We start from the raw sequence: 216,831 nt of genomic DNA on the forward strand, positions 1-216,831 counted from the left end.
CATGTCAGTGAAGGTGCTGAATGACCGGTTTGAACAGATCGGTAATGATGACACTCTGACGGTTGCTCGCCATAAAACCAACGAGATTGGTCAGAATCAGCTGGAAACCATCAAAGGCAACAAAACCACAGAAGTGAAAGGCACCTTCACAGAAACGGTCGATGGGGATGTCACGGTGAATTACAACAGTAATGAAGCCGTGACTGTGGTGAAGAATTCGGATCTGAAGATCAATCAGAATCGCACCACTGAAATCGGCAAAAACGATGAACTGGAAGTGATGGAAAACCAGACCATTACGATCCACGGTGCCCGTCAGACTCAGGTAGAGAAAGACAATAACCTGAATGTAGAAGGGAATTCCACCCTGACAGTAACCGGGAATGTGACGTCTGATTCCAAAAGTTCGACGCAGATTATCAGTAAAGAAAAGATCGTGCTAAAAGCAGGATCTTCTCAGCTAGTCCTGAATAGTGATGGCTCGATTCAGATCACAGGCACGTCTATCTCGATTAATGGTTCAGATAAAGTGGTTGTTCAGGGCGGAAAAGTATCGGTGAACTAATGCAAAAGCAGCAGACACAAAGCCATTTAATGATTGAATCAGAAGCCGGGGTATCCCCGGCTCCTTTGCATGCCCGTTTCGGCCATATTCTGGCCATTGAAGGGGACAGTGTTCGCGTCACCTTTGATGGCTGTGATATGCCATCCGGTTTGGCTGCCAGGCTTGGCCGCCAGTTTAACCGGGTTGAGCTTGAGTTAGCTGTGCAGAATGCACTGTCGTGTCGCATTGAATTCATCGGTAATGATCCAAATTTGCCTCTGGTCACCGACATTTTCTTTTCCTTGATTGAACAGCGTGACGAGTTGGTGCTGAAAGCGAAAAACATCCGCATTGAAGCTGAAGAGCAGTTGATTGTTGCCAGTCGCGATGCCAAAACGCACTACGACGGAAAAAACAGCCGGGTGACGACCGAAGCCAAATATATCAACAGCCAGGCGGAAAAATCCCAGAAAATTCAGGGTGCAATAATAGCGATTAACTGATGGGCCCAACATGATGATCAGCCAGATTAAGCCTGAAGTGTCAGGTTTTAGCGTATTGACGGAAGAGGATATACAGCAACTGGCCGCCGCGATGAAGCAGGCGGTTGAGCATGCCGAAGCCTCAGCACCGGGTATACAGCGTTTTGCACGAGAGAAAGTGGATAGTGCTGCTGAAGCAGTGCGTTTCCTGCTGGCTCAGCGTCATCGTGCATTAGCCAGCGGTTTGCCTGACAGCGACAGTCGTTATTATCATTTGCTGAACAGGAAACTGGCGCGGTTTATGGCCGTGTTTGTGGCGCTCTTTCGGGTTGAGCCGGGCTATGTATATCCGTTGGCCGACACCCATCCCCAGGTGCTGCTGTGGGTGTTGAGCTCAGCAGAGATTGATCCGCTTGATCCGAGCGCGGCAAGGCTGTCATTGCTGCTGGCCGACAAACTGCAGCCACAATTGTGGCTGGATACGGTTTCTCTGGCGACATCAACACAGCTTATCGAGATATTGCAGTCTGCGGCCATCAGCCAGATCCCACAGTCTGAACAGGCCATGCGGGCTTTGGTGCGCCGTCATGAACTGAATACAGAGTTCGCCAATAAGTGTATCCGGGATGGCTCGACGAAAGTGAGCGGGCTGGCCCGGCATCAGCTGGCCTGTTCAGGACACGAGGCCGGCATGAACTGGGTGATTGAACATGGCGATCCTGCTCAATCTTTATTTACTCACTTGCTGGTGCGAAAAGACAAAGTCGCCTGGCTTCGTGGTGACATCCTGCCCCAGAAAGAGGCATTTCAACAGGTGGATGAATACGCCATTGTGAATCGCTTACCTGAATCTTTCACGCTGCCCGATTTCGCGAATGATAAACACGCTTATCTGAAAGCGGCGCTGGCAGGTGATCCGCTTGCTGTGGAACCTATGATTGAAGCGCTTTTCAGCGCTCAGGATGAAGTAGAGCAGGAACACTGGGTGAGTGCGATTTTTCTGATTTTGGGAGAGAAAATGCCAGTTCGTGTCGCCGATTTGGGCGTGAAGTACAACGCACAGCACGCCGCAGAGTTACTGATGCACTGGTGGCAGGACCTTGAACCCGAAGCGGTACAGGTGCCCATGATGAGAATGGGCGGCTCGCTGAGCTATGCCACCAGTATCGATGTGCTGAAAAGCCCATCCATGCCAGCCTTGTTTCGTACCTGGGTCTGGAGAGATTTATGCCTCAATGGTGGCATTTATGTGCCTTATGACCCAATGAGCTGGCCGGAAAAACAACGGCGGGCCATCAATACACTTTCTAAAAACAGTACTGCATCGGAGCGGTATAACCAGAGGATGCGTGATGCAGCTGTGGGACGTTGAATCTAATTTACCTTATGCCATGAAAGGGCAGTTTGTGCGTGATCATCACGGACAGACGGTATGGGTGGTGTGTTTAAAAACCGGCTGGCAGCAGTGCGAAGGCCAGTGGCAGCCAGTACAGACGCAGCCAGAGATCTATTCAACCCCTGTGTTTGATGGTGAGCCCGGTTTCTCCGCCATGGTGGCGGATCAGGATTTTGCCGTCAGTAAAGCCAATACAGACGTGCTGGTGAAAGGTCACGCCCGGAGTCTGGGTAAGAAACCCGTTACCCGTGTGCAGTGCCGTTTGCTGATTGAAGAGCATATCGATAAAACACTGACGGTAGTGGGTGATCGGCAATGGATCACTCAAGCCGGTCAGGTAGGCGTCACTGTCCCTGCCCCTTTTATCGAGCGTCCTGTGTCTTATGCCCATGCTTTAGGGGGAGACGATCCCCGTAACCGTATTGGCTGCGGGGTTGCGAACAAAACGATGGATTTGCTGAACCAGCCTGTGCCTTCAGTGTTCTATTTGAAACAGGACTGGCAGCCAGATACCGCTAAGGTGCAACCAGCCGGTTTTGGTCCGCTGGCTGTCTTTGATGCGGCGCGTGCCCGTCTGGCGGGTACGTTCGATGAAAAATGGTCAGACGAACGTCGGCCGCTATATCCGGTTGATTTTTCAACGGCGTTTTACCAGTCAGCACCTGCTGATCAGCAGACAAAAGGGTTACTGGCTGGCGGTGAGCGCATCATCGTATCTGGTTTCAGTCATGAAGAGACGCTGTACTTTACGTTACCGCGACGTACCTTTGTCGCCGAAGCGGCGTTTGGCAGCCAAAAGCGCCTGCAAACCATGGCGCTGCATACGCTATCCGTGGATGCCGATGCTTTGACTGTCACGGCCACCTGGTCGGCTGCATTTCCTTGCCAGGGACAGGAGGCTGACTTAGTCAATACTGTTATTTCTGAACAAAAGGCTGCTGTATGAGTTTATCCACTGCTCGTTACATTCTTTGCGCCGATGCCGTCACCGCGGCGGGATTCAACCTGGATATTTCTGTTGCCGTGGCGCAGGCGGATTTAGACATGTACGAGACCCGGCCAGTGGCAGATGCCGACAGCAAAGCGACGGTTGCGCCAATCACTTATCTGGATGCTGAAGAAAACACGGCCGACAAATACTTTGCGATGCTGGCCCTGCTGGTGACCCAACTGGCGGTGAACCTGCCGGGCAGCCTGCCGCCAGCGCCGCTTTATGTGCGTATGCCACAAGCCATCACGCAGTCGCAATTGGAAAACTGGTATCAAACCTGGCGTGCTGATAGCGGCTTAGAAAAGGTACTAGGCCGGGTGGTGCTGAGTCACCACACAGAACATACGCATTTTTCTGATGTGTTAAAAAGCCTGAACGAAGAAGAAGTGGTGATGGCGATCTCTCTGGATTCCCCAATATTGGCACTGGATGCGCTCTCACAGCGTAATCTGCTGCAGACGGCTCAGCATCCCTGGGGAGTGATTGCCAGCGAGGGCGCAGCAGGGGCCGTACTGGCATCGCGCAGTCTGGTCGAAGCATTGAAATTAACGCCACAGGCCAGGTTGGACAGCTGGCACTGCGAGCAGGGTGCTGGCGAGCAATTGATGTCCAGCGCGCTGCGTAAGCAAAGCAAAGCCGTGGATGACTTTGGCTTGCTGTTCAGCGATATGACCAACCTGAGATCTCAAAATGAAGAATACGGTTTTGCCATTGGTGCCCGAGGTGAACGGCTGACTAACCCTGAACAGCTTGTGCTTAGTCACAGCCTGTGGGGGTATTTAGGCGAAGCCTCATTGTTTGCCACCCTGGCATTAGCGTTACACCACACCGATAGCCAGCGTGTGCGCAGTGTGTTCCTGTTCGGAGCCAATGACAGCCGGGCGATGATGACATTAACGCAGTCGGAACCGAACACGGCAGTCACGTAAAACGGTAACGCAATGAGCCAAAACAGAAATTATTTTTTGGCTCAATACCACAAAGTGACATTTTCAGGTGGGAGAGGCTATTAAATCAGTTGATTAGGGTATTCAATCTGATAGGGTTTTCCGCTGTACGTCTTGATGACCGTACCCAGTGTGTTCATGTACTGAACAGAGATGAAAAAAGAGCCATGCAGGGCTTATTCGTTGATCTGTTATCGCACAGCCGCCGACAGCACGAATAAGCGCACACTCGCTGCGGAGAGCGTCATCATGATGTACTGCCATTGTGGGCTGATTCAGCAACCCGATAGCCGATACACCTTCTCACACACATTTAAACAAGGTCCGATGTTTTCATGCCCGGACACTATTCCTGGTTCACTCATGTTGGCCGCTGGTAAGCGCTTAGCTTCTCGCTGTTGTTTTCCTTCAAGCCTAACGTGGTTTAGTTTCGCCAAAGCGAAGAAAAACGAGAAAAAGTAAATGAAAAAAGTGAGATATGTAAAGGCGAATTATACGCCGCTGGAAGACATCACCCCGTTGCCCCGCAATGTGGTCAATCAACCGATAGAACCCGTACCAGAGCACAAACTGGTGGTGGAACTGGCGGGACAGTGGCCTGGGAACAGCGCTTATTTGCGACTGGCAAAAACGGATCTTCAGAGCGAGAAAATTGCGAAACCTCGTGCGGATGCCAAACATGAACACTGCAGTTTGGCTGAGTTTAAAGGCCTCGAGAATGAAGCAAAAAATTTATACCTTGTGATTCCATCGCGCGTTTATCCAAGTCCTATCACGCTTCTGCTGGCTGAAGGCTTGATGCCAGTAGAAAAAGAAACCGAATTGGACGAGTGGGAAACTGTTTTGGTGCCAGCAGTGCCCATGTATTTCACAACAGAAGATAACGATCCGGCGCAAGCATCGCTTTATGAGTCGGGATATCTTTACATTTTACTCGATGGAAAACTGTGGCGCGAAATTCAGGTCACTGAAAAAGGCTATTTCAGCGAGGTGAATTTGACGCTAGGCACAAACAAAAATAAGTCAAAAGCATCAGTCGTAGAAAGGCATGTGGACATTACTTTGGTCAGTGAAGAGTCAGGGGCACGTTATTCGTATGAGCCTTATGAGATTAAGCAAGATGGTAAAACAGTGTTTTCCTCGGTGCTGGATGGCTCAGGTATGGCCCGTGTTTTTGGCCTGACGGCTGAAGAAGTAGACATCGTCCTGATTGACTATTCGCCGGTCAGGACCTTTACATTAGCCACTAAGGAAAGCCCAAAGAAAGGCGGCCGGGCGGTATTACGTGAGGCCGAAGGGCGGGAAATGCCGCATATCTGGCTTCCCTATAAAATCAATGGTGAAGAAGTGCCGCTGCATGCGATTTTTTGCAGCCAGCAGCAAACGGAAACACAACTCTCTCAGCTCGAGAATGAGTATGCAGAAAATGCAACCGAAATTACGGGGTTGAATACATACAGTCAGGATAAAGCATTCACTGATACAACAGCGGCGATACAAGGTTTAACTGTGCCAGAATCACTCAACTCAGATTCTGTGAAATACAATCTGATCAATAATCAGGTCGACAAGAACGTTGCTGCCGTATATCTCAATCCCCCTCTGCCAGAGATTCGGTTTACTTATTATGCGCACCCTCAGGTTGATCAGCCTGATGATTTTTTTGAATTGTCTGACACTGAAAACGAATGGTCGCAAAAAGTGTACTTAAGAAGTTGTGACTTTATTGACAAGAAACATCGGATGATTCGGTTCTCCGGTTGGCCAAGTGAAGTGAAAAAAGTCACATTGAGCCGAACCAATAAAGGCAGCGAAGACTTTGATGAGATTGAACCTGTGATAATTTACAAAGATGTAGATATCACCGAACTATTAAATTAAGACGTTGGCGAAAGAAAGAATGATTACTATGAAAAAAAGTATGAAATCAACACTGAAACTCAGTTTATTGACAACTCTACTCCTTATTGGTTGCGGGCAAGATAAAGCCACTGTAGAAAGTAATCAACCAGAAAAAGAGCTGTCAATTGTAGAGCAAAAAAATGCCCAGGAATGGGAAGATGGCCGGATTTACATTACCGAACATAATTATGTTCGATACCAGGATAACAACGGAAAACCCCGTCACTATGTCTTTAAAGCCAAGGAATGGCCGCGCGAAGACTTAGACAATGAAAGCTCTTATGACTTACCTCGTATTGTCTTCCGCTGGGATAATGGTGAAGGTGAAACAGATGATTATTATGAACGGAAAGACAAGGTCTGGAGTATCAAAACGGACGGGACTGACTTGCGCTTAGTTGCGGATGAATTTAGTGGTGGCGTGAGATCAATGAAGATGTCACCAAATAACAGATATCTTGCATTAGGTTTTTGGGCTGAATCTGGCGTAAAAAAAGTCATCAAAGACCTAAGAACAGGTGAATATTTTGAGTTAGGAAACGATTATGGTTTTCCAGACTTCTTATGGTCAGAGCAGAGCGATTATTTATACTTCAATGAAGCTAGGGAGAGCTTTAAATACGATTTGTCTACAGGGAAAATTGAAAAGGTTGACGTTCATTTTGGCCAAGACTCAGTCATATATGATGGGAAGAGATATGTTGTAAGTGACTTTGGTGTAGTTGTATATAATGAAAGCAATAACAAAAAGTTATTTTATGTGGGAAATGAACCAGATACAGATGAAATAGATGAGTTTGAATTTAGAGAAAGAGGGATTAGCCCAACAGGGAAATATGCTTGGGGAGAGTCTTATAAGTATCGTTTTTTGATTGATGTGGAAAATAGAAAGATTGACAGAGAGGAAATCGATCGCTCTAAGCCAGGAGACTATGAAAAGTTGAATATTTTAAGCTTAGACGCAAAATTCGCTCGTAGTGGAGGTGCAGCTAAGGTTTTCTTATTTCATCTTGACGAAAACAAAAAGATTAAAGATTACCATACTTGGAGACAAATAGGTTCTGGACACAGTGCAACTGAACCATCGCTATATAATGCATTTGCAAATGATGGTAAATTCTCAAAGGAAGGTTCACATAATGAAAAATAATAAAAACCCTTCATGCTACTATATTTTTGGGGCGCATTTTTCTCACGATAAAAGTGGTAAATCAAAAGAAGATGGTTACCATTTAAAGAGTGATTTATCTAGAGAAAATATAAGTAATATTAGACCCCTGAGCTTAATACCTGTGCTTGCTGTTGGTGAAGACTCAAACAGCTTATGGGCAACGGATATAAACTATCGTTTATGTGCACTGAGTGCAGGTAATCAAGGGCTAGAAAGTGATCAGGATGAAAGCTATACCATACTCAGACATAGCAATCCTGTTCATGATTTAACCAAAAGTGTTTATCAGTTAAAGTTTCCACCATTACCATTACTCTGGAAGTTAGCACAATCTAAAAAAAGTGTGAAAGAGTTGACTGAACAACTCAAGGAGTTGTCGGGTAAAGTTCGCTCCAGACCCGTAGACTTTGCTTTAACTACTATAACTATAGAACAACTGGCTCCTGCATACGAAGCCGAGGTTGACGGCCAATTATCTGACGATAAAAAAATATATAATGACTGGTTGAAAGAAGTAAAGAGTGAAGGAGCGTCACTAAAAGGATTTATACTGCCTGTATACGCCAGTTGCGCAGTAGTTTTCTCAAGTAAAGATTATTTTAACGCCACGGTATCGCTTCATCAGTATGATGAAAATGGGAAAGATAAGCTCAATGGTGAAATGCAAGCACAAGCAATTGTAGCTGTAAAATCAAATAATAAAGAAGATAAAGAACATCCATGTGCTTTGTTTCATTTAGATAGCTCGATATTTGAAGATGGGCTCTACACAATTAGGGTTACTTTTGATCCTGAAAAAATTGATTCTATTCCGGACTCAATAAAAAGGTCTAATATAAAGCAAGTTAATGATGGACTTGAAACTTTATACATGTATGAGCTTCGAGAATACATTCGATTCACTCCAGAAAATCCGTTAGGAAAAATGGCTATCGTATCAGGCGATATGATTTCACTCGAAGAAAGTTTGATCTTCCAGTTTCCGCAACTTTTAGCCGGAATGCAGAAGTTTTTAGCCGACCAATCAGATATTGAAGGAGTGAAAAGCCCTGCACTGAATAGTTTAGCTTCTTTGAAAGCGATTCGTGATGCTTCAGGACAGGTTGCAGCAGGCCACCTGAATGGTGGCTGGCAAGAGATGTATGTGAAGGAAGGCGGAGTTAAGACTTTTAATACAATCAGTAAGCTGTATTGGGATGGCATTCAGGACGGACTTCCGGAAGCGATGCAAGCAACCGGGGAGTTTTACTATGGGCTATTTAGTGTAAAAGAAGCTTATGATCACTATAAGACTTTATCTGATAATACGCTATCTGCTGCAGAAAAACAGCTCGGAGGTGCAGCGCTATTCAGAGATAAGGTTATTAATATTGCTGATTCAAAAGAATATTTAGCTCAGTTCTTGGATGATTGGAAGAAGAAAGACTATCCAGCACTTACAGGGCGACTGGCTGAATCATGGTACGGTGGTGTTAGCGGTCTGGCAGATCACGGGCTCACATTTATCAGTACTGCTAACTCTATGTATGAGTTACTTGAGAACTTCAAAAAGTATCTGAAAACGCAAGAGGATGTTAACAAATCCAAGAAAGGTTTGGACGAAATTGCTTCCGATTATTTAGATAAAATCCCTGTCTGGAAAGAAAGTGTTAGTCAAGATGCAGAGCGTATAAATAAGGCTATAGAGCAAGCAAAAGAACAACTTTTGAATAGAAATGGTGACATTTATCAATACGATAATATCAGTTTTTTAACAGATAACAGAGGCTCTGGCTTAAAAGTTCTTTTCCATTTTAACTCTCGGGAGAAAGAACTGAAAAACAGTAAACCAGTGATTGATGTATTAATTGAGGCATTGCAGCATGAGCCACAATTAAGAATAGAAATTGAAGGGCATGCATGTCAGGTTGGAAGCCCTGAAGCGAATAAGCTGGTTTCATTTGAGCGTGCAATGAATGCGAAAGCAATGTTTCCTGATAACTTACAGAAGTTTATCAAAGCAACGGCTTTGAGTGATGCTTATCCTATATATAAACCTGAGAAACAAAGTGATCTTAGAAGAGATAACCCGAAACTGGAAGTCAATCGTCGTGTTGAAATTCGAGTTTATTTTGCATCACTTGATGTTATTTTTAATCCAAGCAGATTGGGTTATCAGGCAATGGAAAGGGCAAGACTTAAAGCTATTCACGCATTAAAAAAAGAAGATGACAGTGAACTTGAACTGTTGATGGCTTTGTTAGACTCGCTTCTTGAAGTTGCTCAGTACATTCCACATCTTGCACCATTTGCAAGAGGCGTAATGGTAATGATTGAAGGCGGTAAGGTAGCACAGTCAGCTATTAAGGCTTTAGATGCTGCTATATTTGAACACTGCTTCGATGAGTTTATTAAAAAGCAAGGGGAAGTCAATCATTTGAGGACTCTCTCAAGACTTAACCTTGAAATGTTGCATGAAGTAAGAAAAATAAATCTTGATTTAAATAAAAAACATGAATCTTATGAAGACATGTTGAAATTCCTTCATGATGAAAAAACAACAAAAGAGCTTTTAAAACGTTATAAGTTAAGAGCACTGGCTTTAAATGGTCTGATGTATATATTTGCTTGGCTTAAAGCTAAGAAAAGTGAAGTTAATCTAAAAATATTGACTGAATATGAAGTATCGGAGTATATAGATACTTATATAAACCGTGATGATTGGACGACTTATACTCGTTTTACAGATAATCTTGGATTGAAGTGGATAAATATTATTCATCAGAAAAAACTATTCTTAGAAAATGGTGGTAATACCTATTCGAGCTTTGGATATTCTCCGATACCCCTCCCTGCCAGTAAAGAAGTGTCAAAAAAGTCAGATTCTATTATTAAAGAAAACCCGAATGTTGTCTCAGGCAATTTTAATCGAGTTTTCCCCATTCAAACAAAATTGTTTGAACATGGTGAGGAGAAACTTTTCGAAGAGTTTGCAAATAACTTTTCAATCATAACTGAATATTTACGTGACGAAGATATTGGTTTTTGTCGTATTTTAATCGCTGAACCCAATGGTGAGAATTGGCAGACTTTTACTGATTGGCATGATGTTAAAAAGTCAAACCGTCTTGGACCTTATCATAAAGTAAAAGCACAACTTATTTTGAAAGATACATTTTCTAAAGTAATTTCAGTGAAACTAGGTTATGACCGGACAGATGGTTGGGACTTGTCTGGACCAGAATTTGAAGCATTGATCACACCTATGAAACATTCAAGCTTTAGTATCGATCCGGATGGAAAGCTAAAGAAATACTATGATTCTCAGGGTGAAACTGTTTTATCTGGTGTTGAATTTGAGCCATTTTACTATTTTGGTGAAGTGCAGATCCCTGGTTTAAAACCATTAACAAGTAGTTTTAGAATTGACTTCTTATCAACAATAGATGCTGGGAATAGATTGCGTTTCTATCTTGATGAAGGTGAAAATAGTAGTAATTTTAATTATTATATTTCACAAGGTGGATTTAGAAATATGGAATATACGCTATGGATGAAAACAGGTTCGCATAGTGTAAATTTACCAACATATTATGATCATACAATTCATGGTTTAGAGCAGTTCGAAGACAATAAATCAGGTCTGAATGTAGGCGTGCACGGTGAAAATAGCTCTTTAGTGACACTGCCAACAAAGTTTGGAACTGAACCATTAATCTTGCAAGAGAAAGATACATTAGTAGAAGCTTTCACATTAGCGAAAGATACTAATAGTCTGCAAACTGTGCCTATTGTAGAGAACATCTGCGCTAAAGCTGTAGGATTCGATTCGAAATTCACAGGTTTAAACATATTCACTAAATCCGGTAAAATTGAAGATTTTAAATGGACGTCAAAAGATTTATCTGAAATATCAAAAACTGAATTTAAAAGCTTTGTTCATTCTGAACAAAATCCGTCTTCTTTATATGTGCTTATTGTTGCTGAGAAAAACAATATCGAGCATTACAAGAAGGTGAATTTAAACTGGAAAGATGTTGATATGGCTGTTCAATTAGTGATGGACGGCTTTGCCGTGGATAGAACTGTAGGGCCTGCATACTTTTCTAAACTATGTTATCAGGGCGAATTGTCTTTTAGTGAATATCATTCAAAAATGAATGTGAGTCATGGAACTGATTATGATGAATGGCGATTGAACACTGATGAAAAGTCATCTCTAATCAGTTCTGAAAGTGAACATTTCTTTAAGAGGTCACTGGAAATGATAAGAAAGGATCCGGGTGATCTCGATGAAGGTAATACTTATTCTGTTTATAGTATGGAGATTAAACTAAACTATATATCTCCGACTGGGATTCAAGTAAAAGGATTACGGCCATTCGGTGATATTTTAGGCAGTATGACACCTAAACTTTCATTGAGTTTAAGACAGGTAAATCTTTCTCAATCAACTGTCTATGATCCTTGCAGCGAAATTGAGCTGGAAATTAAGTCTTTAGGTGGAAAGTACCATGCTTATGTTCCGTGGGTTGAAGAGCCTAAAGATGATAGCCTTGGAAGTACAGATAAATCAGCGTTCGAGCGTTGGAAGACGTTGACAGACTCAGAGAAACGCCAAACGCTTCTTGATTGGGTCAAGAATCAGCCAACAGCTATTGAGGCACCACGACCGATAAAGGAAAGTCTTAATAGTTAATACGAAAGCCCTGTTTACCAGGGCTTTTTTCTTTTTGTTGGTAATAGAATGCGGACTACATCCAATGAACATACTCTCTGGCACCATCACCGACATCCCCGCGATCACAGCTATTTTTAATCATTACATTGAGCACACGAACGCCAGATTTGAAACCGAGCCGATGACACTGGGTAATCGTAATGAGTGGTTTACGCAATTCCGTCCCGAGTCTCCGCACCAGCTTTTCGTTGCCCTCGAAAACCATCAAGTGATGGGGTTTGCCTGCAGCCAGCCTTATAGGCCCAGTCCCGCTTTTGCAGAAACCGTTGAAGTGACCATTTACCTTCACCCAGATGCGAAGGGGCACGGTTTGGGAAGCGCATTAATGAAAACCTTACTTGATGCTTTAGCGACTCAGCCGGTGCACTGTGCCTTATCTGGCATTGCTTTGCCAAACGAAGCATCGGTGGCGCTGCATCAGAAATTTGGCTTTCGTGAGGTTGGTGTCTTTCATGACTATGCCAGAAAACAGGGTGAATACATCAGCTCGCTCTGGATGGAAAAGCGATTTGAGTCATCCCCGTTTTTCAGCCAGCTATACTGATACCGATTGAAAACAGCTGTCGCGGTCAAGCTGGCATGAAATGAAATCGACGGGAGAAAGACGATGAAATATCAAGGAAGCTGCCACTGCGGCAATGTCGCTTTTGAGGTCGAAGGTGATATACAGGAAGCTCTGGCTTGCAACTGCTCTATCTGTCAGCGAAAAGGTTCGTTATTGTGGTTTGTGCCCCGCAGTGAATTAAAGCTGCTGTCGCAAGACAGCGCAGCAAGCACTTACACCTTCAACAAGCATGTTATTCAGCACAGGTTTTGCCCGACGTGCGGCATTCATCCTTATGGGGAAGGGAGTGACCCGCAGGGCAATGCCATGGCCGCCATCAATATCCGTTGTCTTGACGATATCGATCTGGATGCGATTCCGGTGACGCATTTTGATGGCCGGTCGTTGTAATCTGATCTTGCTGGTGTGATGATGTCACCTGTTGCGTAGTTGCGTAGTTGAACAGACAAACAGGGGACTGAGTTGGTCGCAGGAAACAGGGAATTTTCTACACTTTGGCGGCCAGCGCGATTTTCCGGTATCGAACTGCTGTCCGCCTCGTTTACTCAGTTTGAATTCTCCCGTCACTGGCATGAAGAACTGGCCATTGGTGTGATAGAGGAAGGTGCGGAAGGGTTATTTTACCGGGGTAGCAACATTGTGGTGCCTCAGCGTCACATCGTGGCTATCAATCCTTCAGAAGTGCATACGGGTTTTGCGGGCAGTGAGCACGGGTGGCGATACCGGATGTTTTACTTCGCCCCGGAGATGATCGAACAGCATTTTGCTGGCAGCGAGAAATCCGTCGATCCTGTCATCGGCCGCTCTGTGATCAACAATTCGGCTCTGTTTGATTTGCTGCTTCAACTGCATGTGGCGTTCGAAGCAACCAGTTTTGAGCTGACTAAACAGTCTTTGCTGACTGTAGCGTTTGAATCCTTGTTTTCTCAATACGGCAATGCCGGACGTGATGCTGACAGGGTTGGGAATGCTCAGAAGCATACGGGCGTTATCCGGGACTACCTGCACGATAACTGGCAAGAAAACGTGACTCTGGATGAGCTGGAAACCGTGAGTGGCCTGACCAAATTCAAACTCATCCGGGCATTCAAATCGCATTACGGACTGACGCCGCACCAGTTTTTGCTGCTGACAAAGGTGCAGAAAGCAAAAAGTTTATTACTGGATGGCCACAGCTGTGTCGATACCGCACTCCACTGCGGTTTCTTTGATCAAAGCCATTTCACCCGCAACTTTAAACGCGCTTTTGGCGTGCCTCCCAAGCATTACGCTATCCAACCTTAGCGATTGCAATTTCATACAAGAAGCCACTTTGCCCGATGTTTAACCTATCCGTGTAGCCTGAGGTTACTTGAAACAGATGTGTTGAATTAAGCGGAGATAAACGGATGAGTTTCTTATTATTGTGGTTGGGTGTCATGTTTCCATTAGTGTTCAGTCCGGGGCCGGCGAATATCGTGTTTGCCGCCTCGGGGGCCAGTGTCGGGGTCCGGCGGTCTCTGCCATTGCTGCTGGGGATAGACACAGTGTTTTTGATTAAGTCGTTATTGATTGGGCTGGGGCTGGGCGCGCTCATTCAAGAGTATCCGCTGGCGCTGCAGTTACTTCAGTGCGCGGGAGCCATCTATATTATTTACCAGGCCATTGGCTTTCTGAAAGCCAGCCTGCTTGAGCATAACGGGCAGCAAAAGCGCTTAGGGTTTTACGATGGCGTGATCATTCAATTACTCAACAGCAAAGGCTGGCTGCTGGTCTTACTGATGTTTTCTCTGTTTTCAGAAAAAGCCTATCAGGAATACGGGGAACAATCGGTCTGGGTGTTAGTGGTCTGGCTTGCCATCCTCAATATCTCCATGCATCTGGTGTGGATCTGGGCTGGCGGCTTGTTAGCAAAACTGGCGGGCGACAGCAAAAACCAGAAAGTACAAGGCTATATTTACTTCGCATCGCTGATGGTAGTAGCCATCTGGTTGCTGGTTGATAATCCCATTTGGCAACACTGGCTATAGCCCATGAAAGTGTCTGCGTTGCTGAAGATATGCGCGATTTTATGCTCTGATTGCATACAATACTGAAACGTATATATTGCTGTATATCAGTATGGTCTGAAGTGATTAAGGGGGAGGGGCGATGTTTGCGGAATACGGGGTGTTGAATTTTTGGGCCTATGTGGTCGGCGCGATATTTATTGTGCTGCTGCCCGGACCTAACTCTCTGTTTGTGCTGAAAACCGGTATGGGGCAGGGGATCAGGCAAGGGTATCTGGCGGCAACGGGCGTGTTTATCGGCGATGCTGTGTTAATTTTCTGCGCCTATGCCGGTGTTGCTACCCTGATTCAGACAACGCCGATTTTGTTTACTCTGGTTCGGTATCTCGGTGCGATTTATTTGCTGTTTCTGGGCGGAAAGATTGTATACAGCGCTTTTCAGTCCCGCGAATCGACTGAGATTTCTCCGGCTTTACAGGGCAAGAAGGTGTTTCGCAAAGCACTGATACTCAGCCTGACCAATCCCAAGGCCATTTTGTTTTATGTGTCTTTCTTTGTGCAGTTTATTGATATGAGTTACGCCAGCCCTGGGGTGCCATTTCTTATTCTGGCGGCGGTACTTGAAATTATCAGCCTGATTTTTCTCAGCGTGCTGATTATTGCGGGCGCCTACATCACCCAATTGGTGCGCGCCAGCAAAGGCATGCAGAAGATAGGCAATGCCTTAATGGGCACACTGTTTATCGGCTTTGCCGCCCGGCTGGCCATGTCGAATGCCTAAGTTTTATTAGTCACCAATAAGGTTCAGGAAGAGGTTCCCTGAACCTTTCTCCTGCTCTGCTCTGGGTTATTACAGGCTCACCAGTACCATGCTGATAAAATGAGCTGTGACTCATGACTCATGACTCATGACTCATGACTCAATACGAATTTGATTGGCACTTGCTTTCGTCTCTGTCAGAATGACTTAAAATTACTTAAGTGGTTTTGAGTATATGACTCAGGAAGAACGTCTAATTCATCTGACTTCGCTGATAGAACAGCAAGGTAGGGTGACCCTCAATGACATCTGCGAGCAGTTTACTGTTTCTCGCGATTCTGCCCGTCGTGATCTGGTGAAGCTTACTCAGCAGCCGGGAATCCAGCGTATTCGTGGCGGCGCGGTCAGAACTTCGGTATCGGCCCGTCTTGAACCCTATTCCGGTAAAGTGATCAGTGAAGCCAAACAAGGGCTGGCTCAGTGCGCGGCACAATTAATCGACGATGATGATCATCTGTTGCTGGATACCAGCACCACACTGACATTAATGGCGCGATACATTCACCGGCCTGCTACTGTCATTACTAACTCTGTCGATATCCTGCAGCAACTGGCAGACAACCCTCATGTTGCCGTACATTTGCTGGGCGGCAAATTTGATGCATTCCACCGCGCTGTGTTAGGCCATCAGGCTGAGAAGCAGCTGGCTGACTATCGGGTAAACAAAGCCTTTATCGGGGTCTGCGCATTATCAGAACATGGCTTATCGACCAATAATGAGCAGGAAGCTTCGCTCAAAAAAGCCATGATGGCGCAGGCGCAGCAGGTTGTTGTGGTGTGTGAACAGCACAAGCTGGGCCAGAATAATTTTCATCACGTCTGCGGCCTGGATGGCATTGATGTACTAATCACAGACCAACCACTTACAACCACTTATGCCGAACTCTTTGACAGCCACGATATTCAAGTGATCGTGGCTTCCACAACACAAGGACAGCTTTGATATGCGATATTCTCCTGTAAAAACAGCAGTCATTGGCTACGGTTTTTCTGCAAAAACCTTTCACCTGCCTTTCATTGCGGCGATGGATGAGCTGGAGCTGACCGCTATCAGCAGCAGTCAGACAGCGGCGGTTGCCGCCGATTATCCTGCCGTGACCTGTTTCAGTGATGCCGATGCCCTGCTGATCGAGAGTGATGCCGAACTGGTGATCATCACGGCGCCCAACGACGTTCACTTTCGTCTGGCGAAACTGGCGCTGGAAAACGGCAAACACGTCATCGTCGAAAAACCCTTTGTCACCAAAGTGGAAGACGGCGAAGCACTGATTGCGTTAGCCGAAGAGAAGGGGCTGGTACTGAGTGTCTTCCACAATCGCCGCTGGGATGGCGACTTCCTGACAGTGAAAAAGCTGGTGGAAGCGGGCAGGCTGGGAGAGGTGAAGTACTTTGAATCACACTTTGACCGTTTTCGTCCTGTGGTGCGTCAGCGCTGGCGTGAAATGGCCGAAGACGGTGGCGGTATTTTGTTTGATCTGGCGCCGCATCTGCTGGATCAGGCTTTGGCGCTGTTCGGCAAACCTCAGGCACTGACGGCGCAGTGTATGGCCATGCGGCCGGGTGCGAAAACCGTCGATTACTACAACCTGATCCTTCAGTACCCTGAACATCTGGTCCAGCTGCATTCCAACCTGTACAGTCCGGAGCCGAATTTGCGCTTTAAAGTGCTGGGTTCACTGGGTAAATACGAGAAATATGGCCTGGATCCACAGGAAGATTACCTCAAAGCCGGCGTAAAACCCGAGCAGCCAGAATGGGCAGCAGAGGACGCAGCCAACTATGGCCAGTTGCATCAGGAAGAAGGCTCGCAAATTATTCCGACTGAATTGGGAGGCTATCAGCATTATTTTGCCGGTGTTGCAGACGCGATTCGTTTAGGCTCTCCGAACCCGGTGTCGGCTGAGGAAGCGTTGCTGAATATCAGGCTGATTCAGCTGGCAATGGAAAGCAGTCGGTTAGGGCAGACCATGAAGGTGGACGCATGAAGCTGACACTGGACATTTTGGCGCAGCAGGAAGCGGACTTGCAGCTTGGGCAGTTTAATCATGAGACCGCCTGGGCGCTGGGCTCGTTGCTAAAAGCCACTGCAGAAGCGAAGCAGGCCTGTGTCGCGATCGAAGTGTACGCGTTTGGCCAGACCCTGTTCAGCTATGCGATGCCAGAAACGAACCCGGATCACCAGGACTGGATTCGCCGCAAACGCAACAGCGTGCTGCGGTTTGGTAAAAGCTCTTATTACCTTGGACAGTATAACGCCCGCAAACAGCGTGAGTTTGAAAGCCAGCACCATATAGATGCGCGGGATTACTGCGCGCATGGCGGCTCTTTTCCGCTACGTATTAAAGGCTGCGGGTTAGTGGGCGCGGTGACGGTATCGGGGTTGCCTCAGGAAGAGGATCATCAACTGGTGACGGATGCCTTGCAGCATATTCTCCAGTCCCGGCAGGGAAACTGAAGCCAAAGCCGCTCGCGCTGAGCGGCTTTTTTTCGGCAGCTGCCGGACAAGCATCATTTCGATGGCGGCAGAAATCGATGACATTTCCATGAGAATCACAAAACAGAAGGATATAAAACAATTTGTCTATTATTCATTTGCGGCATGAATGTAGTATGCAACTGAATTTAAAGACAATAATAAAAGGAGTCTCGAATGCAATGTCCTAAGTGTCATTCGAAGTTTGAGCATATTAATACCTCGCTGGGTGATATTGAGCGCTGTACCGCTTGCAAAGGTTTATGGCTGGACGCGTATGAAATCGAAAAAATGAAGCCGCTGGCCGATGCTGTCGATATCGGGGATGCCGGGATCGGTAAGACATTTAACGGCATCGATCAGATCGAATGCCCTGTCTGCCCAAGCAATAAGTTGCTAAGACTGGTTGACCCGAAACAGCCTCATATCTGGTTTGAAAGCTGCCCGACCTGTAAAGGCCGTTTTTACGATGCCGGAGAGTTCAAGGATCTGGCGAAAATCGATTTGTCGGATTTCTTCAAGCGCTTCCTGGTTGAAGAGCGTCTGTAAGTGCCATTGAACCTGGTACATTAGAAGGGCACTGCGAATGGTAATGCGCCTGCAAGCGCTGCTCCATTCGCGGCTGCCCAGCCAGAAAAGTGGCCACACTTACGGTTAGATATCACGCAGAATCAAACTGCATTATCTGTCAATTACAAATACTTACATTCAATCTTCTGTTAACTCGCAAATCAGCAGATTATTTTTCTGAAGCCATCGCCGCCTGCCAAACTCCACATTGCATATAAGCAATTGGAGATATTAGTGATGAAAAAATCGATAGCGTTAGTGGCTTTTCCTTTCATTGCCAGTTCTGTCGCGCTGGCTCATGACCTTTATCCTGCTGTGTCCAGTTCACCGGTCATTCAACAAGTCATTGATCAGGGTACGGACGTTCAGTCTCTGGTTTCTGACGCAGATTTTGTATTCAGACCTTATCAGAACCCGTTTGATGAACAGGCATTTTTTGATAGCTATGCCCCGAACTGGATCGCTTTGAAAGAAACCCTGATGCACTGGAGTGGCGCGACGGGTGTCGATCCCAGAGTCATACTGGTCACTGTCCTGTTAACGGAAGACTGGCATCCGGATGCGGATTTTAATGAAGCACAAGATATTCAGCTTAAAGAGGCGATTAAACGCGTTGCTAACCATCTCTCGCAATACTTTTACCGCTACGAGGCTGACACAGTGTTACCGGCCAATGCCTCTACACTGGCGATTCTCAGCACACTGAATGATCCGCAGCGCGCAGCAGAATGGTCGCAACATTATGTGGCCTGGTTTGGCGAGTCGGCGCCAACGCGTCAGAGTCGTGCGCAATCGCGTGCAGTCAGCACGCTCGCTCCTCCTTCCGGTTTTATGCAGATGCCCTGGTTTCAGGGCTACAGCTGGGTACCTAACGGGCCGCATGCTCACAGTGGATCCGGCTTTCCACTTTCTTCCATTGATGTGTCGTACGACTGGCCGGCCTGGGGCGGTGCGACGTACAGTGTCACCGCCGCTCACGACGGCTATGCCACGGTTTTATCACGCTGTCAGGTGCGGGTAACCAATCCGAATGGGTGGGGAACAAACTACTACCACATGGATGGTGTTCAGGTGTCTAACGGTCAATGGGTTACCAAAAATACCAAGTTGGGGACTTACGCCAGCAATCGCTCGACCGCTTTGTGTGAAGGCGGTTCGTCAACCGGGCCACATCTGCATTTTTCACTGCTGTATCAGGGGCGTTTCCAGTCGATGCAAGGCACCAGCTTTGGGCCATATCAGGTTCAGACTGGCCGCTACAGTTACGATGATAACTGCAGCTATACCTGGCTGGTGGATCAGCGCAGCAATCAGAAAATATGCTTCTGGCGCCGGGTTGATAATCCTGCCATGTGATTATTGAAGCAGAGCTTGCACTGCACACGAAAGATTCCCTCCCCTTGGCAAGGGGGAGGAACTGATTGAGCATTTTATGTCACTCCGATCTCACCCAGTTCTCATTTTTCCGCCATTTAATTTTCCGTCCCTAAGTTGCTGCAGTACCTGCTCTTTGGGACCGTCGGCGACGAGCTGGCCTTGCTCCAGAACCACGATGCGATCGACGACATCCAGCATGCTGGTTTTATGGGTGAACAGGATCAGGGTTTCGTCATTGTCGAGCCTGTTTAATACCTGTTTGAGTGCCTGTTCGGCTTTGTTGTCCATGCTGCTGCTGGGTTCGTCCATAACTAGGACTTTGGGCTCGGTGAGCAGGGCGCGGGCGATGGCGATGGCTTGTTTCTGGCCGCCGGAGAGTGCTTGCCCGCCTTCGCCGACCTGACGATCCAGTCCGGCTTCATCCTGTCGGGTAAAGGCGGTGACGCCGGCCCGCTCAGCAGCTCGGAGAATGGCGTCGTCACTGACTTGTGAGCGGCCTAACGCAATGTTATCGCGGACAGAGCCGTAGAAGAGCATCAGATCCTGCGGCACGCTGCCGATATTGTGCCGGATGTCCGTGGGGTGCAGCTGGCCGATGTCAGTGTTGTCAAGGCTGATCGAACCTGCCGAGGGTTTGTATAGCCCCATGATCAAACGCTCTATGGTGGTTTTTCCGGCACCGACCCGGCCAATAACGGCGACTTTTTCCCCCGGTTCTATGGTCAGATCCAAGTCTTTGATTGCCATACGCTGCTGGCCGGGATACTGAAAACTGACCTGACTGAACTGAATCCGGCCCTGTAAGGAGGCACGATGCAGAAATCGCTTATCAGCTTCTTGCTCGACAGGTAAAGCCATGAGTTGTTCGATAATCGTTTTAGCAGATTTTGCCTGATGGTAGCGGGTAGACAGCAAAGCCAGTTGCACCAATGGTCCAACCGCGCGGCTGCTGAGCATGGATACGGCAATCAGACCGCCCATGGTTAATTCACCGGCGGCAATCTGATACACGCCAAACACTATCATGCCGACTGTGACAAATTGCTGGCAGAATCCGGCGGTGTTCTGTACCGAATCGGTCAGGCGTCGCGATGTGATACTCCAGTTGGCCATGTGGGCAACCGCTTCTTCCCATTTGTACTGAAACTGGCTTTGCGCTTCGAAGCGTTTGATGGTGTCCAGTCCGGACAGGCTTTCAATCAGGTTAGCGTGTTTCTGCGACGACAGGCGCGAGCCTTCTTCTATGCTTCTTCGCAAAGGCCGCTGTACCAGCAGGCTGTAAAGGATCAGCAAGGCCAGTGCAATAATGGGAATAATGACCAGAGGACCGGCAATCAGCCAGATCACGACCAGAAACAATAACGCAAAGGGCAGGTCAATCAGTGAACTGATGGTCGCCGAGGTGAAAAACTCCCGGATCGCTTCAAATTCCTGCAGATGCCGGGCCAGCGCACCGACAGAGGGAGGCCGGGCTTCCATTCGCAGACCCATGACTTTGGCAAAGAGCTTGGCGGATATCAGAATGTCGGATTTTTTCCCTGCCACATCAATGAAATAGCTGCGCATTAGCTTAAGCACAAAGTCGAAGCCAAAGATCAGTGTGATGCCGCTGGCCAGCACCCAAAGTGAATCAAACGCCTGATTGGGCACAATTTTGTCGTAAACCAGCCGGGTAAACAACGGCGTGGCAATGGCAAACAGGTTGATCAGAATCGAGGCGATAAACACATCGCGATAGATATTTCTCGATAACCAGAGGGTGCCCCAGAACCAGTGGCCCTGAGTGGGTTTGAGCAGTTCGGGTGATCGCTCGTCATAGCGAAACCGTTTTTTGAGCAGGAACAGGTGGCCGGTATAGCTGTCATTGAATTCTGAAAAAGAAAGCCAGCGCTCTTCGCTGTCAAACTGCGGCGATAGAATGGCAAGCTGTTGTTTTTCATGGTTAATGCTGACGACGACGCAGGCGCTGTTACCTTTTAGCAGCAGTATGGCCGGTAGCAGCATAGGCGGTAGTTTGTCTACCGCCAGTTTTTCCTCTTTCGCTTCAAGTCCGGCTTTTTCAGCGGCCCGGGGCAGCAGAAAGGGCGTGAGTTGTCCGTCTGGCAGCGGCAGGTCGGCAATTAACGCATCGGGTGTGTTAGCTACTCCATAGTGGCGGCTGACGTAGATCAAAGCGAGCAGCAGAGGATCTGTCATGGTGACACCCTCAGCAGACTGTCGACCACATAGCCCTGGAAGCCTCTGACTGACAGTGCCGCCAGCGTATTCATCTGTGCTTGGGTTTCAACCCGGGTGGCGATGGTCAGTATATTCTGATTATCTGCGGTCCGGGTGACAGCGCGAAGGACATCGGTTTTTATATCCTGATCTAACTGACCGGTATAGGCGTAGTCCAGTTTGACATAGTAAGGCTTAAATCGCTGCAGATAGCCAAGGGTACTGAAATGGTGCCCGTAGTTATCAATACCGAAGCGGAATCCATAATGACGAATGATGTTGCAAAGGAGGCTGGTAAATTCAAAATGCTGAACAAAAGCCGCCTCAGGAATTTCTAACAACAGTTTGCTGCTAAGGTGACGGTGCATGGCCATAAACCCTGCCAGCCAGCGGAGAAAACCCGCAGTGCGAATGCTGCTGAGGCTAAGGTTGACGGTTAAGGGCACCAGAGAAGTATCATCACGATAGCCTAAGTGTTTTGCCATCTTGCTCAGTACATCACGATCAAGGCTGGCGCCATCTTCCAGCGTATCCAGTGCGTGCAGGAAAAATTGCGCCCGGTAAGTCTGGCCCTGGTGTTCAACACTGGTAAACACTTCTCTGAATAAAGGCTGGTGTTTGTGATCTATGGCTGTTTGAAAGCTAAATGTCAGTTGATCTGATTTGATGGCCTGAGCAATTAGGGATTGCCATTGCTGGCGACCAAAAGTGGGTAAACTGATTTCGTCGCCTGTGACACACAGTGGCAGGTCTGCCTGAGTGGACGCCTGATTGACGGCATTGTCTGCCGCTGCCAGCAAATCAGACACAGAATGGATCTTCTCTTTCATCACAACGGCCACGCAGCTGTTATGTTCAGCCACCCCCTCTTGCACCGGATGACATTTATCGGTGATATCGAGCATACGTCTGGCAATCTCTGTCAAGTCCGTTCGCGACTGAGCCGGCCCGATATAGAGAAATTCTGACTGATTGAGCCTGCCCAGAGTGGCCTTCGGGGCAAACAGTGTCGTCAGTTGGCGGGATAGGGCTGACACCAGGCTGTCGCCGGCCCGGAATCCCTGTTGCTGGTATGTGTCTTTAACGATGTCGGCACGTAACAAGACGATACCCCCGTGGCCCTTATCCTGAACAAGTGCAGAGAGCTTTGACATCAGAAAACGGCGGTTTGCCAGCCCGGAGACGGCATCCCGATAAGCCTGAATGCGAAGCCTGTCCGCCTCTTCAGCCTGTTGCCTGAAATGGTGGCGTATCTGCTGGTTCATCTGATTAAAGGCGTCTACCACATCGTGCAGTTCTTTGGTGGCAGGCAGGGGCAGCGGCGCCCCGAAGTCATGACGGGAAATGGCCTGTGCTTTGGTACGAAGCCGGTTAAGCGGTTTGCGGACAATCAGGTTCAGGCCCAGCAGTAAAGCGGCGGCACCCAGACCGAGTATGGCGGACAAGGCCAGAAATAACTGAATGGCGCTTTGCCAGAGCTGCTGGTAAGCAACCGCAGGATTGCTGGTCACCGACAGCTCGGCGGTTTGCATCCAGCCACTGGTGAGTGTCACTGAACGTGTCTGCGGATCTATGGGTAGCCAGCGGCGGAAAAAACCGGGCACCGCAAAAGCCCCCGGCGGGTATTCCCTCAGGATCTGGCTCTGAGGTGTCACAATGTTCAAGGAAACCCGCTGGTAAAAACTGCCGTCAAACATGGCGTTAATCACAGATTCCGCCCCAATCAAATCGTTTTCAGCCAGATAAGGGGTTAATGCCAGACCGGCGGCATTCACGGCATTGTCTGTCTCAATGGTTTGCTGATTGAGCAGGTAGTTACGGGTATTGTGAATCTGAACCGAGAACACGCTCACCAGCAGCAGCACAAAGACCAGTAATAACCAGAGAATGATTTGCCTGTAGAGTGTCATGCGTCCTTTCCTTCTATGGCTGGTCCAGGTTAATGAGCGGGCGTGCCAGTTTCTGCGCGTCGAAGCGCTCTCTCAGGTTGGTCCAGCGTTTCAGGCGAGAAGATTTACCGGCGAGCTGTCCCTGTCCTTGCTGTTTCATCAGCCATAGCTGACTGCCGTTAAAGCTGTAGACGGGCAATAAATCGCGACGCTCGGTAGCGGGCTTGATGTCAGGGTCCAGGTTATCCAGCAGGACAGGCACCTCACTCGGGCTGGCATAGTAGGCCAGTACCATGTGGAACTGATTCAGCTTGAGTGACTTAACATAGACAAGGCGGAGTTTCTGATCATCAACACCCAGTTCACGCAGCGAAAAATATTTGGCGATAGTAAAGTCCTCACAGTCGCCGCCTGCTGCACCGAGAAATTCAAAGGGCGTCGCCCAGTAGTCATTTTCTCCCCAGATTTCAATATCATTCAGAAAAGAGAGTTGGTTAAAGAAGCGGTTGACCTGCTCCAGTTTCTGCCAATCCTGCTGATGGGATACCGAAGTCAGCAGTTGCCGCCAGGCGATCATCCGCTTGCCTGCGCGTTCACCATAAAAAGCCGTGACGCGATCAATTACCGCCTGATCCTGTTCATTTAATGCATTCAGCGGGAGCGCAAGTAATAGCCATGTCATCAACAGCCACCGCGTCACTGGCGTTGCCAGCAGGGGGCCGGAGTAAGCCGTACTGTCATGGTGTTATTGATTCCTTGTGGTGAAGATAGTCCAGCGTTCCAGCACCCCGGCATCGGCCCCCGTCACGGTTGCAGTCACACGCCGGCTGAGGATATTGGTCTGCTCGCGTGTCTGTCCCGGTACCGGTTCATGATCTCCGAAGCCAACAGTTCTGACTCTTTCAGGCGCGATACCCTGGTCAATCAGCAATGTGCGCACATTCGCGGCACGGCGTTTGGATAAATCCAGATTATGCGGCGATGCCCCCACCGGACTGGCATAGCCTTTAAGCTCAATTGCCGTTTCCGGATAGGCTTTCAGAAAGACGGCCATTTTCTGAATCTGGCTGCGAAAACCTGACGGGATGACATCAGAATCGTTCGCAAACAAGATATGCAGCTGATTGGTGCGCTTACTTTCAACTAACTCAGGACAGCCGTCATTGTTCACCACAGCCGGCAGTGGTGTGTCGGCACATCGCTCCCGCGCATTGATCACTCCGTCTGAATCCTGATCCAGCAGATCACGCGACTGTTCGGCGACGGGCGGATCCGATACCGTGGTTGAGCAGCCCGGCAGTACGAGTGTCAGCAAGAAACACATCACTTGTCGTTGCATGTCACCTCCTTACTCGTCAGCGCACTGACTCAGCCCATTTGTCCGGGATATCCACACGCATTTCATCCAGCAATTTACCCGTGGCATTCAGGACTCTGTATCTGGCCAGTATGCCGTCGTAAAAGGCTTGCAAATAGGCTTTGCGCGCATCAAACAGTTCATTTTCTGTGTTCAGTACATCAAGCAAAGTACGTTGCCCAATCTGAAACTGTTTCTCATAGGCGACTACGGTACGGGCCGATGCATCGACGTGCTTTTGTAAATACTGGGTCTGGCGTTCAGAGAGTTCCAGGGCGCTCCATGCCAGCCGGGTGCTTTCATCCAGCAGACGGTGCGCTCTGTCCCGAATATCTTTGGATTTATTGATCTGGTACGCCGCCCGGCGGCTTTCTGCCATATCAGTACCGCCGTTATACAGGTTATAACGCATGCGTAACCCGGCTTTTAATTCGTCGGTATGACCGGGTGTGCCTTCCAGATCTTCGCCCCACTCCTGAGAGGCCTCAATCGAGAAAGTCGGCCAGAAATCCCCGCGTTCCTGCTTGTACTGATAATGGGCCGCATCAATATCATTGCTGGCGGTTTTCAGTGTCGGGTTGTTTTCCCTTGCTATCTCGATGGCCCGATCCAGCGATGGGGGAAGGTAGTTGATATCCACTTCCGGCTGAACCAGATTGACCGGCTGTTCACCGACTTCCCGGTCAAACTCCGTCACTTTGTCCTGCACGTTATTACGTGAAGCGATCAGGTTGGACTCTGCCCGTGCCAGCCGGCCTTCGACCTGTGACAGATCAGCAATCGAGCCAATACCGGCATCGGTGCGTTTTTTGATATCGGTGTAAATTCGCTGGTGGATCTGGTAATTCGATTCCGAGAGAGACTGCACTTCCTGCGCCTGCAGAACATTGAGATACACCTCTGCGACCCGCAGCGCTTTGTCCTGCGCATCGGCCAGTAACTGATAGCGTTGTGCCTCGGCTTCGGACTTATTGCGCTGGATATCGTGATAGGTGATGGAACCATCCCAGATTAGCTGGCTGATGCTGATGGTGGCATCCGACGGATTATAATCACCCGTGCTGTTGGTGGTGTCATCGTAGTCTTCGTAGCCAATGCCGGCCTCCAGATCGACAGAAGGCAGATATTGCCCTCTCGATGCCCGGATAGATTCATAGCGACTCATGAAATCGTTATAGGCCCCTTTGATTTCCGGGTTGGAAGACAACGTCTGGGCAACCGCCTGCTCCAGCGATTGTGCCGAGGCCAGCCCGGTGATCAGCGCCAGGGTCAGTGCAGTACATACCTTGGTGTACAGATAGTGCATTGGTCTACTCCCTCAGGGCGGAATTGCGGGCTTTCAGTATCGGGTTCAGTAAATACTGTAACACGGTACGTTTGCCGGTAATGATATCGGCCGACGCTGTCATTCCCGGTATGATGGGCAGCTGCTCACCGCTGTTATCCGCGAGATTGTTTGTTTCTGTTCGAATTTTTACCTGATAAAAACTGTTGCCTTCTTCATCCTGAATCGTATCGGCGCTGATTTGCTCCAGTGTGCCCTCTAAACCACCATAGACAGTGTAATCATAAGCCGAAAATTTAATCATTGCCTTGAGACCTGGACGTAAGAAGCCAATATCCTGTGGCAGCACTTTTGCTTCGATCACCAGGTTATCTTCGGTCGGTACTATGGCGACTATGTCCATGCCGGGCTGAATCACACCGCCTATGGTATTGAAATACAGGGTCTGCACCGTGCCATTGACCGGAGAGCGCACCAGGGTGCGCTGGACTTTATCCTCTAAACCGATACTGGACTGGTTCAGTGCATCGCGTCTGGCCGTGGCCTGATTGAGATCGGCCTGAATGTCTGAGCGGAATTTGAGGGCGACATCCAGACGCTTGAATTCAGCCTCCCGGATAGCCGCTTCAATGACGGGGATTTGCAGCTCAGTAGAGCGCATCTCTTTGCGGGTATCGTTGAGCTGGCGTTGCAGTTTCAGCAGCTCTATTTCAGGCACCACACCTTCATCTGCCAGCGGCTTGGTGATGTTGTATTCCCGGCTGGCCAGATTGTAGCCTTGTCGTTGCCCGCTTAGCCTGGAGCGGGCTTCAATCAGTTCCTGCTGCTTTTGCTGTAGTTGTTGGGTGGCAACGGCGAGCTGGCTTTCAATATTTGACAGATTATCGCTGTACTCAGCCTGCTGACGATTAACCAGATCCGGATATGTGCTGAGGAAGGTGTCAGGAAAAACCAGCGGCGGGCGGGATACTGACACCATTTTTTTTGTCTGATTAACCGTGACATTATCGAGCAAGGCATCAAGCCGGATGGCATCGGCCTGGGCGCTGGCCAGCTCCTGTGCCCTTTCATTGAAGTCGGACTGGAAACGGGTGTCGTCAATCATTAGCAGGGGCTGATCTTTTTGTACCTGTTCGCCTTCTTTTACCATCAGTGCTTTGACAATACCGCCTTCGAGGTTCTGCACCACCTGAAGCTGGGAGGAGGGGATAACTTTCCCGCTTCCTGTCGTTACCTGTTCCAGCTGCGCGCGGGATGCCCAGACACCTGCCACGATAAAGAAAATGACAATAACCCAGAGTATTAGCCTGGCACTGCTCGGTGTGTTGAGCAGCAGAGCGGCGGTTTTATCATCCACAAAATCAAGATGCTTGCGGTTCACTGACGGCGTCTTCATATCTGTCGGCGCTCTTGCTGAAGCTGCGAAATTGTCTCAATAGCAAGACTGAGAGCAAATAACCCGGTTAAACACTCAACTTCCCGCACCGACTTCAGTAGTTTGGCTAACAGTCCGAATGCGAAATCGATAACAGTGTGATGCTAACCCACTGAATAACTCCGTATTGACAAGGATAGAACAAGAAAAGGTGATGTGTATCACTTCTATTCTACAATTCTTAATTATCAGATGAGGAACACTGACCCGACAGTGAGTCAGCGAATGGCAAGACATCGTTGCTCACGACAAGGTTATTGCTTCCCTGTGTCAGCGAGGTGTTATGGCAGAGTCTGTCTCAAATGGTCTGGCAACCCTGACCGTTGAAAACGGGGTGGTGTTTGTTATCAAGCCCGATGGCTCGGTGAAACCGGTCGACTTCGCCTACCAGGTTCAGCCCGATGAGCTGGTGGTCGCGAACGGCTATACCCGTTATGTCATGATGCAAAACGGTGAGCCTGTGTTGGTCGATCGTCCCTGTCCGACCTGTGTTTTGCTGGATGGCGCCGGAGTCTGGGTGTCGGATCTTGCCGATAATGTTCAGTTTGAACAGCCTGACAGCGATCAAGCACCGCCGGTTGGGCTGGATATCGAACAGCTCCAGGCATTGATCCTGGCCGGGGAAGATCCAACGGAAGTGTTTGAAGCTGCTGCTGCAGGTTCCAGTGGTGAGGCCGCCAACAGTGGTTTCGTGGTTGTTGATTATGATGGCGACAGCATACTTACCGAAGCGGGCTTTGATACAGATTATGAATTTGTGTTTCCTGAGTCAGACGAAGATACGGATGTCATCTACGCCGCAGGTGGCGGGGAATCCGTTTCACTGTCTGTGACGGAAGGCGATTTAGCGCCGGACACCTATCCTAGCCAAACAACGTCAGTTGTGCTGATAGAAGCCGGTACACTACCGCTCGATCCCACCAGTTTTACTTTTGACGCTAGCACTCTGAATGCTTTACTGAATGAACTCAACAGCGAAGTGACATCTGGCGGTCAGCCCGTCATTTTCCGTTTTGACGCTGGCCAGAATGCCATTGTCGGGGAAAGTCAGGGACAAACTATTATCACTGTTTCTCTGGTGGCTGAATCGAGTGGCCGGGATGTGGTTGTGACCTTGACGACCGTGTTGAGTGGTCCGGTTGATCACCTCGACAGCGGCGCTGGCGGCAGGGTTGCTATCGCTGATGATGTTTTGACGATTCTGGCAGATATGCAGGGTGCTGATGTCGCCGGTAATGCCTTAGATACTCCTGTCGGCGTGACAGTCACTGTTGTGGACGGTACGGATCCTGCCTTTGGCGCAGACCCAGGTACACGTCTGGATGAATCGGCAGATATGGGCGTGGTGCAGATGGGCAACGTACCACTGGATATCGGCAGTGATGCTATTGAAGCCCTGGTGTTTAATGCGGATCAACCGGCGCTGAACGGGCTGACCAGCAACGGTTTGCCAACGACGCTGAGCGTCGATGGTAACCAGTTAACGTTGGTGGATGCTCAAGGCAATACTGTCCTCGCCGTCAGTATTACACTGGATGGTGCCTATGCTTTCACGCTGTTCCAGCCTATTGATGAGCTGATCTCAGATGAAACCGTCTTTAATCTGGGGGTGACAGCCATCGACTTTGATGGAGACACCACGCCTGGCACAGTGGTGTTGATCATTACTGACGGTAGTAATGCACCGGGCGGAGAAACGATTGATTTAGCTGTCACTGAACCGGATCTGTCGCCAAGCGGCTTTCCGGTAGCAAGCACAAATTCAGTCACTGTGACAGCGGGTGTCGACAGACTCGACCCTGCAACATTGGCCGTTGATACTACGCAGAGCGCTGCATTACTGGCTGAGTTATCCTCAGAAGTACAATCTGGCCATCAACCCCTGACATTCACTTACCTTCCACAGACGAATACAATCGAAGGACGCTTACCGGACGGCACGCTGGCCGTCGATATTGTGCTGACGCCTGCTCAGGCGGCCAATGGCCTGGATATGACAGTGAGTGCCACGCTGACACAACATCTCCCCTTAAATCATAATCAGAGCGGGAACAGCGAAGGGCTGGTTGCAGTATCCGGCGATACTATAGTGATCACTGTTCCGGTGCAGGCGCAGGACACCGACGGTGATTTTCTGGATGATCCTGTGCTGGTCACCAGCACAATGACAGACGGTGTGTTTCCCGCTTTTGGTGATGACAGTGGTGCTATCGTCAATGAAACAACGGATGACGGCATTGCCGTCGCAGGCCAGATCGTATTGGATATCGGCAGCGATGATGTAGCCTCCGTTACTATCATCGATAACCAGGCACTGGCTGATGCGATTGGCGCCCTGTCCAGTAACGGCAATCCGGTTAGCTACAACGTGAGTGACAATCAGTTGCAGATATCCGATGCCTCCGGCAGTGTCATTCTGACCGCGACCATCAGCATTGACGGCAGTTATGAAGTGATCATCACCGATTCGTTCGATGAGCTGAGCGCCGATGACCAGATCATATTGCCTGTGGCGGTACTGGCAACGGACGACGACGGCGATACAGCGCAGGGGCAGATCACCCTGACGATTCAGGATGGTGACAACGCGGCAGGCGGAGAAACGGGCAGCATTACCTTCACTGAACCTGATTCTGAGCCGGATAACTATCCGCAGACCGACACCGATGACATTGTGATATTGGCTGGTGCCGACCGCTTAGTGCCCGATTCGCTGGCGCTGGATCCGGCGCAGTTACAAGCCATTCTGGATGACCTGGGCGCGGTACTGACCTCGGATGCGCAGACCATCACTTTCTCGGTCAATCCAACAACAGGTGTGCTGGAAGGCAGGTTGCCAGACAATTCACTGGCGTTAGTAATCAGTTTTACCGTGGCTCAGTCCGGCAGTAAAGATCTGGCGGTCAGCATCACAGTAACCCAGCATGTGCCGTTAGATCATCTCGCCAGCGCAGTGATCTCGCCATATATCACCACTAACGGTGAGACGATTGCATTAACCTTGCCACTGAATGCCGAAGATACCGACGGTGATAGTTTAGCGACACCGGCAGAGATCACTGTAGTGATTAATGACGGTGATTTACCTGAATTTCTGGTGGATACCGGGGTAACTGCCAATGAAACGGCTGATAACGGCCAGACATTGACAGGATCCATTGGCCTGGATATCGGCAGCGACGGTATTGCATCACTGGTGTTTGACGATACCCAGCCGGATCTGACGCTCACCAGTAACGGCAATCCGCTGACTCTGGTCCCGAATGGCGATCAGATCACGCTGGAAGATGATAATGGCACAGTGATCATGACGGTCACGATCACACCTGATGGTCAGTACAGTGTGATACTGACTGGCACGTTAGATCATCTGACCGGCGATTCGCTGGACATACCGATGAACCTCGTCATCACAGATAATGACGGTGATCAGGATACGGGGCTGATCACTGTGACTGTCACTGATGGCGAAGATCCTCCGGGCGGTGAAGTGATTGCGGTGACAGTGAATGAACCGGAGCTGGATCCCAGTAATTATCCCGCTGAAAGCACTGCAACCGTGATCGTCTCAGCAGGAGAAGACAGGTTAGTACCGGAAACTGTCGAGATCGATCCAGCTCAGCTTGCGGCGCTGGTCACAGAGCTGAATGCAGAGCTGACCTCAGGCGGACAAGCTTTGACTTTTGCCGTCAATGTGACGACAGGGGTGCTGGAAGGCACACTCGCAGATGGAACTGTCGTTCTCAGTATTCTGCCATCCGCCGTACAGGCGGCGGGCAGCAATGATATCAGCCTGACACTGAATGTGATTCAGAATGCGCCGCTTGATCATAACCTGAACGGTAATAGCAACGGTTTTGTCACTGTCAATGGCGGGACGATTCTGATTAATTTGCCTGTTCAGGCCAGCGACGTGGATGGAGACCCACTGGCGCAACCGGTTGCTGCTACCGTGACTATTATTGACGGTAAGCTGCCGGCCTTTCTCGATGATACTCAAGTCACAGTGAACGAATCTGATGATCAGGGTGCCACTTTTCCCGGCAGCATAGGCATTGATATCGGCAGCGATGCGGTTGCCAGCCTGACGTTTTCACCGACTCAGCCGGGCCTGGTGGGGATACAGAGTAATGGCGAAGCGGTTACGGTTAACCGGGTAGATGATGAAACGCTGCAGGTGCTCGACGCTGGCGGTAATGTGATCCTGACGGTCAGTATTGACGAGAGCGGTGCGTACGATGTCACCCTGACAGGCACTTTTGATCAGACAGATTCTGATCCTCTGGTGATACCGCTGAACGTGCTGCTGGCCGATGATGACGGAGACACCACGCCGGGCACTATCACTGTCAATATTACCGACGGCGGCGATGCCGCTGGCGGAGAGAGTGTCGCTGTTGCTATCACCGAGCCGGATTCTGATCCCACCCAGTATCCGGAAAGTCACAGTGAAGATATCGTCATTACCGCAGGCGCTGACAGATTAGTGCCGGAGTCGGTACAAATCGATCCGGCCGACGTGCAGGCATTGCTGGATGAACTCAATACCGAAGTGGCATCGGGTACATCGCCGCTGACGTTTAGCTATGATCCGGCCACCGGGGTGCTGCAGGGCGCACTGGCTGACGGCACAGTCGCTGTCAGTATTGTGCTGACAGCCACTCAGGTCACAGGCAGCAATGATGTGTCGCTCAATCTGGCAGTCACTCAGAACCTGCCGCTCAACCATAATCTGGCAGGCAACAGCGATGGTTTCGTGTCTGTCAGCGGCGACAGTATTGCCATAAATTTCAATGTCCAGGCCGATGATGTCGATGGCGACAGCCTGATTACACCGGTTAACGCGACGGTGACGATTAGCGATGGCGATATTCCCGCGCTGCTGGAAGATACAGGCGTCACCGTAAATGAAACCATGGATAACGGCGTGCTGAACAGCGGTGGCAACATTGGTGTGGATATCGGCTCAGATGCCATAGCGACTCTGAATTTTGCGCCCGATCAGCCCGGATTATCCGGTATCAGCAGCAATGGCCAGTCAGTCAGCTTTGCGGTCAGTGACAATCAAATCACAGTGAGTGATGCCGATGGTAATCTCATACTGACAGTCACTGTTGCAGAAGATGGCAGCTACGATACGCTGCTGATCGGCACTCTGGATCAGGATACTGGCAACAGCCTGGATCTGCCGCTGAGTCTCATCATCATAGATGAGGATGGCGATACCAATACCGGCATTATCACTGTCACTGTAACCGACGGCGATGATCCTGCCGGTGGCGGAACGATTACCCTTGCGCTGACCGAGCCCGACCTGTCACCGAGCGGCTACCCGGCCACCAATTCAACCACGGCGGATGTTATCGCAGGGGAGGACAGGCTTGACCCGTCTACGATTGAAATCGACCCTGCTCAGTTGCAGGGGTTGATTGATGAACTGGAAGCAGAGCTGACATCAGGCGGACAGGCGCTGACGTTCAGCTATGACTCCGCAACGGGTGAGCTGACCGGCGCGTTGTCTGACGGTACGCCTGCCCTGACGATAACCCTGACCGCCGCACAGGCCGCGAACGGCCAGGATGTGACGCTCAGCTTTGCGACCACCCAGCATTTACCGCTTGATCATCATCAAGCCGGTAATAATACCGGGCTGGTATCGGTCAATGGCACGGATTTGGTGGTCAGTATTCCGGTACAGCTTGCGGATGTGGATGGTGATTCACTGCAGCAGCCTGTCAATGCCCAGGTCACCATTACCGATGGCGTTCTGCCTTCACTCGGGACCGACAGCGGCACCAACTTCACTGAAACCCTGGATGAACAGACGGTCAACGGCAGCATACCGCTGGACATTGGCAGCGATGCGATCGCCACACTTGAATTTGCACAGAATCAGCCATCGCTGGAGGATCTGGTCTCAAACGGTGTGAACACCAGTTATACGGTGACAGGCAATGTCATCGAATTGGTGACAGACACAGACGGCACTCCCGTACTGACGGTCACTGTGAATACCGATGGTACATACACGGTTGTGCAGCATCTGCCGCTGGAGCAACTGGAGGAGGGGGATGTCACCGAGCTGGTGCTGCCGCTTATCGCTGTTGATCAGGACGGTGACAGCAGTAATCAGGGCAATCTGATCATTAATATTACCGACGGCCCGGATGCGGAAGGCGGCAACCGTACCCTCAGTATCACCGAAGGCGATTTGGACACCACGGTTCCGGCAGACGCCTACCCGGTTGATAACGCCACCACCTTTGCAATTGCTGCCGTGACGGATGATCTGGTCGCCAGCACCCTGATGCTGGAAGCCGGTGCGGCAGACACGCTGCAAAATGAGCTGTCCGCTCTGACCTCAAACGGTGAAGCGTTAACCGCTGTTGTCGATGAATCCGTCGATGGCGTTGTCACTATTACCCTGGTGACAACGGGCGGCAATGATCCTGTATTAACCGTGACATTCACGGCCACCCAGAATGGCAGCGACGTGGATGTGGCCGCCAGTGTGGAGCAGTTCCGCCCGTTAGAGCATGTCGATTTCAACGGCGACATCGTACTGGCCAATGGCAGCGACATTCGCATTGATGTGCCCTTGCAGATCGCCGACAGTGACGGTGATTTACTGATAACCCCGGATGTGACCCGGATTGCGATCATCGACGGTGATCTGCCGGCATTTGGCAGCGATTCCGGTGCCAGCCTCAATGAAGGCGATGACGGAGTGGCAACCGGTAACGGCAGCATAGCGGTGGATACCGGCAGTGACGATATTGTTGCTGTGTTCTTTGATGCGACGCAGGCCGCGCTGGACAACCTGACCAGCAATGGCTTCGACACTGATTATCTGGTCAGCGGCGATACGATCACAGTGACCCGCACCGATGATCCCTCAGTCACTGTGCTGACAATCACCCTAGACACAGACGGCAATTATGTGGTGAACCAGACCCAGCCGCTCGATCAGTTTGATGCGCCGGATAACAATAATCTGTCCCTGACGGTACTGGCACAGGACAGAGATGGTGATGTCAGTGCACCGGGCACGATAACAATCACCATTGCCGATGGCACCAACGCCGACGGCAGCTTTACCGGTGTGAATACCATTGTCTTTACTGAAGGCGATCTCACCCCGGCCGATCCGGCCGACGGTTATCCGGTATCGGGACAGACAGAAATAACGATCAATCCGGGTGTCGACAGGCTCGACCCGGCCACCACAACACTTGATGCTGCCACGCTGGCTCAGCTGATTGCCGAACTGGAGGCTGAAATCACCGCAGGCGGCCAGCCAGTGACAGCAAACTGGGATAATGCGACCAAGGTACTGACCCTGACCGCCGGTGGTACAACCGTGCTGACCGCGACGCTGGCCGCCACCCAGAACGCCGATGGTGCAGGGCTTGATATCACACTGGTGGTTGAGCAGCTTGCCCCCTTGGATCATAACGGGACAGACACCTCAGGCCTGGTGGTGTCGCAAAATGATCAGATTCAATTCCAATTGCCGGTTCAGGTGCAGGATAGCGATGGTGATTTTCTCGATAATCTGGTGCCGGTCAATGTGACGATTCAAGACGGTGATGATCCTGTACTCACTGCCATTGAAGCGGTGAGCGTGACAGAAGCCGATCTGGATGGCGGCAGCGGCGTCCATCCGGGCACCAATCCTGGCGGTGACGGCGAGTCTGCTACCGGCCAGATCACGCTGGATTCCGGCTCTGATCAAGTGGCGGAGTTTATCGTGGATGTCGATGCCTTTAACGCCGCCAATACTGGACTGACCTCAGGCGGCAATCCTGTGACTCTGGTGTATGACGCCGGGACAGACACTTATCTGGGGCAGGCCAATGGCGTCACAGTGTTCATTCTGGATTTTGATGTGGCGACAGCCAGCTACAGCTTTACGCTGACCGGGGCGCTTGATCACCAGCAACCGGATGACGATACCAGCCTGCAGCTGGATTTCACCGTCACAGCTGTTGATCAGGATGATGATCCCAGCGGTGCGATCACCCTGTCGGTCACCGTGAATGATGACCTGCCGGTAACGACTGATGTGACTTTCGATACCTTAGTGGAAGGCCAGACAAGCAGCACGCTGGATCTGCTGGCGGTCAGCCAGGAAGGGGCCGATGATGCCCAAGTGACGGCCATTATTGACGCAGACGGTAACCGGACCGATTTAGCGAGCGGGGCGCCGGATGCCAGCGGGTTTGTCGCGGTAGATATATTTGAAAGCGGCCAGTTGATTGGTCAGTTATTCGTCCACCCGGAAGGTGACGCGTTTTTCGTGTCAGAGCCTGACATTGATCATGCCGATGCGGCCCTGACCAGCACGCTGACGTTCGAAGTGCTCGATGGCGATAACGATCTGGACACCAGCCTGATCAATTTGACTATCACTGATGACAATCCGGTGCTCATTGTGGGTCCTGCGCAGGGCGTGGAAGAGCAGGGACGCAATCCGGACCCGGACGAGAGTCTGGCCGATCCTGCGCTGGGGATTCCTGTCACCATGTCGATCGATCTGGGCGATCAGGACAGAGGCGAAACCATAGGTGATGTTTTTATTGTTCTGCCGGCTGACCCGCACGGGGATTTTTATTTTAACGGTGTGCTGATCACCCCGAGCGGCGGCCAGGTCCAAATTCCTGCCAGCGCGTTTACTGATCCCGACGGCGACGGTGTGTTTGAACTGCAAGGGGTGACCTTTGTACCAGAGCCCGATTATTCGACGGCCGCCGAGCCGGGCTTCTTGCTGGATTTCACCGTGACCGCTCAGATTGACGTCACACAAGGTACGCCGCCTGCTCAACTGACCGGCACCTTGTCCGTCGATGTGCAGGGCATTGGCGATGTGCCTGTCTGGGACGGCGCGGCACAGGTTCACTACGGCAACGGGCAGGAAGATGGCGATAACATCAATATCGGCCCGTCATTCAACGCCTTGCTGCAAGATACCGACGGCTCAGAAGAGCTGGTATACATTGTGCGCATTGTCGAAGGTGAGGGACAGATAGTCGGTGAAGGGCTGATTGATCAGGGCGACGGCTCGTTTCTGGTGCCTGTCAGTCAGATCAATACCGTGGCTGTCGACCCTGCTGATAACTTCAGTGGTGATATTCGCCTTGAACTGATCGCGCAGAGTACAGAAACACTGAACCCTCTGGCTGGTTCGGAAACTGCCCAGTCTGTGGTGCAGGAAGTCGTCATCAACGTTCTGCCGGTGGCGGACGATGCACAGCTCAAAGTCACACGCGTTGAAGGGTTGGAAGATGAACCGATCCCGCTCAGCGATCATATTACGCTGACCGAGCTGGATGACACCGCCGATGATTTTGGTGTCGAAACCCTCTTCGTCCGGATTTCCGACCTGCCCGATGGCGCCGTACTGCTGCAAAACGGCACGCCCTTCAGCCCGGATGCCAATGGCGTCTATGAATTTGCCTATACCGACATCGGCGAGATTGAGTTGCAACCGGTGCCTGAAAGCAATGTCGATTTTTCGTTCACCGTGGAAGGCGTTGTCCGTGATCAGGTTGAGATCACGCTGGCAGACGGCACCACAACCACAGTGACTGATGAGCGGGTGATTCCGGCGAAAACCATCGAGGTGGATCTGACGGGTGTCGCTGATGCGCCGGACTTTGACATTGGCGGGACCAGTTGGACCGAGCTGCCGGACGGTGGATTGCCGGGTGTGGAAACCACGATCAATGAAGACGAAGAAGCGGTGCTTGATTTTCGTGTGATTTCCGGAGAGCTGGTATTAGCGCCAACGGATACGTCGGAAACCCTCTCGCTGGTGATCAGCAATATCCCGGAAGGCACACAGTTCTTTGATGCCGATGGGAATCCTCAGTCGATTGTTTATGCCGGGATTGACCCGGCCACAGGCACCCCGAAATATGAAGTGAAGCTGGATGCCGGAACGATTACGGTCAGGCCGCCTCTGCACAGCACCGAAGATATTGTGCTGAACGCCAAAGTGGTGGTGACAGAAAACGATGGGGATCAACTGGAACAGGAAAGCCAGATTGTGATTCACATCGAGCCGGTCATTGATGCCGGGGATTACACCCAGACCAGTCAGGGACTGGAAGATCAACCGGTGACCATCAACTGGCAGCCACCGTTCAGCGACAGTAAAGAGTTTGCCACAGGGCTGACGCTTCAGAATATACCGACCGATCCGGGCTACAGCCTGCAAATTAACAATGGCGGAACTATCACTGCCCTGACGGTGGATGCTTCCGGCTCTGTCACCCTGACTGCGGCGGAATTTGCGTTACTGGAGGGTGGGGCACAGCTTCAGCTGATTGCGCCGGAAGATTCGGATCTGGATGTCACAATCAATACCCTGGTGATGGTGCAAGAGAACGATGTGGATTCACCGGCTGTGGCAACCAAAGAAGTGGCTGGCACGGTCACGCTGAATATCACGGCTGTGGTCGAGCCGGATGGCGTCATTGGCATTCAAACCGGGACAGACACCAATGGCGATCCCATTTTTACCGATACGCTGGTGGTGGGCGACCGTCTGGATCTGACTGGGGGCGGCGGCTCGGAGGGTTCGATTCACTTCCTGGATCTGGATCCGAGCAGTGATGAAGTCGTGACCGATGTGGTTCTGACCTTCCGCGATGCGGGCGGTAATCTGCTGACAGGTTTTGTGGTCGAAGGCGCGATTAACAACGGAGATGGCAGCTGGTATGTGCCGGATGGCAATCTGGATCAGATTGTCGTGATCCCGCCACCGGGATTTAACGGCACAGCCACGGTAGAAGTGGCAGGCCGGGTGCAGGATCTCAGTGATGATGGCGACGTCAGCGCGCTGGTGGAATTTACCGATACGGTGCAGGTGACTTTCACCCGTGGCGCGGAGGATCAGGTCGCTGCTGAGATTCAGATTGACGAGACGATTGAAGTCACAGGGACGGAAGACACGCAGGTCGATCTGGGCAGCTTTCTGAATCAGATCGTCAGCCTGAACAGCACTGCAGGTGATCAGGGTGATGATGAATTATCGCTGGTGATTGATGCAGGCAGCTTGCCACCGGGCGTGACGATTTCCGGCACTGATTTTAACTTTGTGACCAATCAGTATGTGATTAAAACGACGGTGAATCCGGACGGCACCATTGATTTAAGCGGCGTGAGCCTGAATCTGCCGCAGGATTTTGCCGGGGACTTTACGATCAGTGTCCAGTATGTGAATACAGACACGGTCAGCGGCGATACCGATCAGCAGCTTGATGAGATTCCCATCCGTATTTCACCTGTGGTGGATCAGCCGGACTTCACATTAAGCGTGGTGGAAACGCAGGGGCTGGATGCGGATCTGCAACCTGTGTCGGACAGCGGCGAAGCCGAAGTCATCCAGACTGGCACGGCCTATGAAGACGGGCAAATCATTCTGGATGTGTCGGGCTCTGTCGGCGATATCAGTACCACACAGGCGGAAGGGCTGGAAACCATCACTCAGGTTGTGGTGACTGTCACCGATCCGGCAACCGGGACATTGCTCGACAGCAATGGGAATCCGGTCAGCTCACTGACGATTACGGATCTGAGCCAGCTGGACAGCATTGTCTTCCAGCCCGCGCAGGATTTCAGCGGCACTGTGTCGTTGTCGCTGTCGGTTGAAGTGACAGATACCGCGAGTTATGACATGACCACCGGACCGGCGACAGAAAGTGATACTGCAACCTTCAGTAATACGGTGACCTTTGAGGTGGTCGCTGTGAATGATTCGGTCGATTTTGTCGGCACCGATGTGCCGCTGGTCGGCGATGAAGACACGGCCATCAGTCTGTCGGGCTTGGGGGGCTCAGTCGTCGACATTGATGGTTCCGAGCAAATTCTCTCTGTCAAACTGACCAACGTGCCGGAAGGGTTTGTGGTCAGCGGTGCGGCCAACAACGGCGGCGGTGAATGGACCATTGCTGTGCCACCGGGCAGTACGAGCTTTGATCTGAGCAGTGTCACAATCACACCGCCGATGGATTTCAGCGGAACCGCAGAAATTGGGGTGACGGTCTTCACTCAGGAGGAAAGTTTGTCGACGCCGTCTGAACAGACTGCGACCTTCACACTGCAGGTCGATCCGGTGGCAGATCGGGTCGATACCGATGTCACGCCGACGGCCAGCGGCATGGAAGATCAGAACATCGATCTGATCCTGAATATTGAAGCGTTCGATGACGCGCCCAGTATGACGAACGGGGCGGCAAATGTGACCGAAAATCCGCCGGAAACGCTGCAGGTTCTGGTGTCGAATGTACCGGAATCCAGCAGTATTGCGCTGCCAGACGGTGTCAGCGGAACGGTGACTGACAATGGCGACGGCACCTGGCTGGTCACGGTCGATAGTGCTGATCTGGACCGTTTGGTCTTTGTGCCGGGCGATGCCAACCGAGAGAACTGGAATGGCGAACTGAACCTTGAAATCCGCGCCGTGGATCAAACCGATGTGGCCACCGACGACAAGGCCGTGTTCACCACAATCACGGTGGATATCGATCCGGTGAATGATGCCCCGGTGAATGAAGTACCGTCGGATCCGCTGGTGGTGGATGAAGATAACACACTGCTGATCACGGCACTGCAGGTCACGGATGTGGACGTGGATGAAACGTCCGAGGGTACCATGACGGTGACACTGAGCGTCAGCGACGGCGTGCTTGCTGTGCCGGGCGGCAGTAATACGGGCGCGCTGACGATCACCGGTGACGGGACGGACACCTTAGTGCTGGAAGGCTCTGTCACAGACATCAACACACTGCTTGGCAGTGGTTTGAATTTTACGCCGGATCTGAACGTCAATGGCGAAGTCACACTGACGATGACGACCAATGATCAGGGCAACACGGGCGCTGGCGGCCCGCTGGAAGACAGTGACACGGTGACCATTCAAGTGCAGGCCATCAATGATGCACCTGAATTGCCAGCATTGCCCGATCAGACCGTGGCGGAAGAGGAGGTACTGACTCTCAGCGGTTTATCCGTCACTGATGCTGATTTCAGCGAAGCCGGATCAACCAGCGTGATGACCGCCACGCTGAGCGCGGATCAGGGCACGCTGACCGTGACTGTCCCCGGTGGCTCTTCGGTCATCGTGACTGATAACGGGACAGGCGCGGTGACGCTGGAAGGCAGCCTTGATGAGATCAATACCATTCTGGCAGCAGGTGTGGATTATCAGGGAAATGCGGATTTCAATGGCGCAGATACGGTCACAGTGACGGTCAATGATCAGGGCAACGTCGGGACTGACGGCCCGAAAACTGCCACAACCACAGTGAATGTCACGGTGACGCCGGTGGCTACACCGCCGACACTGACACTGTCTGTCCCGCAGACCGCAGTGATGCGGGGTGCGCTCGGTGCGGTAATACCATTACTGGGACTTGAAGCCGTGGCGGGCGATCCGAATGAAACCCTGACGGTGCAGATTCGCAATCTCGGCACGGGTCAGTTAGTCGACAGCACCGGGGCTGTGGTCGGGACAGACAATGGCGATGGTAGTTGGACGGTCACTGCGGCACAGCTCAGTGATATCTTGGTCAGTAATTTGCCGGAAGGGACCAGCAATCTGTCCGTGGTTGCGGTTTCTGAAGAGGTAGACGGCAGTCAGGCAGAATCAGCGCCGGTCGCGATTGAAGTCCGCATGGATGACCCGGCCAATACCGGCGGGGAAATCGGGGCCGGTGACAGCGGCGCACCGAATCTGGTTATCAGTGCGGATGGCGGGGACACGCTGCTGGGGGGGGATGGCGATGATATTCTGATTGGCGGTTTAGGTCAGGATATTCTGGTCGGTGGTGCAGGTGATGACCTGCTCTGGGGCGGTGAAGAAGGTGGCACCGGTGACGGGGTTCGTGATCTGTTCAGGTGGATTGCGGCTGATTTAGGCACGGCCGGCAATGAAGCCACGGACACGGTGAAAGATTTTGAAGCCGGCATCGACGGCCTGGATCTGACCGAAGCGGTGGATACTTCCGGCAGCAGTTCCTTTGATGATCTGACTGCTCAAATTCAACTGGCCGACAGTGGCAGTAATACGCTGCTCAATATTCTTGACGGCGGTGTCCTTGTGCAGAGCATAGTGCTGGAAGGTGTCAGTCAGGCCAGCTTGCTTGGCGAAGATCCGGCCGGATTAACCGACGGAGAAAAACTGGAAACTTTATTTAATAATGGCGCTCTGCTGCTTGATATCAGCTTTGCCACCATAGCAGATGATCAGCTGGCAGCGGAAGCTTCGGGCAGCACGCTGAACGGACTGGCCGGTGACGATACCCTGATTGCCGGACCCGGTGATGACATCTTAACCGGCGGGGAAGGTGCCGATAATTTTGTAATCAATACTTCGTCTGTCACCACGCCGGCCAATACCGATGTGTTTACAGATTTGAATCCCGGTGAAGATGTACTGACCTTGTCGGATGTTTTACCGGACGGCGGCGCTGATAACTTAACCCGTCTGCTCGATAACATTGATGCCAATATCGATACCAGCGACAGCATCAATCTGGCAGTAAGTACGGTGAGTGGGGAGCACAATGTGGTGCTGGAAAACCTGGACCTGGGCGGCTTGGATCTGGATATCAGTTCAACCGCCACAGAAATCGTCACTTCGCTGTTTGACAATAATGTATTTAACCTGGATCCCTAGTGGCTGATGTGGGAGATCACACCTTGATCTAATGAGCATTACGCCACTCGCATGGCCGCTAACCGGTACAGATCCAGCGCGCGCCGTTTCTGTTGTTCAGTCGGGCGCTTATCATGGCAGTAAAGCCAGTAGCAGGATTTCAGAATCTCATTGACCTCATCATGCTGTAGCCCGACAGGGGTAGCCAGTGCGGTGAGTTCCAGTATTAAAAAACACAGCTCATGGTGAAACGGTACGATGAAAAAAGCACGATAAGCGTGTTTTAGCGCTTGATTGGCAAGGTTTTGTTGCCGGTATGACTGTGCCTTCTTAACCAGTGCGCCCCCCAATCTCAGCCGTTGGTAAATTTCATCCTGAAAGCCGTTCAGCAGCTCAATCTGACTGAGCATCAGTCCTTCATCTTCTGTCTGACCGCAAATTTTCCGCGCTTTGACCATTGCCGCTTCATACATGTCCGGCATACCACAAAATCCATACATACGTGCCAGATTCAACGCGGTGTAAAAGTCATCTGTCTCTACGCTATCCATGTCAATTTGACTTGCGATGCTGTAGCAATTTTGAATCTCCCCGCGCATGCAGGCGAGTATCGCCAGACCAACCAGAAAGCTGGGGTGATTTTCGAGCCGTTTATCTTCTTTCGCTGCTTTCTGATTTAGCTGAACAAGCGCACTACGGGCTTCATCAATCAGTTGTGTTGTGTGTTTGGCATCACGGGAATAGATGCTGGCCAATAGCAGCGAGATGGCGGCGTTCACTTCCACGCCATAACTGTACTGGCTGGTGTCTGCGACTTTGCGGATGAAACGCTGGTAGCCGGTTGCGGCTTTATTATGGTTCTGCTGGTGGGCATATAAGTTGGCAATGATAAGTTCCCGGATCGGGTTAGCCGGATTGATTTTATGAAGCATCAGAAAATGTTGTAAGGCTTGCGGCAGTTCGTCTTGTCTGATCAAACAGTTAGCCAGCCCCTGGCGGGCTTTGGGGTGGTACGGATGTTTTGCCAGTATTTTATGGAAAATCTCTTGTGCCTGCTTGAGTTTTCCCAAGCCTTGCAGTGCATTACCAAACCCTATCATGGGCCAGATATGTTGTGTTTCCGTACAGGCCTTTAAATACAGGGTTTCAGCTTCCTGATGGCGTTGTAACCGCAACAGACAGTCACCCTGTATGCGTGTGATGTAGCCCTTATACTTGGGGAAGTCCTGGGTTAGTGACGAGGCGAGATGCAGGGCTTGTTCGTACTGTTTTTCATCAATAGCAGTCAGTAATACCTTCAATACCGTTTTTCGCTCCAGTACGTATTCGATTCTCGAAATGAAATCAGAAAAACGAAACGGCTTAATCAGATAATCATCGGGTTCCAGTTCCAGAAAATGGGTCACGACTTTCTGGCTGTTATCGCCGGTCACACAGATAAAGACGCTGCTGGGTGATAACAGATGATTATGTTTGATTTCCTCAAAAATAAGTCCGCCATCAATATGGTGCTGCATGTTGTAATCACAAAGTACCACGTCGAACTGGTTAGTTCGCAGTAACCGAAGCGCTTTCAGGCTGTCTGTGGCGGTCTGAATGTGTGAGTTGGGCACACCGGCATTAGTCAGCATAGAGCGCGTCAGTGCGATAGCCATATGACTATCGTCAATGATTAAAAAAGAGTGGTGGCATAACAACATAGGCCTCGCCTTCCCCGACAGAGGTTACTCACATAAAAGATTAGCTCATTGTTGCATATGTGTTCAGAAAATCACGCTACTTAGTTACCATAACTGCAGAATTAAAATCTGTCTCAGTCGGTTCTTTTCTGGATAATACTGCTGCGTCATGGCATGCCTTCGCTCTAAGAAAAGATCATAAGACCAGATAATCAAGGTCATAAAAGCAAACGCGAATCATCAGGACAGAAACGGAATCCGCTTCTCACTTCGGGGTAAACCGTTAAATCGACAGTCATATCCGTCTTATTCACTGAGATTCCAGTGAGAAAGCAATCCTATCTTGTTGATAAAATGGCCTAATTATTGATGAGATGAGGACGGGTAATGCCGGTAACAGTAAGTGCAGATGGGTTGAGTATTGTCCACCAAGGCTCGGAGGGCGTAGCAAACGCCGATATTCCGGATGTTTGTATGACACAGTGCGGGCCACCCGTTGTGCCGATTCCGTATTCCAATGAAGCCAAATCGGCCGATCTGGTGGAGGGAACGACAACGGTGACCATGGACGGCGGCAACAGTATCGCGATCAAACCCAGCAAATTCTCAACCAGTACCGGCGATGAAGGCGGAGACAAGAAGGGCATAGTCTCTGGTGTGATTCAGGGAGAAGCCGCTTTTGTCACTGCCTCTGCAACCGTCAAAATCGAAGGCGAAGGGGTTGCCCGCTTGTCTGACATGATGACCATGAACAAAGCCAATACCATGTGCCTGTCTGGCGTATCCCAAGCCAGTGTCGAGGTACCGCCAGACGAAGCCGCAACGTTTGATGTCACCCTGAGTTGCCGATACCCAACGGGTGCTCCGTTGGTAAATGCGCCTTTTACGGTCACCGATGAAGGCGGGGCGGAGCTGGGCAGCGGCACTCTGGATGCTTCCGGACAGGCCGTGGTCAGCGGGTTGGAAGAAACCCTGTGTCTCTTCAATATTCAGGAATCTCAGGATCCGTATCAGCCTTACAATAACCTGCCGGGAAATAGCGTCGAAAACCCGTACCCGGATTTATTCAGCTATTGCTCAGCCGTGGCAGGCAATCGCGTGCCGTTCTGGCAGGAACGCAGTGGCGTACGCAACGACTGGGGCGTTTTGCTGTCGGAAACCTTCTCTGATCCGGATTTCGAATCACTGGTGCGGTTTGAAAGCCAGTTCAGCGCCACATATTTCGCCACCGAACATCAGCATAAAGTGTTTGGCGAATGCTTTGTGTCAGCACTGGATTGGATTCAACGCGACGCAGACACAGTCGATCACTACGTACCGCTGATTCACAGCCTGGCGACACTGTGCCATCCGCAGGGGCATATTCTCGATGCCTTGTTCACGCCGGACGAGTTTCTGCCGCCGGCCTTTTTACTGGGTGGTGTGCGCTATCATGGCACAGGCAACAGCATCGAATACATCCGCAATATGGACTGGGACGCTGTCGCTCAGTCGTTCAGTCAATACATCGACAATTTTGTCGGTGTGATAGCCGATTATCTCGCCTTTATTAAACTGCAGGCTGAATACGAGCACCGCACCGTGATAGTAGAAGGGATTGCCCGCTATGAAGACGGCTTGAAAACCCTGAAGCGGCTTCTGCCGGACATTACTGCACAATATTTTTCTTCGTTAAGTGAGAAGTTGGTGCAGCTAATTGAAAACGCAGAAGAAAGTATTGTGACAAACACCCAGGTTTCCGGTTACAGTTCCACAGTCGGCCAGGTGACTGCTGTGGTTTTCACAACAGCAAACACCGGACAGGAAAGCCTGATTCCGTTCCTCGATGTGTATTCAGACTAAGGTGACACGAGCATGAAAACCGCATTTCCCATCTGTCAGGTCGACGGTAGCCAGTTCAACGATGTTTCCGCGCTGAAGGTGCTGCTGAACGGGCAGACCAGCGGCCGTTACATCATCAGCAAAGGCCGTGGCTGGCACGGTGGCATTCACTTCAATAACCGCATTGCATTCTGGGCACAGCACTTCCAGCCGGTTCAGGCCATGGCCGACGGTGAGCTGGTGGCTTATCGCATGGCGGAAGAATACCCGACCACACAGTATCAGGAGACCACTTCCAGTTACAGCAACAACTTCTGCCTGCTGCGCCATACCTTCCAGAACCCGGATAAAGAAGACGAAAGTTATACTTTCTATTCCCTGTACATGCATTTGCAATCGCAGAAAGAAATCCAGGACTCGATTACAGCGGCGGAGAGTGTCAGCGAAATCCACTATATCAGGCTGACACAAACCTGGTATGTCCGTGGCAATGTGACAACCACGGATTTTGAGACCAAAACCTTAATGCCTGTCGGGACTGTTATTCAGTTAACCGATCCGTCCAGAACATCGGTAACGAAAAAGAAAGCTGGAACGAAATTTTGGGATTTCCTGAAATGTAAAGTCGTGCAAGTCGGTAAGTTTGCAGATAACGAAAGGGATAGAGTCAGCAAACAGTCTGCGGCTGATCAAAAACTGGATCAGGAAATTTGGTTATCCGTCAGTAAATACAACGGAGAAACGGCTGAATATTGTTTACCCACATTGGCCGATGTTCTGACCAAACAAATGCCACCATGGCACACCCAAAATGGCCCGGAAAATAATTTGCCCATCGTCGCTGATGGTACCGTCCAGGTGCCTGAACTACCGATGAACATTAAAGCCGGCGAACACCTGGGTTATCTGGGTAAGTACGAGTACCTGAAAAATGCCCAGGGCAATATTGATCAGGAATACCGCGTTCATCTTGAAGTGTTCTCAAATGATCGCCCGCCTGAATATTTCCTTAAAGCTCTGGCTGGTGGACAAGAAGAACATGGTTTTCAGGTGATCGACGGCAGCGGCAGTACCGGTGTAATGGAGCCGGCAAACACCTTCTTTAACGACATTCGCCGCGCAATCGACACAGATAACGACGGCCAGATCTCAGAAAACGAACTGGTTGCCTTCTACCAAGCCGCCACTAACAGACTTGAAAAAGTAATCGCCAAGCACCCGAGTGAGTGGTATTTGAAGGCAGATGATCATTGGTTTAATCAAGTATTGGCAATGAGCCAAAAGTTGACAGAAGCAAGTTTAAGCCGATATTTTGATTCGACTAAAAGTTATATGTCGTCGGAATTTCGTAAAAACTTTGTACAGTCATACGACAGTTTTGCCATCCATGAAAAAGAGCGCATTGATAACACCAGTTGGATGCAGGACATCAACCCTGAAAAACTAGATCTAAAGCCAGAGGTGTGGCATTTTTGGCCGCTGGGTGTCACTTCTTTATTAGATGATGAGATGGATGAAAAGTGGTTTACTGTCACACGTGGACAATTGACATTTGATTCTGAAGGAAATGATACGCCAGGAGACATATTTTTTACTCGTGTGCCTCATGTGCCCAATAATAATGGAGTTGTTATAGATAATTCAGGAATTACCTTAGGGAAAGGATTTGACATTGGAAGCAGAACAGAGGCGGACGTAAAAGATATTTTGGATTCGGTTCAATTGGAATGTAGGAATATTTCAAGTAAATTATATGATTGGCTCGTAGGTGGTGCGGGGAAAAAGAAGCAGGCAGCTTACAATTATTACCTGACATTGGATAGTAAAGTCCCAAAAAGCGAACAGGTTATAACAAGAAAGTTTCAAAATAAATTGTTTTCTACAATTTACTCAGACTATGAGTCTGACGCTGAAAAGATAACAACTAGAAAATCCGTAAGAGACGCTTATATTAGTGGTAATGATTTAAATTGGAATGATTTGTCACAGGTGGTGAGAGAGGTAATTGTGGATTTGATCTATGTGGGTCATTATACTGGCATAAATGATTCAAGAGGAAATTCAAGGGAAAAAATTATTCCGGCCATTTATAAAGATCTTAATGAAGGGGAGTCTGGTTCAAGCTCAGAATTTTATAAGGTGATGGATGATAGTAATTTTTGGGAGACTGATTTTGGAGTCGCTAATGATAGGTTTACGGCAAGAAGGGATTACTTAGAATGAAATTTATATATATGCTTATTTTGATGTTATCAATTGATGTTGTTGCGGATGATGTCAGTAATTATCGATATTATCAGAATTGGCAAACCCGACCAAACGCAAAAGAAAAGGGAAGTATATCTATTAGAAAGGATGACCCTTGTATTACAGTTTATAACAAGAAAAAGCAGAGTCGAAAGCGATATTGTCAGATGGGAGATAGTCAACTGAATTTAGAGAAAAGTTATCCAACGATATACCCTACACGGTTAAGTTTTGATGGTGCTAATCTTTCTTTCCTTGTTGCAGCGCCTTGGGCTGAGCAAAAGTGTAGAGTTCATTTAGGCCGTGAAGAGATTCAATGTGAACCGACGGGAAAGTAACTTTTAGTAAAATTTTTAATATTCTTTGTAATTGTTTTTAGGATGAAATCTAGTACGAACTTATCTCAAATAAAATACTACAAGAGTAATGGGTCATGATGCTCATACGATTGTTAATGATTGGAATGCTGGTAATTTGTTTACCAGCATATGCGCGCTCTCTGCGAGCTTATGTCAGCATGGGCAGGAGAAAATTTTTGAGTGTTAAATGACAAATGGGAAGTTGATCTCAATTTGTAGTCGTGACCAAGAGCTTATGTAACAATATGGTCGCCTTGGTTAGGTTGAGCTGTCATTGATACCAACGATTCATTTCAGTCGTCGTTCTTTTATCGGCTGGAATGAGAGGATACTGTTTTCGTTTCAAATCACAGTTATCAGTATCATGTATTTGGCTTTTACAGTCAGATTCTGGAAAGAGAAGGGAATCAATTTCAAGTGACTGCAACGCATTTCCAATCTGGTATCTATTTTGATAAAACGGACAACCGCTGACCACGATTCGGTGCACGCAGAATTCAATCTGGATGTTACGTGACGATCGTGAAACGGAAGTACTGTTGTCACAATATCGAAACCTTGTACCGACTCAATTCGATTTTGAAACCTGGGTTAATAAAGACCAAGATTTGGATAATGTTATAGATGAGTAAGAAGAAAAGATACCAGAAAACGCGCCATTTAATCTTGTCTATTATTACGTTTTTATCAGCGGGTACTGAGGCTCGAAGTATAACTGAATCATTTAACTATGAATTGATTTGTCATGATTTCCATCGGGGGGAAATGATCGTTGATCCGGTGATTGGAGCATATCACGAATATGAAATGGATGATGGATACAGCGGTAAAATTAACCTGATTGTTTCTGATAGCCAAGTGTTTATTTATAAAAATAATGACCTTGTCTTTAATGATGAATTAACTTCCGATGCTATAGAAATGATAGGGTCATCAAGAATTAAAATATCAAAAACGGATGATGAATATTTTTCTTTTCATCTAGGTCGTACAGATTTGATTTTGATACAGCATTTTATACAAGAAGGTGAAACATTTAGAGATTTCTTTCTTGAGTGCCCAAGCACACCGACGATAGGAAATACAGGAAAATTATTTGAACATATACAAAATCTTAAGCTTAATCAATTACCATAAGAATGCTTAATGGAATTGTGCCAACAGGAGAGTGTATAAAAATTGAAGTCAGGGAAAGTGGTTTTGATTATTTTGATATCAGCAGTGCTTACAGTGATATTTAATCAGAGTCGTGGTTTTAGTCTTCGTTGAATGTTCTGTGTGCCATACGACAAATGGGAAGGTGATCTCAATTTGTGGTCCAAGAGCTCATGTATCAATATGGTCGCCCTGGTCATGTTAAGCTGGCATTTACACCCATGATTCTTTGTACTCAGAGTTCAATCGGGATGGTGCCGGATGATCGTGAAATCGAAACACTACTGTCGCAGTATCGTTATCTGGTACCAGCCGAATTCGATCTTGATGTCTGGGTGAATAAAGACCATGAGGTCGATGAGTAAAGAGAGTAATGAGATGAGTCGAAAGGGTTATCAATGTCGCTGGGTTCTTGCTGGGATTTTGGCTGTTTTTGGCGGTTTTTCTTCTGCTCATGCGGATGATCTTGTCAATCCCGATGACTTGAATGAACTGTATCGTCATTACTTCAAAAAATATGAAACCAAAGATGCGACATTGAACGAAAAATATCGGGCACTTCAAACGATATTGTCTGCAGATGAGTTCACGCAACTGAAAAGCGTTCAGCGTGCCTGGGTTAAATTCAAAGAAGACTTGTGTGATCATCATCCTTACTTTGGTGATGACTTTGCTGTGTCCGAGCTGGATCCATCCGCAAAATCAGTCATCTACCTTTGCGCGGCGGAAGTCACTGAAGCACGATTATTAGAGCTGGCATATATCACCTCTCAGGAGACGGAACTGGCTTACACCCTTTATGCATCCAAAAACAAAACGCCGCAGGCATCACCAGCGGATCAGAATGCATTGTGGCAAGCCTATGCAGACAAAAACTGTCAATTCTTGAGCACCTATCTGAAAGAAAACCGAATCGATTGCATGGAAAGACAGCGATTTTATTATTCAGCTTTGCAGCTTTAATTATGGGTCTGAAACCGTGACGATCATGATGTTGAAGAATGCAATGGCTTGAAATGGAAACTGACTGATGAAAAGTACCACCCATATTATTTTTATGTTGTGCGCATTATTGTTCGCCAACCACCTCTATGCTTCCGACAGTCAGCCTTGTTCAGAGGCATCGAAATCAATTCTATTACTTGACTTGTCTCATCAAGGCTTCGCCGATAAAAAGTTTGACGCGATTGCTTGCAAAATATTGCCTCACAATCAAGATAAAATGCTCGCGTCGTATCTGAAGAATATGACGAAAGACGGTCACAGTGATCGATATTTATGGCGTGTATTGGTGATTGATCAATCATCCGGAAAAATCGAATCCAGCTATCGGGATGAAGTTCAAGAAGATGGTGGTATTCGAGTGAGTCCATATAGTATCAAGCTGGATACTGCCAGATATCACTTAAATGAAACAACACGAGCATTGGGAGTCCGGTTAATGATCGGCACTGCGCCCCGGTGTGCTGATTCTTCCATGACTAATTTTCTCTCGCTGTTTGTAGAAAAAGATTCAGAGCTGACGCCTGTCCTTTTGAATCTTCCCACGAATCTTTGGCAACGACTTGAAGGGGATCACTGTACGACGAACGATGATCTTCTGATAACAACACAGAGCTATGTGTTCCTTTCTTTTCTCAAGAATCAAACCCAGGGTTATCGGGACATTCGAATCACAACAAAGGTCGAAAAGTCGACTGATTACCCATTCAAGAAGATCCATGAATCTGACGTCACGAAAACTGACCAAACGCTTCGTTTTGATGGGCAATTTTATCAAGTGACAGAAGTACAGCCAAATGATTCGCAATTACTGAAAGATGTCTATGAGAATCTGGATATCACCACATTCAGAAGTTCTTTGATGCCTAAACGCATAGCGAAAGAAAATCGTTTTCCAGAGTTTAAAACCATTCCCAGGCCTGTCTATTCAGAAAAGATGATCGTTTTGGACAGTGAATACTGGTATTACGCTTTAACCCTCACTAAAGAGAACCATTTAGGCTATCACTTTTGTTTTGTGGATAAGTCGAAACTGGGTACTTATTTTTCGAAGCGTTCTTTATTGCTGAGAAAGTACGGGAATCGCTATGTCGCATTGAATTTTGAGATAGATGCGTGTGAATTATGAGTCAGTCAACCAGAAGGAAAATTTTGATGAAATTAGGCAGTAGAAGCGGTTTGGTATTTTCAGCAATGCTGCTGTTTTCTCATGTCGCTCAAGCCAGCAGTAGTGACAATCTGTTTGAGTTTGAATTGAGCTGTGAGGATTTGCACAGAGGCGAATATATTACCAACGAGTACGGGACCTATCCAGTCTATGAGATGGAAGATGGTTATAGTGGGAAAGTGGAATTAATTGTCTCCGGTGAGGATGTCTCGATTTACAGAAATGATGCATTGGCCGTCGAAAAGAAGGTGACTTCCGAATCAGTCACCATGGATCCCTTAGGTTTTCTGAAAATAGCAACTGCAGAATATAACTACTATACATTCAGCTTTATCGATGATGAGGCGCTTTTGGTGAATCACGTGTTTACAGAAGGTGATACCGTGAAGGATGCATTTCTGGAGTGCGAGTATGTGCCGGATATCAAGCGGGTGACTGCGCTCTACCAGCATATTCAATCTTTGAAGGTAAATGAATCATGAAACGATTGAAATTGATCGTGCCGGTTGCCCTCTTTTTCTTAGTGTGGGGTGGTTCGGCACAGGCCGCGCAAACCCAGTTATGCAGTAATGCCATGATGTCGGTATTGAAGTCTGATGCCCGCAATCAGAATGATTCTGAATGGAATGAGGATAATTTCAGCTCGGTTGCGTGTAAGCGCTTACCGGGAGAGCCAGACATCATGTTAGGGTCATATTTTCAGCGCAATTTTATGGTTCCGCTTGATGACTCATCTCAGTATCTCTGGCGCGTTGTCTTGGTTGATACAACTACGCATAAGGTGGTTTCTGCTTATACCGGTTCAGTTGGTGATGAAGGAGGGATCCGAATTGATAATGATCAGATCTGGCTGGATACCGCACGTTATTACCTGAACGATGGGACCAGAGCCTTCGGGGTCCGCTTAGATATTGGCCATGCTTCCCGGTATGCAGAGGGTGGCGCGTCTGGCTATATGACGCTCTTTGTGCGCGAGCAAGGAAAGTTACAGCCTGTGCTGAAAAGTTTACCGATGAATTACTGGACGAATCAGGAAGGCCATTTTTCAGTGACCGATGAGCCAGTCCCGATTCATCAGGCCAAAGTCTATATTAATATCGGAAATAAAATCTCCCATGGATACCGTGATTTAAAACTGACGACCAAAGTTAAAGATAAGATGAGCGATCAATATTTTTCAGATATTTATGAAAAAGCCTGGAGTTTTGAACAGACGCTGAAATTTGACGGACAGGCCTATCAGGGGTTTAAAGCATGGCCGTGATTTGCGGGACAGAAGGCACACAGGGTTGTCTGTTGCCAGTCTTGTTTGATGCTTGTGAATTCGGGGACGAGGGATGATGTTACGTATCTCCTGGCTGGGCATTGTGTTGTTATCAGGACCGGCGGCAGCCCTTGACGTACACACAGAGAACCGCCGCGACAATGGCGAACCCTATTGTGCGATACAGCTCAGTTCACAGGGACAAGTGCTTGAAACGCAATTATGGGGAGCCTGGTGTGGAAGCGTTCAATCTGAAGCGGTGTATCGTGACAGTGATCAACTGCAAAAGCTAACTGTGGTGCATGACCGGGGCAAGCATTCAACCCGCTATTACATCAATACGGCAGGTCCGCTTGTCATTGCTGCACAAGTGTTTTTAACCCGGGATCAATCCCTGCCAGATATCCAAATTCTTGAGCAGCAGGTCTGGCAACCTCTGACTGTGGAGCTGGACCGGATTCGTTCCTCAGAGGATGTGAATCTTTTATCCACCCTGTATCACTTGCCTCTGGATGTCAGCCGCTTTTCTCCGGCCCAACTCTTTGACGAGCAAAATTTTTCTTTATTGCATTGATTGAGGAAACCTTTAAGTGTCTACATGCTTAGGTCGCTTATACCTGTATACCCAACGACCTGAAGTTGCTTGGGATTAGCTTTCTGGCCGATGTGTCCAGATCTGCTTTTCGGCGCAAGTCGTCATGGTGAATTAGGTCGGATATCTTATGAAAATCATTCGCTTGATGTTGCTGGTCTGTTTATGGCCGGGTTTGCTTTATGCTGCTGGGCCAGACAAAGTCGCCTCAATTAACAGGGCACTGTGGCCGGAGATCATTGATTCGCAGATGACTTTTGACCGTGCTTCTGCCGCAGAAATACTGCAGTTTGTCCATGTTATGGCGAAAGTACCGCTGGCAAGCGCAGAGGACATCTCTCGTTTTACCGGTGTGAAGCAGGTGAGTGTTGACTCTGTTGTGACATGGCGTAGCAAAACGCAGCAGCGAATGCTGGAAGGGTATCGTTTTGCTTCTCACAATCAGTCTGTGAAGCATTGGGACGATCTGGTCAGGATCGCGCGCGAACGCCTGCCTGCTTTTGACAGTAAATGGCGTGAATCCAGTGAGCAGTTTTACCACTATTATTTGTTTGAGCAGGTACGTTTAGCGGCGCTGTTTCCCCGGATAAGCAGTGAGATTCTGACTTTTAACGACACTGAGGTAACGGGTGAACGTTTTGACGACGGCGAGTTTCTGCTGACCTACGATGACGGCCCGCATCCCACTCGTACCCATACACTGATTAATCAGCTGAATTACAGAGGCATCCAGGCGTACTTTTTTGTGCTGGGTAGTAAGCTGGTTCCGGCTGAACATAAGAACTGGTATCAGTCTCAGTGCCTTGGCTCCCACGGATGGCGACACCATGCGCATAAGGCGCTGGATAAATCGAAAGACTCCATTACCAGCACGGATCAGGCAATGGCGCAATTTGCTTCCCTGCCTTCAGACACCGCTTTCCGCCCGCCTTATGGTATGCGAAGCCTGGCGCTGTCACAGTGGTTACAACGTCAGGGCAAACCTGTTTATCTGTGGACTATTGATAGCCAGGACTGGAATGCCCGTCTGTCATCCCGGCAGGTTGCGGATCGTGTCATGACATTAATGTTGCTATGGCGCAAGGGGATAGTGCTTTTCCATGACATTCACCCTCACGCGACGGTTGTTTTGAATGATCTTGATGACATGGTGCATCAGGCCGGGCTGAAGTGGCGGTCATGTTCATAAACAGCGAAAGACGTTGGTCTCAGTGCCAGCGTTTTTTTCGATCTTCATAACTGATTTCTAATGGCCTGCTTTGTATTTGCGGGCCAGTGGTCGTTTTTATTCTTAATCGCAGCATTTTATATTCAGGTCGGGATAGAATAATGCGCATAGTGAACATAAAAGCAATATTTTACGACTCTAGTTGGTAGGGCAGAATAATACTTTATGGTTATATCAATTAATTTGGCGCAATGGCGGCAATGTTTGCTGCTGTTGTGTCTGTCGCTGTTTTCGTTATTCAGTTATGCGGAAGCGGATCAAGAAAAATCACAGCAAACACCGGAAGTTTTATTTGTCGGCAGCGGACCACTGGTTCCGCAGTCTAACCAGCAATCGATCCCTGTTAACTTTATCAATCTTGACCATGTCGATGTCGAGATATTACAGGTGACTGAGCCGGGGCAACTGCTGAACAGGCATTATCTTCAGGACCAATTATCCAGCTATGACCTGGACAATATCAAGCATGCTTATAAAAGCGTGTTTTCAGACCGCTATACACTGCCGCCCAGCGAGAAAGACGTCCAGACCTCAGCCCGACTGCCGATTCCGCATTTCCTGGATGCGGGCTGGTACATAGTGGTGATTAAAGCGCCTGGTACGTTTTACCGCGTGAAAGCCAAGCATATGCTGCTTACCGATGTTGGTATTCAGGCCAGAATCAATACCCGCCAGGCTGTATTCAGTCTGGCGAGGCTCTCGACGGGCGACGCGTTGACACAAGGTGTGGTAGAGATTTACCGCAATAACGCCTTACTGGACAGTCAGCCTGTTGATCTGCACGGAGTTGCCCGTTTTGATATCCGGACTCAGCGTAAAGATATTGTTATCGCCCGGATGACAAGCCGCAATGATAGCGGTGTCGCTAAAGAAGAAATGGCGATTCTGCCTATGCGTGAAGCGCCGCTGGATTTGTCGGACAGTGCGGTTGGCGGTCGAAAATATCAGGCGACAGAAGTCTATATTTACAGTAACCGTGATTTGGTGAAACCCGGTGAGGCTTTACCGGTAAACATTCTTCTGCGCGATAAAGACGGCAGGACCTTATCTCAGCGACCTGTCTCCTTGTCTGTGGTGAATCCATGGAATGAGGAAATCTTAAAGGAGCAGTTACAGCCTCAGGCCGAGGGTTATTATTTTCGTCAGCTTGAGACCGAGGCGAATTGGAAAACCGGGCGATACCGTATCGAAGTCCGTTTAGATCCGACCGCGCCAGACCCGATAAGCGAATTGTCATTTCAGCTCGAAGAATTTGTACCTGAGCGTATGGATCTGACATTTCAAAACGCCGCGCCATTTGTGTTCGCGGGCCAGACGAATAAGGTCGAACTGAATGGCCGCTATCTTTTTGGCAGCCCGGCGGCTGGCAATAAAGTGAAATCAGCGGTGACTTATGCCCCCGTCACTCATATTCCGGGCAAGTTTGAAGATTATGCTGTCGGCGTGCCTTTTACGCTGGATTCCAATTATCAGGAGCTGAAAGAAGTCGCCCTGTCGGAAGAAGGGCGGTTAACTGTCAATCTCCCTACGCCTGATCCGGAACAGATAAAAAGTCCGGTAAAAACCGTGGCAAATTTCAGTTTGCTGGAGTCGGGCGGTGCAGCGGTACAGCGTAAGCTCAATTACGTGACATGGAAAAATCAGCCGGTTCCCGGCATTAAACCTGAATTTGTCTCTGTACCATACAATACCGATGCCTTGTTCAAGCTTGCACTGCTCAGTGCTGATGGACAGTCTCTCACCAGCGGTGAATTGGAAGTCACCATGGATTATGATCAGGGGCCGTATTACTGGGTTTACGAAGAAGGCATTGGCTGGGAACGTAAAAAACAGGAACGCTGGAAGCGTTTATCAAGCCAGAAAATCAAAGTCGGCCAGCAGCCGGAAAGCTTGGCGTTTTCCACCAAGTGGGGCGACTATCTGCTGACGGTGACTGATGTGTCGACCGGTGTGTCGTCCAGCTACAGCTTTTATGCCGGTTGGTATCAGGGTAATGAACAGCTGAAAGCCAAACCGGATCATTTGGTGATTCAAACGGATAAACCGGCGTATGTCGCCGGTGAGCAAGCCACAGTCACAGTGACTGCGCCTCTGTCCGGAAGCCTGCTGGTGACACTGGAAGCGGATCAGCTTGTCTGGTCGGAAAGCTATCCTGTACAGGCCGGTAAGATTGATGTAACTGTACCGGTTCCGGCATCACTGGCCCGCCACGATGTGTTCCTGACCACCACACTGACTGGAATAGACGGACAGACACCCAAGCGCTACTTTGGTATCAAACCGCTTAAATTGGATCGCAGTAACAGAAAACTGAATGTTGCGCTGGATCTGCCGGACTTGATCAAACCCTCAGAAACGCTTTCTGTCCCGGTGACTGTCGATAACATTGATGCCCGGCAGGGCGGTGATACCTGGATCACCCTGTCTATGGTTGATAAAGGGATCATCAATCTGAGTCGGTTCAAGCCGGTTAATCCGCATGATTATTTCTTTGGCCAGCGCCGATACAGTGCGGATGTCATCGATATGTATTCGCGCTTGTACGATCAGCGGCCTGATCCGTTTGCTCAGTCGCGGTTTGGCAGTGATGCCAACGAAGACACCGATAACAAAAATGACGGCCTGGTTGAAAGCAAGTCCATCATTCTGATGACCAGGCCGATAAAACTGGTGGACGGTAAAGCTGTGGTTGATATGGCCATCCCGGATTACAACGGCGAAGCTCAGATTGTGGCGACCGTCTTTAACGGTTCGCAAGTCGGGCAAGCGGTGCTGGATAAACCCATCAGCGCCCCTGTGGTGGCTGAACTGAGTGTGCCGCGCTTTCTGGTGCCTGGCGACCAATCAAGTGTCACTGTCGATCTTCACAATGTGAGTGGTCACACTCAGACTCTGGCGGTGGCGATTACCGGCTCAGAAACACTTAACTTCAACCAGCAGCCAGCGACTGGACTGGTGCTGAAAGATGGTGAACACTGGAGCCAGAGTTATCGTTTTGGTGTGTCAGATACCACTATCACCGACCGCGCTTCGCTGACGCTGAGCGTGAACAACCAGGAGATATCGATTGAACGCTCGTGGGGGATCCCGGTTCGCCCGGTCATGCCCTGGGTGACGCAGGCGCAGTCGGTGCTGCTGGATTCGAAAGAGACATACAATGTCAGCGAGCAGCTTTGGTCTGGCCTGGATGTGGTGCGTGGCAGCATGGGACACGCTTATTTCAGCCGGACACCTGTGCTCAATACCGAGGAGCATGCGCGAGGACTGTTCCGGTATCCGTACGGTTGTGCCGAACAGACAACCAGTAAAGCCTGGCCATTTCTGCTGGATGAGCCAGAACTGCAGCGTTTCAAAGCCCAGGCCCATCAGACTCGTCATTACAGTGATGATGACGGAGACGATACGCCATCGACAGACAAACAGCTGATCGAAAAAGCCGTGCTGCGGCTGAAAACCATGCAGAAAAATAGTGGCGGTTTCTCATTGTGGGACAGCAGTGGGCGGGAAAATCCCTGGCTCAGCGGCTATGTGACGGATTTTCTGCTCGCGGCTGACAAACGTTTCCCTGGAGTTGTACCGGCTTCCATGCTGACTAAAGCCACCAATCGCTTGATGGCGTATGTGCGTAATGAATCACTGACCAGTAATCTGGCCTATGACATGGAATCAGCCAAAGTGGCGCGTGCCTACGCTGCCTACCTGATGAGCAAGCAGGGCAAGCTGAAGTGGAGTGATCTCGACAGCATGAAGCTGACGACCCTGCCAACCCAGCTCAGTTATCTGCATATGGCGGCCAGTTATGCCAACGTAGGTGCCAGTGATGATGCGGAAGACATGCTCGATGACATCAGGGATTACAACCGCAGGCACAGGTATTTCGGCGATTACGGCTCGAGCCTGCGCGATGTCGCAAAATCGGTGACTGTGTTGCAGGAGATGGCGGGTGATAATTCACTCAAAGAAATGGCACAAGAGCTGCAAACAAAGTATCTGGAGCAGTTGATCGATCTGGCAAACACATCTTGGATGAGCACGCAGGAACGTGCCGCGCTGGTGCAGGCATCTGCCCTGACCAACGCGGCAAACCGCGATCAGATTTTCAATCTGTCTTTCAGCGGTAATCCGGTGAGCCAGACAGGGATGTTCAGTCAGCCATTAGCGAGTGACATGACAATCCAGAACCTGGATGACAAACCTGTGTATGTCAAAGTGCTGGCGCAAGGCTACCAGATGTTAAATCGTGGGATTGCCAATGAAGCTAACCGCTTTAATACCCTGGATGCCGAACGGGTAGAGCGCAAACTCTATACCATGAAGGGTGAACCTCTGGCGTCTAACCGTGTGAAAGTGGGAGACCGGGTTGTTGTGGTACTCACTGTCGCATTGAACGAGCGCGTGAATGATGCCTTACTGGTTGATAAGATTCCTGCCGGCTTTGTGCTGGAAAACCCGGCCCTGAATCAAGGCTTGCCGCTCGAACGGGTATTACCGGCAGGTATTGAGCTCAAGACTGCCGATCATCAGGAATACCGCAATGATCGTTTTGTGCTGTCCGATGAAATGCGCAAAGGCCAGCAATCCCGTTATGGGTATATTCTGCGTGCCGAAGTACCGGGCACGTTCGCGGTACCGCCTGTCTTTATCGAGTCAATGTATCGTCCGGAAAAACATCTGGCGTATTGGCAGACGCCGCAAACCATGACGGTGGAAAAATAGCCGTGATGATCCAGAGTAATCATTTCTGATGAAACGATTATTGCCCAATCTGCGAGCCACTCTGCCAGTGAAAATGGCAGGGTTGCTCGTTTTCTTTTGGCTGGCAGTATTTGTGCTGAACAGCTTGTGGCCTTTGCCTCCTCTGTACCCGGATGGCCCTGCGACAGTCGTCGTTAGCAGGGATGGCGAGATACTGCGCTCATTCGGGGATCGGCAGGGAGTTCATCGTTACAACGTCACACTGGCTGATGTTGATCCTTTCTATATTCAGGCACTGCTCAATTATGAAGATCGCTGGTTTTACTGGCATCCGGGTGTTAACCCTGTGTCCGTTGTCCGGGCCGCCTGGCAGTGGGCCAGCAATGGTTACGTTGTGTCTGGCGGATCCACGCTGACCATGCAAGTGGCCAGGTTGATTGATCCTCATGCACGATCGATTACCGGCAAGCTGAAACAGCTCTGGCGGGCTTTGCAGCTTGAGTGGTATTACAGTAAAGACGAGATACTCACTTTTTACCTGAACCTGGCGCCTTTTGGCGGCAATATCGCCGGTGTTGAGGCCGCCTCCCGGCGGTATTTCAATACTACGGCCGGGCACCTGACGAAGAACGAAGCCGCTTTACTGGTGGTCTTGCCGCAAAAGCCGTCGCTGTACCGGCCTGACCGATACCCGGACACAGCGCAATCCATGCGAAATAAAGTGTTGGATCGTCTGTACGGCAGCGGATTGCTAAGTGATAAGGCGACACAGCATTTAAAACAGGAAGCGGTTGAACTGAGACGTTCGCACAACACAACGCTGGCCCCTTTGCTCAGTCGTATGCTCAGGGAGCAGTATCCGGACAGGCATATTATCCAGACAACGCTGGACGGTGTTATTCAACAGCGGGTCGCCCGCTTACTGACCAAAGTGAAGCGCCAGTTGCCTGAGCATTCCTCCGCGGCGGTATTGGTGGTGGATAACCAAACAGCCAATGTGCTCGCGTATCAGGGCTCGGTGGATTTTCAGGATAATAGCCGCTTTGCCCATGTCGACATGATTCAGGCTGTCCGGTCTCCAGGTTCCACACTCAAGCCCTTTATCTATGGTATGGCGATAGATCGCGGCATCATTCATACCGAAAGTCTGCTGAGTGATATCCCAACCCGTTTTTCTGATTACAAGCCGCAGAATTTGGATGAGCGGTTTCAGGGCGCCATCAGTGTGAGTGAGGCGCTGAAACAATCGCTGAATGTACCTTTGATTCAGGTATTTAATGCGCTGACGCCTGCTGTCTTCGAGCAGGGCTTACGTCAGGTGGGGGTGCAGTTACAACACCATCAGGCCAACCTGACGGTTGGATTAGGCGGGACGGGAACCAACCTGCTGACACTGGCTGAAATGTATCGTTCTCTGGCCACAGAGGGGAAGTTCAGAACGCTGAATATGGTGAGAGATCAGCAGAGAGCGCCAGAAACTGAGAAAACGCTCCTCAGTGCTGAAAGCAGCTGGATGGTATTTAACACCCTGAGTGCGATCAGCGCGTCGGACCGGGTGGTACCTCGGGTGCGTCGTGAAGTTGCCTGGAAAACAGGCACAAGCTATGGATACCGCGATTTCTGGTCGGTCGGCGTCAGCGCCGATTACACAGTGTCGGTGTGGGTCGGCCGCCCGGATTCATCGCCTGTTGTCGGTTATCTCGGCGCAACTCAGGCCGCGCCCATCATGTTTGATGTGTTTGATCAGCTACCCGAAGACAACCGTCGGGTCAATCAACCGGCAACAGTGAAACGTCGGCTGATCTGCTGGCCCGGCGGCAGGGCCAAATCAGTTACAGAGGAGGCCAGCTGTGCGTACCAGAAATATGCCTTTACCCGCAATGGCCTGACGCCGCCGACGCTGGAAAGTCATGGTGATTTTGTGGTATCGGATCGCTGGCCCGAAGCGCTGCGTGTCTGGCAGCAACACAAGGGCAGGGTGAACCCTGAACTTTCTGATCAAGCGCCATCTGATCAGAAGCAGCCTGAAACGGGCATCAGAATCATGTCGGTGAACAATGGTCAGCATTATTACCTGTCACAAATAGACGCGATCATACTGAAAAGTAACAAAAAATCGGCAGAAGTATTCTGGTATGTCAATCACCAGCCGTTTCATGACCGTCAGCTCAATCTGACGCACTATCAGGGAGAGCTGACTCTGACCGCGTGTCAGGGGCTGCAATGCGACAAGAAAGTTATTGTGGTTCACCGCTGAAGCTTGGTGGTTACAGAGCGGTTCGGAAGCTGGTCGTCGGTAAGATCGTCAACCGGCGGCTAGCTGAGCGACTTGCTGGTATTCTCTGAGTCCGGATGTAACCGCATTTTTTGCCTGTCGATCCTCCATTTGGAAATCAGGTCAAAAATCAGATGACTGCTTCGCCAGCGCACCTGATGCAGGGATGCAGACGTGCCATGAATGGCGACAGCCGGCATGGCGGATATCCCTTGCTGTTTGAGATCGCTGACAATACTGAGTTGCTGAAAATAGCGCAGCGAGTAGCGAACCCGGCGTCTGAAATAGAGCTTGTAGTCCTGCCAGCGTAACAAGCTGAGGTGAGCGTAAATGAATACAGCTTTCACGCAAACGCCAATGCGCTGTTTGGGTAAATCCGTACCGCTGCAAAGATTGGTTGCTGAGAGAAATCCCAGCATGCTGTCGTCACCGATTAATCCGACGGGCAATTTCACGTGATGGCTGGTCAATGTCTGAATAAATAAAGGTGAAAGCAGGTATAAACCACCGGCCAGATCATGATTCTGCTGCATTCTGTGTTGCATCTGCTTACTGCTTCTTCCCTGATCACAAGGAAAACCTGAAATGGCATTGTAGTGCGGTTGGGCAAGGTGGCAGTCAACAATATGTTGAAAGGCATTCTGGCCAAATGTCAGATCGCCATCGGCAAAAACGGCCACTGAATGGCCGTCATAATACTGATAGATAAAGGTATTCCAGGCGTTTGATTTGTCACCGATTTCAATTAAAACCGGGTGAATACTGGGATGGGTATCAGCAAGACGAGACACAATATCATAAGTCTGATCGGTACAGCCGTTGATCATGACAAACACTTCATACGGATAACTGCCGCAGTTTTCCATCACGCTTTCAATACAGCTGGCAATGCTTTCCTCCAGGTTGTATGCAAACAGGCAAATCTGAACCTTGATCATCTCACCATTCCCGGCAACCGCTATCCCTTATTGGAATAACTATATACGGGTTTTTCAAGAGCTACCAAATTGAGTTAAAGGAGGGGCGTTCGTATTATAGCTCTGGTAACTGGGGTGCGATCTTGGCAAATTCCGAATCGTTCGAGACGGTAATTAGTGTATGAAATAGCTCGAGTTGTATTTGTGGTTGGGTGGTTTATGGCCGGTTTAGATTAAATCAAAATGACCTAAGCCTGTCATTTTGAGGGTGATACTGTTTTTTTGGTGAAAACAGCTTGTCAGTGAAAGGGTGAGCTGCCTGATGTTATTATCTGTGCTGACAAAATATACTGCTTTGCGCTTACATCACCGCCATAGGCGGTGATGTAAAGGTCTTACTCGACAGCAATGACTTTCTTTGCATTCCAGACTGTTAAGGATAAAAGCAATGATACAATTGCTGCGCCAATCCAGAAATATTGAACACCTGAGAAATCATAAACTTGTACACCATCCACTTCAGAGACTTTAATCATAGATGAAGACACAAGTTCTTGAACAGATACAGCCAGGTAAGAGCACAAGCCGATAAAGCCTTTGACTGCACCAACGGCATTTTTAGGCATGAGATCGCAAGCCGTCAGACCAGCCAGGAACACAACCAGACCACCCATAGCGAAACCGACCATAGCCAAGGCTACAGCATCCATCATACGGCTCTCAGGACCCCAGAACATGATGGCAAAACCTGCGATATTGGCGATACCGTACATCAGTGTTGGAATGTGGCGGTTTGCGTTAAACAGTTTATCGGAAATGATACCTGCCAGAATTGCTCCGAAGAAACCTGCGATAGGATAAGTGGACATCGCAAAACCGGCATCAATCAGTGAATAATTTTTCTCACTTTGCAGGTAAAGGACTGCCCACGAACTTATGGCGTAACGCGAAACATACATTGCAGCACAGGCGGCCGCGATTAACCACACAACAGGCTGTTTCAGGACAAAGAGCTGAGCACGACGAGTTTCTTGTGGACTCAGAGTGCTTTTTTTCATCTCCGGTTCTTCGCCATATGCGGTTGCAGGATCGGGCAGGCCATAGGTTTGTGGCCGGTCTTTCAACAGAAACAACATAACCAGGCCAGCGGCAATACCTGCGATACCTGCCCCGATAAAGCCTGCGCGCCAGCCGAAATAGCTGACCAGTGTGGCGGTAACAATCCAGGTCACGGCTTCACCGATGTTACGTGACCCCCCCCAAATGGAGTACACTGAACCACGCTGTTTCGGGGAATACCATTGGAAAATCGACACGCAGGAAGGCGCAGAACCAACAGATTGGAACCAGCCGTTAATCCCCCATAAAATGATGAAGAATAAGCCTGCGGTATTTAATCCCATGACTGCACAGACAAAACCTGAAAATATCAGTGAAACTGACATAAACCGACCGATGTTGGCATAGTCGGATAGAAATCCGTTAGTGAATTTACCTATGGCATAAGTGAAGAAGAAAGCTGAACCCATCAGACCTAGCTCAGTTGTTGTCACAATTCCGGCATCTAGCATAGGCTTTTTAACAACGCCAAGGGACATTCTGACTACATAGAAAAAGGCGTAGCCGAAGACTAAGCCAATAAAAACTTGCCATTGATAACGTTTGTAAATGGACTTAAGGGTCATTGGCTCAGCGTTGATTTGTTCAGCGTCTGCGCGGGTTTTCAATAAACTGATCATGTATCACTCCATGAATGGATTGTTCTTGAAAGGTACGTGAGTGTAGTGTTCACAAGTTCACGCTATGCGACTGCATCTGATAATCAAAACACGGTTATACGGGTCAAAGTTGACACTGTGGCGTAAAAATGTGGTGGGAAATTGGTAAGTTAACGCTAGAAAGGGTCCAACCTTCAAAGGAAAATGGACGTAGAAATGGTGAAAAGTGGGTCAAAAATGGACTGAGTCGGTGCAGATTAATAATTTTCAATGGTCGGAATTTTGACGGCTGACACATTTCTTCATATTTGGGTAGTTTCGTGGACGGTTTGAGATGGTAGGGGCGGTTACTATGTGGTGGATCATTCAGCTTAAGAGATATATGGCTAATGTAAGTTGTGCCTGTCTGATTTTGTACTCAGGGATATCTAATGCGGCCAACAGTACCCCGTTAGTCGTTTTGACCACTTTTTCAGAAGGACCAATGACTTCTCTTATCGAGCATTATCAGCAAGACTATCCTGAGCGTAATATTCAGATAATTTATCGAAGAACGGAACCTGCTGCTCGCTTGGTCTGGCAGCCATCTTTGAAGCCGGTGGATCTGGTGATCTCCTCCTCTCCAACATTTTTTCATGCTTTAGCTGAAGCAAACTTATTAGCTGAAGTGGCAGGAAAGTATAAAGTACCAGCCTGGCTAGAAAGTCATGGTATCGAAATCAGCCCATATTTTATTGCATTTGGTTATTCTGGCATTGGGCTGATGTGGAACATTCAATATTTGCAAAAGCATAATCTGCCGGAACCGACAAACTGGGAGGATTTGGCGAAGCCTGTTTATTCTGAGCATATCATCATGAGTACGCCATCAAATTCTGGCACGACTTACATGATGGTTGAAAATATTCTTCAACTAAAAGGTTGGGAAAATGGATGGCAGTTGTTAATGCAAATCGGCGGAAACCTTGCGTCAGTGTCCGCAAGGAGCTTCGGTGTCAGTGATGCGGTGTCACGTGGATTAGTCGGCATAGGTCCTGTGATTGATAGTTATGCGTTCAATGCACAGGAGAAATTACCATTCATTCGGTTTGCTTATTTTCCAGATACTATTTTGTTACCAACTTATATTTCGGTAACGGCAAGTAGCACGAAGAAAGATGAAGCAAATCAATTGATTAGTTACCTACTGTCAGAGAAAGGACAATTGGTGATCGCTTCAAGTCTGATGGCAAAAGTACCAATTAATAATGATGAATTAGCGAACCAGAGCCATTTTGTGCTTAACTCAAAACTGATAAATCAGCGGTCCGATATTGTCAAAGAACTTTTTGAACAATGTATAACTAATCAGTTAGTCAAATTGCATCAGGTGTGGAAAATGATACATGAAACTCAAGCATTGCTAGAGAGTAAAAACGGCAACTCTACAGAGCTGCAAGAGCAACTAAATCAAGCAGTTCTGCTTGCTTCAACGCCACCTATTTCTGAGGTACAGGCCGCAGATTCCGTCTTGGTTGATATGCTTGCTCGACAAGGTAAACGTCATTACTCAAGTCAGGCACAAAAAGTAGTACAACAATGGCAACAGGATATGTCACACCAGCTAGATAAAGCGATCGAGTTGGTGATTGATATTAAGCGCCAACTGCAATGATCAGGATTTTAACTGTATTCCAGCGGAGTCCACTTGGACAGCGACTTAAACTGGCGTTTGCTGCTGCAACTTTTCTGACGTTGCTTACTGGGATAATTGGGATGATGATGTGGGAGTCGTTGGGTGAGAAAATAGACACTATTTTGTCCGATAACATCCCTGTTTATACTGAAAGCTATCAGGTTGAAAGAAACATTAGCCTTTTGCAGAGCACTTTGAATGAGCGTATGACCACCAATGAATTGCTTCCATACAGTAATCTGACGACCAAGATTCAAATGCTCCTGGGTGTTCTTGAAGAGACATACCAGTTTGGTGTTATTCAGAATGCTGAGAATATACGTTTGCTTGCTGAGTTAAAGCAGGCAATAGTGGAACAAGAAGTATTATTAAAGCAGCGTATTACACTTCAGACCCAGTTGGTAAGGCAAAAGGAAAAACTATCTTGGCTGCATCAGGATATGATTGATGAAATAGAGCCTGTTGCGCAAGAAATTGAGTGGCACGTGAGTTTATTGGCGGAGAACGCAACACAACATGCTTCTTTGCCTGAGTTACTTCGGGAGTTTTCTATTATTCAGGATCTTTCCCTCAAGGAAAATGAGCTGTTCAGCTTGGTTGATGAAATAGTGAATCAACGTTACCAGAGGGATCTTGATAATGCCTTTCAATATATTGGTATTAAAGTAGAAAACATAGAAAAAGACATGTTGAAACTGACTGATTATCCATCAACAATAGCACATCGTCAGATATTATCGGACATTATAATTTTAGTTAAGCCAGGTGGGGTTTTTCATCAACTGCTGAAAAAAGATACGGATAACCAGCAGCAGCTAAACACAATTACTCCTGAGTTAACACAGTTGGTCTCTCAGTTTCATGTTTTGGTATCGGAAAATCTTAATAGTACAAACCGTAGATTGATGGATTTACGTGAGAACACACTTGAAAGTGTAGTAACCGGTAAAATTTTTATCATTGTCGTCTTGATGTTAGCCCTAGTTTTTAGTGTGTTGATTCAATGGCAGCTTGTCCACAGGAAATTAATCAATCGGTTGAATTTACTGGGCGAGGTGATGGAAAAGTTCGCTCAAGGTAAAATGGCAATGCCTACGACTCTCTCTGGTAATGATGAAATTGGTATGCTCAGTAGGCGATTGAGTCACTTTTATAATCAGATGAGGGAAATGGAGAAAACTAATGCTATTAATTTAATTAACAATACCGAAGCCAGTTTAATTACGTGTTTTCCAGACGGAACAATTGAGTCTATGAATCCAAGTGCAGTTAAGCTTTTGGAGTCTGACAGCATTTCATCGGCGCAGCCGTTGTGGAAATTACTCAATCAAGATAATCAAGATTCGTTAAAGGTTTTGTTTTTACCAAACAGTTCATTAAACAAAACAGGGTTTAGCGAGTGTATACTTTATGATGGAAAGAAAAGATATCTACAATTTTCATTACGCCGATATGAACATCTCAAAGATATAAGATATATAGTAACGGTTAATGATATTACTCGCCAGGAAAGAAGCAGAAAAGAGCTTTCAAGACTCGTTGCAGAAAAAACACAGGATCTGATGCTCAAAAATACACAGTTGACAATAGAAATTGAGCAGCGAGTTCAAACAGAAAAAGAACTGATTCAGACGCAAGATGAATTGATACAAGCAGCAAAAATGGCGGTGCTTGGACAGACAATGACCACAATTGCTCATGAACTCAATCAACCATTGTCAGCAACAAATAACTATATTTTTACTGCTCAAATGTTACTTGACAGAAAAGATTACAAAGAGATTGGTAGCATTATTAGTGCGATTAAGGATATGAGTGATCGGATGCAGAAAATCATTTCTTCACTCCGTAACTTTTCAAGAAAGTCAAATAGTGACATACCATTAACTGCTATCGCGATTAGCGATGTTATTCATTCTTCTTTAGATATTGTTGATTCAAGAATAAAGCAGGAAATGGTTACTGTTCATCTTGATGTAAGTGCTGATATTGATGTGTTGGCAGAATATACACAATTGGAGCAAGTGCTTGTCAATGTGTTGGTAAATGCATTGGATGCGGTTTCAAAATCAGACAATAAGGAAGTTTGGCTATCATGCAATACATGTTCAGACATACTTTTTTTGATTATAGAAGATAGCGGGCCAGGATTTGAATCTGAAATATTACCCCATCTCTTTAAGCCATTTACCACAACTAAGGAAATAGGTTTGGGGCTGGGGTTAAATATTTGTCGCTCTATTCTTCATCGGTTTAATGGTGAAATATATTTGGCATCATCGGTCAGCAAAGGTGCAGCTATTATACTGGAGTTCAAAAATGAGTCGTATAGATCTCAGTGAAATTGACATTATCTTAATTGATGATGATGTAGATGTCTTAGAGTCTTATCAGCGGATGTTGCATATGGCTGGATTTAGAATTATAGCAACCAGCGATCCAATGCAAATATTGACACATGTTGATCGGTTCTGGAAGGGTATTGTTGTGTCAGATATTTATATGCCGGCAATACACGGATTGGAAATACTCAGTTTTGTTGTAGATATCGATACACAATTACCAGTGATCATGATCACTGGGCATGGTGATATACCGTTAGCTATAGAGTCAGTTAAAAAAGGTGCTTTTGAATTTGTTGAAAAACCACTTAATCCATCTGAATTTTTGACCCTTTTGGATAAGGCGCTTAAAACTCGGCGTCAAACAGTTGAACAACGTGATGCTCTGGCAAGGACGACTGAAAACGTTCTGATAGGTAACAGCGCGCAAATGATCACAATTAGAAAACAAATCCAGCATTTATCTGAGACGGACAAAGACGTTATGATTGAAGGCGATCTCGGAACGGGACGACATACTGCCGTCAGACTATTACATCATCTGAATCCCAAGTGCCGGGGTGAACTGGTGCTATTGGATACCCATGACTGTGACCAGGAGATGATTCAGTATCAATTTCAGCAAGCAGAAGGAGGTACTTGTGTTATACACTCGCCCGATAAGCTGCCAATGCAGTTGCAGCGATGGTTGAGTAGTTATTTACTGAGTCAGGAAAGACAGGGAACAAAAAAACATAGAACAATTGCAGTTTTTACTGGAGAGGCAGAATGTTGTTTAGTCGAGGGAAAACTTGATGCAGAACTTTATTATTATTTTTCACAGTATAGATTGAATATGCCGTCATTGCTGGAACGTAATAGCGATATCATACCGTTATTCAGAGCGTTTTTACGCCGGTGTGCAAAGCGCTTAAATGTGGCCATTCCAAAAATTGAACCTAGTTACTTAGATATGTTAAAACGCTACACTTGGCCGGGTAATGTCCGGGAACTTAGAGGGGTCGCCGAGTTATATGCTGTTGGTATCATGAAATTGACCAAAAGAGATGTCGATGAAACGATGCCTATTACTGATATTTTACTTGATGACCTTGTGGATGATTATGAAAAGAAAATCATTGAAAATACGCTCTATTTATTCTCTGGACGTGTATCAGAAGCGGCCAGTTACTTAGGGATACCAAGGAAAAAGCTGTATTTGCGCATGCGAAAATACCATTTAAATAAAGATGATTTTAAACCTCACTAAGTCAGAACTCATTGCAAGGCTTTGTTGACTAAATCGGCTTGAATTTTTCTCACGGTCAGCGATCTGATCAAGAAACGTTTCTATCAGGCCATCTCCATGGGAAAAAGCACTTACCGTACTGATAACTGGAAAGAGTACAATCAAGCGCTGATTAATCGCGGCTCACTGACATTTTGGATAGATGAGGAAGCGATAAGCGGTTGGTTATGCTCAGAACATCACGGTAACCGTGGACGCGGCTATCAGTATTCAGACACGGTAATCATGACTGTGCTTATGGTCAAGGTGGTCTGCCTGCCAGTAAGCGAGGTTTCAGTATGAGTGTTGCCATAAAATGGCATCACTTTATCCTGAATAAATTGCTCAATTAAAGACAGACGACCAGAGGCTGTGTGATCGGCGTACACAAGGGGTTTGATGCCGAAAGGGAATGCACGGGCCATTGATCGCCAATTACAGACTGACGTAGATAGCCTTTGTTTACTAACATATTTACCCTCACAGATTATGTGTTGATGGATTTTTCTGCAATGATCAAAGTCATTTCACCAAAAGGTGTTTGCAGAGGAAGAGAGCGCAAGTTTGCTGGCGTGTTGGCTTCGAGTGCGGCTTCAACTTGCCCGGCTTCCAGCGAAAGTGGTCCATTGACTAATTCGGCAGGTAAGCGCCCCAGGATGTGAAAAGCTGGCTGCGTGCGCGCCGTATTGAGCGACTCATGAAAACTGATGAAAGTACCGCCGGGTTCCAGCGCCTGCCAGATCTGGTTAATACACTGGTTGAGATCTTTGGCAAAGTAGAGGGACATGGCAGCGATGATGAGCTGATATGGTCCTCCGAAGTGAGCTTCATTCATGTCCCCGGGCAGAAAATGGATTGCTGATGCTGGTTTGTTTTCCGCCAAAAGTTGCTGACTCAGGTGTTCGCAGCAGGGCGGCAGATCAAAGATTGTGATTTCGCATTGTGGTGAACAATTCAGGATATCCTGAGCGAGCTGGAGCGATCCCGCGCCAAAGTCCAGAATGGTTAACCCAGTATCCCAGCCTTGCAGTGTGCCCAACACAGGAAGAAGGATCGGGTTGCGTACACTGCGGTGGAAAGCCTGCAAACCGGTCGTCGCCTGCTGCCAGAATTGCGTATTACGCATGTTCAGTTCGGTTGCAGACTGGTGTGGCAACTGGAGTGAATCATGAATACCTGCCGGTGAGATTGATTTTACACGGGCAAGGTGAGTCAGGGTATCACCAAGGTATTGCGCTGAATGGCTGAGCAGATAGGGGCAATACGGCGCATTTAACTTGTAGCCGTAATCAGACTTACTCATCAGCGCCATGGCAACCAAGGCATTGAGCAACAACTCAAGGCGTTCAGGATCCCAGTGATGTTGTTGCGCGACGACATCAACAGAATTGTGCTGTTCAAAGTGGTCAAATAAGTGGTGTGAAAAAGCAAACTCCAGGACCTGCCAGCGAACAGGCCCTAAGAGTGATGAGAATAAAGCGTGCTGTTCTGGGGTGCCACAAAGTGAAGTCATCATGGCAGGCTCACCATTGGTAGTTCGCGGTTATTGAAAATGTGCGCGGCTGCGTATCTTCGACAATGGCGCCAGCCGGTGTGTTGACCGCACGGCTGAAGATTTCTTCATCAAAGAGATTATTGACTGCAAACGTCAGCATCACTGGGCTCAACTGCAAGTCGGCACTGAAGTCGACCACTTCATACGCATCTTGTTTAAGGGTGTTTTGGCTGTCGAAAAAATAGGTGTCGCTGCCTCTGACTGCCAGTTCAGTGGCCAGTGTTGGTAACGGCGCATATTTGAGACCGACAGACCAGGTGTAATCAGGGGTGTATGGCAGGTCATTCGTTGACTGACCCGAGGTGTTATTACGGGTTTGCTGACCTTCACCATGCTGCAGGCCGACTTGAGTTCTGACGGACCAGAGTGGGTTGATCTGCCAGTCAGCCAGCATTTCTAAGCCATAAATATCCGCTTCAGCGGCATTCGTAATTTTCTGAACCATACCCGGCAGAATGTCGAGCATCTGCTTATCTCGGATCTGGTTATAGAAAAAGGCTGCTTCTACGTGTAGGCCGTGATCCAGCCAGTCACTCTGATAGCCAGCTTCAAAGCTGTTGGTGTATTCCGCATCGTAGGTGAAGTTGTCATCTGACAGTGTCCACTTCCCCTATGCTGAGACAGTCTAAACTGGAGATTTCTGCCACATAACAGCAGGAGATCACCATGAAGAAGTCACGGTTCACCGAAACACAGATAGTCGCGATTCTCAAAGAAGCGGATGCTGGCCTGAAGGTCGATGATATTTGCCGCCAGCACGGGATTAGCAGCGCCACCTACTATAACTGGAAAGCCAAATATGGCGGGTTGGATGCCTCTGAGCTCAAGCGGATCAAAGAGCTTGAAGCAGAAAATGCCAAGCTCAAAAAGATGTTCGCAGACGTCAGTTTAGAAAACCAGGCCATGAAGGAGCTGTTCGAAAAAAAGGGTTGGTAGCCAGCAGCAGGCGCGATTGTGCATGTATGTTGGTGGCTGCAGGTCTTAGTGTCACCCGTGCGTGCCGACTCACGCTTTTGGGACGGGCCAGCTACTACAGAAGTCCCAAGGATTGGCGCATTGCCGACAGCGATGTCATCGATGCCCTGAACGCGGTGCTTGAGAAGTCACCCAATGCAGGATTCTGGAAATGCTTCAGGCGAATGCGACGAAAGGGAAAAGGGTTCAATCATAAGCGCGTATACCGAGTTTACTGCCGAATGGGATTAAACCTAAAAAGGCGACAAAAACGCGTATTACCGGCTCGCATCGCTACGCCATTAGATGTGGTGAATCAATCGAACTATCAATGGGCACTCGATTTTATGCATGACAGCTTATATTGTGGCAAGCGTTTTCGGACACTGAACATTCTTGATGAATCGACCCGAGAATGTCTGGTGATAGAAGTGGATACGAGTTTGCCCGCAGGACGCGTGGTGCGCGCCTTAGAGCATTTGAAACAAGAGCGAGGTCTGCCAAAACAGCTTCGAATGGATAATGGGCCAGAGCTGATATCGTCCCAGTTAACCGACTGGTGTGAGGTTCATAACATCGAGCTGGTTTATATCCAGCCAGGAAAACCTCAGCAAAATGGGTTTGTAGAACGCTTCAACGGGTCATTTCGCCGCGAGTTCTTGAATGCCTATTTGTTCGAGTCACTTGAGCAGGTTCGGGATATGGCTTGGGTATGGATGTGCGATTACAACGAAGAGCGCACCCACGAGAGCTTAGGCAATATTCCTCCGGCTGAATACCGGAGGCAACTGGAAACCTCTAGTTTTGAATTGTCTCGCTAAAGGGGAAGTGGACATTTCCGATTGCTGGACGGACTGTGCCAGAGGGACCAGCCAATGGGCCAGTAATTCAAGTGCGCTTCCTTCGGCTTTTATACGATCAAAAGGATTGTGAAGCGGGTTACTGATGATTGGGGCAATCCATTCATGATTTTTTTGCTGTACGGCCACTTGAGCGCAAGGCATGGTAAAAATGGCACTAAAGACTTTATCTTTTTCGCAAAATGCTTTTTTAAGGCGTTGAGTCGGAATTTTCAGAACAGCCATTTCGTGCAGCACACCAGCACAGCTGTAACGGTAATGTTGCCAGTCAGGTTGAAAAGCCAGATGTCGCCGACATTGATGCTGTGAAGTGTTGCTGGGTCAAAGCCTAGCTGACTTTGACCTTTTAAACCAAATACCATCAATGTGGTGTCGCTGTGATATTCGATTCTTGATAAAAGTGGTTCATCGCTGTTATAGATACTTTTGGTAAAACAGACATCTTCTGCCAGACGGAAGCAGCGAAAGTGGTTTCCCCCTTATTTTCAGGGAATGTGATGTCGTACCATCCTAATGGGTTGAAAGCACACTGCTCATGTAAGCCGGGTGTGATCTGTGTGACTTGTGAAACTCCGGCCGTCGTGTCCTTGACAAGAAGGTGATGAATAGGCTGAATTGACATGTCCGTATTCACTTGGTAATAATTATCATTTAGATTACCTAAATATATATGACTCTATAGTCACATGCAATGATAGGCGTTACAGATGCGTATGATGGAGTGTTCATTATCACTCTGTAATCAGAAGTTTTTGATCGGTTTTCCTTGTGCACGGTGCGGAAAATCAAGAATAAAGACTTTGAGTTTATTTACTCACCGCGCGGAATATTCTGCAAATGGAGAATAAAATCTTCCGCAGCCATTGTTTCGTCATTAAAGAAGCGAAAAATTTCACTGGATGTGGCGCGCTGGGCTATTGGACTGACGGCCATAGAATCAACAATGCTGGGAATTAACTGCCCAGATTTTGACGATTTCTCCATGTCGGCTTTGGCATTGACTGAGCAGCTGTTGTAGCCCTTCAGGGGGATATCGTTTCGTGCCGGAATGGCACCTTTCAAGGCATTAAACGATTGCTGAAAGTCTGGCGAAGATAATGTTTTGCTGACGATTTGAGCAGTGTCCGCATTGGTGCGCGGGCTGTCGAACAGTGCGAAGCTGTCCATATTATAAATAAAGCCTGTCTGTTTGGATGGGGTCGGGTAGCAGCCAATGGCGGAAGGCACTGCGATGTTATTGGCGAGCAGATCTCCCAGAACCCAGTCACCAGAGATCTGGAATGCCCGCTCGCCCTCTATCAGTAATTGCGTCCCCTCATCCCAGCGCATGTGGGACATGCCGGGTTTGACCAGTTGGCTGATCGCGCGGAAACGCTCAAGGATGTCGTACGTGGTCTGGCTGTTGAGTGCCTGCGGCTCCATATTGATAAAGGCGCGCCGGTAGTAATCCGCTCCGCCATAACCAAAGGCGAGATTTTCAAACAAGAGTGCCACCTGCCACGGGTCTTTACCCAGTGCCAGTGGCTCTACCCCGTTTTGTTTTAACCGGGTAAATACGTCGATCAAGGCATCCCAGCTGGTAGGCACGGCTAAACCGTATCGGCGCAGGACGCTACGATTGATCCACATCCAGTTCAACCGGTGGACCGTGATGGGGATCGCCACATAGTGGCCCTGATACTGGTTGGTGTCCTGTGCGATCGGCAGCAGATTTTTCTGCCAGTTTTGTTCAGTCGCCACCTGGTCCAGTTTATGAAGAAACCCCAGGGCGGCCCAGGACTGAATTGACGGGCCTTCCAGTTGTACGATATCGGGTGGCGTGCCTGCAATCGCGCGGGCCTGGAGGATAGACATAGCTGTGTCGCCCCCTCCGCCTTGTACGGGCAGATCCAGAATCGACACGCCGGCATCCTGCAGGGCTTTTGTTGCCAGATTGAAAGCGGCAACTTCACCTTTGGCGGTCCACCAATGCAGAAATTCCACTTCCTGAAAGGCAGTGGCGGGTGGTGTCTGGGCGTTTGCTTTTGATCCGGTACCGGAGACAGTGAATACCAGAAGGCTCATGAAAAAGAAAAACTTCATTCGTCTCTCATCAATTGAATATAAACAATCAGTCCCTGTTCAGGGTGGTTTTGCAGGGTGAGATCGCCGCCGTGGCTGCGAGCAATACTGCGGGATATGGTGAGGCCAAGACCGGAACCCAGCTCATCTTGCGGGTTCACCCGGAAATAGGGCTCGAACACTTTTTCTGTCCACTTTTTATCCAGACCCGGGCCGTAATCTCTGAACGTCAGCAGAATACTGTCAGCTGTTGATTTCAGTTTGATATCGACTTTTTCGCCGTATTTCACGGCATTGTCCACGATGTTATACAGGCAACGTTTCACGGCCAGCGGTTTGCCCAAGTAATGCACCGGTTCACCGGGACTGAGCTGAACCTTGTCAGTATTCCGGTTGTAGTAACTGGCACACTGTTCAACCATCTGGGTCACATCGATCCACTCAGGCTCTTCGTGAATGTCTGTGTCCCGAATACATTGCAAGGCACCTTTCAACATCAAATCAAATTCATCGAGTATTTTTTCGAATCTGGCTTTTGCTTGTTCATCATCAAGCATTTCAGTGCGTAATTTCAGACAAGCCAGAGGCGTTTTCAAATCGTGGGAGATTGCGCCAAACAGCATTTCTCTGTCCCGGATATAGGCGCGGACCCGACGATTCATTTTGTTGAATGCGCGAACCGCAGCCCGGGTTTCCTTACTGCCTTCTTCTTCGACTTCCTGTACATAGAGTTGCCCGCTCATCAGCGTCGCCGCTTTTGCCAGCCGGCGAATCGGGCGAATTTCCAGGCGCAATAACCACACGGTACACAGCACCAGTAACAGAGAGGAAATGCCGAGGAACATCAACTGCTTTTGATCGATAAACTGCGGTGACAATGCTGAGAAGGGGACAGGTAATGTCGCAGCCAGATAGAACCATTCCTGTTCCGACATCTGGATTTGCATCACGACAATCGGTAAATCCATATCGCCCAGTGCCAGGCTGTACCCCGCCCATATTTCCGGCAGAGCATCCAGTTTAATGCCTGAGTTAAAAACCCGCAGATCCTGACGGCGACTCAGAGAGACACTGGCCTGCTCGGCATGAGGTATTTTTTTGCTCAGGACGTCATGTGCCGCGGACAGCAGAATATCAGTGCGTGAATTATTGGCAGGAGGCACAACAGGTAATTGGTGTTGATTGATCGATATGAAGAAACGGGTGCCGCCCATTTCACGGATCTGGTTCAGAATAAGGTAGCGATAATTGACTGGCAGCGCATGAAAATAATTATACGTGTCGGCCGCATTCGACATCAGGCTGACCATGGTCTTTTGCAGGTTCTCGACTTCTTTTTTGGCGCTGGACTGATACCAGATCAGCCCGGCAATCAGCTCGGCAATCATAATGATGATCAGCAAGGTCGCCCCAATCCGAAACGTAATGGATGAACACAGCGATTGCAGGGTTGTTAGTTTTAGCAAAGGCGGCGTATTCATACACTATGAACATCGCTGGCCAGCATATAGCCTTTGTTTCTGACCGTCAGAATCAGCGAGCGCTCTTCGTCGTGAAGGTGTTTTCTCAGGCGGCTGATTTGTACATCGATACCACGCTCAAAAGGGTCTGCATCCCGGCCCCAGATACAACGTGCGATATCGTCCCGGCTCAGCAACTGGTGGGGTTTTTCCAGCATCAGGCTGATCAGGTTAAAGTCTGCGCCTGAAAGCGCTACCACTTCGCCACTCGGGCTGATGAGTCGTCGTTTGATCAGATCGCACGTCCAGCCCGAAAACTGCAACTGATGCATCGCTGTTTCACCCTGCGCCGGTTGCGTTCGCCGCAACAAAGCTTTAATGCGGGCGAGCAGTTCCCTGGGGCTAAAGGTTTTGGTGATGTAATCATCCGCCCCGATTTCAAGACCTGCAATGCGATCAATTTCGTCGGTGACGGCGGTGAGCATGATGATAGGCACGTTCGAGCGCTGGCGAATTTGCCGGCATAAGGTGAGTCCATCATCGCCAGGCATCATGATATCGAGGATGATCAGATTTGGTTCGGCACGGTGGAAATGCTCCCACATTTCGTCACCGTCACCGGCGGTCAGCACATGGAATTCTGATCGCCCAAGATATTCTGTGAGTGCATCCCGGAGTTCCTGATTATCGTCAACGACGAGTATGGTTTTCATTTCCCTGAGGTTTTTCATACCTGACCAAGTTGCATAGTTCGATACTGTATCTGATACATCATTTCTTATGGCAAGGCTACCTGTATAGCGCAAATTTCACGCACTGTGCAATCTGGGTATGTAACAGGCTACTTACAAACTCATAGGTTTTTGTAACCTTCAGCACGCTGCTTTTCATTACCTTATGACTGTACCCCTACCAATACATGAAGGATCGAAAAATGATTAGTAGCACCTTTGGGTTATTACAACGGATAGGCAGGTCGCTGATGCTGCCTGTTGCTGTCCTGCCTGTCGCGGGTTTACTGCTGGGGATAGGTTCAGCGAACTTCTCCTGGATGCCGGGCCTGGTCTCAGACATCATGGCGATGTCGGGCGATGCCGTGTTCAGTAATCTGGCACTGATCTTTGCGATTGGCGTGGCGCTGGGCCTGTCAGACAATGACGGCGCTGCAGGTCTGGCAGCGACTGTGGGTTTCGCGATTATGACAGCGACCATGGGCGTGATGGCAAAACTCCATGGCATTGAACCGGCCACCATTATCGGGATCCCAAGCCTGAACACCGGGGTTTTTGGCGGGATCATGATAGGGGCTGTAGCGGCTTCTCTGTTTAATCGTTTTCACAATATCAGACTCCCTGAATACCTGGGTTTTTTTGCCGGCAAACGTTCTGTACCCATTATCACCGGTATCACAGCCATCTTCCTGGGCATCTTCCTGAGCTATGTCTGGCCACCCATCGGGAATGCGATTGACAGTTTCTCGCACTGGGCGGCCTACCAGAGTCCGACGACTGCATTTGGTCTTTATGGCCTGGTGGAGCGCTCGCTGATCCCATTCGGATTGCATCATATCTGGAATGTGCCTTTCTTCTTCGAAGTGGGTGAGTATGTCGATCCTGAAACCGGTAAAGTCATTAAGGGCGAAATCCAGCGTTATCTGGCTGGCGACCCGACTGCGGGCAATCTGGCCGGGGGATATCTGTACTCCATGTGGGCGCTGCCTGCGGTTGGTCTGGCGATTTACCACTCGGCACGTCCTGAAAAGCGTGCGCTGGTTGGCGGTATCATGGCATCAGCAGCATTAACCTCCTGGCTGACGGGTATCACTGAGCCGATGGAATTCGCATTTCTGTTCGCCGCGCCGGTACTGTATGTGATTCACTGTATTCTGACCGGCCTGGGTTTTGCGCTGATCACCAGTCTGGATATTCACCACAGTGTGACTTTTGCCCATGGTGCAATCGACTTCCTGATTTACTACCCGCTGTCGCAGAATGCGTGGCTGTTTATTCTTATTGGCCCTGTGTGGGCGCTGATGTACTACACCATTTTCCGTGTGCTGATCGCCAAGCTGAATTTGATGACTCCCGGCCGGGAAAGTGATGAGTCTGAGGTCAGTCATCTGTCTGAAATCGGTAATGAGCTGGCGCATACGCTGGTTCAGGCACTGGGCGGCAAGGACAACATCAAAAATGTAGATGCCTGTATCACCCGGCTGCGTGTCAGCGTGCGCGATATCAGTCGTGCGGATATTCCGAAAATTAAACAACTGGGCGCACGTGAAGTGCTGGTGGTCGGCGATAATCTGCAGGCCATCTTTGGAACCCAGTCAGATAACATTAAAACTGAGATTAATGCCGTTCTCGTTGCTTCAAACTGATACAACTCAGGGCGGTTGATTCCGCCCTTTTTATTTTTGTTCGTTGAAGAAAAGGAATAGAAAATGCGTTTTAAAACTACTTCACTGGTGGCTGGATTACTGGCAACAGCAAGCTGCATGGCTCCGGTTGCTCAGGCGGCGCCATTGGATGTCAATCAGGATAATCTGTATTTTCTCAGTCCGCATCCGGATGATATTTTGCTCACTTTTGGCGGTTTGATTAATAAATTGTCAAAAGAAGGGACGCTGGCACAAAAAACAAATGTTACCGAGGTGTACTTTTCACTGTCTAACTACACGACCAACCATTTAAATGAGCTGACGAATAAGCGCGTCTTTGATGTGTCGACCATGCGTTACAAAGAAGATTTTGAAGCGCACATCAAGATGTTCTCCAAATGGGATCATTTCCGCTATAAGACCGCTGGTTTTTATGATGCGCCATTGCGCAAATATGAAGGTTCTCCAACTGCTGGCGGCGGCCCTGCCGGTACTTTTTCCGATTTTCGTCAGGATGAAATCGGGATTTATGAACGTATCGCCGCAGACGTGACACCCATTCTGAAACAGGAGAACTGCGCCGCGTTTGTGCTGCTGGCCAATGGCAGCCATATCGACCATTTCATCGTTCGTGAAGCGGTCATGAAAGCGGCGCATGATCTGGGGGCAGAGGCGAAGTGTCAGATTTATTTTGGTGAAGATCAGCCATACACAGGCTCGAATCCAGACAATGCCATGGATGAGGTGAACAGCATTCAGGCGCGTCTGCCGGCGAACGCAATCACGCCAATGACATTCTGGATTGATAAACAACAAAAAATTGATTCGTTTAAAGAGTTTTATCTGAGTCAGTATGATCTGGGTTACATCCCGCCTCTGGAAAGCACCGACTACGAAACCATTTATAAGTGGGATAAAACCACATACAGCGCATTGCAGCCGCATGCACATTGTCAGTCGACCTATTGTAATTTGCAGTAACGGACATGTTCAGTTCCCCCTGACATATCCGCGTGGCAACAAACCGGGCCGATGTTATGTGCCCGGTGTATTGATGACTGATCCGGCGCTTGATTTCAGCGATGCAAGGGGCGCGGTTCAGGATCAGTAGGGTGATAAATCGATACGCTCTTCATCAATTCGGCTGGGTGAGAGGACAATGGGAATCGCCTTGGAGATTGGGGTATCACTCAGATCACCGACACTGTCTAATGCCACCAATGGATTGGTTTCTGGAAAATAGGCGGCAATATTGCCGGCGGGAATGTCATAACTCACCAGTTTAAAACCATAAACCGTGCGCTTGACGCCATCGGCGGACAGGGACGTGACATCAACCCTGTCACCCGGCGCCATGCCGAGCGCTTCAATATCAGTGGGGTTGACCATCAGGACTTTGCGCTCGCCGGAGATCCCGCGGTATCTGTCTTCAAATCCATAAATGGTGGTGTTGTACTGATCGTGAGAGCGAACAGTCTGCAGCACAAAAACAGGATCGTCGCTCAGTTCACGCAGATTGGCCGGCAGTAAGTGAGTCGGCAGCGGATGCGCTTGAAAGGCGGCTTTTTGCGAGTCGGTATGCCAGATTCGCTCTGCCGCACTGTTACCCAGATAAAATCCGCCCGGCTGTTTCAGCTTCTGGTTCATGTCGGTAAAGCCAGGGATCGTTTTGGCGATAAGATCGCGAATCCTGTCATAGTCTTCGATCAGCCAGTCCCAGTTAACCGGATGATTGCCCAGCGTCGCTTTGGCGATACCGGCAATAATTGCTGGTTCTGACCGCATTTCTGCTGTGTCGCTTTCCACTACGCCGCCTGAGGCATGCACCATGCTGAATGAGTCTTCGACGGTCACCGATTGCGGGCCGGAGAGTTGCCGATCGACATCTGTGCGGCCAAAACACGGCAGGATCACACTGTCTTTCCCTGTGATCAAATGGCTGCGGTTCAGCTTGGTCGCGATGTTGACGGTGAGATCGCAGCTCGCTAATGCCTGCTGGGTCAGCCGGGTATCTGGGGTAGCAGATGCAAAGTTGCCACCCAGCCCGATAAAGACTTTGCTCTCGCCTGCCAGCATGGCCCTGATCGCCTGAACCGTGTTATGGCCGTGCGCCGCCGGTGGCGTGAAACCAAAGGTGTTTTCTATCGTCTGGTTAAACGCAGGAGTGGGCTTTTCATTGATGCCCATGGTCCGGTCACCCTGCACATTGCTGTGGCCGCGCACAGGGCAAAGACCGGCGCCGGGCTTGCCGAGTTGTCCGAACAGAAGCTGTAAATTGGTTATTTCCTGAATGGTATTCACTGAGTGTTTGTGCTGTGTGATCCCCATCGCCCAGGTGATGATCACGCGCTCAGAATGCCGGTACAGGCTTGCTGCGTATTCCAGATCGGGTTGCGTCAGTCCAGATTGTTCAGTGATCACAGACCAGTCCGTCGCGTCCACTTCCACCAGATACGCCTCTAGCCCCTGGGTGTGAGCCTGAATGAAGTCGTGATCAAAAATGGAGCCCTTGCCCTGTTCAATTGAGCTGTGATCCATAGCGATCAGTGCTTTCACCATGCCGCGTATCACCGCCATATCACCACCCAGTTTTGGCGTGAAGTAATGGCTGCTGATTGTCGTGGCACCGCCGGTCAGCATTTCTGCCGGCGACTGCGGGTTGGTAAAGCGCTCTAAGCCGCGTTCTTTCAGGGTATTGAAAGTGACAATAGCGGCGCCGCGTCTGGCGGCCTTTCGTAAGGTATCTAGCATGCGGGGGTGGTTGGTGCCCGGGTTTTGTCCGAACACAAATATCGCATCGGCTTTTTCGAAATCATCAATCCGCACTGTACCTTTGCCGATCCCGATTGATTGCTTGAGCGCGACCCCGCTTGCTTCGTGACACATGTTGGAACAATCCGGGAAGTTGTTGGTGCCAAAAGCCCGGACAAAAAGCTGATACAGGAAAGCTGCTTCGTTGCTGGCACGGCCAGAGGTGTAGAACTCGGCCTGATTCGGGGTGTCCAGCCCTTTCAGATGCTTCGCAATCAGTGAAAAAGCCTCGTCCCAGCTGATGGGCTCATAATGATCCGTTTGCGGGTTATAACGCACCGGATGGCTGAGGCGGCCTTGATATTCAAGGAAATAATCGCTTTGCTGACGTAACCAGCCAACAGGATACTGGGCAAAGAAATCCGGTGTCACCCGGCGGCTGGTTGCCTCCCAGTTCACGGCTTTGGCCCCGTTCTCACAGAAGCGGAAATGCCCTGGCTCTTCGGTTTCGCCCCAGGCACAGCCCGGGCAGTCGAACCCCTGATCCTGATTGGTTTTCAGCAGATTACGTATGTTGCGGGTGATATTTTCACTTTTCACCAGGTGACGGGTGGTGCTTGCGAGCGCTCCCCAGCCACCGGCTGAGCCTTTATATTTTTTCACTGTCATGGTGATTGACTTCCTGCATGGCCTGGGCGATGGAATAAAACAGAGCAGACCCATAAAGATACCGGTTTCTATAGTATGACGACAGGCCAGACAAAAATGTAACCTTATCCACAAAATATGTATGGGTAGTCTGTTGTTTTATGAATTTTCAGCCATTTACGTCAGAGGGGCATATTCCGTTGGTACAACGCACTGTGATGAATCGGTCATCCCGATGACTGTTACTTTAGCGTTACATTGAACCCCAAGCGTTTTGGGCCGGAGTCTGGTATCTTACATTTTTGAGTCGTATATGTGCAAAGATGCTGCCTTTATCTGTCATGCGTACTTGTTTACCATGCCGGAAATGGCCGCAGTGAGGAAATCAGAATGGTTGCGGACAAGTCAGTACTGGTCGTGGATGATGATCAGGAGATTCGTGAACTGTTGGGCGAATATTTGGGTAAGCAGGGCTTCCGCGTTGTGACAGCAGAAGACGGTGTGGCCATGAAGCGGGAGCTGACTATCAGTGAGCCGGATTTGATCTTGCTGGATATTATGTTGCCCGGCGAAGATGGGTTCACGTTGTGCCAGCATGTCAGAAAAACGTCTGCGGTTCCGATTATTATGCTGACCGCCGTATCAGACGAGATGGATCAGATTGTCGGACTGGAGCTCGGCGCGGATGACTATATTGCCAAGCCATTCAGCCCCCGTCAGTTAATGGCGCGAATTAAAGCGCTGCTGCGAAGAGTGCAGCCTACAGCGTCGAACCAGCCGGTAAACCCGACGTTGCCAAAAGCCTTTTTATTCGATCACTGGCGTCTGGATACGGCTGCTCAGTCCCTGCAGGATACTCAGACGCAGCGCACCTATGAAATGACCAACAGTGACTACGCGTTGCTTTTATTGTTTCTCAGCCGTCCCAATGAAGTGCTCGACCGGGATACGATTTTCTTCGCAACCCGCGGGCGTGATGCCCAGCCGTCTGAGCGTGCGGTCGATGTCCAGCTGAGCCGGTTACGCCAGCGTCTGGGTGACAAAGGGCGCCAGCAGCGGTTAATTAAAACCGTGCGGGGAAACGGCTATCTGTTTAATGCCGACGTCACATACGAAACGGATAACTGACCGGAAAGCTGAGCCGATGATCAACTGGAAAAAATGGTGGCCTAAATCACTGATGGCCCGGACCTTGTGGTTTACCTTGCTGGCTGTGTTTCTGGCTCAAATGATTGCCACTTTGATCTGGTACGGGCAATCCAAGCGCCGGGATCTGGCTGGACTGGAATCGGCAGCCACCAGTATGGCCACCATGTTTGCTTCCACGGTCACTTTTTTTGAATCTCTGCCATTGCAGTACCGGCACATCGTTTTGGATCAGATCCGGAACATGGGGGGCACCCGTTTTTTTGTCTCATTCAATGAAGAAGAAATCCGGATCGACCCGATTCCCGGTTCCAGTATGAAAAACACCGCGGTCAGAGCGATAGAGGAAGTCTTGCATGACAAGCTGCCGCGTCTGGATGTGATTCGGGTGGAGTTCTCCCGCCCCGAAACCCTGCATGTCCTGAAAAATGACATTCTGCTAAGCGATTTACCCCGGTCCTGGGCGCATTACACACTGAGCCTGGAACCGCTGAATCCGCCGATTCTGGTGGTGCAGCTGGAACTGGCGGACAATGAGTGGCTGTATATCGCCGCTTTGCTGCCTGCACCATACTCCACGCTGGAAGATGAGATTATCACCAAACAGCAAGTGCTGTTTCTGCTGTTCATCACCGCCTTATTACTGTTCTTCACTTATACGATGATCCGGCGTCAGACAAAACCACTCAAACAGTTAGCGGATGCGGCGAATGCCCTGAGCATGGATATTTATCAGCCACAGCTCAAGGAAGAAGGGGCCAGTGAACTGGTTACCGCCACCCGGGCATTTAACCGGATGCAGCAGCGGCTGCGCCGTTATATTGATGACAGGGAACATTTGTTTTCCGCCATTTCCCATGATTTAAAAACCCCAATCACCCGCCTGCGGCTGCGTGCTGAACTGCTGGAAGATGACACGAAGATCGACAAGTTCAATAAAGATCTCGATGAACTGGAAATGATGGTCAAAGGCGCGCTGCAGACAGTACGCGATACCGATTTGCATGAAAACCTGGCCCAGGTAGACGTGGCAGAAGTGATGCGCAGCATTGCTGAAGGACATAACAGAAACAGCACGAAAGTGCATCTGCCTGACTCTGTCATTGCGCCGCTGATGGGGAAGCCATTGGCCCTGAAACGCTGTTTAAGTAACATCATTGATAACGGGGTCAAATACGGGCACGAAGTCTGGGTGCTGGCTGAAGACACCACAGAGAATCTTGTGATTCGGGTGCAGGACAGAGGGCCGGGGATTCCTGAGGATAAAATGGACAGTGTTTATGAACCTTATGTCAGATTGGCGACCGATGACGAAGGTCATGGCCTCGGCATGGGGATAACACGCAACATTTTACATGCACACGGCGGTGAAATGTCTATCCGCAATCGGGAACAAGGCGGGCTGGAAGTGACTATGATTCTGCCTCGTCTGATGGACTGATGATATTTGCATCTGCTTAGAGCGGGTGCGGCGTAAAGTAAGAGAATTTAAATGAACATGAGTTTTTCAGCGGGACGGTGTCGGGCGCTGTCGCTGGCAGCAGTGTTAATGACTGCCTCTGTATCGGCATTCCTGTCTGCGCCGGTCTGGAGTGCATCTGATGCGGGTCAGCAACCAGAGCAAGAGGTGGAAGTGCTGCACTGGTGGACAGCAAAAGGTGAAATGAAAGCTGCTGAAGTGTTACAGGACAGCCTGGAGCAGCAGCATATTGGCTGGAAGAATTTTGCCATTGCTGGTGGCGGTGGCGAAAGTGCCATGACAGTACTGAAAAGCCGTGCTGTGTCCGGGAATCCCCCTTCAGCGGCACAGCTGAAAGGCTATGACTTGCAGGAGTGGGGGATGCTGGGGTTTCTGACCCGTCTGGATGAAGTGGCAGATGCTCAGCGCTGGGATCAGCTTTTGCCGCCTGTGATCAGTCAGATCATGAAATATCAGGGCCATTATGTGGCTGTGCCGGTGAACATTCACCGGGTGAACTGGTTGTGGATTAACCCCGACATGCTGGAAAAAGCAGGTGCGGCGGTGCCGGATTCGCTCGAGTCGTTTTTTGCGGCGGCAGAGAAACTCAAGCAGGCCAATATTGTGCCTGTGGCCTTGGGCAGTGACCCCTGGCAGGAAGTAACCTTGTTTGAATCTGTGGCGCTGGCAGTGCTGGGCCCACAGGGTTATCGTCGTGCCTTTGTCGACTTAGATTCAGACATGCTGGCCGGTGAGCAGATGGTGGACGTTTTCCGTCAGTTTGAGCATATGCGCCAATACATTGATGTGAAAACCAAGGCAATGGAATGGAGCGATGCCAGTGCCATGCTGGTGGAAGGGAAAGCCGCGATGCAGTTCATGGGGGACTGGGCGAAGGGGGAGTTTTCTGCATTGGGTAAAACACCGGGTCAAGACATTCTGTGTGTGCCTGCGCCGGGTACCCAGGGTTTATTTACCTATAACATCGACAGTTTTGCTTTTTTTAAGCACAACGATGATCAGAGTATCCAGGCGCAGGAAACGATGGCGCATACGATTTTGACCCCCGCTTTCCAGCGACAATTTAATTTAGCGAAAGGCTCGATACCTGTGCGTACCGATGTGGATATGACAGGTTTTGACAGCTGTTCGCTAGCCTCAGCCGCCGCATTTCAATTAAACCAGCAGAACAATACGTTAGTCCCCAGTATTTCTCAGGGGCTGGCCAGCACCAGCTATGTGCAGGCGGCGATTTTTGATGTGGTGACTGACTTTTTCCACAGCAAGCAGGCTGATCCGGAAAAAGCCGCGAATCAGCTGGCCCGGGCCGTTAAATCAGCACGCTAAAGTGCTTTCCCAAGCCTGTGTTAAGCCGCTTTGTTTGCGCTAGGATTAGTACAAACAGGATTGGTGCAAAAGACTAACGGGGAGTTTGCGGCTATGAAATTGCTATATATTGTTCGTCATGCCAAGTCATCCTGGGATGACCCGGAATTGGATGATCATGATCGCCCGCTCAATGAACGGGGTCTGAAAAATGCCGCTGAGATGGCAGGCCGGTTTGCCGCCTGGCAGGCACTGCCTCAGCGAATTTTATGCAGTACTGCTGAGCGGGCATTCCAAACCGCACAATTTTTTGAACAGGCGCTGCATCCGCATCCGACTGAGCTGGCCACCACTGTGGGCTTGTATACCGATTCAGCCTATGAAGTCGTCAGTATCATTCAGTCGGTGCCCGACGAGGTCGAACGGCTGATGGTGGTTTGCCATAATCCCGCTATCAATGAGCTGGTGGTCCGGCTTGGATTAAAGACAGACAATGTCCCGACCTGCGGCCTGGTGGTGTTTGCGATTGAGGCAGAAAAATGGGAAGCGTTCGGACCGGAAAATAGCCAGTTGCTGTATTTTGATTTTCCGAAACGTTTGGCTCATTAAGGCGCTGCGCTAACAGGGATTGGCTTTTTGTCACAGAGAATGTCTCTTGAGCATCGAAAGATGCTCAAGAGACAGGTTATCGGCGAGCAGGCGTTAACTGACTTCCGACATTTTTTGCACGGCCATAACAACATCGTTAATACTGTCTTCAATGTCTTGAATGGATGTACTCGCTTCTTTGACTTTTTCCATACTGCTTTCTGCGCGAGCAATAATCTCCGTCATTGACGATACAGCCTGAGTCGTAAATTGGCTGTTTTGTTTAACCACATTATCAATTTTTACTGTCGACTCATTGGTGCGCGAAGCTAACTGGCGAACTTCATCGGCAACAACGGCGAAGCCGCGACCCTGATCGCCTGCTCTGGCTGCTTCAATGGCGGCATTGAGCGCCAGCAGATTGGTTTGATCTGCAATCGCGGAAATGGTGTCTACCATGCTAGTGATGGTTTTGGACTGTTCTTCCAGTTGGGATATTACATTTGAGGTTGAATTTAACGCCTCAACCATTTGCGTCATCTGATCGATAGCCTGATTACCCGAACTGCTTCCCTCGGCGGATAACTGCCGGGTTTTGACTGATAAATCATAAGCCAGTTGACTGTTTTCCTGGCCGAGAATGACGGCCTGCGTAATGTCTGTGGCAAATTTAATGACTTTATATAATTTACCATTGGTATCAAAAATGGGGTTATAGGTGGCTTCCAGCCACAAAGGCTGGCCAGCTTTGTTCACACGCTCAAACTTACCGCCCATAAATTGCCCCTGATTCAGCTGGTACCAAAAGTGCTGATATTCAGTGGATTGAGCATAGGCGGGCGTGACGAACAGCCGATGGTGCTTGCCTTTGATTTCTTCAAAAGTGTATCCGACCGTCGCTAAAAAGTTGTCATTGGCGTGCAGGATATTTCCATTGAGATCAAACTCAATCACTGCCATAGAGCGGGAAACCGCCTGTGTCTGGCTGGCGAGTTCATGGTGGTCAGCGACTCTGGCTGAGGTGTCAGAAGCCATTTTAATGACTTTGTAAACGCTCCCTTCATCGTCGAAAACCGGACAATAACTGGCTTCCAGCCAAATCTCTTTCCCGTTCTTAGTCATGCGCTGGAACAGACCTTTAATCTGCTTGCCCTGGCCAAGCTGAGACCAGAATTCTTGGTATTCCTGGCTTTTTTTGGTTTCATCGGTACAAAACATCCGGTGATGCTTACCCTGAATCTCATTCAGGCTATATCCCATGGTATTGAGAAAATGCTGGTTGGCGGTGATGATTTCCCCGGATGGTGTAAATTCAATCGATGCAAAAGCATCACTGATGGCTGCTAAAGTATGTTTGGCTTCCTGTAGTTGTTGTTGAAGTGTGTTGTACGCATCTTGAGTTACGTTATTCTTGTTAGATAACCCGAACATGTCACAGTCCTTGTCGATATATGCCCTCTAGCTGAATATAGAACAGAGAAATATGTTTAAAAGAGATATTTTTCGAGCCTTTGAAAAATCAGTAAAAGCTAAATAGTGCACCTATTATTCTGTAAATCTGTAACTTCAATGACTTATCTGCTATTAACAAGTTCATTTATTATAAAAAATGTCGTCTGAATTGAAATCAGCAAGGAAAAATGGCTAATTTATTGTCTGAAATGAAGTGTGACAGCCTCTGATATTTTCAATTCTTGTGATCCCACTTCAATTAATATCATTCATTATTGTTTTCTGATTTCTCTGAGTAATTAGGGTGTTGAATGTATAGGTTGTTTTTTAGTCACAATTCACTTTTTCATTCAGGCTGGCGATAAAAAAAAGGTTGGGTTACACGAGGTTAGTCTTGCCGATTCCGCTGTAATGCTCGGGTAGGGTATTTTCAGCCGGGAAAGAATGACAGCTCTCCTGTAATGGCCGGAACTCAGGCTGTCACAGTTCCGGCAAGTTTTTGAGTGAAATGGCAAATTGGCTCAGAAGTAATATTCCAGTGCCAGCTCGATGAAGTCGTCTTTACGGACAAAATACAGTGGACTGTCAAGCTGGCTGGCACTGAACCACCAGGCATTCGCCCGCCATTTCCAGTTGTTGTTGATCCGCGCGGAGGCTTCAATTCTGCCGGTAGACTCCTGACTGTTGTCCAGATCCTGATTAATCCCGAATAAAATTTCTGTGCCGTCTATGTCATTGAGCGCAAATCGTGTGCCCAGAAACAGGTCATTCTGATTCAGACTCAGTGAGCGGGAATCGTACTGATACTCGGCAATCAGGCCAAGATCCCAATAGGTATCGAAGACACCGACCAGGGTGTATTCAAACCCGGTCACGACAGCGGAGTGATTTTCCAGGCTGTCACGGTAAAGCGCTTCAAGTTTTAATAGCCAGCTGCCGAAAATGCCCTGAATATCCATGCTGGTCTGGTCCATCTGGGCGTAGAATGGCGTCAGGCTGGTACGCCCCGGCAGAAAGTAGGGATCTCTGTTGGTGCCCTGAAAAAAGCTGGCGCCGACATCCCAGTCGCCAAAATAGTGGCTGTAGCGTAATGACCAGTCGAGATGTTCCTGTTCAGCTGAAGATTCATACAATGCATCGTCATTCACCGGCAGTGGCGTCCGCAGGCGCCCGTCTTTACCGGCGAACGTACGTTCACGGAAGTAGGGGAGGATGAATGCATTCACTGTGCCCCAGTCTTTGACGGCGGCAACATTGATCATCGGCTGCCCGAGTTTTTGTTCGCCGTCGACAGATTCGACGTTATCGGTCTGGTTGATCACATCCACCAGGTGAATGGACTCTGTCACGCCCCAGAAAACTTTCCCGACGCCCACTCTGAGCTCATAGTCATCGATCAGCTGCAGATACATGAATTCGCGAAGATCGAAATGGGTCCGTTCATCGTCCATGCTGTCCCAACGGTAGAATGGCTGAATGGTCAGTCTGGCGTCACCGTCCTGCCACTCTGTGTACCATTCGGGTTCTATCACCACAGAGGTCTGGCTTTTGTCCTGGCCTTCAAGACCAGGGTGCAGAAACTGACGTTGTTCAAGGTTTATCTGGCCGCTGATACCAGCTGCCTCTACCGAGGCAGCCAGAAACAAGGGCAATGCAGAAAATCGGTATATCATGCTTGCACCTGCCTGAGATTATTTGACGCGTTTGAGGCTGGACTTATTGAAATCGCTCTCATCAAGGCCATTGTTAAACGTCAGTTCATGGGTAGTCAGAACCGTTGTCTTGCCGGTCTGGCTGTTATTCATCGTCATCTTATGTGCGCGCCAGTATTTACCCAGGTACTGCTTGTAATCGTTAAAGGTCAGTGTCTTCAACAGGCTGTCTTTACGGTCATAAAACTCTACCTTCAAAGGACGGTAATGGTCTTTATCCAACCAGACCAGCTGTTTGGTATAGCCGGAGTACTCATCGGTCGGTATTTGCTGAACTTTGAAAACGGCTTGGTCTTGCATGGTTTCATCACCCAGGTAGGTGAAGTCGTATTTCTCCAGCTCAAAAGAACTTAAATCTTCATAGGCGAACTCGCTGCCCATGAAAGGGCCCGATTTATTGCGCGAAGCAATCCGTTTTACCCGTTTCAGCGCTGGCAGATACAGCCATTGATCGTCAGGCTTGGTGGTGTGGGCGAAATTCAGAAAGGCTGTGCCTTGTACATCACGGGGCTGGTCGAAAATCGTCAGGCCTTTATCGCCATCGTCAGCCACTTCCAGCGTCTTGATACGCATTTTTCGGGTACTGCTTTCACCTTGTGCGTTGGATAGCAGCATGGTCATTTCTGCAACGCTGTCTCCCCAACCGGTATCACGCAGTTTTCTCTCTTTGGCTATCTCTAACCCTTGTTCGTTACCTGCATGGCATACCGCCGGTATGATAGCCATACCCAGTGCGGTAATCATGCCGATAGATGCCAGCCATTGTGTGATCCGGGCCGTTTTATCTGTCATGAGCTTTCTCCTTCATCTTTGGCTAAAAGGTTATTGGGCCAATGGTTTTGGGTTCATCGGGTTCTTGGTATCCAGTCTGGCGGTCTCGGTGTCAGCCTGTTCCACCGGTTTACGGTCAAACAGCATCAGCATGCAGGGCAGCAGTAAGAAGTCCACGACCAGCGCAATGAAAATGATCAGAGCACTGAGCTGACCCATATCGCTGTTGAGGCGAAAACTAGAGCTGGCCAGTACAGAGAAGCCGGCAACCAGAACGACTGTGGTAATCCATAACGCGCGACCCACGGTGCTGAAGGCATAACGAACGGCTTCTTCGGCATTTCGGCCTTCTTTGCGTGCGATTTGATACTTGCTGAGGAAATGCACGGCGTCATCGACCACGATACCGAGTGTGAGCGTGACCACCACTGACAGCCCAAGGTTGATTTCACCTGACCAGAGTGTCCAGAGTCCGAATCCGAGAATCGCCGGGGCGATGTTGGGAATCAGGCTGATCACACCCAGTCGCAGTGAACGCAGAGCGAAAATCATCAGTGCGGAGATCAGCACCAGAGTCACCGGCAGTGTGGATAACATACTGGCCATGTTGGTTTCGCCAATATGGGCGAACATCAGGTTCGGGCTGGACGCCATAATGGCGTAACCCGGCGCATTGGCATCAAACCAGTCATTAATTCGTGCTTCCAGGGCTACCAGTTCTTTACTACCGACATTCTTGGTGGTCAGCGTCAGTTTGACGGATGATTTATCTACGTTGAGCTGGTTGTTCAGATCCAGACCGTAAGGCAAGGACATCTCATACAGCAACAGATATTGTGCGGCCAGCTCTCGCTCGTTCGGCAGGCGATACCAGCTGTCATTATCACCATGCATGTTTTTGTTCAGGCGTTTGTAAACATCACTCAGGCTGGCGACATGGTCGGTTTCCGGTTGTTCCCGCAGCCAGCCGGTAAACTGACTCAGGATGTTCAGGAAGCCAGGATCCGCGATCCCCTGCGGCTGGCCTGAGTCAATCGCAATGCTGATGGTGGTCATCCCGCTGATATTGTCAGCCATAAAGTCGGCTGCCTGGCGAAATTGGCTGTCTGTGGCGAAGTATTTGACCGGCTCGTCGTTGACCACATTGCGGGGAAGCAGCAGAGTAGCGCCGATCAGCACGATTACCGACACAGGCAGAAGGATGTTGCGGTGATTCACCACCAGATTGCCTAGTTTGTCGGTCCAGCTGGACTGACCGGCCGGTGTGACCGCCGGAGCACGGACGGGCAGCACAGCCAGCAATGCCGGTAGCAGGGAAACTGACAGGAAGCAGGCGATCATGATCCCCAGCGCGGCCAGATTGCCCAAATCACGCAGAATCGGTGAATCTGACGCATTCATCATCAAAAAGCCAAGCGCTGTTGTCACCGAGGTAATCAGGACCGGCATGGCATTGAGCCTGATGCTGTAGCCTATGGCTTCGTTTTTGAGCATGCCCCGCTGCATACCCTGGCGCATCGTGGCAATCACATGGACGCAGTCAGCCACGGCGAGTGTAAGCACCAGGGTGGGCACATTGACTGTGGCTGTGCTGAGGAACATGCCCGCCCAGCCGGACAGACCCATCGTGGACGCCACAGAACCGATAATCACAATTAGAGTTGCAAGAACACCGGTCACAGTGCGTAGCATTAATACCAGAAAAACCAGCACAATCAGCAGCATGGTCGGTACCAGTGTGCTGCTGTCTTTCATGGCCATGTCCATGAAAGTACGATTCATCGCGACAATACCTGCCTGATAGAAATCAACCTCAGGAAATTCGGCCCGGTATTTCGCCAGCAAGGTTTGGGAATAATCAGTAACGGTGGTGATTTCTGTCGTTTCGTCAACTTTAGGCATTTGTAAAGTGATGTTCACTACAGCAACATCACCGCTGGATGAGATAAGTGAATCACGGAGCAAAGGTTCTTGTAAGGCGACTGATTTCACTTTCGCGATACGCGGCGCATCAAGCGGGTACTCGTCTAACAGCAAATCTTCGACCAGCAGATCATCTTCAATCGCCTCTGTGTGCTGATAGTTTGCTAACGAGTCGACGCGGCTGGAAAAGGGAATCTGCCAGCTGTCGTTGGTCAGATCCCGGATAAGAGACAAGGTGTCGGGTGTAAAGACATTGCCGTTTTTGGGCGCAACAACAAAGCTGATGTTGTCTGTTTTACTGAATGTGTTCTGGATAGTGTTAAAGGCTTGCAGCTGGGGGTTATTTCCGTCGAAGAAGATGTTGTAATCTCCGCGGAAATAGAGGTTTTTGGCGCCGATAGTCGCGGCGATCAGCAGTGCCGTCATTATCGCCAGGACGATATAAGCACGTTTGATCGGTAAAGTGTAGATACTGTCTTTCATCACAATCTCCATGAGTGACGTTTCGTCAATACTTGGTGCTTTAAAGCCAGCATATATGCTGGCCGGGCAAGAATAAGTTACTTACTCATAGCGAATTTCAATTATTCAGCTACTTAGCAGCGTTAACACTCTCCAGTGTTCGCTGCAGAAAAATAAAATTATGACAAATCGTCAACTATGGTCTGAAAATAACCCGCATGAAAGCGGGTTATTACAGCAACTAACGACCCAGTTGCGACAGAAGATCGATCTCTTCCGCAAAAAAGGTCTGTTCAATGTGTTTCCACAGCCTTTTGTAATCCCTTTCGCTGGACAGTGGTTTCCAGTTCATTCCATCTAATAACATATTGATGTTATTCAGAATGGTGAACGGATCCTGCAGGCGATGTATACAGCGACTATTGGTAGCATTAGCAATCAACGCATTCGATCCCAATGCCAGCGACCAGTTTGCAAAAACCACCGCATCGGTACTGACGGCCGCAGACATAGCCAGACTGCCTTCTTTCAGAGCACGATTGACGATTGCATCAGCATTATCAATCATTTGCTCCTCAAGTTGATTCAACATTTCCACGCGTGCATTGGATGCTTTATCGATAACCCAGGGGGTTTTCGCAGTCAGCAGACACGTCGATAGTATGGGTTCGAGTCGGGCAAATATATGGTACGCAACGTGGACACCCATCAGAATATCCCGGCTGCTGCCTTCCATATCTAACACCCGGTTGAACAGGGTCATTTCAACCTTTATGGCATGGCTGCATAATGCCACTATGACGTCTTCTTTACTGCAGAAATGGTTATACACCGTTCCTTTAGAGTAAGGACTGATCGACGCCAGCTTATCCATGGTCAGGTTAGCAAAACCTTCCTTGTTAACCAGATCTTTGGCAAGCATGATCAGCTCGTGATCGCGTTCTGCAATCGCTTGCTGTTTCTTGGTTTTGGGTGCTCGCTCTCCAGAGAAGATGGCACATCTTTCTTTATTACAGTTCAACCCGAACATAACTTCCGACTTTTAAGTTGTCAGTTGCGTGAATATATTGCAACTCCTTCTGTGAGATGCTGGTGCTCCTGTAAGTTTCTGCTTTACAAGAAGCAAGCACCCTGTAATCAGTTTAACACGAATACGACAAGGGTAAATCACTACAAAAATGACGATTAGTCAAAGTTGACTTATCGTCATAATAGCTACTTATGCGCAGAGATCAATACCGGTGCTGAGAATTATTTGTTCTGTCCCGATAAACAGTGGTTGTGGCAGGTAATAAAAAACCGCCAGAGCTGGCGGTTTAAGTGTGTTTGCCCTAAATCAAAGCGCTTAAAGCGCAGTGCGGAGTATGGCTTCACTGTCGGCAAGACCGATTTTGCCGTGTTCGCCTAATGCTGTCATGCCGTGCTTTTCCAGACCGCTGAGCAGCACGCGAATATCGCTTTCATCCAGTTCGACATCTTTTAAGCGGGTTGGCACCTGCATGGCTTTGAAGAAAGCTTCTGTTTTGGCAATGGCGGCATAGATACGCTCGTCATCGTTACCTTCAGCGATACCGAAAATACGTTCTGCATATTGCAGCAGTTTGGCTTCTTTTTCCTGACGTCGCTCTTTCATCACGGCGGGAAGCACGATACTCAGAGTGCGCGCATGATCAATGCCGTAGTTGCCAGTGAGTTCGTGACCTATCATGTGCGTAGCCCAGTCTTGCGGGACACCGACACCAATGAGTCCGTTCAGTGCTTGCGTGGCTGACCACATAATATTGGCACGAACTGCCAGATCTTTAGGATTAGTCAGCGCTTTCGGGCCTTCTTCAATCAGGGTTAACAGCAAACCTTCAGCGAACCGATCCTGCACTTTGGCATTCACCGGAAAAGTCAGATATTGCTCCATCACATGGATGTACGCGTCAACCACACCGTTACTGATCTGGCGAGGAGACAGGCTCAGAGTGGTTGCCGGATCCAAGACGGCGAAAGCTGGCTGGATTTTAGATGACATGAAGCCAATCTTGTCGTTACCGCGTGACACCACAGAGGCTTTATTGCTTTCGGAGCCCGTTGCCGGCAGTGTCAGAATGCAGCCAATAGGCAGAGCATTATCCACTTTTAGCCCTTTAGCCCACATATCCCACGGGTCTGCGCCTTCATAGCAGGCTGCTGCCGCTACAAATTTGGTGCCGTCAGCGACTGAACCCCCACCGACTGCCAGCAGGTAGTCGATGCCTTCAGTTTTGACTGTGTCGACCGCTTTCATCAGCGTGTCGTATTGCGGGTTTGGCTCAATGCCAGCGAACTCAGTCCATTGGTGTTCACTCAGCGCCTTAGCAACCTGATCGTAGACACCGTTAGCTTTGATAGAGCCACCGCCGTACAGCACCAGTACTTTGCTGCTTTTAGGAATTTCGTTGGTGATTGCAGCAATCTGACCTTCACCAAAATGAATGCGGGTAGGGTTGTGATAGCTAAATGGGTTCATCATTGCTCTCCAGGTTTGCCTGTAAGATATAGTGTGCTGCAAAGTGTAGGTGACAACATGCCTCGCTGTAATACACGATTCTGCTTAATTCTTGCCTGATTCTGCTTTACACTTTTATTCGTACGGTTATTCATCAACACTAAGCCATCTTGAACAATTGAGTTCCGATTATGAATACTACCCTGGAACTGGCCACTTCCTTATGCTGCCAACTGGGATTGAAGAGCGGCCAAGGTAAGGTAAATACGGCACTAAAAGGTGTCAGCCTGTTTAAAATTACCCAATATCATCATGTTACTCCGCAGATGTATCAGAAAGGCGTGGTTGTTATTTTTCAGGGCAACAAAATTGGCCACCTGAATGATTATCGATTTGAGTACGACACTGAACATTGCCTGATTGTGTCAGCACCGTACCCTATTGCCTGTGAAACCTTTGCGTCGGAAGAGGCGCCGCTGATCGGTATTGATATCGGATTCGACCACAGCGTTATTCGTCAGCTGGTCGATGATATGGAAGCGGATCTGGGAGCCGATTATTTCGCCTCTCAGCAGCAGCATAAAGGCGTGGCCGCCTCGCCTGTCACACCTGAGATTAATGATTGTATGCAGCGATTATTATCGGTTCTGCATACCCCTATTGATGCAAAATTACTGGGGCCGCAGATACTCAGAGAGTTTTTTTACCGCCTGCTGCAAAGTCATCAGCGATCCCTGCTTGCCCAGTATGTGAAGCAAGACAGCGCGTTGGCCCGCGTGTCAGGTGTGATAGAGCATGTCCAGCTGCATTATGCGGACAAGCTGGCGGTGGATGATCTGGCTGACATGGCAGGCATGAGCATTTCTGCCTTTCACCGTGCTTTTAAGCAAGTTGTCACGGATCCGCCGTTGCAATACATTAAAAAAATCCGGCTCAATAACGCCAAGCAACTCATGGTACAGGATGGCGTATCAGCCAGCGTAGCAGCAAGCAAAGTGGGATATGAAAGCGCCGCACAGTTCAGCCGGGAGTTTAAACGCTATTTTGGACTGCCGCCCAGTAAGGCGGGGTAAGTGGTGTGCGCTTACTGACCTGCCTGTTGAACAGCTTGCCGGGTAAATCCCTGCGAGTTGTTTAGCAGCACACGCGCTTCTTCAGCCGTTGAACCGGTCAAAATCATCACAATGGCGGTTTTGCAGTGGCCGCCACAGGCTGTCAGTGCAGATTCGGCTTGTTCGCGTGTTGCACCGGTTGCCGCGGTGACAATGTTTTTCTGGCGCTCGACCAGCTTTGCATTGGTTGCTTCAACGTCTACCATCAGGTTGCCGTAGACCTTGCCGGTGCGGATCATAGCGCCTGTTGTCAGCATGTTCAGAATCATTTTTTGTGCTGTACCGGCTTTCATGCGGGAGGAGCCGGTCACCACTTCGGGTCCGACTATGGGCGTCATGGCAATATCTGCTAATTGAGTCATGGCGCTGTTGGGGTTGCAGCTGATGCTGGCGACGGTCGCACCGATCGATTTGGCGTATGTCATGGCACCGATTACATAAGGGGTACGGCCACTGGCAGCAATGCCGACTAACACATCTTTGTCAGAAAAGTTCAGGACTTTCAGGTCTTCTGCACCCAGATCGGTGTTGTCTTCAGCATTTTCTACGGCACGGAAAATCGCTTCCCGCCCACCTGCAATCAAGCCGATAACCTGAGACGGGTCACTGCCATAAGTGGGCGGGCATTCGCTGGCATCCAGAATGCCTAAGCGGCCTGATGTCCCTGCGCCTGAGTAAATTAAGCGGCCACCTTGCTGAAAAGCAATCGCGATAGCATCAACAGCTTGAGCCACTTGCGGCAAGGTGCGTTCAACAGCCAGCGCCACTTGCTTATCTTCGTCATTGATGACCTTGAGCATGTCGACGGTCGACAGGGTATCTATCGCCTGGCTGGCAGGGTTGCGGCTTTCAGTGATCAGCGTGTTTAAATCAATTTTCATCAGGGATGACCTTAGCGTTCGTTATCTGATGAGAATTGTAGGGAATAACATATGGCGTAGCAAACGGGCGCCATCTTAGCGGTCTCTTCTTGCCTGTCCTGATTCAAAAACGCGATAATCAGGCAAATCATCGAATTCAGACGATGTCGCAGCTGATCAACGGCCTGACTGTCTGAATCAGCGTGCTACACTCATACCGACACTGACTTCGTGGAATTGGGTTCGTCGCGGAGGCAAGTATGGTCAGTTTGTTGTGGAAATGCTCTGTTGCTCTTTTTCTTCTTGCTATGCTGTGGGCTGGCTACAGCTTGCCTGTTCAGGCCGACATTGTTGATGCCCGCTGCGATATATACCCCAGAGGTGCAGATAAACCCTCAGGCCGTTACTTATGCGTACTGTCTCAGCATCATGGCTATATCACCATAGACAGAGCAGATGGCGTCTATTACGATTTTTATCCGATGCGGGGGGAGCCGGGGCAATACCGCGATGATCGTAATCAGCCTGTTTACAGAAGAAACGGATTGGGCGCAAAAGGGATGATTTTTGAAATGAGCGACAAGTCCATTTATGTCCTTTGGGATACTTCCGTGTTAGCTGAACCCTAATTTTAAGATCTCATTTTTAGGGATTATGGGTTGATTTTTTACGTCACGCTAACCACTATCAGCCCACCTGAACTAAGAGACGAAATGCATGCCAACGCATACCCACTTAACCATTGATATCGTATCTGATGTCGTCTGTCCCTGGTGCTACATTGGTTACAAACGGCTGGAGCAGGCTATGGCGGCCTATAAAGATCAGGTGCAGTTTACTGTGCGCTGGCATCCTTTCGAACTGAATCCGGCCATGCAGGAAGATGGCCAGTTGCTGAGTGAGCATCTGGCCGAGAAGTATCAGATCACACCCGAACAAAGTGAGCAGAACCGAGCCAGGATCATTGCTTTAGGTGAAGAATCCGGTATTCGGTTCCATTTCACCCCACTCTCCCGTATCTACAATACGTTCAAAGCCCATCAGTTGTTGCACTGGGCCGCGAGCTACGGCCGTCAGACAGAGCTGAAACTGGCGCTTTTTGAGGCTTATTTCACCGAGCAGGATGATCCGAGTGCTTTGCCTGTGCTGTTGGATGCTGCTGACGCCGCAGGCCTGGATCGTAATGAAGCCGAGCTGGTGCTGAAACAGGGCAACTTTGCCGAAGCCGTGAGAGCTGAAGAGCAAACCTGGACCGGGCAGGGGATCACTGCAGTGCCTGCGTTTGTCTTTAATGAAAAATATCTGCTATCTGGTGCGCAGGATACAGAGACATTGAAGCAGGTTATCGACACGCTTTTAGCTGAGGTGGCCTAAAAAATTAGTCCGGCAATGTTACCGACCCGCATAATCCATGATCAATTGGTCAATGTTGCATGCGGGTCTGAACGCTGTTGGGCCGTAGGTGAGTTCTGATCACTGTGCAATCTGAAAGGAGAACGGATGAAAGGGTTTTGGCTAAAACTGATTCTGACAGTCGTCATATTCGTGGCCTTGTTTGGCTACGTTTTTTATACTGTGCAAAGTGGTGTGCAATAAGGACATTGTTGATTAGGAAAAAGTCAGCGGTGAGCATAGAATCATTTGGATTATCACAAGGAGTGTGAGTTGGAAAAATATGCGGTGTTGTCGGACATTCACAGTAATGTCTTTGCGCTGGAAGCTGTGGTCGCGGATGCGGCCAGTAAGGGAGTGACCCGGCTGGTGAATCTGGGTGACATTTTATACGGCCCGATAGCCCCTCGTGCTACCTTCGATTTTTTGCAACAGCAAGAGATGCTGACCATTTCAGGTAATCAGGATCGACAAATTTACCAGTCGACGGCTGCAGAAGTGGCTGCCAATCCCACGATGCAATTTATCCTCAACGACTTAGGCCAGGCCCCGCTGGACTGGATGCAGCAACTGCCTTTTGATGCTTGGATATCCGATGAGATTTACGCCTGCCATGGCACGCCGGACGATGATCTGGTGTATCTGCTGGAAGAGATCAGTTCGGGTCATCCGCAGGTCAAAGCAGATGCCGAGATAGCCGCGCATCTCAAACACATCCATTCTCCTATTATTCTTTGTGGTCATACCCATATTCCCCGTTGTGTCCGGATCTCGACGGGACAGACGGTGATTAATCCCGGCAGCGTGGGCCTTCAGGCTTACGCCGATGAATTGCCGTCGCCTCATTCGATGCAAAATCACACACCGCAAGCGTCGTATGCTGTGTTAACGCGGCAAGACCACCACTGGGAAACGGCCTTTCACCGCGTTGATTATGATGTAAAAGCGGCTGTGCAGGCAGCAACGGCCAATGGTCGCGAAGACTGGGCACAGTACCTGATGACAGGCAGATGTTAACTCAGTGAGAGTCAGCTCATAACGCTGCTTCTTCATCTACACTTGGTCGATACAGTATGCCGTTTTTCTTTGTGTTCCTGTCCAGTTTCCCGGAGGTTCTATGGCATCGTTTCAGCAGGCGAAAATCTCTCCTCACTTGTGGTTTGATAAAGAAGCGGTTGAAGCCGCCGAGTTTTATACTCAGCTCTTTGATCATTCCAGAATTGTTAATGTCACCAAGATTGATGATACCCCTTCAGGCAGTGTTGATGTGGTGAACTTTGAATTGTTCGGACAGCCATTCACAGCGATCAGTGCCGGGCCTTTTTTCACGTTTAATGAGTCGGTCTCTTTTGTTATTCATTGTGACGATCAGGCAGAAATCGATCGTTACTGGACGGCTTTATCTCAGGATGGTGGTGAGGAAGGGCAGTGTGGCTGGCTTAAGGATAAATTCGGTTTGTCATGGCAGATTGTGCCGAGATCGATGGATGTGATGATGCGAAGCCATGATCACGATAAGCTGGCGCGGCTAACGCAGTGCTTCTTGACCATGACAAAACTGGAGATAGCTGCGCTGGAACGAGCGTTCAATGGTAAGTAGAAGGTCGGGTCAAAAAGAGTGAATCACAAAAAAAGCGACAGGCGGGCAGGAGCTCCCGTTCTGTCGCGCAAGGGATAGTTAATCGTCAGGCTTTGGTTTCTTCTGCAGCATCTGTAGCGACAGCCGCTTCTATGGGTTTGAGAGCCGCGGCTTTTTTGGCACGCTTTTCTTTTTGTGCCAGCCAGATCAGGGGGGCGATGATCATCATAGTGCCAAGAATCATTGGCAAGTCAGGTACTTCGTCGAACCACAGCATGCCGATGATCACAGCGCCAATCAGTCCGCTGTATTCGGCGCTCGCAATCTTGTTCGATTCCGCCGAGCGGTAAGCCAGTACACAGGTGCCGGCATAAATCATAATGAACGTGCTGGAGCCAGCCGCTGTCAGCAGCGGCGACCAGTCCCAGGGCTGTCCTTCCCAAATAGCCAGGCCCAGCGCTGCCGGCATACCTGCCAGGTTGGTCAGCATCAGGGTTTGCGCAACAGTCTGGTGTTTTGGCAGCTTACGCACCAACAGGTTGTTCCAGGCCAGCGTAAACGCAACAATCAGAGCCGCAATGGCTGCCCAGTTGATTTCAGTCGGGCGGATAATCACCAGCACACCAATGAAACCTATTACCGCCACGCCGACAGAATATTTGGTCAGCTTTTCCTGAAACAGCATCATGGCCATAGGCAGCATGATCAGCGGGGCGGCATAGAAGATGGCATTCGCAGTGGCCAGTGGCAGGCTGGTAATTGAGATGATCATAAATACCATACCCAGCAACCAAATGTGTCCGCGCAGAGCATGCCACTTAAATCCGGCAAAAAAATCGGCTTTTTTGGTGCCAATACAGAAGGGTGCCAGAATAGCGACGGCGGTTAACTGGCGGAAAAAAACAAACTGAAAAATAGCCGTTTCATCACCCAATGATTTAATCATGGCATCGGAGCACACAGCAATTAAGTTGCCAACAATCAGCAATATCATGGCTAAACCGACAGACATTTGAGGCATGGGCTGCTCCTTCTTTTTTGGGGTTAATGAAATGTCAACGAGACAACAAACTGTGATCCAAAGCATAAACCAGCGGTAGTGATGAAGTATAATGATATAAATTTTTTTGGTATGAGTTTTTTAGATAATGAAGCTGCCACCACTTCGTGCTGTTCATTACTTTGAGGCTGTCGCCCGCCTGAACAGTTTTTCCCGTGCGGCGGAATTTCTGAGTGTGACGCAAAGTGCCGTCAGCCACCAGGTTCGTCTGTTAGAAGATTATTTGGGTGAAGAACTGTTCCAGCGTCAGGGGCGTCAGTTGTCTCTGACACCCGTTGGTGAAAAGTATTACGAGCAGATCAGCCATGCTCTGGCTGATATTTCTGAAGCCAGCCAGCAGATCCGGGAAGGCGAAGGTGGCAAGATTCGCCTGGCACTTTACAGCTCACTGGCAGTGAAATGGCTGATCCCACGGCTTGAAAATCTGCGTCAGCTGCACCCTGAAATAGAGCTCACGTTAAACATGGTGAGTAACGACCCGAATTTCAGTGACGAACTGGCAGATTGCTTTATTACTGTTTCGCCACCCAAGCGTAGTAATTTCATTTCAGAGCTGCTGTATCATGAGCAGCTCTATCCGGTGTGCAGCCATAAGCTTTGGCTGCAAATGCGGGACAAACCGTTGCCGGACGCCCTGTGGGAGCATCCGTTGCTGACCACTCGTTCTATTTTTAAAGATGCCAAACACGGCGAAGACTGGCACCGCTGGTGTATGCTGGGCGGTTTTGAGCTGCCTGAACAGGCGAGATTTCAGTTGTTCAGCCATATGTTGCTGGCGGCGGAAGCGGCCCGCTATGATCAGGGCATCACTTTTCTCAATGACTACCTGATGAATGACATCGACAGGCAGCAGCATTTCGTGCGGATTCCTATGCATGAGTTGCCGACCGGTGACAGTTTTTATTTTGTGTATAAAAAATCACGCGCTAAGCAAACCGCCATTATCACTCTGGGGCGCTGGCTTAAACAGCAGTGTGATGAGCTGGACAGACGTGGAAGCCAAAGCTGAGGCCAGATTCAGCGTCAGGGCGTTACAGTGAGTGGCTGTCATTGTCAAACCAGCGCTGAAAAACCATAGCGTCTATTGTCGGTTAGCATCGGGTATCAAACCGTTATTAACTCCCTCTCCATCACGAAGAGGGAGTTAACAGATCACTTGTGAAAGCAGACGCCGCCATGAGTGGCATCGTAAAGCTGCTGCCGGATTAATTCGGCAATTTCGACGATCAGTTCGACCATGCCCGGCTGCCTGACCTTTTTTTTGCTGCACATGATGTAGAGAGACTCACTAAGCCGCAGTGCGTATTGCGGTAACACCGGCACTAACTGGCTGTTGGGCGAATACAGATAGGTGGGTAACACGGCAATGCCCATACCTCTTTCGGCGGCATGCTGTTTGGTCAGGTTGTTATCAAAATACTGGCTGCGCTCAGGCAGGGAAAATTTACTTTGCTGAGCATAGATGTTCGGCCAGTCTAATTTCCCCTTAGCCTGAATCAGCAAGCGGTGCTCACAGAGATCTGAGAAAGAGGCAGGCGTACCGAAACGTTCCAGGTATGCATGGCTGGCCACAATCACTTTATCGATATCAGCCACCCTCTGGTAATAAAAGGCTGGTTCGGGCGGAGAGAAATTCAGAGCGATATCCAAATCGTCGCCAAAGAACGCTTTTTCAAGACTGGTCTCTATCAGATTGATAACCAGCTGCGGGTAAGTTTCCATGAGCTGTTCGATCACAGGCAGCACCACCTGATTGCCCAGTGCGACGGAACAGGCCAGGTTAATGGAACCTGCCTTAGTCTCTGTCTGGCTGAGTGACATCATGCAGTGACGCAACCCATTCAGGCTGGTCTGGCACTCTGCCAGCAGCTTCATGCCTTCACGGCTTAACTTAAAGTGATGTTTGTTCTCTCGAATAAACAGCTCACATCCGAGCTGCGACTCAAGCTTCTTAACTTGGGCGCTGATGGTGGACTGCGAAATGTTCATCTTATTGGCCGCACGGGAAAAACTGTTGTATTCCGCTACTGCCTGAAAGTAGTGCAACAAGGCAAATGACTTATCCATGTTCATAGTTGTTTATCTATAAATAAATCCGCTTTTATGAATTATCACTGAAAGTGAAGGCAAATTACACTGGCTTTCCTGACATAACTATAGGTAAGCAAAGTGAATCTTGATACTCGATATGCTTTTCATCTGGCGCTGGATATCAGTGCAGCAGGCGTGTTCATGGCGGTTTCTGGTTTGTACTGCCTTGCAGAGGGCATGACACTTCAGCAATTGGGCTGGTTCTTTGCCGCCTTTTTTATCGTCATGGTTGTGTTGGAAGTGCCGAGTGGTTTTCTGGCTGACCGATTTGGACATCTGGCCGTTTATCGGTTGGCGAAAGGCTTTGATATGCTGAATGTTGTCCTGTTGGTGTTGGCTCCGAGTATTACGACTGTGATTTTAGCATCGGCAATCGGCGGCATCGGGCGCGCTTTGGGTTCGGGGTGTTTAGAAGCATGGTACGTTAACCAGCGCTATAAAGAAGGGTGCCATACGAATATCAAAGCAGCACTGTCACGTGCGAATCTGTGGCTGTTATCAGGTTTGGGTATTGGTGCTGCAATAGGTGGACTATTACCCGCTCAGGTGCCATATACGTTCAGCCAGACATATCTGAATGGTAACCCTTATAAGGTGGCGTTAATACTGGGCATGACAATCCACCTCGCAGCCCTGGGGATCAGCTTTCTGACTTTTCATGAAGGCGAAAATGCGCGGTCACGACAAGATCACAATCATGAATCACTGTTGTCGATGGGCAGTAACTTACTCACGTATTTCATGGCAAATCCGGTATTGATCCTGCTTCTCGCCTGGCAAATGCTGATGGGATATGCTCTGGCTAACCACAGTGTGTACTGGCAACCCGTGTTCGCCATGCTTGAGGGTGGGAACAGCATGCTTGAATGGGTTGGATTTATAGTGGCCTCAAACTATTTACTCGCAGCGCTGCTTGGCAGGTTGCTGGACGCTACTGCTGCCTCTTTTTCAGCTGTAGCAATTTTGCCGGTTTATGCAGTGTGCGCAGCGATGGCGCTGATTGCCATGTCGTTAGTAAGTAATCCCTGGGGCTTTTTACTGGCGAATTGGGTGTTTATTTCCGCTGTGTTTCTGTCTCGCCCTGTCATAGCGGCAGAGTTACATCGGCATGTCGGCTCGTCGCACCGGAGTGCGTCTGTTTCTCTACTGTCACTGAGTCTGAATCTCGGTGGGGTGATGGCAGGCGGTTTGCTGTCATGGCTGACCCAAACATTTTCTGTGCCGGTAGCCTGGCAGGTGAGCGCATTGATTATGACGCTATCGGCGTGCGCTTTGAGCATCTGGCAGGCGATGGCAGTCAGAGACAGACAAGCCCTGGGTAATGAGACGGATTCGCCTAATTGAAGAAAGAATGTGCGGAAGATGGGGTTTTCAGGCGGTCAGCGATATTATTTTTAGATCAATCTCAAATAAACCTTTACAAAGGGGGAGAGTAGCGTATGATTCGTCTTGCTCTGTCGCTCAGATTAATTAATGCAACTTCAAGTCAAAGTAAAACCTCAGAATTTCTTCGTAACTGTCGTTATCCTCAGTGTTTCCCTTAGCTTCATTGTGACATTCAATAATTTAGGCTCTCAGCGCATCGCATGAATGCGGTAAATATTTTGAATTCATCTATATAAAAGGGACAAATTATGTCTAACAAATCAACTGGTCTGGTTAAGTGGTTTAACGAAGAGAAAGGTTTCGGTTTTATTACTCAAGACAACGGTGGTGCTGACGTATTCGTTCACTTCCGTGCAATCGCTTCAGAAGGCTTCAAAACTCTGGCTGAAGGTCAGAAAGTGTCTTTTGACGTAGAGCAGGGCGCTAAAGGCCCTCAAGCTGCTAACGTAGTAGCGCTGTAATTTTTTCATTGGCGTAAAAGGTGTTTTGCCTTTTACGCCAATGTATTTACAACGAAAATTATGCCTCTCCTGCCTTAAAAGCACGTCAGCTGTAAGCTTCCAAACGCCTTCGTAACACACCATCAAACACCAGCATTTGCTTTGTCATCAAACTGCAAATAACTTCCATTAGCATATTTATCATAAGCAAGTTTCAGATTGCGTTTTATACGTAATAATTTTGCTTATTTGAAAGAAAAAATAAGGAGATATTATGTCTCGTTCAATTGGTCGTCATCGATTTTGGTTTCATCAAAGTCGTACTAAAAATACATCCGCAAATAAGAGGGTAGCCATTAAGTGATAGTTAATTTTACGCTTTATAAAGAAGACAAATCCTGGAGTTCACGTATACATCAGTTAAATGATGATGTTCTGCTCCGACATGTACACCTTCAGGGTAATATTGCCCGCAGAGATATAGATTTTTCCTACTGTGAAAGGTCTCACTCGGGAAATATTCTAAACAGTGAAAACCAAGTGATTGGTCATTTCAGCGTTTTTTCGTCATAACTCCCGCAATCATTCATTTCATGGCTACCGCCGCCAGGCCATGCAGTGAGCGATGATTGAGTCACTCCCTCTGACTTTACTTCACCTGTGTTCATCCCTGCTATGCCGGACAGGCAATAATCAGAAAGCCCCTTATGCTGCTATCGTTATATAACTAACTATGCGTGATGTTAGTTAAGGCACGTGGTGTTAGCTAAAACGCTGAATGAGATTATGTGTTAGTAGACAGGGTGGCTCAAACCTATATTCCGTATTGTCTTCAAAACATCACTGATTTGCCTTATATATGTCTGCCGCCGACAGTTCTACGGAATAACGATCCCCTCATCACGAGAGACAACGGGCAATCTGAATGATTACCCGTTAGGAATTACCGCTTGTTTTTAAGCTGCGGCGGTGTTTCTTGTTTGTTGTATCGGAGCTTGTGACAGTGACTGCCACATTGCACCAAGAACCAACACAGCCAGAAAAATGTTAGAGACGGGCATTGCCAGCCAAACACCATTTTCTCCAAACCACTTTGGTAATAGCCAGAGGAAAGGCAATTGTACCAGCATATTGCTGAGAGAAATCGTCAATGCCATGCCGCCCTGACCAACAGACATAAAATACACAGAGCCGATAATAATCAACCCATCCAGAAATAGGCTGAAAAGGTGCAGAGTGATACCATGACTCGCTTCTTGCACGAGCGTAACGTTACTGCTGTTGAACCAGCTGATCATAAATTCCGGAAACAAATTGAGTAAAGTAATCCAGCTAACGCCTACAATAATGGTTGCTTTGCAAGCCAGCAAAACAGTTTTTCGCACTTTATCGTGGGCGTTTTGACCGTGGAAATAGCTCACAGGTGGCTGCATTCCTTCAGCGATACCTTCCGCTAGCAGGTAATAAAGTGTCATCAGGTAACCTACAATGGCGTAGGCAGCAACGCTTACAGCAGAACCATATTCCATAAATAATCGATTATGAATTGCCACCATCAAGCCAGTGTACAGATACATCACCAGACACGATGAACCCAGTGTCAGTGTATCAGTCATTTTCTTGCCATCCGGTTTCAGATCAGTAAGTGATAACCTCAGTGTTGAGAAGCGGCTGCAGAAATACACCAATGTTAATAAGACGACAACACTCTGAGCTGTTACAGTGGCAATGGCAGCGCCTTCCAGTCCCCAGCCCAGTATTCCGATGAATATATAATCGAGCACAATATTGATAATAGCACCAGCAACCATGAGACCCGTTGCCACCTTAGGTGAATCATCGTTTCGTATCAGAAAGGGCGCGGCACTGGCGCCAACGGCTATGACTGAGAATCCGATAAAGATCTGTAAGTAGCTAACGGCATAGCTGAGGATTTGGCCTGTTGCGCCTTGCAAAGTCATCAATTGCACGCCAAAGACATATAATAATGCTGAACATCCAAGGCCAATGAATATCACCAGTGCCAGTCCATTTCCCAAAGCTTTACGCGCTTTAGCCGATTCGCGCATTCCTCTGAACGTAGAAACCAGACTGCCTGCCCCCATGCCAATCATCAGCCCGACACCCATGAAAATACTGATAATTGGCCAGGCAATATTGATTGCCGACAGGCCGTCTTGCCCTAAAAAGTGCCCGACAAATACCCCGTCAACTATCTGATACAGTCCATTGACCAGCATGGCCATGACGGCTGGAATGGTGAATCGACGAAAAGTTTTGCCGATTGATTCTGTTTGATTAATCGCTTCCATTTTTATCTCTCTGTGAAGCATATCTGTATTACTATGTATTCTCTTATCAAATTAAGATGGTAAAAAGTTAGTTACCATCCGCTTTTCGTATGGGTTGGAGTGGGTAATGTCACCTATCAGCTGGAATCTTGATCAACTGGACGCCTTTGTTACGGCTGCGCAAACGGGATCATTTACGTCCGCAGCACGAAAGTTGGGCAAGGCGCAATCTCGCATAAGCACTGCAATTGCCAATCTGGAAGCCGATCTGGGCTTTTTATTGTTTGACCGTAGCGGAAAATTTCCAACGCTTACTGCAGAAGGCAGGGAAGTGTTAAATGATGCGATGTCAGTCTTAACGCAATGTCAGCGGCTTCAGTCGAGGGTATTGTCTGTCTCTTCTGCTAATCCGGTTCAGCTCACCATTGCCATGGATGAAGCGGTGCCACTTGAAAATTTTGAAGTGCTTTATGCCAGGCTGGCGGATCATTATCCACACCTGAGTGTGACACTGTTAAATGGCTCCCTGGAAGATATCGCCAGCTGGGTTGATGGTGGCAAGGCGGACATGGGCTTTGTTTTACAGGATCATGTGTTATCGGATTCACTGGAGCGTTTCGCGATTGGCCGCAGTGGGCAAGCTTTGATTGTATCGGATAAACATCCGCTGGCGTTGCTTGCTGCCCCAACCGAAAGCCAGCTCATTGAACACAGACAGCTGGTTATCCGGGATCGCATGGGCAATGCGCTGGGCAAACCGCTGTCGCCCAGCTACTGGCACGTGGATAGCTTTTACCTGATATCGTCTTTGGTGATGCATGGTGTTGGCTGGGCATTCGTTCCTGAGCATGTGGCAACCGCAGACTGGTACGAAGTGAAAACCCTATCGACGGAAAACCTGCCTTATCAGCGCGATTTCATGCTGTGCGCCATTAAGCGAAGAGATGCGGGCTGGAATACAGTTCTGAAATGGCTAATCGCAGAGGCACAACAGTTATTTACTGAGAATCACTCTGATACGGGAAGATTGTCTTAACTTGGGGGCGCTGTTTTTGTGTTTTATCTGCGTCATCATGCCGGCTTATTTTGATGTCACATAATTAAAGCCGGGCAATACATTCCGTCATGTCGGAAATATTCAATAAATCTCACGCTCCGGTGAGTATCTTCATGTTTCAGACCAAGGAGATATTACATGACGAAACGCGTAAATTACTTCAGTATTGCACCGCAAGCGATAGAGATTCTGGTACAGCAGGAAAACTATTTCCATCAGCAGTTTAGTGAATCTCAAACTATGTCGATGACCATTTGGGAGCTGGTGAAACTGCGTGTATCCCAGATAAACCAATGCGCATTCTGTATTGATATGCACAGTAAAGATGCCCTCAAACTGGGCGAGCAACCGGAACGTATCTGGGGATTGAACGCCTGGCGCGACATGCCGTTTTATACCGGGCAGGAAAAAGTCGCTTTGGAATTTGCAGAACATCTCAGCGCGTGTAAATCTGTGGACGATCTAATGTATCAGCAGGTGTTGGACACCTTTGGCGAACAGGCTATGGTTGATCTTACGTTAGCCATTAATGCAATTAATAGCTGGAATCGAGTGGTAAAAACCTTTAAACCCAAAGTAGGGAGTTTTACCGCAGCATAGGGTAGTCACTGTTAAATGGATTTCAGGATCTTTAAACCACAAGGTGTATTGAAAGACCATGTTCAGGGAATATGGTCACTTTCCGTGTCACCTGATCGGGTGGTTGAAGAGAAAAAACTGCTGTTCAGTGATGCCGGAAGCGGCATCATGTTCAATCTGGGTGGCGATGTCTGCTTTGGCAATCACTGCCACCCGGAAGGTGTGATGATCATGCCCAACAGCAAAGAAGCCCAGTATGTGACCCTGCCTCCCGGTACCGTCCTGGCTGGAATTCGTTTCCATCCGGGCATGGGCTACAGTGTGCTGGGCAAGCGTTTTGACCATCCGGTTACCATTGCCGATGAACCGGAACATTTATACTTTCTTGAACCATTGCAACAGCAGCTTCGTCATTGCCGCTGCCATCAGGCGCGTATTGCTACACTATATCGCTGGATGAAACGCCATCTGGATCCTAATGATTCTGCCCGTCATACCATTACTGAAATAGTGAAAGCCGTACAGCCTCACAGCCGGCATCATCCCATTCCGGTCAGTACCCGACAGATAGAAAGGCACTTCCAGAAATGGATGGGCATGACGCCGAAATACTATCAGCGAATTCTTCGGGTTAAACAGTCGCTGGAGCTGATACAGCTCTCTCCTGACATCCCGCTGGCGGAACTGGCCGCAGAGCAAGGGTTTTCCGATCAGGCACATATGACCCGAGAGTTCAGCCACATCGCTAAAATTACCCCGAAGCAATACAGCTTGCTGGTGAAGAAGAAGCAGGTACAGAGCAGGTAGCCTTTCTGTCAGCTAGAGTTAATGCGAAGAATGCCAGTATATTCAAGTAAAACAGACGCTTACGTTATCATCAGCAAGCGTCTGTTAGCTCATTACTCTCGTCACCCGTTATCGTCAGTCTGGTAAAGGAATGAATTCTGTCTCGTCTCCGGGTACCAGTGGAAAGTCCTGGTTCCGCCAGTCCGCTTTGGCTTGTTCAATGCGCGCTTTACGGCTGGACACAAAGTTCCACTCAATATAACGCGTGCCTATATTCTCACCACCGATAATGGCGATGCGGGATGGTTCCTTTGCTTCAATGGTTATCCCTTCCTGTTGCGACACTATGGCCATGCTGTGTTCCGGTAAGTCGCTGTCTTTTGCTGTGACATGGCCTTTGGCAATGTAAATGGCGCGTTCTTCGGCCATCGGCAGGGTGAAACGCTGCCCCGGCTGGAGATCCGCTTCTACGTACAGCGTTTCTGCGAATGTTTGAACAGGTGATGTAACGCCAAATGCGGTTCCCATCAATACTCTGACAGGTACACCGTCGATACTAAGGGATGGAATAGTGTCATCCGGGTAGTGATAAAAAGCCGGTTCACATTCTTCATCGGCCAGAGGGAGTGCTAACCAGAGCTGCAGGCCATGCAGAATATGATCAACGGCAGTGACCTCATAACGTTCACGTTCAGAGTGCACAATCCCTTTGCCTGCGACCATCAGATTGATGTCACCAGGTTTGATGGGCTGCAGGCTACCCAGCGAATCACGATGCAGAATTTCGCCCTCAAACAAATAGGTGACGGTCGCTATGCCGATATGCGGATGGGGACGCACGTTAATACCTTCACCTGCCGGAAAATGCGCCGGGCCCATATGGTCGAAAAAAATCCACGGACCAACCATTTTCTGTTGTGCTGTCGGCAGCAGCCGGCGCACGGAAAAACCTCCTAAGTCTTTGTCTTTTGCCGTCAGAATGCGTTCGATCGCCCCGCAACTGTCCTTACAGTCGCAAGGCTGTTCAACCTCTTTAAACGTATTGCTCATTCATCTCTCCTGCGCGTCGTTTTGGTTTAAGTATGGAGCAGTAGCTGCTATTCGTGAACAAATATGGAAAAAGCCTATGCAGGAAAAAGCTATTACCGGTTTAAGGGTGATGCATGAAAGGGGGTTGCGTTTGAGAGAGTGATTAAAGGGTAGATAAAAAAAACAGCGCAGTGTCCCTACTGCGCTGTTTGAGTGCTGTCTGAGTTATAAAATGTGTTTCAATTTCGAATATCAGATTCCGCCTGTCAGGTTAGAGAGTGGCTGCGTACACCTCAACATTGGCGGTGTCTCCTTCATTGGTCAGCAGCAAATGCATGTACCCGGCTTTTTCTGCCGTGATTTCTATGAACGCCTGATTACCTGGATAGGCCGAAGCGGTTTCGTATTTTTCTGCTGTCGGCCAGTGTGCACTGGCGGCATAGAGACTGACATTACTTTTCTGATCTTGCTCGGTGGGTGTCACCCAGACCCTCAGGGTTTGTCCCGCTTCAGGAACATAAAACGCCAGATAACGCTGCGCTGACATGCTCAGGGTCTGAGGCGTGTTGGCTTCCAATACGAAAGGTGTCAGATCATCCGTTGGCTGGGAACCTGTATGCTCACCATGTTCGCCAGGCTCGACACTGTCTGCTGTAGCTTTCAGTGTGATCTGATTGAAAGCTTCACGCCCAGCAATGCTCAGATAATAACGGCCAGGCTTGATATTGCCATTGGCGTCGGGGGTAATAATCAGAGTTTCATTGCTGTCAGCCGTAAAGGCTGTGAAATCATGGTCGTAGTAATGGGCGGTGCGCTCATAACTTGCGTACAGATCCGCATCGCCATCACCTGTGATCGTGAGGGCAAGGTTGCGGGTGTTGGCGGGGATATCAACATAGAAAAGTTGCTCGCTGTATGCAGCGCCGGAAAGCGTGACAGCGCTGTTTAATGCCAATGATTTCGCCTCATCCGGGCTTGGTTCCGGTTCTCCAGGCTGCTCCCCGTCAGTGGTCACTGTCAGTAACCAGTTATTGAACTCGCCCGTATAGCGTGTGCCCAGCGTCTTTGCAGTTTCGGTCCATTGCGTGTAATCACCCTGACGAGCGAAAGAGAGCAAAGTATCGACCTCATTCGGATGGTTTTCCATCAGGAAACGTACGGCCAGATAACCCCAGCGATAGATGCGGTCCAGGTCGTGGTCGTAGGTGGTGCTCAGTATGTCAGATAGGGAATAGGTTTGTTTGCGAGCCAGTTCAACGGCAGCGTCATAACCCTGTTTGTAATGCATGTACTCGGCAAAACCTTCCAGCCACCACACTGTGTGCCCCGGACTTAGCACATCATTGAAATCACCGTAAAGATTGAAGCGGCCATCGAGATAATGCACATATTCATGTTCGAGATTGAGAATGCTGTAACCTTGCGCATATTCATTACGGTAGGCCACAAAACGGGCCTGATTGTCAGGGTTGGCCGGATTGCCTTCCAGGTATTGCCCGCCATTATTGGTGGTATTGCCAAACAGGAAGTTAGAGTAGCTGACATAATCGGCATTGGTGTTGAAAACGATCACCTCAACACTGTCGTTATAATCACCGGCCACCGGCTGATAGCCGCTGTTTACGACCTGATGGAAATCGGCTTCTTTATCAGCAAGGATATTGCAGGCTTCTGCAGCCTGTTCCTGCGTCATTGCCTGAGCCCGTATAATGGCCGGTCCGTCACAGTGATGGCGCAGTGGCATGACTCTGGCTGCAAGCTGATTCTTTGCATCTTTCAGCCCGAGTGCTTCTGCCTTATCGGGGGCAAAGTAATTGATCATTTCTGCAATGCCTACCCACATTTTGTCGCTCTTGCCGCCCAGCGGATAACGCTGAAGCAGCGATTCCAGAATGGCGAGCACCTGAGTCCGGGTTGATTCGTGAGGTGTTACCAGCAGACGGCCCATTTCACGTGCGGCATTGGTCACAATGAAATCCGCCTCAGTGCCCAGGGCCCATTCGCTGTCCAGAATAAACTGGTGCAGCTGTTCCAGGTACTCAGGATGCTGTGCCAGATCATCATAGAAACTGTCAATGCTGATGTGCCCGCTCATGGCACGGAACAGGTTGTTGAGTGTGTCAACAAATTGTAGATCCTGTGCTTTTTCAGCGGTGAAATGATTCAGGAGCTGCAGTTGGTTGGCCATGGTCAGAGGTAACTGACGGATGTTGTCGACCATGGTTGTCATGCTTTTCAACGCCGCGACCTGTTCTCTGCCACTTTGGCTGGCGTAGGGCGAGGTGAGAAAAGTATTAATAGCATTCGCCAGAGATACATCTAATGCATCAGAAAAATCGCCGTACTGTCCTTTATGCGGATAACGCACGTAATACGCGGCACGGATAAATTCACCGAGATTTTCTATGACACTGGCTTGCTGGGCTTCTCCCTGGTAGTTGCTGACATGCAGCATTAACTGTTGTTGTATCTGATGGATGTTGTTCTCGCTGAACAGCGTGTTCAATGTATCAGAAGGCGCAGAGAACCAGGCAATTCTGCATTCGAGATCGGCCTGTTCAATCGCCCTGATAGACGAAGGAGAAGATGACAAGGCATCTATCTCGCAGGCCGGAGCAGCTGAAGCTGTGTTTGTGTATAACGTTGCAGAGATAAGCAGCGCCAGCGCTGAACGCTGACATCCGGAATGAAGGTATTTCATATGGCCAACCATTTGATTTATCAGTGTTAAGGTAAGCCGCCTGTTATACCAGCAGGAAATAATAGTGCACCATGTTGAATATTAAACTAAGAGGTCGGTCCACAAATAAACGAAAAAGGAAATGGCCTGACATTGTTGTCAGGCAAGTACAAAAAAATTGGGTAGAGATTAACTCTCACTGCAGAAAGGAGCGAAATGGCAGGGCACAGGTATAAAAAAGGCGCGGATAAACGCGCCTGTACCAGCAGAAAGTAGTGGTTGCAGCTGAATTATCGGCTTGATGGAATCAGACGTTGAACCGTAAATGTCTCGCCACCTTGTTCAGAAATATTGATGGTTAACGTGTGGGCCGCTTCTCTGTGGCTGTAAACAAACACACGCCCGTCTTCTTTGGTTTTGTAATGGGATTTCTGGTTGGGCACAGAGACATCAACATTGGCCTGCGGTACGCCCTCTTTTTCTACGAACACCCATGCTCCGCCTTTTAAAGGCGTAACTTGTACCGTGAGTGACTCTTTTAAATCGGCGAATGCTGAAGCGGAAAATGCGATGGTGATTGTGAACAGTGCTGCAATAAAGGTTTTCATAGTGTGACTCCCGACAATTGATTCAGATGAATAAGGATGTTTTAAAGCATGTAGTTATACTAAGTGTGATTTTAATCACGTTAAAGTGAGTTTTTTCTTCCGTCTTGTTCGGTTTTTTCGAATGAGTGGTATGCGTATGTTCTGGATTGAATTTAAGTGTTTGATACTATGCTGTTTATTATCAAAATGAAGATGAAACAGGATGAAGTAAGCATGGATACTTACCCGATTCGACTAAGAAAAGCGACATGGGCAGATATGGACTTTTTGTTGGAATTGCGTGATCAGACAATGCGACATCATTTGCAAAAGGCTGGTGCTCTGACAGACAAAGATGCCTATAAAAACCGAATTCTCTATCATTTCGATGACGCGTAAATTGTGGAAATAGCCGATAAGCGTGTTGGCTTGTTTAAAGCATTTTATCAGGCAGATCTGAACCAGTGGTACCTGGTTCAGATTCAAATCCTTCCCGAGTATCAGAATCATAAAATAGGCAGGGCACTTATCACCGAGCTGATAACTAAAGCGACGGACAACAATGAGTCTGTAGCCCTGAGTGTATTGAAAGGCAGCCCAGCCCGGCGTTTATATGAACGTCTTGGCTTCCAGTGTATGAGCGAATCTGAACTTGAATTCAATATGCTTTTTCACCCAGTTGACAGGGAGTAACTATGGTGGCGATACGAATGATAGGTAACCTGAGATCTTCGGGTGAGTAATAATCCAGATCCTTTGTATTAAAAATTTAATTTAAATGATTGGTTTTCAATCGTTATTGAGTTTATTTGCTCGTATGTTTTTATGTAAATGACTTTATTGTTCTTTACATTTATTTTCTTAATCAGATCGCAATCTAAGCCTTTGGTTGAGTGTATACCGTGTTCTTCCATTAGCCCTTATTCTGGTAGGGCTATATTCAACTCAAACAACAATTATTCCTTCATGGAAACTATGTGGTGTGATTATTGACTCAGCGTTGAGTGACCAGAGTGACTTTTTGCTTACTGTTGACAGGGACAAGTCAGTAAGCGAGTGCGAAGTACCCGGTCGGTGAGTCACCCACTTTTAGTTGAGCAAGGTTGGGACATATGGATACATTTCAACGAACAGGCACTGGCTTGCTGCTTTACTGTGCAAGTGTAATGGCCCTGATCATCGTCAGCTTTTTGTTATTTGAACAGGATGCAATGCGATGGGTGTCATCAGCCATCTCTGAGCTGTCCGGTTATCATGGTTCCGGGCTTTTTCTGCTCTTTCTCTTTGTTGTCGTCATACTGGCATTTGATATTATTTTGCCTGTTCCTTCGAGCGTTGTGGCAATGTTTGCTGTGGCCGTTTTAGGTCCGTTACCTGGTGCGGCCTCTGTCTGGTTGGGGCTGACCCTGGGTTGCTGTATTGGGTACTGGCTCGGCGACTGCTCTGAAAAATGGATTGGTACGCGCTGGTTATCTGTTAAAGAACGCCAAAAGGCACGGCAACTAGCGGACAAAATGGGGGGCGGTGCGCTCATCATGATGCGGGGGGTGCCCGTACTTGCGGAGACCTCAGTGATTGCGGCTGGTATGGTTCAGTACCCCTTTGTCAAATTCCTTGTATTAACGTCGCTGGCCAATAGCTGGTTGGCGGGAGCTTATGCGTATGTCAGCCTTTATAGTGATAAGAGCGATCCTTTCCTGTTAGTGGTAGTCGGCAGTGTGCTGATTCCGGTTATTGGCTGGCTGCTGCAGAGACTTTGGCAACGTGCGACTTTTACAGCCAGTGCATCGGCATCGGACATTCAGCCGTTAGCAACAGAAATCCAGACAATCAAAGCTCGCTTCACCGTTCACTATCAATATCCCGTCTGTTTTACTCACGATGTCTTTTCTATCAGCAACTCTGATTTATTGACGCTCTTGCTCAGAGCCCGCCGGGAAGAGGCAGCTCAAGGCTGTGTTTTGATTGTTGATGAGGGCGTGGTGAATGAAAGTACTGACTGGCTGGAACGGGCGCAGGCTTATTTTCAGCAACATCATCAATACATACATTTAAAAGGGCAGCCATTGGTAGTGAAAGGCGGGGAAGCGATAAAACAGGCATCGCAAACAGACAAGCTATATCAGTACCTGCTGAGGCACCAGATTGACAGACACAATGTGGTTATTGCAGTAGGCGGTGGCGCAGTGCTCGACACTGTGGGTTATGTGAGCGCTACGTTTCACCGCGGCATTAAATTATTGCGGATGCCAAGCACAGTGCTGGCCCAGAATGACGCGGGTGTCGGGGTGAAAAATGGCGTGAACGGTTATGGGGCAAAGAACCTGATTGGTACGTTTTGTCCACCGTTCGCTGTTCTTAACGACTTTTCGCTGCTCAATACTTTGTCATACCGTGATCGTCGTGCTGGTTTGGCGGAAGCGGTGAAAGTGGCCGCCATTCGCAGTACTGAATTTTTCGACTGGCTGGAAAACAACGCGCATTCGCTGAATACCTTTGACGATCAGGCCACCCAGTTTGCCATCGCGCGGTGTGCCGAGCTGCACATTAACCAGATTACGCTTGCCGGTGATCCCTTTGAAACAGGAAACGCCCGCCCGCTGGATTACGGTCACTGGGCGGCACATAAACTGGAAGCCATGAGCCACTATGAATGTCGTCACGGCGAAGCCGTTGCGATAGGGATGGCACTGGATGCTTATTATGCGACAGAGATCGGTCTGTTGAGCCAGAGTGACCAGAAAAGGCTGATTCAGCTGCTGACAGGGCTCGGTTTTTCCTTGTGGCATCCGGCACTGGATCAGTGTGATAAGCAGGGTCAGCCTGTGGTGTTTCAGGGGCTGGAAGATTTCCGACAGCATCTCGGCGGCCAGTTATGTGTCACGCTTTTGTCGTCCGTCGGGGTGGGTGTTGAAGTGCACGACATCGATGCAGACCGGTTGTTTATCGCGTTGCTGGCCCTGAAGCGTGATCATCAGGCTGACATCGCCGCGCAAAGTGAATCGCTCACTTGGTCGGAGGTGGGATGATGCGGCTGCATACCTGGCTGACACTCGGTCGCGCATCCAATCTGCCCAGTGTCTGGAGCAATGTGTTTGCTGCCGCGTTGATCGCGCAGGCCAGCCTGAGCCATGAGGTTGTGGGAAGCGAAGAAGAATGGTTACCGGGCAGTGTGAGCCTGCAGATCATACTCTGGGCCGGTTGCCTGTTATCACTCTCGCTGATGTACCTGGCCGGTATGTTTCTCAATGATGCCTTTGATGCCAATTGGGACAGGCATAATAACAACGCCAGGCCAATTACTCAGGGCAAGGTATCTGCAACTGCAGTCTGGCTCAATGGGTTGGGGATGCTGGTGCTGGGAATGGGCCTGGCAGGCAGTTTGTATCAGCGTACCGTTCCCGAACAGGCTGCATATGGCTGGGTTGCGGTTGGTTTACTGGCGGCTTTAATACTGCTGTATAACCGGGTACATAAGCAGTTCAGACACAGCGCGGTGCTGATGGGCGGATGCCGTTTGGGCGTTTATCTGGTTGCCGCCTTAATGCTGGCAGATATCACCCCTGAGTTGTTTCTCGCGGCATTGGCGCTGTGTCTCTATATCAGCGGAATCACCTATGTCGCCCGTGAAGAACACACCAACAAAGTGTCTCAGTTCTGGTCTGTCGGCTTGCTTTTCCTGCCTGTTATTCTGGTCAGTTTTCTTGGTTATACCTTTCCCTATTTCTGGCTCTATGCCTGCTGCCTGAGTCTGTATTTGCTTTATACCATGCAGCGATGCCTGTTCACTCCGCACAAAAATGTGCGGGGCTTTATCGGCGGGCTGCTTGCTGCTGTACCGCTGCTGGATGGCTTAATGCTTGCCAGTATGAATTTGATTCTGCCCAGCCTGTTGTGCGTGGCGGTGTTTTTCATCATGCCTGGTTTACAGAAGTGGATACAGGCAACCTGATCGTGTGAGACCAAGTCATGCATTCACGACGTTTCGATACTCCGCTCAGTCCCTTTTCACCCGATGCACTGCAAAGTGAGCTGGCGGTAGCGCTGACCCCTGAAGCCCGAACCTGGCTGCAGGTCGCCAGAGATAAAATTCTCGGCACCCAATCCGTGGAGGACGCGGTATCTGCTTTACTGCTCACCAGTGCCATGGCGCGGCGAAAGCTGGGAGAGCAGGCGCTGCCTTATCAGCCGGAAGGTACAGATTGGCAGGTTGATCAGGCCGGGCGTCTGCTTTTGTTACTGACATTGAGAACCATAGTGCCTGCGGCGAACTGGAGTGATGTGCTGTTCTCTGCCTATCGCCAGTTTGACGAAAACGAGAAGATTGTTGTTGTCAGGGCACTGGACTGGCTGTCCAGCCATCACGAACTGAACCGGATTGCGCACGAAACAGCCCGTACCAATGATGTGAATCTGTTCGCGGCACTGGCGCTTAACAACGCCTACCCGGTGAAGTATTTCAACGAGCGGGCGTTTCATCAATTAGTGCTCAAAGCGCTGTTTCTTGATTTGAATATTGAATCAGTCAGAGGGCTGCCACTGCGCCAGTCGGCTGAACTGACACAACTTTGTGCGGATCTGGTGCAGGAACGACTCCTGGCTGAACGCGAAGTCCCCGAGTCTGTCTGGCTGGGGATGCGCTTTCGGTATTTGTCCGACAGTGGCAAAGATACCTATATGGGTTTTGTCTTTTCAGAATCTGACGCTCATCAATACTACACCTTGCTGGCACTGGCCAATAATGGTGCGCAGGATTGCCCGGATCCGTTCTGGCAAAGGCTTTCAGCAAGGCATTCATCGTCGCTTACCAGCGAGGTTCAACAACTGATTGACCATCTTCTGACTGCGTCTCGCTTTGGCCATTCTCAATCGTTTTCTTCACTAACCGGGTACTTCAATCATGACATATTTTGATCCGCATATTCATATGGTGTCTCGCACCACGGACGATTATCAGCGTATGTACGCCGCCGGTATTGTCGGTGTTATTGAGCCGGCTTTCTGGCAGGGACAGCCACGGACTTCTGTGGGCAGTTTCATTGATTACTTTGACACCTTGTTAGGCTGGGAAAGGTTCAGGGCCAGCCAGTTTGGTATCCATCATTACTGCACCATGGGACTGAACCCCAAAGAAGCCAACGATCTGGAACTGGCGAACGAGGTCATGGCGGTACTGCCACGCTTTCTGGCAAAAGACGGTGTGGTTGCCGTTGGTGAGATCGGCTACGACGATATTACGCCTGAAGAAGAGCTGTTCATGGCGGAACAAATGCAGCTCGCGATGGAGTTTGAACTGCCGGTACTGGTTCACACCCCGCACAGAGACAAAATAGGCGGTACGAAACGCACCATTGCCTTGATCCGTGAAGTGGGTATTCCTGAACACATGGTCATTATCGATCACCTGAATGAACAGACGCTGCCTCTGGTGATGGAAACCGACTGCTGGCGTGGCCACTCTATCTACCCCAATACCAAGATGTCTGAACACCGTATGGTTGCGCTGCTGAAAGAGTACGGACTGGAAAAAATGGTGGTGAACAGTGCCGCAGACTGGGGATGCAGTGATCCGCTTAAAGTGCCGAAAACAGGCGCAGCGATGCGGCAGGCGGGGTACAGCGATGCGGATATCACCAAAGTGCTGTTTGATAACCCGATAGATTTCTTTGCTCAAAGCGGACGTATCAGCAAAGAAGACGTCAGTGTCCCCATCAGCGTTGATCAGACCAGATTGTGGGAATCCAATTCGGCGCTGCGCGGGCAAACACCGATAGTCGAAAGCTGATTACAGTCCCAGAAATCAAATCACAAGGAGTGGTGTGCATATGTGGCGACGGAGTGAATTGACTTACTGCAGCAATCTCCATCCAGGCGAGCAACTGGCCGATGTGGAAGAGAATCTGGCCCGGTATTTTTCCCGTGTGATGGCCAGGCGCGCTTTGTCTGAGATGACAAGCGGCCTTTGGCTCAGTGCCGCCGCTGCCAGTACGTTACAGTTGCCTGAATCGTTAAAAGCGTTCAGAGAAACCCTTCAGCGACACGGTGTTGTACTGACCAGCCTGAACGGATTTCCCTATGGAAACTTTCATCAGACCAAGGTGAAAGAGGCGGTGTATCTGCCAGACTGGAGTGAACCGGATCGGTTGAACTACACCTGTCAGCTGGGCGTGATTCTGGCAAGCTGCCTGCCTGAGTCAGTTTCGCAGGGAACGATTTCGACCTTACCTTTAGGCTACCGGCACCGATGGAGTGAGGAAAAGCAGCAAAGGAGTATTGAACAGTTATTACGGCTCAATGCCGAACTGGCTGTGCTGAAAGAGCTGGAGGGCAAGCACATAATGGTATGTCTGGAGATGGAGCCCGACTGTGTGCTGGAAACTACATCGCAGCTGATCGCGTTTTTCTCGGCGCTGACGGCCGCCAATGGCGGATATCCGGCGCATCTGGGCGTGTGTTTCGATGTGTGTCATCAGGGCGTGATGTATGAAGATAGCTATGATGCCTTACGCCGTATCACTGAAGCCGGTATCACCATAGGAAAAATCCAGATTTCCAATGCGTTTGAAGTGGATATGCAAAGTTTGCAGGATCCCGTGTCAGATGTGCCCGAGTTGCTGGCTGAATTTGCCGAAGCGCGCTATCTGCATCAGGTAAAAGCCTGTCGGCCGGACGGAAAAATTATCGCTGTGCCGGATTTGTCTGAGGCATTAGCGTCAATGTATATGGCGCGCACCGGACTTAACGATACAACGAGCTGGCGGGTGCATTTTCATATACCGCTCAGCTTTTCATCCTGTATACACCCGGCGATCAAGCCCTTGCACGGCACACTCAATGGTGTTTTTCAGTTCCTTGCTGACTATCAGGACGTCGTGAAGCCCTGTCTGGAAGTCGAAACCTACACCTGGGATGTGTTGCCCGCAGCCCTGCAGCCTCAGGATGATGATGCCCTGATTGACGGTATAACCGGCGAATTGCACTGGCTGGAACAGCAGTTGGCCGACAGAGGGTTGTTACATCATGACTAAGCCCTTAATCGTGATCAATATTGTCGGGCTCACACCTGCTTTGCTCGGTGAGCACACGCCTAAGCTGAATGCGCTGGTTAATGACGGCATCATGTTACCCATGCAAGGGGTGTTTCCCGCGGTGACGGCAACGGCGCAGGCCACCATGCTGACAGGACTGTCGCCCGGTGAGCACGGCATTGTGGGCAACGGCTGGTATTTTCGCGAACTGGCAGAAGTGAAATTCTGGCTGCAACCCAATCAACTGGTTCAGGGCGAGAAAATCTGGCACAAACTTAAACGGGACAATCCCGGACTGAAATGCTCGCAACTGTTCTGGTGGTACAACATGTATGCGGATGTCGACCATGCGATCACGCCGCGTCCGCATTACCCTGCCGATGGCCGCAAAATTCTGGGCCTGTATTCAGAACCGGCGCAGCTTCATCAGGAAATCGAAGCCAGAGTCGGCACGTTTCCTTTTTTTAATTTCTGGGGGCCGACGGCCGATATCCGATCCAGCCGCTGGATAGTCGATTGCGCCATGCTCGAATTCACACTGAACCGTCCGCACCTCCAATTGGTGTATTTGCCGCATCTCGACTACAACCTGCAGCGTTTAGGGCCGGACTCACCGGAAATTGCCAAAGATCTGGCAATGATCGATCACGAAGCCGGACGTTTGCTTGAGTTTGCCCGTGAGCAGGGTGCCGATGTCATGGTGGTTTCTGAATACGGCATTACTCAGGTCAGTCAGTCGGTGCCGGTCAATCGCCTGTTACGCGAAGCCGGTTTATTGCGTGTCCGAGAGTCACTGGGCTGGGAACTGCTCGATTGTGGTAGCAGCCGCGCTTTTGCCGTTGCAGATCATCAGGTTGCGCACGTGTATGTCAAAAATCCGGCTGACCTTTTTGCCGTGAAATCTCTGCTGCAGGCACAACCTGGCATTGAGCAGGTGCTTGACGGCCAGGAGCAGCAAGCATTTGGCATTGCTCATTCCCGCTCGGGAGAGCTGGTGCTGATCGCTGAGCCGGGCTGCTGGTTTAATTATTACTACTGGCTGGATGACAGCAAAGCCCCTGACTTTGCCCGTACTGTGGATATCCACCGCAAACCCGGCTACGACCCGGTAGAACTGTTTGTCGACCCTACGATTCGTTTCGTCAAACTGAAAATCGCCGCCCGATTGCTACAGAAAAAACTCGGGCAGCGCATGCTCATGGACGTCATTCCTCTGGATCCTTCTCTGGTGAAAGGCAGTCACGGGCGTTTGGCCGAGCGGCCAGAAGATGGACCGATATTCATTACCAATAATAAGCAGATGTTAGACCGGTTGAATAAGCCGGATTGTCTACCCATGCAGCAAGTCTGTGGTCTGTTGCAACAGCACTTTCAATAGCGAGGCAATATGAGCTACTTAAATAACTTGCGGATGGTGTTTTCCGGCCGGTTTCAGTCGGACGTATCGACCGTCAATAATGATGTGCGTCATTTCGATGTCGACAAGTTCGTACCTGAGTATCAGGAGTACGGCCCGGGTGCGACCAATGGCTGGTGGAATCCCTGTGGTTCCGGTGCGTTTCGTTTGATCGACTGCAGAGTAACGCAGGTCGGCTATCAGGACGGTACAACCACCAGTGACCCGGCGAAAGATCCTGTCATCGGTATGCTGCTGGGCGGTTCCAATGATCTGGTCAGTGCCAAAATGGTGGATCTGGATCCCCAGATGCAGATGGTCTCTGAAATCTGGGGGCTGACCATGAGGCTGACGGACGGAAAGACGCCTGATTTCGTGGCAGGACGTTTTTTACCTGCGCCATTCCGTGACATTTTATTCGGCAGGCAGCAGGGAGGTGGTGCTGGCGATCAGGCCGCCACGGCGATTTATCAATCGGTACTGGAGGATCTGAGCTGGGTTGATAGCAGCCACTCACCCTTTCTTCAGCAGTTGAAGGCAATGGCAGAGCAGGTTGGAAAATTGTCTGTCCGCATGATGCTGTACAGCTACAACATGGATCATAAGAATCCGGACTTTACCATTGGTCGCGTCAGCGGGGTGATTGGCCCGGCATTAGATTATGAGCCGGATACCTTTGTGCTCGGGCGTCGTTTTGCGCCAGCCAACGGCGAGAGCACGACGCAGAATATTAATTTCTTTAATGCCCAGGTGGATGCCACCAACCGCAACCTGTGCGTTGACTTCAGTAATGCGTTGCCGCTGTCGGGTACTGATGGCGCCTTTGTTGATCTTGGCAAGATGCAGCTGGTGGTATTAGAACCGCCTTTTGAGAACATCAAAGAAGGGGACACACAGCTAATCTCTGGCAATCAGTTTATTCCGATTGGCGGTGCGATCCCTTATCTGACACCGGACTGGCTCAATGCTGAAGGGGCCTTGTTCAATGTGACTGATCTTGACCCGACCCTGCTTCAGAAAATACAGTGCCAGCCGCTGGCCTTGCTGAGCACGAACAACAACGGCGTGCTGATCCGGGAAACGGCAGAAGGGCTGCTGGTGCGGGCCGATCAGGTTGTCCATCGCTTAAATCCGGCTGTGCCTGTGTCGGTCGATCTCTATGCGTCCCGCTATGGCATCCCTGCTGCCGGAGAAAAGATTGCCGTGACGCTGCAGCCACCGGCAAAAGGTATGGGCGGCGGCGGCCCGCAACCGGCAGATGTGCCTATTCCTGTCATCAACATCCCGGCGTCTGCCATTGCTCTCGGCCAGACAGTTGCCACCGACGCACACGGCAAGGCGCATTACGGTTACAAGGTTTCAGCGCCGGGTAATCCCAGAGAGTATATCGACGGCCAGGTGTACTTACTCAGTTACACACCGGTCAGTGATCCGGGTTATATCCAGCAGATGTTTGATTTCATTGCCAATCTGGTCTTTGACAAATTTACCGTGCCCGATAAACCCACCTGGGATGACATCAAGCCCATTATGAGTCAGTACAACAACCTGTACCCGATCATGGGCCGTATGCTGGTTAATCTCAGCAGTTACGATTCTATGGTGAGATTCCGCAATCTGCTGGAACTGGCTTTCTCCCGCGAGCAGAGCGATCCGAATTATATGCCTGTCACCCGTGATCTTTCCGAGCCTAAGCGACAAATGGTGCTCAAGTGGCTGTGCGAGCAGGATGCCAACGGTAATTATCTGCTGCGAAGAGGGCAGAACGACGCGCCTTTACCTATTGAGCCCTGTGCCTCTTGTGAAATCAGTTCGCCACTGGCAAAAGCCAGCCTGGAAGCGGAATCATCACAAGATGTCAAAGGTTCAAAAGAACTGGCCGCGGAGCAGTATCGCCGCAACCTCACTCAACAAGATTAAGGGCGGGTACGAACATGTTGAAACTCAAAAGACAAATCATTGATAAAATCCACGACATTTCCGAAGTGAGCGAATTGCGTGAGTATCTGCAAAGCGCGATCGAGCTTGAACACGCCACTGTGCCGGTGTATCTGACCGGGATGTTTTCGCTGAAACAGGCGCAGAATGTCGAAGCCAGCAACATAGTTCGCAGTGTTGTGATCGAAGAAATGCTGCACATGAGTATCGCCTGTAATGTGCTCAATGCAATTGGCGGTGCGCCGCAAATCAACAAGCCCGATTTTGTTCCGACCTTTCCTGGTCCGTTGCCAATGGGAGTGGGCGAAGACAGAGGGCTAATTGCCACCCTGGCACCTTTGACGAAAGAACAGGTGAAAACCGTGTTCATGGCCATCGAAGAGCCGGAAAATCCCATTGATATACCTGTTAGCAGTTTGCTTCAGGCGGATGCCAATTACGCCACGATTGGTGAGTTTTATCAGGCGATCATCGACAAGATCGTACAATTGGGAAACAGCATTTTTACTGGCGATCCCAGCCGCCAGCTGGCCGACACCAAGTGGTTTCCTTCGGATGAATTGTGGGCCGTGACGGATGTGGAAACAGCCTGTCGCGCACTGGAATTGATTGTTGAACAGGGTGAGGGCAGCAGTAAATCCCCGACGGATGAAGAAGGCGAACTGGCACATTATTACCGTTTTGCCGAAATTTATTATGGTAAGCGCCTGGTCAAAGACGCCAGTTCACCGGTCGGCTGGTCATTTAGCGGCGAACCCGTGCCGCTGAATCCGGAGGATGTGTATAACCTTAAACATAATGCTAAGGCGCAGGATTACCCTGAGGGCAGTACGGCCCGGCGCTACGCGGATCAAACCAATTACACCTACTCTTCTTTGCTGAACTCACTGCATCACACCTTCAACGGTGAGCCGCAGCAGCTGGATCATGCCATGGGGCTGATGTATGAACTGCGATTAAGTGTACAGAAAATGGTCACGATTGACTTAGGCAATGGCGAGTTTGCCGCACCGCCATTTCAGTATGTCGCAACCAACGTGTGAGGCTGGTGTATGACGAATCCGTTTGTTTTCCACGAGATTGTCACGCCAGCACCCTTTGACCTCAGCCATTTTTATGGCGAGGTCTTTGGCTGGCAGTTTCAGCGTATTGATGATCAGGGAACATTGTACGCAATCCGTTCTCCGACACCGGGCTGCGCGCCGGTTGGTCTGCTGACAAAAACCTCGGACGAGCCGGGTTTTTCCCAGAACACACTGTTTTATATTCAGGTTGAGGAGATAGATACATTTTTGCCAAAAGCGGTATCGCTTGGCGCTCAGATCGTGATGCCTGCAATGGCTTCTTCTCTCGGAGAATGGCAGTACCGCCTGGCTGTGCTGTGTGATCCGCAGGGTAACCACTTCGGTGTGATGGAGCCTGTGACCCGAGCCGGGCAAGTGGTTGCGCTTCCCGGAACGCCTTTTGATTTCAATGAAATAGTAACCGCATATCCTACGGAGCTGGTCGCGCGCTTTTATCAGCCCTTGTTTGACTGGACGATTGAGTTGACGGGCTCTTCGGAAGCGCCATTTTATACCATCAGCACCGGCCGGAACGCGACACTGAGCGGCGGTATTGCGAAAGTCAGTGAGCTGCCCGGGTTTAATTCCTACGCCGGCTTTTATATCCGGGTGGACGATATAGCCCTCAGTTTAGAGAAAATTGGCATGATGGGCGGTGAAGTGATCATGCCGGAAGTTACTGTGCCATTAGGGGATGAAAGGGTATCTATTGCCATGTTCAGCGACCCGCAGCGAAACCAGCTGGGATTAATTCGCCGGATTCAGGGAGCGAAGCCATGAGTTCATTTCGTATCGAAAGAGAAGATTTGCTGCTAGGTGGCCGGATTTTCGGTGCCTTCACTGTTGGCGTCTTGAGTCCTGGGGCTTTGGCTGCCGTCGTCTTGAGTTCTGGCGCTTTGGCTGCCGTTGTCATGAGTAGCACCGTTTTGGCTGCTGGCAATGATGATGCCCCGGATGTGTATTTCACTATGGGTGTGCATAATGACTTTGGCTGTCAGCCAGCGTCTAAATGCCTGCCACAGCGTCAGGCGGGTGATCCGAGTGATCCTCAGTACCCGGAATACTGGATAAGCGACTGGACAATGTTTCGGGTGTTCCAGAACTATGCAAACAATCCGCCTCCTTATACCAATCCCCCTGCCACACTAAGTCAGAAGGATTACACGGTTTCATACGGTACGACCTATTACGACAGTACATACCGGCCAGCAGACGGCGATGGCGAAGGGGCGATGATGGAGCAGTACCACAAATACTGCCTGCCCATTTTCCCGATAGAAAATAACAATTATTCTTGTTCGTTTGTGTCTCTCGGAAACAAGGCGTATTTCCTGACCTATCCGGAAGACAGGCCAGCCGATATGCCGGAGTGCTGTCTGTTCTCGCCGCAAAATCATCCGCCGCGACGGGATTTTATCAAACACTTACCCTATAGCGCGAACCGAAGCACACTATTGAATGGCTCAATCCAGGCCTATGCACTTACCCTGCAAGGGCCAGAACCTATCTTGTTTGGTTATGCGTTCAACAAAGCTCTGTCGCCTGACGCCGCGACCGGCGAATGGTACAGACATCCGCAGTCTTTTTACTTTTCGGGAGATTCGCAAACAGCAAAAGCACCGATTGTCAGCCAGAACTACACCAGTTTTCGTAAACAGCGGCCTCAGGCTGCAGATACCTGGGATAAAGTCGGCCAGATGTGTACGGCGCAACCTTTACCCAAGTGTCAGTTGTTTACGTATCAGGAGCAACAGGACAACAAAGCATTGCAGGCCGTTCCGGCAAAACGCGGCGCAGGTGTCTGGAGTGATTTGAAAGCGCCACGCCTCAAACCCTCGGGTGATTGAAGAGCCAGAGAATGTAACAGGACAGGTGAGAATATAACGGGACAGGCACTTTTGTGTCATGGCGCCGAGCAGAGCCGTCGGCCGTCAAAGACTGGCACTCTTGGGTCGATTTCTGTAGTGCACGTATTCTGATGTTAACAGAGCAATCCCGGATAGGATTGCTCTTTGTCTTAGCGGGGGAATGACTTCAGTAAGGGAATATCAATCAGATAGCGGCAGTCGCCACTTCTGCCTGGCATTCAGCATCAACCAGGTAGTTGGTTTGGTCAAATTCCTGCCATGAACCTGTCGCTGCGCCATCAATAACCAGAATAGAGACAAGGCCGTAGTCGATGAAAATACCCAGCAGTGTGGTGGCATCAAAAGATTTAGACACTGGGATCACCGACTCGCAACCGTTTTCTTCTACACGGATTGTGTATTCTTCTTTCTTTTTAAAAGAGGTCAGCACCTGGCCCTGGCCCATATAGCGCTCATTGACATAAATTTTCGCATTTGGACTTTTACTGCGAATGCTGACTTCCTGGCTGGTGCCGCTAAACATGGCCGCACAGCCATTCAGCATGAACAGAGCGATAAATAAACAAAACAGCTTTTTCATTGTTTACCTTGGGTTTGTGAGTGGTTAAAAGGGATACGACAGAAAGGGGCGTATCAAAAAGATAATTCACCAAAAACTAATCTAAGTGGCTGGCGAAAATGTCGGACGGGATTGTACATGAAATACAATAAACTAGAAGCGATTTTGTGAATAACCCTATCAATATCAGTGCTCTATATGGATTTTCTGTTATACGGATAGAAGCTGTTTTATTTCGATTTATTGCTTGGCTATTCAAAGTGGAAGCTGTAAAAAGTAAAGGAGAACCTTTTGAAAAAGGCTGGATTCTTTATAAGCGCAGAACAAAAGAGGGCAGGCAGAATAATGGTGGGCCTGAATTAAAAATATGATGTGACTAATTATTCTTTTTTAAAGCATCGCAATGATCAGGTTTTGTCAGTCAGGACAGACAGCTTTAGTCTGCCCTGACTGATTTGCGCTTCTTTAATTCATCTTCATCGGTTCAGCTACCTGCGCTGATCGTGCATCGGATGCCGTATTCTGTGCTGCGGCTGGGCTTCTGGCATAGTGCCATTCGCGAAAATCACTGCCGGTTGGCGCTTGTGAAACGCGCAATCCGAACTCGGGCAGTACGGCATACAGGTGATCAAAAATATCCGACTGAATCTGCTCGTATTCCACCCAGACAGTGGTATTGGTAAAGCAGTAAATCTCCAGTGATATCCCTTCATGAGAAGGCGGCAACTGGCGCACCATCAATGTCATGTGTTGATGAATATTAGGGTGCTGGCGAAGGTAGCGTTCCAGATACGCACGAAAGCTGCCAAGGTTCGTTAAGCGACGGCCATTGATGCGGCAGCCTAAATCCGACTGCTTTTGTTCGTTGTACTGATTGATCTCTGCCACTTTATGCTTGATGTAAGGTTCGAGCAGCTGGGCTTTTTCCAGATAGCGGATCTCACTGTCGGCCAGAAAATGTACGCTGGTGGCGTCAATCAGCACGCTGCGTTTAATACGGCGTCCCCCCGACTGCTGCATGCCTTTCCAGTTCTTAAACGAATCAGAAATCAGCGCGTAGGTCGGAATCGTTGTAATGGTTTTATCCCAGTTCTGCACTTTCACTGTGGTCAGACTAATATCAATCACATCACCGTCGGCGCCGTATTTCGGCATTTCCAGCCAGTCCCCCACACTAAGCATTTTATTGGCGGATAACTGGATGCCCGCAACCAGCCCCAGGATGGGATCTTTAAACACCAGCATGATCACCGCGGTCATCGCACCCAGACCGCTGAGCAGTATGACCGGAGATTTGCCGATCAAAATAGAGGTGCTCAGCAGGGCCGCAACTACAAAAAAGATGATTTTCAGACTCTGCGAAATGCCTCGCAACGGCATATTGCGGCCAGCCTGCGTGCGGCCTAACAGCACTTCAATAACACCCAGTACCGCGTAGAGTGTCAGCAAGCTGTACAGCACGATCCACAGTGACGTGAAGGTTTGCAAAATCTCATACACGGCACTGTCACCAGACAGCCATAACTGCGTTTGCACCGCAATCACTATGCCCTGAATCAGCAAGGCAAACCGGCTGAAGAGTTTCTTGCCAAATACCGCCTGATGCCAGAGCGTTTCGCTGTGCCCGGTGAACCGGTTCAGCCACAGAATCACACCGCGGTGCAGTATGAAATGAATCACGACAGAGATACCGGCGATCAACCCCAGCACCTCGCCGAGATCTATCAGTTGATCAACATTAATATTGTGAGAAGTAAACCATTCAGTAAGCATGAAAAATAGTGCTGCCATTAATCCCAAACAGGCCGCCAATGTAGCATGGATAGCGGCTTTTCAACATGAGGGAGAATGTTAAATCTGGGTGGGGGAGGGTAAGTGGACAAAGGGTACAGCTAAAAATTGGAGGAGATATCCAAGCGCAATATGGGGAGTGGGCGTTGACCTGAAACGTCGCAAGAGTGCGCAGAACTAATAATCCAACATTCTAGAAAGTCGATGAGTTCATCAAAGGTAAAGGGCTCTTCTTTAAGCAATGAACATTCCCAAACAGTTAAATGGCGCCATCCTAATTTTTTGAGTTCTGCACGTGCTCTTCGATCTCGAATGATGTTTTGAGCAAATTTTAAACGCCAATATGCAGTGTTGGTCTTCGGAATTTGTCCTTTATCGCATGGGTGATGGTGCCAAAAGCAGCCATTAACAAATATAACAGCTTGATATTTAGGCAGCACGATGTCAGGGCTTCCGGGTAAATACCTATCGTGAAGGACGTAACGGAATCCTCTAGAGAAAAGCGCTTTTCTTAGTTTCTGCTCTAGTCGGGTGTTCTTTGATTTAAAAAGGCGCATGTTCGGCATGTTCGGAAGCTATAGTGTGTGCAACTACTTATAGAATAGCCTTTCATGACAATGAAATGATGCCACTAAGAAGCTCTGCGAAGGAAAGTTTGAGTGGAGGTTGCACTCTATCTTGATGCTTCGTATTAAGAGGGCGGGTTTGGCTATGTTTGTTGAATGATATTTTTGTTAGTGCATATTGGAATCCAAGGTTGAACAGATATCAAGCACTTGACTTTTTTGAGGTGGTGAATTCGAGGTTCGGCTGTATAATCAGGCCGATTTTTGATTATTTTTGAGTGTTTTGTGTTCATGAAAGCAATTGATTTATTCGCAGGAGCTGGTGGTTTTTCGTTAGCCGCGCATCAAGCTGGTGTTGACGTTATTGCAGCTGTTGAGTTTGATCAAAGTGCAGCAAAAACTTATCAAAGAAATCTGGTAGATCGCCTCCACGTACCCACAAGAGTGTATCCGGCAGATATTAACACCATAAAGATTCCTGAATTTATGGATGAGCTCGGAATTCGGGAAGGAGAGCTTGATCTTTTGTTAGGTGGTCCCCCTTGTCAGGGATTCTCCGGTCACCGGTTGGGGGATAGTTCTGTCAATGACCCACGCAATCAACTGTTAATCAAATACTTTGACTTTGTACATGCATTGAAGCCGAAAGTCTTTCTTGTTGAAAACGTACCAGGCTTGCTTTGGAAGCGTCATGAGAAGCATTTGAATAAATTCTTGGGCTTAGCAAGTAAGAACGGCTACAAAGTCATTGGCCCGAAACGAATCAACGCGAAAGATTATGGCGTCCCTCAAAATCGTATGCGTGTTTTCATCCTCGGTGTGCGTGAAGATGTTCAATTAGAGAATCTTCAATGGCCACCAAAAGCAACGTATTTTAAGCCAGGTACAGAGCAGCCTTCATGGTTAACAGCTTCGACTGTATTTGAAAAGCCGCATCAAAGAGAGATAGATCGCCTTTTTGAACGTTTCATCACCAAAGATGGTATGGAACATGATGAAGCTCGGAAGATCATTGATTCCCTTGAATTTGGAGAGCCTGTCCTTTCTAAAGAGGATGATCCTTGCGCATTCCATATGAATCATACGCCTGAGTTGGTTCGTCGGTTTTCTAGAATGGGGCCTAATGGCAGTCGTGATGAATTTGACGAGCAACTACCCTGTCATAGCAATGGACATTCTGGTCATAAAGATGTTTACGGGCGAATCAGATACCATCTGCCGGGCCCAACAATGACGACTGGTTGCAATAACCCATCAAAAGGGCGTTTTGTTCACCTGTGGTGTCACCACGGAATCACTTTGCGGCATGCTGCAAGGTTCCAAACCTTTCCAGATGATTACATTTTCCACGGAACGGCTACTGAGCAAGCTCGCCAGATAGGGAACGCCGTACCTATAGAACTTGGTAAGCATCTCATAACAGAGATATGCAGTAGATTGAATTAAAAAAAGTGCCTACAATGATAGGCACTTTTTTTTATGTCTAGCATTTGATATGACCGCAGAATCTAAAGAAAAAAAATTTCATTTCAAAGCCCAAGCAAGGACAGTTGATCACTTAGGCAGAGGGCAAATAGCTGATGCCCCCACCGCTGTCAGTGAGCTTTGGAAAAACTCCTACGATGCCTACGCGCGTGATGTTGCTCTACATTTATTTGATGGTGACATTAAATGCGGTGCCATTATAGACAATGGTTGCGGTATGACATTTGATCAACTAAGTAACAACTGGCTTACCATTGGTACGGCTTCAAAAGCAAAAAAGCAGTTGTTAAATGACGAAGATCGTTTTGGTCTTGAGAACCGTTTTACTCAAGGAGAAAAGGGAATAGGCCGATTATCTACTGCTTTCCTTGCGCCTGTTACCCTCATAGTTACCAAAAAAACTAATAGTAGCTACACAGCAGCATTAATTGATTGGCGTTTATTTGAAAATACCTACTTAGCTTTACATGAAATTGAAGTACCGATACAAGAGTTCGATAGCCTCTCTGAATTACCAGAACTTTGCCAATCGCTGCAGGCTGACTTGTTAGATAATTTTTCCAATAGTGCAGCTTGGGTTGATTTTTCAACAGATGAAGAAGATGAATTCAATAAGCATATAAAATCAAATGCTGGCTCTTCTTTTATTTCAACACAAAATAAAATTCAAAACTTTTGTAAAGAATTTCAGTTCAAAGAGAAATTTTTATCTAGTTGGGATAAGATTTTAAACAAGGTGCCAGAAGAAGATGGTGGCGTTCATGGTACAGCCCTTTTTCTATTTGATTTGAATCGAGACTTAGAACTCCTTACTAATCGTGGGGATTTAGACCGAGATGCAGAAGAGTATAAGGCTATTGAAAAAGATTTAGTCGATACCCTACGAGCCTTTGTTGATCCTTTCAATCGAAATGTTGATAATGAGGGTTTTGAGGATGAATATAACGAAAGGGCTCAAAAAGAAGATAAGTATACGTTTCGATATGAAATAAAAGCATTTGATAATACTAATCAAAATAGTGGAAACGTGAGGGATATTCTCCTCTATAAAGATGTTTTTAAATATCATGAGTTTTCTCAGCTAGAACATAAAGTTGAAGGTGTTGTTGATGAAAAAGGCTGGTTCCGTGGCTCGATAACAGCATTTGGTGTTGTTTACCCTCATGTGAATATTCCATGTCGCTCTTCAGGTATGGCTGCATTAACTAAAACAGGCTTATTTGGTATTCAAATGGGCACATTTGAGTTAGAAGCATCAAAGTCGACACATGATAAAACTAAGATTGATGAGCTAAAAGAGCAGGCTGAGAAGTATTCTGGTTTAATGATTTTCCGAGATGGATTACGTGTTCTACCTTATGGTAGGGTCGATAATGACTTTTTTGAAATAGAAGAGCGAAGAGGTAAAAATGCAGGTCGTTATCATTGGGCTAGTCGTCGAATTTTTGGGAAAATATCACTACATCAAGAACAAAACCAAAGGCTAAAAGATAAAGCTGGGCGAGAAGGCTTTATTATAAATCAAGCAGCAAGAGAATTAAAGACTCTTGTAAAGAACCTTTTGATAATACTGGCAGACAAGTATTTTGGCGGTAAATCAGATAATCGTCAGGTAATGCTTGAGCAGTTAGAAAAAGATAAAAAGAAACAAAAGAAAGCACAGAGATCTTCTGCAAAAATAAATTTAACTAATTTTACAAATGCATTGTCAATTAATGAGCCTATGCTTAATGAGCAGGTCCAATTAGCTAAAAAATTGCAAAAAGAGTTAGATTCAGATATTCAGATATCACTTAATAACTTAGATGAAATAATCAATAAAGTTGACTTAATAGAGTCACTCCGCACAAATCTTAAAACTCCGAATAAACCTGCAAAGCTTAGTGATTCTATAGAAAACCAATATCGTACATACCGCGACCTGTTTGCCGAACTAAGCGAACTGTTGCAAACTTGCCGACAGCGGTTAAATCAGCTTGAAGTTCAGAGCCAGCGTTTTTCTCCAATTCAAAGTGCTGATAAAAAGTATAAGAGTAGCGAAGCAGCATTAACAAGAATGGTAAACCGTTATAATGGAACGATTAAAAGCAAGTTAAATGATGTAAATAAATTTTGGGAACAAGAAGCTCGTAATGATCGTAAAGCCTATGAAAGTGAAGCTTTATTAGTACTAGACGGTGTGACAGAAATGAGTGATGCGGTTCAAGTGTTAAATACACTTGACTCAATTTATACTTCCCTTGCAGATGACATGTCCTATAAATATGAGTCTTTCTTACAAGCTTTGGATAAATTAGAACAAGGGATAGATCTTGAATCTGCCTTTGGTATTGCAGAGGAAGAAAGAGCGAATGCTGAGCAAGAAGTTAATCAAATTCGTTCACTTGCTCAGTTGGGGATTAGTTTTGAAGTGTTAGCTCATGAGCTTCATGACCAAGATCAGGCTATAACTCGTTCACTTAATTCTATGAGTAGCGATGCCAAACAGCAAATTGGCTTTAAGAATGCGATGAAAGCTCATAGGCAATTTACAGAATATTTGCGCTTCCTATCTCCACTTAAACTATCTGGTTATCAATCTCGTGATGAAATCTCGGGTAAAGAGATAATCAAGAATATTGAAGTTTTCTTTCGAGATAGATTTATACGACAGAACGTAGAGTTAGTAATTGGCGAAGCTTTCAAACGTATGACGGTGGTGGATGTACCTTCACGTATTCATCCGGTGTTTATAAACATCTTAAACAATGCACTATATTGGGTAGGGTTAGCAGAGTCTCGTCTAATAAAAATTGATATTATTGATGACTTGGTGGTCATAGCAAACAGTGGGCCAGCAGTCGACCAAGATGATATAAAACGTTTGTTTGAGCTTTTCTATAGCAGAAGGTCGAATGGTAATGGTGTTGGTTTGTATCTTTCAAAACAAAATCTTTCGGTAGCACGCCATAAAATTTGGTATGCAGAAAATCTAGAACATAAACTGATTCAAGATGGTGCTAACTTTGTAATTCAATTTCGTGGAATGGAAATAAAATAATGGAAAAATCTTATGAAGAACAAATTATCAAGACCTTCCGCGATGATGCGATAAAATCAGTATTACTGGTTGATGATGATTTTGTTCCATATGAAAGTCTAGTACATGAATTTTTGACTCTAACATCAGAGATTGAATCACTTTCAATTTCTACTGAAGGGAATGCCGATGAAGCTATTACTTTGGAAGAAGGTCAGTCTGTTGTCGATAATAAATTAGAGATATTTAGAATAATAACCACTACAAAAAATAAAATTAAAAACTCTGAAACAGCGAAGGAGTTTACAGAGTTTTTTCATCGAGATAAGCGGATATGTGACGTAGAAGAACGGACTGATAACTTAGACTATGACAAAGTAAGAAAAAGTGACTTAATAATTTTAGATTATCACTTAGAACCAGGCGCTCCTGTGCCTGCCGCTTCTTCTTTAGATCTGATTTCTAAGTTGAGCGATAGCAGGCATTTAAATATGGTCGTTATTTTTACTAATGAGCCACTTAAGCAGGTTTGGTTAGAGGTTGCGACTGTCCTTCGTGGTACACACAACAGTGATCCTGAAATATTTTTTAATGATAAGGCATTAAATAATGAGTGGATGGTTAACTCTAACGAATGGGAGTCTTATTGGGCCAATATAGTAAGCAGAAGCCACGAAGTTGCTTTCCTTTGCAAAGGAGATAATATTCCAAAACTTTGGGGTGAAATGAAAGAAGAATGCGAAAATGATCATTGCTCAGCCCCTAGAATTGAGCATGTTAAATATTTGATGGAGAAAGCATTAAACAATCATAACAAGATTGATCAACCTATAACGTCGTTAGAGGTTCATGGAAATGATGGATTATGGATCCAAGCTGGTGATGTATTTGTCGTATTGTGCAGTAAGGTAAAAAATCCAGAGACACAAGAAATTTCTAAACCTCAAGATGTTTGGGATCAAATAGAGAATGCATTAATTGATTGGTACCCGAGCTTCTATCGGGTAGTAACATCACAGCTTCAGAATCAAATTGAAGATACAAACCTATCGATGAAAAAAGCTTTGGCAAAGGGAGAGGTTGATCAAATAGCTGCATTATGGGGCATTGAGCGTTTGCCTAAAGATAAGCATATTGAAGCGTCTAAAGCTCTTATGGCTAACCTATTAGAAGATATCTTTAGTCAATTACAAAATAATAAAGAAGTTGTTGATTTTATTACTAATGTTGCAGCTAATGCTATTTATGAAAAAGAGAAATATATTAGTACTGTAGATGATGCGGATGAAGCACATCTTAGTATTGCACATGCATATAATGAACAATTATCAACTACTCATAACTTCCAGAGTTATATAACTACTGGAACCATTGTGAAAGATGAAAATAATGTTTGGTATTTATGTGTAACACCTAGCTGTAATACAGTACCGACTCAACCTGTACAAGAATTCAAACCTCATCGTCAATTAACATTTGCTAAGTTGAAGCCTGAAGGTGATCTTTCAGAAGTGCTGAAAGAAGCTCATAAATCAATGCATGTTTTTGTTAAGTCCCCAGATGGAAAGCAATTAGTTTTCAGTGTAGTAAAACAAGCCTCTGGTATGCCTGACCTTGTAAAAATTATCGTGAAGAATCATGATAATGGTGAATGGGAAGATGGAGAAAAAAAAGTTGTACTGACTAAAAATGTAACAAAGAAGCAGGTTTCTGAACTACAGTTTGTGGAACGTACTTTTACTCCAATTGCGCAACTTCGTCCTGCGTATGCTGCTCGGTTCCAGAACATTCAAAGTCACTATGAGGGCAGGATTGGTGTTGATTTTGCTTCATTTAATTTAGATGAAATGAAAAGCCAAGCTAATGCATCTTTGACTATACCAGCAGAAACGGCTATGTCAGCTCCTGTAACTTCAGAGCAAGAGGTTATTTCTTCTTCAGAATAGATTAAAACGCATATGTTGAATGTCTCTTTAATGCTGGCCAGTTAAATTTTGGCTGGTATTAAATAGTCACACAATGTGCCGTAAAGTATAAGTCTAACTCGTTATACTTTGGTTTGAGGTTGTTCATAGGTAACCATTCACCAGTGGGGTATTGACTAGCCAGTTGCCAGCCCGAACACATCCGGGTACGGCTGCTTTCGGATAACAGCCGTCACTATATCGCTGATGGTATCCAGCGCTGACATCCCGCGTTTCTTGCAGGTTTCGACCACCGACAGAACCCGTGAGCGGAACTGCTCTCCCCGGTGGGAGCTGGTGCCGAAGCAGATTTTCCGCATGATGACACTGCCCCTCAGGCACCGCTCCGCTTCATTGTTAGTCAGCGGCACGCCGTCATGATTGAGGAAGACCCAAAGCCCGGTTTCGTGTTTCAGGATATAGGCACATCGTCCTGCATATCGTGATGCCGGCACCTGTTCACCTTTTCTGAGCCACGCCGCCAGACGCTTTCTGAGTCTGGCCATTCGGTTGCGCCAGCGGGCCTCATCGATATCGCCGCTTTCATAGCGGTGCTGAAGCCGGAACACGCTGTGACTCAGCAGGACCAGGCGTTTTCCGATAAAGGCGGTCAGCCCTCCGCCGCTGTATTCCGCCATCTGCTTGAGATTTCGGGTCACATGCGCCCAGCAGAACTGGTGGCGGGAGGTATCCAGCCAGTTGTAGCTGGCGCACTGGTCGGTGACGACAACCGCCGGACAGGCTTCATCCAACAGGGACTTGGCGGCGTCCGTGTTCCGGAAGTAGCGGATAGTCTGATACACCGCATCACTGCCGCTGAGCAGCCAAACCCAGCGGTTGGCCGCTTCTCCGTTGCGACTGTGCGTGGTTTCGTCGATATGGATGACAGCGGATTGCTTCACGTGATGGTGAAGGGCCTGGTGCACCGGGGTCAGCATCGCGCTGACCCGGCCCTGAGCCTCAGAGATGGCACCGGTGGAGAAGTGGGTGCCGTACTGGTTGCGGAGCAGAGCCTGTATCTTGCTGATGCTCAGATGGTACTGTCCCGCCAGCACTGTTATCTGGCTCAGAAGCTTAGGTCCCATCTGACCGGAGGGGGCATCGTCAGGCAGGTCCGCCCTTGATGTATGGTTGCAGCACCGGCACCTGCCGTGGAACAGCTGGTACTCGGTGATATCCAGTGTGGCTTTCGGCAGCTCGAAGACCTGATGACGATAGGTCGGAGATGGATTGGGGACGACTTCCCCACCGCATTCCTGGCAACAGGTGTCAGGCAGGCACTGGATAACGGTATCCGTTTCCTTCAGCTCGCTCAGTGGTCTGCGGTGCCCTTCGTGGCCTGGCTGAGCGCCAGCCTGATTTCGGCGACGAGGGCGTTGAGCTTTTGGCGCTCGGCCCTGGCCTGAGGCGTGTCGCTGGCGGGCGTGACGAATTTCTGGAATTCTGTGCCAGTCGGTCTTCATATTCACGAAGTTTGGTCCACAGCTCGCGGATTAGGGCGTTGGCTTCACCAATATTACTCATATTGGGCGGCTCAGCGGTAAAGTGATTTTTCTTTTTCATGGTGCCAGTTTGACAGCCTGGCAGGATCACTCAAGAGGCAAAAGCAGATCAAGAGACGATCATCACTTTATGAGTGTCAATGGGGGGCTGGTGAAGGGTTACGTTCATAGTTCTGTGTCAGCGTAAGTCTCAGATCCACATATTGATCGACCCTGTTTGGGAGGTGGACAGTTTCGTTGGCGAAGCAAGTGATATAGTGACGAAAAAGGCCGCTCAAAAGCGGCCTCAAATACATCGGTAAAACCGAGTTATTCTTTCCCGTACACGTTATTTTCCTGCTCTCGCACACGGATGAAAGTGGTGCGTTTGGTCAGCTCTTTGAGCTTCGCCGCGCCAACGTAGGTGCAGGTTGAGCGTACGCCGCCCATGATATCCTGGATGGTGTATTCCACCGGGCCGCGGTAAGGCAATAGTACGGTTTTTCCTTCAGCGGCACGGTAGTTGGCAACACCGCCGGAATGCTTGTCCATCGCGCTCTGAGATGACATGCCGTAAAATTTCATGAATTGCTGACCGTCTTTTTCAACGATTTCGCCGTTGCTTTCTTCATGGCCGGCCAGCATACCGCCCAGCATCACGAAATCGGCACCGCCGCCGAAGGCTTTAGAGACATCGCCGGCACAGGTGCAACCGCCGTCACCAATGATCTGTCCGCCCAGTCCGTGCGCGGCGTCTGCACATTCGATAATGGCAGACAGTTGCGGGTAGCCGACACCGGTTTTCACGCGAGTGGTGCACACTGAACCCGGGCCGATACCTACTTTGACTATGTCTGCACCCGCCAGAATCAGCTCTTCCACCATGTCGCCGGTGACAACATTACCCGCGCTGATGACTTTATCGGGGAATGCGTTACGGACTTTTTCCACGTACTCGACCAGATGCTCAGAGTAACCGTTCGCAATATCGATGCAGATAAACATCAGATCGTCGGTCAGCGCCATGATGTCTTTGGTTTTCTGAAAATCCGCATCTGATGTACCGGTAGAAACCATGGCGTGTTTGAGTACATCAGCCGGGTTTTCTTTGATGAAACCGTCCCAGTCCTCAACCGTATAGTGTTTGTGAATGGCGGTCATGACATTGTGTTTTGCCAGTGCTTTTGCCATGTCAAAGCTGCCGACTGAGTCCATATTGGCAGCAATAATGGGAACGCCTGACCATTGACGGCCGCTATGCTTGAATGTAAAATCGCGGGTTAATTCAACTTGAGATCGGCTTTTCAGGGTTGAACGTTTCGGGCGAAACAGTACATCTTTGAATCCCAGTTTCAGGTCTTGTTCGATACGCATGGAAGTTCCTTCTTTATCTTCAATGTGATTATCGGATATTGCTCGTCAGGTATGCGCTATTGGCAGATAGCAATTTTCCTGAAGAGCAGGCACAAAAAAACCGGAGCGTTGGCAGACGCTCCGGTTTTCAGCATTATAGGCGCAGTTATTTTTTCTACAAGCCTGAAAAATGCATTTTTTTTATGGTATCCTCCCAAAGATTGCATCCGGATGTTTCCCCCGATTGCTACAATCAGGTGACGTTTTGGCGAATCCTCAAGCACTCAAATCACTTCATAACCAGACGCGGATGACTTCCTGAATCCGAATGTCAAATTTATCATTTTTCTCTTCCAATCTGTTTCAATCCTTGGATAATCCTATGAGTCTCGCTGGCTAAGTGGATCGATTTACCTTGTTTAATAAAAGAAAAACAAAACAGATATTCCCGCTGGATTTCTACGGTGAAGATGGCAGCTGGCGCTTTATTCTGCGGGCTTACTCGTCTGATGAAGTTCTGGATGCTATGTATTGGCGCGCATATATTTCTTGTCACCGGAAGGAGTTTGATCTGCTTCATCTGGCGATCGACAAGTTCAACTATAAGTACAACTACTCGGCCTCTGACGTCTCGGAGTTGCATTTGGGGGCCGTGGGGTCTGCGATGCGGGTTAATATGATGGGTCCGATTGTGCCGGTTAAGCATTTGCTGGCCAATATTGCTGAAAGGCTGGAAAACAAGACGGTCAGCGGTGAGAAATCCCAGGCCGCAACGCATACTGGCCACCTTCAGGCTAAGTCATCTTAAGCGTTGAAGAATGGCCCGAATGACGAGTGAATATATAAAAGGAGCGATGGCTCCTTTTTTAATGTCTGATTTTGGTAAAAGCTTGTGGAGACATTATCTTAAGTTCGCTATGTTAGTAAACGAATCTGACAATAATCATGTAGGTGAATGGATGAACTCATGGACGCAGGGCAGATATCTGGCCGTCTCTTTGTTGCTGGCGAGTCAGTTAGGGCTGGCCACCGCTGCGCATGCCACCACAGAGCTGGCATCCATGTCAGAGTTGGTGGGTAAGTGGCAGTGTCTTCCGGATGAGAAGGCATCAGACAAGGAAGAGAGCTGGGTGAATTATGATTTTCATCATGATGGCAAAGTTAATTCTAAAGAATGGATTCGCTATCAGGATCAAGGCAAAACTGAGCTGGAATTCAACCTGTTTGTCGACTATCACCTTGAGTCACTGGAAGGTGAGTACCGTTTAAAACCGTTATCAATGAAACGGGAAATACTGACAGATCCCAATCAGGCCAATCCTTTTGGCTATGATGCGCAACGCGATCTCATGGGTTACCGTATTTTCCTGCAGCCTGTGATGAAAGGAAAAAACAAAGCGCAGTTCGAAATGTGGTATCACATTACCCCGCAGAATCATTTTTCTATGCAATGTCAGCGTCAGGCCGCCTGACGCGTGTTCAGTCTTTACGCAGATCGCTCACGCTTGAAATCGGCGTAGGAAAGCGGCTCACGACCCAGTAAGTGGACAGGATGAAAGTAGTGAGTGTCGCGGTTTGAATAAAGAGCATACCCTGATCGGAAACCAGACCGGCGGTTAAGGCAGAATAAGCCAGCAAGAGTGAAAACTCGCTGGCTTGGCTGAGCCGGGCAGACAGTTCCTGAGGCGCTTTTTCCTTGGCTAGCTTCAATGCAACAATGAATCCAGCTGCTTTTACTGCCACTAGCAGTATCCCGAACAGCCCACCCCACAGCAACACGGTCCCACCTTGTGTGATATCCATTTTTGCGCCCACCGCGAAGAAAAACAGAATCAGAAAAAACTCCCGCAAAGGTTTCAGGTGCAGGGAAATGGCTTGCGAAACCCGACTGATAGCAATGGATAGCCCGGCGACGAAAGCGCCGATTTCATAGGATAATCCCGCCAGATGAGCCGTTTCCGCCCACAGCAGGCACCATGCCAGTGCGGTAACAAAGGTGTATTCCTGAATCACATCAAAACGACGAAACAGGGGGAGCACCAGATAGCGGACGCCTAAATACGCCAGCAGGCAGAGCAATCCTAGTTTCAGCAGAATGAGTACAAAGGCGCTGATCATGACATCAGGCTCACGCACATTCAGAAACAGAATCACAATGATAGCCAGCATGTCCTGTATCAGTAGTACACTGGTCATAACTTCCCCCACACGCTGATGGTGAAGGGTGGTGGTCGGGATCAATTTCAGCCCTATGACGGTACTTGAGAACATCAGTGCGGCGGCAGCCACAAGCGAATCGCCAAGGGACAGACCAATCAGCAAGCTAAATCCCAGTGTCACCAGAAAGAAGAGACAGCAGGTACCCAGTGTGATCAGTGCGCTTTCTTTAAAGAGACTCAGCAGCTTGAAAGGTTGCAGGTTCAGGCCTAGCAGGAACAGCAAGAGAATGACACCGAACTGGCCGAATTGGATGATTCTGTCGCTGTCATTCAGCAAGCCTAACCCGCTAGGGCCAAGGGCAATGCCGGCAACGATGTACGCCAGAATAATAGGCTGGCGGGCATACAGGAACATTGTGCCTATTAACGCTGAACTGACCACAATGATCCCGAGTTCGAAAATCATGGTTTGCAGTTCATTTAACATACAGCACCCATACGACAGCAATCAGGCTTGTTGATCCCTTAAAAGCATAGATGCTTTAGTGGGACAGGCACTATTGCGACGGGTAAATTGCTTTAGCGAAATGCTTTAGCGGGACAGGCACTATTGTGACTGACTAATCGGATGCCATGCCGTAGAGGGACAGACGCTTATATGTGGCGGGCAAATCCGGCTAGGGTATTCGCCAATCGATCTATTTTACTATTGGAGAGCTGGCGATAGTCAAAGTAGGGACAGATGACCAACCTGTGCTCGCGGTTAATTGCGAATTCATTATCCAGCCAGATGAGAGGCACCGTCAGTTTCTCCTCGTGAATCAGTTTCTTGGCGTAGGTTCTTCCCATAATGATGTGGTAGCGAGGGGTAGAATCTGGTGCATCAAGAACGGGAGGATTGAATAACAGCGCTGTCTGGCTGGATTGCTGGAGAAGGAAATCATCTCTGTACGACTGCCAGCTCGGGGCGTTCGTTGAATGGGGGAACAACTTGCTGTCGAGGGCATAAATCAGCTTTGCGTATACGTTGAACACTTTTCGCCAACCGTTGCCGCACGCCTGGCCGATAGCCTTTATTTCACCTGAGGCAGCAGGCTGTAATTGATCCAGATATGCCATCCCGGGCACGTCTGGCCGGTTTTCGATATAAGCGGCTAAGGAAAAGTCGGGACATCCCAGCCCGATAAGGTGTTGCGTGCTATCTTCGGCGAAAGTATTTGTATTTTCAGGCATCTGTGTCGATCTTCTTTGTATGCAGTATGTTGAGTGAATGTAAGCGTGATTTTACTTAAGGTTTACTTGCGGTTGACACTGCTTTACCAAGCTATATGTACGCTGTACACATATGCAGAAAAACAGGTAGTGTTATATGAAAACTCTATGGATTGGTATCTTGTGCTTGTCTCTGATCGCACCAGCAACCAGTTTTGCTCATGGTGGCAGAGACCATGGTTATGATCATGGTTATAAAAAATATTATAAGCATAAAAATAAGCACAGACACCATCATCATCGTAAACCGGCCAGACATTATCACCATCATGAGGTTGTCGTTATTAAGGAACGCCCTCGCAGGGAGTATCACCGAACCAATTTACCCGAATTGGTGACCTTTGCTGTGGTATCAGGCATTACCTATGCCATTATTGATAACGCATTTTATAAAAAATCTGGTGATAATTACGTTTATACCCCACACCGTCCTTAAGCTGCCACCAGCCTGTTCCGTTTATCCTCCAGATTTACAGACCTTCTGTCAGAAATGGCAGGAGGTTTTTTGTATTCAACATTTTCATTTCCTCTGCGCATGTACTGAATATCAATATTTCTGGTGGGATACATATCACAAACGGTCTTTTATGCTGCCTTTTGATGGGTTTACAGCGGTTCCACAATTTGAGTGTTAAAGCAGTAATCTTTTAAAATCAGATGGTTACGGTTTTATCTAGCAAAGAACACTGCTTTTTCGTGAAGCCAGATTGAAATACTAGATTGTTAGCCCAGTCATATCCACTTCTATGGTTTAGTATTCTTAATTTTAACTGTTATGTGAAGTTTATATCTGCTTGGTATTGGCTTTGTCGAATTTTCCTTTACTCTATCTTGTAACTGAATTGTTAATCTATTGTTTGTGGTTTGCTGCAAACGGGAGAGCGTCCGACACAGTTGCGGACGGCTAGGGATAAGGCGCTGCTAAGAGGAGCTGATGCAATGAATGTTTCACTGGGTCGTACTTTTCAACTCACACAACTAAGCGGACAGGCTATCAATGAGCTTTCCCCTTCGTTCAATCATTTGCCTAAAACCGGGCACGCAGATGGCGAGTACCGTCTTCGCCGTTATTCCATTGTGAAAGCGACCGCCAATGGCGTGCAGCACATGCCGCCCAGGGCCTTTGTGCAATCTGACGACATTAACCACTTTCAGGGCAATGTCAGCCGCAGTTTTGAGCCTTTGGAAGACAAGATACTTTTCAGTGCTGGGATGCATGAAATGTGTGAAGTGTTCAAACGTGCCAATGCCTTATCAGATGATCAGGAAATTGAAATTCATCAGATCCGTATTGCCGCGCTGGAGGGTGAGACTCAGGTAGCGCCAGAAGGGGTTCATCAGGATGGTTTTAATCACATTGCGGTGATTGGGATTGGACGTGAAAACATCGAGGGCGGTGAGTTTCTGGTCTACAAGAATAAAAATCAACTGCCTTTTTTGAGCATGGCGCTCGAGCAGGGTGAAGTCGCTATTCTGGCCGATGATCAGCTCTGGCATAATGCACGTCCGATTAAGGCTGTGAAGAAAGATCAACAAGGCTACATGGATCTCTTTGTTTTGACAGCCCGGGAGACTCAGTATGCACTTTGATGTATCAAGTGTTCGACAGCAGTTCCCCGCACTGGCTCAACAGATCAATGATGCACCTGTGTATTTCTTTGACGGACCGGGCGGAGCACAAGTACCTGCCAGTGTGTTACAGGCGATGACGGATTATCTTGGCCGTTATAATGCCAATCTTGGCGGTTCGTTTTTCTCCAGTGAGGTGACAGTGTCACTCATGGCAAAGGCGCGTGAGTCTGTTCAGGCCTTGCTGAATGCGCCGTCACCCGACAATATTGTCTTCGGTCCGAATATGACTTCACTGACTTTTCAGCTCAGCCGCGCCATTTCACGCGACTGGAAGCAAGGTGACGAAGTGATCGTGACGTCTCTGGATCATTATTCGAACGTGTCCAGCTGGCAGCAAGCGGCGGATGATAAAGGAGTATTGGTTCGTCAGGTTCGGGTGAATGAAGCCGACTGCACACTGGACTATGAGCACTTTGAGTCTTTGCTGAATAATAAGACGCGGCTGGTGGCCGTCACCTATGCGTCGAATACAACCGGCTCGCTGGTGGACATTGCACGTATTGTTAAAGCAGCACACAGTGTTGGCGCGCAAGTCTATGTTGATGCCGTGCATTATGCTCCACACAAGCTGGTGGATGTGCAGGCACTGGGTTGTGATTTTCTGGCATGTTCAGCCTATAAGTTCTTTGGCCCGCATGTGGGAATCGCTTATGTGGCACCTCAGTGGCTGCAGACATTGAAGCCGTATAAAGTTGAACCTGCTACCGATATCGGTCCGGGACGTTTTGAAACGGGAACCCAGAACTTTGAGGGTTTGGCGGGTGTAGTGGCTGCGATTGACTATCTGGCACAGTGGGGCGATCCGCAAGACGGCTTACGCGAGCGTCTGGCAGCCAGTTACTCTCAGTATCAGTCTCATGAAGAAGCGCTGAGTCAGCACTTTTTGAACCGGGTCAGAAAATTCAGCAACATCACTTTGCTGGGTATCGAGGATGATAAACGGCTCGCAGAACGCACTCCGACTTTTGCGATACGTATTGATAATGTACCGCCGTCGGATATAGCCTCTCACCTGGGTCAACAGAATATGTGCGTCTGGAACGGGCACTTTTATGCGTTAGGCTTGTGCCAGCAACTAGGAGTGCTTGAAGGTGGCGGCGTCGTCCGAATTGGTTTCATGCATTACAATACTCACGCAGAAATTGATCGACTTTTTGAAGCGTTAGCGCCGTTTTTGAACCCTGTTTCTGAATCCTGTTTCTGAACAATTAATAACAATTAATAACAATTAATAACAATTAATAACAATTATTACTGCCATTTGCAGAACACTGTCACAGGCTTAATCCATTAAGCTGAACGAATGAAAGCCCGCGTTATCTCGCGGGCTTTTTGTTGTTGAGTGCATGACACTGGATGACAGAATGATCGATCTTGTCGAAGGGGCTATGGTCTCTCCATCCGTATTGGTCATATACCTGAATCCAGCCTCGTTGCGCGGCAGTTAGCACCTTGCCAAAGTGTGCTTTGCGCTTCTCCACACTATTTGGAAAAGCACGATACTCCATCGTCATCAACGGATTTGCAGCTACCTTGGTAGAGTTGAAGGCGCGTTGGGAAAGTAATGCGGAACTGTCCATTTGTGGTGCAAGCTGATGAGCTGGTGCACAATGTTGAGTCAGGTGTCAGTATCCACTACTTATTGATCCTGTACCCAAGTAGGACTTGGGAACAGCAGTGCGGCGCAGAGTGACTGATTCAACTGCCAATTTCAGGTTAAGCCGGGCACATGTTTTTACTCTGGTATTGGTTTTCTGGGAGCGAATTGGCAGGTTTATGGTCTGTGCTGGCGGTATACTGCTTGTGAATAAACACAAATAACAGTGAGAAAGCTATGTTGAAATACATTGTGATTGCCCTGGTGGGCCTGGGGATTTATATCGGAGTGACCTATAAAGATCAGATCGAAGATGCGATGAACGCACGTCCGATGGAGGAGGCGCAGGATCTGTTTGAGGATATGGGTGATCAGGCCGCAGAGGCCAAAGATGCCTTAGACAAGCAGTTGGAGACATTACAAAACTGATTGGTATCGTATGATTTTTTAAGTCATTCATACAACAATGGCGACCTTAGGGTCGCCATTGTTGTTAGGTGCTAATGTCAGATGCTCAGATAAAGCGTTAAGCGTTATACTCAGGCTTTAACTGGATTAGCAGCGGCTTCTTGCGCTTCGGCAGCACGGCATGCAGCCGCAGTGAAGATAACGTCAGTCGAGCTGTTCAGAGCTGTTTCAGCTGAATCCTGAATAACACCGATGATGAAACCGATAGCAACAACCTGCATCGCAACTTCGTTGGATACACCGAACAGGCTGCAAGCCAGTGGGATCAGCAGCAGAGAGCCACCGGCAACACCGGATGCACCACATGCAGACACGGCAGCCACCACGCTCAACAGCAGGGCAGTACCCAGATCAACCTGAATACCCAGCGTATGGACAGCAGCCAGAGTCAGAACAGTGATGGTAATCGCTGCACCTGCCATGTTGATGGTCGCGCCCAGAGGAATCGATACTGAGTATGTATCTTCGTGCAGATCCAGATCTTTACACAGCTGCATGTTCACCGGGATATTTGCCGCTGAACTACGGGTAAAGAAGGCGGTGATACCACTTTCGCGGATACACTTCAGAACCAGAGGGAATGGGTTCTGTTTAGTTTTGTAGAACACGATAACCGGGTTAACCACAAAGGCAATAATCGCCATTGAACCAAGCAGTACGGCCAGCAGGTGCGCGTAGCTGGACAAAGCAGAGAAGCCAGTCTCAGCGAAGGTTTGTGATACTAAACCGAAGATACCGATAGGTGCCAGACGGATAACAAAACGAACGATCAGCGTAACGCCGTTAGACATGTCGTGGAACACTTGTTTGGTCGCATCTGATGCAGAATGCAGAGCAAAGCCCAGACCTACAGCCCATGCCAGAATACCAATGTAGTTTCCGGTCAGCAGAGCGTTGATTGGGTTATCAACAACTTTGAACAGCAGAGTATTCAGTACTTCTGCAATACCTTCAGGAGCAGCCTGATTTGCAGTACCTGCGTCCAGAGTCAAAGTAGTCGGGAAAAGGAAACTCATGGTAACGGCAGTTAAGGCGGCCATCAGTGTACCGAACAGGTACAGCATAATGACGGGCTTCATGTTGGTATGTGCGCCTTTTTTCTGATTTGCAATCGAAGATGCAACCAGAATGAACACCAGCACAGGAGCTACAGCTTTCAGAGCACTGACGAACAGGCTGCCCAGGAAACCGACTTTCAGTGCGGCATCAGTTGAGACAGCGGCTAGGACGATACCTGCCACGATACCAATAAGGATCTGGATAACCAGACTGCCATTGGCAATTTTAGCTAGGAATGGTTGTGGTTGACTCATACTACATCCTGAATGTTTTGAGTTGGTGTGGAAGCGTTTTATGTTGTTTGCGGGAGGTTTTTTAACAGGATAATCGAACGATTTCCACTACTCTTTTTAGAAACTTTTAGGTTACACATTTTTAACGTTACTGAACGCTGATATTTGTGAGCGGTTTATCACTAACATTTATCTGCTTCTGGCGGTATTGGCCTGCTATTATTCCGCTTTAGGCAGTGTCCATCAAACCTTGCTCTGAGTCTGGATGCTGAACAAATAAAAAATCCTGCCCGAAGGCAGGATTAACTATCACGCAATCTTTCAGTCACGGCTCCTCACAGTCACACAAGGACGGATGAAACTCGCGCTCTGAGAGCAGGCATCTTAACGGGTCAGCTGAGTCATTTTCGGTCTGCCGCCGGTATCTCAGGCACCAGAGGCTCCAGCTCATTGGCCGTTTGCGCCTTTTTGCGGCTTTTCTGCTGGCGTTGCAGCAGAGCCAGCAGATCACTCTTGTCCCACGTTTGCGGGGACTCACTGTAATGGGCCGCCATCATGGCGCTAACCGCCTGATCCAGTTGTTGTCGGTGTTTCGCTGGCAGGTGCGATTTATCCCAGGCATTGTAGTAAGTTTGCACCTGCATGGGCTGGCATGCTGTCACTGCAGCGATCAGCTTGTCTGTGATGCTGCTATTGGCACTGGCTGAACTGACGGATTCTGTGGTCAGTGGAGGCTGTTTTCGGCTCCGCAGCCACATCATCAGAGTACCAAGCCAGAGAAGGGTGACGACCAGCGTCAGCCAGGGCCACCAGGCAGAGACGCCCTGAACCTGCTGATTCACGGCAGCAGGATGTGCATTGCTACCCTGCGGATTACTGATCCCGGTCTGTGAGGCACCGTTACTGTGTTCATCCGATGGACGCATGGCGCCGGGAATACTGGCTGTGGCATCTGGCTGAACCTGCAGCACTTTACCTTCAACCTGGCTGATGACTTTTTCCCCTTTATCGGTATTCCACCAGTTAACTGTCAAAGATGGCAGGGTAATCGTTCCGCTCCGGCGGGGTATGATGACCTGTTTCAGCGTCATGACACTGTAATCGTTCTCTTGTTGGTAAACGGGTTTCTCGCTGTATACCCGGACTGAGTCAGGGTAGATCAGGGATAAGTCAGGCAGATTACTTTGTGGTGTGCCTTTCATTTTCAGTGTCAGGGTGCGCGAAACCGGTTCACCCACCTTAATGTGCGGCTCGTCCTTGTTCCATGTCTGTTCCAGTTGAAGATCTGCAGTTGGTAACCACAACCCTTTATAGTCATCAGGCTCAGCAAGGACAGTCAATGGCATAGGTTCGGCCTGAATATTGACGGGGATCCGCATACCAAAACGCCGGCTGCTGTCACTTTTGAAGGCAGTGCCAGTGAGTTTGGCGCCCTGAAGGGTGATATCACCCGGTTTGGTTGCTGTGATTCGGTACTTACGGTTAATGATGGTGTAGCGTCTGCCATTCAGTACGGTATCTGCCTGGTGATCATCACCCACCTGAACCACTTCCAGTCCTTCGCCCTGAGGGGCGATTAAACTGGCTTTTTCCAACTGTTCTCCGAGCTTGATTTGTACCATGTAGCTCTGACTTTCACCGACATAAAGGCGGCTTTTGTCCATACGCCCGTTGACCTCAATTGCAAGATCGGTAGTGGAAGCGGCAGCATCTGAATGCTCACTGACCTGAATCCGGATAGGATCTGACGCGGACGCGCCAATACGAAAGGCCGGAATGGTGAAATCACCTTTCGCTTTGGCAGCGAGCGACACTTGCCACTGGGTTTGTCTCGACACTGAACCGTTAATAAAACGGTTCATGGAGCGGGTACTGGTAGTGCCGACAATGAAATCATTGTTGAGTGGCGATAAGTCAAGGGCACTGGCGCTGACATTGTCATCTATGCTGACTGTCAGCTCAAAGATCTCATTCACCCCAACCTGGTTGGATGACACAGTGGCCACAACCTGGGCGGCATACACCGGGTAAGAGAACAGGCTGCCAATCAGCAGCACGACACTTAGCCAGAGCTTTGTCCGGAAAAATGCGGAAAGAAAAGTAACATACTTAGAATGCATTGTGAGTCCTTGCTTCTGTAACTGTCTGTGGCTACCAACGATTTTCAGGTGCGTCCGGGGCTGGTTTTTCTCTCGCCTGGAGAATGATCTGAGCCCTGAGCAATTCCCGGGTGCTGTCTGGTATCTGCTCCAGTTTTTTTAATGTCGGATGGCTTGCACTCAGGCCACTGGTTTCACCGCCACTGTCTTCATCGCTAACGTCTTCATTATTACCGGCTATTGGCTGCTCGCTTTTCTCAGCGTTTGCATTGGCTTGTTCGCCAGTGGGCTCAATGCGCGACTGAGCTGCATTGCCAGCGGAATTGGCTGGGTTAGGATCTGAACCGGCCTGGACTGGATGTCCCGCTTGTGATGGCTGCTGACTGTCAGCCGAAGGAGGGGATACTTCTCCGGCACTGTCATCATTATGACCCGATGCCTGCTGGCTTTGTTCATCTTGCCGTGATTGCCTTTCTTGCTGCGCATCGCCAGCAGACGCAGAAGCTGTCTGGTCAGACTGACTGGCGTTACCAGACTGGCCGGTTTGACTATTTTGCTGGCTGGATGGCTGCTGCCCTGAAGCAGACTGTACATTGCTATCTCGGGATGAGTTGTCAGCTTGTTGCCCGGACGGCGATCCTTGGCCTTGCTGGCCTTGCTGACTCTGCTGGTTCGCTTGTTGCTGGCTGAGCTGCTGCTCGACGATATCCAGATTGGTTTTTGCATCTGTGTTATCCGGATCTGCGTTCAGCAAGTCCTGATAGATATCGCGGGCCTTGTCCAGCTGGCCAGCTTGTGCGTACGCATTGGCCAGGTTGTAACGAGAGGACGGGTCAGTTAAACCTGACAGGGATTCGATGGCGCCTTCATAATCGCCCGCCTGATATTTGGCCGCTCCTTGCCAGGCGGGTGACTGGAACAGATCCGCCGCTGCCTGATATTCCTGTTGCTGATAGTGTTGATAAGCGTCTTGATCCTGATTTAGCCAGGGAGACGCAACGCTTTTCTCAACCGGCAGGAAAACGATCAGTAAACAGGAAAATGCGATGCCTTTGCGGCAGGCGGGCAAAAAGAGCAGGATCAGCGGAATCAACAGCCAGAATCCACCATTGAGTTTTTCCTCAATGGTCTTGTCTTCACTTTGTTCAGACTGCGCTGTGAGATGAGCCGTAGCCTCAATAAGAGCCAGAATATCCTGATCATTACCCCGCCATCTCACCATGATGCCACCATGGCTGGCTGCCAGTGTTTCGAGCCGCCGGGGATGCATTTTGCTCAAAACCGTGTTGCCTTGATTGTCTTGTAACAGCCGGCCGTCCGGCATAGTGACTGGTGCACCTTGCGGGGTAGCGACAGCCAGAATGGACAAGCGGTATTGATTGTCTTGCAGCAACTGGTCAGTTTGCATAGCTTCTTTCTCACTGAGTCCGTCGGTGATCAAGATCAGATCCCCCTGAGGGTGCCCGGCTTGCCTGAGCAGATCGATGGCGGCTTTCACGCCTGCGGCAGCGTTACTACCCTGAATAGGCAAAATAGCAGGGGATAATCCCGGTATCAGGTGAGTCAATGTCGTACTGTCTGCGGTCAGCGGGCTGATGATGTAGCCATCTCCGGCATAGGCTATCAGGCCTGTGCTGCCTTCCTGCCAGTAGGGCAGAAGGTCCATGGCTTTATAGCGGGCCTGAGTCAGACGGTTAGGGGGCAGATCGGTCGCGTACATGGAGTTCGACATATCCATGATAATCACTCTGGCGCCGCTCAGGTTAGAGGCGGGCAACATTTGTTTTTGCCAGCTGGGGCCGGCCATCGCAATCACCGCCAGTATCCATCCGATGCTGAGGAGCAGAAGCGATAGCACGCGGACTCGCTGAGAGGAGGGTTTATTGTCGGGTTGAAGGTGCGCAGCAATCAGCCCAGACTGTGCACGGCATTGAGCCAACCAGGGCAAGAGGACAGCTAGCGGAATCAATGCGAGTAACCAAGAGGGATGTAAGAAAGTAAAATCAGCCATATCGCCTCCAACGGATTGCCAGCAGGACGCTGAAGAGCAGTGCCCCTGCCAGCGGGAAACGAAACAGCTCCTCTCTGGGCCGCCAGGTTTGCTGAGCGGTTGATACCGGCTCCAGATCGTTGATTGACTGGTAAATGCTGGCTAATTCCTGCGGATTCCTTGCCCTGAAATACTGACCCTCTGTGAGGGCTGCGATTTGGGTAAGCGCATGCTCGTCCAAATCCTGCGAGGGGTTTACCATACGATCACCAAAGAAACTGCGCTGCACCATTTCATCGGCACCTATGCCGACTGTGTAAATTCTGACCTTGTTCTCAGCGGCCAGCTTTGCCGCTTCCATCGGATTGATCACCCCGGAAGTATTGGCTCCGTCACTGAGCAGGATAATCACACGTTGCTCGGCGTCACTGTTGATAAAGCTTTTTGCTGCGATGCCCAGCCCTTCACCAATGGCGGTGCTTTGCCCGATCAGTCCGAGCACAGTTCTGGCTAATTGCTGCTTTACCGTGTTCAGATCGAAGGTCAATGGTGTTTGCAGGTAGGCATGATTGGCGAACAGTACCAAACCCAGCCTGTCGCCCTGGCGCTTGCCGATGAAGTCGGTTACCACCTTTTTTACCGCAGTAAGGCGATCGACAGTGTTACCCTGACCATCAACCATATCTTCAATTGACATTGAACCGGATAAATCGACAGCCAGTAACATGTCTCTGTGTTCAGGCTGTATCTGAACGGGATCACCAAACCAGACTGGCCTGGCGAGCGCCCCTAGCAAACTTACCCAGCACAGCAGAGCCAGAATGCCTTGCCAGCGTCGAACCGGCTTTTTGACCAGATTTTCCGGCAGTACCGGCAATGTGATGACTGCCTCGGGTTGAACCGGCCTGGAAAAGCGGTAGATAAACCAGGGCAGTGGAAGCAATACGAACGCCCACCACCATACAAATTCAAACATGCCTGTCCCCTTTTGCTGCATCCCCTTTCATCGCTGGGGTATGTTGAGGGATACGGGGCGGAAGGGCGTGCCTTAACCAGATCTCAGCCTGATGCCGGCAGGCATCACGAATGTCACCTCTGGTTTCCGAGGCATAAAGAGCCTGTGTCCATGCATCATTCAGCAACACAAATCCCCGGTGTTGTTCGGGTAACTGATGATCTAAAAATGCCATCCATTGATGGCCACTCAGCCCCGCCACCTGCTCACGGGGAAAGTAGGTAAGTGCGGCCTGTCTGAGCAAGGTGTTCAATTCTGACACCGATTGAGCGTGTTTGAGTTGTCTTAATGCTTGTTTTTTACCAGCCTTTAACCCGCGTCTGGCCTTGAGCTGATTCACGACCAAATACAACAGGGCAAGCAGGATAATGACAAGCAAAGCACTTGCCCACCATCCCCAGGCCAGAGGCCAGGGATCCGGCAAAGCTGGCAAATGGAGATCGGCCAGCTGCAATGGATGCGTATGTGTTTGTGCCATAAAAGTTACATCTTGTTTTGTACAGAAGGCTCAGACGCCGGGTGAAGCGCTTGAGTGCTCCCGATTTGTTTCAATAACGGAATGCCAGATGAAACAGCATGCAGAGGTATTGCGAGTGATGAAGCCAGCTCTGTCAGGTTCTGCAGGTGACGGGAAAATTGCTGCGCCATTTGCTCCCGGGTTCGCTGGGCCCCAAAATTAATCCAGGCCGACTGCTGGCTGTCAGTGACGAATTCACGGCCGCGAAAACCTGTGTCACCCAGCTCAAGAGGATCAAACAGGTGCACAAACTGCACTCTGTTATGGCTTCTTAACTGACTGAGCCGCTTTTTATCACTGGTCTGTAAAGCATAGAAATCACTCAGAATGACAATTTCACTGCCTTTAGGGCATAGGTGGTGCATGTGGCGCAGCACATCAGAAAATGTCAGCCCGTTATCCTCAGAGGCTTTTGAGTTGCTCTGATGCATGTTGATCATGGCATTGATAACCGCCAGCGGACCTTGCTGACGAGCCGTCGGTTTGCACTCACTTAACCTGTATCCGTTGTACACCAGTGCACCAATGCGATCCTGCTGCTGCACGGCCAGCCAGCTAAGCAGGCTGGCAAAGTGAGCAGCCTGTACCGATTTCAGCAACAGCTGGCTGCCAAAGCGCATACTCTGACTGAAATCAATCAGTAACATCACAGGCTGTTCGCGTTCTTCGCTGAACAATTTGGTATGGGTCTTTCCTGTCCGGGCTGTGACACGCCAGTCTATCGCGCGAATGTCATCACCGGCCTGATAGGGGCGCACTTCAGTGAAATTCATGCCCCGGCCTTTTTGCCGGCTTTGATGTTGTCCATTGAGTTGAGACCACACGCTGCGAGCTGGAGGGAGCCACTTAACGGACTGATTTTTGTACTGTAACAGCTCGGCAAGGCACAATTCATACCCGTTACTGTGTGGTGGCAGCAGAGGGGGTGTTTTCGCCGTTGCTTTTATCATGCACTGGTTACCTGCTGAATCAGTGAATGAATGATGCTGTCCGGGGTGATGCCTTCAGCTTGTGCTTCATAGCTGAGCAGTAACCTGTGTCTCAGCACGGGATAAGCCATGCGCTGCACATCGTCCGGCGTAACAAAATCCCGACCATTTAACCAGGCGTATGCCCGTGCGCAGCGGTCAAGCGCCAGCGTTGCCCTTGGACTGACCCCCAATTGCAGCCAGGCTGCCAGTTCATCGCTGTAACGCTTTGGTTCGCGTGTCGCCATGATGAGGCGGATAATATAGTGTTCAATGTCTTCTGCCATATGGATCTGCAGTACTTCCTTGCGGGCACTGAAGATATCAGCCTGACTGATTTGCACGGCTTCAGAAGACTTGGGGATGTTGTCTTCCAGTGCTTCGCCGCGGTTCAGCCGTAAAATAGCAAGCTCACTGTCGGCATTTGGATAATCAACGTTCAGTTGCAGTAAAAAACGGTCCAGCTGGGCTTCGGGTAACGGATAAGTCCCTTCCTGCTCAATGGGGTTTTGTGTCGCCATCACCAGAAATAATGCTGGCAGAGGATAGGTATTCCTGCCTGCGGTGATCTGCTTTTCTGCCATTGCTTCAAGCATCGCGGCCTGAACTTTTGCAGGCGCGCGGTTTATCTCATCGGCCAGTAACAGCGAGTTAAAGATTGGGCCGGGCTGGAACACGAATTCGCCGGTTTCGGGGCGGAAAATATCGGTCCCCGTTAAGTCTGCGGGCAGGAGATCCGGCGTGAACTGGATACGGTGAAAATCGCCTTCAATGCATTCGGCAAGAGTTTTGACTGCGCGTGTTTTGGCCAGCCCCGGAGGGCCTTCTACGAGGATATGTCCGTCTGCTAATAGTGCAATGAGTAATTGTTGCACCATTTCGGCCTGGCCAATGACCTGTTGTTGTAAGTATTGATCGAGTTGTTGGAAGGTCTTTGCAAGCATGTGTTTTTATCCCTTGGAGCGACTGTTTGTCCTGCACACTATGAGGCGTGTTGTATACGCCAATAACGTATTAAAAAGAATGACGTTATTGGTATTCGACTTTGTTCCGCCAGTGAAGTTCACAGTAAATATCAAGCAAATGATAAATGTTATTTCACTTTTTTACATTACAAGGTGATTTTTGTCACTAATCTGATAAAAAATGAAAAACAGGGAAAAATAATGAATTACTTAAAACTGTTTATCGTGAGGTCAGATGTGTTTTTTTTGTTGCACTAATGCTGCATTTCTTTGCCTGCCCATTAAAAATCACGTTCTCAACACTTATTTATGTACCAGCTTATAACTGGTGCAACCTTGCACTAATAAAGTGCGATGAATCGAATTTTACGGCAAAAGAATTAATCCTGAAGCGTGAAACGGCTTGATTCATAGCATTTTGTAAACTTGGCATTTCTTATGCATTGAAATATTCCGTTAACAAATCGAACTTATTATGTAATCGATTAATTTCAATTGAGTTGATTCCGTATAGGGATTTTATGAATATCATGAATTCCCTGTGTTGATATATATATGTGCTTATGTTCTTATAATGATTGTGCAATGGAAACTTCACACAAGTGACTTGTGGAGTGGATACGCTGCGTAATCGTGGTGCAGGGAACAAGTCTGGTTCAGATGTACAGCAGTAGGTTCTCTTCAGAAAAAATACAAAATCAACCATCAATGAGATGCGTTTTTTGTATTGGCAACGGATGGAAAGGAGTCTGGTAAATGACAAAGGTAGCATTAGTAACTGGCGCTAAAGGTGGTATTGGTTCTGCAATTACTCAGGGTTTAGTAGATGCAGGTTATCGTGTTATTGCCACATATTTCCCAACAGGTGAAGAGAAAGCCAAAGAGTGGTTCGCTGAAAGTAACTACTCCGATTCTCAAGTTCGCTTATTCCCTCTGGATGTTACGGATGCTGCATATTGTGAAGAGGCACTGACTACTCTTTTAAAAGAAGAGGGTAAGATTGATGTGCTGGTTAACAATGCAGGGATTACCCGTGATAGTACGTTTAAGCGTATGACCGTCCAGCAATGGAAAGAGGTGATGTCCACTAATCTGGATAGCCTGTTTAACGTTACTCATCCTTTGTTTGCTTCAATGTGTGATAACGGATTTGGCAGAATCATCAATATTTCCTCTGTTAACGGCCTGAAAGGGCAGTTCGGCCAGGCAAACTATTCGGCGGCTAAGGCTGGCATGATTGGTTTCACCAAAGCACTGGCTGCAGAAGGAGCACGTTACGGTGTTACTGTTAATGCGATTGCACCAGGTTACACGGGTACACCTATGGTTGAAGCAATTAAGCCAGAAGTGCTGGACGCGATTAAAGCTGAAATCCCAATGAAGCGTCTGGCGCAACCCAATGAAGTATCAGCATCAGTGAACTTCCTGGCCAGTGATGCTGCAGCCTATATTACCGGAGAGACCCTCTCGGTAAATGGCGGCTTATACATGCACTAATTTAGTAGTAAGGATACTCGACACATGACCAAAGTTTATATTGTTGCAGCCAAACGTACTCCAATCGGCAGCTTTAATGGCGCACTGAAATCAGTCTCGCCAGCGCAACTCGCTGCTGTTGCTATCAAAGGCGCCATCGCTCAGGCAAATGTTGACCCCGCTAAAATCGACGAATTGATTTTAGGTAACGTAGTGGGTGCAGGCCAGGGCATGGGACCAGGACGACAGGCGGCAATTTTTGCAGGTATTCCAGTTCAGGTTCCGGCCTACAGCCTGAACATGGTCTGTGGTAGTGGCATGAAGGCGGTAATGGACGCTGCTGCACACATTAAAGCCGGTGATGCTGAGTTGGTGGTGGCTGCTGGTGCAGAAAACATGTCGCAGATTCCGTTTACCGTACCTGCTTCCATCCGTGATGGACAGAAAATGGGCAATATGCAACTGACTGATTTACTGATTAACGACGGTCTGACCGATGTGTTTAATCAGTATCACATGGGTGTGACGGCTGAAAATGTCGTTGAAAAAGTGGGTCTGACCCGTGAACAACAGGACAACTTTGCGCTGGCAAGCCAGCAAAAAGCGGTCGTTGCTATTGAACAGGGCAAATTTGCAGAAGAAATCGTTTCTGTTGGAGTGAAAGTGCGTCGTGAGACGAAAACGGTTGATACAGATGAGTATCCGAAAGCCGATGCAACATTGGAAGGCTTGCAGAAACTGCGCCCGGCATTCAAACCTGAAGGTTCAGTAACCGCAGGAAATGCATCCGGTCTCAATGATGGTGCGAGTGCAATCATTGTGGCTTCTGCTGCCGCCGTAGAAAAATATGGCTTAACACCGCTGGCAGAAATCGAAAGTTATGCGCAAGCGGGTGTTGCCCCAGAAGTCATGGGTCTTGGCCCTGTACCTGCGGTAATGAAAGCCCTGGAGAAAGCCGATTTAAACATTGATTCAGTGGGTCTGTTTGAGTTTAACGAAGCCTTTGCCGGTCAGGCATTGGGCGTGTTGCATGAGCTGGCTGACAACTTGAATACCAAGGTCGAAGATTTGGCCGAACGTAGCAATGTTAATGGTGGTGCGATTGCCTTGGGTCACCCTCTGGGTGCATCGGGTAACCGTATTATTGTCAGTCTGCTGCACGAGATGCGCCGCCGTGGAACAGAGTATGGCCTTGCCACACTGTGCGTCGGTGGCGGTATGGGTACAGCTATCGTACTGAAAAGTGTCTAAACGACTCGTTAACTAACTGGCGTCAGTATTCACTGGCGCTGAAAATAGCACTTAAATTAAGGAAACATATTATGTATACGGAAATGTTTAAATCTTTCTCTGAGCAAACTGAAAAATCTCTGGCACCTTATGTGAAATTCAACAAGCTGTTCACTAAGAACGTGGAAGAGCTGACTGAGCTTCAACTGGCAGCGGTACGTGCTTACAGCGATTTGGGTCTGTCTCAGCTCAAAGCAATCAGTGAAATCAAGGATCTGCAGTCACTGACTTCTTTCCAAAGCCAACAGCTGGAAAACCTGACTAACCTGTCTAAACAACTGGTTGATGACAGCAACAAGTTTTCAGCACTGGCTCAAGGCTTCAAAACTGAAGTGGAAGAGCTGGTAGCAGAGAATGTAAAGCAAGTTACACCCGCTTAAGTTCTTTTCCTGTCTTAATGCCGTCCCGTCTTGCGGACGGCATTTTTAGTCCAAAAGCAGAGGTCATTGCGATGAACCCGAATTTTTTCACGGACTACTTTGCTAAACTCCAGGAAATGAACCAAGCGTGGTGGAAGGAGTTTGATTCCGGCAAGGCAGCCATTAATACTCCGCTCAATAAAGCGCTGAGTGAATTGAATCTGGAAGACACAACGGCTTGGCTGGAAAATGCATCTGCGCAGCCTGCTGTTATTGCAAAAATTCAGATGGATTGGTTTGAAAGCCAAATGAAGATTTTGCAAAACGTCACTATGTCTGGTGACAATCAGGATGTTGTTACTCCGGCGCATGATGATAAACGATTTATCGATCCTGCCTGGCAAAACGAAGCTTTTTACAACTGCATCAAGCAATCTTATTTGCTGTTCAGCAATAAGATGAAAGAGACCATTGATTCTATTGAAGGTCTAGACGATAAAGCGAAAGAACGTTTGAACTTCTTTTCGCGTCAGGCTATTAACGCACTATCGCCGACCAACTTTATTACCACCAACCCTGAGCTGGCAAAACTGACGGTTGAAACCAATGGTCAGAATCTGATTAAAGGGATGGAACTGCTGCATGAAGACATGCAGTCCAGTGCGGATGTACTGAAAATTCGCATGACAAATGGCGATGCATTCCAGGTGGGCGATAATATTGCCAACACGCCAGGACAAGTCATTTTCAAAAATGACTTGTTTGAACTTATTCAGTATAAACCGCTGACAGAAACCGTGAATGCGACCCCTGTACTGATTGTTCCGCCGTTTATAAACAAATATTACATCATGGATCTGCGAGAAAAGAACTCTATGGCTCGCTGGCTGGTGGAGCAGGGACATACTGTCTTTATGATTTCATGGCGTAATCCTGATGCGACAATGCAGGATGTGGATTTCGATACCTATGTATTGGAAGGTGCGCTAAAAGCATTGGACGTTGTCGAAAGTGTTAGCGGTGAAAATCAAATTCATACCGTAGGCTATTGTATTGGCGGTACATTGTTGGCGTCAGCGCTAGCGTACAGCTCTGCGAAACGCATGCGTAACCGTGTGAAGTCTGCCACTTTCTTTACCACAATCCTCGATTTCTCTCAGCCGGGTGAAATTGGCGCTTATATTAATGATCCGATCATTTCGGCCATTGAAGCCCAGAATGAGCTGAAAGGCTATATGGACGGTCGTTCACTGAGTGTGACCTTTAGTCTGCTGCGTGAAAACAGCTTGTACTGGAACTATTACGTCAACAATTACCTGAAAGGTAACAGCCCAATCGATTTTGATCTGCTGTTCTGGAATGGTGATAGCACCAATGTGGCAAAAGCGTGTCACAGTACACTGTTACGTCAGTTCTATCTGGAAAATAAACTGATGGATCCTAAAGGGTATAAAGTAGGTGGCGTGTATATTGATTTGTCGAAGATCAAAGTACCGACTTACTTTATCTCTACTCAGGAAGATCATATTGCTCTGTGGCAGGGCACTTATCGCGGCTCGAAAGTACTGAAGGGTGATTCAGTGTTCGTGCTGGGTGAGTCCGGTCATATTGCAGGTATTATTAATCATCCTGACAAAAACAAGTATGGTTTTTATACCAACGATAACGCTGAATCTGATCCCGAAGCCTGGTTAGCGGGGGCGACCCACCACGACGGATCATGGTGGCAACACTGGAACACCTGGTTGAATGGCTTTAATTCTGAAGAGCAGGTATCTGGCCGTGATATCGGTAATGAAAGCTTCCCGCCCATAGGTCCAGCGCCTGGTGATTATGTGAAGCAAACACTGCCGATTGAGTTTTCAAACCCAAATTAATCGTTTGATAACAGTATCGACATTGCAAAAACCAGTGGCATGCCACTGGTTTTTTTATGGTTGAAACGCAAGCGTTATTTACTCGTCTGAATCATTGGTGTCTGCCCAGGACAGCAGGCTAAAGTGCCTGTCCCAACAATACTCGTCTGCAAGATTCATCTCTCTGTATTTGAACGCTTTATCTCTTAAGAAATACCCTCATTTAAAGCGTCCCTATCTATACTGGTTTTATGACTACCCAAAGAAGTAAGGACGGCATGCATCACGAGCAGCAAACTGCAGGGATAACTGGGTGTGAGGAATGCGGCTTGGTGGTTGCACTGCCAGCGTTAGAACAGGGGCAGCGTGCATGTTGTCCGCGTTGCGGGCATTTGCTGATGAAAACCATCAAACATCCTCAGCAGCGGACATTTGCCTATGGTACCGCTTGCCTGGTAATGCTGGTACTGAGTGTGAGTTTTCCTTTTATGTCCTTCAGTGTGCAAGGTATTCAGCAAGAAATTACCCTGATGCATTCTGCTCAGATGCTCGCTCAGTTCGAGAACAGTTTATTAGGTTTATTATTGTTAATGACTGTTGTTATTTTACCGGCTTGTTATATCACCTCTGTTTTATACCTCTATTGGGTAAGTACAGAACATGGAAAGATTGATAGCGACAGTGTCAGCCACAGAGTCAAAAGCTTGTGCCGGCTGACTCTTCGTATCGAACCCTGGCTGATGGTGGATGTTTTCCTGATAGGCATTCTGGTCAGCCTGATCAAAATTGCTGCGCTGGCTGATGTCGGATTGGGCATGTCATTCTGGGCATTTTGCCTTTATACCATGCTGGTTGTGAAATGTGTTGCCATGGTTGACAGAACCTGGCTCTGGCTGCAGTTTGCCCCTATGGTGCCATTGCCGGATGTAAAAGCTGGCGACAGCCACCATTCTCATAACCATATCTCCTGCCATACATGCGCGCAGCTAAACCCTGTTGCTGATGGGCACCAGCAAAGGTGTATTCGCTGTGGCGGGAAGCTGCACCCTTATCACCCGGCTAAAAACCTGCAATATGCCTGGGCGTTATTGCTGGCTTCGGCTGTCTTTTTATTCCCGGCAAATCTGTATCCGATGATGTACACGGTAAGTTTGGGTAAATCAGAAGGCTCAACCATTATTGGTGGGGTTGTGCTGCTCTGGCATCACGGGTCCTATCCCATCGCCATGGTGATCTTTATCGCCAGCGTGGTGATCCCTTTGGCGAAGATCTTTGCTCTTGGATGGCTCTTTTTTGCGGCAGCGCGAAACATTGACGATGAAGAAAGAAAAGCCATACGGCGTTTAAAGTTATACAGGATGGCTGAGTTTATCGGCCGGTGGTCGATGATTGATATTTTTGTTGTGGCGCTTCTTGTTGCTTTGGTGCAGTTACAGAATTTGATGGCGATTTATCCGGGACCGGCAGCGCTGTCTTTTGCCTCGGTTGTCATACTAACCATGTTAGCGGCGATGGTATTTGACCCGCGTGTTTTCTGGCAAAACCTGCTGCCAGGAGAAAAAACAGTTCAGTCCACCAAGCCGGAACAAGGTGCGAGTACGACCATTATTCATAAGGAACCCCATTCATGAGCGATCAAACGCCGCCAAAAGCTGAAGTCAGTCAGATTCGACAGCTATCACTGATCTGGCTGGTCCCGATTGTTGCTGTATTGATTGGCTTTTGGATGCTGATACAGTTTCTGGCCAGTAAGGGCCCTGAAGTAACACTTAAGCTCAATACCGCAGAAGGTCTCGAAGTGGGTAAAACTGAAATCAAAGCTTTGAATGTCAAAGTGGGTGTTATTACCAATGTAAAACTCAGTGATGATTACAATTCAATTTTAGCGACCGCCCAGATGGACAAAGACGCCGCCAGAATGTTGAGAACCGACACGCGGTTTTGGGTGGTGAAACCACGTATCGGTAAGGAAGGGATCTCCGGGTTAGAAACCTTATTATCCGGTGCGTATATTGAATTGCAGCCCGGTGTGAAGAGTGATGAACAGCGAACATTTACTGTCCTGGATATTCCTCCGGTAGCACCGTTGGATGCGAAAGGCTTACGTCTGATCCTGACCCATAATGAGGCAGGAAAGCTAAGCGTTGGTGATCCTGTTCTTTACGAAGGGTTTACTGTCGGTCGGGTGGAGCAGGTCAGCTTTGATACTCAGTCTAAAAAAGCGAATTATCAGCTATTTATCTTTGAACCTTATGACGGTCTGATTCGAAAGCGCACCCGATTCTGGTTAACATCCGGTGTGGAGCTGAACATGTCGGCAGAGGGCTTTAATCTCAAAATCGGTTCGGTGGAATCTCTCATCACTGGAGGCGTGAGTTTTAATATTCAGCAAGGCGCCGATCCTGGCGAACTTATCACCAAACAGCTCAGCCGGTTCCGGCTTTACAACAATCAGAATGAAGTGCGGGAGCGTTATTACGATCAGTACCTGGAATATGTGTTGCTGTTCGACGAATCGGTACGTGGTTTGAGTGAAGGGGCGCCAATTGAATACCGCGGAATCCGCATTGGTACTGTGTCTAAAGTGCCCTTACGCTTGCCCAACCAAACTCGCGGCTTTTCCAATCAGCAAATTCCGGTACTTGCCAGATTAGAACTCGCGCGAGTGCAGGAGTATGTAGGGACTGAAAACCTGCAGGCATTACAAGAAGATCTCAGTCATCAGTTTCGGGAAGGCTTACGTGCTTCATTGAAAACCGCTAATTTCTTAACCGGGCAATTAATGGTGGATGTCGAGTTTTACCCGGAAGAGCCGGATCCCAGGCTGCTGACCTACCAGGAATATGATGTTTTTCCCACCAAAGCCGGCGGGTTTGCAGAGATTCAGAAGCAGGTCGCTTTGTTACTCGATAAGCTAAATAACTTACCCGTGGAAAGCACTCTGAAGGGGCTGAATCAGACGCTGGCCGCGACAGAGCGTACTTTGAAAGCCGCCGAGCAGGCTGCAAAAAGTGTGAATGTGTTGCTTGCACAGCAGGATACAAAAGCCATACCAGCGGAACTGCGAAACAGCCTGGCTCAGATTCAGGCGACGTTAAACAGTTACGGTTCTGACGGTGCTACTTACCGGAATCTCGAACAGGTGCTGATACGGTTTGAGCAGGTGATGAAAGAGTTGCAACCGGTACTAAGACAAGTGAACGACAAACCTAACTCGCTGATTTTTTCAGACAGTAAAGGTAAAGATCCGATACCCGCAGCAGGAGTAGAATAATGAAATTTCGTCACTGTTTACTGTCTGCCGTTTGGCTGGCTGGGTTGGTATTGACAGGTTGCAGCAGTCAGCCCGAAGAATCGGACATCACGACGTATTTATTGCCTCAGTCGTCTGAGCAATCGGTGCCGGCGTTAGTCACACAACAGCCAATATTAGTGATATCACCGGTTGAGATGGCGCTGCATTTGACGGGTACAGGGCTAGTTTATCAAACTAGTCACACGGCTGTGGTTCAGGCGCAGCAAAATCTGTGGGCAGAAGATATTACCCGCCAGCTCACGCGGCGCATTAACGGTGATCTGCGTCTGAAGCAGTCACGCTACTGGCCGACAGAGTTATCGGCAGCGATAAAAACGGCCAATGTGCCTAAACTGCAAGTCAGGGTAAACGCCTTTAATGGCCATTTCAGCGGTTCGGCGTATTTCAGTGGTGAATGGATTTTGACAGGACAAAGCGGAGACCTGAAAACTGTGCAGCCATTTAGTTTTCAGGTTCCTTTAAAAGAGCCGGGGTACAGTGCACAGGTGGATGCCTTGTCGGAAGCAGTAAATCGGCTTACCACTCAGATCGCTCAGCGTGTGTCAGCTATGACTTTGTATTCCGGGGAGCGCAGCAGCCTTTAGCGTTGCTGTAATCGGTAATACCCGTTCATCCAGCACTCGGGCAACCCTTCACCTGACGGGAAAGCCAGGTGCTGTTTGTCCATTGAGACAGGATCAGCCAGATCTTCACCGGACTGAAACTGTACAGTGACATGGCGCTTAAAGGGGTTGGTGAGTGAGGCCATGTCTACCACATCAACCAGATCCCCGGTTTTCGCTTCTTTCAAAAACATAGTACCAACCTCCTGCAGTCATCAGGTCATGGAAGGGGTATTCTAATTATGGTCGATTTTATCTCAGGCGTGGAAAAGGACGATTTTTAATGGATCAGTATTATTGGGGCATAGATCTGGGAGGCACAAAAGTGGAGTGCGCGGTGATGGCACGCTCAGATGATCGCTGCGTACTTCGCGAGCGCATTCCCAGTCAGGCAGAGAAAGGCTATGCACATCTTCTGCAACGAATAAAGTTGCTGGTGGATAGCTGTGCGGAGCAGCTTGGCTGTTACCCGAATGCGATGGGTTTTGGTACGCCGGGTGCGTTGGATCCTGCTACAGGCGTAATGAAAAACTGTAATTCCACGGCGTTAAATGGTCAGCCTCTGGATGCTGACCTGGCTCAGTTATTGAACGTGAAAGTCAGGCTGGCTAACGATGCGAACTGCCTTGTGCTTGCAGAAACACAATTAGGTGTGGTTCAGCAAGTGAGCCCTGATGCTAACGTTGTTTTTGGTATCATCATGGGTACTGGTGTGGGAGCTGGGATTGTCGTTAACGGCAAAGTTATTAATGGCTTGCACGGCATAGCCGGTGAGTGGGGACATAATGTTATCGAGCCAGAAGGGCTAGCCTGTTATTGCGGAAAATACGGCTGCCTCGAAACCGTGATATCCGGGCCAGGTTTGGAGCAGGTTTATCATGCCAGAACCAGCGAGCACTTATCTTTGAGCGAGATTATGCGACGGGCTCAGCAGGGCGATGTTGATGCAAGGTATGTGGAGGAGCGATTAATTCATTATTTTGGCCTTGCAGTTGCACAGGTGATTAATATTCTGGATCCTGATGTGATTATCGTCGGCGGTGGTGTTGGCAATATCGATAAGTTATACGATGAGGGCAGGCAGGCGATAATGCCGCACTTATTTAATTCCGTGTTAAAAACCCCTGTTGTGAAACCGATTTTAGGGGACAGCGCAGGTGTTTTTGGTGCTGCAATGTTAGTGAAATAAGCAAATAGTTTTCTGCCAAGCAGCAAGATAATGGCATGCCTTGGGATATCGTCCTTGCTTCTTGTAAGAGATATCTCACAAGGATGTGGGAGATTACGTTTATTTCATTGCTGTTAATTCTCATGGAAAATAAATTAATCTTTATCATTCAATCTGATAGGTTTAATTACTGCGTTGTTACTTTAATTGACATGCAAAGTGTGATCTCCGTTCGTTGCGCAGAATCCTGAATCGAGTAATCTGTACCGCGTCGGAAGGAACTGACGGAACGGAACAGGAACAGGCCACGGATTTTGGCAGTCTCAGGATGAGACAGGTACATCAGGAAGGTGTATCGACAAGGACTGTGAAGGGAACAATCGGATGGATTCGATTCAGTAGGTAGGATGCTTACTGGTCAGGATGACACAAGGACCACTTCGGGAAGAAGTAAGGGACACCTCCAGGACGGAGAAGAGAGTTGTAACAGGACGTTGCAATGGGTCAGGGTAAGACCAAGTGGAACACCTCCGGGACGGAGTTTTAGGGAAACGCTGAAGGATACAGCAATATCAAGGAATGATGCAGGGAGCACATTAGTAGCTGGATTGCTGCAAGTAAGACCTAAGGGCGCAACGAAAGTTGCGCCCGCTCTTTTTTATAGCCAGAAATTTTTGTATCCCGAAAACTTCCTGTCAACCCGCTACAATCTGTGGTTTCTGCTTCAGACTGACAATCAACATATAAACCGCCGTGCTGGCCAAAGCAACAAAGAAGAAGTTGTTCAGTCCATGCTCTTGTTCCAAAAAGGTACCGGCGACCAACGGACCGGCAACAGAACCGAAGCTGTAGCTGAAGAGCATGATCTGTGTTGCTGAAACTATCACTGATGAATCCAGCTCATCACATGCCAGTGAGATTGCAATCGGGTACAGAGCAAAAGAAGACATACCCAATAGCGCCAAACCCACCACCATAATACTGTAACCGGGAATAAGGCTCATCAGTCCGGTTGCAAAAATACCTAACAGACAGGCCGCTGCCATCAGCAGGGTTTTACTCATCTTACAGGATAACGCGCTGACAACAGGTTGAATGGCCATGCCACCCAGAACGGTCGAAGCCATTAAGCCACCGATTTGCTCTGCTGTCAGGTTTTGCATCTGCAGCGAAATGGGCAAAAGACCATATACCGAGCTCATGACAATACCTGAGACGAAACAACCCAGTACCGCAGGTTTGCTCAATGCAAAAATCTGGCGGGCAGACAGGCTGATGTGTTGTTCGCAAGCCGGTTGCGACTGCTTGCATGCCAGCGCGGGAATTGCCGCCAGGGCGATCAAACCCAGAATACTGACAAAGGGCAGCAATCCTTCCACACCAATGAAGCCAATGCCAAACTGCCCCAGAGTGCCGCCGCCGTACAAGGCTGTCATGTATAAACCCAGGCGTTTGGCGCGCTCTTTTTTGTTATCGCCAATCAGAAGCCAGGATTCAACGACCACAAAGATGCCTGCCACAGCGATACCGGCCACAAAGCGTGCCATCAGCCAGGTCAGCTGTTCAGGCACTATCGGCATAATGACAATAGTGACTGCCAGCAGTGCCAGAAAACTGATAAAGGCAATTCTGTGCCCGGCACGAGCCACCACTTTTTCGACCAGCAATGCGCCAATCAGCAATCCTAAATAAAACGTACTGGCCAGCCAACTGGCCAGAGAAGCAGGCAGAGCAAAAAAACTTAACGTCAGTGGGATCAGGCTCATTAGATAACCTGATGCAATAGCAAAAATCGCCAGGCCGGCAACCGGTACAAAAATACCGCCGGACTGACGCGTAGCAGTGATATGACTCACTACACTAATCTCCAAATTAAAGGGTGCAGGCCTTGCAGGGGAGCTGTTTGGGTCTACAGCTTTGGGTGGACCTGCGCAAAGACGTTACAGGCGATGCCTGTGTATATGGCGCAGAATATGGACTGAAAAACGATGAAGGTAAAATGAGAAAAAGTAATATCCAGAGCCGGTTTTTCTCACACATATTATATGGAAAAATAGCTATTTAGAGCTGTTAGTGTTTAATCAGGTTAAATTAGTGTTAATTTTAGTTTTGTTTATTATTTTTCAATAGGTTATTGGTATTAAAAATAGAATTTAGCCAATTATTTAGATGTGTAAATATTTGTTGTCTATCAAATAGTTGTGGTTAATTTTTAACCAGGAAAAGGCTGGCAGCATAAAATAATTTCTTTTTTGCCTAATTGTCGGCATTAGTCTCGTGAAAAGAAGCCTGGTAGTTCTTTTTGGTGCAAAGATTCACTTATTCAGTGCAAATTTTTATGGTTGTTTTTGGCTAGTAAGCGGAAGGGATTATAATAATCTATTTAAAATCAATAAATTAAAAAGTTGGCACGATGCGTGCTTTATTATGATCAGGCTGTGGTGGTGAAAACTTGTAATCTTGCAGGTCATTGATTACAAGCGATCTCCATGCCACTGCAGACTACTGAGTGTAGGTACATTTTGTCGATGATTGACTGTGGTGCTGTTCCGCGTAGCGGGGGAACAGCACCTTTTTTTATGCGGCGTTTATCGCTTGTTTCTCAGATAGCGTTTGCGTCTTTCTTCTTTGTTCTTGGCTTTATCGGCCGCTTTACGTTCATTATCCAGAGCGACATCAATCAACTCCTGAGTGATCATTTCAGGCCGTTCCATGGTGATTTGTCCCAGTGTGCCATTGCGCAGCTCATTGATCAGAATCTCGGACGCTTTGTGTAAATCTACTTTGCCGCCTGAACGCAAGCAGCCACGTTTACGGCCAATGGCTTCCATCAGCTCAATTTCAGATTCCGGTAATTCATCTTCCAGCTCGTAACGCTTCTGCAAAAGGCTCGGGTAGGCGTCTTTTAAATATTCCACCGTAAAGAAAGCCACATCAATATAGTCCATGGCGGTATCTTTTACGGCACCGGTAGCGGCCAGACGGAAACCACTGTGCGGGTTTTCTACTTTCGGCCACAAAATACCCGGAGTGTCAGACAGCACAATGCCGTTTTGCAGATTAATGCGCTGTTGCTGACGGGTAACGGCTGGCTGGTTTCCTGTAATGGCAACCGATCGGCCTGCGAGGGTATTGATGATGGTCGATTTGCCGACATTGGGAATACCCATGATCATGGTGCGAATGTTTTTGCCCATTTCTTCACGGTTGGGCGCCAGCTTACGGCACAGCTCCAGAATCTTGTGAACTTCATTCTGGTTTTCTGTGGTGATCGCCATGGCTTTCACATTGTGCTCTTTCTCCAGATGCGCAATCCACAGCTCTGTCATTTCCGGATCGGCAAGATCGCGTTTGTTAAGCACCTTAATAACCGGTTTATCGCCGCGCAAAGATGCAATCAGCGGGTTTTCGCTGCTGAAGGGGATGCGGGCATCAAGCACTTCAATAATGACGTCGACTTTTGGAATGGCTTCTTCAATTTCTTTACGGGCTTTGTGCATATGGCCCGGAAACCATTGGATAGTTGTGCTAGACATTTGAAAAATAAACCTTTTACTTGTAATGGTAGTGCTTTGAGTTTGAAAGCGCTTTTCAATATCGGGTAAGGCACACCTCAAAAAACTGATGTTTCTGATGGTGGTTCACCTGCTCAGAAAACAACCCTCAAAGTCACAATGAATTGCAGTGATCTTAACACTATAACGACTGGACGTGGTAGGTGGATGGCGCGAGTGGTTTGTCTGATGTCAATGATTCAATTGATCTCATGGCTGCGAATCTTTAGTGAATTGAAACGAAACAGCCTTGGGAAATCTTATCGTTCTGTTGAGTTATTGTCGAATAGCTGCCATACCATATTAAGGCTGAATGACAGGCAGTGCGCAATACTGAATGCTGCAACTCTGGTTACAATTTAACTCAAACCTGTTCGCGTGTGCCTTCATGCAATAGAAGGGGAGGATGAATGCAACACCATGAATTGCTTATTTTCTTTGCGTTATTACTGTTTGCATTTGGCTTATTTTCAAAGCTGGCGGAACGCAATTGGCTGACCGGTCCCATGGTATTCATGAGTATCGGTATTCTTGCAAGCCCATTGGCATTGAACCTCTTTAGCGTGGCACCAGAGCTGGAAGCGGTAACACTGATTGCTGAACTTGCACTGACAATTGTACTGTTCACTGATGCATCACTCATTGATTTGAAAACGCTTTCGCATTCATCGTCCAGAGTTCCCGCGCGTTTACTTCTGATTGGATTACCGCTGACGATGCTATTTGGCACGGTACTCGGTGTGTGGATGTTTGACGGCAACAATATCTGGGCAATCACACTGATGGCGCTGATTTTGTCACCCACTGATGCGGCTTTGGGGCAGGCTGTGGTTAAAAGTAAAGAAGTGCCGAATCACGTCAGACAGTCAATCAGTGTGGAAAGTGGACTCAATGATGGCATCGCGTTACCGCCGATACTGTTTTGTCTGGCTATCCTGAGCGCAGAAGCAAAAGGCGAAGGATCGGAGTGGTTACATTTTCTGTTCATGCAAGTGACTCTGGGTCCTGTTGTGGGTCTGGCCGTCGGTTATCTTGGCGCGAAGCTGATAGAGCATGCAGCTCGTCATGACTGGATGGATGAAGGCTTTTTACGTTTGTCGGCATTACCTATGGCTATTCTGGCGTACGCATTTGCTGAGAGCACCGGTGGGAACGGCTTTATTGCTGCATTTTGCGGGGGAGTCGGGCTGCGTCTTGGCACAATTTCTGTTGAAATCCGGCATCAGATGCAGGAATTTGCAGAAACCGAAGGTTTGCAGCTTGTCCTGGTGATATTTCTGATCTTTGGTTTGGCAATGGTGCCTGATGCCGTTTCTTACTGGGGGTGGACAGAGCTTGTGTATGCACTGGCTAGCCTGACTGTTTTACGCATGCTTCCTGTTGCGGTTTCTCTGCTTGGGGCAAAGCTTGACTGGCCGTCCATCTGGTTTATTGGCTGGTTTGGCCCAAGAGGAATTGCGTCGGTGCTGTATGTGCTAATGGCTCTGGCTGCGATTGGTTTCAACGGGTATGAGCAGATCATGTCAGTGATTGTGTTGACGGTGGCAATCAGCGTTTATGTACACGGACTCAGCGCTGTGCCGCTGAGTAAGCGGTTTGGCAGCAGGCGAAGTTGATTGCTTTCCGATATCGTAAGGTGATCAGCGTTTTCTGTATCGTTAGCACAGGTGTAACTGACGGGGGTCCATCAGATGGAGGGATAGCATGTTGATCAACATTATTCTGGGTATCAGTGTCATGCTTCTCTGCCTGATGTTCCAGAGTTTACTGCTGGTTGTGTCGTTATCTTTTTATGTCAGTCATCATGTCTGGGTAGAGAGCCCGCGGTTGGGGTCGCGTATGCTCTTGCTGATGAGTGTGATGACGCTTTTGCTCATAGGCAACCTCGTACAGATTGGTGTTTGGGCCTGGCTGTTTTACGGATTAGATGAGTTCACTGATTTTGCAACGGCTTATTATTTTTCTTGTGTGAACTTCGCCACCTTGGGATATGGCGATATTGTGATGTCCGACCGCTGGCGTTTATTAGGGCCGATTGAATCGTTAAACGGGATTGTCATGGTGGGTGTCTCCACCTCGACTCTGTTATGGGCGCTACAGGACACACTGCGAATCATGAATCAGGAAAAGCGAACAGACTGAGTGGACGGTGAAAACTTAGCAGCGTGACCAGAATGCTGAACCAGTTATCGAACTAACCCGTGTTGCCAACATTTTACTTGAGCGCCGTCACACTCGGGATTATAGTGCGTTGTTGATTATTGAGTTGGCATTTTATGTCCTGGCATATTATTCGCGTGTTCTGGTTATCGTTTTTTGCGCTGTTCTTCTCTGCGCAGGCGATGTCGTGTCTGGATGGTCAAGACACTGAAGCGACGGCTAAGCGCTTAGTCGTTGCAGAATCCCGTCTGATCGATGCCATTCTCAGCGAACCGACTTCCCGTCAAAACAAATCCTCTGATTCAGCACCGGCAACTCAATCACAGCATTCTGGCTCTGCGGTCGCCATTCTTCATTCTGTCCGCTGGCACATCTCGCAGCGATACAATGTTCATGACGGTGACTCGGATCGTCTTGATCTGGCTCCGCCTTGGTATCAGGTCAGCGACGCCCGTCTGTTGCAGCGTTTAGCTCAGTCACCCAGATACCTGGCTTATCAGGATTTTCGCCCTTCTTATCGTCTTTCCGGCTGGAAAGAAACCAACGCCATGTATGTGGCACTGAACAGCCATTACTTCAGCTGATAGTCCCTTTCAAATTAGTGACATCGTCACATTTCTTGTTTTTTAACTCGGCACATTGCTGAGGGGATATTGATGAAGAAAAATCATACCAGAGCATCAGTACGGGTGCTGAATCATTACGCTGCCTGGAAATATGTGGTGCTGGCGGTAACCGTTGTGATGCTGACATTCAGTGCCATTCCGACCTGGTACGGCGAGCAGCCGTCTATTCAGATCCAGTCGGCCAGCGCCGGAAGTGAGCTGAATCATGTAGCCAGCGTGAACCGATACCTGAAACAGCAGGGCATTGAGGCACAGGAAATTAAACAGCAAAACAATCAGATGGTCATCGTTTTTGATAACGAATCTGATCAGTCTAAGGCACGTGAAGCGCTGGATAAGCGGGTGAAAGAAGGTGATAACATCACCTATTCATACGTCTCCGTGGCACCTGAGTGGTTCGGAAAAATGGGCTTCAGCCCGATTCAGCTGGGTCTGGACTTACGCGGTGGCGTGCAGTTCCTGCTTAATGTCGACCTTGATACTGCGTTTCAGGAACAGCGCGCTGCGATAATGGATGATGTGACAGAGATGCTGCGCAGTGAGCATCTGCGCGGGGTACGCATCAAACAGCACGATACGGATGGTTTCAGCGTTGAGACCAAAGCAGAGACAACAGACGCCACGGTGCTGAACCAGATCAGCCAGTATGTGAAAAAGCATTATCCGAGCTGGGATGTCAAACGAGGTTCAGACAGCCTGACCGTAATGCCGACCAAACAAAACAAGCTTGATTTCCAGTCGGCGACGCTGCAGCAGAACCTGAAGATCATGCGCGATCGTATTGAAGAGCTGGGCATTACTGAAGCACTGGTTCAGCGTCAGGGCGAGCACAGTATTCGCATTGAGCTGCCTGGTGTGCAAGACCCGTCACAGGCTAAAAATGTTATTGGTGCCACCGCCAGTCTGGCATTTTATGAAGTGAAATCGGATTTCGAAGCAGGTTCCGGTGATGTGATCAGACTGAAAGATAACAGTGGCCGCACTGTGATTCTGAATAAACGTCCGGTACTGAGTGGCGAACATATTGTGAATGCGCGGGCAGGTATGGATCAGGTAGGGTTCTCGGAAGTGAATATTTCGCTTGATCATGCCGGCGGCAAGATCATGAGCGATTTCTCGGGCAAACATATCGGCAAGCCGATGGCGACCGTCTACCGTGAATACAAAACCAATGCCAGGGGTGATACCGAGCGCAGCGAGCGCGTTATCAGTGTTGCTACCATTCAGTCGCAGTTGGGTAACCAGTTCCGTATTACCGGAGCGGGTTCCCCGGATGAAGCGCAGCAACTTGCTTTGCTGTTACGTGCTGGATCGCTGACGGCGCCGGTGACTATCGTCGAAGAACGCACTATAGGCGCATCGCTGGGTGCGGAAAATATAGAAAACGGCTTTTCCGCACTGGCACTGGGTATGGCGCTGACGCTGACCTTCATGGCCTTGTGGTATCGCCGGCTTGGCTGGGTGGCCAATGTCGCGCTGATGGCAAACATGATGTGTCTGCTGGGCCTCATTGCATTGCTGCCGGGTGCTGTGCTGACTCTGCCGGGGATCGCCGGACTGGTGCTAACGGTGGGCATGGCGGTGGATACTAACGTGCTGATCTTCGAGAAAATCAAAGACAAACTGGCAGAAGGCCGAAGCTTAGCTCAGGCCATAGACCTGGGGTTTAGCAGTGCATTCAGTACGATACTGGATGCCAACATCACGACTATGATTACCGCACTGATTCTGTACTCCATCGGAAACGGGCCTATTCAGGGCTTTGCTTTGACATTAGGGCTGGGACTGCTGACCAGCATGTTTACCGGCGTGTTTGCTTCACGGGCATTGATTAATCTGATTTGGGGCCGCGACAATCGTCGTGATGTGAGGGTGTAAAGATGGCTGGTTATTTGAAATCCCGGATTCGGAATATCCGTTACATCACCAGTATTGTGTCTATCGCGCTGATGGTGATTTCGCTGGCAGCTTTTGCCATCAGAGGTCTGAACATGGGGCTGGATTTTACCGGCGGCATGGTGACCGAGACGGCGATCAGCCGATCGGTCACCAGCCATCAATTGCTGGATGTGCTGAAACCGGCGCTGGGTGATTCTACCTCAGTGACAAAGTCCGGGGCTGACGGGCGCTGGGTAATTCGCTACGCATTGCCAGAACAAGGGGGAGAAGCAGGACAGACAGTCCCCGATGTTGAGCAGTTGCTGCATCAGGTGTCCGGCCAGGTGGAGATCATCAGCAACAGCATGGTGGGATCTCAGGTCGGACAGGATCTGGTTGAGCAGGGAGGATTAGCACTGCTGGTGTGCATCCTGTGTATTTTGGGTTACCTCTGTTTCCGTTTTGAGTGGCGGCTGGCCAGCGGGGCGTTGCTGGCGCTGATGCACGACGTCGTCCTGGTGTTGGGCTTTTTTGCGCTGACCCAGATGGAATTTAACCTCACGGTATTTGCTGCAGTGCTGGCAATTCTGGGTTATTCGCTTAATGATTCGATCATTATTGCAGACCGGATTCGCGAAATGCTGGTGGCGAAACAGCAAACGCCGACGCCGGATATCAATGATCAGGCGGTGATTGCGACGTTTTCACGTACCATGGTGACCTCAGGAACCACGCTGATCACCGTTGCCGCGCTCTGGTTAATGGGCGGGGCACCCTTGGAAGGTTTCGCGACCGCAATGTTTATCGGTATTATTTCCGGTACATGGTCATCGATTTCGATTGGGACTGTTTTGCCTGAATGGTTAAAGCTGGAGCCAAAACATTATCTGCCGGCTGAGGTCGATTCGGCGCCTTAATTTAGCAGATAAAAAGAGGTCAGCTCACGCTGACCTCTTTTTTTGCTTTACCGTTGGAATCTGATTTGCCCTTGTTATAGCCAGACTTCGACACCTGTCTCAATCTTCCTGAGTCGGTTTATCTCTACAACGCAATGATCTTGTGGCAGGTTTTCTCCAGCGCTATTTTGTCATGGCTGATAAGCACTAAAGCACAACCCACCTCCTGAGTCAGTTCCACAATCAGCTGGAGCGTACTGGCCGCCGTAATAGGGTCGAGACGCGATGTCGGCTCATCGGCGATCAGTAGCTTAGGTTTCATCAGCAATGCCCGCAGAATGGCAAAGCGCTGCAGTTCACCACCAGAGACCTGAGTTGCTTTACGGCTCAGCAGATCGTCTGAAAGTGCCAGTCGCTGCATCAGCGGCTGAATATTGCGGGTATCCAATTGATGGTGAAGGCACAAATCATTGAGCAGAGTTTGCAGCGTGGCGCTTTTGGCAAGCGCGCTGGGGGGATCCTGATACAATTTCAGTGCATTACCTGTTCTGAGCTGCTGTTTATTGATAATGCGCCCCGTCGAGGGGCTCTGTAAACCCAGTATCAGATCCGCGAGTGTTGATTTACCACAGCCACTGTCGCCGCTGATGCCGAGAATCTCACCTTCTGCCAGGGTAAAACTCAGATCGCGGAACAGGGTTTTATCACCAAATTGCATGGTAAGCGATTCGGCTTCTATCAGCGGTTGGTCTGTGTCCGGCAGTCTTGCCTGCGGCCAGAAACGGGGATCGGCGGCAATCAATGCTTTGGCGTACGCCGATTCCGGCTGCTGCAGGAGGCGCCCGGCCGGACCGCGCTCCTGAATCACACCTTTTCTCATCACTATGATTTCCCCACCTAAGCGCTGGGCGACTTCAATATCGTGGGTAATGGTCAGAACGGCGCCTCGTTGTTTGTGGCTGACGAGTTGCCCGATGATCTGATCTTTGCGGCTGGCATCCAGCCCTTTGGTCGGCTCATCGGCGATCAGCAGCTCACCGCCTGCCTGCGTTGCACACAGGTACGCCACCCGTTGCGCCATGCCCCCGGAGAGCTGGTGCGGGTACTTCGCCATGTCCTGATCCAGCTCCACGCTGGTGAACGCGCGCTCGGTCTGTGATTGTGCCTGAGCTGGGTCATTATTGACTATCTCATGCACTTCACGGACCTGTTCACCCACGGCCATCAGCGGGCTCAGTGCATACCAGGGCTCTTGCGGCAGTACCGAGAGTTTTTTTCCCCACAGCTTCTGCCGCTCGGACAGACTCAAATTCTGCTGGGCCTGTCCGAACAGACTGATGCGCCCTTGCATCGACAGTGTGCCGGGCAGGGTGCCGATAATGGCATTGGCTAACAGGCTTTTTCCTGAGCCGGTTTCACCGAGAATAGTGACGGCTTCACCTTGTCGCAATGCGAAGGAAAGCGGATTGACCAGCATTTGCTGCTGTGCCTGTACCGAGAGGTGTTCGACATTTAATAGTATGCTCATGACTGCTTACCTTGTGCCAGCAGGTGGAAACTCATCACCAATAAAAAGACCACTGCGATGGGTTGCATCAGCACCCAGGGGGCCTGCTGGTAATAGCGGAACAATTCCACCATCATCAGGCCCAGCTCGGCTTCGGGCGGCTTGAGTCCGACATAGAGAAAACCGATGGAGGCCAGTGCCAGAATGGCATTGCCGGCGCCAAAACAACCCAGAGTGAACAGATCTGTTTTCAGCTCTGGCCAGAGATGGCGCTTGAACTGGTACCACACGCCAAAACCATAAAGGCGGGATGCCTCGATCTCCGCAGAGCGCAGCAGCACCAGTGTACGGCTGCGAACGACCCGGAAATATTCAACCCAAAGCATCAGTGAAATCGCCAGATACAGGATCATAAAGGAGCCCGGCACCATAGCGCCAAACAGCAGCACCAGAATCAAACCCGGCAACGACAGCAAGATGTTCACCAGCCAGGACAGGGTTTTATCCCACCAGCCGCCTTTCCATGCTGCGATGATGCCAGTCAGCAGGCCGAGCGCCGCAGAAGTCGCCACACTTACCAATGCCATCAGCAAAGATGTTGTGATGGCGCTGCCAAGGCGGGCAAAGTTACTGCGCCCGTAATGGTCGCGGCCCAGCGGTTCCTGCCAGCTCGGCGCAGCAAAAACCTGAGACAGCGATTGCTGCGCCGGATCGCCACGGAAAACCAGTGTTTCGATTGCGGTGAACAGTATCAGTGCGGCAAGTACAGAGAGACCCAGCCACTGACTGCGGGATAGCGATGTGAATACTGTCATGCCATCACCTGCTGCTTAGCCAGCCGTTGACGCGGATCAAGCAGGTACTGTGAGATATCTACCAGTGTATTGATGGCAACAAACAGCAGGCCCATCAGCAGGGCGGCACCCTGGATCACAGGAATATCGCGACGAAAAATCGCGTGAGATAAAGCATGGCCGATACCAGGCCAGGAGAACAGCGATTCAATCATCACAATACCTTCCACCAGGCTGACAGCCTGAATGCCAACGAAAGCCATTACAGGCAGCGCAATATTCAGCTGACCGTGGCGGGTAAAAGCCTGTTCGTGGCTCAGCCCTTTCAGTCTGGCAAACTGAAAGTAGGGAGCGTTCAGCACCTGATGTGTTGAGTTGCGGATCATGCGGCTCGACATGGCCGCCATACTGAGTGCCAGTGCAAGTGCGGGCAACACCAGATATTCCGGACTGCCGAAACCAGCCACAGGGAACAGGTTGAAATGTAAGGCGAATACCAGAACGAGCAGCAGGCCAATCAGAAATACCGGCTGAGCTTTAATGATAATGGCGCTGAACAGTGCAACATGGTCGCTCCACTGATTGACGCGGCGTCCGCAATACAGACCGACCGGAATCGCAATGAGCAGCGACAAACCAGTGGCTGCTGCCGCCAGCAGTAATGAGTGACCTAACTGATGAGACAGCGCCTGTACCACAGGTTCGCCGCTGACCAGAGAGTTACCCAGGTTAAAGTGCAGCAGATCCCACAGCCAGTTGAAATATAACTCAATGCCGGAGCGATCCAGCCCCAGCTCAGTCTGAACGGCTTGTGCTGCTTCGGCATCGACGTAGTCGTAGCCATAGCGTCCTGCTGCAATACGATAAGCGATGTCACCCGGAATCAGACGCATCAGCACAAAGGTCAGTGTGCCGACAGACCAGGCGACAAACAGTGCCTGGTAGACACGAGAAAACAGAATCTTAATCATTGAACTGCATCTCCGACACCCGGTAATTGATTTCAAACGGGTCGAATGAGAAGTCACTGATCTTGTCGTTTACCGCAACAATCTGACGGTAATAGGTTACCGGAATCAGCGGCATTTCATCGGCTAGTAAGCCGGCAGCCTGCCGGGCCAGTTGGCGATATTTAACTGAATCTGGCTCAGCAGCCAGCTGCGCAAGCAGGTGACTGAAGGTTGGCGAAGACCAGTGCATCGGTCCCCAGTCTGAGCCTTTTTCAGTAGCGAAGTCATTCATCAGCAGAGGCAATGGGTCTGCCAGGGTACCGAAGTTACGTGCGATCAATGCCATTTCCAGACTGTTATCATGATGCTTGGCCGGGATCGCGCTGGAGTTATCAATAGAAATCTGAACATCAATACCCAGCTCACGCCATTGTGCCTGGAGCGCGGTACTGATCAATGGCAGTTCCGGGCGGTCGGAGTATGTGACAAGCTGAATACGGAAAACCTTGCCGTCTCTTTCCAGCAGACCCTGATCGTTGGCATGCCAGCCTTGTTCCGCGAGCAGGTCTCTGGCCCGTTCAAGGTTGCGCTTAGCCGTGGCTTGCTGATCGATATGCCAGGCCCCTAATGCCGGAGAAAATAGCTGATAGGCTTCCGAGCCCGGTAAACGCAGCACCGATTGCGCAATCCCTTCCCGGTCCAGCGCCAGACTCAATGCCTGACGCACCGATTTGTGGTTGAGAAACGGATGTGCATTGTTGAGTTTTACCAGCACAGTACGCGGCATGGACTCCACATGCAGCTGCAGATTGTTGGCGGCTTTCAGACTCTCAATACTGATAGGGTCCAGCGTGTAAACCAGATCCATCTGACCACTTTGCGCCAATAATGCCCGGCTTTCAGGGCGGTGGCCTGCCAAATACTCAACGGTTTCAATGTGTGCTTTTTGGCCCCAGTAGTCGGAAAAGCGGCTGGCCTTAGCTTTGTGTGGCGGCTGCAGCTCTTCGATTTGATACGGGCCTGTGCCCTGAAGTGCCACTATCTTACCGCTATCGCTGAAAGAACCGGGGATCACGATAGCGGTAGAGTAGTGCGCCAGAACAGAAGGCAGAGCGCGGAATGGGCGGTCCAGCGTGATTATCACCTGATTATCTCTGGCCTGAATCGACCGTATAGGCACCTGGCGAATAACACCCGGCTTACGAAGCGCCTGATTAAGTGACTGAGCTGCAGCTTCTGCCGTCAGCAGGCTGCCATTGTGGAATTTGACTTCGGGTCGGATACTGAATATCCAGTTCAGGCCGTCTGCACTTTGCTGCCAGCTGTTTGCCAGCAGCGGATAGAGTTCTGCCTGTCCATTGATGCCGACAAGTGATTCCACCACTTGCAGGCGGGAAAACAGATATCCGTCTTTCGACATATCCTGGCTGTTAAATTCAAACGGGCCGGAAATGGCCAGAGTCTGGTGGGCCGGCGAAGATGGTTTCCAAAATATGAGGATGCCAGCCGCCACCACTAAGGTGAGCAATAAGATTTTTTTCATGTCCCTTCAAATTGTTTTGTTATAACATAACAATATTCCAGCATGAGAAAGGTTTTCATGTCCAGCAGAATTTTTATGGAGCATAAGAAAAGTGAATGATCTCGAAGACTAATGGCTGAAACCAGGTAATGCAGGCATGTATATCTGAAGCGGCTTCTCGTGTTCGTGGTAAGCGAAAAAATGCTAACAACTCATGGTCTGTTCAAGCTGCATTCAACTTTGTTGTGCGAGGCTGAGTGTTCGGATGCAGGTATTGTCCTGTTTCCTGTACCTGATAATGAGGTGACAGATGAAAAATATCCTTACTGGTGTGATCGCACTGGTTGTAGGTTTCTTTGCGCTGACCTTTGCGGCAGTCATGGGACTGACGATGGCATTGATTGCATTTATTGCTCAGCCATTCCTCAAGCGCAAGCTAGCGAAAGAATTTGCCACTTTCAATGCGGCGCAAGCTGATAATACGTCGCCAAAAGGGCGCGTTATTGAAGGTGAGTACGAGCCGGTTCAAAGCCGATAAGGTTCACACATGCCAGACATCGAACGCCAGCACACAGTGCTGGCGTTCGCTATTTCAGTGGTTGTGGTTTTAACTGCTGAGACGACACCTTGCGGCTTTTCTGCTTATTTTGTGACTTGGTTTCTCAGGCAATCAAGAAAATCATCCAGATGCCCTTCCTCCAGATAGAATCGATAGTGCTTGTTGGCACTACGAAACTCAAAGCGACCTTCATCTTCTGCGATTAGCCTGACTAATAGGTCAAAAGCTTGTCGCGGGCTAGTGCTGCCTAATCTGACCAAATGGGAAATACTGTAACTGCGGGAAGAGTCTGACAGGTTCAGATTGCCGTAATACTTTTTCCAGTCTGCGGTAAAAATCTCAACTGGCTGACCGGTACGAAAATAACTGAAGTTTTCGAAGCCAAGCGGATAAGAGATATCAGCTTTCAGGGCGACATACCGCCGGTTAAAGCCATTATCCGCGACGAGCGCAATCTGAAAATCAGGTTCAATATTGTTGTACTGATTCTTGGCCAGATGGTAAAGGTCTAGCCGGCAGGAACGGCTATCCAGTTTTGTGGTGCTGGTCGGCAGAGGTTTTGGTGGAGCACTGGCAGCAGAGTACGCTATGAACAGTATGAAAAACAATTGGATATGACCATACATCACTTGATTTTCCAGTTCATCGAGACAGGCATTACCCAGTTCAACTCGAGATCTTATTGAATTGTTCGTTACTAATAGCATAGCGACTGGGTGACTATCAGTGTGACCGGGATGCGGGCTAAACCATTGATCCGGCAATTAAGTGATGCGGAATCTCATAAGTGAGTAATTCAGGCTTGGTATATCTTCGCTTTGACCATATGGCGGTACTGAGACGGGCTCAGCGTAAACTGTTGCTGGAAACGGGTACTGAAATGATGGGCGTCACGATAACCGACCTGTTCTGCGACATCCTGAACAGATAACCCAAAGTCCCGCAACAGGATTTGTGCCGCTTCCATACGCAAAGACTGCAAATATTCATGCGGAGTCTGGCCGACCTGGGTTTTGAACCGGCGTTGAAAAGTCCGTAATGGCAAGCCGCACTGTTCTGCAACGTCTTTTGCTGTGATGGGGCGGGATAAGTTGCGTTTGAGCCAGTCCTGCGCCAATGCGATGGACTCATCAAACTGAACTTCTCCGCCTATCTGATAGAAGGGCTGCTGATCAGACTGAGAAATTTCATGCCCGAAATGCGTTTCGACTGTTTTCGCCACACTTTGGCCAAAATGCTCACGTATCAGGTACAGGATCAACTCTGATTGCGAGTTGATACTGACGGTACAGTACAAACCATTCGCAACAGTAATGGACGCCTGGCGGTTCAGAACAACTGCCGGGTAACGTGCGGCAAACTTATCGTAATAGTACCAATGCGTGGTTGCTACTTGCTGATCGAGCAGTCCGGTTTCGGCCAGCCAGCAGACGCCTGTACCTGTGGCGATAATTTTGGCGCCCTGCTGATATTGGTGAGTCAGCCATGACACCAGTTCCGGGCATTGCTTCAGCGCGGAGATCGGGTTGCCCCAGATGGGCGGCAAAATCACAAAATCGAATTGTCCTGATTCTTTCAGGGTCAGATCCGGTTGTAACCGCAGGCCGGATTTGACCGCTGGCGGTGAAAGACTCTCTGCAACAACCGAAATTGAAACGGGTTTTGACCTCTGATCCTGTTTGGGCCTCAGGCTGGCAGCACTGCTCAGCATCTCTGCAGCAAGAGAAATACCTGTGATTAACGCACGCGGATAAAGGACAAAGGCAATCTTCATAGTCAGCACTCTGTTTTAAACGTAATGGAGTCAGAAACGGGGTGATTTTTTCTGAACCTGAGCTGAAGCTGGTTACTCATGCCGACACAAATTCGTCTTCTTGATCTGGTTTGGCGTTTATGTCAGTAATTATGGCGTAAAAGCCAGGTGAAATACCAGTGGAACTTGGTAATCTGATAGGCAAATAAATCATGAAGCAAGAAGCATACAATGAAATTACCTCTGATTGTCGGAATGGGCGGTATCAATGCCGCAGGTCGTAGTTCAGGTTTTCACAGTTATAAACGTATGCTGGCAGACATGCTGCCGGCCAGCGATATGCATTCAACCTGGCAAGATCTGGCGCACCGAATGGGCCTGGCAGACGGTGACGTCACTGACACTGTGATTGAGGCGATCAAGGACGGCACCTTAATCCGCCGTATTGAAACCTTCGATCCTGATCGCGTACTGCAGCAATATAAAACAGCGATTTCAGGCGGTAATGAACAGATCTGTTTCACATTGCGTAAATCAAAGCTACCTGCGCATGTACCGGAGAACTGGCACCTGGAAGAAGAGGGCAGCAAAGTCCATATTACGGTAACCGGTGAGCTGGATGCACTGCTGGCCGATTATGTCACTTTTCCTGTCAGCAGTGGCGGCAACATTCCCCGTGGCTTTGAACCGGGTAAGTTATATAACTCACGGTTTCATCCGCGCGGACTGCAACTGACCATTTATGGCGCCTCAGATGCGCTCAATTCCCTGGGTGTTGACTGGTCGGAAATACTGACCCATATCCGCCCTGACGAGGTTGCTGTGTATGCCGGTAGTGCGCTGGCGCAGATTGATGATCAATCCATAGCTGGTATGGTTGCCGCACCGCTTACCGGCGGGCGGGTCAGCTCGAAAATGATGGCTTTATCGCTGGCTGAAATGCCGGCCGATTTCATCAACGGCTATGTGATTAACAGCGTTGGGACAACGGGCACCAACATGGGGGCCTGTGCAACCTTCCTGTACAATTTGCGTCAAGGCATGCAAGACATTCAAAGTGGTGCGGCCAAAGTGGCGATTGTCGGAAACGCTGAAGCGCCTGTGGTCTCTGAAATCATGGAAGGTTTTCGTGTGATGGGTGCGTTAGCTGAAGACGCACAAATCTGCGCGCTGGATGACAGTGACACCGTAGATAACCGCCGTGCCTGTCGTCCGTTTTCTGATAATGCCGGATTTACCATGGCAGAATCAGCCCAGTTTGTCGTGCTGATGGAAGAAGAGCTGGCCTTGAAGCTGGGGGCAAATATCTATGGTTCTGCTGCCGATGTATTTATCAATGCTGACGGCAATAAGAAATCTATCTCAGCACCGGGGGTAGGCAACTATGTCACTGTTGCGAAGGCTGCGGCACTGGCGCAGGCCATTCTTGGCCCGGACGGTGTGAAGAAAACCTTTGTCCAGGCCCATGGTACAGGCACACCGCAAAACCGAGTTACGGAAAGCCACATACTCAACGAGGTGGCAAAGACCTTTGGCATTGAAAACTGGCCGGTGACGGCGATTAAATCTTATGTTGGTCATTCTATGAGTGCGGCAGCCGGCGATCAGCTGATGGCTTCTCTGGGGGTCTGGCAGTACGGCTGGATTCCGGGGATTAAAACGATTGATCATATTGCCGATGATGTGCATCAGTCCAATCTGAATATTTTGATGGATCATTACTTTGCCGGCACAGCGGGTGATGATATGCAGGGCGTGATCATTAATGCCAAAGGCTTTGGTGGCAACAATGCATCAGCGCTGGTGCTATCGCCACAGAAAACCCTGGCGATGCTGCAAAAGAAATACGGGCAGCTTGCTATCGCTGAATATCTTGCACGTAATGTTAAGGTGCGTGGTGTCACCGCGGCGCATGATCAGCAGGCTTGTCAGGGACAGGAAGAAATCCGCTATGACTTTGGTGAGTCTGTGATGGATGAAACCTCGGTGACAATGACACAGGACAGCCTGACTTTGTCAGCCTTTGATGAAGCCATTGCATTGCCAACGGCAAATCCGTACGCCGATTACGAATAACCCATTCGTTGTCTTCAACAAAAAAACGGGCAGCTTAAAGCTGCCCGTTTTTTTTATTGCGCTGGTAAACGATCACTTGTTGCCGTGGTGACGGTTGCGGTGTTTATTCTTCCCACTGGATGAGCTGATCTTTTGGCCACTGACAGCCGGTATCGTGATACTGTTTTTCCAGCACATGACGTTTAATTTTCAGTGTAGGGGTCAGAATACCGTTCTCAATACTCCAGGGTTCTTTGATCATCAGAACACCTTTTATCTTGGCGTGTGATTCCAGTTCTTTATTGATGGTGTCGATTGCCCGGCTCACTTTTTTCGCATATCTGTCCTGGTCAAAATTAGGGTAAGCATGCGCTACCGCCAGCAGTATGGGGGCGGGCATACCTGAACCCACCACACACATCATTTCAATGCCACAAAGTTCAAAGAGGCGTTTTTCAATCGGAACCGGTGAAACGAATTTACCTTTCGCTGTTTTGAAGTTGTCTTTTTTCCGGCCCTGAATTGTCAAAAAGCCTTCTTCATCCAGACTGCCCAGATCGCCGGTATGCAGCCAGCCTTCATCATTGAAGCTTTCTTTGGTTGCGATGTCATTTTTGTAGTAACCAGAAAACAGGCCTTTGCTACGCACCAGAATTTCATCATCTTCGGCGATCTTGATGTCCACACCCGGCCCTGCACTGCCTACCGTGCCGATCTTGTCGCTACGAAACGGCAGGTTGAGTGTGCCATAGGCATAGTTTTCCGTCATACCCCAGGCTTCGGTGATATTGAGTCCGATACTCTCATACCAGCGCAACAGGGCCGGTGAAACCGGTGCTGAACCGCAGCCTAATACGCGCGCTTCATTCAGGCCCAGTCCATCAGCCAGTTTGCGTTTGATAAGACCGGACACAAAGGGGATTTTCAGCAAAATGTTCAGTTTTGTCTGCGGCAGTTTTTCCAGAATTCGTTGCTGGAACACAGTCCAGAGGCGGGGAACTGAAATAAATAATGTCGGGCGGTGCATTTTCACATCGTCAATGAAAGTATCCAGTGATTCAGGAAAAGCAACCTGCACACCTGCCATCATTGATGTGCCCAGGATATAGACACGCTCGGTGATGTGAGCCAGGGGAAGGTAGGAGAACAGACGTTCATTGTCGACGATGCCGATATGCTCAATGAGGTTCTGCGCCGAAAAAGCAAAGCCACCGTAAGAGAGAATGGCCCCTTTGGGTAACCCTGATGTGCCGGATGTATACACCAGCGACATCACGTCGTTGTCCTGATGGGAAGGGCGCTCTTCACTCGGGTTGTGCGAGTCAATTAACTCATTGAATGAGTGCTTACACTCTGGGGTATTCGGGTACGGGAAGCTGACAGTGATGATGTCTTCCAGATTGTTACAGACGGTATTGATCGCGCGGTTATCATCCAGCTTACCAATGAAAATCAGCTTGGCTTCACTGTGAGTCAGACAGTGCTCTATGGTGTCTGCACCTGCCGTAGGAAAGACAGGCACGCTGATGTAACTGCCGAGCATCATAGCCAGATCGCAGATATACCATTCAGCGCAGTTTTTCGATATCAAGCCTAGCTTGTCCCCTGGCATGAGGCCTTGCGCACGTAATGCGCTGACAAGGCGTAGTGCCTTATCTACGACCTCGGCATAGGTAAAGTCGGTAAACTGCCGGTTGATGATCTGGCGGAGAAAAATGTCATCCGGGCGTTCTTCTGCCCATTTCAACATGCGTTCATGAGGTAATGCTTGCGTCATGAGCGAATCCCTTAATGTGTTTGGCTGTAAAGGCAAAGTCATTGTAATGTTCCATTCCGTGGTTGTTATTATCTTGTTAAATAATTAAATGCGGCTTTAGGTGGAGCGTCAAGATATTACTGTATTGAATTTGCGGTAAAAATCTAACTCAGTGATCAAAAATAACGGTTTAAGTCATTGAGAAAGCAGGAAGAGATACTGACTAGCTGTACACCTGCAGCAGCTCTGTGAATTGTCAGAGCTGCGATGCAGTATGCATGTGTTTTTGTTACTGAATGTAAACAGTAACCTGAATGAAGGATTTCAGTTACTGTGCTTGTGGTGCGACAGGTGCCTGATACGCTTTGGTTCCCCAGAGTGGCACTGTGGACAGGCTGTGCTTATAGCTGCCTGATGTTTCTTTGGTGGAATAAGACAGATACATCAGTGTCTGGCTGTCGTGGTCAAACACCCGGCGAATTTTCATGGTTTTGAAAAAGACACTTTTCGACTTCTTGAAAACCACATCACCCGATTTCGATTTATCAATAGCGGCGATCATTTCCGGGGTAATTTCACCGGTTTGCCGGCAGGAAATGGATGAATCACTGGGATCTGAAAAATCCAGATCCGCTTCAATACTGGCAATGTGGCAGGTGACGCCTGGTATCAGCGGATCACTGAGCACATTCAGTTTGATGTCTTTAGTGGTAAATACGCCCAGACTGACGTCACCGACTTCGTTGTCTGAACAGCCTGCCAGTAAGGATGCTCCTGCGATCATGGCAGAAAAGAGCAGAGCGCGCTTCATTCAAAGTCTCCATTGTTCTGTAAGAATAGTGAGTGGAACGGTGTCGGATAATAATCACGCTCTCGCGGATTGTGCGTACATTTAGCGTTTTCTACTGCTTTTCATGGCTGCATGCCGTTCCAGGTACCAAGATAGCAATCCGCCCAGCATGACTCCAGAAAGATTTGCCACGGCATCGGAAAAAGAGCTCTGGCGCCCAAGATGAAGAACGCCCTGGAAAACTTCGAGCAGACTGCCAAAAATCATCAGTCCGATCAGCAGGGTAAGGTAGAAACGGTATTGCTGGCTGACACAAAGTGCCAGCATGGCAAAAAGCATATAAGTCAGTACATGAAGCAGTTTATCCAGGCCGGATATGCCGTAAGTATCTAAGTCGGCCAGTGATCCTTTCTCTGCGGCTGGCATTAAGGTCAGCCCTGCGATAGAAGCAGCATACAAACTGAATAGCAGCCATATCCATATCAGTAATTGCCGCTCTTTCAATGAAACATACAGTGAGATCGGTTCAGCATGTTTTCTCATGGTTTATAGCGTGAGCTTAACAGCTGATTCAGGTGCCGAACGGGAATGGCATAAGTGATGGCACTCGGCTGACTCAGTGCGTTTTCTTTGCTGGTTTGCACTAAGACCTTATTGATGACAGCGATGACTTCACCTGTGTCCTGATGGTAGACCGGACTGCCGCTGTTGCCGGGATAGGCCGTGGCATCAAACTGATAGACGACATAAGGGTTTTTCAGGTATTTGAGACGTGCGACTGAAAGCTCTTTTGCTGTACGGGCCGGTACTGCCATCGGCGTAATGCTGGATACCATGCCTCTGTGTGTCACCGGGTACAGGCCGAGCACTGCACCTATAGGGAAGCCAGTGAAGCTGTATATTTCACCTTCCCGCACCGGCCGCGGAGAGAGACGCAAGCTTGGTAAGGGGCTGCCAGTGATTTTCAGTAATGCCAGATCGTGATCACTGTCACGTGCAACGACTGTTGCGGTGCGGACATCCGGTGAAGTGCCTGTCCCGACAAAGACAACAAAGCCGGTGTTTGTATCCACTTCGATGGAAGTGGGGACAACGTGATTATTGGTGGCAATCAGTGTGCCATCGCCGACGACAAAGCCAGTCCCGATTAAATTAGCCCGTGGCGTCGCCAGTTTGTTGTAAGTGCCGACTCCGACAACTGAAGGTTTAATTTTCGCAATAACGTCTGGCAATGCGGCTTGTGTGTGCGTGGTTGTAAGCAGTATGCAGCCAAGGCAGAACAGAGTTCGCACGATGCACAAGGTGACTCGACGGGTACAGAAAAGCATGATTTTTGTCCTTACACGCTGGCAGAAAAAGGGGGGAACCTATCGCCCCGCACTGCGGGGCGTTGAGTTTACAGCCGGATTTTTTCTTCCAGTTTGCTCTTTAGCATCAGCAGCTTAGGATCGGAAGTCGTCACGCCAATTAAAACTTCTCGCGCATTTTCCTTCATATTGTTTGCCAGCAGACTTTCTGCATAGTGAAGGGCGATCTCAGGGTTAGTCTGTGCCTGTTTGTAGGCTTTTTCCAGCATTGGCAGTGCATTGGCGGCCTGTCCTGATTTCAGCAGACAATAACCGTAGGTATCCTGAATCTGTGGGTGCTCCTGAGCCAATCCTAAGGCTTTCGACGCACTGTCGCAGGCTTGCGGATACTTTTCCTGAGACAAATACAGCCAGGCAAGATTATTTAAAGCCACGACATTATCTGGCTGTTGCTCCAGAATGCGCCGGTACTGCGCGATAGCCTGTTCAGGTTGTTGCTCAAATTGCAGTTGGGCCAGTGTCAGGCGCAAGGGCGCGGCTTTATCACCGTATTCTTTGATGACCCCCTGCAGAAATGCAATGGCTTCCTCAGCTTGCTGGTTTAATGAATAAGCAGTGGCCACATCGTTGGCGCTGGCGATCCCCGGTGAGGCAGCATAGCGTTGCCGTTGCCATTCAACAGCTCGGGTATAGTCTTTGCGCTGCAGGTAATTCAGGGCTTGTAATCGCATGAAATACGCTTGTGTCTTTACGTTGTCCGGCAGGGCATCCAGTGTGGCCTGGCTGGCGCTGGCATTGTCCAGTTTCAGTTGCAGCCCGGCTTTCATCAGTGAAAAGATCGCCGTGTTCTGAAATAACTGCTCGGCCTTTTCGGCCAGTTGCAGGCTATCTCTCATTTTGTTGTTCAATTCTTTAATCTGGATATTGCGCATATACGCTGGCTGGCTGAGTACATCTTGCTCAAGCCATTTGGTGTAAGCCGGTTCGGCCTGACGGTAGTCGCGCTGACTGAAATAGATATCACCCAGCAGTCGCCAGCTTTGGGCGGTTTGCTGCTGGGGTGTCAGACTCGTCATGAGGCTGAGTGCCTGGTCCGGGTGTTTTTGCAGCATATAACCGCGAGCCAGATCCAATTTCAGTGCGGTATTATCCGGGTGTGCTTCGACCTGAGAAGCAACCAGAGATACAGCCTGGTCAAGTTGCCCACTGAGCTGACCATATTTGTACAGCGTCCGGGTGGTCAGATTCTTTCCCGGGTAATGGGAATAAGCGGTGCGCGCATAACCGAAAGCGGCGTCCATATCATTTTTGCTGGCGGCAATCTGGCCAAGCCCCAAAGTGGCTTGTAAGTTCTTGGCGTCTTTTACCAGTACCTGCTGATAGATTGCTTGCGCCTGATCGGGCTTTTTCTCAATTTGCAGCACCAGGGCATTGAGCATCTGGGCAGTCTGATCGTTTGGATTGCGTTCAAGCCAGGCAGTGACAAGTTGTTTGACCTCGTTGGCCCTGCCTTGTTTTAAGTAATAATAGGCAAGACCCAAATTCGCTTCTGCGAGGGACGGGTCGGTATCGAGAATGCGCTGGAGAGTGTCGACCCCCGTCGTATCATTACTGGCTAACTGAAGCAATCCTAAGCGAAGCTGCTTGCTGGTGGTTGGGTTATGATTGGCTTTTTCTGCCAGAGACATAGCGGCATCATTACGGCCGATTTTGGCGAGTTCCAGGCTCATATCTGAGATAAAGTCGCTGCTCGCTTTGTCTGTGGCATCGAATTGATTCATGGTTTGCATGGCACCGTCAATGTCACCCAGCTTAAGCTGGCTGGAGGCATACAGGCGTTGGATCATATGGTTTTGCGAGACAAAAGGCGCGACTTTTTCAAATCGCTCACTGGCCTGTTCATAATTTCCCTGGTTATAGGCAACGACACCCGAAATCAAGTAAGTGGGCAGATTTCTGGAACCGTTTCGGATGGCTAAATCGGCGTGGACTTTTGCTTCACTCTGTTTCTCTTCGGCGTAAAGAATGGTGGCTTTCAGTTCATTGCTCAGTACGTGACCGCTTAATACCGTCAGCAGATTATCGACATACTTTTCTGCTTCCTGGTACTGCTCTGTTTTCACCAGCGCCTGTGCCAGGTACAGGGTGTTTTGTAAGGCTTTCGGGGCGGTGTCTACAGCTTTGCGATAGCTCTCTGCTGCGGCTTTGTTATGACCCATACTGGTTTCAATATGGCCTTTCAGCAGCCAGGCATCACTGCTGGCGGGATACACTCGTACGATATTGCTGACCTGGCTCAGTGCAGTATCATTGAGTTCTCTGGTGGCATCTAAGCTGGCTCTGGCAAGGCGCGTGTAGAGCGTGATCTGTCCGGCTTTTTCGGCTCGCTGAAAGGCTTGTTCAGCGCCATCGGGATCGTTATCGAGCAACAAAGCCAGTGATTCTATCGCGTAAATGTCTGCCAGTGCTTCAGCTTGCTGGCTGCGGGGCCGTTTGGCCAGGTCAATGATATCCGTTGTTTTTTTCTGGGCCAGATAGGCCTGGGCAAGCAGTGGTTCAATCGTGTCCTGCTCGTCGGCGCTTCTGAGTGCTTTATACAATTCTTTTTCAGCACTGGCATAATCGCCCTGGTCCAGGTAAATCTTACCCAGCATCAGCCGGGCCTGATTGGCATCAGGATGTTGCTGTATGGCATTTTTCAGCTCAATAACTGCAGCATTGATTTGATTGCTGCTGAGATAGGTATCGGCTTTGGCCATGTACTCATCGACAGACTGTTCACCACAGGCTGTGAGTGTGACAGCGACAACACCAGCGAGTGCCAGCACATGAAAGGTGGTGCGAGGTAAAAAAGCCATAATCATCCCTGTCAGAATTTTCAGATGGACTTTTTTTAGGATAGTCACATTTTTGACACTGCGGCCAATCGCTTTGACATAAAACGTCTGTTTGTACTCACTGTGCTGATAAAAATAGCCATTAAAGTACCTGAAAAGTGCGTTGCCCTTTGCTCTGCTATGCTTGATGCGAACGGATAAATTACGGCGCAGGGTAGAAAAATGGAAAGCAAAAACAGTTCGATACAGTGCGAATGGATTGTTAACCCCGATCATAAGTGGTTAGCAGAACACTGGTGTGCGCTTGAGGAGCAGGCTGAACCGAACCTGTTTTTGTCCTGGCTCTGGATAGGGACATGGCTGGATTGTTTTGTGGACAACTGTTGTGTTGTTCTTGCCCGGCAAGAGGACAAAATTGTCGGCCTGGGCATTATCGTGATTAAAGAGAAAAAGATTGCTGGTTTGTCCTATGGCAGACAGTTTTGCCTTCACCGGACAGGTATTCCTTCACAGGATCAAATCTGGATTGAATATAACGATTTTCTGATGGACAAGACGCTGGCCAATACCGTTCGTCCATTAATGACAGCCTGTGTGATGTCGCAAATGAACGGGACAGATCTCTTTGAGATTGGCGCCAGTCTGGACGTGGATTTTGTCAGTAACGGACCACAGTCTGTGGCGGCGCATTGTGGTAGCGAAAGGGCAGATAAGCAGGCCGTTTTATCCGGGCTGGCACTTGCAGAAAAACGGGCATTTGCAGAAAAAGAGGTGGTGTGGGAGTCGGTCGGCTTTGCGCTGGATTTTGGCCCGCTGAAGGACAAGCAGCAGACGCTTGATAGCTTTTTGTCGCGAAATGCCAGGTATCAGATAAAGCGCAGCCTGAATAAGTACAATGCGCTGGGCGAAGTGAAAATCACCACGGCTTCTTCTGTCACTCAGGGACTTGAGCTTTTCAATCATGCGGCGGAATATCACCTGAGCCGTTGGGGCAGCAAATCAGAACAAAGTGGTTTTGCAAATCCTGGTTTTCTGCATTTTCACCATGAGCTGATTCGCCGCGGGCTGCCTCAGGGGCGGATTGCCATTCACCACCTGCAGGCCGGGGAAGACGATCTGGGGGTGATTTATAATTTTCACCATGCCAACTGGGTACTGTTCTATTTAAGTGCGCTGAATTATGGCTCGGGCGATAATCACCTGAAACCCGGTTTGGTTGCGCACTATCTGCTGATCCAGGATGCCTGGGAAAATGGGGCGCTGGGGTACGATTTCATGGGCGGGATTGCCCGTTACAAAAAAACCTTCGCCAACCGTGAGTGCCGGTTGGCGATCAGTCAGTTCCGCTATCCGCATTTTACCTATTCAGTGAAGAAAGCTATTCGTGCTTTGAAGCGTCGTGCCCTGAAGCGTCGGGTGTTGTCCGAAAGCAGTTCTGACTGTCCTTAAAGGCGCCGGCAAAGGTGTCTTGCACATTGATCGGGTTGCCACAAAAGTCCGAGATACTGTCCCCTTTGGCCGTCACGGGATACTCAGTGGCACTGCGGGTTAATTTGGCTTTGATAGCATCGTCTTTGGGCGAGAAGTTACCTATTGCTGGCGAGGTAAACCAATCATCCAGTTTTTGTTTTTCGGTCAGATAGTCAGGGGAAAGAATCAGATTGTGGGAGGCCGACGCTTTACCCTGGTCGCGTTCCCGTATTTTGCCGCTCACAATGTTATTAATCAGCTCGGCGCTGGACTGAGCAAACCGGACGTCGATGCCCGAGGTATGATAGAAAATGTTGTTGTTGACCAGTGAATTACTGGATTTATTAATGTAAAGACCCACGTCATTGCAGTGCAGGACGATATTGTTACGCACAGTATGGTTATCCCCTTCGAAAGCTATTTGTCCCCGCCGATTCTCCTGCTCCATACCGCCGCCACCTAATGACAGGCCAATCTGATAACCATCATATTTCCGGCTGGTGCTGTTACAGATAACCAGGTTGTTTTCTATGATGCCTTGCTCGTTGCCGCCTTTCATGAAAGCGCCATAGCTGACCTGATTGCCGCCGGACTTGATGAAATCACGAATGATGTTGCGATCGATACTCCAGGCATTGCCATGGTCAAGATTTATGGGAGTGACAGATCTCGAGGTGTCTCTTGGCTGAGTATTGTAAAAGTGATTACGACGAATGATGCCGTTATCAGGAAACTTGTTCGCCATCCGGTTGACTTTGATGGCGGCGTTGAAATCGATGAAGACATTGTTCTGCACCAGGCTGTGATCGGCATCGCCAACAATGTGCAGCGCATGATCGCAATCGGAAGGGGTGGGACAAACACCTTTAAAGGTCAGCCCTGATACCGTCCAGTAGGGCTGATTAATCACAATGCCTTCCAGCCCGTCGAGCTGCAGCAGAACGGTACCCGGCTCTTCTGCCCTCAATACTACGGGACGCGATGCAGAGGGTGTAATCTGGCTGATATTAAGGCGCTTGCTGCTGAAAAAGTAGGTGCCTTTTTTCACGACTATGTCCTGGCCGGGTAACACATCTTCCAGTGCTTTTTCAAAGCTTTGTTCATCAGATACCCAGAGGGTACCGAGCGAAGCGGGCTTGATCGGTTCTGGCTTAGGGCCTGATGATGACCAGTCAGGCCCGACTGATGGCCAGTATTTTGTATCAAATTCGCGCCAGAAATAGGAAGGGCTGGCGAGGTTGCTGGCCATACTGGCGACAGCCTGATTGACAGGTGCCAGGCTTGGAAACTCTTGTTCAATGTGACTGACTGACTGGCGCAAAGCGGCGGGCAGGGTCTGACTTTGTTCGCTCCAGTGTTTAACCAGATACACACCGGCAACAAGGAGGATCACGTGAGCGAGAACACCGATTGTCGCGAGATATGTTTTTATTCCTTTCGAAATCATCAGTCAGCTCCCGGCTATTATCTGCTTTAAAAGTGTGATTAACGTCAAACAATATTCAAGATCGAGTATAGGTAATAATGTTGACATCGGGTGAAGCAAGTACCACAAATCCGCCATAGTTAGTCGGTAATACAAGACTGAATGTGGGTAGAGATTGGGTTGCAGCACTGAGATTAGGAAAGCAGAAAAACCGAAAATGTAAGTAGTTAGCCAGGCTGACTGAGGCGAAACCCAAGTAGCTGTTTTGAAATTATTCAGGTGGCAGATAAGACAATTTTATGATCTGGCATGGTGGCTCTGTGCTTCATGTGCCATTTTTAACATAGGTATGCCAAGTTACTCAGGCTGCAAGTTACTGAAGTTGATTGTAACGAGCCCCGGAGGCTGTCTGGGGAAAGCACGGTTAGCAGAACCCCTAATTATCAGCGTACTGCATCAGCGAAATGCCGCTTTCGGATAAAGCGTTCGGTGAGTTCAGAAATGGTGGCGTTGCAGGCTGGCATTGCAGCGAATCAGGAGAAAAGATGGACGTTAAACTACTGGTAGTGATCCATGCTGAGGAAGAATTTGACTGGGATCAGGGATTTAATAGCCGCAATACTGCCGTTACGCACCATCATGCCCTGATCCCTTTTATGGGGGAACTGATTGAGACTGGCGCTAAGATCACCTTGGCCATGGACTATCCGTTTGTTGAAAGTGCCGGAGGCAGGGAAGTGATAGCCCACTACCAAAGTAACGCAGCGCAGTGTGTTGAATTTGCCGCGCATTTGCACCCCTGGGTGAATCCGCCCAATGTCTCTCATGATCAGTCTGTGACCGACTTTGAGTCTTATCCCTGTAATCTGGCACCGGATCTTGAGTATGAAAAAATAAGCAGGCTGACAGAAAAAATACAGGCGGTGTCAGGGGTATCTCCGGTTACGTATCTGGCGGGACGATACGGTTTTGGCCCTGTTACCAGTGAACATTTGCGCACATTGGGTTATCAGGTCGATCTCAGTATCAGTGCTTACTGTGATTTCAGCCATCAGCAAGGGCCTGATTTCAGTGAATATACCAATGCCCTTTTTGTTGAAAATGCGATTCGGCATATTCCGCATACCAGTTCTTGGCTATCCGTTTCCAAGCGGGTTGCAAAAAAGGCCAATCAGTGTCCGGCCTGGTGCCGTACCTTCAATAGCAAACACCTTACCCGTTTCATTGCAAAGGCTCTTCGTATAAGCAGGCACCGTTTGTCGCCGGAAGGCAATGATCTCTCCCAGCTTCAGGCCATCACGCAAGCTCAGATGGCAATAGGGCAAGACGTGTTTGTACTGTCTTTTCACTCCCCCAGTCTGGTGGCCGGAATGACACCTTATGTGCCCACCACCAAAGATTGCGAGCGACTAAAATACACCACACGGCGCTATATTGAGTGGTTTCTGCGGGAGCTGAACGGAGAAATTGTCCTGGCGAAAGACATGGCAGTCAGCCAGGGATAAGGCAGAAACTTATGGCAGATCAGTATTCCCAGGCGATTTTTTCGGGTGCTAAGTGGTCTATGATCACTATTTGGTATAACCGCTGTATCGGGCTGATCAGCACCCTGGTGCTTGTGCGTTTACTGTCGCCGGAAGATTATGGTATCGCCGGGTTCACTATGTTTTTTGTGTATTTTTTCATCGCACTATCAACGGTGGGGACCAAAAGATATGTGCTGATGGAAGATATGACTGATGAAAATAAATTGCACAGTATTTGGTCTTTGAATCTGCTGTTTCGTATCGTGTCCGCGTTTTTTTTATTTCTGTCGGCAGACTGGGTAGCTGTTTACACCAGTGAGCCAGAGATAGCAGTGGTCATTCGTGTTGTCAGTATTATTCCCGTTATTCTTGCTTTTCATAATGTCGGTATGGATCTGTTCGAAAAAAACTTCAATTTTAAAATGGAAACCATGATGCTAATGGTAGCGAAAACACTCGGCAGTGTGTGTACCATAGCGGTTGCGTTAATTATCGGTAATTACTGGGCTTTAATTGCCGGTGTTATATTGATGGCCGTGATTGAAGTGATCACCAGCTATATTCTTTGTCCTTTTCGGCCCCGCTGGTGCACACAGTACTGGAAAGAACAGTGGGTTATATCTAAATGGCTGTATCTGGTTTCTGTGTCTGGTTATATGCGCTCCAGGGTAGACATGCTGCTCTTGGGTAATATTCTTAACAGCCGCAACGTCGGTTTTTATAATATGGGGCAGGAGTTTTCCTGGCTGCCTTTTACTGACTTTCTGGCCCCGATGAATCACGGGGCATTTTCCGTGTTTTCAAAACTGAAAGATCAGGACAGCTTACTGAAAGAAAGATTGTATTCACAAATGGCATTGTTAATGTTTCTTGCTATGCCTGTGTCTTTTGGGGTATGCGCCATCGCGGAGGATTTTGTCTATGTCGTTCTCGGAGAAAAATGGATTGACGTTATTCCAGTCATGCAGAATTTGTCATTCTTAATGATTGTGATGACTATGTATATGTTAATACAAACGGTATTGATCTTAAAATCCAGGATGCCGCTGTTATTTAAGTGCGATTGTCTGGCAATTTTGTTAGTGATTGGCAGTTTTTATGGTAGCGGCTACGACGATCCTGACAGCCTGTCTTTTGTTCGCTTACTGGTTGGCGGTATATTTCTGGTGTGTGTGACAACTGTGTTCTTGCTTGTGATCAGGCTGCAGGCCAGCCGTTTATTGCCCGTTATTTTTGTGCCGTTTTCTGTTTCAGTATTGATGTATTTCAGCGTTACTGCTGTGGTATCTGAAATAGACAGTCATTTCTGGGGTTTACTCCTGGGTATAGTAACAGGTGTATTAGTGTATTCGGTTTCTATGCTGGCATTATTGCCGGTTTCAATCAGAGTGATTCCGGAGTATCGAAGTATACAAGCTAAAATAGGAAAAATAATCAGAACCCCTATGTTTGATTAACGTCAGTGAGGGTAGAAGAGCGGATGGATTTTCTCTATAGCGATTGAGAGTGACTTAATTAGTTGCATAATAATCTACTGCAACTGTTAAGATCTGTTCGGGTCACTGATGACAAATTATTCATAGTCAAAATTTTGTTGGTTCGTTAATCAGGAACTATAGTGAAAGGAGTGGTTAAAAAAGTCACAATATCTGTTAAATATGCCAGCTGGAAGCCCAGACGATCTGAGCTTTTCACACGCTCAGATAAGGAGTTGAACAGTGGAATCAATCCTTTTCTCGATGGGTCTGTTTGTCTTGGTATATCTTTGTGTACGCTCAATAAGGCAGGACAAAGAATACAAAGAATACTTAGCAAAACAGCAAAAAAATTCTAAGCATCGACGTTAGGGAGCTGGAAAATGAGAGATGTCGTCTTAATCAGCGTTTTCCTGATCCTGGCTTGTTTTGCTCTGAGACGCTCTTACATCGCAGTGTCACTTTGGTTGTGGTCGGGCTTATTTGTGCCGGCCTATTGGGTTTACGGGTTTGCCAAGCCGATCAGTTACAACAGTGTGTTTGCCTTGCTGACGCTGATTACTTACCTTTTTTCCAGGAAGAAGCCCGCGGTTATATTTGACGGGGTTGTCTTCATTGCTATTTTGTTTTGGCTTCATACCGGTTTAACCACCTACAACACCATTATTTTTCCTGAACTGGTTTGGCCGGAATGGGAGAAATTTTCCAAGATCTTCCTGTTGTTCATCATGATTGCATTAATCATCCGGCAAAAGCATGAGTTCGAAATGCTGTTGTGGGGGATATTGATGTCAGTGGGCTTCTTTGGTGCCGTGGAAGGGCTGAAGTTCCTGGCCAGTTTAGGCGGACATAAAATCCAGGGGCCAACTGGTCACTTGATTTCAGACAATAACCACCTTGCCGCTGCTTTATGTATGGTGATTCCTTTATGTATCTATCAGTTAAAGTCCGTCCAGGAAAGGTGGATCCGTTTAGGGCTGATAGGTATGTTAGTGCTGTGTGTGTTGTCTGTGCTGGGCACTTATTCCAGAGGAGGCGTGCTTGCTCTGGCTGTGATTGGCTGTTACTTCTGGTTCAGAAGTAACAAAAAAGTTCTGACATTATTTGGCGTGGCAATTATCGTTTCAGTTTCTGTCTTGCTGTTACCGGACAAGTGGTATGACAGGATGGAAACGATAGAAACGGCGACTCAGGATTCTTCTTTCACTAACCGGCTGACTTCGTGGAAAATCCACACTTTGATGGCGCTGGAACGGCCGGTGTTGGGAGCCGGATTTAAAGCCACCTATTTTCAGCCGGTGTGGGACAGGCTCGCACTGGATATCTATAAAATAGATATTATTGAAACGCCGCCCCCCGGAGAAGAAAGCTGGGCCGCGCACAGTATTTATTTTCAGGTTTTGGGTGATCACGGCTTTTTCGGGTTCACTCTGTTCATGCTGGTTATTCTGTTGTTGTTTCTGAAAATGCGCTGGGTCATTGTGACACTGGGGCGACCGCCATGGAATGATACTCACCACTGGCAGATTGATCTGGCGCGCATGATGCAGGTGTCTTTACTGGGATATTGCACGGCAGGGGCCGCGCTCTCGCTGGCGTATCTTGAACTTTTCTGGGTATTAGCCGCAGCAATGGCGGCCTTAAGTATGCAGGTGAGAGTGATGGTCAGCCAGCAAGCGCGAAGAAAACCGGTTTCTCAGTTACAGGGCATGTCCTCCACTTAATGCTCTGAATATCCGACCAATCAGTTGTGTTACCTGTGGTGTTTTCCCGGCACCACTCAGGGTTTGACAATCAACGACTCAAAAATACCGACGATTTTTTGTGCATTGTCCGGCCAGGTCAGTTGCTGCCTGGCAATGCTGGCCGCCGCATTGTCACTTAACTGCTGGCGGAGTGCTTCGTCGGACAACAAACGCTTAATCTGCTCCAGCATATCGGCTAAATGACCTGCTTTGAACAGCAGGGCATTGTCGCCATCTGTCAGCAGCTCTTTTATGTTGTCGCTATCGGGCGCGACAATGGCTTTGCCACATGCCAGGTATTCGATCAGCTTGAGCGGTGAACACCAGGGGGTGACGGCCGGCTGCAGGGCGATATCTATCTGAGAGAGCCAGTCCGGTATATGTTGGCGATCAATTAATCCTGTGATGTGAATCTGGTGCTCGGCCCTGAGAGTGCGAGCCTGTTTTCTGAGCTCATCCAGAACCGGGCCGTCACCGACGATCAGGAATTTCACTTCCAGATCGTCAATGTTCCGCTGCCGGTTAAAATCAACGATCAGTGACAAAACGTGCTCTAATTGATGCCATTCGCGGCAGAAGCCGACAAATCCAACCACCAGGCTACCTGAAAATTCAGGTTGTTTCTCCTTGCCGACAACAGGACGAAATAAGCGGCTGTCTATCCCATTGGGAATAACACTGATGGCATGCTCAGGTACGCCTGCGCGCTGAACATAGTCGGCCAGCACATGACTGACCGGCAGGGTATGATCGGCATTACGCCATGTGAACAATTCTGACCAGCGGGCCAGCCAGGTGAGCGACAATCCGCCGTAGGCATTGCGCTCATCGAATAATGGGGCGTTGATCTCTAATACCAGTGGCACATTGAACAGTTGCTTAGCCAGGATCCCGGTGGGAAGAAACAGGTTGTAGCGCTCATAAATGGCATCCGGTTTTTCCCGGTACAAAGTGATGCACAGCTTGGCGAAATCATAAGCACTGTAGCCAAATTCCAGGATTTCACAGCAAAAACGGGGCAGCATCTGGCGCACTTTGCTGACCCAGCCGCCGTTAGCGCCAACGTCGGCCTGATCGGACACAGCCGGTGCGACGACCACCACTTCGTGGCCTTGTTCACGAAGGGCACCAATGATGGCATCAATATGGACATACTGGCCGTCTTTGGAAGCGACCCTGTGGTGATACAGAATTTTCATGATGCGTCCTTAATCAAACGATTAAACAACTGATACTGACCTTCAGAGGTGGCAGACCAGTCGAATTGCTCGGCGTAATGACGAGTGTCAGCGCGGGCAAAAGGCTTGTTCAGCAACTGGCGGATACCCTCGGCGATGGCATTGACATTGCGCTCAACCAATGTGCCTGCCTGGGGTTTACGGACGACTTCAGGTGTCCCCCAGATATTGGTGGCCACAACCGGTGTGCCGCAAGCCATGGCTTCCAGCAGCACATTTGCCCAGCCTTCTCTGTCTGAAGCCAGTGCCAGTAAGTCAGCCGCGCCATAATAGGCGGATAATTCTTCCTGACTGAGCTTGCCCAGAAAGCGTACCCGCTGGGCAACACCCTGTTGTTTGGCCAGGGCGGACAGTGCTTTTGCTTTCGGGCCGGTGCCGGCAATCAGTAACAGGGCATCCGGAATGTGGCGCAGGGCTTCGATGACTAAGTGGTGGCCTTTACGCTCTATAAGCAGACCGACGGATAAGATGACAGGTACATTAACCGGCAGGTTCAGCGCCTGCCTGAGTGCGGGTTGCTGGCTTTCGTCGCTGAAACTGAACAGCTCTAGATCGACCCCGTTTCTCAGTGTGCTGACTTTATCCGGTACTGCGCCTAATTCGATCATGCTTTGCCGCAGTGCCTCACACACTGCAAGGTTATGGTTGCTGACCGATAAAACCTGCTGAATACGTTTTCGGGCTTTGGGGTAGGCGGGGATCAGATTGATGTCTGTCCCTCTTGCCGTCATGGTAAACGGTTTGTTTAAGGTGCTGGCGACCGAAGCAATGGCCACCCCGTCGGGGTAAAAATAGTGGCCATCAATCAGATCAAAGTCGAACCCTTGCTGCATTAAGCGTGCAATCTGTTTGTGCAGGGAATAGGCCAGCGTCGATGGGGTCAGTGACATTCCCAGTTTAGGGATAACCAGATATCTCGGATGATAAATGCGGATGCCATAGCGGCTCTCAGTATAGGGGACAGACGCATAGTCGCTGTATTGTCCAAACACAGGGTGACTGAACGGGAACCAGGGCACAGGTGCTATCACAGTAATGTCTGTCTGCGGGTAATGTTTTTTTAACTGGCGCAGCCGGGTTTCGACAAAAATGCCGTGCCTGGGATTACTCGCGTTCGGGTAGAGTGTTGAAATGGTGAGAATTTTCACTATGCCTGCCTCTCCATAAATTGGGCGAACATCAGTAAACTCCAGAGCACGACACCATGATCGCGCTGGCCGCTTTCGTGCTCAGCCACAATGTTTCGCAGCTGATGCGGATTAAAATAGCCACAGTCCAGCATGACGGGAGATAAGATCTGCGTATGCAGCATCGGCCGGAGCTGGGTACGAAACCAATGGGCCAGCGGCATGCTGAACCCCATTTTAGGGCGATATAAAATATCTTTGGGCAGATAAGGTTCCAGGGCTTTTTTAAAGCAGAATTTGCCTTCCTGTCTGCGGATCAAATCCTGGCTCGGAATTTGAAACGCCCATTCCAGCAGCTGGTGATCGAGCAGGGGGGCACGTACTTCAAGCGAATTGGCCATGCTGGCGCGATCCACCTTGGTCAGAATATCGCCGGGCAGCCAGGTTTTCAGATCGAGGTACTGGATCAATTTCAGCGGATCGTCGGTAGGCGCATTGAGGGCATGCCGGCGAAGAATATCGTTCCCTGTATAGCCATTGAGCTGATGGCGATAGGCCGGACTGAGCAATCGCTGCCTGTCAGCGAACCTGAGTTTTGAGATCGTATTGGCATACGCATCAACACTGTTCATTGCCAGCGACTGGAAGGTCGTTTTGGCCCTGAAGCGCTGTGGCGCCCAGTCGGCTTTGGGGTATATCTGACCCAGCATGCCAAACACCGGTTCACGAATGGAAGAGGGTATCATCCCCCTGACTTTCTGCTCGGCCAGATGAAACCGGTAGCGACGGTAGCCGGCAAAGATTTCGTCTCCCCCGTCGCCGGACAAAGCCACTTTGACCTGTTTCCGGGCCAGCTGGCATACCAGGTAGGTCGGCAGTGCTGAATCGTCTGCAAACGGTTCATCATACAACCGCCCCAGCACCTCCACTAAGCTGACATCTTCTGCGTTGATCTGGCGATCATGATGCCGGGTTTGATACTGCTCAGCAATGCTGCGGGCATAGTGGGTTTCATCGAACTGAGCCTGATCAAACCCTATGGCGCAGGTGTTCACCGGATTGGATTGCAGGCCCGACATCAGGGCCACAATAGCACTGGAATCCACCCCGCCTGACAAGAAGGCCCCGAGAGGCACATCCGACACCATGCGGATTCTGACAGCGTCCAGCAGTTGATCAACCAGTGCCTCCTGCGTATCGTGCCAGCTGAGGACTGTTGCTGGTGCAGAGAGATCCCAGTAGGCACTGGCCGTAATAGCGGCACCCGGCGTCAGTTGAAGATAATGCCCGGCAGGGAGCTTGAATATGTGTTTATAAGCGGTGAACGGGTCTGGAATATAGCCGAACATCAGGTATTCTTCGGCCATTTCGTCGCGCAGAGTGCGGGACACGTCAGGATGTGCTAGCAATACTTTCAGCTCGGAGGCAAAAACCAATTGCCCTTTGGCTGTCAGGCTGTAAAAAAGCGGTTTCTTACCCAGCCTGTCCCGGGCAAGAAAGAGGGTCGAGGTGTTTTTATCCCAGATAGCGAAGGCAAACATGCCACGAAAATGGCTGACGCAGTCTTTCCCCCATTGTTCCCAGGCATGGACTATCACTTCGGTATCACTGACGGTACGAAACTGATGACCCAGATTTTTCAGCTCTTTGATCAGAGCTTTGAAATTGTAAATTTCGCCATTAAAGACAACCGCGACCGTGTTATCTTCGTTAAACAGTGGCTGATGCCCGCCGGACAGGTCGATAATAGACAGACGGCGATGGGCCAGCCCGACAAGATCATCGACGAAATAGCCTTCATCATCCGGGCCTCGATGGTGCTGTATCCGGTTGATGTGCTGCAACAGCCGAGTGTCAATAATGCCTGAATGTTGTACGTTGAAAATACCCGCAATACCGCACATAACCCTCTCCCTGATAATGGTTTCATCACCGCTGGTGGCTGTTTTTTAAGATCACGCTGTGCTTGTTTGTGCCAACATCAATGATGTCTTTTATCTGGTTATCGCTCAGCTCAGTGCTTGCTATTGCAAAGACACCTGAGACGCCTTGTTGTCCGGCCAGACGATAAGATGCTTTCATCAACTTGATTGCCAGCGGATTGCTGCTGCAAAACGCATTCACACAGTACCAATAGATAACCCGCATGCTGTTTCCCTTCGCATTGGATACAGTCATCGACTTGGCATGAATACCGGCGGGTAACGTCACTGATTGGCTATTGTCGACCGACCAGATGTCTTTATTGAACAGCTGATTGGTACTGCTGATTAGCTCGCCATCCCGTTGCCAGATGTTATAGCGGGCGGTATAGAGTTCTGCCTTTCCGTCCGCAGCGCTCTGGCGCTGGCTACGTTCGGCATGCGGGAATGAGATCCCCCATTCGGTCAGCATGACAGGCTGCGGATTCATGGCGTCAGTTTGCTGGCTGGACAGCAGGGGCTGGCCCTGGTCAAGCTGCTGCTTCCACAAGGCGGTCGCAATAAAAATCAGGGCAACCAAGCCAAGTGCCCCCCATGTTTGGCGAGCTGATAGCGCAGACGGTTGCTGCGGCAATTTGACATATGGGGCTTGCTGATCAGAAAACAGACTGGCGGTAAAAAAGATCACCAGAATGACGACACTGAAAAACAGCCAGCCGTAAACCAGATGATCCGCCCCGGCGGCATATTCCATGTTGCTGAAATACCCAATCATCACAATGCCATAAGCCCGGATACCGTTGGCAATGATCGGGAAGATAAACGAAAAGGCCACAAAGAGTGTGCGCTTGTAGACTTTGGTGAACTGTAAGTAGGCGAATAACGTGCCTAATGCCACGCTGGACATCAGAAAACGGATGCCTGAACAGGCTTCTGCCACGTAAAACCGACCATTGGGAATGGTCAGGTATAAGCCATCCCGGTAGACAGGGATATTGCTGATATTCAGCAGCCAGACTGAAAGATCGGCGGTGATGATCTGCAGTTTGGGAATCAGGCTTTCACCAAAGGGGATAGCAAAGAGTAAATACAGCAAAGGGAACCAATAACGGCGAATGATGGCGGTGCCCAATACCGCCCACAGCAATAACTGAAGACTCACAATGGCGGCGATATGTTCAAATAACCCGATACTTGCCGCCCGGCCCAATAGCCAAAGAAAGCATGATACGGCAAGTAATGCTACCGCCAGCCAACTGACAGACGGGCGCAATGGCCTAATGACCTTGCGCTCTCGCCATACCAGCCAGAGACAGATTGGCACAACCAGAAAGCAATGCTCATAGGTTTTAGAATTGGCCCAGACATTCACCATATTGCTCAGTGACGGCCAGAACAGCCATAACCAGCCGATAACAGGGAGTGCCAGGCGAAACCCGATCCGGTCAGACATGTTTAGCCTCAAGATACGTCAGTACTGGTGATAATTTGGCATCCCAGCTGAAATTGTCTTCAATCCACTGTCTTGACAGTGTGGCCGCACGTACTGGGCGCGCTAATTGTTCGCATACCCAGTCGGTGACATCCTGTGGTTCTTCTGCCACATACAGTGTCTGTCCCATTACGTTGTCGGTCATTACGCTGTCCTTGGTAGGATAATTGCCCGGGTAATGTTCAAGCCCTTCCATTCCCTGTGGTGTGGTAAGAACCGGTTTTTCCATCGCCATCGCTTCCAGTATTTTGTTCTGGATACCACGAGCGATTTGCATAGGTGCGATGGCGGCTTTGGCATGCAACAGATACGGACGCACATCATCAACCCGGCCGGTGACAACTATGCCGGGCAGTCGGCTCAGCGCCCTGACGCTGGCCGAAGGCGATGAACCGACGATATAAAACTTACCGTAAGGGTGTTCTTTTAGAACCTTCGGCCAGACTTTGCGGGCAAACCAGGTGACGGCATCCACATTGGCCCAATAGTCCATGGCGCCGGTAAAAACCACATAATTATCGTGCTGCAGCGGATGTTCGGTCACAGGGCTGAAATCGGCCTGCGGAGAGAAATAGCGGCTGTCTATGCCGTTTTCCAGCGTATGAATTTTATTTTGTAAGGCGGGTTCAACCATGGCCGCAAAAGACTGCCGCTCTGTTTCAGTGACAAAGCAGCTGACATCAAAATCGGCACAGATCGCTTTTTCAAACTTTGCGAGTGTCCGGTACTCACGCTGGTACAGATAACTGGCAACACCGTGTTTTTTCTGCGCATATTGGCGCCATTTTTCTGAATCCACATCCACGAAGTGCATGACTTTGTGCAGCGAGGGACGTGCATTGAGCAGGTACTGAGCCATGCTGCTGGAGAACACCAGAGCACGCTCAATGGGATGCTGATTCAGGGTGCGATTCACCCAGTCGGTCATTGCCGGATGAGAGTAATAGGGCAGCGTAATGGGCTGTCCTTTATACAAAGCCTGTAAGCCTTTGAGGCGGGCCAACGCCGGATGAAGCGTAATGAAACATACATCCCGGCAAAGCGCTTCTACCTTGTGACGATACTGTTGATCATGCCTATCGTCGATAAAACAACCCAGATAGACATCAAAGTGCTGACTGAGAAATTTCAGTAAATGATAGCTGGCAATTTTATCGCCTTTGTTGGGCGGATATGGAATTCGGTGACAAAGATATAGCACTGCTGGTTTCATTGTCCTGCTCCATTGTCGCTTAGCCAAGGTACTTCGAGATACGTGGTCCGATAAGCTTGCTGATGCCAACAGGCATACTCTGCCAGGCTTTTATGAAATAACGATATTTCGGGTTACTGGGCGACAGATTGGGGGGCCGCTTTGCTTTCACCAGCGCGATACGGTAGTGCAGCGGCTGCTCTTCCATGCCCCAGTGCTTTTTATAGTGGTAGGCGCCTGAGTCAATTTTACTTCTGCCAAAGTCAAACACTTCAGCCCCTTTAGATCGGGCAAGCAGCATCAGCTGGTAGTACATAAAGTCGTTACTTTTTAATTCTCTTGCGGCCTGCGTTCCGCCGCCGTAGTAGGGAAGCACCTGGTTTTTATAGTAAAAACTCAGCACCCCGGAAACAGGAAGCCCGTCAGCATCACGGATAACCAGCGTGTTACAGCGCTGGCCGAAGGTGTGCTGCAGCTTGTTAAACAGCGCGGGATGAAACACAGGCGTACCGAGGTTTCTGACACTCTCTGCGTAAAGATCAAAACATAAGTCCGGGTTATTTTTGTCGTCCCAGCTTAGTTTGTTATTTATCGCATGGCGGATAACAGCCCTTTGTTTGCGCTTGATGCCAGAGAGAATGGCCTCCGGGTTGTCGGCCAGCGTGTTCCTGAAAGTGGCATGGTGGCAATGACGAAACCAAGTTGTATCACAAGGTTTTTCATCGCGATCCCGCAACTCAATATAATCAACCTCAAGTGAGCAACCCAGCTCGAAGGCCGCCGTTTCTAATTGGTATCTGATATTTTCATCATCCGATAACACGCCGCCATAAACACAGAAAGGGGTTGAAATCAGCGCATGACCAAACAGAACGCTTTTTTGCTCGAATAACGGCAACACCCCAACTAACTTTTCGTGTTGTTGTGCCAGCAAATAGTGCGGTTGATGACCGAACACTTCTTTGATGACATCCAGCCAGCCGGTTAAATGAAAAAAGCTGCCGTCCTGGTGCGCATCAACGTAGTGGTCCCAGGCTATGTAGTCGTTCCGGTTCAGCTTGCGGATCGTCAATTCCTGTTTCATCGTCATGTCCATTCAGTTGATAGGCCTGGCTGACAGTGCTCCACTGAAAATCCTGCAGCAAATGGTGAAGCCGTGTTGTCATTTGTTCAAGGTTGAGATAATGCCGGAAGCGCGATTTGAATGATGCCTGAGTCATTCGGGGCTGCTGCGCATCAATTTCCCAAGGATGAAAATAAAAACAGAACGGTTGCTGGTATTGTTCAGTAAAACGCCGGATAAGGTGTTTACTGATTGCATAAGGATACAGCCGGAAATAACCACCACCACCGATTGGCAGATTGGTGCCGAATGCCTGATAGGTTGGAATGGGTATTTCAACCAAACCTTCATTTCGCTGATGAAGAAAGCGTGGCCAGTCAGGGTTGCCATAATGATCGTGCCTGACAGGGTATGTGCTGCTGCTGAAAGTAAAACCAAGGCGATGAAGAATATCGAATGCCCACAGATTAGTGTCGTCAATTGAAAAGCTGGGCGCCCGGTAACCATTGATATATTTACCGGAGAGGTCTTCTATCAAAAACTTACTGCGGCTGACATCCTGGAAAAATTCCTTCTCAGTTTGCTGGTTTGCCTTTACATGATGATAACCATGGCATGCCAGCTCATGACCTTGATCTGCAATGGCTTTTATCAGGGAAGGGCAAGCGTCAGCCACCCAGCCGAGTATAAAAAAGGTCGCTTTAACATCATGTTCAGCGAAAATATCCATTATTTTTCTGGTGTTGTAGTCTACACGCAATGGATAAGATTTCCCCCATTGTTCTTGCTTAATAATGGATGAAAAGGCAGAAACGTGAAAATAATCTTCGACATCAACAGTCATTGCATTGACGAATGAACGGCGAACAGGAGAGTGAGTTTCTTTCATGTCATCGCCCCTTACCAAACAGTACTATTTCAGAGGTTCTGATCAGTATCAATATATCGAGTATTACGCTTTTATGTTTTATGTAATAGAGATCGAACTTAAGCTTCTCAATGGTATCTTCGATATTATCACCATAGGGGTATTTTAACTGGGCCCAGCCTGTTAACCCGGGTTTTACATATAAGCGATGATTATAATAGGGAATTTGCCGTTCAAATTGGCTGGAGAAACTCGGACGTTCAGGACGAGGGCCAACAAAGTTCATATCGCCTTTAAGAATGTTGATCAACTGAGGAAGCTCATCCAGTCGGTATTTCCTGATAACATTGCCAACTCGCGTGATGCGGGGATCCTGACGGCTGGCCATTTGTTCACCTTGCGACTCGGCGTCAATTTTCATGCTGCGAAATTTGTAGATTGAGAAGCGCTTCCCTTTCAGCCCGACTCGCTCTTGAGAATAAAGTACCGGGGCGCGGAAACCGTCTTCCCATTTGATCATCACGACGATGGCAATCAGTATGGGCCAGGTGATCAGTAACAGCAGCATGGCAATGGCACAATTAAACAGCCAGTACAGACTTCGCCCAATCTTGTTGCCGGTTGCATGAGGGTTGAAGATCACCCAGGACGGATGAATATGGCTGACGGCGACTTGCCCGGTTTCCCGCTCAATAAAATCAATGATATCGATAACTTGCACCCCTTCCATTTTGCACAGGAAAAGACTGTCGGTGGGCAGGTTACCCCGGCGCTCATCAGCTGCAATAATGATTTCTTTGATATGGTTGGATTGCACGAAGGCTTCCAGCGAGTCCGAAATATCAAGAACGGGTGCCACATTTGATTTTTCGCGATTATCGCCAGGCATAGGCACATAACCTGTTAATTCGACATGAACCCGGTCAGATTGTCGTCTCATGCAACGATTGATAAGGCTGGCCCGTTCTCCTGCACCCAGGATGAGCACTTTGAGCCTGCCAAGCAACTGATAGCGGGAACGGATAGCAATAAAGCGTACGATCATCAAGCCCACTAGCGCACTGCCATACATCCACTCACGGGTAAAACCGGCTGGAAAAGGCTGGGGAGTGATCAGGTACAGGCTGGTGGACAGCATGTACGCCAAACTAATGGCTACCAATATTCTGACTGTGATGCCGCTATATGACTCTCTGAGTTTTTCATTGTAAAGCCCAACAGCTAGCAGAGCCAATTGAATAGGAAGTGTATAATAAATGAGATTAAGTACATTTATTATGATCCCTGGATGCGATAAATACTCCGGATTGAAATAAAAAAGAAATAGCTGAGTCCCTGCAAAAGTGCCCGAAAGCATTAATATATCTGCAAAAATAAGCACAGCGTTGCTTAAATTTAAATCGTGAAATCTTGAGTAAGTCATAATCACCCTTGTCCCAGGTGTAAATAAATAAAGTGCCCCTTCCTGTATTGAGTATCGGCAAGCATAAAAAATCTGCAAAATAAAAAAATCATATATAGTTAAATTAGTTCAATGACGTTTTTGCCTGCAGTAATTGCAACTTAGTTGGACGCTTCTGAACCTTGGAAAAGGTATGTGAGACACGGACTTATACGCAGGATGGATGCTGATATGACAAGAAGTGGTCACCTATTGAAGTTAACCTGTTTGACGGCTGCCGCTATGGTGCTAGTGACTGGCTGTACGTCAAATTCGTTGCCCTCTTTACCCAAGGCTACCCCTCAGCCTTCTTTGACAAAAAATATCAATCAATACAAATACCTGATAGGCCCAGGAGATACCCTCAACATTTTTGTCTGGGGAAATCCTGAAATATCCGGTGCTTATATTGTCCGTCCGGACGGCATGTTAACAACATCTCTGGTGGACGATATTCCTGCATCGGGGCGTACGCCGACTGAGCTGGCTGGCAGTATTGAGGCCCGCTTGGCGGAATATGTCCGGGATCCCATTGTCAGCGTGATCGTACAAGGGTTTGTCGGGCCTTACAGTGAACAGGTGCGGGTAATTGGGGAAGCTCAACAACCCATGGCCATTAACTACCGGGAAAACATGACGTTACTGGATGTGATGGTTGCCGTTGGCGGACTAACGGATTTTGCAGACGGCAATGATGCTCGTTTGATCCGCGTGGTTAATGGCCAGCAAAGGGCCTATGGACTGAATCTGGGAAATCTGCTGCGTGATGGTGAGATTGGGGACAACGTAGACATACTCCCTGGTGACATCATTATTATTCCGGAAGCCTGGTTCTAATTGGAGGTTACATGCAGGAACAATTTCAGAACCTGATTGAGTATCTGCACAGTGTGTGGCTACGCCGCAAGTGGATCATCATAGCCACCTGGGTAATCTGCCCCCTTGGGTGGGCTGTGGTCACAATCTGGCCAAACCAATACACAGTTGAAGCCAGAGTGTATGCGGACACACGGTCGATTCTGCAACCTTTGCTGAAAGGCCTGGCTATACCGAATGATTCGAATCAGGAATTGAGTCTGATGGTGAAAACCCTGCTGAGCCGGCAGAATCTGGAAACCATTGCCCGCTATACCGATGCAGATCTAAAAGCCACCACCAATGAGGAATATGAAGATATTCTTGCTGAATTGAAAGAAAACATTGAGATCAAATCCGCAGGCAGAGAAAACCTGTTCAGTATCAGCTACAGCGGTACCGATCCGGTTTATGTCAAAAATGTCGTGCAGTCGGCTTTGGATGTATTTGTTGAAAATACCTTAGGTAAAAACCGGCAGGATACAGATAAAGCCAGTGCGTTCATTGCGCGTCAGTTATCTGACTATGAAAAGCGGCTGGCAGATGCTGAGCTAAAGCTGGCTGAATTCAAACGCGAGCATGCCGGCTACTTACCCAGTTCCGAAATGGGTTTCAGAGGCCAGCTGGATGCAGTGAATGGCGATATTGAAGACACCCAGCTTGAGCTGCAGGAAAGCCGGACGCAACTGGAAACGGCCAAGCGCAAGCTGAACGAGGAAATGGCACTGGCGGCCAAAAATCAGGGGGCAATACGCACCGAATATGATGACAGACTGGATGCGCTTCAGGTCAGGCTGGACGGCCTGTTATTCCGCTTTACTGACAAACATCCTGATGTGAAAGAAACCAAGCGTCAGATCGCTGAACTGGAACGGCAAAAGCGTGAATGGCTGGCGCTGTCGACGGATGATGGCAACAGTGATTTCAGAAGCACTGAGTTTTTTCAGAATCTGAAATTGCTGATCAGTCAGTTAGAGAACGAAGTTGCCTCGTTGCAGGTTCGCGAAAAAGCACAAACGGATAAAGCACTGTTCTTGCAAGACAAACTTGTGCGGATGCCAGATGTAGAGGCGCAACTCACAGGGTTAACCCGGAGTTACGACATTACCAAAAACAAATTTGAAGAGCTGCTATCTCGCCGTGAATCTGCGCTGATATCCCAGAAAGTGGGCGCGGCTTCGGATGATATTACCTTCAGGGTTGTCGATCCTCCGCGAGCCCCGCTGAAGCCATCCGGGCCAATTCGTCCATTGTTTTTGGTCCTGGTACTGATTGCAGGTTTGGGGGTGGGGGTTGCACTGGCTTTCCTGACCAGCCAGCTCTATCCGGTTGCCACCTCTGCCAACCAATTGTATCAGCTGACAGGATTACCCGTGCTGGGCGGTGTTTCACCGACAGAGCAATCTGGCCTTGCCGCTGTTGCACGTAAAGAAAAATGGCGTTTTGTCTGGGTGAGTACCGCACTTGTCGTGTGTTTCCTGGGTTTCATGGCGTTGAATGTCGTGACTTCAATTCATACGCTAATCATGCAGGAGATGGGTTGGATATGAGTATTATTCAAAAGGCGATGGAGAAAAAGTCGGCCAGTCTGAGCAAAAAAACGGTGAAGTCGTTATCAGATAATGACATACCTCAGAGTTCAGAGCTGCTGTCTGGTCAGTCAGTCATTCAGGACTTGGTTCATGAAACCGACTCCGCCAACATTCAGAGCCTGAGTCAGAACGTTGAACAGGAAGCTTTCTTTAAACCCGTTCATCAGCCTGTGATGTCAGACGGATTTCCGCAAGCCTGGCGGCGGCCGGCAACCATAGAGATAGATAGCGAACGGCTCAGAGATTTAGGCATGGTTTCGCATACGGATAAACAGGTCAATCCAGGCATCACCAATGAGTTCAGGGCCATTAAACAGAAATTGTTCCACACGGCTTTCGGCAGCGGGGCTCAGTTTCAGCAAAGAGCCAATCTGTTGATGGTGACCAGTGTCTCGCCGCGGGAAGGCAAAACATTTACGGCTGTGAATCTGGCGTTGAGTATGGCATCCGAGAAAGACAAAACGGTATTGCTGGTTGATGCGAATGTGCTGAAACCAGGGGTTAGTGACATGCTGGGCATACAGGCGCAGGCCGGACTGATTGATTTCTTGCAAGGGAGCGTTACTCACCTGTCAGAAATTATTTACCCCACGTCGATTCCCAATCTGCGCCTGATTCCTGCCGGCAAACCGCACCATCTGAGCAATGAGTTACTGGCCAGTAACAAAATGGAAAAACTGATGAATGAACTGGCGCATCGGTATCCGGATCGTATGGTGATATTTGATTGCCCGCCACTGCTTGGCATAGTCGAAACCATGACCTTGTCTAAGTTATTGGGACAGGCACTAGTGGTGGTGGAGCAGGACAGATCAAGGTTGGACGATGTAGAAGTCGCGGTGTCTCAACTGAATAAGGATATGGCAATCGGATTTGTAATGAACAAAGCCGTGCGCAATGTATTTGGTCAATACAGACATGGACATGAGTATGGCGCTACAGAGGATCAATCCTAGTTTATATTTGCTGGGAAGCCTTTCACTGTTAGGGCAACCCAGTCAGGCGGCGGATGTGAAGTTAACGCCATACGCAGGAACAGAATTTACTTTTACAGACAACGTAGACAGAACCGCCAGCGATACGCAAAGCAGTTTCATTACTGAGCTGGATGCCGGCATCGAAGGCACCATAGAAGGTAGCCGGGGATTAATCAGCCTGGATTACGCACTGAGGTATCTGTATTACACCGAGGGCGAACAAAGCGATGAGTTGTATCAGGATTTAGACTTTATTGCATACAAAGGCCTGGGGCGTAGTGGGTTCCAGGTAGATGCCAGTGCATCTATCGATAACATTGCCAGCGACATCGCCACCGATGCGAATGCCGATGTGATCAGCGGGGATACGATTCAGAGCAATGAAGCTGAAGTGGGTCTGAGCTACCAAACCAACCCGTTGAGCTCCATGGACTTGCGTTCGAGAGTTTATACCAACGTCATCAATAACGAGGACGACATAGGTAATTACACGGGCTGGGGCGGGAATATTATTTACGCCAATGGCCGTTCAGTACGGGATGCATTCTGGCGGCTAGGGGCTTTTTATGACTACCGTAAAGGCCGTGACGATGGCATTTCTACCGAATTTACCCGGCTGAATGAAATCATAGGGTTGCAGACCATCAGCGGATTCTCACCATTCTTGCGGCTGAATTATGAGAATTACGACGGTGTGACAGATTCCTCAGAGAATGAAATTTTCAACTGGGGTGGGGGTGTGCGCTATTTTATAGGCCGCTATTCCTACGGGGAAGTGAGTTACAACTTCTCAGAAGATGATGTGAACAGTGATTTTTGGGCCGGTGCGATCAACCTTAACCCAACAGACAAAACGCGCTTTTATTTTGAGTACGACAAACGAATAAAAGGGGACAGTTACGCCGCTGAAATCCGAAATCGCACACGGCGTTGGACCAATACCCTGACTTACACGGAATCACCAGACAGCTATGAAAGGGATAGATTTGTCGATGGCGGGCGCATTGATGAAATCTATCTGAGAAAAGAAGCACGCTGGCTGTCTGAACTGACGCTTCGTCGCACACTGTACAGCTTTTCTCTCTATCAGATAGACAGGGAAACGCTGGAGTCGTTGTCTGATCTGACAGACGACAACTCCCGGGGTGTCGAGTTGGATGTGGATCACCAGCTGTCCCGTGTGTTATCCGGCCACATTGGCTATGCCTATGAGCGTTATGACTTTACGTATATTTCAACCGGTGATGAAAGTGATGATTATCATTCGTTCAGCCTGGACACGACGTATTTTTTCCGACCTGAGTTGTTCACTCAAACTGGGGTGGAATATTACACGCGTTCCTCGTCGGACTCGGAAAATGATTACGATGAAACCCGGATTTTCATCGATGTAAGGGTGGAGTTTTAGCTATGTATGAAGCGCATTTTGGATTTACGGATAAACCGTTTAAGTTAAGTCCTGACCCACGTTTTTTCTTTGCAAGTCCTCATCATGAGAAAGCGCTGTCTTATCTGCAATACGGGCTGTCTTTAGAAGAAGGCTTTATTGTGGTCTCAGGCCCGATAGGCACAGGGAAAACCATTCTTGTTCATCGGTTAATGTCCAGTCTGGATGAGTCGGTTACTGCGGTTCAAATTGCCACCACCCGGCTTTCTCCAGACGAACTTGTGAAATTGGTTGCCGCTAAATTCAACGTCCCCACGGAAGGGCTGAGTAAAGCCGACATACTGAAGCGGTTTGAACAGCACCTTTATGGGTTGAGACAGCAAGGCAGGCGCGCAGTGTTGCTGGTCGATGAGGCGCAGAACCTGCCCCCGGAAACAATCGAAGAGCTGAGAATGCTGTCTAATTTTCAGTTCAACGACAAGCCGTTATTGCAGAGCTTTCTGTTAGGCCAGGAAGAACTGAAAGGCATTATCCGGCTGCCTGAAATGGAACAACTACGGCAACGTATTATTGCCTCCAGCCATTTACAGCCACTCACGCCCGATCAGGTTAAAAGCTACATGCTGCACCGCTTACAGTGCGTCAACTGGCGGGGAAACCCAACCCTGAGTGACGGCGTGTTTGAAGCCATTACCCGATATACCAAAGGCGTACCGAGAAAAATCAATATTCTTGCCGACAGGATTTTTCTTTATGCCTGCATGGAAGGCCTGACGGCCATTAATACTGTCAATGTCGAACATGTTATCGCTGAGATGAGTGAAGAATTACCCGGAGAAGCACCAAGAAGCAAAGCATCAGCCAATTTGAACGGTGATCATCCGCCCATTCAGCCTGACTCGTCACGCGGGTATTCTACGCAGTATAAAAATCATTTTGATTCAGACAGACAGCCTGAAACCACCCACGCCTTTCAGGCACTCAATGATATTGAGAAAGTGCTGGATAATGTGATTGAACGTAAGATAGCCACCATCCGCAAGCTGGATCAGCTGTTGATCAACAAGCGGAAAATGCTGTTACAGTCGGGCGAAGAAGGCATTGATGATGAGCTGATTCTGAATGAAGATTATCCGCCAGGGTTGAGGGAGAAGTATTGGGTGAGGAAGTTGATGGAGTCTTCTGACTAGGGGGATTTCATTCAGCGGGTGCCATTTTTGTGGTTGGGGATTCTGGTGCTGCGGAGGTATGTCGCGCATTGGGTTCTGTGGCTTATTTGGCATTGTCTGATGCGCGCCAGGTACTCTTTTAAGGCAAAAAGAGTACCCAGAAATGCCTTGCTGTTCTTTGGTGTTGTCCGGGTCGGTTGTAGGCGCTCCCGGCGCCGACAACCTAAAAATTCGTCCTGAATTTTTCCCTGGGGGAGTGGCAATGTTTGGGTTTGAAACTCGTTATTGCCTCAAAATGTATTGGTCTACTTCTGGGGTAGAGTATGTAGACGTTATAACTGGTCTAATCTAATTAATCCGGCCATTCACGGGATACCTATTTGAAAGATTATTACAGCGACTTCGTCAGCCAGGCTAGTGACGGAACAACTTTATAATCAATTTGCCAGGATTGCCACCATCATTAGGGAAGCTATTGTGACTTCCTTAAATACTTATTTGAAGACTAGATCGATTCCAAATTCATTGTGCTACAGTTAGATAAGCTCAAGGACATATACATTAGGTATGATATGAAGTGGACAGCTAGTTTATTCACAACTTCTTTATTTATCTACACAATCCTAAGTCCATCAAGTCTTTGGGCCGAAGAAACGCGCTATGTATCTACTATTATTACTAACACTGATATTACCGGGGATGGCATAGCTGATGAAGTGTATCTCATCACTGAATACCCGCCCAATTCTACTACCTACGTTCAACATCTCGCCGTAGAGCGCGGACGGACTAAAACGTTCAATGGACTAATTGTGGGTGGCAAGGCAGTTAGGCACTTGAGCTTCAGTAAAATAAGGAACGATGGCATATTAGTGTTTGATACGGTCTACCCAAAAGACAATGACTCACTTTGCTGCCCGACAAATAAAGGAAAGTACTTCGTCAGTGTGTATGAAGAAGACTTGTTTGGTAGTGTTACTGAAGCAGAATTACGATCTCAGTTGTGGCTATATAGCATTGCTAAATACAAACAGGCACTAGCTGAACTAGGATATGATCTGATCCAATACTTTTGGACACCGCGTTAAGTGAGTAAAATGACTTATCGAGGTGAATATGACAATCAAGAAGACCCGCATGATCTGATCCAATACTTTTGGACACCGCGTTAAGTGAGTAAAATGACTTATCGAGGTGAATATGACAACCAAAAAGACCCGCAATACTTATACCGCTGAATTCAAAACTGAAGCCCTGAAACTGT

164 protein-coding genes and 3 pseudogenes are annotated in these 216,831 nt (G+C 48.9%); 101 read left to right on the top strand and 66 right to left on the bottom strand.

Annotated features, from left to right (window positions below; all coding sequences use genetic code 11):
* From KCG43_RS12195 to KCG43_RS12280, 18 genes and pseudogenes are all read left to right on the top strand, one after another.
* Positions 1 to 565, top strand: a pseudogene (locus tag KCG43_RS12195) (type VI secretion system tip protein VgrG); the annotation flags it as partial.
* The gene (locus KCG43_RS12200; protein WP_192016355.1) at positions 565 to 1,047 is read left to right on the top strand and encodes a hypothetical protein; all 483 of its coding nucleotides are present in this window, start codon (positions 565 to 567) and stop codon (positions 1,045 to 1,047) included. The pseudogene KCG43_RS12195 and the gene KCG43_RS12200, both read left to right, overlap by 1 nt.
* A 10-nt stretch (positions 1,048 to 1,057) precedes the next feature.
* Positions 1,058 to 2,398: a hypothetical protein gene (locus KCG43_RS12205; RefSeq protein WP_218385186.1), complete on the top strand. Its 1,341-nt coding sequence runs from the start codon at positions 1,058 to 1,060 to the stop codon at positions 2,396 to 2,398.
* The gene (locus KCG43_RS12210) at positions 2,379 to 3,368 is read left to right on the top strand and encodes a DUF2169 domain-containing protein (RefSeq protein WP_192016357.1); all 990 of its coding nucleotides are present in this window, start codon (positions 2,379 to 2,381) and stop codon (positions 3,366 to 3,368) included. The genes KCG43_RS12205 and KCG43_RS12210 overlap by 20 nt, the downstream gene beginning before the upstream one ends.
* Positions 3,365 to 4,342: a hypothetical protein gene (locus KCG43_RS12215; protein WP_218385188.1), complete on the top strand. Its 978-nt coding sequence runs from the start codon at positions 3,365 to 3,367 to the stop codon at positions 4,340 to 4,342. The genes KCG43_RS12210 and KCG43_RS12215 overlap by 4 nt, the downstream gene beginning before the upstream one ends.
* A gap of 480 nt (positions 4,343 to 4,822) precedes the next feature.
* On the top strand, positions 4,823 to 6,241 hold the full coding sequence (locus KCG43_RS12220; RefSeq protein WP_218385190.1) for a hypothetical protein: 1,419 nt from the start codon (positions 4,823 to 4,825) through the stop codon (positions 6,239 to 6,241).
* A 28-nt stretch (positions 6,242 to 6,269) separates the two neighbouring features.
* Entirely contained in the window at positions 6,270 to 7,412 is a 1,143-nt protein-coding gene (locus tag KCG43_RS12225) for a Tricorn protease domain-containing protein (protein ID WP_255558020.1), read from the top strand.
* Positions 7,402 to 12,111 carry an OmpA family protein gene (locus KCG43_RS12230; protein ID WP_218385192.1) on the top strand — a complete coding sequence of 1,570 codons (4,710 nt, stop codon included), beginning with the start codon at positions 7,402 to 7,404 and terminating at the stop codon, positions 12,109 to 12,111. Before KCG43_RS12225 ends, KCG43_RS12230 begins: the two co-directional genes overlap by 11 nt.
* A gap of 64 nt (positions 12,112 to 12,175) precedes the next feature.
* Positions 12,176 to 12,697, top strand: coding sequence for a GNAT family N-acetyltransferase (locus tag KCG43_RS12235; RefSeq protein WP_218385194.1), 522 nt, complete (start codon positions 12,176 to 12,178; stop codon positions 12,695 to 12,697).
* A 63-nt stretch (positions 12,698 to 12,760) separates the two neighbouring features.
* Positions 12,761 to 13,108 (top strand): GFA family protein, encoded by a 348-nt coding sequence (locus KCG43_RS12240; RefSeq protein ID WP_218385196.1) that lies wholly within the window; start codon positions 12,761 to 12,763, stop codon positions 13,106 to 13,108.
* 72 nt (positions 13,109 to 13,180) lie between these two features.
* Positions 13,181 to 14,002: an AraC family transcriptional regulator gene (locus KCG43_RS12245; RefSeq protein WP_218385198.1), complete on the top strand. Its 822-nt coding sequence runs from the start codon at positions 13,181 to 13,183 to the stop codon at positions 14,000 to 14,002.
* Positions 14,003 to 14,106: 104 nt separating this feature from the next.
* Complete coding sequence (locus KCG43_RS12250; protein WP_218385200.1) at positions 14,107 to 14,727, top strand: LysE family translocator; 621 nt, start codon at positions 14,107 to 14,109, stop codon at positions 14,725 to 14,727.
* A 121-nt stretch (positions 14,728 to 14,848) separates the two neighbouring features.
* A complete protein-coding gene (gene leuE, locus KCG43_RS12255) occupies positions 14,849 to 15,487 on the top strand; it encodes a leucine efflux protein LeuE (RefSeq protein WP_161456202.1) in 639 nt (212 codons plus the stop codon).
* 214 nt (positions 15,488 to 15,701) lie between these two features.
* Positions 15,702 to 16,469 (top strand): DeoR/GlpR family DNA-binding transcription regulator, encoded by a 768-nt coding sequence (locus KCG43_RS12260; protein WP_218385202.1) that lies wholly within the window; start codon positions 15,702 to 15,704, stop codon positions 16,467 to 16,469.
* 1 nt (position 16,470) lies between these two features.
* On the top strand, positions 16,471 to 17,511 hold the full coding sequence (locus KCG43_RS12265; RefSeq protein ID WP_218385205.1) for an oxidoreductase: 1,041 nt from the start codon (positions 16,471 to 16,473) through the stop codon (positions 17,509 to 17,511).
* Positions 17,508 to 17,981, top strand: coding sequence for a heme-degrading domain-containing protein (locus tag KCG43_RS12270; RefSeq protein ID WP_218385206.1), 474 nt, complete (start codon positions 17,508 to 17,510; stop codon positions 17,979 to 17,981). Before KCG43_RS12265 ends, KCG43_RS12270 begins: the two co-directional genes overlap by 4 nt.
* 195 nt (positions 17,982 to 18,176) lie before the next feature.
* A complete protein-coding gene (locus KCG43_RS12275) occupies positions 18,177 to 18,548 on the top strand; it encodes a zf-TFIIB domain-containing protein (RefSeq protein WP_218385207.1) in 372 nt (123 codons plus the stop codon).
* 258 nt (positions 18,549 to 18,806) lie between these two features.
* The gene (locus KCG43_RS12280) at positions 18,807 to 19,925 is read left to right on the top strand and encodes a M23 family metallopeptidase (RefSeq protein WP_218385208.1); all 1,119 of its coding nucleotides are present in this window, start codon (positions 18,807 to 18,809) and stop codon (positions 19,923 to 19,925) included.
* 90 nt (positions 19,926 to 20,015) lie between these two features.
* Here the strand turns inward: KCG43_RS12280 and KCG43_RS12285 are convergent, their stop codons facing one another.
* The 6 genes from KCG43_RS12285 to KCG43_RS12310 form a co-directional block, all read right to left on the bottom strand.
* On the bottom strand, positions 20,016 to 22,142 hold the full coding sequence (locus tag KCG43_RS12285; RefSeq protein ID WP_218385210.1) for a type I secretion system permease/ATPase: 2,127 nt from the start codon (positions 22,140 to 22,142) through the stop codon (positions 20,016 to 20,018).
* Positions 22,139 to 24,073, bottom strand: coding sequence for an EAL domain-containing protein (locus tag KCG43_RS12290; protein WP_218385214.1), 1,935 nt, complete (start codon positions 24,071 to 24,073; stop codon positions 22,139 to 22,141). The genes KCG43_RS12285 and KCG43_RS12290 overlap by 4 nt, the downstream gene beginning before the upstream one ends.
* A 13-nt stretch (positions 24,074 to 24,086) precedes the next feature.
* Positions 24,087 to 24,734: a transglutaminase-like cysteine peptidase gene (locus KCG43_RS12295; protein ID WP_218385217.1), complete on the bottom strand. Its 648-nt coding sequence runs from the start codon at positions 24,732 to 24,734 to the stop codon at positions 24,087 to 24,089.
* A 63-nt stretch (positions 24,735 to 24,797) separates the two neighbouring features.
* Positions 24,798 to 25,391: an OmpA family protein gene (locus KCG43_RS12300; protein WP_218385220.1), complete on the bottom strand. Its 594-nt coding sequence runs from the start codon at positions 25,389 to 25,391 to the stop codon at positions 24,798 to 24,800.
* Between the two features lie 16 nt (positions 25,392 to 25,407).
* Positions 25,408 to 26,715, bottom strand: a complete 1,308-nt coding sequence (locus tag KCG43_RS12305; protein WP_218385223.1) for a TolC family outer membrane protein — start codon at positions 26,713 to 26,715, stop codon at positions 25,408 to 25,410.
* Positions 26,716 to 26,719: 4 nt separating this feature from the next.
* Positions 26,720 to 28,090: an HlyD family type I secretion periplasmic adaptor subunit gene (locus tag KCG43_RS12310; RefSeq protein WP_218385226.1), complete on the bottom strand. Its 1,371-nt coding sequence runs from the start codon at positions 28,088 to 28,090 to the stop codon at positions 26,720 to 26,722.
* Between the two features lie 322 nt (positions 28,091 to 28,412).
* Here KCG43_RS12310 and KCG43_RS12315 point away from each other — a divergent pair, with 322 nt between their 5' ends.
* Entirely contained in the window at positions 28,413 to 42,812 is a 14,400-nt protein-coding gene (locus KCG43_RS12315) for a retention module-containing protein (protein WP_218385228.1), read from the top strand.
* 38 nt (positions 42,813 to 42,850) lie between these two features.
* Here KCG43_RS12315 and KCG43_RS12320 read toward each other — a convergent pair whose 3' ends face one another.
* A complete protein-coding gene (locus KCG43_RS12320) occupies positions 42,851 to 44,491 on the bottom strand; it encodes a tetratricopeptide repeat-containing response regulator (RefSeq protein ID WP_218385231.1) in 1,641 nt (546 codons plus the stop codon).
* A gap of 366 nt (positions 44,492 to 44,857) precedes the next feature.
* Here KCG43_RS12320 and KCG43_RS12325 point away from each other — a divergent pair, with 366 nt between their 5' ends.
* From KCG43_RS12325 to pbpC, 13 genes are all read left to right on the top strand, one after another.
* The gene (locus tag KCG43_RS12325; RefSeq protein ID WP_218385233.1) at positions 44,858 to 46,312 is read left to right on the top strand and encodes a DUF4150 domain-containing protein; all 1,455 of its coding nucleotides are present in this window, start codon (positions 44,858 to 44,860) and stop codon (positions 46,310 to 46,312) included.
* Between the two features lie 12 nt (positions 46,313 to 46,324).
* Complete coding sequence (locus KCG43_RS12330) at positions 46,325 to 48,514, top strand: pesticin C-terminus-like muramidase (RefSeq protein ID WP_218385234.1); 2,190 nt, start codon at positions 46,325 to 46,327, stop codon at positions 48,512 to 48,514.
* A complete protein-coding gene (locus KCG43_RS12335; RefSeq protein ID WP_218385235.1) occupies positions 48,511 to 48,876 on the top strand; it encodes a hypothetical protein in 366 nt (121 codons plus the stop codon). Before KCG43_RS12330 ends, KCG43_RS12335 begins: the two co-directional genes overlap by 4 nt.
* A 645-nt stretch (positions 48,877 to 49,521) precedes the next feature.
* Entirely contained in the window at positions 49,522 to 50,034 is a 513-nt protein-coding gene (locus KCG43_RS12340) for a hypothetical protein (RefSeq protein ID WP_218385236.1), read from the top strand.
* Between the two features lie 191 nt (positions 50,035 to 50,225).
* Positions 50,226 to 50,417: a hypothetical protein gene (locus KCG43_RS12345; protein ID WP_192016385.1), complete on the top strand. Its 192-nt coding sequence runs from the start codon at positions 50,226 to 50,228 to the stop codon at positions 50,415 to 50,417.
* The gene (locus tag KCG43_RS12350) at positions 50,410 to 51,015 is read left to right on the top strand and encodes a lysozyme inhibitor LprI family protein (protein ID WP_218385237.1); all 606 of its coding nucleotides are present in this window, start codon (positions 50,410 to 50,412) and stop codon (positions 51,013 to 51,015) included. The genes KCG43_RS12345 and KCG43_RS12350 overlap by 8 nt, the downstream gene beginning before the upstream one ends.
* A 67-nt stretch (positions 51,016 to 51,082) precedes the next feature.
* Positions 51,083 to 52,183, top strand: a complete 1,101-nt coding sequence (locus tag KCG43_RS21425; protein WP_255558022.1) for a hypothetical protein — start codon at positions 51,083 to 51,085, stop codon at positions 52,181 to 52,183.
* A gap of 26 nt (positions 52,184 to 52,209) precedes the next feature.
* Positions 52,210 to 52,704, top strand: coding sequence for a hypothetical protein (locus KCG43_RS12360; RefSeq protein WP_218385238.1), 495 nt, complete (start codon positions 52,210 to 52,212; stop codon positions 52,702 to 52,704).
* On the top strand, positions 52,701 to 53,486 hold the full coding sequence (locus tag KCG43_RS12365) for a hypothetical protein (RefSeq protein ID WP_218385239.1): 786 nt from the start codon (positions 52,701 to 52,703) through the stop codon (positions 53,484 to 53,486). The genes KCG43_RS12360 and KCG43_RS12365 overlap by 4 nt, the downstream gene beginning before the upstream one ends.
* Positions 53,487 to 53,559: 73 nt before the next feature.
* On the top strand, positions 53,560 to 54,060 hold the full coding sequence (locus KCG43_RS12370) for a hypothetical protein (protein WP_218385241.1): 501 nt from the start codon (positions 53,560 to 53,562) through the stop codon (positions 54,058 to 54,060).
* A 148-nt stretch (positions 54,061 to 54,208) separates the two neighbouring features.
* Entirely contained in the window at positions 54,209 to 55,267 is a 1,059-nt protein-coding gene (locus KCG43_RS12375; RefSeq protein ID WP_218385243.1) for a polysaccharide deacetylase family protein, read from the top strand.
* 204 nt (positions 55,268 to 55,471) lie between these two features.
* A complete protein-coding gene (locus tag KCG43_RS12380; RefSeq protein ID WP_218385245.1) occupies positions 55,472 to 60,022 on the top strand; it encodes an alpha-2-macroglobulin in 4,551 nt (1,516 codons plus the stop codon).
* A 28-nt stretch (positions 60,023 to 60,050) separates the two neighbouring features.
* A complete protein-coding gene (gene pbpC, locus KCG43_RS12385; protein ID WP_218385247.1) occupies positions 60,051 to 62,258 on the top strand; it encodes a penicillin-binding protein 1C in 2,208 nt (735 codons plus the stop codon).
* Between the two features lie 59 nt (positions 62,259 to 62,317).
* Here pbpC and KCG43_RS12390 read toward each other — a convergent pair whose 3' ends face one another.
* Both KCG43_RS12390 and KCG43_RS12395 read right to left on the bottom strand, forming a co-directional pair.
* Complete coding sequence (locus tag KCG43_RS12390; RefSeq protein ID WP_218385249.1) at positions 62,318 to 63,214, bottom strand: glycosyltransferase family A protein; 897 nt, start codon at positions 63,212 to 63,214, stop codon at positions 62,318 to 62,320.
* 374 nt (positions 63,215 to 63,588) lie between these two features.
* Complete coding sequence (locus KCG43_RS12395) at positions 63,589 to 64,932, bottom strand: MFS transporter (RefSeq protein WP_218385251.1); 1,344 nt, start codon at positions 64,930 to 64,932, stop codon at positions 63,589 to 63,591.
* 331 nt (positions 64,933 to 65,263) lie between these two features.
* Between KCG43_RS12395 and KCG43_RS12400 the strand changes: the two genes are divergently transcribed.
* The 4 genes and pseudogenes from KCG43_RS12400 to KCG43_RS12415 form a co-directional block, all read left to right on the top strand.
* The gene (locus tag KCG43_RS12400; protein WP_218385253.1) at positions 65,264 to 66,565 is read left to right on the top strand and encodes an ABC transporter substrate-binding protein; all 1,302 of its coding nucleotides are present in this window, start codon (positions 65,264 to 65,266) and stop codon (positions 66,563 to 66,565) included.
* On the top strand, positions 66,562 to 68,928 hold the full coding sequence (locus tag KCG43_RS12405; protein WP_218385255.1) for an ATP-binding protein: 2,367 nt from the start codon (positions 66,562 to 66,564) through the stop codon (positions 68,926 to 68,928). Before KCG43_RS12400 ends, KCG43_RS12405 begins: the two co-directional genes overlap by 4 nt.
* A complete protein-coding gene (locus KCG43_RS12410) occupies positions 68,906 to 70,177 on the top strand; it encodes a sigma-54 dependent transcriptional regulator (protein WP_218385257.1) in 1,272 nt (423 codons plus the stop codon). Before KCG43_RS12405 ends, KCG43_RS12410 begins: the two co-directional genes overlap by 23 nt.
* Positions 70,178 to 70,273: 96 nt before the next feature.
* Positions 70,274 to 70,468: pseudogene (locus KCG43_RS12415) on the top strand (transposase); the annotation flags it as partial.
* Positions 70,469 to 70,682: 214 nt separating this feature from the next.
* Here the strand turns inward: KCG43_RS12415 and KCG43_RS12420 are convergent.
* Complete coding sequence (locus KCG43_RS12420; protein WP_218385259.1) at positions 70,683 to 71,711, bottom strand: trans-aconitate 2-methyltransferase; 1,029 nt, start codon at positions 71,709 to 71,711, stop codon at positions 70,683 to 70,685.
* Positions 71,712 to 71,718: 7 nt separating this feature from the next.
* Complete coding sequence (locus KCG43_RS12425) at positions 71,719 to 72,348, bottom strand: TonB-dependent receptor domain-containing protein (protein WP_218385429.1); 630 nt, start codon at positions 72,346 to 72,348, stop codon at positions 71,719 to 71,721.
* Between the two features lie 68 nt (positions 72,349 to 72,416).
* On the opposite strand from KCG43_RS12425, the gene KCG43_RS12430 reads away from it, so the two are divergent.
* Positions 72,417 to 73,525, top strand: a protein-coding gene (locus KCG43_RS12430) for an IS3 family transposase (RefSeq protein WP_218385261.1) whose coding sequence is annotated in 2 segments (ribosomal slippage) — positions 72,417 to 72,669 and positions 72,669 to 73,525 — 1,110 coding nt in all. Because the reading frame shifts where the segments join, the coding sequence is not laid out codon by codon here.
* Between the two features lie 400 nt (positions 73,526 to 73,925).
* On the opposite strand, the gene KCG43_RS12435 is transcribed toward KCG43_RS12430, so the two are convergent.
* The 4 genes from KCG43_RS12435 to KCG43_RS12450 form a co-directional block, all read right to left on the bottom strand.
* Positions 73,926 to 74,186 carry a hypothetical protein gene (locus KCG43_RS12435; protein WP_218385264.1) on the bottom strand — a complete coding sequence of 87 codons (261 nt, stop codon included), beginning with the start codon at positions 74,184 to 74,186 and terminating at the stop codon, positions 73,926 to 73,928.
* Positions 74,187 to 74,374: 188 nt separating this feature from the next.
* The gene (locus KCG43_RS12440) at positions 74,375 to 75,646 is read right to left on the bottom strand and encodes an ABC transporter substrate-binding protein (protein WP_218385266.1); all 1,272 of its coding nucleotides are present in this window, start codon (positions 75,644 to 75,646) and stop codon (positions 74,375 to 74,377) included.
* Complete coding sequence (locus KCG43_RS12445; RefSeq protein WP_218385269.1) at positions 75,643 to 77,106, bottom strand: ATP-binding protein; 1,464 nt, start codon at positions 77,104 to 77,106, stop codon at positions 75,643 to 75,645. Before KCG43_RS12445 ends, KCG43_RS12440 begins: the two co-directional genes overlap by 4 nt.
* Entirely contained in the window at positions 77,103 to 77,816 is a 714-nt protein-coding gene (locus KCG43_RS12450) for a response regulator transcription factor (RefSeq protein ID WP_218385271.1), read from the bottom strand. The genes KCG43_RS12445 and KCG43_RS12450 overlap by 4 nt, the downstream gene beginning before the upstream one ends.
* A 203-nt stretch (positions 77,817 to 78,019) precedes the next feature.
* On the opposite strand from KCG43_RS12450, the gene ptsG reads away from it, so the two are divergent.
* Positions 78,020 to 79,462, top strand: coding sequence for a glucose-specific PTS transporter subunit IIBC (ptsG, locus tag KCG43_RS12455; RefSeq protein ID WP_218385272.1), 1,443 nt, complete (start codon positions 78,020 to 78,022; stop codon positions 79,460 to 79,462).
* A 63-nt stretch (positions 79,463 to 79,525) separates the two neighbouring features.
* Complete coding sequence (locus KCG43_RS12460) at positions 79,526 to 80,443, top strand: PIG-L family deacetylase (RefSeq protein WP_218385273.1); 918 nt, start codon at positions 79,526 to 79,528, stop codon at positions 80,441 to 80,443.
* 123 nt (positions 80,444 to 80,566) lie between these two features.
* On the opposite strand, the gene KCG43_RS12465 is transcribed toward KCG43_RS12460, so the two are convergent.
* Positions 80,567 to 82,882 (bottom strand): FdhF/YdeP family oxidoreductase, encoded by a 2,316-nt coding sequence (locus KCG43_RS12465; protein ID WP_218385274.1) that lies wholly within the window; start codon positions 82,880 to 82,882, stop codon positions 80,567 to 80,569.
* Between the two features lie 369 nt (positions 82,883 to 83,251).
* Between KCG43_RS12465 and KCG43_RS12470 the strand changes: the two genes are divergently transcribed.
* The 4 genes from KCG43_RS12470 to KCG43_RS12485 all read left to right on the top strand — a co-directional run bounded on the left by KCG43_RS12470 (position 83,252) and on the right by KCG43_RS12485 (position 87,401).
* On the top strand, positions 83,252 to 83,989 hold the full coding sequence (locus KCG43_RS12470) for a response regulator (protein ID WP_218385275.1): 738 nt from the start codon (positions 83,252 to 83,254) through the stop codon (positions 83,987 to 83,989).
* Positions 83,990 to 84,008: 19 nt separating this feature from the next.
* Entirely contained in the window at positions 84,009 to 85,448 is a 1,440-nt protein-coding gene (locus KCG43_RS12475) for an ATP-binding protein (protein ID WP_218385432.1), read from the top strand.
* A gap of 87 nt (positions 85,449 to 85,535) precedes the next feature.
* Positions 85,536 to 86,813 carry an ABC transporter substrate-binding protein gene (locus tag KCG43_RS12480; protein ID WP_370630689.1) on the top strand — a complete coding sequence of 426 codons (1,278 nt, stop codon included), beginning with the start codon at positions 85,536 to 85,538 and terminating at the stop codon, positions 86,811 to 86,813.
* Positions 86,814 to 86,906: 93 nt separating this feature from the next.
* Positions 86,907 to 87,401, top strand: coding sequence for a histidine phosphatase family protein (locus tag KCG43_RS12485; protein WP_218385276.1), 495 nt, complete (start codon positions 86,907 to 86,909; stop codon positions 87,399 to 87,401).
* A gap of 93 nt (positions 87,402 to 87,494) precedes the next feature.
* Here KCG43_RS12485 and KCG43_RS12490 read toward each other — a convergent pair whose 3' ends face one another.
* From KCG43_RS12490 to KCG43_RS12515, 6 genes are all read right to left on the bottom strand, one after another.
* On the bottom strand, positions 87,495 to 88,811 hold the full coding sequence (locus tag KCG43_RS12490) for a PAS domain-containing methyl-accepting chemotaxis protein (protein WP_218385277.1): 1,317 nt from the start codon (positions 88,809 to 88,811) through the stop codon (positions 87,495 to 87,497).
* Between the two features lie 542 nt (positions 88,812 to 89,353).
* Positions 89,354 to 90,505: a hypothetical protein gene (locus KCG43_RS12495; RefSeq protein WP_218385279.1), complete on the bottom strand. Its 1,152-nt coding sequence runs from the start codon at positions 90,503 to 90,505 to the stop codon at positions 89,354 to 89,356.
* Between the two features lie 18 nt (positions 90,506 to 90,523).
* A complete protein-coding gene (locus KCG43_RS12500; RefSeq protein WP_218385438.1) occupies positions 90,524 to 91,288 on the bottom strand; it encodes an outer membrane lipoprotein-sorting protein in 765 nt (254 codons plus the stop codon).
* A 78-nt stretch (positions 91,289 to 91,366) separates the two neighbouring features.
* Positions 91,367 to 93,721, bottom strand: coding sequence for an RND family transporter (locus tag KCG43_RS12505; protein ID WP_255558026.1), 2,355 nt, complete (start codon positions 93,719 to 93,721; stop codon positions 91,367 to 91,369).
* Between the two features lie 220 nt (positions 93,722 to 93,941).
* On the bottom strand, positions 93,942 to 94,730 hold the full coding sequence (locus KCG43_RS12510) for a TetR/AcrR family transcriptional regulator (protein ID WP_218385281.1): 789 nt from the start codon (positions 94,728 to 94,730) through the stop codon (positions 93,942 to 93,944).
* 315 nt (positions 94,731 to 95,045) lie between these two features.
* Positions 95,046 to 96,197: an iron-containing alcohol dehydrogenase gene (locus KCG43_RS12515; protein ID WP_192016463.1), complete on the bottom strand. Its 1,152-nt coding sequence runs from the start codon at positions 96,195 to 96,197 to the stop codon at positions 95,046 to 95,048.
* Positions 96,198 to 96,367: 170 nt separating this feature from the next.
* On the opposite strand from KCG43_RS12515, the gene KCG43_RS12520 reads away from it, so the two are divergent.
* Entirely contained in the window at positions 96,368 to 97,249 is an 882-nt protein-coding gene (locus KCG43_RS12520) for an AraC family transcriptional regulator (protein ID WP_218385282.1), read from the top strand.
* Between the two features lie 11 nt (positions 97,250 to 97,260).
* Here the strand turns inward: KCG43_RS12520 and murQ are convergent, their stop codons facing one another.
* Positions 97,261 to 98,169, bottom strand: coding sequence for an N-acetylmuramic acid 6-phosphate etherase (gene murQ, locus KCG43_RS12525; protein WP_218385283.1), 909 nt, complete (start codon positions 98,167 to 98,169; stop codon positions 97,261 to 97,263).
* A 239-nt stretch (positions 98,170 to 98,408) separates the two neighbouring features.
* Between murQ and KCG43_RS12530 the strand changes: the two genes are divergently transcribed.
* The 4 genes from KCG43_RS12530 to KCG43_RS12545 all read left to right on the top strand — a co-directional run bounded on the left by KCG43_RS12530 (position 98,409) and on the right by KCG43_RS12545 (position 101,140).
* Complete coding sequence (locus KCG43_RS12530; RefSeq protein WP_225445229.1) at positions 98,409 to 98,777, top strand: hypothetical protein; 369 nt, start codon at positions 98,409 to 98,411, stop codon at positions 98,775 to 98,777.
* An 88-nt stretch (positions 98,778 to 98,865) separates the two neighbouring features.
* Positions 98,866 to 99,522, top strand: a complete 657-nt coding sequence (locus KCG43_RS12535; protein ID WP_218385284.1) for a DsbA family oxidoreductase — start codon at positions 98,866 to 98,868, stop codon at positions 99,520 to 99,522.
* A 291-nt stretch (positions 99,523 to 99,813) separates the two neighbouring features.
* Positions 99,814 to 100,557, top strand: a complete 744-nt coding sequence (locus KCG43_RS12540; RefSeq protein ID WP_218385285.1) for a metallophosphoesterase — start codon at positions 99,814 to 99,816, stop codon at positions 100,555 to 100,557.
* A gap of 100 nt (positions 100,558 to 100,657) precedes the next feature.
* On the top strand, positions 100,658 to 101,140 hold the full coding sequence (locus KCG43_RS12545) for a VOC family protein (protein WP_218385286.1): 483 nt from the start codon (positions 100,658 to 100,660) through the stop codon (positions 101,138 to 101,140).
* An 85-nt stretch (positions 101,141 to 101,225) separates the two neighbouring features.
* Here KCG43_RS12545 and KCG43_RS12550 read toward each other — a convergent pair whose 3' ends face one another.
* Entirely contained in the window at positions 101,226 to 102,140 is a 915-nt protein-coding gene (locus tag KCG43_RS12550) for a DMT family transporter (protein WP_192016433.1), read from the bottom strand.
* Positions 102,141 to 102,267: 127 nt separating this feature from the next.
* Here KCG43_RS12550 and KCG43_RS12555 point away from each other — a divergent pair, with 127 nt between their 5' ends.
* On the top strand, positions 102,268 to 103,188 hold the full coding sequence (locus tag KCG43_RS12555; protein ID WP_192016434.1) for a LysR substrate-binding domain-containing protein: 921 nt from the start codon (positions 102,268 to 102,270) through the stop codon (positions 103,186 to 103,188).
* A gap of 143 nt (positions 103,189 to 103,331) precedes the next feature.
* Here KCG43_RS12555 and KCG43_RS12560 read toward each other — a convergent pair whose 3' ends face one another.
* On the bottom strand, positions 103,332 to 104,246 hold the full coding sequence (locus KCG43_RS12560; protein WP_218385287.1) for a LysR family transcriptional regulator: 915 nt from the start codon (positions 104,244 to 104,246) through the stop codon (positions 103,332 to 103,334).
* Positions 104,247 to 104,348: 102 nt separating this feature from the next.
* Here KCG43_RS12560 and KCG43_RS12565 point away from each other — a divergent pair, with 102 nt between their 5' ends.
* Together KCG43_RS12565 and KCG43_RS12570 are read left to right on the top strand one after the other, a co-directional pair.
* A complete protein-coding gene (locus KCG43_RS12565) occupies positions 104,349 to 105,614 on the top strand; it encodes an MFS transporter (protein ID WP_218385288.1) in 1,266 nt (421 codons plus the stop codon).
* Positions 105,615 to 105,904: 290 nt separating this feature from the next.
* On the top strand, positions 105,905 to 106,117 hold the full coding sequence (locus KCG43_RS12570) for a cold-shock protein (protein WP_027250907.1): 213 nt from the start codon (positions 105,905 to 105,907) through the stop codon (positions 106,115 to 106,117).
* Between the two features lie 935 nt (positions 106,118 to 107,052).
* On the opposite strand, the gene KCG43_RS12575 is transcribed toward KCG43_RS12570, so the two are convergent.
* A complete protein-coding gene (locus KCG43_RS12575; RefSeq protein WP_218385289.1) occupies positions 107,053 to 108,408 on the bottom strand; it encodes an MATE family efflux transporter in 1,356 nt (451 codons plus the stop codon).
* A 106-nt stretch (positions 108,409 to 108,514) separates the two neighbouring features.
* Between KCG43_RS12575 and KCG43_RS12580 the strand changes: the two genes are divergently transcribed.
* The 3 genes from KCG43_RS12580 to KCG43_RS12590 all read left to right on the top strand — a co-directional run bounded on the left by KCG43_RS12580 (position 108,515) and on the right by KCG43_RS12590 (position 110,830).
* On the top strand, positions 108,515 to 109,423 hold the full coding sequence (locus KCG43_RS12580; RefSeq protein ID WP_225445230.1) for a LysR family transcriptional regulator: 909 nt from the start codon (positions 108,515 to 108,517) through the stop codon (positions 109,421 to 109,423).
* Positions 109,424 to 109,582: 159 nt separating this feature from the next.
* Positions 109,583 to 110,044: a carboxymuconolactone decarboxylase family protein gene (locus KCG43_RS12585; protein ID WP_192016438.1), complete on the top strand. Its 462-nt coding sequence runs from the start codon at positions 109,583 to 109,585 to the stop codon at positions 110,042 to 110,044.
* A gap of 15 nt (positions 110,045 to 110,059) precedes the next feature.
* Entirely contained in the window at positions 110,060 to 110,830 is a 771-nt protein-coding gene (locus tag KCG43_RS12590) for a helix-turn-helix domain-containing protein (RefSeq protein WP_218385290.1), read from the top strand.
* Positions 110,831 to 110,944: 114 nt separating this feature from the next.
* Here KCG43_RS12590 and KCG43_RS12595 read toward each other — a convergent pair whose 3' ends face one another.
* From KCG43_RS12595 to KCG43_RS12605, 3 genes are all read right to left on the bottom strand, one after another.
* Positions 110,945 to 111,859, bottom strand: a complete 915-nt coding sequence (locus KCG43_RS12595) for a pirin family protein (RefSeq protein ID WP_192016440.1) — start codon at positions 111,857 to 111,859, stop codon at positions 110,945 to 110,947.
* Between the two features lie 250 nt (positions 111,860 to 112,109).
* Positions 112,110 to 114,539, bottom strand: coding sequence for a M9 family metallopeptidase (locus KCG43_RS12600; protein ID WP_218385292.1), 2,430 nt, complete (start codon positions 114,537 to 114,539; stop codon positions 112,110 to 112,112).
* 269 nt (positions 114,540 to 114,808) lie between these two features.
* Positions 114,809 to 115,126, bottom strand: coding sequence for a hypothetical protein (locus tag KCG43_RS12605; RefSeq protein ID WP_218385295.1), 318 nt, complete (start codon positions 115,124 to 115,126; stop codon positions 114,809 to 114,811).
* Positions 115,127 to 115,339: 213 nt separating this feature from the next.
* Between KCG43_RS12605 and KCG43_RS21430 the strand changes: the two genes are divergently transcribed.
* The 12 genes from KCG43_RS21430 (at position 115,340) to KCG43_RS12660 (ending at position 128,378) form a co-directional block, all read left to right on the top strand.
* Positions 115,340 to 115,504 (top strand): hypothetical protein, encoded by a 165-nt coding sequence (locus tag KCG43_RS21430; RefSeq protein ID WP_255558028.1) that lies wholly within the window; start codon positions 115,340 to 115,342, stop codon positions 115,502 to 115,504.
* Positions 115,505 to 115,507: 3 nt separating this feature from the next.
* Positions 115,508 to 115,798, top strand: a complete 291-nt coding sequence (locus KCG43_RS12610) for a GNAT family N-acetyltransferase (protein ID WP_370630688.1) — start codon at positions 115,508 to 115,510, stop codon at positions 115,796 to 115,798.
* A gap of 419 nt (positions 115,799 to 116,217) precedes the next feature.
* On the top strand, positions 116,218 to 118,134 hold the full coding sequence (locus KCG43_RS12615; RefSeq protein ID WP_218385298.1) for a 3-dehydroquinate synthase: 1,917 nt from the start codon (positions 116,218 to 116,220) through the stop codon (positions 118,132 to 118,134).
* Entirely contained in the window at positions 118,131 to 119,057 is a 927-nt protein-coding gene (locus KCG43_RS12620; RefSeq protein ID WP_218385301.1) for a UbiA family prenyltransferase, read from the top strand. Before KCG43_RS12615 ends, KCG43_RS12620 begins: the two co-directional genes overlap by 4 nt.
* A gap of 17 nt (positions 119,058 to 119,074) precedes the next feature.
* Positions 119,075 to 120,019, top strand: coding sequence for an EboA domain-containing protein (locus KCG43_RS12625; protein WP_218385305.1), 945 nt, complete (start codon positions 119,075 to 119,077; stop codon positions 120,017 to 120,019).
* Positions 120,006 to 120,890, top strand: a complete 885-nt coding sequence (locus KCG43_RS12630; protein ID WP_218385308.1) for a TatD family hydrolase — start codon at positions 120,006 to 120,008, stop codon at positions 120,888 to 120,890. Before KCG43_RS12625 ends, KCG43_RS12630 begins: the two co-directional genes overlap by 14 nt.
* Positions 120,891 to 120,930: 40 nt before the next feature.
* Positions 120,931 to 122,133, top strand: coding sequence for a metabolite traffic protein EboE (gene eboE / locus KCG43_RS12635; protein ID WP_218385311.1), 1,203 nt, complete (start codon positions 120,931 to 120,933; stop codon positions 122,131 to 122,133).
* Positions 122,126 to 123,511: an alkaline phosphatase family protein gene (locus KCG43_RS12640; RefSeq protein ID WP_218385314.1), complete on the top strand. Its 1,386-nt coding sequence runs from the start codon at positions 122,126 to 122,128 to the stop codon at positions 123,509 to 123,511. Before eboE ends, KCG43_RS12640 begins: the two co-directional genes overlap by 8 nt.
* A gap of 9 nt (positions 123,512 to 123,520) precedes the next feature.
* Positions 123,521 to 125,449 (top strand): hypothetical protein, encoded by a 1,929-nt coding sequence (locus KCG43_RS12645; RefSeq protein WP_218385317.1) that lies wholly within the window; start codon positions 123,521 to 123,523, stop codon positions 125,447 to 125,449.
* 14 nt (positions 125,450 to 125,463) lie between these two features.
* A complete protein-coding gene (locus KCG43_RS12650; RefSeq protein WP_192016449.1) occupies positions 125,464 to 126,510 on the top strand; it encodes a ferritin-like protein in 1,047 nt (348 codons plus the stop codon).
* 9 nt (positions 126,511 to 126,519) lie between these two features.
* Positions 126,520 to 127,311 (top strand): VOC family protein, encoded by a 792-nt coding sequence (locus KCG43_RS12655; protein ID WP_218385319.1) that lies wholly within the window; start codon positions 126,520 to 126,522, stop codon positions 127,309 to 127,311.
* Positions 127,308 to 128,378 carry a hypothetical protein gene (locus tag KCG43_RS12660; RefSeq protein ID WP_218385321.1) on the top strand — a complete coding sequence of 357 codons (1,071 nt, stop codon included), beginning with the start codon at positions 127,308 to 127,310 and terminating at the stop codon, positions 128,376 to 128,378. Before KCG43_RS12655 ends, KCG43_RS12660 begins: the two co-directional genes overlap by 4 nt.
* Positions 128,379 to 128,583: 205 nt before the next feature.
* On the opposite strand, the gene KCG43_RS12665 is transcribed toward KCG43_RS12660, so the two are convergent.
* A complete protein-coding gene (locus KCG43_RS12665) occupies positions 128,584 to 128,979 on the bottom strand; it encodes a PEGA domain-containing protein (RefSeq protein ID WP_218385323.1) in 396 nt (131 codons plus the stop codon).
* 146 nt (positions 128,980 to 129,125) lie between these two features.
* Between KCG43_RS12665 and KCG43_RS12670 the strand changes: the two genes are divergently transcribed.
* Positions 129,126 to 129,329: a hypothetical protein gene (locus KCG43_RS12670; protein WP_218385325.1), complete on the top strand. Its 204-nt coding sequence runs from the start codon at positions 129,126 to 129,128 to the stop codon at positions 129,327 to 129,329.
* 94 nt (positions 129,330 to 129,423) lie between these two features.
* Here the strand turns inward: KCG43_RS12670 and KCG43_RS12675 are convergent, their stop codons facing one another.
* A complete protein-coding gene (locus KCG43_RS12675; protein ID WP_218385440.1) occupies positions 129,424 to 130,731 on the bottom strand; it encodes a mechanosensitive ion channel family protein in 1,308 nt (435 codons plus the stop codon).
* 119 nt (positions 130,732 to 130,850) lie between these two features.
* Entirely contained in the window at positions 130,851 to 131,315 is a 465-nt protein-coding gene (locus KCG43_RS21530) for a very short patch repair endonuclease (RefSeq protein ID WP_218385327.1), read from the bottom strand.
* Positions 131,316 to 131,606: 291 nt separating this feature from the next.
* Between KCG43_RS21530 and KCG43_RS12685 the strand changes: the two genes are divergently transcribed.
* Genes KCG43_RS12685 through KCG43_RS12695 form a run of 3 tightly spaced genes read left to right on the top strand, consistent with a single transcriptional unit; the run spans position 131,607 to position 137,765 of the window.
* Complete coding sequence (locus KCG43_RS12685) at positions 131,607 to 132,761, top strand: DNA cytosine methyltransferase (protein WP_255558030.1); 1,155 nt, start codon at positions 131,607 to 131,609, stop codon at positions 132,759 to 132,761.
* Between the two features lie 49 nt (positions 132,762 to 132,810).
* Positions 132,811 to 135,840, top strand: a complete 3,030-nt coding sequence (locus tag KCG43_RS12690) for an ATP-binding protein (RefSeq protein ID WP_218385329.1) — start codon at positions 132,811 to 132,813, stop codon at positions 135,838 to 135,840.
* Positions 135,840 to 137,765 (top strand): response regulator receiver domain, encoded by a 1,926-nt coding sequence (locus KCG43_RS12695; RefSeq protein ID WP_218385331.1) that lies wholly within the window; start codon positions 135,840 to 135,842, stop codon positions 137,763 to 137,765. Before KCG43_RS12690 ends, KCG43_RS12695 begins: the two co-directional genes overlap by 1 nt.
* A 155-nt stretch (positions 137,766 to 137,920) precedes the next feature.
* Here the strand turns inward: KCG43_RS12695 and KCG43_RS12700 are convergent.
* Positions 137,921 to 139,346: pseudogene (locus KCG43_RS12700) on the bottom strand (IS66 family transposase).
* A 248-nt stretch (positions 139,347 to 139,594) separates the two neighbouring features.
* On the bottom strand, positions 139,595 to 140,638 hold the full coding sequence (locus tag KCG43_RS12705; protein ID WP_218385333.1) for a GMP reductase: 1,044 nt from the start codon (positions 140,636 to 140,638) through the stop codon (positions 139,595 to 139,597).
* Positions 140,639 to 141,032: 394 nt separating this feature from the next.
* Here KCG43_RS12705 and KCG43_RS12710 point away from each other — a divergent pair, with 394 nt between their 5' ends.
* Both KCG43_RS12710 and KCG43_RS12715 read left to right on the top strand, forming a co-directional pair.
* A complete protein-coding gene (locus KCG43_RS12710; protein WP_225445375.1) occupies positions 141,033 to 141,425 on the top strand; it encodes a hypothetical protein in 393 nt (130 codons plus the stop codon).
* A 151-nt stretch (positions 141,426 to 141,576) separates the two neighbouring features.
* Complete coding sequence (locus KCG43_RS12715; RefSeq protein ID WP_192017724.1) at positions 141,577 to 142,089, top strand: hypothetical protein; 513 nt, start codon at positions 141,577 to 141,579, stop codon at positions 142,087 to 142,089.
* Positions 142,090 to 142,096: 7 nt separating this feature from the next.
* Here KCG43_RS12715 and KCG43_RS12720 read toward each other — a convergent pair whose 3' ends face one another.
* Together KCG43_RS12720 and KCG43_RS12725 are read right to left on the bottom strand one after the other, a co-directional pair.
* Positions 142,097 to 143,263 (bottom strand): cation:proton antiporter, encoded by a 1,167-nt coding sequence (locus tag KCG43_RS12720; protein WP_218385336.1) that lies wholly within the window; start codon positions 143,261 to 143,263, stop codon positions 142,097 to 142,099.
* A gap of 167 nt (positions 143,264 to 143,430) precedes the next feature.
* Positions 143,431 to 144,009, bottom strand: a complete 579-nt coding sequence (locus KCG43_RS12725; protein WP_218385338.1) for a hypothetical protein — start codon at positions 144,007 to 144,009, stop codon at positions 143,431 to 143,433.
* A gap of 136 nt (positions 144,010 to 144,145) precedes the next feature.
* Between KCG43_RS12725 and KCG43_RS12730 the strand changes: the two genes are divergently transcribed.
* The 4 genes from KCG43_RS12730 (at position 144,146) to KCG43_RS12745 (ending at position 147,706) form a co-directional block, all read left to right on the top strand.
* On the top strand, positions 144,146 to 144,484 hold the full coding sequence (locus tag KCG43_RS12730; protein ID WP_218385341.1) for a hypothetical protein: 339 nt from the start codon (positions 144,146 to 144,148) through the stop codon (positions 144,482 to 144,484).
* 503 nt (positions 144,485 to 144,987) lie between these two features.
* Positions 144,988 to 145,638 (top strand): 2OG-Fe dioxygenase family protein, encoded by a 651-nt coding sequence (locus KCG43_RS12735; RefSeq protein WP_192017720.1) that lies wholly within the window; start codon positions 144,988 to 144,990, stop codon positions 145,636 to 145,638.
* A complete protein-coding gene (locus KCG43_RS12740; protein WP_218385343.1) occupies positions 145,628 to 146,884 on the top strand; it encodes a cysteine desulfurase-like protein in 1,257 nt (418 codons plus the stop codon). The genes KCG43_RS12735 and KCG43_RS12740 overlap by 11 nt, the downstream gene beginning before the upstream one ends.
* Before the next feature lie 630 nt (positions 146,885 to 147,514).
* The gene (locus tag KCG43_RS12745) at positions 147,515 to 147,706 is read left to right on the top strand and encodes a YtxH domain-containing protein (RefSeq protein WP_192016823.1); all 192 of its coding nucleotides are present in this window, start codon (positions 147,515 to 147,517) and stop codon (positions 147,704 to 147,706) included.
* 110 nt (positions 147,707 to 147,816) lie between these two features.
* Here KCG43_RS12745 and sstT read toward each other — a convergent pair whose 3' ends face one another.
* The 7 genes from sstT to KCG43_RS12780 form a co-directional block, all read right to left on the bottom strand.
* Positions 147,817 to 149,058: a serine/threonine transporter SstT gene (gene sstT, locus KCG43_RS12750; RefSeq protein WP_192016824.1), complete on the bottom strand. Its 1,242-nt coding sequence runs from the start codon at positions 149,056 to 149,058 to the stop codon at positions 147,817 to 147,819.
* Between the two features lie 380 nt (positions 149,059 to 149,438).
* Positions 149,439 to 151,157: a BatD family protein gene (locus tag KCG43_RS12755; RefSeq protein ID WP_218385344.1), complete on the bottom strand. Its 1,719-nt coding sequence runs from the start codon at positions 151,155 to 151,157 to the stop codon at positions 149,439 to 149,441.
* Between the two features lie 31 nt (positions 151,158 to 151,188).
* Positions 151,189 to 153,147, bottom strand: a complete 1,959-nt coding sequence (locus tag KCG43_RS12760) for a VWA domain-containing protein (RefSeq protein WP_218385345.1) — start codon at positions 153,145 to 153,147, stop codon at positions 151,189 to 151,191.
* Positions 153,140 to 154,102, bottom strand: a complete 963-nt coding sequence (locus KCG43_RS12765; protein ID WP_218385346.1) for a VWA domain-containing protein — start codon at positions 154,100 to 154,102, stop codon at positions 153,140 to 153,142. The genes KCG43_RS12760 and KCG43_RS12765 overlap by 8 nt, the downstream gene beginning before the upstream one ends.
* Entirely contained in the window at positions 154,095 to 154,619 is a 525-nt protein-coding gene (locus tag KCG43_RS12770) for a DUF4381 domain-containing protein (RefSeq protein WP_218385347.1), read from the bottom strand. The genes KCG43_RS12765 and KCG43_RS12770 overlap by 8 nt, the downstream gene beginning before the upstream one ends.
* A gap of 5 nt (positions 154,620 to 154,624) precedes the next feature.
* Positions 154,625 to 155,608: a DUF58 domain-containing protein gene (locus KCG43_RS12775; protein ID WP_218385349.1), complete on the bottom strand. Its 984-nt coding sequence runs from the start codon at positions 155,606 to 155,608 to the stop codon at positions 154,625 to 154,627.
* Complete coding sequence (locus tag KCG43_RS12780; protein WP_218385351.1) at positions 155,605 to 156,570, bottom strand: MoxR family ATPase; 966 nt, start codon at positions 156,568 to 156,570, stop codon at positions 155,605 to 155,607. Before KCG43_RS12780 ends, KCG43_RS12775 begins: the two co-directional genes overlap by 4 nt.
* A 777-nt stretch (positions 156,571 to 157,347) precedes the next feature.
* On the opposite strand from KCG43_RS12780, the gene KCG43_RS12785 reads away from it, so the two are divergent.
* The 7 genes from KCG43_RS12785 to KCG43_RS12815 all read left to right on the top strand — a co-directional run bounded on the left by KCG43_RS12785 (position 157,348) and on the right by KCG43_RS12815 (position 165,472).
* Positions 157,348 to 158,088 (top strand): SDR family oxidoreductase, encoded by a 741-nt coding sequence (locus KCG43_RS12785; protein WP_218385353.1) that lies wholly within the window; start codon positions 157,348 to 157,350, stop codon positions 158,086 to 158,088.
* A gap of 24 nt (positions 158,089 to 158,112) precedes the next feature.
* Positions 158,113 to 159,318, top strand: coding sequence for an acetyl-CoA C-acetyltransferase (locus KCG43_RS12790; RefSeq protein ID WP_218385355.1), 1,206 nt, complete (start codon positions 158,113 to 158,115; stop codon positions 159,316 to 159,318).
* A gap of 71 nt (positions 159,319 to 159,389) precedes the next feature.
* Positions 159,390 to 159,737, top strand: a complete 348-nt coding sequence (locus tag KCG43_RS12795; protein WP_046220227.1) for a phasin family protein — start codon at positions 159,390 to 159,392, stop codon at positions 159,735 to 159,737.
* Positions 159,738 to 159,808: 71 nt separating this feature from the next.
* Entirely contained in the window at positions 159,809 to 161,593 is a 1,785-nt protein-coding gene (gene phaC / locus KCG43_RS12800; protein ID WP_192016833.1) for a class I poly(R)-hydroxyalkanoic acid synthase, read from the top strand.
* A 257-nt stretch (positions 161,594 to 161,850) separates the two neighbouring features.
* Positions 161,851 to 163,203 (top strand): paraquat-inducible protein A, encoded by a 1,353-nt coding sequence (locus tag KCG43_RS12805; protein ID WP_192016926.1) that lies wholly within the window; start codon positions 161,851 to 161,853, stop codon positions 163,201 to 163,203.
* Complete coding sequence (pqiB, locus tag KCG43_RS12810) at positions 163,200 to 164,846, top strand: intermembrane transport protein PqiB (RefSeq protein WP_192016834.1); 1,647 nt, start codon at positions 163,200 to 163,202, stop codon at positions 164,844 to 164,846. Before KCG43_RS12805 ends, pqiB begins: the two co-directional genes overlap by 4 nt.
* Positions 164,846 to 165,472, top strand: a complete 627-nt coding sequence (locus KCG43_RS12815; RefSeq protein ID WP_218385360.1) for a membrane integrity-associated transporter subunit PqiC — start codon at positions 164,846 to 164,848, stop codon at positions 165,470 to 165,472. The genes pqiB and KCG43_RS12815 overlap by 1 nt, the downstream gene beginning before the upstream one ends.
* On the opposite strand, the gene KCG43_RS12820 is transcribed toward KCG43_RS12815, so the two are convergent.
* Complete coding sequence (locus KCG43_RS12820) at positions 165,469 to 165,684, bottom strand: acetyltransferase (protein WP_120512904.1); 216 nt, start codon at positions 165,682 to 165,684, stop codon at positions 165,469 to 165,471. The genes KCG43_RS12815 and KCG43_RS12820 overlap by 4 nt on opposite strands.
* Positions 165,685 to 165,773: 89 nt before the next feature.
* Here KCG43_RS12820 and KCG43_RS12825 point away from each other — a divergent pair, with 89 nt between their 5' ends.
* Positions 165,774 to 166,679: an ROK family protein gene (locus tag KCG43_RS12825; RefSeq protein WP_218385362.1), complete on the top strand. Its 906-nt coding sequence runs from the start codon at positions 165,774 to 165,776 to the stop codon at positions 166,677 to 166,679.
* A gap of 674 nt (positions 166,680 to 167,353) precedes the next feature.
* Here the strand turns inward: KCG43_RS12825 and KCG43_RS12830 are convergent.
* On the bottom strand, positions 167,354 to 168,514 hold the full coding sequence (locus KCG43_RS12830) for an MFS transporter (RefSeq protein WP_192016837.1): 1,161 nt from the start codon (positions 168,512 to 168,514) through the stop codon (positions 167,354 to 167,356).
* Positions 168,515 to 169,246: 732 nt separating this feature from the next.
* Positions 169,247 to 170,194: a ribosome biogenesis GTPase YlqF gene (gene ylqF / locus KCG43_RS12835; RefSeq protein WP_036758562.1), complete on the bottom strand. Its 948-nt coding sequence runs from the start codon at positions 170,192 to 170,194 to the stop codon at positions 169,247 to 169,249.
* A 428-nt stretch (positions 170,195 to 170,622) separates the two neighbouring features.
* On the opposite strand from ylqF, the gene KCG43_RS12840 reads away from it, so the two are divergent.
* The 5 genes from KCG43_RS12840 to secF all read left to right on the top strand — a co-directional run bounded on the left by KCG43_RS12840 (position 170,623) and on the right by secF (position 175,793).
* Entirely contained in the window at positions 170,623 to 171,828 is a 1,206-nt protein-coding gene (locus KCG43_RS12840; RefSeq protein ID WP_192016839.1) for a sodium:proton antiporter, read from the top strand.
* Between the two features lie 88 nt (positions 171,829 to 171,916).
* Positions 171,917 to 172,354 carry a potassium channel family protein gene (locus KCG43_RS12845; RefSeq protein ID WP_218385364.1) on the top strand — a complete coding sequence of 146 codons (438 nt, stop codon included), beginning with the start codon at positions 171,917 to 171,919 and terminating at the stop codon, positions 172,352 to 172,354.
* Positions 172,355 to 172,488: 134 nt separating this feature from the next.
* On the top strand, positions 172,489 to 172,956 hold the full coding sequence (locus KCG43_RS12850) for a hypothetical protein (protein WP_218385366.1): 468 nt from the start codon (positions 172,489 to 172,491) through the stop codon (positions 172,954 to 172,956).
* A gap of 72 nt (positions 172,957 to 173,028) precedes the next feature.
* Complete coding sequence (gene secD, locus KCG43_RS12855) at positions 173,029 to 174,876, top strand: protein translocase subunit SecD (RefSeq protein ID WP_218385369.1); 1,848 nt, start codon at positions 173,029 to 173,031, stop codon at positions 174,874 to 174,876.
* 2 nt (positions 174,877 to 174,878) lie between these two features.
* Positions 174,879 to 175,793, top strand: coding sequence for a protein translocase subunit SecF (gene secF / locus KCG43_RS12860; protein WP_192016843.1), 915 nt, complete (start codon positions 174,879 to 174,881; stop codon positions 175,791 to 175,793).
* A gap of 124 nt (positions 175,794 to 175,917) precedes the next feature.
* Here secF and KCG43_RS12865 read toward each other — a convergent pair whose 3' ends face one another.
* Genes KCG43_RS12865 through KCG43_RS12880 form a run of 4 tightly spaced genes read right to left on the bottom strand, consistent with a single transcriptional unit; the run spans position 175,918 to position 180,566 of the window.
* Entirely contained in the window at positions 175,918 to 177,300 is a 1,383-nt protein-coding gene (locus KCG43_RS12865; protein WP_218385371.1) for an ABC transporter ATP-binding protein, read from the bottom strand.
* Positions 177,297 to 178,094: an ABC transporter permease gene (locus KCG43_RS12870; RefSeq protein WP_192016845.1), complete on the bottom strand. Its 798-nt coding sequence runs from the start codon at positions 178,092 to 178,094 to the stop codon at positions 177,297 to 177,299. The genes KCG43_RS12865 and KCG43_RS12870 overlap by 4 nt, the downstream gene beginning before the upstream one ends.
* Entirely contained in the window at positions 178,091 to 179,044 is a 954-nt protein-coding gene (locus KCG43_RS12875; RefSeq protein WP_218385373.1) for an ABC transporter permease, read from the bottom strand. The genes KCG43_RS12870 and KCG43_RS12875 overlap by 4 nt, the downstream gene beginning before the upstream one ends.
* Entirely contained in the window at positions 179,037 to 180,566 is a 1,530-nt protein-coding gene (locus KCG43_RS12880) for an ABC transporter substrate-binding protein (RefSeq protein WP_218385375.1), read from the bottom strand. The genes KCG43_RS12875 and KCG43_RS12880 overlap by 8 nt, the downstream gene beginning before the upstream one ends.
* Before the next feature lie 289 nt (positions 180,567 to 180,855).
* Between KCG43_RS12880 and KCG43_RS12885 the strand changes: the two genes are divergently transcribed.
* A complete protein-coding gene (locus tag KCG43_RS12885) occupies positions 180,856 to 181,083 on the top strand; it encodes a hypothetical protein (RefSeq protein WP_192016848.1) in 228 nt (75 codons plus the stop codon).
* Between the two features lie 104 nt (positions 181,084 to 181,187).
* On the opposite strand, the gene KCG43_RS12890 is transcribed toward KCG43_RS12885, so the two are convergent.
* Together KCG43_RS12890 and KCG43_RS12895 are read right to left on the bottom strand one after the other, a co-directional pair.
* Entirely contained in the window at positions 181,188 to 181,730 is a 543-nt protein-coding gene (locus KCG43_RS12890) for a hypothetical protein (RefSeq protein WP_218385379.1), read from the bottom strand.
* Positions 181,731 to 181,900: 170 nt separating this feature from the next.
* Positions 181,901 to 182,878 (bottom strand): GlxA family transcriptional regulator, encoded by a 978-nt coding sequence (locus tag KCG43_RS12895; RefSeq protein WP_192016850.1) that lies wholly within the window; start codon positions 182,876 to 182,878, stop codon positions 181,901 to 181,903.
* 210 nt (positions 182,879 to 183,088) lie between these two features.
* On the opposite strand from KCG43_RS12895, the gene KCG43_RS12900 reads away from it, so the two are divergent.
* Complete coding sequence (locus KCG43_RS12900) at positions 183,089 to 184,933, top strand: beta-ketoacyl synthase (RefSeq protein WP_218385381.1); 1,845 nt, start codon at positions 183,089 to 183,091, stop codon at positions 184,931 to 184,933.
* A gap of 103 nt (positions 184,934 to 185,036) precedes the next feature.
* On the opposite strand, the gene KCG43_RS12905 is transcribed toward KCG43_RS12900, so the two are convergent.
* From KCG43_RS12905 to prsT, 5 genes are all read right to left on the bottom strand, one after another.
* Positions 185,037 to 186,689, bottom strand: coding sequence for an AMP-binding protein (locus tag KCG43_RS12905; protein WP_255558032.1), 1,653 nt, complete (start codon positions 186,687 to 186,689; stop codon positions 185,037 to 185,039).
* A 307-nt stretch (positions 186,690 to 186,996) separates the two neighbouring features.
* Positions 186,997 to 187,479, bottom strand: a complete 483-nt coding sequence (locus tag KCG43_RS12910; RefSeq protein WP_218385386.1) for a CreA family protein — start codon at positions 187,477 to 187,479, stop codon at positions 186,997 to 186,999.
* 81 nt (positions 187,480 to 187,560) lie between these two features.
* Positions 187,561 to 188,001 (bottom strand): hypothetical protein, encoded by a 441-nt coding sequence (locus tag KCG43_RS12915; RefSeq protein ID WP_192016853.1) that lies wholly within the window; start codon positions 187,999 to 188,001, stop codon positions 187,561 to 187,563.
* A complete protein-coding gene (locus tag KCG43_RS12920; RefSeq protein WP_218385388.1) occupies positions 187,998 to 188,786 on the bottom strand; it encodes a serine protease in 789 nt (262 codons plus the stop codon). The genes KCG43_RS12915 and KCG43_RS12920 overlap by 4 nt, the downstream gene beginning before the upstream one ends.
* 68 nt (positions 188,787 to 188,854) lie before the next feature.
* Entirely contained in the window at positions 188,855 to 191,623 is a 2,769-nt protein-coding gene (prsT, locus tag KCG43_RS12925) for an XrtA/PEP-CTERM system TPR-repeat protein PrsT (protein WP_218385390.1), read from the bottom strand.
* A gap of 201 nt (positions 191,624 to 191,824) precedes the next feature.
* Here prsT and KCG43_RS12930 point away from each other — a divergent pair, with 201 nt between their 5' ends.
* Positions 191,825 to 193,051, top strand: a complete 1,227-nt coding sequence (locus tag KCG43_RS12930; RefSeq protein ID WP_192016855.1) for a GNAT family N-acetyltransferase — start codon at positions 191,825 to 191,827, stop codon at positions 193,049 to 193,051.
* On the opposite strand, the gene KCG43_RS12935 is transcribed toward KCG43_RS12930, so the two are convergent.
* Complete coding sequence (locus KCG43_RS12935; RefSeq protein ID WP_218385394.1) at positions 192,981 to 194,519, bottom strand: right-handed parallel beta-helix repeat-containing protein; 1,539 nt, start codon at positions 194,517 to 194,519, stop codon at positions 192,981 to 192,983. The two genes, KCG43_RS12930 and KCG43_RS12935, sit on opposite strands and share 71 nt — an antisense overlap.
* 524 nt (positions 194,520 to 195,043) lie before the next feature.
* Between KCG43_RS12935 and KCG43_RS12940 the strand changes: the two genes are divergently transcribed.
* The 3 genes from KCG43_RS12940 to KCG43_RS12950 all read left to right on the top strand — a co-directional run bounded on the left by KCG43_RS12940 (position 195,044) and on the right by KCG43_RS12950 (position 199,223).
* Complete coding sequence (locus tag KCG43_RS12940; RefSeq protein ID WP_192016857.1) at positions 195,044 to 196,003, top strand: hypothetical protein; 960 nt, start codon at positions 195,044 to 195,046, stop codon at positions 196,001 to 196,003.
* 11 nt (positions 196,004 to 196,014) lie between these two features.
* A complete protein-coding gene (locus KCG43_RS12945) occupies positions 196,015 to 197,481 on the top strand; it encodes an oligosaccharide flippase family protein (protein ID WP_218385397.1) in 1,467 nt (488 codons plus the stop codon).
* A gap of 401 nt (positions 197,482 to 197,882) precedes the next feature.
* On the top strand, positions 197,883 to 199,223 hold the full coding sequence (locus tag KCG43_RS12950) for a putative O-glycosylation ligase, exosortase A system-associated (RefSeq protein ID WP_218385399.1): 1,341 nt from the start codon (positions 197,883 to 197,885) through the stop codon (positions 199,221 to 199,223).
* 56 nt (positions 199,224 to 199,279) lie between these two features.
* Here KCG43_RS12950 and KCG43_RS12955 read toward each other — a convergent pair whose 3' ends face one another.
* The 8 genes from KCG43_RS12955 to KCG43_RS12990 are packed head-to-tail and all read right to left on the bottom strand — an operon-like array spanning position 199,280 to position 209,569.
* A complete protein-coding gene (locus tag KCG43_RS12955; RefSeq protein WP_218385401.1) occupies positions 199,280 to 200,443 on the bottom strand; it encodes a glycosyltransferase family 4 protein in 1,164 nt (387 codons plus the stop codon).
* Entirely contained in the window at positions 200,440 to 201,630 is a 1,191-nt protein-coding gene (locus KCG43_RS12960; RefSeq protein WP_192016861.1) for a glycosyltransferase family 4 protein, read from the bottom strand. Before KCG43_RS12960 ends, KCG43_RS12955 begins: the two co-directional genes overlap by 4 nt.
* Positions 201,630 to 203,513: an XrtA/PEP-CTERM system amidotransferase gene (locus KCG43_RS12965; protein WP_192016862.1), complete on the bottom strand. Its 1,884-nt coding sequence runs from the start codon at positions 203,511 to 203,513 to the stop codon at positions 201,630 to 201,632. Before KCG43_RS12965 ends, KCG43_RS12960 begins: the two co-directional genes overlap by 1 nt.
* A 25-nt stretch (positions 203,514 to 203,538) precedes the next feature.
* Positions 203,539 to 204,984, bottom strand: a complete 1,446-nt coding sequence (gene xrtA, locus KCG43_RS12970) for an exosortase A (protein WP_218385403.1) — start codon at positions 204,982 to 204,984, stop codon at positions 203,539 to 203,541.
* Positions 204,977 to 206,236 (bottom strand): TIGR03087 family PEP-CTERM/XrtA system glycosyltransferase, encoded by a 1,260-nt coding sequence (locus KCG43_RS12975; RefSeq protein ID WP_218385406.1) that lies wholly within the window; start codon positions 206,234 to 206,236, stop codon positions 204,977 to 204,979. The genes xrtA and KCG43_RS12975 overlap by 8 nt, the downstream gene beginning before the upstream one ends.
* A gap of 19 nt (positions 206,237 to 206,255) precedes the next feature.
* The gene (locus KCG43_RS12980; protein ID WP_218385408.1) at positions 206,256 to 207,299 is read right to left on the bottom strand and encodes a FemAB family XrtA/PEP-CTERM system-associated protein; all 1,044 of its coding nucleotides are present in this window, start codon (positions 207,297 to 207,299) and stop codon (positions 206,256 to 206,258) included.
* Entirely contained in the window at positions 207,232 to 208,167 is a 936-nt protein-coding gene (locus KCG43_RS12985) for an XrtA system polysaccharide deacetylase (RefSeq protein ID WP_192016866.1), read from the bottom strand. The genes KCG43_RS12980 and KCG43_RS12985 overlap by 68 nt, the downstream gene beginning before the upstream one ends.
* Before the next feature lies 1 nt (position 208,168).
* Complete coding sequence (locus tag KCG43_RS12990; protein WP_218385410.1) at positions 208,169 to 209,569, bottom strand: TIGR03013 family XrtA/PEP-CTERM system glycosyltransferase; 1,401 nt, start codon at positions 209,567 to 209,569, stop codon at positions 208,169 to 208,171.
* 210 nt (positions 209,570 to 209,779) lie between these two features.
* On the opposite strand from KCG43_RS12990, the gene KCG43_RS12995 reads away from it, so the two are divergent.
* The 6 genes from KCG43_RS12995 to KCG43_RS13020 all read left to right on the top strand — a co-directional run bounded on the left by KCG43_RS12995 (position 209,780) and on the right by KCG43_RS13020 (position 216,655).
* On the top strand, positions 209,780 to 210,424 hold the full coding sequence (locus KCG43_RS12995) for an XrtA/PEP-CTERM system exopolysaccharide export protein (RefSeq protein ID WP_218385412.1): 645 nt from the start codon (positions 209,780 to 209,782) through the stop codon (positions 210,422 to 210,424).
* 11 nt (positions 210,425 to 210,435) lie between these two features.
* Positions 210,436 to 211,992 carry an XrtA system polysaccharide chain length determinant gene (locus KCG43_RS13000; protein WP_192016868.1) on the top strand — a complete coding sequence of 519 codons (1,557 nt, stop codon included), beginning with the start codon at positions 210,436 to 210,438 and terminating at the stop codon, positions 211,990 to 211,992.
* A complete protein-coding gene (locus KCG43_RS13005; protein ID WP_218385413.1) occupies positions 211,989 to 212,990 on the top strand; it encodes an XrtA-associated tyrosine autokinase in 1,002 nt (333 codons plus the stop codon). The genes KCG43_RS13000 and KCG43_RS13005 overlap by 4 nt, the downstream gene beginning before the upstream one ends.
* Complete coding sequence (locus KCG43_RS13010; RefSeq protein ID WP_218385416.1) at positions 212,965 to 214,419, top strand: TIGR03016 family PEP-CTERM system-associated outer membrane protein; 1,455 nt, start codon at positions 212,965 to 212,967, stop codon at positions 214,417 to 214,419. Before KCG43_RS13005 ends, KCG43_RS13010 begins: the two co-directional genes overlap by 26 nt.
* A gap of 2 nt (positions 214,420 to 214,421) precedes the next feature.
* Positions 214,422 to 215,588 carry an XrtA/PEP-CTERM system-associated ATPase gene (locus KCG43_RS13015; protein WP_218385418.1) on the top strand — a complete coding sequence of 389 codons (1,167 nt, stop codon included), beginning with the start codon at positions 214,422 to 214,424 and terminating at the stop codon, positions 215,586 to 215,588.
* A gap of 551 nt (positions 215,589 to 216,139) precedes the next feature.
* A complete protein-coding gene (locus KCG43_RS13020; RefSeq protein WP_218385420.1) occupies positions 216,140 to 216,655 on the top strand; it encodes a hypothetical protein in 516 nt (171 codons plus the stop codon).
* The last annotated feature ends 176 nt before the right edge of the window (positions 216,656 to 216,831 follow it).

This window comes from Photobacterium sp. WH24, assembly GCF_019204055.1.
Taxonomy (GTDB): Bacteria; Pseudomonadota; Gammaproteobacteria; order Enterobacterales; family Vibrionaceae; genus Photobacterium; species Photobacterium arenosum.

Excerpts from the sequence above, each read along its gene's own strand:
- KCG43_RS12395 (WP_218385251.1), bottom strand. The coding sequence starts at position 64,932 with ATGATCAGTTTATTGAAAACCCGCGCAGACGCTGAACAAATCAACGCT.
- KCG43_RS12220 (WP_218385190.1), top strand. The coding sequence starts at position 4,823 with ATGAAAAAAGTGAGATATGTAAAGGCGAATTATACGCCGCTGGAAGAC.
- KCG43_RS12240 (WP_218385196.1), top strand. The coding sequence starts at position 12,761 with ATGAAATATCAAGGAAGCTGCCACTGCGGCAATGTCGCTTTTGAGGTC.
- KCG43_RS12965 (WP_192016862.1), bottom strand. The coding sequence starts at position 203,513 with ATGTGCGGTATTGCGGGTATTTTCAACGTACAACATTCAGGCATTATT.
- KCG43_RS12620 (WP_218385301.1), top strand. The coding sequence starts at position 118,131 with ATGATGCGGCTGCATACCTGGCTGACACTCGGTCGCGCATCCAATCTG.
- KCG43_RS12715 (WP_192017724.1), top strand. The coding sequence starts at position 141,577 with ATGAACTCATGGACGCAGGGCAGATATCTGGCCGTCTCTTTGTTGCTG.
- KCG43_RS12305 (WP_218385223.1), bottom strand. The coding sequence starts at position 26,715 with ATGCACTATCTGTACACCAAGGTATGTACTGCACTGACCCTGGCGCTG.
- KCG43_RS12410 (WP_218385257.1), top strand. The coding sequence starts at position 68,906 with ATGAGTCGTATAGATCTCAGTGAAATTGACATTATCTTAATTGATGAT.
- KCG43_RS12530 (WP_225445229.1), top strand. The coding sequence starts at position 98,409 with ATGGTCAGTTTGTTGTGGAAATGCTCTGTTGCTCTTTTTCTTCTTGCT.
- KCG43_RS12990 (WP_218385410.1), bottom strand. The coding sequence starts at position 209,569 with ATGACTTACTCAAGATTTCACGATTTAAATTTAAGCAACGCTGTGCTT.
- KCG43_RS12365 (WP_218385239.1), top strand. The coding sequence starts at position 52,701 with ATGAAACGATTGAAATTGATCGTGCCGGTTGCCCTCTTTTTCTTAGTG.
- KCG43_RS12500 (WP_218385438.1), bottom strand. The coding sequence starts at position 91,288 with ATGATTACCGCACTGGGTATGGCTATCATACCGGCGGTATGCCATGCA.
- ptsG (WP_218385272.1), top strand. The coding sequence starts at position 78,020 with ATGATTAGTAGCACCTTTGGGTTATTACAACGGATAGGCAGGTCGCTG.
- KCG43_RS12845 (WP_218385364.1), top strand. The coding sequence starts at position 171,917 with ATGTTGATCAACATTATTCTGGGTATCAGTGTCATGCTTCTCTGCCTG.
- KCG43_RS12825 (WP_218385362.1), top strand. The coding sequence starts at position 165,774 with ATGGATCAGTATTATTGGGGCATAGATCTGGGAGGCACAAAAGTGGAG.
- KCG43_RS12490 (WP_218385277.1), bottom strand. The coding sequence starts at position 88,811 with ATGTTCGGGTTATCTAACAAGAATAACGTAACTCAAGATGCGTACAAC.
- KCG43_RS12440 (WP_218385266.1), bottom strand. The coding sequence starts at position 75,646 with ATGAAGTTTTTCTTTTTCATGAGCCTTCTGGTATTCACTGTCTCCGGT.
- KCG43_RS12985 (WP_192016866.1), bottom strand. The coding sequence starts at position 208,167 with ATGAAAGAAACTCACTCTCCTGTTCGCCGTTCATTCGTCAATGCAATG.
- KCG43_RS12730 (WP_218385341.1), top strand. The coding sequence starts at position 144,146 with ATGAAAACTCTATGGATTGGTATCTTGTGCTTGTCTCTGATCGCACCA.
- KCG43_RS13005 (WP_218385413.1), top strand. The coding sequence starts at position 211,989 with ATGAGTATTATTCAAAAGGCGATGGAGAAAAAGTCGGCCAGTCTGAGC.
- KCG43_RS12660 (WP_218385321.1), top strand. The coding sequence starts at position 127,308 with ATGAGTTCATTTCGTATCGAAAGAGAAGATTTGCTGCTAGGTGGCCGG.
- KCG43_RS12980 (WP_218385408.1), bottom strand. The coding sequence starts at position 207,299 with ATGAAACAGGAATTGACGATCCGCAAGCTGAACCGGAACGACTACATA.
- KCG43_RS12605 (WP_218385295.1), bottom strand. The coding sequence starts at position 115,126 with ATGAAAACCTTTATTGCAGCACTGTTCACAATCACCATCGCATTTTCC.
- KCG43_RS12370 (WP_218385241.1), top strand. The coding sequence starts at position 53,560 with ATGATGTTACGTATCTCCTGGCTGGGCATTGTGTTGTTATCAGGACCG.
- KCG43_RS12495 (WP_218385279.1), bottom strand. The coding sequence starts at position 90,505 with ATGATATACCGATTTTCTGCATTGCCCTTGTTTCTGGCTGCCTCGGTA.
- KCG43_RS12655 (WP_218385319.1), top strand. The coding sequence starts at position 126,520 with ATGACGAATCCGTTTGTTTTCCACGAGATTGTCACGCCAGCACCCTTT.
- KCG43_RS12775 (WP_218385349.1), bottom strand. The coding sequence starts at position 155,608 with ATGATAAAAGCAACGGCGAAAACACCCCCTCTGCTGCCACCACACAGT.
- KCG43_RS12790 (WP_218385355.1), top strand. The coding sequence starts at position 158,113 with ATGACCAAAGTTTATATTGTTGCAGCCAAACGTACTCCAATCGGCAGC.
- KCG43_RS12335 (WP_218385235.1), top strand. The coding sequence starts at position 48,511 with ATGAAATTTATATATATGCTTATTTTGATGTTATCAATTGATGTTGTT.
- KCG43_RS12270 (WP_218385206.1), top strand. The coding sequence starts at position 17,508 with ATGAAGCTGACACTGGACATTTTGGCGCAGCAGGAAGCGGACTTGCAG.
- KCG43_RS12560 (WP_218385287.1), bottom strand. The coding sequence starts at position 104,246 with ATGGATAAGTCATTTGCCTTGTTGCACTACTTTCAGGCAGTAGCGGAA.
- KCG43_RS13000 (WP_192016868.1), top strand. The coding sequence starts at position 210,436 with ATGCAGGAACAATTTCAGAACCTGATTGAGTATCTGCACAGTGTGTGG.
- KCG43_RS12745 (WP_192016823.1), top strand. The coding sequence starts at position 147,515 with ATGTTGAAATACATTGTGATTGCCCTGGTGGGCCTGGGGATTTATATC.
- ylqF (WP_036758562.1), bottom strand. The coding sequence starts at position 170,194 with ATGTCTAGCACAACTATCCAATGGTTTCCGGGCCATATGCACAAAGCC.
- KCG43_RS12310 (WP_218385226.1), bottom strand. The coding sequence starts at position 28,090 with ATGAAGACGCCGTCAGTGAACCGCAAGCATCTTGATTTTGTGGATGAT.
- KCG43_RS12665 (WP_218385323.1), bottom strand. The coding sequence starts at position 128,979 with ATGAAAAAGCTGTTTTGTTTATTTATCGCTCTGTTCATGCTGAATGGC.
- KCG43_RS12770 (WP_218385347.1), bottom strand. The coding sequence starts at position 154,619 with ATGGCACAAACACATACGCATCCATTGCAGCTGGCCGATCTCCATTTG.
- KCG43_RS12340 (WP_218385236.1), top strand. The coding sequence starts at position 49,522 with ATGAGTAAGAAGAAAAGATACCAGAAAACGCGCCATTTAATCTTGTCT.
- leuE (WP_161456202.1), top strand. The coding sequence starts at position 14,849 with ATGTTTGCGGAATACGGGGTGTTGAATTTTTGGGCCTATGTGGTCGGC.
- KCG43_RS12595 (WP_192016440.1), bottom strand. The coding sequence starts at position 111,859 with ATGAGCAATACGTTTAAAGAGGTTGAACAGCCTTGCGACTGTAAGGAC.
- KCG43_RS12640 (WP_218385314.1), top strand. The coding sequence starts at position 122,126 with ATGACTAAGCCCTTAATCGTGATCAATATTGTCGGGCTCACACCTGCT.
- KCG43_RS12510 (WP_218385281.1), bottom strand. The coding sequence starts at position 94,730 with ATGTTCGGGTTGAACTGTAATAAAGAAAGATGTGCCATCTTCTCTGGA.
- KCG43_RS12535 (WP_218385284.1), top strand. The coding sequence starts at position 98,866 with ATGCCAACGCATACCCACTTAACCATTGATATCGTATCTGATGTCGTC.
- KCG43_RS13020 (WP_218385420.1), top strand. The coding sequence starts at position 216,140 with ATGAAGTGGACAGCTAGTTTATTCACAACTTCTTTATTTATCTACACA.
- KCG43_RS12880 (WP_218385375.1), bottom strand. The coding sequence starts at position 180,566 with ATGAAAAAAATCTTATTGCTCACCTTAGTGGTGGCGGCTGGCATCCTC.
- KCG43_RS12515 (WP_192016463.1), bottom strand. The coding sequence starts at position 96,197 with ATGAACCCATTTAGCTATCACAACCCTACCCGCATTCATTTTGGTGAA.
- pbpC (WP_218385247.1), top strand. The coding sequence starts at position 60,051 with ATGAAACGATTATTGCCCAATCTGCGAGCCACTCTGCCAGTGAAAATG.
- KCG43_RS12950 (WP_218385399.1), top strand. The coding sequence starts at position 197,883 with ATGAGAGATGTCGTCTTAATCAGCGTTTTCCTGATCCTGGCTTGTTTT.
- xrtA (WP_218385403.1), bottom strand. The coding sequence starts at position 204,984 with ATGTCTGACCGGATCGGGTTTCGCCTGGCACTCCCTGTTATCGGCTGG.
- KCG43_RS12575 (WP_218385289.1), bottom strand. The coding sequence starts at position 108,408 with ATGGAAGCGATTAATCAAACAGAATCAATCGGCAAAACTTTTCGTCGA.
- KCG43_RS12580 (WP_225445230.1), top strand. The coding sequence starts at position 108,515 with ATGTCACCTATCAGCTGGAATCTTGATCAACTGGACGCCTTTGTTACG.
- KCG43_RS12400 (WP_218385253.1), top strand. The coding sequence starts at position 65,264 with ATGTGGTGGATCATTCAGCTTAAGAGATATATGGCTAATGTAAGTTGT.
- KCG43_RS12205 (WP_218385186.1), top strand. The coding sequence starts at position 1,058 with ATGATGATCAGCCAGATTAAGCCTGAAGTGTCAGGTTTTAGCGTATTG.
- KCG43_RS12300 (WP_218385220.1), bottom strand. The coding sequence starts at position 25,391 with ATGCAACGACAAGTGATGTGTTTCTTGCTGACACTCGTACTGCCGGGC.
- KCG43_RS12780 (WP_218385351.1), bottom strand. The coding sequence starts at position 156,570 with ATGCTTGCAAAGACCTTCCAACAACTCGATCAATACTTACAACAACAG.
- KCG43_RS12230 (WP_218385192.1), top strand. The coding sequence starts at position 7,402 with ATGAAAAATAATAAAAACCCTTCATGCTACTATATTTTTGGGGCGCAT.
- KCG43_RS12685 (WP_255558030.1), top strand. The coding sequence starts at position 131,607 with ATGAAAGCAATTGATTTATTCGCAGGAGCTGGTGGTTTTTCGTTAGCC.
- murQ (WP_218385283.1), bottom strand. The coding sequence starts at position 98,169 with ATGAAAATTGATTTAAACACGCTGATCACTGAAAGCCGCAACCCTGCC.
- KCG43_RS12600 (WP_218385292.1), bottom strand. The coding sequence starts at position 114,539 with ATGAAATACCTTCATTCCGGATGTCAGCGTTCAGCGCTGGCGCTGCTT.
- KCG43_RS12505 (WP_255558026.1), bottom strand. The coding sequence starts at position 93,721 with ATGAAAGACAGTATCTACACTTTACCGATCAAACGTGCTTATATCGTC.
- KCG43_RS12325 (WP_218385233.1), top strand. The coding sequence starts at position 44,858 with ATGCCGGTAACAGTAAGTGCAGATGGGTTGAGTATTGTCCACCAAGGC.
- KCG43_RS12920 (WP_218385388.1), bottom strand. The coding sequence starts at position 188,786 with ATGCTTTTCTGTACCCGTCGAGTCACCTTGTGCATCGTGCGAACTCTG.
- KCG43_RS12995 (WP_218385412.1), top strand. The coding sequence starts at position 209,780 with ATGACAAGAAGTGGTCACCTATTGAAGTTAACCTGTTTGACGGCTGCC.
- prsT (WP_218385390.1), bottom strand. The coding sequence starts at position 191,623 with ATGGCTTTTTTACCTCGCACCACCTTTCATGTGCTGGCACTCGCTGGT.
- KCG43_RS12285 (WP_218385210.1), bottom strand. The coding sequence starts at position 22,142 with ATGACAGATCCTCTGCTGCTCGCTTTGATCTACGTCAGCCGCCACTAT.
- KCG43_RS12650 (WP_192016449.1), top strand. The coding sequence starts at position 125,464 with ATGTTGAAACTCAAAAGACAAATCATTGATAAAATCCACGACATTTCC.
- KCG43_RS12280 (WP_218385208.1), top strand. The coding sequence starts at position 18,807 with ATGAAAAAATCGATAGCGTTAGTGGCTTTTCCTTTCATTGCCAGTTCT.
- secD (WP_218385369.1), top strand. The coding sequence starts at position 173,029 with ATGAAGAAAAATCATACCAGAGCATCAGTACGGGTGCTGAATCATTAC.
- KCG43_RS12320 (WP_218385231.1), bottom strand. The coding sequence starts at position 44,491 with ATGTTGTTATGCCACCACTCTTTTTTAATCATTGACGATAGTCATATG.
- KCG43_RS12450 (WP_218385271.1), bottom strand. The coding sequence starts at position 77,816 with ATGAAAAACCTCAGGGAAATGAAAACCATACTCGTCGTTGACGATAAT.
- KCG43_RS12275 (WP_218385207.1), top strand. The coding sequence starts at position 18,177 with ATGCAATGTCCTAAGTGTCATTCGAAGTTTGAGCATATTAATACCTCG.
- KCG43_RS13010 (WP_218385416.1), top strand. The coding sequence starts at position 212,965 with ATGGCGCTACAGAGGATCAATCCTAGTTTATATTTGCTGGGAAGCCTT.
- KCG43_RS12720 (WP_218385336.1), bottom strand. The coding sequence starts at position 143,263 with ATGTTAAATGAACTGCAAACCATGATTTTCGAACTCGGGATCATTGTG.
- KCG43_RS12705 (WP_218385333.1), bottom strand. The coding sequence starts at position 140,638 with ATGCGTATCGAACAAGACCTGAAACTGGGATTCAAAGATGTACTGTTT.
- KCG43_RS12940 (WP_192016857.1), top strand. The coding sequence starts at position 195,044 with ATGGACGTTAAACTACTGGTAGTGATCCATGCTGAGGAAGAATTTGAC.
- KCG43_RS12725 (WP_218385338.1), bottom strand. The coding sequence starts at position 144,009 with ATGCCTGAAAATACAAATACTTTCGCCGAAGATAGCACGCAACACCTT.
- KCG43_RS12290 (WP_218385214.1), bottom strand. The coding sequence starts at position 24,073 with ATGACACTCTACAGGCAAATCATTCTCTGGTTATTACTGGTCTTTGTG.
- KCG43_RS12420 (WP_218385259.1), bottom strand. The coding sequence starts at position 71,711 with ATGATGACTTCACTTTGTGGCACCCCAGAACAGCACGCTTTATTCTCA.
- KCG43_RS12360 (WP_218385238.1), top strand. The coding sequence starts at position 52,210 with ATGAAATTAGGCAGTAGAAGCGGTTTGGTATTTTCAGCAATGCTGCTG.
- KCG43_RS12460 (WP_218385273.1), top strand. The coding sequence starts at position 79,526 with ATGCGTTTTAAAACTACTTCACTGGTGGCTGGATTACTGGCAACAGCA.
- KCG43_RS12550 (WP_192016433.1), bottom strand. The coding sequence starts at position 102,140 with ATGCCTCAAATGTCTGTCGGTTTAGCCATGATATTGCTGATTGTTGGC.
- KCG43_RS12260 (WP_218385202.1), top strand. The coding sequence starts at position 15,702 with ATGACTCAGGAAGAACGTCTAATTCATCTGACTTCGCTGATAGAACAG.
- KCG43_RS12675 (WP_218385440.1), bottom strand. The coding sequence starts at position 130,731 with ATGCTTACTGAATGGTTTACTTCTCACAATATTAATGTTGATCAACTG.
- KCG43_RS12905 (WP_255558032.1), bottom strand. The coding sequence starts at position 186,689 with ATGACGCAAGCATTACCTCATGAACGCATGTTGAAATGGGCAGAAGAA.
- KCG43_RS12900 (WP_218385381.1), top strand. The coding sequence starts at position 183,089 with ATGAAATTACCTCTGATTGTCGGAATGGGCGGTATCAATGCCGCAGGT.
- eboE (WP_218385311.1), top strand. The coding sequence starts at position 120,931 with ATGTGGCGACGGAGTGAATTGACTTACTGCAGCAATCTCCATCCAGGC.
- KCG43_RS12760 (WP_218385345.1), bottom strand. The coding sequence starts at position 153,147 with ATGGCTGATTTTACTTTCTTACATCCCTCTTGGTTACTCGCATTGATT.
- KCG43_RS12805 (WP_192016926.1), top strand. The coding sequence starts at position 161,851 with ATGCATCACGAGCAGCAAACTGCAGGGATAACTGGGTGTGAGGAATGC.
- KCG43_RS12485 (WP_218385276.1), top strand. The coding sequence starts at position 86,907 with ATGAAATTGCTATATATTGTTCGTCATGCCAAGTCATCCTGGGATGAC.
- KCG43_RS12840 (WP_192016839.1), top strand. The coding sequence starts at position 170,623 with ATGCAACACCATGAATTGCTTATTTTCTTTGCGTTATTACTGTTTGCA.
- KCG43_RS12445 (WP_218385269.1), bottom strand. The coding sequence starts at position 77,106 with ATGAATACGCCGCCTTTGCTAAAACTAACAACCCTGCAATCGCTGTGT.
- KCG43_RS13015 (WP_218385418.1), top strand. The coding sequence starts at position 214,422 with ATGTATGAAGCGCATTTTGGATTTACGGATAAACCGTTTAAGTTAAGT.
- KCG43_RS12350 (WP_218385237.1), top strand. The coding sequence starts at position 50,410 with ATGAGTAAAGAGAGTAATGAGATGAGTCGAAAGGGTTATCAATGTCGC.
- KCG43_RS12570 (WP_027250907.1), top strand. The coding sequence starts at position 105,905 with ATGTCTAACAAATCAACTGGTCTGGTTAAGTGGTTTAACGAAGAGAAA.
- KCG43_RS12945 (WP_218385397.1), top strand. The coding sequence starts at position 196,015 with ATGGCAGATCAGTATTCCCAGGCGATTTTTTCGGGTGCTAAGTGGTCT.
- KCG43_RS12590 (WP_218385290.1), top strand. The coding sequence starts at position 110,060 with ATGGATTTCAGGATCTTTAAACCACAAGGTGTATTGAAAGACCATGTT.
- KCG43_RS12225 (WP_255558020.1), top strand. The coding sequence starts at position 6,270 with ATGAAAAAAAGTATGAAATCAACACTGAAACTCAGTTTATTGACAACT.
- KCG43_RS12405 (WP_218385255.1), top strand. The coding sequence starts at position 66,562 with ATGATCAGGATTTTAACTGTATTCCAGCGGAGTCCACTTGGACAGCGA.
- sstT (WP_192016824.1), bottom strand. The coding sequence starts at position 149,058 with ATGAGTCAACCACAACCATTCCTAGCTAAAATTGCCAATGGCAGTCTG.
- KCG43_RS12380 (WP_218385245.1), top strand. The coding sequence starts at position 55,472 with ATGGTTATATCAATTAATTTGGCGCAATGGCGGCAATGTTTGCTGCTG.
- KCG43_RS12740 (WP_218385343.1), top strand. The coding sequence starts at position 145,628 with ATGCACTTTGATGTATCAAGTGTTCGACAGCAGTTCCCCGCACTGGCT.
- KCG43_RS12210 (WP_192016357.1), top strand. The coding sequence starts at position 2,379 with ATGCAGCTGTGGGACGTTGAATCTAATTTACCTTATGCCATGAAAGGG.
- KCG43_RS12545 (WP_218385286.1), top strand. The coding sequence starts at position 100,658 with ATGGCATCGTTTCAGCAGGCGAAAATCTCTCCTCACTTGTGGTTTGAT.
- KCG43_RS12520 (WP_218385282.1), top strand. The coding sequence starts at position 96,368 with ATGAATACTACCCTGGAACTGGCCACTTCCTTATGCTGCCAACTGGGA.
- KCG43_RS12795 (WP_046220227.1), top strand. The coding sequence starts at position 159,390 with ATGTATACGGAAATGTTTAAATCTTTCTCTGAGCAAACTGAAAAATCT.
- KCG43_RS12265 (WP_218385205.1), top strand. The coding sequence starts at position 16,471 with ATGCGATATTCTCCTGTAAAAACAGCAGTCATTGGCTACGGTTTTTCT.
- KCG43_RS12645 (WP_218385317.1), top strand. The coding sequence starts at position 123,521 with ATGAGCTACTTAAATAACTTGCGGATGGTGTTTTCCGGCCGGTTTCAG.
- KCG43_RS12585 (WP_192016438.1), top strand. The coding sequence starts at position 109,583 with ATGACGAAACGCGTAAATTACTTCAGTATTGCACCGCAAGCGATAGAG.
- KCG43_RS12315 (WP_218385228.1), top strand. The coding sequence starts at position 28,413 with ATGGCAGAGTCTGTCTCAAATGGTCTGGCAACCCTGACCGTTGAAAAC.
- KCG43_RS12435 (WP_218385264.1), bottom strand. The coding sequence starts at position 74,186 with ATGTCAATTCAGCCTATTCATCACCTTCTTGTCAAGGACACGACGGCC.
- KCG43_RS12215 (WP_218385188.1), top strand. The coding sequence starts at position 3,365 with ATGAGTTTATCCACTGCTCGTTACATTCTTTGCGCCGATGCCGTCACC.
- pqiB (WP_192016834.1), top strand. The coding sequence starts at position 163,200 with ATGAGCGATCAAACGCCGCCAAAAGCTGAAGTCAGTCAGATTCGACAG.
- KCG43_RS12630 (WP_218385308.1), top strand. The coding sequence starts at position 120,006 with ATGACATATTTTGATCCGCATATTCATATGGTGTCTCGCACCACGGAC.
- KCG43_RS21425 (WP_255558022.1), top strand. The coding sequence starts at position 51,083 with ATGAAAAGTACCACCCATATTATTTTTATGTTGTGCGCATTATTGTTC.
- KCG43_RS12975 (WP_218385406.1), bottom strand. The coding sequence starts at position 206,236 with ATGAAACCAGCAGTGCTATATCTTTGTCACCGAATTCCATATCCGCCC.
- KCG43_RS12890 (WP_218385379.1), bottom strand. The coding sequence starts at position 181,730 with ATGTATGGTCATATCCAATTGTTTTTCATACTGTTCATAGCGTACTCT.
- KCG43_RS12470 (WP_218385275.1), top strand. The coding sequence starts at position 83,252 with ATGGTTGCGGACAAGTCAGTACTGGTCGTGGATGATGATCAGGAGATT.
- KCG43_RS12330 (WP_218385234.1), top strand. The coding sequence starts at position 46,325 with ATGAAAACCGCATTTCCCATCTGTCAGGTCGACGGTAGCCAGTTCAAC.
- KCG43_RS12815 (WP_218385360.1), top strand. The coding sequence starts at position 164,846 with ATGAAATTTCGTCACTGTTTACTGTCTGCCGTTTGGCTGGCTGGGTTG.
- KCG43_RS12615 (WP_218385298.1), top strand. The coding sequence starts at position 116,218 with ATGGATACATTTCAACGAACAGGCACTGGCTTGCTGCTTTACTGTGCA.
- KCG43_RS12250 (WP_218385200.1), top strand. The coding sequence starts at position 14,107 with ATGAGTTTCTTATTATTGTGGTTGGGTGTCATGTTTCCATTAGTGTTC.
- KCG43_RS12885 (WP_192016848.1), top strand. The coding sequence starts at position 180,856 with ATGAAAAATATCCTTACTGGTGTGATCGCACTGGTTGTAGGTTTCTTT.
- KCG43_RS21430 (WP_255558028.1), top strand. The coding sequence starts at position 115,340 with ATGGATACTTACCCGATTCGACTAAGAAAAGCGACATGGGCAGATATG.
- KCG43_RS12295 (WP_218385217.1), bottom strand. The coding sequence starts at position 24,734 with ATGACATGGCTATTACTTGCGCTCCCGCTGAATGCATTAAATGAACAG.
- KCG43_RS12345 (WP_192016385.1), top strand. The coding sequence starts at position 50,226 with ATGTATCAATATGGTCGCCCTGGTCATGTTAAGCTGGCATTTACACCC.
- KCG43_RS12930 (WP_192016855.1), top strand. The coding sequence starts at position 191,825 with ATGGAAAGCAAAAACAGTTCGATACAGTGCGAATGGATTGTTAACCCC.
- KCG43_RS12695 (WP_218385331.1), top strand. The coding sequence starts at position 135,840 with ATGGAAAAATCTTATGAAGAACAAATTATCAAGACCTTCCGCGATGAT.
- KCG43_RS12390 (WP_218385249.1), bottom strand. The coding sequence starts at position 63,214 with ATGATCAAGGTTCAGATTTGCCTGTTTGCATACAACCTGGAGGAAAGC.
- KCG43_RS12865 (WP_218385371.1), bottom strand. The coding sequence starts at position 177,300 with ATGAGCATACTATTAAATGTCGAACACCTCTCGGTACAGGCACAGCAG.
- phaC (WP_192016833.1), top strand. The coding sequence starts at position 159,809 with ATGAACCCGAATTTTTTCACGGACTACTTTGCTAAACTCCAGGAAATG.
- KCG43_RS21530 (WP_218385327.1), bottom strand. The coding sequence starts at position 131,315 with ATGCCGAACATGCGCCTTTTTAAATCAAAGAACACCCGACTAGAGCAG.
- KCG43_RS12735 (WP_192017720.1), top strand. The coding sequence starts at position 144,988 with ATGAATGTTTCACTGGGTCGTACTTTTCAACTCACACAACTAAGCGGA.
- KCG43_RS12465 (WP_218385274.1), bottom strand. The coding sequence starts at position 82,882 with ATGACAGTGAAAAAATATAAAGGCTCAGCCGGTGGCTGGGGAGCGCTC.
- KCG43_RS12875 (WP_218385373.1), bottom strand. The coding sequence starts at position 179,044 with ATGATTAAGATTCTGTTTTCTCGTGTCTACCAGGCACTGTTTGTCGCC.
- KCG43_RS12755 (WP_218385344.1), bottom strand. The coding sequence starts at position 151,157 with ATGCATTCTAAGTATGTTACTTTTCTTTCCGCATTTTTCCGGACAAAG.
- KCG43_RS12375 (WP_218385243.1), top strand. The coding sequence starts at position 54,209 with ATGAAAATCATTCGCTTGATGTTGCTGGTCTGTTTATGGCCGGGTTTG.
- KCG43_RS12870 (WP_192016845.1), bottom strand. The coding sequence starts at position 178,094 with ATGACAGTATTCACATCGCTATCCCGCAGTCAGTGGCTGGGTCTCTCT.
- KCG43_RS12915 (WP_192016853.1), bottom strand. The coding sequence starts at position 188,001 with ATGAGAAAACATGCTGAACCGATCTCACTGTATGTTTCATTGAAAGAG.
- KCG43_RS12910 (WP_218385386.1), bottom strand. The coding sequence starts at position 187,479 with ATGAAGCGCGCTCTGCTCTTTTCTGCCATGATCGCAGGAGCATCCTTA.
- KCG43_RS12955 (WP_218385401.1), bottom strand. The coding sequence starts at position 200,443 with ATGAAAATTCTGTATCACCACAGGGTCGCTTCCAAAGACGGCCAGTAT.
- KCG43_RS12935 (WP_218385394.1), bottom strand. The coding sequence starts at position 194,519 with ATGATTTCGAAAGGAATAAAAACATATCTCGCGACAATCGGTGTTCTC.
- KCG43_RS12895 (WP_192016850.1), bottom strand. The coding sequence starts at position 182,878 with ATGAAGATTGCCTTTGTCCTTTATCCGCGTGCGTTAATCACAGGTATT.
- KCG43_RS12820 (WP_120512904.1), bottom strand. The coding sequence starts at position 165,684 with ATGTTTTTGAAAGAAGCGAAAACCGGGGATCTGGTTGATGTGGTAGAC.
- KCG43_RS12765 (WP_218385346.1), bottom strand. The coding sequence starts at position 154,102 with ATGTTTGAATTTGTATGGTGGTGGGCGTTCGTATTGCTTCCACTGCCC.
- KCG43_RS12690 (WP_218385329.1), top strand. The coding sequence starts at position 132,811 with ATGACCGCAGAATCTAAAGAAAAAAAATTTCATTTCAAAGCCCAAGCA.
- KCG43_RS12785 (WP_218385353.1), top strand. The coding sequence starts at position 157,348 with ATGACAAAGGTAGCATTAGTAACTGGCGCTAAAGGTGGTATTGGTTCT.
- KCG43_RS12200 (WP_192016355.1), top strand. The coding sequence starts at position 565 with ATGCAAAAGCAGCAGACACAAAGCCATTTAATGATTGAATCAGAAGCC.
- KCG43_RS12850 (WP_218385366.1), top strand. The coding sequence starts at position 172,489 with ATGTCCTGGCATATTATTCGCGTGTTCTGGTTATCGTTTTTTGCGCTG.
- KCG43_RS12555 (WP_192016434.1), top strand. The coding sequence starts at position 102,268 with ATGAAGCTGCCACCACTTCGTGCTGTTCATTACTTTGAGGCTGTCGCC.
- KCG43_RS12235 (WP_218385194.1), top strand. The coding sequence starts at position 12,176 with ATGAACATACTCTCTGGCACCATCACCGACATCCCCGCGATCACAGCT.
- KCG43_RS12625 (WP_218385305.1), top strand. The coding sequence starts at position 119,075 with ATGCATTCACGACGTTTCGATACTCCGCTCAGTCCCTTTTCACCCGAT.
- secF (WP_192016843.1), top strand. The coding sequence starts at position 174,879 with ATGGCTGGTTATTTGAAATCCCGGATTCGGAATATCCGTTACATCACC.